Raw genomic sequence first — 230,686 nt, 5'->3', positions numbered from 1 at the left:
ACTATTGTTGTTTTTGAAAACTATCCTTTAGATCAGACGATACTGAAAAACAAAAATAGAATCGCTTTGAATTCATATTCCACCTTTGAAATGACTAATTATGGCTTATCTATTAGTATAAGTTTGCACAAAGATATTGAGATATGTTTCAGTTACAACGAACAATTATATGAATCATCTAAAATTGAGCGTTTAGCTCAACATTTTACTATAATTGCAGAAGCAGTCATAAAAAACCCTCAGAAAAAAATAGAAGAGATTGATATCGTATCTATTGAAGAGAAAAAACAAATCCTTTTAGAATTTAATAATACTCGTAAAACATATTCAAATCAGTTGACGATTAGTCAGTTGTTTGAGCAACAAGCGATGAAAACCCCGGATAATGTTGCGATTGTATATAAAAATAAGACTATGACTTATGAAGAATTAAATGACATGTCCAATAACTTATCAAATGAACTGCTTAGAAAAGGAGTGAAAAAGGGTGAGATTATTGGAATCATGACGGATCCATCAATTGAAATGCTAATAGGGATAATTGCTATTTTAAAAGTCGGAGCTGCATACTTGCCAATTGATCCAGAATATCCAGAATCAAGGAAAATGTATATGATACAGGATAGTCAAACAAAGTTCATATTGACCAGTAAGGATTTAATTAATAAAAACGAATATGTGATTGAAAAATTCAGCAATGATTGTGTTTTTGCATTGGATAATAGTGGGGATTTTTCAGGTGAGATTCTTCTACCAAAAGTAAACCTTAGTCCGAATGATTTATTTACGGTTTTGTATACTTCAGGTACTACAGGAAAACCTAAAGGTGTAATGTTAGAAAATCGAAATGTTGTTAATCTTGTTCAGTGGTTTGGAAAAACATTTAATATAACGGAAAAAACGAATCTATTACAACTAACAAATTATGTGTTTGATCCGAGTATTGAGGATTTTTTCGGTACATTACTTTATGGAGCGACATTACATATAGCCGAAAAGAATTTGATTTTAAATAGGAAGCACTTTTGTGATTATGTTGATCAACATGAAATTCATATTATTAATTTCATACCGACTGTATTAAAAGAATTATTATGTCATGATCGCAAATTACAGAGTTTACACACAGTTATTTCAGGTGGAGAAAGACTAGAAGAATCATTAAAAGATGCACTGATTGATAGAGGATATAAATTATATAATAATTATGGTCCAGCAGAAACAACAGTGGACGCTTTAAGTATTGAATGTTCGGAAAATACCGTCTCTTTAGGGCGACCGATTTCAAATGTTAGATGTTATATATTGGATAAAGATAAAAATATTAGCCCAATAGGTGTTCCGGGTGAGTTGTATATTGCTGGAGACGGTGTAGGAAGAGGTTATTTGAATCTTCCAGGATTTACAAATGATAAGTTTATGAATGATCCCTTTAATCCAAATGATCGTATGTATAAAACAGGGGACTTAGGAAGATGGCTTCCAAACGGAGAAATTGAGTTTCTTGGACGAGAGGATCATCAGGTAAAAATCAGGGGGTATCGGATTGAACTTTCAGAAATTCATAATTTAATATTAAAAAGGAACTACATTGAAGATGCTGCTGTAATTGATTGGGAAATTAATAATGGGAAAAAAGTTATCTGTGCATATATCGTTTCCCATGTTCAGATTAACATGGAGGAACTTAAGGAATCTTTAGCCAAAGAGTTACCAGATTATATGCTTCCGTCATACTATATTCAGCTAGAGAGTCTGCCCTTAACTTCGATAGGAAAGCTTGATCGAAGGAACTTACCAGTTCCTCAAATTCATACCTATAAAGGTTACGTTGCTCCAAAAAATAAAGTTCAAGAAGAACTAGTAGAGGTATGGTCTGCAGTATTGGGTCTACATCAGAGGGAAATTGGTATACATGATAACTTCTTCGAGTTGGGAGGAGACTCGATTCTAAGTATTCAAATAGTAGGTAAAGCGCTTCAAAAGGGTATAGAGATTACCGTGAGTCAGATGTTTGAGAACCAAACGATAGCAGAACTGGCGGATTGTATTGCAGATATTAAAGAAAGCTATAGTGAAGATCAAATAGAAGAACCTGAGACTGGTGAAGTGCTTCTTACACCGATTCAAAAGTGGTTTTTTGAGCAAGATTTGGAAAATTATCATCATTGGAATCAATCTGTGCTATTGGAAACACAAGCAGGTATAGATCCGGATTTGTTGCATGAAAGTTTTCGTATACTTACAAATTATCATGATAGTTTTAGGCTCCGTTATTATCAAAGAGCTGGAGAATGGATTCAAGTTTATTCAGAGTCTGATGAGAATGTATTATTTGAATTACATGATTTTAATAATAGTCATATGCATGAAATTTTATCAAAATTGCAGTATGAATTAAACATCACAGATGGACCATTAATTAAAGTTGCATATTTTGATTCTGGGGATCAGGAAAAAGGAAGGTTGTTTATAACAGTACATCATCTTGTAATAGACGGATATTCATGGCGACTTATGCTGGACAATCTACAGATGATATATGAACAGCTTACAAATAGTGGCTCTGTTCAACTTCCCGTGAAAGGTCTCTCTTTTAAAAAATGGTCTGAGCATCTCTATGAATATGCTTCTTCTAATCAGCTAAAAGATGAACTTGCTTTTTGGAAGAAGAATGTCCCTTCTTCTATAAATACTATACCTATTGACATGGGAGGGGGGAGAAATGATGAAAAATCTGCTCGTACACTTTCTTTTATGTTGACGGAGAAAGAAACAAAGTATTTACTGCATGACATGTATCAATTATTTAAAATGAGAATTGATGATATTCTGCTTTCCGCACTTTCTAGTACATTAGCAAATTGGAGTGGTGAAACACTAGTTGATTTGGAGGGCCATGGTAGGAGTCCTTTGTTAAAAGAGTACGATACTTCAAGAACTATAGGATGGTTTACTTGTGTCTATCCTATTGTTATAGGCGACATTGAAAAAGAGAAAGGTATAGCAGAAATATTGAAGGAAGTAAAAGAGCGGTATCGTGCTATACCAAATGGTGGAATTGGTTATGAAATTTTATATTACTTAGCAGAGAAAGAGATGCGAGAGCAAATTTCGTCTAGGAAAAGGGCACAAATAAGCTTTAATTATTTAGGACAGTTCGAACAAGCAACTAAAAAACAGCAGTTATTTAATATATCGGATGTGAATACAGGACCAACCCGTGATTTGAATGGAATTAGAAGTCACTTGCTTGAAATTGAATGTATGATCGTTGATAAAAAATTATGTGTAGAATGGAAATACAGTGCGAATAGTCATTTGGTTGAAACAATTCAAGGCTTGGCAAAGGACTTTGTCAACAATTTGAAGGATATAATTGACCACTGTCAAACAAAAGAAGGTACATATTTGACGCCTTCAGATTTCCCTCTTGCCTCCATAGATCAAAAGAAAATTGATGAATGGCTTGAGGTATATAAAAATATAGAAGATATATACATGCTTTCACCTGTACAACAAAGTATGGTTTTTCATCATATCTACTCACCGAAATCGTCAGTAACTGTGGAGCAAACAATATTTTCAATAAAATCAAAACTAGATATGGAGATATTTGAAAAGGTTTGGCAAAAACTTTTAGATAGACATGAAAGTTTAAGAACATCATATCATTGGGAAGGACTAGAAGAACCTGTACAGATTGTTCATAAAAATATAAAAATTCCTTTCCAAGTTTTAGATTGGACAAATTTTTCAAAATCTGAAGGATTGCAAAATTTAGAACAACTTATTGAGGAAGATCGTAAAAAAGGATTCGATCTTTCAAAACCACCACTTATGAGAATTTTGGTCATTAAGCAAGACGAGTATGCCTATGATGTAGTATGGACGCATCATCACCTTCAGTTAGATGGTTGGTGTAATAGCATCCTCTTTAAAGAACTGGGTCAGTGTTATGAAGCCTTATGTGTTGGTGAAAAGATAACATTTGGACACGTATATTCATTTAAAGATTATATCGACTGGTTACGTAGGCAAGACAAGAAGAAAGCGGAACAATTTTGGAAAACCGCGTTAGATGGATTTAAAACACCTATACGATTCAATAATATTTTTCCTGCAAAAAATTCAAATCAGTTATCCGCTTTTGGAGATGTAGTATACGAAGTGTCTGAAGATAAACAGCAGATAATTCAAGACTTTACTAGAAAGAATCGGATTACACTAAATACTATGATTCAGGGGGCTTGGGCAATTCTTTTAAATCGCTATTCCCAAGAAACAGATATTATTTTTGGGGTAACTTCATCAGGGCGTCCAGCTGAGTTAGAAGGTTCGGATTCAATAATTGGTTGCTTTATGAATACTCTTCCTTTTAGGGTAAAGATAAATAAAAATGTAAATTTGATTAAGTGGCTTAAAGATGTACAACTGAAGCAGGCTGAAATGCGTCAATATGAATATACCTCACTCGTTGATATAAGAAGTTGGATTGATATGCCAAGAAGCTCTGCCTTATATGATTTGTATGAGAGTATTGTAATTGTTGAAAACTATCCATTCGATGTGAAATTGAAAGATGGAATTGGTTCATTACAAGTGAAATCAGTACGTATAGATGAACAAATGGATTACCCTTTGGTTGTTTATTGTAATCTACAACCAAAGCTTCAATTGAAGCTACTATTCAATAGTTCCTTTTTAAATGAAACGGAAGCAAATCAGATACTTTCGCATTTAATCAATATTTTGTGGGAAATGCTTGTTAGCGAAGATGATAAGTTAGAGGATATCTCAATGATTTCTGAAAAAGAACTTACACATATTTTAAGTGATAATAATTCTACTTGGTTGGATTATCCTAAGAATCAATGTTTTCAGGATTTATTTACTGATCAAGTAAAATTAAATTTAAACAAACCTGCTGTTATACAGGGGAATGAAAGTTTATCTTACACAGAATTAGATATACTTTCAAACCAGTTAGCACATAAGCTCATTAAGTTAGGGGTCGGGCCTGAAATACCTGTGGGAGTGTATGTTGAACGTTCACCTAAAATGATTGTAGGAATTTTAGCTGTTTTAAAAGCTGGTGGAGCTTTTCTACCTATTGATATGGATTATCCTGGAGAAAGAATAAATTTGATGTTGAAAGATGCCCAAGTACCTATATTACTCACCCAAAATAATTTACAACCGAAGATTAGAGATTATCAGGGGCATACCGTTTGTCTTGATATAGAATGGGATTCAGTGCTCGAAGAACCAAAAAAACAACCGAGTGTTAGAATTGAACCCCAGAATTTGGCGTATATCATCTATACTTCGGGTTCTTCTGGTCGACCAAAAGGTGTAATGATGTCTCATGAAGCAGTTGTAAGCCACTCCATTGATATTCGCAAACGTTATGAGCTGACACCAGAGGATCGTGTTCTTCAGTTTTCTTCGATAAGTTTTGATATTTCACTTGAACAGATTTTTACAACACTAGCTGCAGGAAGTTCTCTTGTTTTGCGTGATAAGAATATATGGACTCCGTATCAGTTTTCTCAGAAATGTGTTGAACTTGGACTCTCAGTTGTTAATCTACCTACAAATTATTGGGGCGAAATTGTACAAGAATGGTATACAAGACCAGAAATAATTCCAGATAGTAAGCTCAGACTCGTTATAGTTGGTGGGGAACAAATGCCAGCGGAAAAAGTAGGGATGTGGGAACAGTTACCTTTAGAAGATATTATTTTATTAAATGCATATGGACCTGCTGAAACGGCGATGACAAGTACTTTATATGAAGTGTCTGGAAAAGGAACTAAAAGCGCTGATTTAAAATTTATTCCCGTGGGAAAACCACTTGCTAACAGGCGCATTTATATCCTTGATGAGAATATGCATCCTTTGCCAATTGGAGTGAAGGGGGAAATATTCATAGGTGGCATACCTTTAGCTAGAGGTTATATTAACAATTCTAAGTTGACGAAGGATAAGTTTATTCGAGATCCATATTATCATAATTATGGAAAAATGCTTTATAAAACAGGAGATATGGGGAAATTACTTTGCGATGGTAACATTGAGGTTCTGGGACGGAAGGATGACCAAACAAAAATACGAGGGCATCGAATTGATATAGGAGAGATTGAAGTTGTTTTAAACAAATGTGATAGTATAAAAAACTCTATAGTTGTCGTGAAGAATGGAGTAGCAAATGATAAGTATCTTGTTGCATTCTATGACTCCCCCTCACATGATACAAATAATCAATGCAGTATAAGGGATTTTTTGCGGAAGAAACTTCCTGAATATATGATTCCTTCTTATTTTATTCAACTAGGAAGCCTCCCACTCAGTCCGAATGGGAAAATTGATCGGAAGTCCCTAGAAAATATGGAGATTAAAGTAGAGTTTGATGAAGAGTATCAAAAACCTTATAATACGATACAACAAAAACTTGTAAGCATTTGGGAAAAGATACTGGGAACTGATGGTGTAGGCATTAACCATCATTTCTTTGAAATTGGGGGGCAATCATTAAAAGCAATAACACTTGTTTCTGAAATTCATAGGGAATTTGAAGTTGAACTTCCACTTGGAAATATATTTGCATCTCCTACTATTAAGGAATTGGCTGTAATCATTGAAGAAATGATGGGGAAAAAAGAAACATATGAAGCGATTCGTCTAGTAGCACCACAGGAGTATTATGAAGTCTCTCCAGCACAAAAAAGTATGTATATTGTTAGTCAATTGAATGGTGCATCTACCAACTATAATATTACCGGAGCAGTATTTCTTGAAGGGAAAGTTAATATAGTACAGATAGAAAAGGCATTGCAAGCTTTAATTAATCGTCATGAAAGCTTGCGAACAACATTTAAACAAGTAAAAGGGAAAATAGTTCAAAAAATCCATCAGAATCCTGAATGGAATATGCAACACTTGTATGCAGATGAACAAAATTTTGAGAGTGTTGTTGAAACATTTATTAAACCATTTGATTTAGAGAAAGGGCCTTTGTTCAGAGCGGCAATTGTGGAGGTGCAATCATTATCGAAATATTTGCTTGTTTATGATATGCACCATATTATATCCGATGGTTTATCAATGGGAATTTTAATTAGAGAGTTTGCATCTCTTTATCAAAAATATAATTTGCCAGATGTAAGAATTCAATACAAAGATTTTTCAAACTGGCAAAACAAAATGATAGAATCCGGGAACTGGAAACTAAAAGAACTTTACTGGCTTGAAATATTTTCAAAAGAAATACCATTACTCAATTTACCAACTGATTATCCAAGATTAGATGAGCCAATGTTTGAAGGTGATGTAGTTCAATTTAATTTGGATGAAAATTATACATCTAAATTAAATGAAATCTCAAGCCGAAAAGGAGCTACTCTGTACTCATTATTACTTTCGACATTCAATATATTATTGTTTAAATATAGCGGACAAGAAGACATTATAATCGGAAGCCCAGTAGCAGGAAGACTGAATTCTGAATTAGAAAATGTAGTAGGTATGTTTGTTAATACACTTGCGCTCAGAAATTATCCTACTTCAGAGAAACGGTTTGAGGATTTTTTGAAAGAAGTTGCAAGCCACACACTTCAAGCTTTGGAACATCAGGAATATTCATTTGAGATGCTTGTTGATAAGCTACAATTGCGAAAAAATGTGAATCGTCATCCTCTGTTTGATGTGATGTTTGCTTTTGAAAATGTTGATGCAGTAAGGGCGGAAATAGGTGATTTTGAAATTAAACCGTACGAGTATACGAATCGTACATCTAAATTTGATTTAGAGCTGAAAGTAACTGAGCAGGATGGACAACTTCGTTTTATATTTGAATATAGTACAGGTTTGTTCCGTAAAGAGACCATGGAACGAATGGCGGAACATTTCGTTAAAATTATTGATACTATCATAGAGGACATTACTATTCCAATTGAGGAAATTGATATAGTAACCATGAAAGAAAAAAATAGAATATGTGATTTTAATAATACTGATACTTTGTATCCAGAAGAAAAAACGATTAAACGTATATTTGAAGAACTGGTGGAAAAACATCCGAATCGTACTGCTGTAGTGTTTGGACAGAGGACAATAACTTATAAGGAATTAAATGATAAAGCAAATCAATTAGCTAAACACTTGATTAAGAAGGGGGCAGGAAGTGATACAGTAATCGCTTTATTAGCTGAGCCTTCTATTGAAATGATCATTGGACTATGGAGTATTATTAAAAGTGGGGCAATTTATCTACCACTTGATCCGGAGTTTCCATTAGAACGAATAAATAGCATGATTGAAGACAGTGATACAATTTTTCTTTTGACCCAGTCTCACTTATTAACTTCTAATAATTTTACTTGTGAGGTTATGGAATTGGAAGATAAGAGCTTATTGTTTGAATGTCCTTCAAACATAGAAGAAAGAAGTACAGTTGATAATCCAATATATATTATTTATACATCTGGTACTACTGGGCTCCCAAAAGGGGTACCAATTAAGAATCAAAGCTTGGTAAATTATATTTCATGGTTCACACGAGAAGCAAGTATAACGTATAGTGATAAAACACTATTGTTATCTTCCTTTGCATTTGATTTAGGATATACAAGTTTGTATACAGCTTTATTAAATGGATGTGAGTTACATTTGGTTCCAAAAGAACATTATATGCTCCCAGAAACCCTTATAACATATTTGAAAGAGAAAAAGATAAGTTATATAAAATTGACTCCTTCACTATTCAATTATTTAGTTAACCATCGCGCGATTGAAGATTATGAGAATTGCATGGCACTAAGGTTAATCGTATTGGGTGGTGAAGAAGTGAAGTCAGCTGATATTAGTAAGTTTAATAGGGTGTATCCGCAAACTGCAATTATGAATCACTATGGACCTACAGAAACCACTATTGGCGCTCTATTTCACAAATTTAATGCTACTGATTTTGACCTTGTATCCAAGAGAACGATTATTGGAAAACCAGTAGATAACGCGAAAATATTCATTTTGGATAGGGATCAAAAACTTGTTCCGATTGGAGTGGCTGGTGAAATTTGTATTGGTGGAGTAGGAGTGGCAGAAGGTTATTTGAATCAAATTGATTTGAATAGCGAAAAGTTTATTACGGTTTCACCTTTAGGACAAGAGAAAATCAAACTCTATAGAACGGGAGACATAGGGAGGCTCACATGCCATCAAGAAGTAGAATTTCTCGGAAGAATGGATAATCAATTAAAAATTCGAGGATATAGAGTTGAGTTAGAAGAAATAAATTCAGTACTGTTGCAACATGATATGGTACTTGATGCAATTGTTGTTCCAAAAAAAGATAAAGAAAATAATAATATACTATGTGCTTATATTGTGTTGAAAGAGAACGAGAATGGGTCGGGAATAAGGGAATACCTTTCAAGTAAGATTCCTTACTACATGATCCCCTCTATCTTTATTAAGTTAGATAGAATTCCTTTGACTCCAAATGGTAAGCTAAATGTTAAAGCGCTCCCAGAAATTAAGGATGAATTATTGATAAAAACTAATTATGAACTGCCTGAGGATCCAATTGAAAAAACTGTTGCACAAATGTGGGGAGAAACTCTTAATGTTAAGCAAATTAGTATGAATGACTCGTTTTTTGAAATGGGTGGAAACTCATTGTCGTTAATGCTTTTAATGGCAGAAATTCATAAAAAGTTTAGTGTAGATATATCGTTAAGAGAAGCGTTTAAAGCACCAACAGTAAGAGGTATAAGTAAGCATATAAAGAAAAGCTATGAAAGTAAGTATGTGTCATTACAACCTATAGAAAAGTGTGAATATTACGACCTTTCTTCCGCTCAGAAAAGGATATATACACTACAACAGATGGAAGGGATTGGAACTAGTTACAATATGCCAAGAGCAACTTTACTTGAAGGTGAAATCAATCTGGATAAATTGGAAAAAGCTTTTTGTGAGATTGTAAAGAGACATGAGGCATTTCAAACATCTATTGAAGTAGTAGATGGTGTGCCCAAACAACGAATTCAGGGAGAAGTAGATATAGAAATTAGTTATTCTGTTTTAGGTGAACATTTATGTTCTAATCCATCAAGTAAGCTGAATGTCGAACTGGAAAAAATAATTGATGAATTTATTGAACCTTTTGACTTAAGTAAAGCTCCTTTAGTAAGAGTTAAGATCATTCGCTTAAGTAGTCATAAACATGTGCTCTTAACAGATATGCACCATTTGATTTCAGATGGATATTCAGTCAATATTTTACTGCAGGAGTTATCAGAATTATATCAAGGAAAACTGTTACAGGAAAACCCTATTCAATATAAAGAATTCGTTTATTGGCAGAATGAGTTTTTAAAGACTAGTGCTGCAAGTATACAAGAAAAATATTGGTTAGATGTACTTTCAGGGGATCTTCCAGTATTAGATATGCCTACGGATTTTCCTAGACCAATTATACAAAGCTTTGAAGGAAATAGTTTTATTTTTGAAGGAGGAAATGAATTAAAGCAACGTTTAGACAATTTATGTTTAGAAACAGATACGACATTGTACATGATTTTGTCTGCAGCTTATAGTATTTTGTTATCAAAATGTTCCTCGCAGCACGATATAATTGTAGGAATGCCTATTTTAGGGCGGACACATTCTGATTTGAAAAATATCATTGGTATGTTTGCAAATACTATTGCAATTAGAAGTTTTCCCATTGAGAAAAAAAACTTTACGGAGTTTTTGTCAGAGATTAAAGAACAGTTAATTAAAGCGTATGATAATCAAGATTATCAGTTTGATATGATTATTGATAAGTTGAAAATTAAGAGAGACTTAGGGAGAAACCCTATATTTTCTACAATGTTAGCTTTTCAAGAATCTCAAATCAATGAAAATATAATGGGGAATTTGAAAATGACGCCTGTTAAATACAGAAATAAAATTTCGAAATTTGATTTAACCCTATTTGTAGAAAAAGGAAAAAAAGAGTTATTTTTTGAATTTGAATATGCAAGTAGTTTGTATAGAATGGAAACCATTAAAAAATTAGCGGAGAATTTTTTAGGTATCTTAGACACGATTAGCTCAAATAAGGAAATAAAATTAGAAAATATTAAGATTGAAGGGTTAGTAATCGAGAATACAGAAATTGAAAATGTTAAATTTAATTTTTAAGTTAGATAAGATATTTGTTATTGAGGCTATTCCTAATATGATACGTTAGGAATAGCTGTTTCATGTAAATGCATTCCTTAAACATATATGAAAAATAAAAGGATATATTGTATAGAAAAGGTTAGCTTTTAATTATAATTAAAACGATGATATAGAAGTGGCGATATAAAGGGAGTCCTCTATCATGGAGGGATTTAAAGAAGTGTTTCATTTTGTTGGGGATAGCGGTATTGCAATTCAAGTAGTACTATATGTTTTTACGAAAAGGTGTTACATTATAATAATCTGTACCCTTTATAATGTGACACTTTTTTATTTATCCTGCTATTTGTGGAGATGAACAAAAAATACTTATTAAAGATTCATTTTATGTATTTTTCAATGTGAACGATTATTGAGTATTATGATTATCTGGAAGAGTATTACGTAACAACGTAATACCTTTTTTATTTATTCTGCTATATGTGTACAGTAAGACTCCAATCTTAAAACTGGTTGAATGTGGAGGGAGGATTAAAGTTTTTGCTGTATATATTTCACATTTTCTTCACAAATGATTCACGATAACTTTTCTATTTCGAAAACTTACATAAATATATTTTATGATATAATAACAATCAGCTTTAAAAATATAAGTTGTATATATGAAGGTAGTTACTATTGTATTAGAAGTTTAGAGGTGGGGAGAAGTTAAGAGTCATACTGTGCAGAAATTTATACTTAATAAGGTTAATATTTCGCCAGATGATTAAGATTAGGTAGTTAAAAGTAATGAAAGTGTATAAAGAAGAAAGAAGTGAAATGAGTGTGAAAGTAATGAGACGATTAGGGACATGGCTATTACTTGCATGTGTGCTTATCATATTGATACCGAAAAGTGCATCTGCTCATGCGTACGTTGTGAAATCAAACCCTGCTGAAAATGAAACATTGAAGAAAGCACCATCTGTTGTGAAAATTGAATTCGATGAGGATATACAAGTTTCAAGTTTTAATACATTGTACGTGAGAGATACATCAGGTAAAAGGGTCGATTTAAAAGATGCTCATATTGATAAAAATAATAAAAAGCTATTAGAAGCCGGATTAAAAGAGAATCTCAAAAACGGTCTCTACTCTATTCAGTGGAAAGTGATTTCAGCTGATGGCCATCCAATTCAAGGAGTTATTCCATTCCGTATTGGATTAGCAGAAGCGGGAGTAGACGATGTAAAGGTAGAAGAGATGGGGTATGTCCCGCAAATTGATATGATTATGGAACGTGGAATTTTATATACAAGTTTCTCACTATTTATAGGAGTTCTCTTCTTTAATCTTATTATGTATAAGGGTAATGCAACCTCGGTACGATCAAGGAGTAAGAACATAATATGGATCTCCTTATTTGGGATATTGATTAGTTTGTTATTCAATCTACCACTACAAGCGAAAATAAATGCGGATGTTTCATGGCTAGAAGCATTCAATCCTTTACTATTAAAAGAAACATTACAGCTTTCTGTCTTTGGTTATATATGGATTACTCAAATGACTCTTATTAGTTCGCTTATAATCGTTACGTATTTTGCGATGAGGCGTGAGAAGCTGTCGTCGTTTCAAGTATGGAGCGTTCCAATAGTATTGTTTATTGGGCTACTTGTTATGAAAGCATGTAATAGTCACGCATATGGTTCAAAGTTTAAAGAAATTGCTGTTGTTATGGATTTTTTACATTTATTCGCAGCTTCATTATGGATTGGTGGTCTATCATCTATTATTCTTCTTTTACGTAAAGAGGATGATAAGTGGAGTATGTATTGGGATATGATTAAGCGTTTTTCACCGTGGGCAATATGTGCTGTCATTGTGATTTTAATAACAGGTCTTTTTAACAGTACATTTTTTATTCCAACAATCCACTCGTTATTTGATACAAAGTATGGATTAGCTTTATTAGCAAAGATACTTTTATTCATTTTCATGGGGATATTAGGAATTATTCATTATGTGAAAGGGAAAATGAGAGCGGAGCAAGGATTAGGTGCTACGGTGAAAGTAGAGTTTATCATTGGAATTATCATTTTTGTAATCGTAGCTTTTATGACAAACGTACAAACCCCACCCATGCCTCCTACTGGACCTTTTACAGAGAGTAAACAATTGGATAATGGATATGAAATGACGCTAAATGTAAGTCCTAATAGAGTAGGACAAAATATATTCCATATTACTTTAAAGGATGAGAACGGACAACCTGTTACTGATATGGAACAAATCATATTAACGACTCAATCGTTAGATATGAATATGGGAAAAGGATCATTTAAAGTTTCGGCAGTTTCACCGGGAGAATATGAAGCAGAAGGTATGTATATTAACATGACAGGCAACTGGAATATACAAGTACATGGATTAACGAAATCGCTTGATAGCTTCGATACGGATTATAAATTTATTGTAGGTGGCAGATAAAGTGAAACTTTAAGCAGCCCTCATCAATTGGGCTGCCCGGCGAATAGCGGGATAAAGAGTAGGTATAGATAAAAAGGAGCTAATTGAAAATGAAACGCATAAAAAAATTAGGAACAACAATGATCGCAACAGTAATTGCAATGGGAATTTTTTCGTTACCTGTTAGTGCGCACGTCACTGTGAAGCCAGCAACTTCTGACATCGGCTCTTGGGAGACTTACACGATAAAAGTACCAGTTGAAAAGAATGTAGCAACGACAAAAGTTACATTGAAAATACCTTCTGGAGTAGAGTTCCAACAGTATGAACCAGTGCCAGGATGGAAAGTGGAAGAACAAAAAGATAATGCTGGAAAAGTAAAAACTGTAGTATGGGAAGCAACAGGAGAAGGGATTTCACCTGGTCAGTTCCAGCGATTTACTTTCGTCGCTAAAAATCCGGATAAAGAGCAAAAAATAGCTTGGGATGCATATCAACAATATAAAGACGGAGAAATTGTTGAATGGACGGGCGATGAAAAAGCTGAAAAACCACATTCACTTACAACAATTGCAAAAGGTACGTCATTAACAGGAGAACATGGTGAAGTATCTAATGTAGAAAAGAATGAAGGTACTAGTAATATGCAATTGATAGCAATTGTTTTATCTATTTTGGCGATTGTATCTTCGTTAGGTACGTGTGTTTTTGTAGTGCGTCGTAAAAAATAAGATATAAAAAAGAGCCTACAAATAGTAGGCTCTTTCTCATATTTATTTCACTTCAACCTGCTGCCCTACAGCATGTGTTTTCGGCTTTATATTTACAAAACAAATGCTCACAACAATAAATAATAGGCCAATAAATAAGCTCATTGTAATGGCTTCATGTAAGAAGATTGAACTTACAATAATAGCGATAAGGGGAATAAGGAATGTATAAGCCCCTACTTTACTCGCTTCACCAGCTCCAACGAGTGTGAAGTATGCAAGCCACCCCATTGCAATAACAAAGAATGAAATAAAGAGTAGTACACTAACAAATGGCATACTCCAAGCAATACTAGACCAACTTTCAAATTCTGAGCCAAATCCGATTAAACAAAGACCACCGATAAGAAGCTGAATTGTTACCATCCAAATGGCATTCACACGGTGACCAGTTTTCTTAATAAATACTGTTCCAAGTGCCCAGCCAATCGCACATCCTAATGCAAGAAGAATGCCAATGACAGAAATATGTCCAGTTAAACTACTAGAGCTAATAACACCTACACCAATAAATCCGAGTACAAGCCCGAAAATTTTTAAACCGTACATTGTTTCTTCAAGCCATATCCATGAGAAAATACCAAGTAAAACAGGTTGTAAAAATACGATAGCGGAAAATAGACCAGCAGGCATATATTGAAGACCAACAGTTTGTAACCCGTAAAATATAATGATGTTAAGTAAAGAAGAAATAACGTATAAATGCCATGTTTCTTTTAAATGTAATTCTTTATATTTGGGTAGAGCGAAAAGGAGTAAAATGAATCCTCCAATTAAAGTTCGAACGCCTGCAAATAAAACGGGTGGTGTATAATGCAGGGCAAACTTAGATAAAGGCCAATTGATTCCCCACATAAAAACGAGGAAGGTAAGGATTATGGCCGTCTTAGTTCGAGAAAGCTGTGTCACGGTAAGACCTCCTTGTTGTTATTCATTTCACTATGATATGATATCGAATGTAATAAATAAAATGAATCTTTTTTATAAGGAGTATAAGTGATTAGTTATGACCATTACACAACTGCAAGTATTAATAAAAACTATTGAGTTAGGTAGTTTTACGAAGGCTGCCAGGGTGTTAAATATGACGCAGCCAGCTGTAAGTCATGCCATTTCAAGTATTGAGTCAGAGTTAGGAGTTACGATTCTTATACGTGATAAACGACAAGGATTACTCATTACGGATGTAGGAAACAGAATTCTTGTACATATTAGAGAGATTTTGAACGGTGTAGAGAAGATTGAACAAGAAGTTGCGATGGAGAAAGGACACGAAGTGGGGACGATTCGAATTGGGAGTTTTCCGAGTGCTTCTGCACATTTCTTACCGAAAATGATAAACCATTTTAAGGAGAAGTATCCGAGCTTAGAGGTCGTTCTTTGCGAAGGAACAATTAAAGAAGTTGAAGATTGGTTAATATCGAGGGTTGTTGATATAGGAATTGTTATTTTGCCTAATAAAGAGATGGAGATTGTCCCGTTAACGAAGGGAAAAATGGTTGCTATCTTAAGAGAGGATCATCCTCTTTGTAAGAAGGACTCTATTACAATTCGTGATTTGGAGAATGAACCGATCATATTATGTAAGGGCGGATACGAACCACCCATCATTGATATGTTTAAACAAGCCAACGTACCACTTCGGGCTGAGTATGTAATTTCTACCGTTACTACCGCTTTAAATATGATTCAAGAAGGGCTAGGTATTGCAATATTAGCTGAATTATCTTTAACGAATTTACCACAGAATGTGCAAACGAGAGAGTTGGAACCGCAAGTATGGAGAGAAATTGCTTTAGCTGTTCCTTCATTAAAGGATTCTTCAATCGCTGTACAGCTATTTATTGAAGAATTTCAATCGCTATTTGCAGAATAAAAAGGGGTGTCTCATATATCATAATGGGGCACTTTTTAATTTGCTTATAAAAAATCTATGAAAAGGATTGACTTATTTTTTAGTTGTAACTATAATGATTACATCGAGGTGGTGATTACGATGAAAATTAGTAGCCGCTTTTCCATAGCTGTTCATATTTTATCTATTTTGAAAAACAATCCATCTTCACTTTGTACTTCAGACTATATGGCTGAAAGTGTAAATACGAATCCGGTAGTCATTCGTAAAATGATGTCGTACTTGAAACAAGCTGGCTTTGTTTACGTAAATCGTGGACCGGGTGGCGCGGGATTACTAAAGGATTTACATGAAATCACATTGTTAGATGTGTATCATGCAGTGAACGTAGTCGAAGAAGACAAGCTATTTCATATTCACGAGCAACCGAATCCAGATTGTCCAATTGGGGCGAACATTCAAGCGGTGTTAGAAATTATTTTAATTCAAGCACAATCTGCGATGGAAGAAGTTTTGAGAAATATTACGATGGGGCAGTTGTTTGAAACTTTGCAAGAAAAAATGAATGTTTAAATAATATTTATATTTTTTTATCATTAATGTAACTGATTTGATTACAACTATAAAGGTAAGGTGTAAAAGTTATGACTGTAAAAATGAAAGTATACTCAGATTTTATATGTCCGTTTTGTTTTTTAGCAAAAGGTCCATTAGATGAGGTAGCGAAAGAGAAAGATGTAGAGATTGAATGGATGCCATTTGAATTACGTCCAAGTCCATATTCAAAAATAGATCCATGGAATGAGCCAGAAAAATTAGGTTCATGGGATGCTTTCATTCTTCCGACAGCGAAGAAGTTAGGAATTGATATGCGCTTGCCACGTGTTTCACCACATCCATATACACATTTAGCTTTCGAAGGATGTCAATTTGCGAAAGAACATGGACTAGGTAATGAGTATCATCACCGCGTATTCACAGCATTTTTCCAAGAAGAGCAAAACATTGAAGATATTGATGTGTTAACAAAATTAGCGGTAGAAGTAGGACTTCCTGAGGCGGAATTTAAAGCTGCTTTAGTAACTCGTAAATATAAAGAAAAGCATCAAGAAGCAATTCAGCACGCATATGATGAAGCGAATATTATGGCTGTTCCAACTGTCATGATTGGAGATGAAGTCATTCAAGGGCTTGCTAGTAAAGAAACACTAGAAAGGGTCATTGATAAAGAAATTGAAAAGGATAAAACAAATTCATTTGAAGGTATGCAATGTAATACCGATGGATATTGCTAATTCGCTTGTTATGAAATAACAAAATAAATTATAAAACAAACATTTGGAGGAATTAAAATGTCAGCAACTACAACAAACTTAAAAGAAGCAATCGTGAACCGCCGTTCGATTCGTAAAGTAACAAAAAACGATGCAATTACGAAAGAAAGAATTGAAGAAGTGTTAAAAACAGCTTTACACGCACCAACATCTTTCAATATGCAAAGTGGTCGTATGGTTGTATTAATGGATGGAGAGCATGAAAAGTTTTGGGATATTGTGAAAGAAACACTAAGAGCCCGCGTACCAGCAGAAAATTTTGAGGCGACTGTAGAAAGACTAAAAGGCTTCCATGCAGGTGTAGGAACAGTTCTATTCTTTGAAGATCAAGCAACTGTAGAAAAAATGCAAGAAAATGCCCCATTATACAAAGATCAGTTCCCATTCTGGTCTCATCAAGGAAATGCGATGTTACAACATACTGTGTGGATGCTATTATCTGCTGAAGGAATTGGGGCGTCATTACAACATTACAACCCAATCGTAGATGCTGAAGTGAAAGAAACTTGGAACATTCCGGCAGAGTGGAGCTTAGTAGGTCAAATGCCATTTGGTGAACCAAACGAACAACCAGCAGAAAGAACGTTCTTGCCTACTGAAGATGTAGTGAAATTTTATTAAGAAATACAATATGTAACGAGAAGGAAGCTGTGTTTAAAAACAGCTTCCTTTTTTGTAGTGGTGTTAATTTATGCGCATTTAGGGAAGAAATATAAGAAATAATACGGTGAGAAGGGAATTAGAAAAATGAATGATGAGAAAAAATATACAGTGGTAGGTACTGATGTTGAGGAAGTAAAGCGTTTAAATAAAAATTCAGGATTAACGTATAATCAAGTGAAAGAAATGTTAGCAAAGCAAATGCAAAAAAAGAAGTAATTAGATTGAAATCTTTCATTTTTTTATTTAGCATTTTGATTGGAGAGAGTTAAGTAAAAGGTAACTCTCTTTTTTGTATAGCTAAGCATCTTATAGAGTGGAGGAAGCAACATGAAGAAATGGGTAAAGGTAACGCTGTCTATCACTGGAGGCATTGTCTTATTAGCGTGTGCCGGCGGATATCACGTATATAAAAACTATTTTTCAAAGAACCTGAGTGTATCTTATACTCTAAAAATAGAGTGTTAACGATTATCTTTCGCAGCAAAAAACGTACCGGTAAAATCGTTAGAAGAGATTATGGCGTTTAACGAATTTCCCGAAAGAATTCTCCTTCCTGGGGCGTGTGAAGGGCATAGCCCAACGATATGTGGGAGATGAATTTCGGTTTTGCGCAGCCAAAAGGCTTTGCCTTTTATTTTCACCCCCCCGATATAATCAGTCTTATAGAGGGGAAGGTTGGTATATCAATGAAGTTAGATAGCAATAATCATTCAGTGTTCTTGTTGTATTATCACCTTGTATTGGTCGTGAAATACAGAAGAAATGTATTTGATGATGATATGTCAGACTATGCAAAAGACATGTTTGTCCGATTATCTGAAAACTATAACATCACATTAGTTGAATGGAATCATGATGTAGACCATGTGCATATCTTATTCAAGGCACATCCGAATACAGAAATGACAAAGTTCATTAATGCTTATAAAAGTGCAAGTTCTTGACTCATCAAGAGAGACTTTCCCCATGTGAGAAAGAAACTTTGGAAAGAAATATTTTGGTCAAGAAGCTTTTGCTTGATTACTACGGGTGCTCCACCGATAGATGTAGTAAAGAAATATATTGAAAATCAAGGGAAAAGTGAGGTGTAGGAAATGTTAAAATCATACAAATATCGTATCTATCCAAATAAAGAACAACAAATGTTTTTCTCAAAAACATTTGGATGTGTTCGATTTGTATACAACAAGATGCTTGCAGATAGAATCAAATCTTATCAAGAATCACAGGATACACTTGATAGATCTGTTACATATCCTACGCCTGCACAATATAAGGCTGAATTTCCATTCCTAAAGGAAGTTGATAGTCTTGCGTTAGCGAATGCTCAAATGAATTTGAATAAAGCATACGCTAACTTTTTCCGGGATAAATCTATTGGATTCCCGAAATTCAAAAGTAAGAAAGATAACCACCGTAGTTATACAACAAATAACCAAAAAGGCACGATTTACATTGAGAGTGGTTATATCAAGCTGCCCAAACTAAAGACCTTGGTAAAGATTAAACAGCACAGACAATTCTTTGGATTAATTAAGTCTACTACAGTGTCTCAAACACCTACTGGTAAATACTTTGTATCGATTTTAGTAGAAGAAAATGAGCAATTGTTTCCTAAAGTTGATGCAAAAGTTGGTATTGATGTTGGGCTAAAAGACTTTGCAATATTGTCTAATGGCAAGAAATATGAGAACCCTAAATGGTTGAGAAAAGCCGAAAGAAGATTAGCTCTTCTGCAGCGCTCTTTGTCGCGTAAAAAGAAAGGTTCAAACAATAGAAACAAGGCCAGGTTACAAGTTGCAAGACTTCATGAGAAGATTGCGAATCAACGCAATGATTTTCTTCACAAGATAAGCAATGAAATCACAAACGAAAACCAAGTAATTGTGATTGAGGACTTGAAAGTGAAGAACATGCAAAAGAATTACAAATTAGCAAAAGCAATCAGTGAAGTATCTTGGGCTACATTCAGAGAGCTCCTTGACTATAAAGCAATATGGAAAGGTCGCGATTTGATAGTCGCACCTAAGAATTATGCGAGTAGTCAATTGTGTTCTTGCTGTGGTTATAAAAATAAGGAAGTCAAGAATCTAAGCCTTAGAGAGTGGACTTGCCCTGAATGCAATAGCCATCATGATAGAGATGTAAACGCAAGTATAAACTTACTAAAATTAGCCACGTAATTGGTATTTTCTTTAGGGGTAGGTACTACCCTTATAGCTTGGTAAATATAGATAGCTAATAAAAGTATCTACTTCCCAAGAAGCTCCCACTTCAAACAGCCCGTAAGGACGTTAAGTGGTGAGTAGTTCACTAAAAAGGATAGTAAAAGACGAATAAAATACGGACAAACATTAATTGAGGGGTCTGAAAAATCTGCTATAACGAAAGAAGAGTTCGAAAACGTAGTACAAACGAGTCAAGCAAATGCAAAAAAAGAGCTAGATAGGTATTTAGTAGAAAAAGGTTTGGATGCTCTAGTTATGATTAATAACGATGAAGTTCTTCTATCAGCTGTAGCTGGTTATCCGGAATTAGCGGTTCCTGCTGGATATGATAAAAATGGAGAACCAATCGGTGTAGTGTTTGTAGGGAAACAGTTTGGTGAAAGAGAGCTTTTCAATATGGGATATGCGTATGAACAGCAGTCTAAAAATAGAAAATCACCTAGTTTATAAAAAGATTATACGAAAAATAACTGGAGTCCACCGAAATATGTTGGTGGATTCCAATTAAACGAATCTAACAATATGAGAAGAAAAAAAGGATTCTTCTTAATTAGTAAGAAAGATTGTCTATAGGAGTTCATAAAATGTAATATATTCAATTTCCATCCATTGAAGGGGGAGGTTAATTCTTAATGAATGAAGTAAAGAGTTTTTTTCGAAGTAGAGGGTTTCAACGGTTTCTCGTTTTAATAATAGTAGCGCTTGTATTATATGCATTAAAAAGTATGATCAATTTAATATTAATTACGTTTATACTGACGTTTTTAATGGATCGATTTCAACGTTTTATTTCAAGGAAATTGAAAGTAAACCGGAAAATTGTTATTGCATGTTTGTATATAATACTAGTTTCCTTTATAGGCACAACGTTATATAAATATTTACCTGTGCTGACGATACAAATTTCACAATTAATTTATCAATTTAAACTATTTTTTCAAAATCCACCTGATAATGAAATCGTTAAATATGTACTTTCGACAATTAATGGGATGGAAGTATCAAAATATATAGAACAAGGTGTAGATGTCATATATCAATCAATAGCAAATATAGGGAAGGTAAGTTTACAAATATTATTATCTCTAATTTTAAGCTTATTTTTCTTATTAGAAAAAGAGCGTATTATTACATTCACATCTAAGTTTAAAGATAGTAAGTTAAAAATCTTTTATGAGGAAATTGCATATTTTGGTGAAAGATTTGCAAGATCGTTCGGAAAAGTAATTGAAGCTCAGTTTTTAATTGCCGTTGTAAATTGTATTCTTACTGTCATTGCATTAATTGTTTTAGGATTTCCACAGCTACTTGTATTAGCTGTTATGGTTTTCTTACTAGGGTTGATTCCTGTTGCTGGTGTGATTATTTCTTTGTTTCCACTTTGTATCATTGCTTACAACGTAGGCGGAGTTATGTACGTAGTATACATACTCGTGTTCATAACAGTAATCCATGCTCTTGAAAGTTATTTTTTAAATCCGAAGTTTATGTCTGCAAAAACAAATTTACCAATCTTTTATACATTTATGATTCTCATCTTCTCAGAGCATTTCCTCGGAATATGGGGGCTTATTATCGGGATACCAATCTTTATCTTTTTATTAGATGTACTTGATATAAATAATGAGGATGCGACTAAAAAATAAGAAATGATAGAAAATCATTAAAAGGTCATAGGGGATAATTAAGATAAAAAAGCAATCCAAAATAAATTGGATTGCTTTTTATCTTAATTAAAGAACCGGAGCCATTGTTTCTTTTAATACTTGAACAGAGTGATCGAATTTTAATTCTTCTTCTTCACTTAATTCAACCTCTAAAATTTCACGAACACCGCCGCGATTTAAAACAGCAGGCACCCCGATATAAACATCTTTTTGACCATATTGACCTTCTAAGTAAGCTGATACAGTTAATACACTATTTTCGTCGTTTAAAATTGCTTTTGTAACACGTAGAAGTGACATACCGATACCATAATAAGTTGCGCCTTTACGCTCAATAATATGGTAAGCTGCATCACGGACGTTTATGAAAATTTTGTCTAAATCTTCTTGATTATACGTGTTGTCTTTTTCAAGCAGTGTTTGTAGTTTTTGGATACCAACGGAAACATGACTCCAAACAGGAAGTTCAGTATCGCCGTGTTCTCCGATAATATAAGCGTGAATGTTGTGTGGACCAATATCGAAGTACTCACCTAACATATAGCGGAAACGAGCAGAATCAAGCGTTGTACCAGAACCGATTACACGTTCTTTCGGTAAACCAGATTCTTTCCAAGTTACGTAAGTTAAAATATCTACAGGGTTTGTTGCGATTAAGAAGATGCCATCAAATCCGCTATCCATAATACTGCGAACGATTTGTTTAAAGATTTTAGCGTTTTTCTCAACTAAATCTAAACGTGTTTCGCCTGGCTTTTGTGGTAATCCAGCTGTAATAACTACAAGGTCAGCATCTTTACAATCTTCGTAGCTGCCTTTCCATACTCTAGTTGGAGCTGGTGCGAATGGAACAGCATGACTTAAATCCATTGCTTCCCCTTCAGCTTTTGCCTCATTTACATCGACTAAAACAAATTCTTCAGCTACGGCTTGGTTAATCATGCAGTAAGCATAACTACATCCAACTGCTCCTGTTCCTACTAATACAACACGGTTAATACCTTTTTTCATTTCAAAATTCCTCGCAATTTCATTGATTTTATTATGTAAGATAATACGTCTTACTTCTATAGAGTCATATCTAGTTTATTACATTTTATAAAAGATATTCAAGTATTTGAAAATGTATCCGTGCAAATCCGCGAACAAAACATAGGAATTCAGTGAACCGAATATAATTCAGTAAAATCCTTTGTAAAAGGGGAAATGGCATGGGGAACCCATTAGCAATGGAAGAAATGCTTCATATTATTCATGCAGGGCTTGTTAAAAAGAATAACCCAAAACGGATTACGATTGCAGGTGCAGGGATTTCTGGATTAGTTGCAGGTTCTTTATTAAAAGAGGCTGGGCACGAAGTAACGATTATAGAAGCAAATAACAGAATAGGTGGCAGGGTGTATACGATTCGGGAACCATTTAGTGTGGGTTTATATTTTAATGCGGGACCGATGAGAATCCCTGACACCCATAAGTTAACCTTAGCGTATATTCATAAATTTAAACTACCTTTAAACCTTTTTATAAATAAAACTTTTGCAGATATCATTTATACGAATAACATTCAAACGAGATTGAATGTGTTTGAAAATGATCCAAGTGTACTTGAATATCCGGTTTTGGATAAAGAAAAAGGAAAAACGGCAGAAGAGCTAATGATTGAGGTATTAGAACCAATACTAAATTATATTAAGAAGGATCCTGATAAAAACTGGCTTATTGTTGAAAAAAAGTATAAAACGTATTCGCTTGGTTCATTATTAATGGAGTATTATTCAGATGGTGCAATAGATATGATTGGGGTACTTCTTGATATGGAAGCTTATATGGGAATGTCCTTAATTGAAGTATTACGTGAAATGATTTTCTTTACTTCAACAACGAAATATTATGAAATAACTGGTGGAATGGATAAGTTATCGAATGCATTCTTACCACAATTAAGAGAACATATTTTAATGCCGTATAAGGTTGATAAAATCATACAAGAAGATAATAAAGTAATGTTACAAGGAAATCATGAACAAACGTTAGAGCAATTTACAATAACAAGTGATTTTGCTATTATTACAATTCCATTTTCAGCGTTAAGATTTGTAGAAGTTCAGCCATACTATTTATTCTCTTATTTTAAAAAAAGAGCAATTCGTGAATTAAATTATATTGCTGCAACTAAAATTGCAATAGAGTTTAAAAGTAGATTTTGGGAGAAAGCGGGACAGTGTGGCGGTAAATCTATTACTGATTTACCGATACGGTTTACATACTATCCGAGTTATGGCATTCATACTCCAGGACCAGCTATCGTAATAGCAAGTTATACGTGGGCAGATGAGGCGTTAACATGGGATAGTCTCCCGCAAAGAGATCGTATTCGTTACGCATTAAAAAATTTAGCGGAAATATACGGTGACATCGTCTATAGTGAGTTTGTCACTGGAACATCTTTTAGCTGGAGTAAAAATCCGTATTCTTGCGGTGCATTTACAGCTTTCGAACCAGGCCAAGAGCTCGAGTTATTTCCGTATATTACACCACCATCTGGAAAAGTACATTTTGCAGGAGAGCATACGACATTAACACATGGATGGATGCAAGGGGCAATTGAGTCTGGAGTTAGAGTTGCATATGAAGTAAATGAACAGTGAATCTCTTATATTTACAAATGGTCATTCTTTTAATAAAATGATAAATATAAATCGTAATTATTACGCTTTGAATACATTTGAAGTAAAGAAATGGATGGTCGGTTGAATGAATAAAGTGGAGATTCATATATTAGGTGGTTTTTTAGGTAGTGGAAAATCAACATTATTACAAAATTTATTGTTAGCAGAGAAAAAGAAGAATAGAAAAGTTGCAGTATTAATGAATGAAATTGGTGAATACTCGGTAGATACAGATATTATTGGAAAAGAGAATGTTTTAAGAGAACTTCTTAAAGGATGTATTTGTTGTACGTTAAAAGAAGAGCTTGAAATACAATTACATTCGTTATACCAACAAGAAAGACCAGATGTAATTTATATAGAAACGACAGGTGTTGCGCATCCAATTGAAGTGTTAGACGCGTGTGTCTCGCCAATTTTAGCTCCTTTTCTGGAAGTAAAATCAATTGTAGTCGTTTTAGATGCAGTAAGGTGGTTAAACCGAAGTATATTAAGTGCAAATGTACAACAGCTATTGCATGAGCAACTGAAATTTGGTAGTCACATTCTTGTTAATAAAGCAGATTTACTAACAGATGAAGATAAGAACACAGTATTTGAAGAAGTAAAGGCAATAAATGATCATGCGAAAATGTATGAGACAAAGTATTGCAATATATCTTTAAAAGATATAGAGGAAGCAGAATTTCCAAATGATGAGGAACATGAGACACTACATGTCAAACAGCATTTACATATACAAACGATGACGTATCAATTTACGAAACCGATTGAACAAGACAAATTATATGAATGGCTTTCGAATTTACCAGATAGTATTTATCGAGTGAAAGGTTTTGTGAAATTCCATGGAGATAAATACCCTCACCTATTCCAATATTCGTTCGGAGTACCAACTTTATTAGAACAAGACTTCGGTTTCCCGACAAACTTAGTAGTAATAGGAGAAGGACTAGATAAGAAACAATTGGCTGAAGGGTTAGAGAAAGTAGAACTTAACTCTAATTAAGGGGAAAAGACTAACTTAAAAATAAGTTAGTCTTTTTGTATGGTCATTACTGAAATGAAACAGTATTTTCAATTGGATTGCAGAATATATATTGATTGTATGTCCGTTTCCATTACATAGGAAGGTGATTATATATTTGTGCCGAATGTAGAGGGTACTACAAGAGTTTTCCATTATCTATCGAATTAGTTAGTCATGATTACGGACAGGGGATTTTGGCGTGTTTGATTCTATCAGAAAGTAAAGTATGGGGAGGATCACAATGTCGATGAAAAAACGTAAGTGGCTAAAGACAATGTTTACTGGTTGTGTTTTAGGTTCGTTATTAATAACGGCAGCTTGTTCAGGAAAGAAAACAAGTACAGAGGATGAAAAAACGATTAAGGTAGGAGTCCTTGCTTCTTTAACAGGACCGCTAGAATCGTATGGAAAACAAACAGTGAACGGATTTGAATTAGGGTTAGATTATGCAACTGGTGGAACTGGGAAAGTAGATGGGAAAAAGATTAAGTTTGTTGTAGAAGATACAGAAACGAAAGCGGATGTAGCAGTTAAAAAAGCTACGAAGTTATTAGAAGAAGAGAAAGTTGATTTTTTAGTTGGATCGTCTAGTTCAAGTGATACGTTAGCGGTTTTACCACTGGCCGGGGAATATGAAAAGATTATGGTTGTAGAACCGGCAGTTGCGGATAGTATTACCGGAAAGAACTGGAATAAATATATTTTTAGAACTGGAAGAAGTTCCTCACAAGATGCGATTGCAGGAGCAGCAGCAATTGCGAAAAAGGATGTAAAGATTGCGACATTTGCCCCAGATAACGCTTTTGGTCGTGAAGGGATTGCTGCATTTAAAGCGGGTGCGAAAAAATTAGGTGCGAACATTGTGAATGAGCAATACGCGGATACAAATTCAACAGATTTTACAGCGAATATTCAAAATATCATTAGTTCAAAACCAGATTATTTATTTATCGTTTGGGCAGGGGCAAATTCACCTTGGAAACAGTTGAAAGATATGAATGTGGAAGCGCAAGGTATTAAAATTTCTACAGGTGCGCCAGATATACCAGCATTAAAAACAATGGATGCATTAGTAGGTATGCAAGGTTTTTCTGTATATTATCACACACTTCCAAAAAATAAAGTGAATGATTGGCTAGTTGAAGAGCATAAAAAACGTTTTAATGGTGCAGTGCCAGATTTGTTTACAGCGGGAGGAATGTCAGCAGCAATTTCTATTGTAGAAGCCTTAAAGAAAACAAAAGGTGATACAGATGTAGATACCTTGATTAAGAAAATGGAAGGAATGGAATTTGATACACCGAAAGGAAAGATGAAGTTTAGAGAGAAGGACCACCAAGCGATGCAGACACTGTATTCTATCACATTGAAAAAGCAAGACGGTGTTGATTATCCGGTGCCAGTGTTAGAGCGAGAATTAACGATGAAAGAAACAGAACCACCAGTTCAAAATAAATAGACTGAATTTTCTGTTGTTTTTGTATAAAGAGGGGGACCCTCTTTATACATATTTCTTTCATACTCACGGCTTTAAAGGGAGGGATTTCGTGACACATTTGCTAGAGACGAAAAATCTTAGCGTATCTTTTGGTGAACATCATGTTATTAAAGATGTAAATTTAACTGTCCAAAAAGGAAAGCTCATTTCTATTATCGGGCCAAATGGTGCGGGGAAGACAACATTATTTAATTTACTAAGTGGACAGATTTCACCCACAACAGGTGAAGTGTATTTTAAAGGGCAAGATATTACAAAACTATCGATTTCAGATCGAACACGCTTAGGAATCGGTCGCTCTTTTCAGCTTACAAACATATTCCCAGAATTAACGGTACTTGAAAATGTCCGTTTAAGTGTTCAATCATTCGTACAAGATTACTATAGTTTTTTCCCGAGTTCAGCAAAATTAAAGCAACAAGTTGGAGAGGCGAGACGTTTCTTAAAAACAGTATTACTTCACGAGAAAGAGAACGTATTAGCGAAAGATTTGGCACATGGAGAGAAAAGAAAGCTAGAACTTGCGATGTTATTAGCTTTAAAAACGGATGTGTTATTACTTGATGAGCCGACGGCAGGTATTTCGGTTGAAGAGGTCCCTGCTATATTACAAGTGATTGAAAATATTAAGAAACATCCAGAGAGCACAATTGTACTTATCGAACACAAAATGGATATGATACTAGGTTTGTCAGATCATCTTATCGTTTTATTTCATGGAGAGTTATTGGCTGAAGGATTGCCAGAAGAAATTATGAAAGATGAGCGTGTACAAAGTGCTTATTTAGGGGGATTATATAGTGGCACTATTACAAGTGAATAATATAGAAACGTATTTAGATCAGTTTCATATTTTGCAAGGAGTATCTCTTGCTGTTGAGAAAGGGACGATTACTGTACTGTTTGGTAGAAATGGGGCAGGGAAAACAACGACATTACGTTCAGTGATGGGGTTTCACCGCATTGCAGATGGTGAAATTTATTATGATAGTGCAAAAGTAAGTGGATTACCTACACATTTAATTTCAAGGAAAGGAATAGGGTATGTACCAGAAAATCAAGGTATTTTTCATGATTTGACAGTAGAAGAAACATTCGCTCTTGCTAGGGGGAAAGGTGAAGAAGTAGAAGGGAAAATAGAGTGGATGCTGGAACTATTTCCGGATTTAAAGCAGTTTTGGAATAAGAAAAGTGGGCTCTTGAGCGGAGGGCAAAAGCAAATGTTGGTTATTTCAAGAGCGTTTATTAATAGTGATGGATTATTACTTATTGATGAACCGAGCAAAGGACTATCCCCGATAATGGTGGAGAAATTAATGGTAGCTATTTTGAAGATGAAAGAGAAAACAACAGTTTTACTTGTTGAGCAAAATTTTATGATGGCTAGTCAAATTGGCGATTATTTTTACATTATGGATAACGGACGAATTGTTCATAACGGTTTTATGAATGAATTAAAAAAGGATAAGGAAATGTGTCATAAATATTTAGGAATCTCTTAACATGAATCCGAGGTGAAAAGGATGGATGTGTTAATCAATTTATTTGTAAATGGGATTTCAACAGGGATGCTCATTTTTTTGTTAGCATCAGGTCTTTCACTTATTTTCGGTCTAATGAGCGTTTTAAACTTTGCACACGGTGGTTTATTTGCATGGGGAGCATTTACAGGTGTTTGGTTATTTAATATGACAGGAAGTTATATATTAGCTTTAGTTGGAGCAGTAGCTATGGGAATGTTCCTAGGATTTATTTTAGAAAGGTTTCTTATTAGACCAGTATATGGAAATCATGTTCGACAGCTGCTCGTTACGCTTGGGGGAATGCTCGTTCTTAGTGAGTGTATTAAAATATTTTGGGGGCCAAACCCTATTAGTGCAAAATTACCGTTATGGTTACAAGGAAGTTTTACATCCGGAGGTATTATATTAATTAAATATCGTCTATTTGTTATTTTGATTGGGATAATTATTTACATTGCACTACTACTATTACTCAAAAAGACGAAGATAGGTCTTATGATTCGTGCAGGTGTAATGGATAAAGAAATGGTTCAAGCGCTTGGTATTAATGTAAAAGCGATATTTTCTTTCGTCTTTTTATTAGGAGCAGGGATGGCAGCTTTGGGAGGATTCTTATTAGCACCGTATTCGGGCGTTATTTTCGCCGAGATGGGCATGCAGTATGCAATTTTAGCATTTATAGTAGTAATTATCGGTGGATTAGGAAGCGTACAAGGTTCAGCTATTGCTTCTTTAATTGTCGGATTAGCTGGTGCTTTTACAGCGTATTTTATACCAGATTTATCACTTGCAATTAATATGTTAATGTTACTATTTTTCTTAATAGTGAAGCCAACTGGACTTGTTGGTGAAAAGGGGTGAAATGGTGAACAACACATCGGACCGAATTAAAGTATACTTCGGAGTATGTATGCTCATTTGTTTAAGTGTATTTCCGTTCGTAAATGATTCACGGAGCCTGTTAATTTTGTTCACTCAAATCTTCATCTTTGCTATTTTTGCAATGAGTTTTGATGTATTGCTTGGGTATACAGGAATTGTATCGTTCGGTCATTGTATGTTCTTTGGGATAGGAGCATATGGGGTAGCGCTTTTATTTGATCGACAAGGCGTATCAATAACGAACTTTTTAATTGGAATAGTAGCTGCAATTATCGTTTCAGCAATCGTTAGTTATATAATTGGTTTGCTTTCTTTACGATTGAAAAGTCATTTTTATGCAATGTTAACACTTGCTATTTCACAGTTGTTTTTCGTACTTGCTGAAAAATGGCGTGGGCTTACTCACGGAGGAGATGGTTTTACATTTGGGGTACCAGAAATATTCCGTGATCGTTTTACTTTTTATTATGTATCACTTGTATGTTTATGCTTCATTTTTATTCTATTACGTCTTTTTACAAAGTCTTCTATTGGGAAAGTATTAAAGGCAATTTCACAAAATGAACAACGTGTTGAAGCACTTGGATATAAAGTCCTCCATTATAAAATAATCGCAAGTGTAGTCGCAGGAATAGTAGCTGCAATTAGCGGTGGTTTATTTGTTATTACATTGCGCTTTGTCAATACGACTGTATTTTCAATTGAAATGACACTAAATGCACTCTTAATGACAATGATTGGAGGAGTGGGAACATTAATTGGAGCTATTGCTGGGTCTGGGATTATTGAATCACTAAAATATTATTTATCAGAACTAGCGACGGAATATCCGATTTTTGAAAGATGGACGATTATTCTAGGTTTATTGTATATTATCGTGCTACTCGTTTTTCCGAAAGGATTGGTTGGGACGGTTAAGAAATTGAAGAGTTTTAAAAGGAATAAAAAGGAGAAAAGTACAGAAGTGGAGCAAAACGTGTGAAAAATCAATTGTATACAAAATAAAAATCCCTCTTTTATATTCGTTAAAGAGGGATTTTTATTTTGAAAAAAGTTTGTAATCAAAGTCATTTTATTAATCAAATAGTTCATCAGGGATATGCTTTATAAAGGTTTGATTCGTAAAAAAATGAACAGCTAAATTCTCAAGGGGAACATCTTCAATTATTACTAATGTATCATTTTTAATCGGTAAAAAAGCTATTCCTTTTCCATCAGCAATAAACTCTTCCATAAGCGAATAAGAATCCAACTGTTGAAGTTGTCGCTGAGATAGATTGTTTTCTTTTAGAAATTGTATTGTCTTATTCCTAAAAGGGCACTTTTTGTCATTGCTAACGAAGAAAATTTCTTTTGAATAATCAATGGTACATTTTTCTTTCGCTTTTAATAAGCCTACAGAAATTGAGGTTGTGAACACTTTTTTAAACGATGCGTCAGGATAATCCTCATAAGTTATGACCATATCAACTTTTTGTTGCTGTAGTAATTTTTGCAAATGACTACTACTTTCTACATATATTTGATAATTTCTGAAATTTGCTTTAATACGCTTACTTAAATAATTTGTCAAAATAGATTGTGACGTCGCTATTATATAAGAAGAACCACTCGTTTTAATTTCATCTTTTACTTCTTCTAATAGAGTTAATATTTTATTCGTGTAATCTAATAAAATGTCACCAGCAGGTAACAAGGAAACACCTTTGTTATCTCTATGTAGTAAAGGCGTTTCTAATTCTTGTTCTAATTTTTTGATTCGCTCAGTTACGTTCGGTTGAACATATCCTAACTCTTTAGCAGCTTTACTAATAGAACCCTCACTGGCCACAGTTTTGAATATAATAAGATCATTTATTTCCATGTATCTCAGCCCCTTATGCACTATCATTATAAATGATACCAAACATAATTTATACCTATTTTACGTTAGACGCTTATCGAGTTATCATAATGTATATAAGATTGAAAGCGAGTGATAAACATGATTGGAATGCAATATAAGGTCATTCTTCCAAAGGATTATGACATGGAAATTATTAAGAAAAGGGTAAAGGATAATGGCTATAAAACTGATGGTTTCCAAGAACTAAATTTTAAAGCTTATTTAATTACGGAAACGGAGAAAGATGGGAATTTTTATAACTGCTATGCACCTTTATATATTTGGAATGGTCATGAAGGGATGAATAAATTTATCTTTGAAGGGTATTACGATAACATTTTACAATCTTTTGGATGGCAACAAATACATATAGGTGTTCCATTAGTGGTTAATCTAAGTGATGGATTTAAGAAAAGTAGATATGTTGTTGAATATGCAGGAAGTATTTCTCAAAGTAAAACACTGATTGGGACTCAATTAAGCACTATGAATGAAGATGTACAAAACAACGAAAAGTGTTTAGGGAATGTAATCGTTTATAATCCGGATAAATGGGGATATAGTAGGTTTGAGTTTTATGAAGAGAAGCCTGATATTGTAGTGACTAAGGGTGTTACAGTATATGAGATTTTACACATTTCACGATGAAATTTTGTTGCATATAAAAAAATAAGAAAAGGAATGAAAGTCTATGCCTTTTGTGAAGATTTATTATTCTGAAAACATATTAAATGAAGAAGAGTTGGAAAAAATGGGTGAATGTATCCATCTTTCATTAATTGAACATTTTAACATCCCTGAAAATGATTATTTTCAAATGTTCTTACCTTACCAACAAAACAAATTTTTATATAATCCATATTATTTGTTGGAAAGAGGAGAAAAGAGAACAGAGAATATGATTTATGTTTCTATTACATGTGGACCGGGAAGAACGGTGCAACAGAAAAAAGATTTGTATCAATCTGTATCCTTAAAAATCCCGCAATATTCCGACGTTAAAGTTTCGGATATTTTTATTACACTAAATGAGACAGCTGCTGAAAACTGGTCATTTGGTCAAGGAATAGCACAAATGGTGAAAATAAAGGGAGAAAAAAATGAAGAATGAACTTATTGAAGTACAGATTAAAAAGAAAATGAGAGAAATGGCACCTGCATTTGCTCATTATAGTGAAAAGATATTATTTGAGGAAGTGTGGCGGGATGCCACTTTAACATTAAGAGAAAGAAGTTTGTGTACTGTGTCAGCACTAATCAGTCTCGGTAATACAGAACAATTACAATTTCATCTGAAGCTAGCTAAACAAAATGGGGTTATGGAGAATGAATTGGTTGCATTAATAACACATATGGCTTTTTACGTTGGTTGGCCAAAAGCTATGGCAGCTTTAAATATAGTAATGAATGAAATGAAAAGTTAAGAATAATGATAAGTAAGAATTCATGTTTATATGAATTCTTACTTATCATTATTTATGCAATACTCTATCGCTATATTTATTACATTTTATCTTGCTTTTTTATCACTTGCGTAGTAAAGTGATAGTAAGATGAACGCTAGGAAGTGATGAAACATGCGTGATAATACGATAGGATCATTAATATGGTTACGTTTAATACGATTTACGAACCAAAGTAATCAAATGTCAAATGAGTTTTTAAAACGTTTTGATTTAACGACAGCTCAATTTGATGTGCTTTTGCAAATACGTACGTATCAACCACTCACACAAATGGAGTTAGCTGAAAAGGTAACTGTTACACAAGGTGGCATTTCTCGAATGTTAACTCGTCTTGAAAAAGAAGGATATATTGTACGAAAACAAGATTGGAAAACGAAAACAATTAGTCTTACAGAGCAAGGAGAAGCTGCTTTAGAGAGAGCATTGCCAGAGCAACTTGCATTTCAATCTTCGTTTTTTGATGATGTATTAAATGAAGAAGAGCAGAAAATATTATACGAGCTGATGACGAAAGTTCATAAGCATAGCGAAAAAAAAGAATTACCGCAAGAGTAATTTTTTTTACCTTATCAATTGACTAATCAAGTGATGAGGTAGGTAATACGGAGATATACTTGACTTACCAACGTTTTTAGAAGAAAAACTAATACTACATTATTAAAGGGGAGAGTAACTATGGAAAAATACCGTATAGATACAAGAAAAGGAATTGAGTTTGGGTTATATTCAATTGGCGATCATGTTTTAAATCCACATAATGGGGAGAAAATTACGCCAGAAAAAAGAATTCACGAACTAATTGAAACAGCTAAGTTAGCAGATGAGGCAGGGCTTGATGTGTTTGCTGTAGGCGAAAGTCATCAAACGCATTTTACAACGCAAGCTCATACAGTTATTTTAGGTGCGGTCGCGCAAGCTACGAAAAATATAAAAATTGCAAGTTCCGCAACGATATTAAGTACATCTGACCCAGTTCGAGTATATGAGGATTTCGCTACCATTGACTTGATTTCTAATGGTCGTGCTGAAATCGTAGCTGGTCGTGGATCTCGTATTGGAGGATATAGTTTACTTGGTTATGATGTGAATGATTATGAAGAGTTATTTGAAGAGAAGATGGATCTTTTATTAAAAATTAATAAAGAGGAACATGTAACATGGAATGGGCAGTTCAGAGCACCACTTGAGCATGCTTCAGTTATCCCTAGAGCTAAAAATAATAACCTGCCAATTTGGCGTGCGGTTGGTGGACCGCCAGCTAGTGCAATTAAAGCAGGACGTGCAGGTGTGCCAATGATGATAACAACACTTGGTGGCCCAGCAATTAACTTTAAAGTGTCAGTAGATGCTTACCGCGAGGCTGCTCAGCAAAGTGGATTTGATCCAGCTAGTTTACCAGTTGCGACAACGAGTTTATTTTATACGGCAAAAAATTCACAAGATGCACTTAGTGAATATTACCCTCACATTAATGCTGGTATGCTTACACTGCGCGGTGGTGGGTATCCGAAACAGCAATTTACAAATGCAATAGATTACCGCGATGCTTTAATGATTGGTAGCCCACAACAAATCATTGAGAAAATGCTTTACCAATATGAATTGTTTGGCCAACAACGCTTTATGGCACAAATTGATTTTGGCGGTGTACCATTTGATAAAATTGAGAAAAATATTGAATTAATTGCTACTGAAATATTACCAGCCGTTAGAAAACATACAGCAAAATAAATAAAAAAACTGGGAGTCTAATTGACTCTCAGTTTTTTATTTGTTATGGAAAAAATGACAAAAAAATGAACTTTTAGTCGAGGGAGAGGGAAGTTATTTTCTATTTTTGAATAACATTATTTCGAGTTTGAATTTTGAAAATACATTTTTCTCTTGACAAAAAATAAGCATTTATCGAGGGTAGTTTCGAGGACATTTTTTCGGTTGAAAGTCAAGTGTATGAAGAAAAAACGATTGTTTTATAGATATAAAAGTAAGCCGTATATTGAAAAAACACATTTTGCTAATGAAAAAAATCTGATTCAAAAAAATGACAAAAGACATATTTCAGACAAAATGATGTCAATAATACGTCAAAAATAACCTGAATTTACTATGCAGGTATATTATACAATTCGATTAACGAATAAAACACTACAGAAATAGTGAAAAGGTAAAAAATAGCATTACAATAGTTTGAAAAACTGAAACTTCATATTTTTCGACAATACATACAAAATGTTTTTGTCTTTTCGTATTTCTTAATAATTGAGTTTGATAAGATTGCTCAATTAACTTTTATTATAAAAACTATGAAGGAAGTGATTTTAGTATGGAAACGCTCGAATTGGCACGAATACAGTTCGCATCAACAACGATTTTCCATTACTTTTTTGTTCCGCTGTCAATTGGTTTAGCTTTTATTATTGCGATCATGCAAACGTTGTATGTGGTAAAAGGGCAAGAAGTATATAAGAAGATGGCAAAGTTTTGGACGCAATTATTCCTTATTAACTTTGCAGTAGGTGTAGTAACAGGTATTTTACAAGAATTTCAGTTTGGTATGAACTGGTCAACGTATTCACGTTTTGTAGGTGATGTATTTGGTCCCTCGCTTGCAATTGAAGGATTACTGGCATTTTTCATTGAGTCTACATTCCTAGGTTTATGGGTATTCGGTGAGGATAAATTACCGAAGCGAATTCACTTAATGTGTATTTGGCTCCTTTCAATTGGAACGATGTTATCAGCATTCTGGATTTTAACTGCAAGTGCATTTATGCAGTCACCTGTCGGGTATGAAATGGCAGCTGATGGTCGTGCACAAATGAATGATTTCTTAGCCATTATTCAAAACCCACAACTATGGGTACAATTCCCGCATACAATTACAGCAGCAATTGCAACAGGTGCATTCTTTATTGCGGGTGTAAGTGCATGGAAAATTACAAAAGGACAAGAAACTGTAGTATTTAAAAAATCTTTCCGCATTTCTATCATTGTTGGAACAATTACAACGGCGCTTGTATTATTCTTCGGTCATGCACAAGCGCAACAATTAATTAAGACACATCCAATGAAGATGGCGGCAGCTGAAGCGCTATGGAATACAAGTGAGGATCCAGCGCCATTTACAGTATTTTCGAAAATTGATACAGAGAAGAAAGAAAATTCGTTTGAAATTCAAATCCCTTATATGCTAAGTCTATTATCGTATGATAAGTTTAGCGGTCAAGTTGAAGGGATGAATCAAATTCAAAAACAATATGAAGAAAAATATGGACCTGGAGATTATATTCCTCCAGTGCATACAATGTTTTGGAGTTTTAGAGCGATGGTAATGAGTGGAACATTCATGCTTCTTCTAGGAGCTTACGGATGGTTCTTATCAAGAAAAGATCGTTTAGCTGAAAAAACGTGGTATTTAAAATTAATGGTGTATGCAATTTCTCTTCCATTCATCGGTAATACAGTAGGGTGGATTATGACTGAAATGGGTCGTCAACCTTGGGTTGTATTTGGTGTAATGAAAACAGAAGATGCTGTATCACCAAATGTAACATTCGGTGAAGTATTATTCTCACTTATTTCATTCACATCAATGTATTTAATTATGGGTGGAATTTGTGTGTACTTATTTGTTCGTACCATTAAGGGCCACAAGAATAAGAAAACGAAAAAGGATTATCAAAGCCATGATCCATTTGATAAGGAGGAAGAGTATGTTATCTCTTAATGAGTTATGGTTTTTAGTTATTGCAATCTTATTTGTTGGATTCTTTGTACTGGAAGGTTTCGACTTTGGGGTAGGAATGGTTTCGAGGTTTTTAGGAAAGAATGATTTTGAAAAACGAGTTTACTTAAATACAATAGGACCGTTCTGGCACGCGAATGAAGTATGGCTTGTTTGTGCTGGTGGAGCCATGTTTGCGGCATTTCCGCACTGGTATGCAACTTTATTTAGTGGTTTTTATATTCCGTTTGTATTTATGCTTCTTGCTTTAATTTTAAGAGGTGTTTCCTTTAAATTTCGTGCGAAAATAGATAATCATAAATGGAAGAGTGCGTGGGATTGGGGGATGTTTATTGGAAGTATGTTACCTCCTATCCTTTGGGGAGTTGCGATTGCAAACTTTATGGTAGGTGTACCTATTGATGAGAGTAAAAATGTTGTAGGTGGATTCCTGCAATTACTTCATCCATTTGCGTTACTTGGGGGAGTAATGTTTCTCCTACTATGTATTGTTCACGGATTACAATTTCTTACGATACGTACAACTGGTAAATTGAGAGAACGTGCACGAATTGCTGCAATAAAAATTGCACCATTTTCATTAATTACACTTCTTGTTTTTGCTGGTGTGGGGTTATGGAAAACCGACATTTTCACTGCTCATGGAACAGAATGGATTATGGTACCAATCGGAGCTTTTGTAGCACTATTAGTGTCCACGTTATTAAATAAAAGAAGAAGAGATGGTTGGGCTTTCTTTATGACGAGTTTAACAATCATTTTACTAAGTGCGAGTGTATTTATCGGTATGTTCCCACGTGTTATGATTAGCTCTTTAGGAGCAATGAATGATTTGACAATTTACAACGCAGCATCAGGAGCTTATGCATTAAAACTTATGACTTACTTTGCGATTGCTATTTTGCCTTTCGTTATCGGAAGTCAAATATGGAGTTATTATGTATTTAGACAACCTGTTAAGTCAGACAACGATTTGGAGTACTAATGAAAAGAAAAAGAGGACTTCCGTCTTATCCCGGTAGCCGTATTTTATATGTAGCGTTAACTATTATTAGTATTTTAGAAGCTTTTAGTATTATTGCGCAAACAATCTTTTTAGCACGAGCTATTACGTTTTTATTTCATGGAGAGACAGTACAAACAATATTAAGTGAAATTGTTTATTTTGGTATCGCGTTTGCAGCGCGTAACATAGTAGTTCGAACATCACAAATATTAGTGGAACGTTTTGCCGAAAAAACAGGGTCGTTACTAAGAAAACAATTGATAGAGGCATATTTCACATTAGGTCCAAGGTATGTTCAAACTGTTGGAACGGGTCATCTGGTTACCTTATCAATTGAGGGGATTGAGAAATTTAAAACATATATTGAATTAACGATTCCTAAAATGATTAGAAGTAGTATCGTTCCAGGTCTAATTGTACTATATGTTTTTACGCTAGATATTGAGTCTGGAATCATTTTAGTTGTAACGATTCCTATCGTGATTATATTTATGATTCTTCTCGGATTAGCAGCGCAAAAAATGGCAGATAGTCAGTATGAGATATATCGTGTACTTTCGAACCATTTTGTAGATACGTTAAAAGGTTTAGAAACATTAAAGTATTTAGGGAAAAGTGAACAGCACGAAGGAAAGATTGAAAAAGTAAGTAAAAGATATAGAAAAGCAACGATGCGTACTTTGCGAGTTGCTTTTCTTTCTTCTTTTGCATTAGATTTCTTTACGAGTTTATCAATCGCGTTTGTGGCAGTTGGATTAGGGATACGTTTAATAGATGGAACGATTATACTATTACCAGCCCTTACAATTTTGATTTTAGCTCCGGAATATTTTCTGCCGATTAAACAAGTGGGAGCAAATTATCATGCGACATTAGATGGACAAATTGCGATGGAGCAAATAGAAGAGATTTTGCAACAACAAAAAGGAATACAAAAGAAAGATTTAAATGAAGATATAGTATGGAATGCCTCTAGTAGCTTGAAATTACAAGATATCAAAGTTAATAATGCTGAATCTGAAAAGGCTATATTAGAAGGGATTAATTTTACTTGGGAAGGTAACGGTGCTATTGGTGTTATTGGTGAAAGTGGTGCAGGGAAATCGACGTTAATCGACGTATTAGCAGGTTTTTTATCTCCTTCGAGTGGAAAGATGTTAGTAAATGGTGTAGAAGTTGATGGATCTACTCGTGAAGATTGGCAAAAAAATATTGCTTATATTCCGCAGCAACCCTATATATTTCCGCTTTCATTAAAGGATAATATTCGTTTTTATGAAACAAATGCAACAGATGAAGAAGTTGAAAGAGTTATTAATGAAGTCGGCCTTCGTTCACTCGTTACATCACTTCCAAATGGGATACACGAAAGAATTGGAGAAGGTGGACGTATGCTAAGTGGCGGACAAGAACAGCGTGTTGCTATGGCGCGTGCGCTTTTAAGTAAAAAACCAATCATTTTATTAGATGAGCCTACGGCACATCTTGATATTGAAACCGAATTTGAAATAAAGCAAGCGATGTTACGTCTATTTAATGGAAAGTTAGTATTTTTAGCAACTCACCGTCTACATTGGATGAAACAAATGGACCATATCCTTATTTTAAATAAAGGGGAAATGAAAGAAAGTGGGACGTATGAAGAACTTTTAGAGAATGAGACATTACATTTTCATAGGGAAGAGAGGGGAGAGAAATGAGTAACTGGGTTAAACCTTATATAAAACAAAATAAAGGTAGAATGACTTTAACTATTTTCCTTGGTCTTCTTGGAGTTAGTTCAGGAGCGATGTTACTTTTTATTTCAGGTTATTTAATCTCAAAATCTGCCCTTAGACCAGAAAATGTAATGGCTGTATATGTTCCTATTGTTGCAACAAGAGCGTTTAGTATAGGGCAAGCTGTGTTTCATTATATAGAGCGCTTAGTCGGACATGATGTCGTACTACGTATATTAGAAAAAATGAGAACGAAGCTATATAGAATAGTAGAACCACAGGCGTTATTTTTCCGTTCTCGATTTCAAACGGGTGATATGTTAGGAGTGTTATCCGAAGATATAGAGCATTTGCAAAACCTATATTTACGTACAATATTTCCTAGTATATTAGCGCTAGTTGTTTATAGTATCTTCGTACTTGTTATCGGTGCATTTGACCTTGTGTTTGCACTTATTGTAGGTTGTATGTTAGCTATTATCGTGTTTCTTCTTCCATTTGTATCATTACTTTTGATGAAGAAACATCATGTTACTTTAAAGCAAGGCAGAAGCCGTTTGTATCAACAACTGACAGATGCTGTTTTTGGATTATCTGATTGGCAAGCAAGTGGTCGTAAAGATGAATTTATTAATGAGTATGTAAAACAAAATGATCAGTTGTTAAAAATCGAAAAGAGAGTGAAACGCTGGTATCATATTCGGGACAGTATCATTCAATTAGTAGTAGGTATTGTAGTTATTTCGATGATCATATGGACTGGGAATGGAGCGGCAAGTGAACAAATTGCTCCTACAGTTATCGCAGCTTTCGTATTAATGACTTTATCTGTAACGAACGCGCTTATTCCTATTGCAGATGCCATCGATCGAATCCCGTCGTATGTAGAATCTACCCATCGTCTTAATGGCGTAGAAAGTCATAGTGTTTTACATGATGAAATGGATTTGCATGGAGAGAAAGATTATATTGAACCAAAACATGTAGATATTGAACTGAATCACGTATCGTATAGTTATCCAGATAGTAATGAAATTGTATTAAAAGATGTATCATTACAAATAAAAGCAGGGAAGAAAATTGCTATTTTAGGGAGAAGTGGGACAGGAAAATCTACTTTACTAAAATTGTTAACAGGGGCGTTAAGCCCAGTAAATGGCCAAGTTGTATTGAATGGTGAACGAGCTCATACGAATCTTTTATCTAAATATATTTCTGTATTAAATCAAAAGCCGCATTTGTTTGATACGACAATTGGAAATAATGTACGAATTGGCAAACCGGAGGCGACGGATGAAGAGATATGGAAAGCTTTAGAGAAAGCACAACTAGCTTCACATGTTACTTCTCTTCCAGACGGATTACAAACAAAAATGCATGAAATGGGAAAGCGGTTTTCTGGTGGGGAAAGACAAAGGGTTGCTTTTGCTAGAACTCTTATGCAAGAAACACCCATCATTGTACTTGATGAACCGACTATCGGTTTAGATCCGAAAACAGAATTATCTTTAATTGAAACAATGTTTTCTGCAACGGAAGAAAAGACGGTTATTTGGATTACGCACCATCTTGTAGGAATAGAACATGTAGACGAAGTTATATTCCTTGATCGTGGCCAAATTGTCATGCAAGGTAGTCATAAACAACTTCTGAAAGAAAATGAAAAGTATCGTAAACTTTATGAGTTAGATAAAGGAATATAATTTGAATAAGCAATAATTGTAAAAATAGCTACGCCTAATGGTGAAGCTATTTTTTTGTTAGATTGCAGGTGTATATGATTGTTACGAATTAAAAATGAATTTCATATTATACATATAATGGAGGGGATGTACATGAAGGAGCAATATAAAATCATTGTTTTAAGTGATGAATTATCAGGGGATAGGATTCGAAATACATTAGACAAAAATAAATGTAAAACAATAGTTCATGTTGTAGACGTTTCAGATGTTGTTCGTATAGAAAGTTCTTTTCAATATATAGTCATTTGGAGAGTGGACGCAGAAAAACTTACAAATGACTTGATAAATAGGGGCGTGCAAAGTTCAAAAATTATTAATTTAACAAAATACATGTATGAATGGAAGGATAAATTAATTTCTATCTATCAAATAAATCCGAATCTTATGTCTTTATACATTTCTATGAAAAAAGCAAAGAGTGATCCGACGTATGAATTGTTTGCTACCGGTTTGTCTTATCCACATTGTGGCATAAGTACGGAGCTTCTCTCAAAAAAGTCAATAAAATTAACACTTCCATCGCAAGATCTATACTATGATTATTTAATAGCGTCACAACTTTTATCAAACAATCATTCATTTCAATATTGTTTAATAGGAATAGCCTATTTCTCGTTTTACTTTGATATGTCGTTATCATCTGAATCATATAGAATTCACAAAGTATATTATCCATTGTTTCAAGATGGTCATCATACTGTAGTTCACTCTCCTCTACCCACTGATGGATTCTCACATCTAAATACTCCGAAACCACTTCTTTCTATTTTTAATTTGCATTTTGAATATATTTTATTAGACGAACTAAAAGATGAATCATTGATACTGCCTTGGATAAATGCTGAATGGAATACTACTTCTCTTCATATTCCTTTTGAAGAACACGGGAAAATAAGAGCAGCTTCACATACTAAATTGGTGTATCCTCATACTTTAGTTGAAAATAAAATGATTTTTAAGAAATATTTAGAATTACTGTTGAAAAACGATATAAAGCCATTAATTGTTGTATTCCCTGTTACTTTACATTATTTCAATTGTAGTAGTAAGAAATTAAAAGAAGATTTTTATAAAGTTATAAATGAGTTTCAAACTCAATATTCTTTTCAAATTATAGATCTATTTGATTCGCCATTATTTTGTGAGGATGATTTTTATGATAGTGATCATATGAATAAAAAAGGTGCAAATAAAATGTCCGCGTTATTAAATATGTTTATTCAGGAACGAAAAGTATGATATTTTGTTTCATGTTTGCATAAATGTATATAGGCTCCATACAGTTAAAGTAATGTGATTTTTGTGTCGCGTATATAAATAATATGCGAAGAGGTGAGAGAGTTAAAATGAGAACTCGTATTGAAAGAACTGAAGAGGTGGTAGAGCAACTTCCGTTGGTAAGTGTATTAATTCCTACGTATAATCGTCCTCGTTACTTTGAAAAGGCGTTATGTAGTGTATTAGAACAAACATACCCTAATATAGAAATTATAGTTGGAGATGACAGCACGAATGATGAAACAGAAAAAGTGTTACAAAAATACTTATGTGATCATTCAAATATTATTTATATAAAAAATAGATCAACTCTCGGACAATTTGAAAATGCGTTAATGTTATTTCATGAAGCGAACGGTGAGTATATAAATTTTTTAATGGATGATGATGTATTTCATGTAAATAAAATTGAAAAAATGATGAAGTATTTTTTCCATGATTTAGATAATGAAATTAAGCTTGTAACATCTCATCGTCAAGTAATTGATGATAAAGGGAAAGAACTACGACATATTTATTCAACTGTCCGTTTATTTGAAGAGGATACGATTATAGAGGGGACAGAATTAGGAAATAAGGTAATTGTGGAGCAAAAAAATTATATTGGAGAACCGACAACAGTTTTATTTCGTAAAAATGATTTGCAAGAACCGTATGGGATTTTTGATAAGAGGCGGTATTTATGTAACGTAGATATAGCTTCATGGTTATCTTTATTAAGTAAAGGAAAAGCAGTATATATAGCAGAGACACTTAGTTACTTTCGATTACATCCAGATCAACAGTTAAATGAATCTAATAAAATGATGGATGGGTTAGAAGATTTTTCACACAGTATTATAGCAGGAGAACAATATGGTTTCTTATCCACCGAAAAAGAGTTAGACAAAGCGATAACTAATTTTCTAGATTATGCAAGAAGGATAGTTCCATCATCCATATTATATACATTAGACTATTACCAAAAAATTAGAGAGAAGAAAATAAACATAGAAAAGAAAAAACAACATATAAATAATAATTCTTCTTTACCGAAAGTAAGTATACTTATTCCTGCGTACAATAGACCTTATTACTTGGAATTAGCACTCAACAGTGCTCTGAATCAAACATATGAAAATATAGAAATTATTATTTCTGACGACAGTACAAATAATGAAGTCAATGCTATGATTCAACCGTACTTACGTGAATATGAGTGTATTACATATGTTAAAAATGAAACGCCGTTAGTTGCCGAAAACTTTAATAAGTGTGTAGAACTTGCGGATGGGGACTATATAAACTTTTTATTAGATGATGATTTATTTCATCATGAAAAGATCGAGAGAATGATGCAATACTTTTTGACGTTAGAAAATATTTCATTTGTGACGTCATATCGTGAACTGATTGATGAGAATGGAGAGATATTACCACCTTCAACATTGAATATGAAAATCGCGAAAGAAACTACACTTTTTGAAGGAAAAGAATTAGGGAATTATATGTTAAAAAACTTAAAAAATGTAGTTGGTGAGCCGACAACTGTTTTATTTAATCGTGATTTGTTTGACGGGAAGTTTGGGTATTTTAAAGGAAAGGCTTATTCTGCTATTAATGACATTGCAACTTGGCTAGATATGATGAGGAAAGGAAAAGTAGTTTATATACAAGAACCTCTTAGTTATTTTAGACAACATAGTGGCCAAAATCAAAAACAAATGCATTTTATTTTAATGACAATTGAAGAGTGGATTGAATTAATTATAGATGCATATAATAGTGGATTTTTAAGCTCCGAAAGTGAGTATAAAGAGAGTTTATCTTATTGTTTAGAAAATGCGGGATTTATAGTTAAGGATGCAGTAAGAAATGGCGAACTAGATCAAATTTATAATGAAAAGATAAAAAAAGGGTTAAACAAGTTAGTTGCTCATATGTTCGAGAAAGAATCTTGTTATTGTCAATATTGCAATAAACAATTTGAAAAATTTTCACCTTGGCCAGCACATTATGATTTTCCGAAATATAAATTTGAGATGTGGAATAAAGATACAGGGATATGTCCAGTTTGTAATTCGATGGATCGTGAAAGATTGTATCGTACGTACATTGAAACGGAAACGGACTTGTTAAATAGAAACTATACAATGCTTCATATTGCACCTGAAGCGAAGTTAAGAGATTGGTTTAACGAGTATAAAAATATTACGTATGTATGTGGTGACTTAGAACCAAAGGATCCATTAATGAAGGAAATTGATGTTACAAGGATTACATATGATAGTAATACTTTTGATGTAATATTATGTAGCCATGTGTTAGAACACGTTCCTGATGATGACAAAGCAATGCGAGAGTTATATAGAGTATTAAAGCCAAATGGATGGGGAATTATTCAAGTACCAATCGTAATGAATGTAGATTTTATTGTAGAGAATGAATTAATTGTAACACCACAATTGAGGAAACTAGCTTTTGGTCAAGAAGATCATGTGAGAATTTATAATCAATCGGGATTTATTCAAAGATTAATGAATGCAGGATTTAAGGTGGAATTATATAACATAGCGGAAAAACAAGGAATGAAAAGTGCTAGGAAATTTGGATTATCTGAAACAGATATGCTCTATATTGTCCGAAAATGATAGGAAGGAATAGATAGATATGGAGAATATTCCTTTTTTACGTGCTTCAACTGTACCTGTAAGTGAGTATTTGGACGAATTGAAGGAAATTGATACATCTCACATATATACGAATTATGGACCTATAAATCAACGTTTTGAGGAAACAATTATGTCGTCATTTTTTCAAAACAGGGGAGCTGTTACAACAGTAGCAAACGCAACGTTAGGGTTAATGGCGGCTATTCAACTAAAGAAAAGAAGAAAGGGAAAGTATGCTCTCATGCCTAGCTTTACATTCCCTGCAACTGCCTTAGCCGCTATTTGGTGTGGATTGGAACCTTACTTTATTGATATTTCAATAGATGATTGGTATATGGATAAAACGGTACTTTTGGATAAGATAGAAGAATTAAAAGAAGAGGTTGCGATTGTTGTCCCGTACGCCACCTTTGGATCATGGATGAACTTAGAAGAATATGAAGAATTAGAGAAGAAGGGGATTCCGGTTGTCGTAGATGCGGCGCCGGGATTTGGATTAATGAATGGAGGGATGCATTACGGTCAAGATTTTAGTGGAATGATCGTATATAGCTTTCATGCAACAAAGCCGTTCGGAATTGGTGAAGGAGGGCTCATATATAGTAAAAACGAAGAAGATATACAACGTATTAAAAGGATGGGGAATTTCGGATTTGATAAAAATCGTGAATGCACGATGATGGGGTTTAATTGTAAAATGACTGAATACGCAGCAGCTATTGGGATTGCGACTATAAAAAAGTGGGATCAAAAATTAAAAGAACGCACCTGTATTTCTGAATGGTATAAACAGTTGTTACAAAATACTGGGTTAATGAAAAAAGGGTGGAAAGTCCAAAAGACAGAAGCAGTTATTCACCAATTTATGCCTATCATTTGTCCAGAAGAAGTTCGCAACATACAAGTAATAGAAGAACTGAAAAAACAGAAAATAGAAGCTAGATTATACTTTTCACCATCTTGCCACCAACAAGTTCTTTTTAAAAACTATAAGTCTACAGATTTAACAAAAACGAATAAAATAGCAAAACGAATCGTAAGTTTACCTTTATGGGAAGGAATGACGAAAGAACTAGTAGAGCAAATTGTAATCTGTTTAGAGCAGAAGGTGGTGTCGGTAGATGAATAGTTTTTATAGTCAAGAAGAACTAAAGAAAATTGGATTTTTATCTGTTGGGAAAAATGTATTGGTTAGTAAAAAAGCAAGTATATATAATCCGAGTGCTATATCAGTTGGCAATCATGTAAGAATTGATGATTTTTGCATTTTAAGTGGTAAAATCACAATTGGAAGTTATTCGCACATATCAGCGTATACAGCGTTATATGGAGGGGAAGTTGGGATTGAAATGCATGATTTTGCAAACATCTCAGCTAAAACAATCGTATATGCAGTACTTGATGATTTCAGTGGAAATACATTAATGGGGCCAACCGTCCCGAATCAATATAGGAATGTGAAAGCAGAAAAAGTTATTTTAAAAAAACATGTGATTATTGGTGCTAATTCTATTATTTTTCCAAATGTAACGGTAGGAGAAGGAACGGCAGTCGGCGCGATGAGTATGGTAAAAGAGAGTTTAGATGATTGGTATATTTACGCTGGAGTTCCCGTAAGGAAAGTAAAACCTCGTCAAAAAAAGATGCTAGAGTTAGAAATTGATTTTTTAAAAAGCATTCATTCTTAACAAAAAAGAATGAATGCTTTTTATTTTTATCCCGCTATTTGCTGGTAAAGATTCGACTGGTGAGGGCTAATTAAAGTTTCACTTTATGATAGAGCGGAGTGTATCTTAACTTATTATGTTTTAAATTTTGCTGACCAAGGCAATACTGAGCCATAGTGAATGTAAAGTTGGAGGGCGAGCGTATATGTTTGATGAGGATGGGATTGTTTTAATTATGGAACCAGCTGATGAAAGAAACTTGAGGAGATTTATTTTTTCAGTGCCAAAGTCAGTGTATGAAAAGAAGGGGCTTACATTACACTATGGAACAGCTATAGGACAAGGATATATGGATATAATTGAAGATATTATAAGCGTACATATAGAAATAGATGTTGTAACGATAATAGGGCATGTAAGAGGATAAATAGCTATTTGAAAAAGGTTATAAACAATTTAGCTAGAAGTTATGTATAGAGAAAATTACAGACAATGATAAAGACGAAGGGAGTCTAAAATGAAAATAAAATCAATTTTATTAGTATTTATAGTTTCAATTGGTTTAATGGGATGTTCAATAGTGGAAGAAGGAAAGAACTCCATAGATTATGCTCAAAAGGCGACAGACTATGTAAATGAAATAAGTGCATTTGCAAACGATGCACCAGCATTAGCAGAAAAGGCCGTTAATGATAGCGAGGCTCGAAAAGAATTAGAAACGAAGCTTAGTGAAATTAAACAAGATATACCCGCATTCAATGAATTAACGCCACCTGATGTAGCAAAGGATCTTCATCAACAAATCGTCGGATATAACGAAAAGTTAAATACGTTAATTGATACGGCGATGACAAAGATAGAAGAAGGAAAAGTGGATGTAGAGCAATTTAAAAACTCAGAGCTTATGCAGACGGTAGATCAAGTTCGAGATTTGAAAGATAAGGTGCAAAATTTAGGTCAATAATAAAAAGCTCCGTTTGTGATAAACGGAGCTTTTTATTATTGGATACAATAAACGATTACACCAACGATAATAATAGCTGCACCAAGTAAATGATTCCACTAAATCGTATCTCCAAATAGAAATACTGACCAAAGCATTGACCATAGTATAATAATCCCGCGATGTGAATATGCTTTTGAAATTTCGAAATGTTTAATTACTTGTTGCCATAAAATTGCATATCCGAATAAAAGTACAACTAGTCCGAAATAAGCAACAAAAAATGAGATGGAAGCAATGGGAAACTTAGCTGCATGGATTTTATTGTAAAACAATAGAAGCCATGCATTCATTTTTTCCAAGGTTCTACAATATGTATCGTTTTATTTGTTGCATCCAACTCTACTTGAACACCGATAGGTATAGTAATCATTGGATGTGTATGACAACAATCGAAGTCAGCTAGAAAAGGAATTTTTTGATTTTGAAGTACTTCTAACAGTATTTCAAAAGGTTTTCGATTTGTACCACAATCATCAAATTGCTCATGTTTTCCAAGAATGATAGCTGAAATTTTATCGAATACACCGTTAATTTTAAGGAATGAAAAGCTTCTTTCGATAGTAGCTGCATCTTTTGAACTGTCCTCAATAAAGAGAATATCGCCTTCTTGAATATGTGGCATATAGGGGCTAGCCCAAATTCCTTGTATCGTGTTTAAATTCCCGCCAATAATACGACCAGTAGCTTTTCCGTCAATTACTGAAATCCAATTGTTTGGTCGAAGTTCTTTCTCCTTAGTCTTTTCTTCCCAATTAATAAATTCATCTGACCAAAATAATGGTTGTTTTATATGATAAGGAAGAGATTGATGATGTAGTAAAGTTTCTGCAAAATATTTGTATGTACAATTAACAAAAGGTTCAAATTCGCCAAAGGAAGGGACGAGAGCTGGCCCATAAAATGTAGGGATTCCTGTTTTAGCATAAATTCCTAGTAATAAAGCAGTTGCATCTGAATATCCAATCATTATTTTAGGGTTATTTAGAAAAGCATCATAATCAATATAAGGTAATATTGAATTTGAATTCATCCCACCAATTGTTGACATAATACAAGAAATATTAGGGTTTCTTATCAAGGCATTTAGTTCATCAGCACGCTCCTGTATACTACCAGAACGATAAAAATCATATCGACCTGTTAATGAACCTTCTAATATATGAAACCCTTTCTGTTGTAAGTAAGATTTTGCTCGTTCAAATCTATTTGGGGAAGTGTAGGTTACTGGTGAAGAAGGGGAGTAGATCCCAATTGTGTCTCCATATTTTAATGATTTTGGAAGTAGCATTTGTATGAATCCCTTCTATTAAATAGTTTATTTACAAGATTTCATTGTTGAATATTCTTATATTTCAGTATTATTAGTGTAACATAAACAAATTAAAATAATAATTACTGTATATGAATAAATATACTTTTTACCTTGACTGTATAAAGGAATTGTTGTTAAGGTTAAATGTGAGTGTATAAAAGGTTTGCTAAAGGAGTTTTGAAATGAATCGGTTAAAATGGGGAAGGATGACAGTCCTATTAGTCATTATTTTAGGGATATGTTGGTTCTTATTCCAAGGAAATCAAAAGAGCGTAGCGAATGTAGAAGGACAACCTTTGCAAGTGGCAGAACTACCTAAAGCAGGATTTACTGAAAAAGTAGTCCCGCCAAAGTACATCCCACCAGAAATTAACGCAAAAGCGGCTATGATTATCGATGCGAGTGATGGAGATATTATTTATCAATATAATGAAAATGAAGCTTTTGCACCGGCTAGTATGTCTAAGATGATGACAGCGTATCTCCTACTAGAGAGTATACATAACGGGAAAGTTCGCTGGGAAGATCCAGTTAAAATGAGTGCGAAGGCGGCACAAACAGAGGGAGCGAGAATCCCAGTACAAGTTAATGACACATTAACTGTTAAAGATTTATATCATGCATTAATGATTGAGTCAGCTAATAATTCAGCTGTGGCTTTAGCAGAACATATGGCAAAATCGGAGAAAGATTTCGTTCAGCTTATGGATGCAAAAGCGAAACAGTTAAAAATGTCGGAACATGCTAAATTTGCAAATGCATCTGGATTACAAGAGCCAGATGGAAGTGAAACAAAAATGACGGCTGGTGATGTAGCACAATTGGCGTATCATCTTATAAAAGATTATCCGGAAATATTAGAAGTGACTCACTTACGTCAAAGTCAGCTAGCATTTAATAATATTAATGTTATAAGCACAAACGACATGTTAAATAAAAATAATAAAAGTTTATATATAGAAGGAATGGATGGACTAAAGACTGGATTTACAGATAGCGCAGGATACTGTTTTACGGGGACTGCAAAGCAAGGTGATAATCGAATTATTACAGTGGTCATGGGGACATCAAGTAAAACAAAACGTTTTACAGAGACAAATAAGTTAATGTCGTATGCATTTGGATTAGTTAATTAAGTAAAATACGAATCTAGATCGCTACATAAGTAAGACTGTTTGTTGTTACTAATTTTAGATAACAACAAACGGTCTTTTTATTTTAACTTTAAAAAGGAAAAAGATTCTAAATACAAGTGTTATCATTTGAGTTTATTTGTTGCTGTGATATTATAAAGTTATAAGCTTATTAATAATAAGTTTGAGGGGCGTAATATGACATATACATATGAAATAGCCTCAATTGAAAATTGGAGGGAATTATGATGGCAAAAGATTTTTACTCAGCAATTGAAGACAGAAGATCTATTTATGCAATTAGTAAAGAGCAAGTAGTTTCTGATGAAAAAATTCAAGAAGTGATTTATCATGCTGTAAAACATACACCTTCAGCTTTTAATTCTCAAAGTGCTCGCGTTGTTGTTTTATTAGGAGAACAACATGATAAATTATGGGATATTACGAAAGAAACATTAAGAAAAATTGTACCTGAAAATAACTTTGCACCTACTGAAGAAAAAATGAATGCATTTAAAAGTGGTTATGGAACGGTTTTATATTTTGAAGACAGTGAAGTTGTGGAAGGTCTTCAAGCAAACTTTGCATTATATAAAGATAATTTCCCAACTTGGTCTCAGCAATCATCAGGAATGTTACAATTTGCAATTTGGACAGCTTTAGAAATTGAAGGGTTTGGTGCTACGTTGCAGCATTACAATCCGCTAATTGATGAAGAAGTGAGAAAAGAGTGGGATGTTCCAGCAAATTGGAAGCTCACTGCGCAAATGCCATTTGGTAAACCGGTAGTACATGCTGGTGAAAAAGAATTCCAACCGTTAGAAAACCGTGTGAAAATTTATAAATAAAATAATTTGATAAAAGGTGAACAGGAATATAACCTGTTCACCTTTTTTATACGTAATAAGGTTTTTTTTGTCCAGCATTTTTCATCTGATTTTTTAATTCATTTTTACGTATTTCAATAGCTGATACTTTTTGTAATGTTATCATTGAAACGAATTGAATAAAAGCATAGTATGGCTCTATATTTTTTTGTATTGGATCATCTATTATATTTCTCACAAATATGCCTCCTCTTTTTATTCCAATAAAATTCCGCATTAATGGGTAGCCCGAGTAGTGAGGGTTAATAATTAGCGGGGGGATAAAACCTTTACTAATTAAAGTTTTATTATGATATATAATACTATGATTATCCTATAAATTCCATTATCGGAAAAGAAAACAGTTGGTATAGTGTGTGTTTTCTTTAAAGGAGAAATGGTTTTTGTGAAATAAATCTTACAATTCGTCAAATTATTTCAAAATTGTAGATAGTATAGAAATTTAGTTTTCTAAAAATATTATACTATTGATAAATAGAGTGATTTTTGTCATGATGAAAGTATACTTCATGTAAGGAGCTTTATAAGGAAATACATAATGTGGTTTGTATTAGGTTAATAGAATTTTTTATAGAAGATAGACAAGGGATGTTTTATATTGAGATATTAAATGAAATGTCGAATTTTCATGCAATATATAAGAAATTTGAAAAAATCATTGCAAAAACACTATAATTAATGATAAAGTTCACATGAAGTTCACACGGATTTCACTTTGTTCATTTAAAATGAACTCTGTGTGAAAAATAAAACTCTTGCTAAAAAATGGAACTGGATGAATATTTTACTTTGATAATATTGTAAAGTATTAAAGTTTTAAGTTTTTTTTAAGAGGATAGTAGGGAAAGGAAGTAAAGACAACTTATGAAAAAAGTAATTGCAGGTTTAGCAGCAGCTTCTGTAGCTGGCGTTGCAGTTCCAGGAATGGATTCTGCTCATGCACAAGTTTCAAATGAAGCGCTAAAAGAAATTAATGGACAAACTCAAACTCAAACGACTGTAACTGAAACAAAAACTGTAGAAACAACTTCTGAATTAAAATACACAGTAACTGCTGATGTATTAAATGTTCGTTCAGGTGCTGGTACAGGACATAACGTTATTTCTAAAGTGAAATCAGGTCAAGTGCTACAAGTAGTTGGACAAGAAAACGGTTGGTTCAAAGTAAACGTAAATGGTCAAACAGGTTATGTAAGTGGTGACTTCGTAACGACTGGTGGCAAAACAGGAACGACTGTTCAACAAGGAACAGGTACTTACACAGTAAACGTTTCTTCACTTAACGTACGTACAGGCCCAAGTACATCTCATACAGTATTAGGTTCTGTAAACAAAGGTAAAACAGTACAAGTTGTAGGTGAAGTACAAGATTGGTTTAAAATCAACTTCAATGGTGGAACTGGATACGTAAGCAAAGACTTCGTAACAAAAGGTGGTTCTGCTGTATCTAACGAAACACAACAACCAACTACAAACAACAATACTACAACAGTTCAAACTGGTGGTTCTTATGTTGTTAACACTGGTGCTTTAAAAGTACGTACAGGCCCAGCTACATACAACGCTGTAATCGGTGGAGTAACAAATGGTAAAGTACTAAACGTTACTGGCGCTGAAAATGGCTGGTACAAAATTAACCATAACGGCCGCACGGGTTACGTAAGTGCAGACTTCGTTAAGTTTGTAAAAGGCGGAGTAAACAACGTTACAAATAACAATAACAATAACGTTACAAATAACGTTCAACAACCAGGTAAAGACGTACAAAAACCAACAACAGGTGGAGATACATCTTCAATCGCTGGATTCGCTAGATCTTTAAATGGTTCACCATACAGAACTGCTGGTACAACACCTGCTGGTTTTGACTGCAGTGGATTCATTCACTACGTATTAAATCAAACTGGTCATAAAGGCGCTCGTCAAACAGTTGCTGGATACTGGAGCTCTAAAACAAAAACTAGCAATCCACAACCAGGTGATTTAGTATATTTCCAAAATACTTATAAATCAGGTCCTTCTCACATGGGTGTTTACTTAGGGAACGGTCAGTTCATTAGTGCAGAAACAGATGCAACTGGTGTACGTATTAGTTCTGTAAGTAACTCTTACTGGAGCAAGCACCTATTAGGTTACACAAAAGCATACTAAGAAAAAGTAGTTTTATATACTTTTCGTATAGAGAAAAGGCTTTCCAAGGAAACTTGGGAAGCCTTTTTATAGTTGTATAAATTGGAAGTTTAATAGTTTTTATTTTAAATTTCCATTTAAAAATCGATCATATAAGTCATGGAAATAGTTAGGACGAAATAAGTTCGCTGCATGTCCTGCTAAAGGTATTTCCTTATATAGAACGTTAGGTAAAATAGATTTCAAATCAAATAGACAAGATTTATAGAGATGATCATGCTCTCCCATTACCCATAGTATAGGGTGAGGAAGTGATTTTAATTTAGACTTTAAATCGAATTCTAACCGATGTCGTAATGACTGGGCAATAATGGATGAATGTAATTGTAATCCGAAACGGTAGTAAATATTTCTTGAAATGACTGCAAACGGATTTGCTTTTAGTATACCACTTGGAAAAATAGTATTTGCGTATTGAGAGAGCCATTTAGAGTATTCATCCCCTCGCTTCTCCCAAAAATTTTGGAATACGCTATATAAGCGAGAAGGGTTATTGTAATGTCCTCCAATATGACAAATACTTAATACTTTTTCTGGATGCATTTGTGCAAAAATTGTAGAGATGTAACAGCCGTAACTTAGCGCACAAATATGAGCTTTTTTAATACCTTCTTGTTCATATAAGTTTAATAATTGATCTACGAGACGCTGTAATGAAAAGTCGATTGCTTCTCCTTTATCATCACCGTGACCTAATAAGTCATAAGTTATAATGTTGTAGGAGGCAGAAAATCGTTTTTGCTCCTTTTTGAAGGCACGACGATTGCCAACTAATCCATGAATAAAAATAATTGTTTCCTTTTCAGAATGTATATTTGTTTGCAAAAAGGATACTCCTTTCACTAACTGGAGATTTATATCGTGTTTTAAATTATTTATCTATAATTCACATAGAATAATATTAAGTACCAGGTAATAATATCAGATGTTTATATCTGTTGTAAAGATGAGTTTTTATGTATATTTTGTAAAAATAGAAAAAGTGTGTTTACATTCAGTTTACATTTGTATCGTATTCTAATTTTAGAAAGAATAGTTTGGTTTAACATGAGGAGATGAACAGGAATGGAAGTTAGAAATGAAATGAAGAAAAAAGGGAGCTGGAGGCAGTTTTTACGCCTTATTCAAGATACAAATCCTCCGAAAGGAATTTTAATTTTTGCGTTATTAATGAGTTTGCTTTCTACGGGAGCGAGTTTATTTATTCCTATGCTAACAAAAGGATTAGTAGATAATTTTTCGCTTTCTTCAATTAGTGCAGGACAAATTGTTGGGTTAGTTGCTTTCTTTGTAATGCAAACTATTGCGGCAGGGTTGTCTATATATTTACTAAATTATATTGGGCAGAAGATTGTAGCGGGACTAAGAGAACGTTTGTGGAAAAAGGTACTTATCTTGCCGGTATCTTATTACGATCAAAATAGAACAGGTGATACCATTAGCCGTATGACGAATGATACAGGTGTTGTGAAAACGTTAATTTCTGAGCATTTGTCAAACTTATTAACAGGTGGTATTTCAATTGTTGGATCGTTAATTGTATTATTTGTGTTAGATTGGAAAATGACTGCTTTACTTTTAACGGTTATTCCGTTGTCTGTATTAATTTTAGTTCCACTTGGACGAAAAATGTATAAGATTTCAAAAGCGCTTCAAGATGAAACGGCATCTTTTACAAGTGTGTTAACGCAAGTGTTATCAGAAATTCGTTTAGTGAAATCTTCAAATACAGAAAAAAGAGAATATGAAACGGGTAATACAGGCATACAAAAGTTATTACAATTTGGTTTGAAAGAAGGAAAAGTGCAAGCATTAATTTCGCCAGTTATGTCGTTTGTTTTAATGGCACTACTTGTTATTATCGTAGGATATGGCGGGATGAGAGTTTCTAGCGGTGCATTAACAACTGGTGAACTTGTAGCGTTTATTTTGTATTTAGTTCAAATTGTAATGCCGATGAGTCAATTATCTATGTTCTTTACACAATTCCAAAAGGCAATTGGTGCAACGGAAAGAATTAGTACGATTTTAGAATATAAAGTAGAAGATCATGAAACTGGTGTGAAAGTGACAAATGCTAAGCAACCGATCGTTCTTGAAAATGTACATTTTGAGTATAACGAAGAAGAGCAAGTTTTGAAAAATATTGATTTCACAATTGAATCTGGAAAAGTGACAGCGATTGTAGGACCAAGTGGTAGTGGGAAAACAACGTTATTCTCATTACTGGAACGTTTTTATGAGCCAACTAGTGGTGCCATTAAATTAGGAAAAGAATCAATTACGAGTTATTCATTACAGTCATGGCGACGTCAAATCGGTTACGTATCACAAGATAGTCCGTTAATCGATGGAACGATTCGTGATAATATTTGTTACGGCGTTGAAGGTGAAGTAACGGATGAAGAAATTGAAAAAGTAGCAGCAATGGCATATGTTGATGCATTTATTCATGACTTACCAAACGGTTATGCAACAGAAGTTGGAGAACGCGGTGTGAAGCTTTCTGGTGGACAAAGACAGCGAATTGCCATTGCCCGAGCGTTACTTCGAAATCCGCAAATTCTTATGCTCGATGAGGCAACTTCAAGCTTAGATAGTAAATCTGAGTCTGTCGTTCAAAAAGCGTTAAATAACTTAATGAAAGGCAGAACAACGTTAGTGATTGCGCATAGACTTTCTACTGTTGTAGATGCAGATAAAATTATCTTTATTGAAAAAGGAAATCTTACAGGTAGTGGTACGCATGATGAATTATTACAGACGCATGATATGTATCGTGAGTTTGCAACGCAACAATTGAAAATTAAAGAGGGTGCATTTTAAAAAAATATATTAGATGCTAAGTAGAAAGGAAATGGTTCCTTTGATACCTAAAATTTTAATAGTAGACGACGATCCACACATTAGGGAACTCGTTTCTGTATTTTTAGAACGAGAAGGTTTTCAAACATATGAGGCAATTGATGGAGTAGATGCACTTCGGAAAATGGATGACGTAAAAGTCGATATGGTTATTCTTGATATCATGATGCCAAATATGGATGGATTTGATGTATGTTTTGAATTAAGAAAATACTATGATATCCCGGTTCTGATGCTAACTGCCAAAGGGGAAACATCACAAAAAGTAAAAGGATTTCACCTTGGGACAGATGATTATCTTGTAAAGCCATTTGACCCTATAGAACTAGTAGTGAGAGTAAAGGCATTATTGAAACGTTACCAAATTACAGTTTCACAATCGATTCAAGTTGGAAATGTATTATTAAATCGTAAAACATTCGAAGTTACATCTGGAGAACAAACGGTTATGTTACGGTTAAAAGAATTTGAGCTGCTTTTTACTTTAGGGTCTAAATCGGGAAGAACTTGTTCGAGAGAGCAATTAATTGAAGAAATATGGGGATATGATTTTGAAGGGAATGAACGTACACTAGACGTTCATATTAATCGGTTACGTGAGAAGTTTCAAGAAGAGCAGTCGAAATTTAGTATTAAAACAATAAGAGGATTAGGGTATCGCTTAGAGGTAAGTAAATGAGAAAAAGAAAACGAATGAGTAAGTTGAAGATGCTGAAAGTATTTGGAGCGGTATTAGCGCTCTTTTCTTTTCTTACTATCATTTGGTCTATCGCATTTTATGTAGCAACTACTATATTGAATGCTTTTGACGTAAACGTATCGCCATTTGTTACCTTTCTAATTAGTGATATGGTCGGTTTTGTATTTATTATTCTTATTTGGACATTAATTGGAATATTAATGAGGCCAAAACGAGAGGCAATGATTTGGACTATTATTGAACCGATACAAAAAATTGCAAAAGGAGACTTCTCCGTAAAAATACGAAATGAAGAAAAGTATGATGGAGAAATTGGTGTGCTCGTAAAAAGTATAAATGATATGACAGATGAACTGAATACGATGGAGAAAATGAGACAAGAATTTGTATCGAATGTTTCTCATGAAATACAGTCACCATTAACTTCTATAAAAGGGTTTGCTAGAGCACTACAAGACGATAATCTTTCTGAGGAAAAAAGAAAACATTATCTTACCATTATTGAAACTGAAACAACGAGATTATCTAAACTAAGTCAAAACTTATTGAAGCTAACTCTTTTAGAATCAGAAGAGTATATACCAGAAAGAGTGAGTTATCGATTAGATCAGCAGTTAAAGCAAATTGTGTTAAATAGTGAACCACTCTGGGCTGAAAAAGAAATCGAGTTAGAACTAGATTTAGAAAAAGTACATGTTATTGCTGACCAAGAAAGTATGAGTCAAGTGTGGATTAATTTAATTCATAATAGTATTAAATTTACTCCAAGCGGTGGCACGATTACTATTCAGTTAAAGGAACATGAAACAGTAGTGGAAGTGCGCATCCGTGATTCGGGAATCGGTATATCAGAAGAACAGAAACAACATATTTTTGAGCGTTTTTATAAAGCGGATTCTTCACGAAATCGTGCCTATGGAGGAAGTGGCTTAGGTTTAGCTATTGTAAAAAAAGTACTCGACCTTCATCAAGGAGAGATAAAAGTAGAGAGTGAAGAAGGAAATGGAACAGAATTTATTGTGTGTATTCCTAATTATGAAGAAAAATAGTGTTAGAAGGAGAACCTTCTAACACTATTTCTCTTTAAAAATGCATTTACCGTTACTGCAATTATATTGATAAGCTTTTCCTTCGCTATTCATACGGTATGAGTAATCAGATTCTTTATCGTTCTTAAAGTCAACGTATGCTTCTGCACCGTTTTTATCGTCATCTATATCAATGAATTGAACGTTTCGTATAGAATAATCTTTCTTTTCTTTTAAACCTCTTCCCTGCAAGTTTGTATGAATACCATCTACTAACTGGTCAAACAACGACCAGTTTAAATTAAGATGTTCAAATGACTCAGTATGTCTTCCTAAAATACCGTTGTCTTGTATTATTTTTTTATTATCATCGTATGTATAAGAGTATGTAAAATATGGTTCGTCTTTATATACTACTGTTGCATAATAGCCAATATTATAAAGGGGAGTATATTTTCCGGTTATGTTTTGTATTTCTTCTTGCTTATAACCTTTTTTAGTATGGAGATAATGGCTAGTATCTTTTTCTATTACTTTATAATTTAGTGGATTACCAAATATAAAGTACAGGGCAAACAATATGATAAATAGTCCGACTGCAACTAGTAACAAGACCCATTTTTTTCTTTTCATACACATACACTCCCCTATGCTGGATTTGTTTTTATTTTACATGAATAATGGTAAAAAAATGAAACTTATAAATAAAAACTTTCTATAGTTACCTACAAGTAACCTACGCACATGAAAGTGCATCATTGCCTTTTTACATAAACATAGATACAATTTTAATATAATACATAACTGAGATGATTAAGGAGTGTTATACTTGGCAGAATTATTACAAGGCAAAAATGCTTTAATTACAGGAGCAGGTAGAGGGATTGGTCGCGCTGTCGCAATCGCATTAGCGAAAGAAGGCGTAAATGTAGGACTATTAGCTCGTTCAGAAGAAAACTTAAAAGCTGTAGCGAAAGAAGTAGAAGCAGAAGGTGTAAAAGCTGTTATTGCAACTGCTGATGTTTCTTCATACGAAGAAGTGACTACTGCGATTGAAACGTTAAAAAATGGTTTAGGATCTATCGATATTTTAATTAATAACGCTGGTATTTCTAAGTTCGGTAAGTTTTTAGAATTAGATGTTGCTGATTGGGAAAAAATCATTCAAGTAAACTTAATGGGTGTATATTATGCAACTCGTGCTGCTTTACCGAGCATGATTGAACAACAATCTGGTGATATCATTAACATTTCATCTACAGCAGGACAAAAAGGTGCACCTGTAACAAGTGCATATAGTGCTTCTAAATTTGGTGTCCTTGGCCTAACAGAATCGTTAGCGATGGAAGTTCGCAAACATAACATTCGTGTAACAGCTTTAACTCCAAGTACAGTAGCGACTGATATGGCTGTAGATTTAGGATTAACTGATGGAAACCCTGATAAAGTAATGCAAGCAGAAGATATTGCAGAATTTATCGTAGCGCAGCTGAAATTAAATAAACGTACATTTATTAAATCTGCTGGGCTTTGGTCTACTAATCCATAGGAAGTAAATTTAACTTTAAAAGAAGGGATATCTATTCTGTAAGGGGTAGATGTACCTTCTTTATTTTTTGTATTCGAGACAGAATTTTCGGTATAATTAAAAGTGAATGGTAGAAAGCATTGGGAAATTGAAAGGGATGGTATTTACATGAGTACAATTGAGAAATGGACGGCTGTTGATCAATATATGAGTGATGTATTAATACCGAAAGATTCTACATTAGAAGGGGTTCTTCAAACTAATGTTTCAGCTAATTTGCCAGCACATGATGTATCACCAATGCAAGGGAAGTTTTTACAACTATTAGTACAAATTCAAGGGGCTCGTAATGTTTTAGAAATTGGCACGCTAGGCGGGTATAGCACGATATGGCTTGCTAGAGCATTGCCATCTGGAGGCCGAGTTGTTACATTGGAAGCAAGTGAAAAACATGCTGAAATTGCACGTAGCAATATTGAGCGTGCTAATTTGACTGATAAAATTGAAATACGAACAGGATTAGCGTTAGATTCTTTACAACAGATAGAAAACGAGAAGTATGAACCGTTTGATTTTATTTTTATAGATGCTGATAAACAAAATAACCCTGCTTATTTTGAATGGGCACTAAAACTATCACGACCGGGTACTGTAATTATTGGGGATAACGTAGTACGTGAAGGAGAAGTTATTGACAATACTAGTACCGATCCTCGTGTACAAGGGATACGTCGTTTCTATGAATTAATAGCTGCTGAGCCACGTGTTAGTGCTACAGCGCTTCAAACTGTCGGAAGTAAGGGATACGATGGATTTGTAATGGCAATCGTAAAAGAATGAGGTAAGGAGATAGATAGAATGAAAAAGATGTTTGAAAAATTATAACATGTATCTTGTATAACGAGATTAGCTCGTGGGCCTCCGACATACATAACGCTATATTATATATCAAAAAATTGGAGGCTATAAGTAGATGAGAACTGAAAAAGAGATGCTAGACTTAATTATTAATACAGCAAAAGAGGATGGAAGAATTCGAGCAGTTATCCTGAATGGATCGCGTGTAAATCCAAATGTGAAAAGAGATTGTTTTCAAGACTATGATATTATGTATGTTGTAAATGATATACAATCTTTTACGTCTAATCATAATTGGGTTCATAGATTTGGAGAAATAATGATAGTACAAATGCCAGAAGAAATGTCGTTAGTTCAACCAGATGAAGATGGGAAGTTTCCGTATTTAATGCAGTTCATGGATGGGAATCGGATTGATTTAACGCTAGTTCCAGTTGAGTTAATAAAAAAGTTCGTTGGACAAGATAGTTTAAGTAAATTACTTCTCGATAAAGATAATTGTATGGAAGGATTCCCGCCAGCAAGCGATAAAGATTACTTAATAAAAAAGCCTACAGAAAAAGAGTTTTTGGATTGTTGTAATGAATTTTGGTGGTGTAGTACGAATGTGGCAAAAGGGCTATGGAGAGAAGAGCTTTCTTATGCAAAAGGAATGCTGGAGGGACCAGTGCGAGATATGTTCATCGTAATGCTAGAATGGTATATTGGTATGAAAACAGATTTTACAGTTAATGCAGGGAAGTTTGGAAAGCATTTCGAGCAATATATTGAAAAAGATATGTGGGTGCAATTTAAAAGAACATTTTCTAATGCAGAATATGAAAACATATGGGAGTCATTCTTTGTCATGGGTGATTTATTTAGGGAAGTGGCGAACGAAATCGCTAACAAATATGAATATCAATATCCGCAAGATGATGATGATAAAGTGACGAACTATATAAAATATGTGAAAGCTTTGCCAAAAGATAGTACATCGATTTATTAATAATAGTAAGCAGTAAGACTGTCCTAATTAAGGACAGTCTTATTTTTGTTTATGAATAACAATTTCTCTAACAAAGTGCAGATGAATCACATATGAAAATTTAGGGAGGTTTTTTATCATGTATTATTTTTATTCGCCAGAAATGTTTGCTCCATATCAATGGGGACTAGAACGAGATGTTTCGTATGCTTATATGCCATATAACTCATTTTATTATGGAGACTATATAAGCGCATTGCCATACGCATATATCCCTCAAAGCTATGAAGTACAAATGAAAGCAGATGATCGTGGATCGTGGACACCATTTACATGGGTTGAAAAATATGCGTACGCATTTTCAGGACCGTATAATAAAGCGGAAGTAGCTCTTACATTTGATGATGGACCAGATTCAGAATTCACGCCAAAAATATTAGATAAGTTAAAACAACATAATGTAAAAGCTACTTTTTTCTTACTTGGTGAAAACGCAGAAAAATTTCCGAACGTAGTAAAGCGTATTGCAAATGAAGGGCATGTAATTGGTAATCATACGTACAGTCATCCGAATTTAGCGAAAGTAAATGACGCTGAGTACCGTAATCAAATTATAAAAACGGAAGAAATATTAAAACGTTTAGCCGGCTATGCTCCTAAATTTATACGTCCACCGTATGGTGAAATACTTGAAAATCAATTGAATTGGGCAACTGAGCAAAATTTTATGATTGTACAGTGGAGTGTTGATACAGTTGATTGGAAAGGTGTAAGTGCCGATACGATTACAAATAATGTGTTAGGGAATTCATTTCCAGGTAGTGTCATACTGCAGCATTCTACTCCAGGTGGGCATTTACAAGGATCTGTTGATGCACTAGACAAAATCATTCCGCAGTTAAAAACGAAAGGGGCACGTTTTGTAACACTTCCAAGTATGTTCCAGACATCGAAAGAAAGAAAGTGAATGTGTTATAAATTGGAAAAATAAGGGTTGTGTCGTATAATGAAAGTGTAAGTTAGGGGGGATATAATTGATTGATGCACTAGTAAACATAGGAATAAGCATATTGATTGGTATTATTTTTATACTTGCGGCAATTATTCTTCAAAAAAATCCACCGACCGATATTAATGCGGCATATGGTTATCGTACGAAACGATCTATGAAAAATAAGGAATTATGGGATGCGGGTAACAGGTATAGTGCAGAAGTGATGAAGCAAAACGGATTTATCATGATGTTAATTGGAAGTGTTATTAGTATACTGTTTAGATATCCACATACAATAATAGCGATTATAGTGGTTATGCTGTTATTAATCATTCGTTTATTTATACAAGTAGAGAGTAGATTAAAAATACTTGAACAATAATAAAAAAATAGGACTCTACGCAATATTTTGCTAGGAGTCCTATTTTATTTATAAACTATTATTTTTTAATAATTCTTTTCCTTGCTCTATAACAAATTCATAGTATGCAAGATCATACGGATAAATATCTTCAAATGTTATCGTAATCGGTGTATTGTTTAAGACTGAAATAGTCGTTAAAGATGAAATCTCTCCTTTTAATAGTTGTAGAAAAGAAGTTGCATGTACTTTCATCACATCGTCTACTTCTTCACCTGGTGCGAATGGAAGTGGATTGATGACGTTGTGAAAATACATATGACAAAACTCGCGATCAGTAAGATTTGAAATTTCATAATCTATTTTAAAGATTCCCTTGTATGTTAAATCATTAGTTTGAAAGGAAAGCCCTAATTCTTCCTCAATTTCACGAAGACCACCAATTTGTACATCTTCATCATGCATAATATGTCCAGCTGAAGTAATATCCCATATACATGGAGCTTCTTTTTTATTTTTAGAGCGTAATTGGAAATATAAAAACATATCTTCATTATCTTTTTCTACAAACCAGCAATGAAATGTTTCGTGCCAATCGCCGTCACGATGCACTTCATCACGTAATTTCTTCCCAAGTGTATTTCTTTCAGGATCAAATATTGTTAACCACTCTGTCATTTTAATTCCCCTTTCCTCAAATTTTATTATACAATATTTGTATTGAATTTTGGGAAAATAAAGAAAAAGGAGTGGTTATAAGTGGGGATAGAGCGTACGGAAATAAAATCGATTATTTCAACAGAGGAAGAGTTACGGAAAATATTGGGGCAACCAAGTGAGCGAGCGTTGAAAAAAGTCATTTCATCATTAGACCACCATTGCGTAGATTTTCTTTCTAAATCTCCTTTTCTAGTATTATCCACTGGAAATAAGTTGGGGGAGTGTGACGCCTCGCCGCGAGGAGATGCACCTGGATTTGTATACGTACTCAATAATAATAAAATTATCATTCCAGAAAGACCAGGAAATCGTCGTATAGACTCCATTTTGAATATTATTTCAAATCCACGTGTAGGACTAATCTTTTTTATTCCAGGTCTTGGGGAGACACTCAGAATAAATGGCCGAGCGTATATTACAAACGACGAAGAAATTTTGAAAGAAATGCAGGCGAATGGACGCAATCCGTTGCTTGGAATTGTTGTTGAAATAGAAGAGTGTTATATTCATTGTGCAAAAGCTTTTATTCGTTCTAAGATGTGGGATCCAGAATCTTGGTTAAATAAAAAAGAGTTACCTTCAGCAGCAAAAATGTTGCTGGAGCATGCGAAAGTGAATACTTCAGAAGAAGATGTTGCACGTTCTTTAGAAGAAAGTTATACAAAAAGATTGTATTAGAAATTTTATTAATATAGTTTTGTAGAGCGGATATGTACGGGTTTTAGAATGGGGAATTTATATATGAACCGTTGATTTATAAACTGGAGAAATAACAAAATAGGTAAATTGAGTGGCGGTTGCATAATGCTATTGTAAAATATTATAAAAAAATTCTTGAAAATAGTTAGTAAAAATAGGCTTGCTTTTTAAAAAGTTGATAACTATAATAAGTTAACAAATAGACATGAACGAAAAAGTAACGATAAGGACAAGAAATCATTTTTACGGTTTACAGAGAGGGAAGTCTAGGGTGTGAGCTTCCTAACACGAGAAATGGTTTTACCACCTTTGAACTTCAATAGTGAACGAGTAATCTAGTAATTATTGACGGTATCAGCCGTTATCTGAACTTGAGCAATCTAGGAAGAAATACGTCTAGGTTGGAACAAGGGTGGAACCACGAAAACACATTCGTCCCTTTCCTAGGGATGAGTGTGTTTTTTTACGGTTTTAGAGATTGAAAATTTAAAATAATTAAAAAATAGTATTGATTTTGTTTTTTATGCGAGTATAATGAGTTAACAAATAAACATGAACGAAAAAGTAACGATAAGGACAAGAAATCATTTTTACGGTTTACAGAGAGGGAAGCCAAGGGTGTGAGCTTCCTAACACGAGAAATGATTTTACCACCTTTGAACTTCAATAGTGAACGAGTAATCTAGTAATTATTGACGGTATCAGCCGTTATCTGAACTTGAGCAATCTAGGGAGAAATACGTCTAGATTGGAACAAGGGTGGAACCACGAAAACACATTCGTCCCTTTCCTAGGGAGGGGTGTGTTTTTTTTATTACTTTGAAGGGAGGTGCGGTAACATGAAACTATTTATAAGTACGGAAATAACCACCACCTGCATGACAAAAAAGCAGAGTAAGGTGATTTATAGGTGTAACAATTAAACTTTTAGGAGGAGATTAGAAGATGAATAACGTTATAAATGTTGGGGTATTAGGTTTAGGCACGGTCGGAAGTGGTGTTGTTCATATTTTGAAAGAACATTATAAAAAAATCGCTCTTGATACAGGATACGAAGTGAAAGTGAAAACAGTCGTTGTACGTGATTTGGAAAAAGAACGCGATGTTTGTATTGACGGAATTGCAGTCACAAGTCATGCAGATGAAGTTCTAAATGATTCAAATATTGATATTGTAGTAGAGGTAATGGGCGGAATTGAAGAAGCAAAACAGCATATTGTTAAGGCTTTAGAAAATAAAAAACATGTCGTAACAGCAAATAAAGATTTAATGGCTGTATATGGTGCAGAGCTTCTTCAACTGGCAAACGATAATGATTGTGATTTATGTTATGAAGCGAGCGTAGCAGGCGGTATTCCAGTGTTAAGAGGACTAACTGACGGGCTAGCATCAGATCAAATTGAAAAAATAATGGGAATTGTAAATGGTACAACAAATTATATGTTAACAAAAATGAGTCAAAATGGGTGGTCTTATGAAGAGGCTTTACAGGAAGCACAAAAATTAGGTTTTGCAGAATCGGATCCGACAGCAGATGTAGATGGACTAGATGCGGCGAGAAAGGTAGCAATTCTTGCAAACTTAGGTTTTTCGATGAATGTTTCATTAGATGATGTGCAAGTAAGAGGGATTCGAAAGGTCGAAAAAGAAGATTTACAAATGGCTGAAAAGTTAGGATTTACTATGAAGTTAATTGGGAAAGCAGAAAAACAAGGATCAGCCATTCATTTAAGTGTAGAACCGACACTTTTACCAAGTCGTCATCCATTATCGAATGTAAATAATGAATTTAATGCAGTATATGTTCACGGTCAAGCGGTAGGAGAAGTAATGTTTTACGGACCTGGAGCTGGAAAGTTGCCAACTGGTTCTGCTGTAGTAAGTGATATTATTTCAATCGTTAAAAATATGAATCAAGTGCCGAAAAATAAAAGTGCGTTAAAAGAACCAGTTCCTTATGAATTACAAAGTGATGAAGAAGTAGTTTCGAAATATTTCTTGCGTATTTCATTACGAGATGAGCCTGGGATGTTACAAAAAATAACAGAATGTTTCGTTAATTATTCTGTAAGTTTAAAAGAAGTTATTCAATTACCTTTAAACCGTGAACTGGCAGAAGTTGTTGTTGTGACACATCGAACTTCCAAGTATCAATTCGAACGAGTTTTAGGAGCGATAGAAGCTGTCGCAAGTGAAATAAACAGTTACTACATTATTGAGGAGGAAAAACAATATGTATAAAGGACTATTAAAACAATATGCTTCTTATTTACCGGTGAATGAAAACACACCTGATGTCAGTTTAATGGAAGGAAACACACCTCTTATTCCGTTATTAAATATATCAAAGCAATTAGGGATTCAGCTATATGGTAAGTACGAAGGAGCGAATCCGACAGGTTCTTTTAAAGATCGTGGTATGGTGATGGCAGTTGCTAAGGCGAAAGAAGAAGGTTCAGAAGCAATCATTTGTGCATCAACAGGTAATACATCAGCATCAGCTGCAGCATATGCGGCACGTCTTGGGATGAAATGTATAATCGTAATCCCTGAAGGAAAGATTGCGCATGGAAAATTAGCGCAAGCGGTCGCTTATGGAGCTGAAATTATTTCAATAGAAGGGAATTTCGATGATGCACTTAAGGCTGTAAGAAATATTGCTGCAGAAGAGCCGGTTACATTAGTAAATTCAGTGAATCCTTATCGAATTGAAGGACAAAAAACAGCAGCATTTGAAATTTGTGACCAATTGCAAAATGCACCAGATGTTCTAGCTATCCCTGTTGGGAACGCAGGGAATATTACAGCATATTGGAAAGGCTTCTGTGAATATGAGAAAGAAAAAGGTTATAAGAAGCCAAGAATTCATGGCTTTGAAGCAGAAGGAGCAGCGGCAATTGTAAAAGGGCATGTAATTGAAGAGCCTGAAACAATTGCAACAGCAATTCGCATTGGTAACCCAGCAAGTTGGTCGTATGCAGTAGAGGCTGCCGAGCAGTCTTGTGGTGAAATAGATATGGTATCAGATGAAGAAATTTTACATGCGTATAGGTTATTGGCAAAAACTGAAGGAGTTTTCGCTGAACCGGGATCAAATGCTTCATTAGCTGGCGTAATTAAACATGTTAAATCTGGAAAAATCAAAAAGGGAGAAACAGTTGTTGCAGTATTAACTGGAAATGGTTTGAAGGATCCTGATATCGCTATTTCTTCAAATCAACTAGACATCGCAAGTTTGTCAAATGATATAGAACAGATTAAAGATCATATTAAAGGGGTGATTATGTCGTGATACCATTAAGTGTTCGTGTCCCTGCTAGTACGGCAAATGTTGGTCCTGGATTTGATTCAGTTGGAATAGCTTTGTCATTGTATTTAGATGTGGTGGTTAAAGAAAAAGCTGATAAATGGCAAGTAATCCATTCCTTTGAAGAATCAATTCCGACAGACGATAAAAATTTAATCGTTAGCACGGCATGTAAAGTCTGTCCTTCTATATCACCCCATATAATAGAAGTTACTAGTAATATCCCATTAACAAGAGGGCTAGGAAGTAGTGCATCAGCGATTGTAGCTGGGATAGAACTTGCGAATCAACTAGGCAATTTGAACTTAACTGCTGATCAAAAAGTTCAAATTGCTACAAATTTTGAAGGACATCCTGATAATGTTGCTGCTTCTATATTAGGTGGAACTGTAATCGGAGCACTTGATGGAAAGGATATTTCCGTCGTAAGAATTGAGAGCAAGGAGTTAGGGGTAATTTCTCTTATTCCGAATGAAGAATTAAATACAGATGAAAGTCGATCTGTATTACCAAAGATGTTTCCGTTTCATGAGGCAGTTAAAGCTAGTGCGATAAGTAACGTATTAGTAGCTGCATTATGTCAAAAGCGGTGGGAAGTTGTAGGTGAAATGATGGAGAGAGACCATTTTCACGAGCCATATCGTTTAGAACTCGTACCGTTATTACCATCTATTCGTAAATGCGCAAAAGAATTTGGTGCGTACGGTACAGCACTTAGCGGTGCGGGACCATCTATTTTTATATTAACGCCATATGAGAAACGTCAAGAAATCGCTGAGCAATTAGCGAGAGTATTTACAGATATGAAAGTATGTGAGCTTGAAATCGACCATAAAGGTATTATTGTAAATAAGGAAGAGCATATTGGATCGTAAAGAAAGCTGGCATGGCTAGCTTTCTTTACGTTGCAAACCTATTTTAAATTAGGTTTTTTCGGAAAAAAATATAAAACAAATGTTGATTTTGAATAATGTAAGTAAAGAGTGCATTCATTTTGGAGGTGATTAAATGAATAAAGAGTCACCAGAAGAAAAAAGAGAGCGTATGAGACAAAGTGAATTAAAAAGTAATCCTACGGGTTCTTTACATGACGGACTCAATAGAGCGGAAACAGGTAGTCCAGTTGATATAGCAGGCGGTATGAATTGGAAAGGTACAGGGATAATCATTTTAGTACTACTTTTAGGATACATTGTATACACTTATTTTTTCAGTTAAAGAATGCTTGTTAAAATTTTGATTTGTTTAGTTTCATAATTGTTGAGAAAAAATGCAGTTACTGTATTACATATCTTCTAAGCGAATTATAGTTGTTCATATCAACTTTTAATACTCCAAATAGAGCTAGCAAAATGCTAGCTCTATTATTTTTTGCCACATTCCTGTAACAAACCACCTGTATATTCATTGGTGGAGGTGCAGAGGATGAAAAAAATGATAGCGATATGTCTTCTAACAACTATGCCATTTTCGACTTTAGTCGGTTGTGACGTAAAAGGTAGTAATGCTGTACAAGAGTCTAAAATAAAGAAATCGACGTATAAAGATTTTACTTATGATGTAAATCCAGAAACATTCACATTAACTGTAGAACATGAGGGGGTAAAGGAACAGGCATCACAACCCCTACCGAAAATGAAGGTATCGAATGTAAAAAAAGAAAAGGATCGTACATCGTGGGAATATCCAGATCAAAAAGTAAAAATAAAATTAGAAAAGAAAAAAGACCACTTAAACATTGAAGTGGAATCGACTGGTGCAGAAAGCTTTACATGGCCGAAAGTAGAAGCTGAAAATTATACACTTCCGTTGTGGGAGGGTAAGCAAATTCCGAGCAATGATGAGAATTGGAAGAAGTTTTTAAAGGATGATGCATATTCATTTGCTGAATCATTTTCTATGAAGTTTTTCGCTTTAAATGGTTCGAAATATTCAATTGTATATATTGCAAACAATATGTTTAATAATGAATTGAAATTTCATTCGGATCCGAAAATAGGATTTGATTTTACACATGAATTTCCGAGCATAAATAAAAATAAAACATATGGATTTCAATTATATGTGACAAATAATGATGCGGTAAGCATTGCTAAACTGTATAAGGATGATATTGTTCGAAAAGGTGAATTTAAAACATTACAAGAAAAGGCTAGAAAAAATAAAGAAATCGAAAAGTTATATGGAGCGGCGCATTTTTATTTTTGGAATCAAAATGGTTTATCAGAAAATAATATAAATTGGCCAAAACTAAGGGAGCAAATAAATAGCCCGCTGTTTAGTCATATAAGAGAACTTATTCAAAAGAATAGTTCAGAGCCTGGGGAACTGAATGTATTAGATCAAGTAAGTAAACAAGATTTCATTGATAAGTATCAAAAAAATGTTATTTTACGTTATATAAACGAAGTATTATCCATGAAGGAATTTTATAAAGAGGATATTTTTCAAAACGTTGATCAGGAAGCTAGTGTGCTATTAAAGAAAGGTGTAGGTCACTTAACGAACACAGAATTGTATAGCTTAAATAAGCATTTATTAAAGTCGCTACTTGGTGATGCGGTTGAAGAGGTAAGTAAATGGGGTAATGCAGATGGAACGGACATACTAAAGGAAATGAAAGAGGTAGGAATAGAAAAAGCGTGGATTGGTCTGCCGAACTGGGAACAAGGATTTATGCAACCTAATTTCGTGACAAAAGCGAAGGAAATGGGGTATTTAGTTGGTCCGTATGATTCATATCATTCCATTCACGAAAAAAGTGATAAAAATTGGAACACAGCATCCTTTAATGACCCATCATTATATGAAGAGGCTACTGTAACGAAGAAAAACGGAGAAAAGGTGCAAGGCTTTTTAGGCAGAGGTCGCAAGTTAAACCCGACTTTATCGCTGCCTAGTGTAAAGGAACGCATGAATGATATATTACAAAATGGTCCTAAATATAATTCATGGTTTATTGATTGTGATGCGACAGGTGAAATTTACGATGACTATTCAGCGAAACATATAACGACACAAGAGCAAGATTTAAAAGCACGTTTAAAACGAATGGACTACATTGCACAAGAAAAGGGTATGGTCGTTGGTTCTGAAGGTGGAAATGATTTTGCTAGTAGTACGATTGCATTTGCACACGGAATTGAAACACCTGTTATTAAATGGGACGATGAAGATATGCGGAAAAATAAAACAAGTCCGTATTATGTCGGTGGATATTGGTCACCAAATCAAAATGTTCCCGAAAAATATGCAAAACAAGTACCATTGAAAGAAGAATATAAACAAGTGTATTTAAACCCAGTATATTCGGTACCATTATATAAATTAGTATACAATGATTCCGTTATTACAACGCATCATTGGGAATGGGGAAGTTTAAAGGTAAAAGATGAAGTTGGAAATCGAATGCTGTCTGAATTATTGTATAATGTTCCTCCGTTGTACCATTTAGATGAAGTAGAGTGGAATAAACATAAAAAAGAAATTACAGAGCATCTAAAAGTTTGGAATGAAGTTCATGAAAAAGCAGTAAAAGAAGAGATGACGAATTTTGCGTATTTGTCAGAAGATAAGCTAGTACAATCTGTTTCTTATGGAAAAAATATCAAAATCATTGTGAACTTCTCAAATGAAGACATGGAAGTAGAAAAAACGAAAATAAAAGCAAAGTCGGCTTTTATTGATAATCAGGGGAAGAAAAGCATGTATACGCCGTTTGAGAAATAATAACGTGAAATATACTGTACTCATAGAGGTTTTATCATTAGCTGGACTCTTTATTCATATCGTTTATCTGGAAAAAGATATCCTAATTTAAAATGAAAGAGTTAATGAATTTATAAATTTGCATGTTGCGAAGTGCTAAATTTTTGAAATTGGTAAATAGTGACTTGCCAAAAATAAGTACGAGAGTATAATGTGAAATGGAATACATATTGGGTTTTAGTAGTAACCTTACAAAATTGTAAGGTTAATGAAAGGAAATTCAATATGAAGATAAATAGACTTACATTATACTTGGTAAAGAGAAAGAGAGGCGAATGGGTATGAGCTCTGAATTAGAACAAAATACGAGAAGTAATAAAAAGCGTTCTAAAAGAAAGTCAATAAAATGGTTCATATTAATTCCATTTTTCCTACTTATTTTTGGAGGAGTAGGATATGGTTCGTTTATATATAATAAAGCAAAAGCTGTTGTAAATGATGCGTATGCGAAAATTGAAAAGTCATCAAAGCGTGATAAAGAAGTTGAACCTTTAAAGGATAATATTTCAATATTAATCATGGGTGTAGATGGAAGTGAAATGAGAAAAAGCCAATATGGCGAAGCAGTTCGAACAGATGCACTTTTATTAGCAACAATTAATAAAGATGATAAGTCTGTTAAGCTAGTAAGTATTCCACGTGATTCACGTGTTTATATTCCAACTAGAAAAAAATTAGATAAAATTACTCATGCTCACGTATTTGGTGGAGTAGAAAGCACACGCGATACGGTGGAAAGATTTTTAAATGTCCCTGTTGATTATTATGTGAAGTTTAACTTTGAATCATTCGTACAAATTGTCGATTCAATTGGTGGTATTGATATTGATGTACCAGTTACTTTCACTGAACAAGATAGTAAAGACCAAGCTGGTATGATCCATTTAGAAAAAGGTTACCAACATTTAAATGGAGAACAAGCACTTGCACTTGCAAGAACGCGTAAAATTGATAGTGACGCAATGCGTGGACAGAGACAGCAACTTGTAATAGAAGCAATTGCCAAAAAAGCGATGTCTGTTCAATCAATTAGCAAAATGGGCTCTTTACTAGATGCGGTTGATAAAAACATGAAAACGAACTTAACATTTGACGATATGCTTGCCATTACAAAAAATATGGCAGGATCTAATTTGGAAATGGAAAAAATGCAAATAGAAGGTACAGATAAACGTATCGGTGGTATTTATTATTACATTCCAAATGAAAAAAATGTAAAAGATATTTCAAAAAAATTAAATGATCATTTAGGTGTAACGCCAAAACCAGTTCGAAACGAATAATAAAAAAAAGATTGGCTTTTGCCAATCTTTTTTTTGGGAATGTATTTGTAACTTTTCTGTAACGATTTTTTAGTTTAGAAAAATTATACTCATATGTATGAGTATAATGGATAGGTAAAAAAGTAAAAGGACATATTCAAAATTTGTGGTAAGGAAAGATATCATATGCAGAAATGGTTAAGCATGATGGGAATTATCTTTATATTGACTGGATGTAAAATGTCTGAAGCTCCAACAAGTCTAATGGAAGCTCCTACAAATAAAAAATGGATTAATGAATTAAATGAACAAATTGATAAAGATTTACCTGTTAATTATCGCTTACTTACTCCAATGTCTAATAGAGATAAACAGACGACATGGTCAATGAATTTCGAGCGAGATAATAAAAAAGAAGCTGTCATCGTATATAAAATACCTAATGAAGATTATCATATATATTTAGCCGTATATGAGAAGAAAAATAATGGATGGAATATGAAGTCAACCTATACATTTGATGGGGAAGAAGTAGATATTGTTGAGGTAGGAGATTTCACAGGGAGTGGGAAAAGGGAACTATTGATAGGAATAACTACCAATCGTGATTTATTAGAAAACACAATGTATGTTTTTTCCGATGAGAGTGACGATATAAAGGAATTTTATAGACAGAAGTATACAAAGTTATTTATAGATGATTTAAACAAAAATGGTTTTAAAGACATAAGCCTTGTTTCGCATATGAAAGATGAACAGTTGAAGGTTCAGTTCATTGAAAAGTTTAAGGTATTGTCAGAGGTTACATTTGATCCGTATATAAATAGTATTCAAAGAATACAAATGGGTCGTATTTCTAAATCATTAAAGGCAGTTGTAATCGATGCGGGAACAGGGGCTCATTCAGGTATAACTTATGTAGCAAAATTTGATCAGGATCATTATGAAGTATTACCTATAGATGGGAAAGAAGATTTATTTAATGAATATGTTGTAGAAAGTAAAGATGTTAATGAAGACGGCATTATTGAATTTGTTCGTACTGTACGCCCAAAAGGGTGGGAAGATAAATCACATGGTGATAGTCCGCTTTTCGAACGTTACATACAGTGGAGTGAATCTGGAATTAAACCAATTGAAGAACGATATATAGATATAGAAAAAGGGTATTATGTGAAAATCCCTAAAGAGTTAATAGGGAAAATTACAATACCAGATCAGCAAAAAGAATCAAATTCTCAAAAGTTTTTGGATACAAGAACAAATGAAATATGGCTTGAAGTTCATATTTTTAAGCGGAAAGAATGGTTCAATATAAAAGGCTACAGCGCAGCAATTAAAACGGCTTCTCACGTATATGCAGTACCGAAGCAATCAAAATTTGAAAAAGTGAAAGCATATATAAAACCGCTAGCGGATTATCAACAAGAGTAGGAGGTGAGAATTATGTCAAAAATTTTAGTTTTAGAAGATGAATTAACAATCCGTAGCTTTATTGTTTTAAATTTAAAACGTGCTGGATTTTATGTAATAGAAGCTACTACTGGAGAAGAAGCGTTACAAATTTTGAGTGAACAAACTGTTGATATAGCACTGCTGGATGTAATGTTACCGGGGATTAATGGTTTAGAAGTTTGTAAGGCTATCAGGAAAGAAAATAAAAAAATGGGTATTATTATGTTAACCGCACGTGTACAAGATGAAGATAAGGTGCAAGGACTAGGGATAGGTGCAGATGATTATATTGCAAAACCGTTTAGTCCAGTAGTATTAACTGCACGTATACAGTCTTTATTAAGAAGAATAGAAGTACATGAAGAAAAAACGAATATTGTTACGTCAGGTCCATTTTCGTTAAATATTATAGAAGAAAGATTGTATAAAGATGGACAATTAGTCGATTTAACACCTACAGAGTATATGATATTACAGTATTTAATGAATCAGGCTTCAAAGCCAGTTTCGCGTGACGAAATTTTAAATATGATTTGGGGAACCAATTACGTAGGTGAGACGAAAGTGGTAGATGTAAATATGAGACGGTTACGTCAAAAGATAGAATGTAATCCATCAGAACCTGAATTTATTCTTACGGTGTGGGGAAAAGGATATGTGTGGAAGGAAAGTATAAGATGAAACGGAAAGTGACTTTATATTTTATGACGGTCATTACACTTATGCTTGTATTATTTGAAGTTGTATTTTCAGTCTCAATTTATCGATACTATTATAATGGTATTGTGCAATATATAGAGTCTCATGCGAAAACGAGTACACGTTTTTTTTCAGAATACAATTCACTATACTTTATTCGGTTACAAGAATATAGTGGTGACATAATTAGTAGCTTTCAATTAGAAGGAACAGAATTACAGTTAATTGATCGTCACGGCTCGGTTATACAATCTTCAAGTGGTGAAAAGATAGAAGGTAAAGTCAATATTCCACAATCATTATTAGAAGGTGAAATGTATAATCAAGTTACTAAGAAAGGTAATAAAAAACAACTAGAGGTGCTAAGCCCACTTATACATCAAGGACAAACTATTGGTGTTTTAAAATATACGACTGTTTTAACAAATGTAAATAAAAAGATTATTGAAATTATTACGTTTACTATTTCTGTAGGTATTGTTATTTCGGGAGTCGTCTTCTTAATTAGTAGACGTTTGGCAAATTCATTTGTTGAGCCAATTGAATCCATTATTCAAGCCTCTTCACAAATTGCAGAAGGCACATTAAAGCAAAAAATTAAAGAAGATTATCCTGGAGAATTAGGGGACTTGGCACATAGTTTAAATTATATGGCCTATAAAATAGATAAGGCTGAGCAGATGAAAAATGAATTCATTGCTTCTATTTCGCACGAAATACGAACGCCTTTAACAGGAATTAAAGGTTGGAGTGAGACGTTAAAAACAGTAGATCATTTAACAGAAGAAGAAATAAAGCAAGGTATGGGCATTATTTCAGGTGAGACAGATAGGTTGATTCATTTAGTAGAAGAATTGTTAGATTTTTCAAGATTACAATCAAATCATTTTAATTTATATAAACAAAAGGTGCAATTGTACGATATACTAGAGGAGACGATTTGGCAATTAACTCCTAAATCGGAAGAGAAGGAAATTCAATTTATTACTACTATAGACCGAATTGAATTGATGGGAGATCGAAATAGGCTAAAGCAAGTTTTCTTGAATATTGTTCAAAATGCAATTAAGTATTCACATAAAAAAAGCACAATACACATTGAAGCGACTAAAATAGAAGGACAAGCAGTGATTAAGGTAAGAGACGAAGGGATTGGAATTGCTAAAGAACATTTACCATATATTGAGCAATCATTTTACCAAATTAATAATCATGCTGCAGGTGCAGGTATTGGTTTAGCTATCGTTAAAAAAATGGTGGAGCTTCATGGCGGTGCGCTTAGTGTTACAAGTAAAGAAGGAATAGGAACAACAATTTTGATAAAACTCCCATTATAATACAAATAAAATCTATTTATATGGTGAAATAAAAATAAATAGATGTATAATTATATTGGGCGATTTATATATAAGATTAATAGGGAGAGGAATTCGATAGAATGGAAAAAGCTTTAAAAATTAAACAAATAGTAGTCGTTTTAATAGCGATTGCCGCAGTAGCTATTGGGTATTACATGTTTCAATCAATTACTTCACCAGCAAAAGCTGTTGCGAAACAAGAAAATGTAGTGCAGCTTGCAAGTGAACAGCCGAAAGTTGAAATGAATAAAACGGCACCAAGTCGTTTTAATGGAAAAGAAAGAAAAGTTGCTTATCTTACATTTGACGATGGGCCAGGGAAATATACGGCTGAATTATTAAATACGCTAAAACAACATGATGCGAAGGCGACGTTCTTTTTAATTGGAGCGAATGTAAAAGAATTTCCTGATTTAGTGAAACGTGAAAATGCTGAGGGTCATTATGTAGGCATGCATAGTATGACACATAATTTCGCAAAGTTATATAAAAATGGCGAGTATGTAAATGAGATGAAAGAAGATCAAGGTTTAATCGCTAATATTATTGGGAAATCACCTAAATTAACACGTCCTCCATATGGTTCGATGCCTGGATTGAATGAAGGTCTTCGAAATAAAGTGGTAGAAGGCGGATTTAAAGTGTGGGATTGGACAATTGATTCATTAGATTGGAGATACAATAAAATGCCAGTTGATGCAGCTGCAGCACAAATTGCTCAAAACGTATTAACAAATGCAACAAAACCACAAGAAGTAATTTTAATGCATGATATTCACCCGCAATCAGTTGCTGCTGTGCCAGCAATTTTAAAGGGGCTAAAAGAAAAGGGTTATGAGTTTGAAGCTTATCATGAAGAGAGTCACTTCCCAGTGAACTTCTGGCATGATAACCGTATGTAATGGAGGAATGAACGTTGAAGTATGGAAAAGTAGCAGTAGTTGGAGCATTATCAGTAGGACTTTTAACAGGTTGTTTCGGTGAAAAGCCAGAAGAAAATCTATATACAGCTTTTGAAACAGCAGCAACACAAGAAAAATCTTTAGTGGATGAAGCAAAAAAATTAGAGCAGTTAGAGAAACAAGGGCAAGAATTATATGCTCAAATTTTGCAAGAAGGTAAAGATCATAATGAAGCAGTTGTGAAGAAAATAGAGCAAGCTACTGCAAATGTAGATGATCGTGAAAAAGTATTGAAAAGTGAAAAAGAAATGCTAGAAAAAGCACAGAAGGAAACGAAATCTGTTCAAAGTAATATAGAGAAGATTGAAGATAAGAAGTTACAAAAACAAGCAAAAGCAGTAGAAGAGTCGTATAAAAATCGTTATGATGCATTCAAAAAGATGAATGAAAATTACACGAAAGTGTTAGCGACTGAAAAAGAACTGTATGAAAAATTAAAAGTAAAAGAAACGAAATTAAAAGAAATCGGTGAAAAAGTTAAAACTGTTAATGAATTAAATGTGGAAGCACAAAAGTCGAAAGAGCAGTTTAACAAATTTACAAAAGAGTATAATGACAGTAAATTAGCATTCTACAAAGATGCAGAAATTAAGATTAAAGATCAGAAATAAAGAAGAATCTAAAGTGTAATAAAAAGCCGGAGAAACATCGTTATAAATGTTTTTTCGGTTTTTTACGTTAAATGAATAGAAAAGACTGGAATTGATATCATAAAAGAGTTATAGTGAGTTATTCTAAGGGAAACATTGTAAAGTAAGGAGAATGGAAATATGTCATATGAATTTTTACTCAAATTAGGTTTAGCACTCTTTTTAGGATTATTCATCGGGATAGATAGGCAGCTAAAGAATAAACCACTTGGTGTGAAAACAAGTATGGTTATTTCTGTAGCAAGTTGTTTAATTACGATGGTTTCAATTGAATCTGTGCATGTATATTCTGTTCCAGGACATACAAATATGGATCCGATGCGACTGGCCGCTCAAATTGTTAGTGGAATTGGTTTTCTTGGCGCAGGTGTCATTTTACGAAGAAGTAATGATGTTATTTCTGGATTAACAACAGCTTCTATGGTGTGGGCTGCTTCAGCTTTAGGGATCGCAATTGGTGCGGGATTCTATTTACAAGCGACAGTTGCTATGGTTTTAATTATTTTAGCGATTAATGTACTTCCGCAACTTGTGAAAATCGCAGGACCGTATTCATTAAGACAAAAGGATTTATCTATAAAAATTACTGTTAAAGAGCATCATGAGTTAGATGGTATATTTAAGCAAATTAAAAATTTAGGCATGCATGTGAAACGTGTGAAAATTAAAGATATAGATAGTGGAGCATTTCAGCAACTGGAGATGGTTATTTTAGCTCCAGAAGATTTATATACAACAGAGTTATATAGTTCCCTGAAAGAGATTGATCGAGTAGTTTCAGTTGAAGTGGAAAGTAGATAATTGTGATAAAAAAGAGTGAAGTGAATTCACTCTTTTTTATTTGGATTTTTAAGGAATGAAATTGATATAATGATGAGTAACAAGGGGGAGAAATGATGGGAATACATATTAGAAGAGCAATAAAGGATGATATACCAGGTATAGCAAAGGTGCATGTTGATAGTTGGATTCGTCGATGGGGGAGTAGAAAGAACTGGTACATATAATTGTGATGGAGAATTATATGCAATCTACCTTTTACAAGAGTATCAAGGAATGAAAATAGGACAAAAGTTATTTCAAGCTTTATTATCGGATTGTATAAACAATGATATGCAATCACTTTTAGTTTGGGTTGTTACGAATAATCCTTCTAAAAAGTTTTATGAAAAATTTAACTCTGAAAAAATTGATACGAAATTTTTAGAGAGAGTAAGGGTAGAAGAAACAGCGTATTGTTGGAGAGATTTGAATTTGTTATACAAAAAGTTATATAGATTTGCTTAAATAATATTATTATGTAAACTTTATGTTTGAAAGAGGTATACCAATTAAGGTATACCTCTTTTGTTTAATCATTTTGGATAGATTACTAATGAAAAATAGTAAGTATGTAGTTTGAAACTGAGTATTTTTTTCGTGTATTTTTAACTAGATTAAAGAAAAGAGAGAAAACAAGAAAAATTAAATCAGATAAAAAAATTCTGAAATATACTCTTGAATTGAATATCATTATCAATTAGAATCATAATTGATAACGACATTCAATTATCGTTTATTATATAAAATTTCGATAGCTTTAATATAAAGAGGAGGACCAACATGCAGCATGCGAAACAAATCGCAGAACATGCAACATTACAAAGCTTTTTAAACTGTTATTTAAGAGAAACAGGGAGTGGAGAATGGATTACAGAGGATGAAAGAATGAAGATTATCTTCAGTAATACGTTGAATAGAGATACAGTCCCCACATATTTATGTTGTCGGCTATCGGCACAGAACGTTACTTTGTATGGAGAAGTTATATATAAATCATCAACAGATCGTCATTTGTTTGGAGAACAATTTTATTATCAAATTGGAGATAGTAATTCTGTTATTAAAGCAGATTACGTTACAGTTATTACATTTTTAATAAAAGAGATGTCTATCAACTACGGAGAAGGGACGAATCCTGCGGAACTTATGCTTCGAGTTATCCGTAGTTGTCAAAATATTGAGGAATTTACAAAAGAGAGAATAGAAGATACGTCCGCATTATACGGTTTCCATACAACTTTTATAGAAGCGGAGCAGTCTTTATTATTTGGGCATTTAACTCATCCTACACCAAAGAGTAGACAGGGGATATTGGATTGGAAAAATGCAATGTATTCTCCAGAATTAAAAGGAGAATGTCAGCTTCATTATTTTCGGGCCCATAAAAGTATAGTAAATGAAAAATCATTATTATCAGATTCTACAACAACGATTATAAAAGAAGAATTAAGTAATGATGAGATGGTTAGTAAGGAATTTATAGAGAAGTACTGTAAGGAAGATCAATATGCATTAATTCCAATTCATCCGCTTCAGGCAGAATGGCTCTTGCATCAAGCTTACGTACAAGATTGGATAGTTCAAGAATTGCTTGAGTATATTGGACCTGTAGGTAAGTATTATATGGCAACATCATCACTAAGGACACTGTATCATCCTGATTCGAAGTATATGCTTAAGTTTTCATTTCCGGTGAAAGTAACGAATTCAATGCGTATTAATAAACTGAAAGAACTTGAGAGTGGTCTTGAAGGAAAGGAAATGTTAAATACGGCTATTGGTGAAGTACGAGAAAGATTTCCAGGCTTTGATTTTATTTGTGATCCAGCCTATATTACATTAAATTATGGAACACAAGAATCTGGATTTGAAGTGATTATTCGCGAGAACCCTTTTTATAGTGAACATGCAAACGACGCAACATTAATTGCTGGGCTAGTTCAAGACGCTATACCTGGAGAGCGTACGCGGTTATCGAATATTATTCATCGCCTAGCAAATTTAGAAAGTAAAAGCTGTGAAGAAGTAAGCTTAGAGTGGTTTAGACGATATATGAATATTTCTTTAAAGCCAATGGTATGGATGTATTTACAGTATGGTGTTGCATTAGAAGCTCATCAGCAAAATAGCGTTGTTCAGCTAAAAGATGGTTATCCGGTCAAATATTATTTCCGTGATAATCAAGGATTTTATTTCTGTAATTCAATGAAAGAGATGCTTAATAATGAATTAGTTGGTATTGGAGAACGTACTGGAAATTTATATGACGACTATATTGTGGATGAGAGATTTCGTTACTACTTAATTTTCAATCATATGTTTGGCCTCATTAATGGTTTTGGCACAGCAGGATTAATTAAGGAGGAAATTCTTCTCTCGGAATTAAGGTCTGTACTTGAATCATTCCTTCCGTATAACCGGGAACCTTCAACTTTTTTAAGAGAATTATTGGACGAAGATAAGTTAGCGTGTAAAGCAAATTTACTAACGAGATTTTTCGATGTCGATGAGTTAAGTAATCCATTAGAGCAAGCAATTTATGTGCAAGTACATAATCCGCTCGTTAGAGAAGTGGCTGTTCGTTCATAAATAGCGTTAAAATTTCACGTAATACAAATAATGGTATTTTGTCATAAGGTGGAGGGTTTTATGAGAGTGGACATGTATCATACGAAAGTATTGAAGGCGCTCGAATCAGAAGATTACATTTCGGTACGAAGAAGAGTGCTACGTCAATTAGTAGAATCGTTAATTTATGAGGGGATTATTACACCGGTTCGCATAGAAAAAGAAGAACAAATTCTTTTTATAATACAAGGACTTGATGAAGAAGACAAAAGTGTCACGTACAAATGCTATGGCAGGGAACGGATGACATTTGGACGTATTTCTTTAGACTCATTAATAGTAAGAGTCCAAGATGAACAGCAAGAAATACAATCTGTCTCGCAATTTCTAGAAGAAGTTTTTCGGGTTGCTAGTGTAGAACAAGCTAAATTAGATTCTTTTATGCACGAATTAGAACAAACAATATTTAAAGACACGATTGCACAATATGAAAGAAATAATAAGAAAGAATACACTCAAAAATCTTACGATGAGTTTGAAAGTCATTTAATAGACGGCCATCCATATCATCCTAGTTATAAAGCACGTGTTGGATTTCAATATCGTGACAATTTTCAATATGGTTATGAATTTATGCAGCCAATAAAACTCATATGGATTGCAGCGCATAAGAATTATGCGACTGTAGGTTATGAGAATGAAGTGATGTATAACAACCTTTTAAGAGAGGAGATTGGCGATCGTAAATTAGAAGAGTTTATGGAACGAATTCGTAATAAGGGATGTAATCCAAAACAGTACGTGTTTATACCTGTTCACCCATGGCAGTGGGAGAATTTCATCATTTCAAATTATGGGGATCATATACAGGGGAAATTTATTATTTATTTAGAAACATCAGAGGACGATTATTGCGCGCAACAGTCAATGAGAACGTTAAGAAATATTACGAGTCAAAAGAAACCGTACGTTAAATTATCGATGAATTTACTCAACACTTCAACACTTCGTACGCTGAAACCATACTCTGTTGTGATTGCACCAGTAATATCAAATTGGTTAAATGATGTTGTAAGTAATGACGCCTATTTAATGGATGAAGCACGTTTAATCTTGTTAAGTGAGTTTTCAAGTGTAACGTATGACACGAATAAGAAAGCTATATATGGTTCATTAGGATGTATTTGGCGCGAAAGCGTTCACAAGTATTTAGATGCACAAGAGGATGCAATTCCTTTTAATGGTTTATACGCTAAAGAGAAAGATGGTACACCAATTATTGATGCGTGGTTGAATAAATATGGAATGAAGGATTGGCTACAATTACTTATTCAAAAAGCGATAATACCAGTTATACATCTTGTTGTAGAGCATGGCATCGCACTGGAATCACATGGACAAAATATGATTCTAGTCCATAAAGAAGGGGTGCCTGTTCGTATTGCGTTAAAGGATTTTCATGAAGGGCTTGAGTTTTATCGTCCATATTTGAAAGAAGTTGACAAATGTCCCGACTTTACTAAAATGCATAAAACATATGCGAATGGAAAAATGAATGATTTCTTTGAAATGGATCGCATTGAATGTTTGCAAGAGATGGTGTTAGATGCACTATTCCTGTTTAATTTAGGAGAATTAGCATTCGTACTTGCGGATGAGTATGGATTGAAAGAAGAACATTTTTGGATGATGGTTGTTGAAGAAATTGAAAATCATTTAAGAATATATCCACATTTGAAAGGTAGATTTGAAAATATTCAATTATATGCACCTACATTCTATGCTGAACAATTAACGAAACGTCGATTATATATGGATGTGGAATCGCTTGTTCATGAAGTTCCAAATCCATTGTATAGAGTAAGACAACTTATGAAACAAAAATCAGCTGTTACAGGGGGAAATTATGCTAATCGTTAATAAACAAGAGTATAGCAAAAGTGATTTTGAATTGAGATTACAAGTTTATGAGGAAATGGAACAATTTCAAAAAGCAGAAGGAAATAGATTTGCACTTTGTCTGAAAGATCCATTCGATATTATTACGCTTGTGTTTTTCTTAAAAGAAAAGAAATCATCAGTATTACTTATACATGAAGATACGCCAAAAGAAACGGCTATTGAAATGGCAAAGCGTGCAAATTGTGTAGGGATTTTATATGGAGAATATGGCGATTTTACAAAATTAGAAGTAGGGAACTTTTTACTAGAAGAGCCTTCTTTATTGCAATATAGTTCGGGAACTACGGGAGAACCGAAACTGATTCGTAGAGCATGGACGGAAGTTGATACAGAAATTACTGCCTATAATGAAGCTTTAAACTGTGAAGTAGATGAAGTGCCAATCGTTATGGCTCCTGTTTCACATTCATACGGACTAATATGTGGTACGTTATCAGCAATTACGAGGGGGAGCAAGCCTGTAATCATTACGAACAAAAATCCTAAATTCGCATTAAATATAGTTCGCAATACAGAAAAACATATTATATATGCAGTACCACTTATGTTACACATTATGGGGAGTTTTCCATTAGGAACGTTCCAGTTTCATAAAATTATGACATCAGGATCGCCTTTGCCAGAAGCACTATTTTATAAACTAAAAAAAATGACAACATATATGATGCAGCAATACGGTTGTTCTGAAGCAGGTTGTATTAGTATATGTCATGATATGAAAAGCCATTTAGATTTAGGAAACCCTCTACCTCATGCAAGTATAAGCATAGGTTCAGATGAAAATGCACCGGAAGAAATCGTCGTGAAAATGAATGATAAGGAAATTTTCACGAAGGATTTAGGGTATAAATCTGAGCGTGGCATTCATTTTATGGGGCGTATGGACGATGTAATTAATGTCTCAGGATTAAAAATCTTTCCTATAGAGGTAGAAGAAACGATGCTTCGATTGGAAGGTGTGCAAGAGGCAATTGTATATCGGGGGAAACATCCTGTGATGGGCGAAATAGTTAAAGCGAAAGTGATCTCTCATGTTGATCCAGTGAAAATAAGAGAATGGTGTATTCAGCACTTACCTTCTTATAAAGTTCCGCATGAAATTGAAAGTGTAAATGAAATTCCTAAAAATAAAACTGGAAAAGTAAGTAGAAAGTTACTAGAGATGGGAGAGGTTACAACATGAGACGGGAAGCGTTAAAGAATGCCGTGTTAAAAATTATGATAGAAAAAATGGAACTGAAAAATGTAACGCATTTAGAAGAAACGATGCGCTTAAATCAAGATTTATATATAGATTCGGTAATGATGTTACAGCTTATTGTATACATAGAAATGGATGTAAAGCTATGCGTTCCAGAGGATGAGGTAGACCCAAAGGCATTTCTTACTGTAGGATCTTTGCTTGATTTTATGGAAGAGTTAGAGCCGTTACAGGAAGTAAATGTGAATAACTAACCTTTAGGAAAGTGGATGAGAGTATGACTTCAATTAAAGTGCACTGTTTAGTGAGTTGTTTTTGTGAAATTATAAAAAGGCGTAGCGACATTGATTTTCGTCCATTTTATTTTGGACTATGGGATGGAGATTTTGATATAACACAAGGCGGAATTATTTCATATCACTCTGAAAACATTAACCATGATCATTATTTACTTTGGTTTGAAAAATTGTACGGTATTAAAGTAAACGAATGGTATGATCATGCAAAAGATAAAGATAGCAATGTAGAAACGTTTTTAGAATTAGTAGAAAACAAGCCGGAAAATCGTTATGTCATTGTAATGGTTGATATGTCTCTATTACCAGAGAGGGAAAATAAATTTCATCAAAAACCGTTTCCACATTATTTAATGATATCAAAAACAGAGAAAGAAGAAGAATGGTTCATGCTAGATCCTGATTTTCGTTGGGAAGGAAATATGGAAAGAGAAAAAGTACTTCACTCTATTCAAGATAACCCATTTGGTGGAGGTTATTTCATTGATATAGAACGAATTGGAGAGCCAACGCAAGAAACAGTAGCTAGTTATTTCACAGAAACATTCAAAAAGAACGACAATGAACTGACTATGGAACTGAAAAATTTAATTGTAAAAATGGCAAATGAGGAAGAAGGATATGCGCTTTCTGGACTTGTAGCAGCAGTAAAACAAATACCAGTACTTGCAATTCGTAAATATAGTTATGAGCATGCCTTTGCATACTTCCGTGAAACGTTGCAATATTCGGAGCAAGAATTTGATTATTGGTGTGATCGAGTAGAGGATATTGTACAAGGATTTACAAATGTACAGTATCGTGCAATTAAAATGGCAATGACGAATAATAAAGGTATGCTAGTATCGATTATTGAAAAACTGGATGAAATGAATGCAATTGAACTGCAAATTAAGAAGGAATTAGAGAGACAGTTTCTATCATGGAAAGGTATGAAAACAAATCAATCTGTCGCAACTCTTTAATAAGCTAACTGAATTTAAGATAGGAGAGTTTAATACTATGAAATATTCGCTATGTACCATTTCATTTCGTCATCAATTAATTTCATTTACTGATATTGTTCAATTTGCATATGAAAACGGTTTTGAAGGAATTGAATTATGGGGGACGCATGCACAAAATTTGTACATGCAAGAACGTGAAACGACAGAACGAGAATTGAATTTTCTAAAGGATAAAAACTTAGAAATTACGATGATAAGTGATTACTTAGATATATCATTATCAGCAGATTTTGAAAAAACGATAGAGAAAAGTGAACAACTTGTAGTACTAGCTAATTGGTTTAATACGAATAAAATTCGCACGTTTGCTGGGCAAAAAGGGAGCAAGGACTTCTCGGAACAAGAGAGAAAAGAGTATGTGAAGCGAATACGTAAGATTTGTGATGTGTTTGCTCAGAACAATATGTATGTGCTGTTAGAAACACATCCCAATACACTAACGGACACATTGCCTTCTACTATAGAGTTATTAGAAGAAGTAAACCATCCGAATTTAAAAATAAATCTTGATTTTCTTCATATATGGGAGTCTGGCGCAGATCCAATAGACAGTTTCCATCGATTAAAGCCGTGGACACTACATTACCATTTTAAGAATATATCTTCAGCGGATTATTTGCATGTGTTTGAACCTAATAATGTATATGCTGCAGCAGGAAGTCGTATAGGTATGGTTCCGTTATTTGAAGGTATTGTAAATTATGATGAGATTATTCAGGAAGTGAGAAATACGGATCTTTTTGCTTCCTTAGAATGGTTTGGACATAATTCAAAAGAGATATTAAAAGAAGAAATGAAAGTATTAATAAATAGAAAATTAGAAGTAGTAACTTCGTAATGTGAAATGATGTGAGAGTCTCGTTTAGAGGCTCTTTTTTTATGGTAAAAAATAACCAAAAATTTCCATGTATTTTAATTTGAATTTAACACAATTTATATATAAATAAGGAGGTGATTGGTAATGGCTAGAAATCGTAATTCTAATCAATTAGCATCACATGGAGCACAAGCAGCTTTAGATCAAATGAAGTATGAAATTGCACAAGAGTTCGGTGTACAACTTGGAGCTGATACTTCTTCACGTGCAAACGGTTCTGTAGGCGGTGAAATCACAAAACGCCTAGTAGCGATGGCAGAACAACAGCTTGGTGGCGGATATACTCGCTAAATGTAGAAGGTTATAGGAGAAAGGAAGGATTCTTCCTTTCTTTTTTTTTCAATTAATTGGTATGGATATATAGTGAACAGAATTCAAAGAATAGAAGTAATACTATATTTTACCCAATTTCTTTTGTTGTGAATGGGAAGTATTAAAGATGTAATAGCCCTGGTGGAATGAAAATTATGTTCCAGCAGGGCTATTATATGGTAAGAAATATATGATGAAAGGTTCCGAAATCAACATGTTAAAAAAAGAAAACTGTTGTTTAATTGCGCTTGCATCAGTTCCACTTGTCATGACATTAGGGAATTCAATGCTCATTCCAATCTTGCCGACAATTGAAAAGAAATTACATATTTCATCGTTTCAAGTATCCATGATTATTACAATTTACTCTATCGTAGCCATTTTACTTATACCGATTGCTGGTTATTTATCAGATAGATGGGGACGAAAGATGGTAATGGTTCCGAGTTTGCTGATTGCGGCTATAGGAGGAGCGATAACTGGTTGGGTATCATGGAAAGTTGATAATCCCTACATTTGGATACTAATCGGTAGAGCGATTCAAGGTATTGGTGCTGCTGGTGCAATGCCGGTTGTTATACCGTGTGTTGGTGATTTATACAAAGATGAAAAACAAGTTAGTACAGGTTTGGGAATCATTGAGACATCCAATACATTTGGAAAAGTGCTGAGCCCTATTTTAGGATCTGCTCTTGCTGCCATTGTATGGTTCTTACCATTTTGGGCGATTCCAGTTTTATGTGTCGTAGCAATTGTTTTATTGCTGGTATTAGTAAAGGCAAAAAAACAAGAAGGGGAAGTACCGCCACTAAAAGAGTTTATTCGATCTATTATCTCTACGTTTCGAGAAAAGGGAAGATGGTTAATTGCCATTTTTGCATTAGGTGCAATTATTATGCTTATTTTATTCGGAATTCTCTTTTATTTGTCGACTATACTGGAATCAAAGTATGACATTCATGGTATATGGAAAGGGTGTGTGCTTGCTATCCCGTTACTTGTACTGTCACTTAGTTCCTATATGGCCGGTAAAAAAATTGGAGATAATCAAAATGTTATGAAGAAGTGTATTTATATTGGTTTTTTAATGGCAGCTGCATCAGTCATCATTCCTTTATTTATAAAAGGGATTTACTTACTACTTCTTTGTCTCGTTATTATGGGGATAGGAATTGGTATGGCACTCCCATGTTTAGATGCTCTCATTACACAAGGGATTGAAAAGGAGCAAAGGGGAACGGTTACGTCCTTTTATAGTTCAATGCGATTTATCGGTGTAGCAGCTGGACCACCTTTATATTCTTTTTTTATGAAAGGGGCGGACCATGAAGTGTTTTATTTGACAAGTATTTTCGCTGCCATTGGTGCTGTTATAGCAATCATTTGGATTAAACCAGCAAAAGATGCAAAGATGGTAAAACAGAAACCGGAACCTACTTCATAATTTGAAAGAGAATTGCATGATGTTTTCAGTAACATGCAATTCTCTTTCGTTCATTAAGAATAAATAACTTGTTTTAACATATAAAGCGCGACACCCCATATGATGAGACCAGAAAATTTATTTAATAATAAGATTGTCTTTCCGGTTGAGTCTAGTCTTTTTAGAAATTTCCCCGCTAAAGCTAAGCTTATAAACCAAATCCAAGAAACGATAATAGTTGCAAGTGTAAAAGCCCACTTTTCACTTCCTATGTATTGAATAGAATTTGTTCCAATTACACCGATTGTGTCTAAAATTGCATGTGGATTTAATAACGAAACTGATGCTGCGAAAAGGATTTGCTTTTTTAAGGACATACTTTTTTCTTGTTTTACATCGTTGGAAGGGTTACTTCTCCAAATAACAAAGCCCATATATAGGAGAAAGAAAAATCCAATTATATATAACGAGTTAGTTAGCCAAGAAAAAGTAAGGAGTACAAGGGAGACACCTTGCACCGCAATCAATATGAGTAACGTATCACATATAGAGGCAGTTAATACTACAGGGGCTGCCCTCCAAATGTTTGGTTGGCTAGCGCCTTGGTTAAAGACAAAAACATTTTGTACACCTAATGGAATGATAAGTCCAAATGCAAGAATGATACCATGAATAATTGCTTCACTCATCATATTACCTCCTATTTTAATTCATTATGATAGTGTATATTGTATAGAAGAAATGAAAATTTGTATCCATCCATATGGTTGGGGAGGTTACCAACCAAAAAGAATATAAGGTGATATGATGGAAAGATTCGTTTGGAAACCGAATATGTCTCTAGCGACGCCGCTGTATAAACAAATAGAAACGTATATAAAAGAAAGGATTGTTAATGGAGAATGGACCGTTGGAACAAAATTACCTTCACAAAGAGATTTGGCCCATACATTTGGTGTGAATCGAAGCACAATTGTAATGGCTTTCGATGAACTAGTTGCGAAGGGATATATTGAAGGGAATGGCAGGAAAGGAACAATTGTTGTAAATAATAATGAGAATGCTTCAACTTACGCACCCCCGCCTAATTGGCAGTCTTATGTAGAAACAGGAGTTCATTATCCGAATCTCCCAGCTATTCAAGAGATTAATCAAGCTGAATTTTATCCACATGTAATTCGGTTAGGAACAGGTGAGCTCGCGCCGAGTCTCTTACCTGAGAAAAAGATGAAAGAAATTATGAATAAGCTTTTAAAGTCAAATGTGACGCTTGGGTATGAAGAGCCGAAAGGAAATCTGTATTTAAGGGAAAAGATTTCCGAATACTTAAAGGAGCATGGCGTATATGTATCTCCTGCCTCTATATTAATTGTTTCAGGAGCAATTCAAGCGCTGCAACTTATTTCTATGGGGCTTCTTTCGAAAGGGGCATCCATCTTATTAGAGAAACCATCCTATTTATATTCGCTTAATGTTTTTCAATCAGCAGGAGTACGTTTAATTGGAATCCCAATGGATGAGAGCGGGTTACATACATCATATATTAAGAAATATAAGAAGCAGTTCAATGCCTCTATTTTATATACAATCCCGTCTTTTCATAATCCGACGAATTTTAGTATGAATACTAAGAAGCGAAAAGAAATAATGGAAGTATGTAATGAAATTGGATTACCTATTATAGAGGACGCAGTGTATCAAGACTTATGGTTTGATGCACCTAGTTCGAAACCTTTAAAAGCCTATGATAAAAATGGAATTGTACTACATATTGGAAGCATGTCCAAAGTAATTAGTCCAGGTTTAAGAATTGGATGGATTGTTGGACCCGAGCCAGTAATTCAAAGATTGTCAGACATAAAAATGCAAACAGATTATGGTTCAAGCACTATATCCCAGCAAATTGCAGCAGAGTGGTTTACAAATGGTCTATATGATGAGCATTTGCGATTTGTAAGAAGTGAATTGAAAAAACGAAGAGATTTTATGTTACTAATGTTAGATAAATATCTTCGTGAAATAGCAACTTGGCATGAACCAACAGGCGGGTTTTATATATGGGTACATATAAAAATACCCATTTCATATCGCAGTTTATTTGATAAAGCTCTGCAAGAAAAGGTTTTATTAAACCCAGGTACTTTATATGATAGAAGTGCAAATCAATTTTTGCGCCTATCGTATTCATACGCAACGTTAGAAGAAATTGAAATAGGTATAAAAAAACTTGCACAACTAATGAAAAAGTAAGAGGAGAAAGTAATGAAACAATATGTAATTTGCCAAATGATCAATGGAGAAAAATATTTAGCTGCTTATGCGGAGACGCAGCAAGAAGCAATTGAAAAAGCAGAACTGTTAGGATTAAGAACGGGAAATCGTTACATAGTTATTACTGCAGAAGAAGCCGAAGGGTTATCGTACCCTTAAACAATGTACGAGATTGTATAGGAAGTAAATAAGCCTAGTAATATAAGAAATTACTAGGCTTATTTACTATTAATTTGTCAAACGTTTTTGTATGCAAAATAATAATATTATGAGTCAAGTTGACGAAAAAATCGATTTGTCTTTCGGTCTTGATTTCCTTTTCTATATTCATCAATATATTGCCTAAAGTTCCAAGCTTGTAAAAATTTATTAGCAGAGTTATAACCAGAATTGTAAAGCCATTCTTTTTCTTCCTTTGTCAGTTCAAAATTAGTACTTGTAATCGTTCCTGTTGGAATTGTAATGGTTCTTGCTTTTGATTCCTTATCTAAATGACGTAAATCGTGAGCTTGCATCATTGTTTTAAATAGTCCTTTGAACATAGAAATAGGCTCGTTATAGTGAGCAGGGTCAGCTTGAATCTCATCTTTTACAAAATGAAATCCGAAAGTCGGCCAGCGAGGAGCGGTAGGTGAATCGAAGATCCAAATTGGATAATTACTTAGAATTCCTCCATCAACCATATAACAAGGCTGCTTCCATTTTGGAGTTCTCCATTTTACGGGTTCAAAGAAGAAGGGGATTGTACTACTCATTCTTACCGCTTTAGCGATAGAGAAGCGATAATTTAAAAATCCGTAGTTTGGTAAGTCGTCAGGAAAGACAACCATTTTACCATTACTAATATCAGAGGCGATGATTTTGAGTTTGTTTAGATCTGGTAAATCAGTAAATAAATGAACACCTTTTTTTCGAAGTAATTCTTCAATCCATTCTTCTATAAATACATTAGAGTATATACCTAGAGTAGTCCATGCACTTAGTCCCTTACCGATAAAAGGAATTCTATCAATAAAAGTTCTTTTCGTAAATTTATTATAATCAATATCAGTTATAATCGTTTTTAACTCTGAACAAGAATATCCTGCCGCTAGGAGCGCTGCAATAATCGAACCAGCCGATGTACCAGCTACACGTTCCCATTCATAACCTTTTTCGGCTAACGCGCAAATTGCCCCGACATGCGCAATACCGCGCACACCGCCTCCTTCAAAAACACCATCAATCTTCATTAAACATACTTCCTTTCGAATAAAAGATTTGGAAATGGCAAAAAAGCACGTATTGTACGTGCTTTTTTTAATAGTTTTTAAGTTTACTAGCAGCCTACAAAGCCGCCCCAACAGCTAGCTCCGATGATGATTAGAAGGATAAATAAAACGATTAATAAAGCGAAACCTCCGTAACCACAACCGCCGCCACCGTATCCGTAACCACAGCAACTATATCCGTAACCCATGTGGAATTCCTCCTTATATTTAAAAATGAACGAGGGGAAAATGTACTGGAAGAAATAAAGAATTATCGTGTTTGTAGGAACAATGTATAGTATGCTTTTTTAAACTTGTTCGCGTACGAAGGATAAGCCCGTTTTTTAGAGGCTTGTTGATTTTGTAAAGAATGAAGTATAATCTTTGTACTATGATATAAATAAGTATGTAAATGTAAGGAGAATTTATGAATAAAAAAATTGAAGTATTAATTGATAAATATGAACTAACACACTTGAAAGAAGAACTTATTAATACTGTATTTCCTTGTATAAAAGTTGTGCCAAAGCAGCAGGAAACTGTTGCGATAGGTAGTTCGAAAATGGGAGGAGTTCCTGATTTACCAGCTTTATTTGAATATCCAAAGCATAAGGGAAATCCACTACAATTTATCGCGCAATTTAACTTAACTGATTTACAAAACGTTGGTATGGATCACAATCTTCCTAAGACGGGGATGCTGTATTTCTTTTGCATTGAAAATTATTTTGAAGAAAATGTGAATCTAACAGAAGCTGGGCGTGTACTTTATTATGATGTTCCTGTAGAGCAATTACGAAGAGAAAATGAAATACAAGCGAAATATAACCAGTGTGCAATTACTTTTGAACTGACATACAAATTACCAGAACTTTTCATTGAAGATGAGGCTGATTCAGATCGTTTCTTGCAATTACTTGAAGAGCTAATTCCAGATAACTACGATAACCATCAAATGTTTGGTGAGCCATTCTCTGTACAAGAAGAAGTGTTATATGAGACAGGAGAATATATGGGAGTAGACCCGCAGCAAATGACTCTTTTATTCCAAATTGATTCAGATCATAAAAATTGTAATATGGTTTGGGGAGAACTAGGGATGCTATATTTCTGTATTAGTAATGAAGATTTGAAAAATCAACGTTTTGAAAATACATGCTGTGTATTACAAACATGCTAATGAAAAAAGGTTGTTCTTTTAAAAAGAACAACCTTTTTATGTGAATTAGTTAATATGCATAATCTCATATGACCTATACGAAAAAGTATTGTATACTCTGAAACTATACGATACTTTTTCGTATAGTTATAGAATATAAGGAGTGACAAGATGGGAAAGACAAGTAAGTATGTGACAGCTGCCGCACTTTGTTCAACTATAGTAATGGGAGGCTTACAAGCGTCATCTGTATCTTATGCAGCTACAAATCCGACTACGGTGACAGCACAATCAGATGTAAAGTTATTAGATGATTTCAGAAAAGAATTAAAAAAACAGATTGATAATCGAGAAGAAAATATTACAATCACATATAAAACAAAAGATAGAAATGCTAGAAATATTATGGATCAATTGTATGGTGAGTTTAATAAAATTGTAGATGCTGATGAGTATGTAAAATATAATGTAGCGTCTACTAGATATTCTATTAAAGGAATGCCAGGGGACTATACGTTTACACTGCAAGTAAAATACCGTGAATCAAAAGAACAAACTCAATATGTAAAAGCTCAGGCGAAATCAATTGTTGGATCAATTGTAAAACCAGGGATGGATGAGCATGAGAAAGTAAAAGCTATTCACGATTACGTTGTGAAGCATGTGTCTTATGATACGTCTTATCAAGCGTATACAGCATATGAAGCATTAGCGAATCGTTCTGCCGTTTGCCAAGGATATACATTATTAACGTATGAGTTGTTAAAAGAGGCAGGTATTCAAAATCATATTGTAACAGGCACAGGAAATGGACAAGCTCACGCGTGGAATTTAGTGAACATTGAAAACAAATGGTATCACCTAGATACTACATTTGATGATCCAGTACCAGATAAAGCAGGGCGTGTAACTTACTCATATTTTAATATGTCTGACGAACAGTTAAGTAAAGATCATGAATGGGATCGTAGCAAATATCCAGCGGCAACTACAAGTTATTTTGGTGAATTAACAAATAAAATAAAAGCTGGTAGCTCAAAAACTGTTGTATATGAGCAGATGTTAAAAGAAACAAATTTACAATACTTATCTGCAGAATACGGAGCAGAAAATTATAATGAATTTAAGCAAAAGTTGCAGCAACAGTTTGCAGCCAAACCAGAAAAAGTAGAAGTACGATATAAGCAGTCCATGGATGGAACGATGCAAGATATAAAGAAAGTATTAAATGAAATAAATTGGCCAAAAGGTGCAAAGCGTGTGTCTTATCAAGTAGCACCTTATAGTGCATTGGCTGGTTATTCATTGGCGACAATTACATTTACGTATTAAGCAATGAGAAAGAGCATCTGTAAAAGATGCTCTTTTTATATTTGTTGATCACTTTAAAATATTGGGAATTATGTGATAAAATAAAAAGGAGAGGATGTGAATGCTGAATGAACTTGTTCGAAAGTAATATTTTCACATTGATATATACTTGTTTAGTAATCGGACTTATCGTTTTGTTTTTCATATCATTTACTTTGTTTATTAGAAGAGTATTACAAAGCAGCGTTGCAAAGAAACACCACGTGATTAATATGAACCAGAAGCTAGATCGAATTATTGAATTGCTTGAAAAAGATAAGAAATAGCGATAGAAGAAGTATGAAAAGGGGAAAGAGAATGGCGAATTATATAAAAGAATTACGTGAAAAAGTAGGACATGATTATGTTTTCTTAAACTTTGCCGGTGGTTGTGTATTTAATAAAGAAGGAGAAGTATTACTGCAAAAAAGAGGAGACTTTAACGCTTGGGGCTTTCCAGGTGGCGCAATGGAGATAGGAGAATCGGCTGCGGAAACTGCAATCCGAGAAATAAAAGAAGAAACCGGGTATGATGTAGAAATAAATGAGCTTATTGGAGTGTATACAAAATATTTTCAATCATATCCAAATGGAGACAAGGCACAGTCAATTGTGATGTGTTTTTCATGCTCAATAGTTGGGGGCGACAAAAAAGTAGATGGTGATGAAACGTTGGATTTGAAGTTTTTCCCGTTAGACGACATGCCACCGTTATTTTGTAAACAGCATGAAGATTGCCTGCAAGATTTATTGGAGAAAAGAGTAGGGGTATATCGTTAACATATAAAAAAGAAGCTAAATGAGATTAGCTTCTTTTTTATGTTTTATTTCCACCAATCATCAAACATTGACGCTGGTACTTGTCTTTTATGCTCACTCACTGTGTAACGTTTTTCAATTTTCTCTGCAACGTCAGCTGGAACTGCTTTACCTTCTAAATAATCATCTAATTGATCATAAGTAATACCTAACTCTGTTTCGTCAGCTTGACCTGGTTTTTCATCTAATAAATCAGCTGTTGGCATTTTTAAGTAAAGTCGCTCGTCTGCACCTAACTCTTGTAATAATGCACGTCCTTGGCGCTTCGTTAATCCCGTTAATGGTAATAAATCTGCACCACCATCTCCGAATTTTGTAAAGAACCCTGTTACAGCTTCTGCAGCGTGATCTGTTCCGATAACAAGAAGCCCTTTTTGTCCACCAATTGCATATTGAGTAACCATACGGATACGTGCTTTCACGTTACCTTTATTGAAATCTGTTAATGATTCACCCAATAAGTTTTCATATTGATTTGAAAAAGCATCAACAGTTGAAGCAATATCAAATGCAACAGATTGATCTGCTTGAATGAATTGTAATGCTAATTGTGCATCATCTTCATCTTTTTGTACTTTATAAGGAAGACGTACGGCGATAAACGTTACATTACCACCTTCGTTACGAATTTCTTCAACTGCAAGTTGTGCTAAGCGTCCTGCTAATGTAGAGTCTTGGCCGCCGCTAATACCAAGTACAAATCCTTTTGCACCTGTTTTTTTTACATAATCTTTTAAGAAATCAACTCGTTTACGAATTTCAACTTTTGGATCAATTACAGGCTGAACATGTAATGCTTTCATAATCTGTTCTTGTAATGTCATTATGTTTTCCTCCTATTCATATTAAAGCGGTAAATAAGTTTATATGTATAATGGTACATACTTCTATCCTTTATTATTTCGCAAAACTAACGAATATACAATAGGATGTGTGTATGAATACGAATGTAGTCATTATAAATAAAGTACTACGTATAAGCAATTTTTTTAAACCTTTCAAAACTGTAAGGTTTTTGTCATTTGAATCGATGGAAGGTATTTCCGTACTTTACTAATATAAAAACATAGTTAGTAGAAAGAAGGGCGGAGAAGTAATATGAACATTAGAGAACTCGCATATCGGAATGTAACGCGAAATAGACGGACATACTCAGCCTATTTTTTGAGTAGTGCATTTGCTATTATGGCCTTTTTTGTGTATTCATTTTTTGCGTTTCATCCGGCATTAAGTGCAGGAGAATTGGGTCAGTACGTATTCGTAAGTATGTCTTTTGCACAGTCTATTATTTACTTATTTACATTCTTCTTTATTTTATATTCGATGGGAATGTTTTTAAAAACGAGAAAGCGTGAGCTAGGAATTTTAATGATGCTAGGTATGACGAAATATCAATTAAAGCGTCTTATCTTTTTTGAAAATATTATGATTGGAATAGGGGCAATTATTTTTGGTATTCTTTCAGGTATGTTATTTTCAGGGGTATTACTATTTGTCGCCCCGATGATATTAAAACTAGATATCTCCTTATCCTATTACATACCGATGAAAGCAATTGTTGTAACAAGTATTATGTTTTTCATATTATTTATGATCATATCATTGTTTAGTGCAGGAATGATTCGTAAAAATAAAATTATGAAGTTGTTTAGAGGGTCAGCAGAGGCAAAACCAGAACCGAAAGCATCAATCATTTCTTCAATATTAGCAGTAGTATTGCTTAGTGCTGGCTATATAGGAGCTCTTCTATCGCATGGTGCAATGGTATTTATTATGATGATTCCTGTTACAACGGTAGTTATTATTGGGACGTATTTGTTGTACAAGCAGCTGAGTGTCTTTATTATTCGATTATGTAAAAAAAGTAAACGTTTCTATTGGACACAGACTAATATTATTACGTTATCAGATTTAGCGTATCGCATGAGAGATAACGCAAGAATGTTCTTTATTGTAACCATTATTTCTACTGTAGCATTTTCCGCAATAGGGACATTAGTCGGCTTCGCATCCATGACGAAAGGGATAATGGAGAGACCAATTGCGTTTCATTACCATTCTAAGCAAGGGAATAGTAACGAATCACAACATATACAAATGATTGACAAAGGATTAAAGAAACATAATATAGCAGCTTCAAAAACTAATATTTCGACAAAGAAAACGGAGGAACAGTCGTTAAGAAGCGCCACTTTTATAAAAGAATCAGATTATAAGGAATATGCAAAGTTAACAGGAGAACCATTTAATACTGTAGCAAATAAAGAGGTTGTATTTTTGTCAGCTGATATACCAGGGCCAGCGATGAAAGAAAGAAAAGAAATTACTTTACCCAATATGAATGAAAGTTTAAAGGTGAAAAAAGTGACTTCATCTTCATTGGGGAAAATATTAAGAGGAAATGTTTATGTAATCTCTAATAATCAATATGATTCATTACAAGATGGATTTATAGAGACAAAAGATTATATGTATAAAACTGAAAGAACGAAAGATGAGATTGAAATTGGTAAAGAGCTTACTCATCAAATTAAACCGTATCAAGAACAGTCAACGTTTAGTGCGGAAGAGTACGAACAAAACCAAAGTTTACAAATTGCAGGACCGATTTTATTTGTAGGTTTCTTTATTGGTATAGTATTTTTCGTTTGCGCAGGAAGTTTCCTTTACTTCCGTTTATTCTCCGATTTGGAGGATGATGTTCGCTTGTTCGAAATGATTCGAAAAGTTGGATTGACGAGTGGGGAATTATCGAAGGTAGTTACAATTCGATTGGCGCTTTTATTCTTCGTTCCAATTGGTGTTGCAACATTACATGGGGCAGTAGCCTTAACTGCGTTAGGGCAAATGTTTGAGTACTCATTGTTTAAAGAAAATACAGTTGTATTAAGTATTTTCATAGGTATTCAAATTGTATACTTCTTACTTATAAGATCCCGTTATGTAAAACAATTGAAAGAGAGATTACGTATGCATTAAATGTGTTTTTTTAACTCGAGTACAAAATTTTCTAAAAAGAGGCAAGTATTGCCAAAAAGTGATAAAATGGAAAAAGCGAGGTGAAAAAATTAATATAGAGTAAGGGGGGAGAAATATGAAAGCAACAGGAGTTATTCGAAAAGTAGACGAATTAGGACGAATTGTTATCCCTAAAGAATTACGCGATGTATTGGGAATACAAATCAAATCACCGCTTGAAATTTTTGTAGAAGCAGATAAAATCATTTTACAAAAATATCAACCTTACAATGCTTGCCAAATCACAGGTGATGTTTCAGAACAGAACATATCATTAGCAAATGGAAATATTACTGTTGGGATAGAGGGAGCGGAATATTTAGTAAAAGAAATAGAAAAGTTTTTAAACAAGAGTGAGGTTTAGTCTTAATTTATATTATTTTTCCAATTACATATCATTCTTTTAAAAGACTGTAAGAGGACCATTAATTGGTTCTCTTATTTTGGTTAGTAGTTGAACGACATGGGGGGTTACTTCCTACAAATCATAGGGAAAATAAAAAAGTAGTATAGAGTTAGTAAATGATGTTGAGAAATATTTGAAAAGAAGGAAAACAAAAAGAATAAAACGAATGTTACATTTACACGTATTCAAAAGTGGTCTGAAATGAAAATAATACATTTTCAGGAGGGATTACGATGAGTAGTACAGTGAATAAACAAAAAGGTATACAATTGATTCCGTTTACCGTAAATAAGGTGGTAGAACAAGTAAATGAAATTCCACCAGGTGTACAAATGATTCACGCTCCGCAAGTATGGGAAAAGAGTGTGAAGGGGCAAGATGTAGTCGTTGCCGTATTAGATACAGGGTGTGATACTAATCATATAGATTTAAAAGATCGTATTATCGACGGAAGAAATTTCACAAAAGATTATGAAGCTGATCCAAATGTGTATCTTGATAATAACGGACATGGTACTCATGTAGCGGGGACGATTGCCGCGACTGAAAATGGTGTCGGTGTATTAGGAGTTGCACCACTTGCTAAAATGTTAGTATTAAAAGTTTTAGCGGGAGATGGTTCTGGAAGTTATGAGCAAATTATTGAGGCAATTCATTATGCTGTAAATTGGAGAGGGCCAAATCAAGAGAAAGTGAGAATTATTTCAATGTCACTTGGTGGTCCGCAAGATGTTCCAGAATTACATGAAGCAATTCAAAATGCGGTAAAGCAGGATGTTCTCGTTGTATGTGCTGCTGGAAATAATGGAGATTGCGATGATGAAACAGAGGAATTAGATTTCCCAGGTGCTTACTCTGAGGTAATTGAAGTTGGTGCTGTTAATTTAGAGCGGAAGATTGCATGTTTTAGTAATTCAAATCAAGAAATTGATCTAGTAGCGCCAGGTGATGAAATATTATCTACGTATCCAGATGGGAAATATGCTGTGTTAAGTGGAACTTCCATGGCGACGCCGCATATTGCTGGGGCGCTCGCCTTGCTCATTAAACAGTGTGAGAAAGAATACGGTCGAAAGTTATCAGAGCCGGAAATATATGCACAACTTATTAAAAGAACTGTACCTTTAGGGTACGAACGTACATCTGAAGGGAATGGATTAATAGATTTATTAAAAGAATAGCCATATTAAAAAACATCTCATATGAATATGAGATGTTTTTTAATATGGCTTTGTCGCATGTAATACAACTTGTAACAAACCTGGGAATCTAGCATTTAAATCTTCTTCACGAATTGAAATGAAACGTTGTGTTCCTTCAAGGCGCGTGTACATAACACCTGACTCACGTAAAACTTTGAAATGGTGAGATAAAGTTGATTTCGCAATAGGGATGTTTAAAGCACCACAAGATTGTTCACTTTTCTCTAGTAACATATTTACAATTTGTAAACGAATTTGATCGCTAAGTGCATATAAGACAGAAGAAAATTGAATTTCTTCTCGATTTGGATGATAGAGTGTACGCATATTTCACCTACTTGTATAAGTTAAGATATTTGCACTATAACATATAAAGTGGTATATTTCTATTGTTCGAAAATATTAGAACAATAGAAATATAGGGGGAGAAAAAATGAAGTATACAAAATTGCAAAAGGCAGGATTAAATATTTCAAAGTTGGGTTTAGGTACAAATGCAGTAGGGGGACATAATTTATATGCTGATGTGAATGAAGAAGAGGGAAAGCGATTAGTAGAAGAAGCTATTCAGCAAAGGATTACATTTTTTGATACAGCAGATTCATATGGTTTCGGTAGATCAGAGGAATTAGTAGGAGAAGTATTAAAGGGAAAACGTCATGAGTTTATACTTGCTACAAAAGGTGGAATTCAACCGTTGTTAAATGGAGAAACTTATATTAACAATGAACCAAGTTATTTAAGAAATGCTGTGGAGAATAGCTTAAGAAGATTACAGACTGATTATATTGATTTATATTATTTACATTTTACAAATCCTGAAACAAGTTACATAGATTCAATCGGAGAGCTTACTCGTTTAAAAGAAGAAGGGAAAATTCGTTCAATTGGAATATCGAACGTAAACATAGAACAATTAAAAGAAGCGAACCAACATGGTCATATAGATGTTGTACAATCTCCGTACAATGTGTTAGAACGTACGGCTGAGGAAGAACTGTTGCCGTATTGTATAGAAGCGGGTATTTCATTTATTCCATATGGGCCTCTTGCTTTTGGAATATTAGGCGGAAAATATACAGAAGATTTTAAATTGAACGAAGTTGATTGGCGCCAAAATGTAAATCTATTTGAAGAAAATACATATAAGAGTAATTTTAAGAAAGTGGAAAAGTTAAAAGGGCTAGCTAAAGAAAATGATATTGAAGTGTCTCATTTAGCGTTAGCATGGTTATTAAATAAAGAAGGAATTGATACAGTTATACCTGGTGGAAAGCGGGCAGAGCAAATAAGAGAAAGTGTGAAAGCGGTAGACGTTTCATTGAATGAAAGAGTCATGAAAGAAATCCAATCTATTTTAGAAGATTAGTGAAACAGAGGGATAGTACCCTCTGTTTATATAAGGAGAAGGTCTAAATGAATAGAGTCCTAGCTGTATTTTTCACGATAATGTTTATGATCGGTACAGACACTTTCTTAATTTCACCACTGTTGCCGACATTACAACAGGTGTATCATGTTTCAACCGAGTTGTCAGGATGGATGGTGAGTTCGTATGCTTTAGGGTATGCTGGATTTGCGCTTATTGCTGGTCCTATATCAGATGGATTAAACAGAAAAAAAGTGATGGTACTAGGTATGAGTTTTTTTGCAATAAGTACGTTTTTGTGTGGAATTGCACCGAGTTTTTTATGGATGCTAACATTTAGATTTTTAGCAGGTGTAAGTGCAGCTTTTGTATCTCCACAAGTGTGGGCATCCATTCCGCTCCTTATAGAGAAAAAGCAAATTGTGAAAGCAATTGGGGTTGCAACAGCAGGGTTATCAATCTCTCAAATTTTAGGGCTGCCACTGGGAGCTTATTTAGCAACGATACATTATACAATCCCATTCTATTTCATTGGTATATTATCAACACTACTTGTTATTCTTATTTATGTTGTATTACCAGAAATACAGTCGGTTCATATAGGTGGAAATAAAAAAGTGATTTTACAGCGTTATAAACAATTACTTACAGATTCAAAGGTTTCACTTTCTTATTTTGCATACTTTGTTTTTCAAACCGGAAATTTTGCTGCATTTTCATTTTTTGGTGTATGGCTTTCCATTCAATTTGGCTTACAGGTTCATGAAGTAGGTACGGCTATGCTTGTACTAGGATTAGGAAATTTAGCTGGTAATATTTTTGGCCCTAGACTTGTAAATAAAATTGGATACAATCTTTCTTTCTATGGTGGAATTGTATTTACGGCAGTGTTATATGTAATACTTCCCTATTTAAAGAATCTTATTTTTGTTGAATTCTTTTTCTTTGTTTTATTTTTTGTGACAGGAATTTTGTTTGTATTAATGATGGGACATTTACAAAACATGTCTACTATAGCACGGGGAACAGGTGCTGCCCTTGCTAACGCCTCGATGTACATTGGCCAAATGATTGGTGCGGTAATAGCAGGAATGTTATTTGCAACATCTCACAATTTTATACTAGTAGGTAGCTTTACAGCGTTATTATATGTTGTAGCTTTATTTCTGTTTAGAAAAGGTGAAAACATTAGTAAAGATAATGAAAAAGGAATTGCATCATAAAGTTTTAGTAAATCAAAAAACAATTTTTTAGGATAAGTTAAAAAGGTGCTTTTTGATTGCATAGTTGCTGTATTTTTAATAATTCGTCGTTGAGCTGTATGATTGAAAAGGATTTGTAATAAAATTATGGGGAAATAAAAAACCCCTATATAGATAGGGGTTTATATATCGGCATATAGCTCCTCGGAAAAGGATATACCTAGTTTAACATATAGGAGTACTTATAATTGTGAAATAGATGTGAAAGTAATGTGAAAAATGTTGTAATAAAAAGCACTGTTTTAGCTAATGTAGCTAAAACAGTGCTTTTCTCTTTGATTGAACAGTTGCAGCATTTTCATCATGTATACCTGCATCTTTAATAATTCGTTGTTTTGCTTTATTTAATAGATGGTTTACTGCTTCACCAAAATAGTTAGCTTCGCTTTTTGTGCGGGCTTCTCGTAAACATTTATAGTTTTCTAGCAGTTCCTCTTTTTCGGAGTTTGTTAAGAAATCTTCTATTTTCTTTTTTGTCATACGAAACACCCTTTCTCCTGACAAACGACGCAATAGAAAATATTTATTTCTCATTATAACAATAATTTTAAAAGAAAGTATACACTAACGTCGCAATAATTTGTCAATTTCTTGAATCTTCTCATCAGCTTTCCCAATTTGCGTATTTTTAGCCTGTTCGCCACCAAGAGCTTGATGTAGTAAGAAAGTTTGACCGGAAATAGCAGTTACAATGGATACTTTTATAATTTCTTTTATTGCGGTGACATCGAATAAAACGAGTCCAAGAAGTGCAGCTAGGCTACCGGTAAAAACATCAGTTAAAAATCCAAAGTGAAAAAAAGTTTTCAAACGGCGTGGAAGCAATAACTTACCTTGGTTATTGATTAGATGGGAAACGAAGCCAGTAATGCCACCAACGAGAACAGCGGTTAGCCATTGATACATTTCCATCGAATCCACTCCTTTTAGTGAATAAGATTCGATTATTTTATATTGATTCCTTTTAATATTTCATATAAGCATATTGAGAAAGTTTGTTTGGGTATATTTTGTATTCAATTTAATTATAACAGAAAATTTCGATAGATTTCAGTCTATTATATGAATCATTTTTACAATAATATGAATGCAGAAAGGGGTGCGTCATATGAATATAGATTATCGAATAAGAAGTGTAGATGGTTATACAAAAAAAATAGGGGAATTAGTAAGCATGCTTGAGCATACGAGAGCTGTAACATTAGGCGAAGTAAAAAATTTATCAGTTGAGCAATTAGATTTAATAATGCAGAGCAGCGGAAATTCAATTGGCGCCTTATTAAAGCATATAGCAGCTATTGAAAAAGTTCATCAGCTTATTTCATTTCAAGATCGTGACTTTACAAAAGAAGAATTAGAAATATGGGAAGATGCATTGTATTTAGGGGAAGCAGGTAGAGCGATCTGTGGTCATGAAATACAGTATTATGTACAACTTCTACAAAGTGTTCGAGAAGAATCTCTGAAGTATTTAAGTGAACAAGGTAATGAGTGGCTCATGTCAGAAAGAAAGTGGCCTAACGGTGTAGTATATAACCAGCACTATCTTTGGTTTCATGTGCTAGAAGATGAAATTAGTCACCGAGGACAAATTAGAATGCTCAAAAACAAGTTATTTGAAAATTACGTTAAATGATGTAGCTTTTTATAGGAGAATTCCATATAATGAGAGTAATTAAAATAAGAACGGGGTGATGTATTATGGCGAAAATAACTTATATGAATAATAAACCAAGTACAAAGGTGGATGGAAAGGGCGAAACGATATAAGTGAGCGCACTATCCTTCCACTTAGCTTAAACTAGGGAGGATATCAATTTGAATCAAAATATTTTAGAATCGTATGGCTGGGATTCTTTTTTTGAGGAACAAGCTGTAGAGAACTTTGAAGTAGGGCGTATTTTACTTGAGCATAAGCATATATATCGAATTATTTGTAATGATGGTGAATATATGGCAGAACTGTCTGGAAAGTTTCGGCATGAAGCAGTAACGAAGGGAGATTATCCAGCTGTTGGTGATTGGGTGTATATAAAGAAAATAGAGAATGAAAAGAAAGCTATCATTCATCGTGTTTTTCCGAGAAGAAGCTCTTTTTCTAGACAAGAAGCTGGTACTCGAACGGAAGAACAAGTAATAGCAGCAAATGTAGATTATTTATTTTTAGTGAATGCACTTAATCATGATTTTAATGTTAGAAGGATGGAACGTTATTTATTATTAGCGTATGAGAGTGGCGCTATGCCAGTTATTGTTTTAACAAAGAGTAGTATATGTAATGATGTAGAACAGAAAATTGTAGAAACGGAAGCTATAGCAATTGGTGTTCCTATTTTCGTTGTTGATAGTTTAGAGCATACAGGTATTGATTCGTTGAAACAATTCGTTTCTTCAGGGAAAACAATTGCTTTAGTTGGGTCATCAGGGGTAGGAAAGTCAACTTTGTTAAATGCGCTAATAGGAATTGAGGTAGCAAAAACGGGAGATATACGTGAAGAGGATAGTAGGGGGAGGCATACGACAACGCATCGAGAGTTATTTCAATTGCCAAGTGGCGCTCTCGTAATTGATACTCCCGGCATGAGAGAATTGCAACTTTGGGAAGGAAGCGAAGCGATTCAAACAACATTCTCTGATATTGAAAAACTTGCGACAACATGCCGTTTTCGTGATTGTAAGCATGAGGATGAACCAGGATGCGCGGTGCATAGTGCAATTGATAACGGACTTATTACGATAGATCGTTTGAAAAGCTATAAAAAATTACAAAGAGAACTGGCGTATTTTATGAGAAAACAAGATGTAATCCTTGCCAGAGCAGAGCGTGATAAGTGGAAAAAGCTTTCTAAACAACATAAAAAAATGTAAAAACCAAAGGGTGCCCCTTTGGTTTTTTCTATTTGTAAATTTTATAATAATATTATTCATATATATAGACAAAGGGAACTTAATTGTTTAAACTTTACAAAGTATTCATCATAATAGGTTATGAAAATAATAATTAGGGATTGGGAAATATTCATAATTAACTCAATTTAACTTTTAAATTTGAAAATTAGGAGGTTCATAATGGATAAACTATTAAATTTGTTTCGTGATATGAAAGTAGCAAAAAAGCTATTAATTTCATTCTTTGTAATTTTAATTGCGGCTGTGTCTATTATCGGAGGCATGTCTTATCAAACAGCCAAAAAGAATTTTGAATCGCAAATTAAGAGTAGTGCCAACGACAATATAAAAATACTGGATAATTTAATCAATCAAATGATTGATGCAAAATTTAATGATGTAAATAATTTTGCACGGGTGATTCAGGGGAATATGTATCAAGGAGATAATCAGGATGAATTAAGAAAAATGTTATCTCAATATATAAATTTAAATAAAGATGTTGAACAAGTATATGTTGCCGGAAATGATAAAAAATTTGTACAAGAACCAAATATACAAATGGCAGCAGACTATGATCCAACAGAGCGTTCTTGGTATAAAGATGCAGTTGCAAAACAAGGTGGTATTGTTGTTACTGAGCCATATAAGGCAAAAGGAAATGGACATATTGTTGTAACAATCGCAAAACAAACAGAAGATAAAAATGGGGTTGTTGCGCTAGATTTAAGTTTAGATAATTTATTAAAAACATCAAAGTTAATTAATATTGGTAAAAAAGGATATGCCTTCATTTTAGATGGAAAGCAAAAAATAATTGCTCATCCACAAGAAAAATCAGGGGAAAAAGCGGCTGATTCTTGGGCAAAGAAAATTTATGAAGATAATCACGGTGCTTTTTCATATTCTTATGGCGGTAGTGAAAAGAATATGGTATTTGCTACAAATGTAAAAACAGGTTGGAAAATTGGTGGGACTATGTACTCAAGTGAAGTAATTGAAGCTGCTCAACCTGTATTTTATAATATGTTAATTGTTATGCTTATCTCATTAGTAGTAGGCGGGGCACTTATTTATTTTGTAACACTTTCAATTACGAAGCCTTTAAAGAGATTAGTTGTTACCTCTAAAGAAATAAGTGAAGGGGATTTAACGCAAACAATTGAAATTCATTCTAATGATGAAATCGGCCAACTTGCTAAAGGATTTAATGAGATGACGAATTCGTTACGGACGTTAATCGGAAGAATTAACGATTCAGCTGGGCATGTTGCAGCGGCATCAGAAGAGCTAACTGCAAGTGTAAGGCAAGCAAGTGAAGCGACTGAGCAAATCACAATCGCAATGGATGAAATATCAAGTGGGGCAACGACGCAAACAACAAGCGTAGAAAATGGCGCTATGTTACTGTTTGATGTAACGGAAGGAATTCAGCATGTAGCAAATAGTTCATCATCTATTAATACGGCTTCTGCACATACTCGTGAAAAAGCAGAAGATGGTGGGAAACTAGTAGGAAGAACAGTAAACCAGATGCAGTCTATTGCAGAATCTGTGTCACAATCAGATGCAGTTATACAATTACTAAATAATAAATCAAAACAAATTGGTGATATTTTAGAAGTAATTCAAAATATTGCAGATCAAACAAACCTTCTAGCTTTAAATGCGGCGATTGAAGCCGCAAGAGCCGGTGAGCATGGAAGAGGTTTCGCAATTGTTGCAGATGAAGTGCGTAAATTGGCAGAGCAGTCTAGCATATCTTCTAGTGAAATTAGTAAATTAATATGTGAAATACAAGATGATATGGGTAAGACAGTCAAATCTATGAATCATGTAAATGAGGAAGTTCAATCTGGACTTGTTATCGCAAATGAAACGAAGCAAAACTTTGCTGAAATTTTACAATCTACAAATGAAATAGCTAATCAAATTAAGACGATGGTTGAAACGGCTAATGGAATGTCAAAAGGGGCAAATGAAGTATCTATTTCGGTAGGACAAATTGCAATGACAGCGCAAAATAATGCGACAAGCACACAAAACGTTGCGGCTTCAGCTGAAGAACAGCTAGCTTCGATGGAGGAAATTGGATCCGCAGCGGGCACGCTATCTCAAATGGCTGAAGAGTTACAAGGACTAATTGACAGATTTAAAGTTTAATAGAGAACAGACTATCCCCTAGTAGCATTATGCCACTAGAGGGTAGTCTGTTTTATTGTGTAAAATCAAATAGGGATGTAGACTTTCTTTATGACGTTTAAAATGGCATTTTACATAATGTTTGTCGAAAAATAGAGGTATTTGTTAGCTTTGTGTATAATTATTAACGTATAGAATACAAGTAAAAGGAGAGTATTATGGGAGTGTATTGGGGGACAAAAAGACATTCTTGGCTTAGTTACGTCTCATTTTGGCTAAGTATTTCATTTTTTATTGTTTTTCTAATTGAAGTGTTTATATTAAAAACACTTTCGAATAGCTCGGTACAAATTGTTAAATATTTTTATTTTATACTTGTACCAGTAAATATTTTTCTTAGTTTAAAGTTACTATTTAAGAAGAATGAAAAGAAAGCGTTACCTATTTTTAGTTTCATTGTCTCATTATTATTTGCAATTTTAATAATCGTATTAGTTTTAGCAGCTATAGGGAAGTTCTTTTAAGGGGAGTGGTATAAGTCACTCTCCTTTTTTATTTGTGGTAGTCTTATTATATGTAAAAGTATGGATGCTGTGAGCTAATAAAAGCGGAGAGTAGACAATATTTGCATGGATTAAAGTCTGACGCTATTTAAACTTGTAAGAGTGTATGGAGTAATGAGGTAATATACATAATAATGGAGATAGAATTAGTTATTTTATAAGTATCTATGAAGCAAATGAATACGGTAAGAACGGTGATATATGGTACAATAGCTATGGATAGTGATAGAGATAAAGGGTATATAAAATACTCATCGTTTTTTAGTAAGAGAGGGGTTATCTTATGCTATACGAGGATTTGGAGACATTATTTCAAACAGCTCCGAAAGAAGATAGAGGCGGATGGAAATATATAATCCAAGAACAAAATGATACATATAAAATTGTTGATGAAATACTGAAAAATCAAATGAGTGTCGAATTGTATTTTAATGAATACGATGAGGTGAAAATCACTTTATATAAAGATGGAATTCCCATTACGACTATACAAAGAATTGTGATTTCAAAAGTTGAATTAGACGAAGATGAAGAGGGTATTCAATTTGTTTTAGAGCGCATGCCTAGTCGAATGATTCGGTTGCAATTAAAGCCATATTTAGCATTAGAAATGGGGCCGTACTGGGAAGTATGTGATGATTGTGAATGAACATAAAAAAGCATCCAATAACATGGATGCTTTTTTATGTTTTTTGAAGTTGTTTAAACGCAATGATTGGAAGTATAACAATACTTACCCATCCGATGATAGGATATAGAATGTGAAGTAAGTCACTGTAACCGATGTAACTAAAGCAATAACTAATTAGTAAAATGAAGAAAATAATATTGTTATTTTTCCACCCGGTAATAGATTGCATCTGTTTTGTCATCCCGAACACATTACCAACTAAAGTTGTGAAAACTTCACCGAAAATAATGAGAACGAAGAAGAAGTGAAAAGTTGCATTAAATCTTCTTATGACTTCAGCCATTGGGATGTTATATTGATAAAATTGATCGACTGATAAGATTGCTAAATGGCTGCATAATAAAATTAAAGAAAGTCCAGCACCACCTAAAATCCCACCCCAAAAAATGGCTTTTCGATCCTTTACTTCACTGGCTAATGGGACGAGAACACTTTGGGCGAGAGAAAGATTTAAGGCGACATATGTAATAGGGCTAGTAATCCATTTCATATTCCAACTCTCTGCAGGAATAGTGTTATTAATGGAAGGTGTACCGTGAAAAAAGGTTGTAATAGCAAGTCCGATAATAAAAATCATCATAATAGGTACGACAAGTGTATTTACTTCAAAAACACCTTGTAATCCGCGGCTACTTATAATGAGACAAGCGATAACTGTAATGAGAATACCGAGTTGTCTTGGTAAGCGAAGTTGCTCTTCAAATACTGCACCAGCCCCTGATAACATAACGCTCGTTACGCCGAATAAAACGAGTAATAATAATGTGTTTACAACATTCCCAAATACATCCCCAAATAAATACTTGTTAAATTCTTGCGCTGAAAATGCCCCGATTTGTGATGAAAGTAACATCATCTTTGTGCCGAGCCAAATAAAAAAAAATCCACTTACACATATGCCAATTGTCCCGTATAATCCATTCACTGTGAAAAATTCAACAATTTCTCGTCCAGTAGCAAATCCAGCTCCAACGACAGTTCCGATATAAGTAGCGGCTACTTTCTTTGCTACTTGCCATTGTTGATTGTCCATGTTATCCCTCTTTCTACTATGATGAGCTTGATGTACTATTATGCATATGTATGAGCTTGGACAATTAGACGTATGAAGTGTTTGAAAAAATACATGAATTAAATGATATTAGGGAAGTATTAAAGGTGTTAAAACTTTGTTACATATAAGCCGATTGTTCGAAAGGAAAGGGAATGTATGGTAAAATGTAATTAGGTTATTAAAAGATAAACATTACAAAATGATAAGAGGAGTGGATTGTATGAGTACGAAAACAAATGTTGTTGAAGTATTAAACAAGCAGGTAGCAAACTGGAATGTGTTATATGTGAAACTACATAATTATCACTGGTATGTGACAGGGCCACACTTCTTTACATTACATGAGAAATTTGAAGAGTTTTATAATGAAGCTGGAACGTATATTGATGAGTTAGCAGAACGTATTTTAGCTTTAGAAGGTAAACCATTAGCGACAATGAAAGAATATCTTGCAACATCTAGTGTCAGCGAAGGGACAAGCAAAGAATCTGCAGAAGAAATGGTGCAAACATTAGTGAATGATTATTCTGCACTTATTCAAGAATTAAAAGAAGGTATGGAAGTTGCGGGCGAAGCTGGCGATGAAACATCAGCTGACATGCTGTTAGCAATTCATACAACATTAGAACAACATGTATGGATGCTAAGTGCATTCTTAAAATAACGATAAAAAATATAAAGAAACCCATTGAAAAATTATTTCAATGGGTTTTTTTATGATTTTTCAGTTTTCTTTTATGCTATAATATAGTAAAAAGGAGGCGATGCGATGTTTCGCTTTTTCAGAACTGGAAAAGAAGAGCGGGAAATTACGAAAGATGAATTAGAACAAGCGATGGCTCAGTTTTTAGAAACGAATGCTAATATCGTTTATACAGTATTAGTAAATGAAGATTATACAGTAAATTATGATTTGTTAAAACCGTATTTACCTGCATTTCCAACAAATGATTTTCTCATAACGAAGGAAACGCTTGAGGTATTTGAACATACAGCAGAAAATTTAAACCTAGTGAAAGAAATTGATGTCGTACAAAAGGCAGTAGATCAATACGTAACAGAAAAAGAAATGTTCCCAATTGTTGAAGGTAGCGAAGATCGCCTCATATGCGGAATGAAACTAGGACCTTACTTAAATCGTAGCTTAAAAAGAGACTTATATATTTCAGAAAAACATTATTTAGTTTCAAGTAAACCAGATAGAAAAAAACAAAAGAGCGGGTAGACGTAATGAAAACAACAATACATATATTGTTGTCTTTTTTTGTTTGTTAAAATATTGATTTTTCAGTTTATTAATATTTATATTAAATGTATTGGACAGGGAAGGATAACTATTAAGTATCATTCGGAGAATAAGATATTGCTAGGGCGAGTTATATAAAATCTTCACAAAGTGGTATAAAGATTCGCAAAATAAATATTATAAAAAGTTTCGGGGGAATTGGTACATGAAAAATAGTATGACTTACATTCAATTATTGAATGAAACGTTACGTTGTTATGCAAATAAAGGAAGTTTTGAAGCGTACAATTTTATAATGGAAAACGCTACAGGTGTAATAGGGAATGAGGCGCAAATATATAATTTTAAGTATGCGCTCGCAAGTGCATCAGGACTTGAAAAAGAAGCATTACATTTAATGAGGGAGGCCATTATAGAAAAGGGATTCTGGTATGGAAATGAATATTTAATTTCCGACGAAGATTTAAAATCACTACATAAATATAAAGAATTTCATACAATGGTGCAATTATGTAAAGAAAGAGCAGAATTAGCACATAAAAAGGAAAGACCAGATGTGAAATATATATACAGCAAGAAAGAGGGGAATCTACTACTTACATTACATGGTGACCAAGAAAATATTCAAATAGTAGAGCCATATTGGAAATCAGTTTTGACACAAGATTACACGTTAGCTTTACTACAGTCTTCACAAATTAAGTTTTCAGATGGATTTGTTTGGGATGATATAGAGAGAGGGAAAGAAGAATTAAAAGAGCATTACAATAAGTTTATAGAAAATCATACAGTAGAAAATGTGATAATTGGTGGTTTTTCTGCAGGGGCAAGAGTAGCTTTATATACGATTTTACAAAAAGATATAGATGTAGATGGTTTTATTTTTATGGCACCATGGCTTCCGGAGATTGAAGAATGGGATGAGTTGCTAAGAGTGCTGCAGGATAAACATATAAAAGGATATATAGTATGCGGGGATCAAGATGAAGATTGTTTCGAATCCACGCAGCAATTTGTACGATTATTAAGAGATAAGAATATAGAACATAAGTATAAAGTTGTGCCTAACTTAGATCATGATTATCCTATTAACTTTGATGAGCTATTAAAAGAAGCTATTGAATATATAGGAAATAAAAACAATAAGTAGTAAGAAAAAGAGATGCATCATATGTGATGCATCTCTTTTTAGAGTTATAAATTAAAAGCATTTGCTAGTAGGCGATAAGACTTTAATTTATGTTCAAATTGATGGGTAATCGTGACAATCATAAATTCGTCAGTATTGTATGCTTTGCTTAAATTTATTATTTTTTCTTTTACAGAAGACGGATCACCAACAATCATACGTTGACGATTTTCTTTTATACGGAATAAATCATAAGCACTGTATGAATAATTTTGAGCAGTTTCGATAGAAGGTGTACCAGTAGTTCGTTTTCCTTGCTCTAATAATAAGATTGATAAATCTAAACTAGAAGCAATTTTTTCCGCTTCTTCATTTGTTTCTCCGCATATAACAAAGATGGCAACGATTGAATTAGGCTTATCTCCTAAAAATGAAGGCTGATATTGTTCTTGGTAAGCCCTCATAACTTCAGGGCCTCCGAAGCCATTAATAAATTGTGCAAATGCGAAAGAAGCTCCGTTGTTTGCAGCAATTTTAGCGCTCTCTCCGCTAGAACCGAGCATCCACATTTCAGGAGATGTTGGGATAACTGGAGTAGCTTTTAAGTTTGCATAGTGATGGTTTTCTGGTATTTGATCATGTAAGTACATTGCAACGTCTGCAATTTGTTCTGGATATTGATCAAGTGAGACCATTTTCCCTTCTTGAAGTGCGCGAGTTGCTATTGGCATACCACCAGGAGCTCTACCAACACCGAGATCGATGCGGTTCGGATACAGTGCTTCTAGAACACGGAAATTCTCAGCAACTTTATATGGGCTATAATGTGGTAACATAACACCACCTGAACCGACTCTAATACGATCCGTTTTTGCGGCAATATGAGAAATAAGTATTTCTGGACTTGAACCAGCTAAGCTTACGGAATTATGATGTTCGGATACCCAAAAACGTGTGAATCCGAGTTTTTCAACTTCTTGTGCAAGCGTAACTGTATGTGAAAAAGCTTGGGCTGCTGTGCTACCATCTGAAATAGGTGATTGGTCTAATACACTTAACTTGATCATAGAATATACCTCTCAATCTTAATGTACATCCTATTATATATTTACTTATGAAAAATGCGTAGTGAAATGCTCAAAATGAAAAGTGGATAATCCTATTTCCGCTTTTAATGAGAAAATCCGCGTTCATAATGATTCATTTCAACCAGATTTAAAATATATTCATAGTTGTCAATTTCACATTTTAGCTGTTCACGTTCTTTTTCAGATAGTGTCATATTGCTAAGTTTTTTACATAAGTTTTGTTTCTTTAATTCTAAATGCTTTTTTGTAGCGTGGTAATCATAAGTATGTTTCATTTTTTAGTCACTCCTTCGTTGCGGTTGCTATATTATACGAAGCATAAAGAAATATGAAATCTGTCTCTTATGTACTTTTAGTGAATATTCAAATTGCAATGGTGTTATGTTTATGGAGATTTATGAATAAAATGCACTAAACCACTAACGTCCATTTGATGAAGTAAGGGGTGGAATTGTGCAGAAAGATATAATGTATAACACTGAAATGGATGAAGCGTTAAAAGTTATAGATAAAGGATTGAAGAAGACGATAAATCCAAAACAAATTATTGTAGTGGGAGCTGGTATGGCTGGATTAGTTTCAGCATCTTTATTAAAGGCTGCAGGACATGATGTGAAAATTTTTGAAGCAAACAACCGGGTAGGTGGCCGTATAGAAACGGTTAGAATGGAAGATACCGGATTATATTTAGATGTTGGAGCAATGAGGATTCCATATTCGCATACATTAACGATGACATATATAAGAAAATTTGGGCTACAGGTGAGACCTTTTATTAATAGAAATGAGACGGATATTATATACGTAAATGGACGGAAAACGACGTTAAAACAATATGAAAAAGATCCAAGTATTCTAAGATATCCTGTGGAAATGAATGAAGTTGGAAAAACGTCAGAGGAATTATTATTGTTAGCGGTACAGCCCATTATAAATTTTATAAAAAAGAACCCAGAAAAAAATTGGGACGTTGTAGTAAAGGATTTTGGAAGATACTCTACTGGGCAATTTTTAAAGTATCATCCTTATCAGTATAATACTTACTTTTCGCCAGTAACAATTGAGATGATCGGTGTTCTATTAGATTTAGAAGGTTTTTTGGAACGATCGTTTGTAGAGACTTTACGCTTTCTATACATTATGCAAGAGGAGAGCGGATTTTGTGAAATTGTGGGCGGGAACGATAGATTGCCAAAGTCATTTTTACCGCAATTAGAAGAGAATATTATATATAATCAAAAATTAATGAAGCTACATCAACACGATAATGGTGTGACAGCTTTCTATCGGAACGAGGAAACTTTTGAATATAGTAGTATTACAGGAGATTTAGTTATTGTTACCATTCCGTTTTCGACAATGCGTTTTGTAGAAGTAGATCCGTTTGATTCTATATCTCATGAAAAATGGAAAGCAATTCGTGAATTACATTATATGCCTGCGACGAAAATAGGAATTCAATTTAAAAGCCGATTTTGGGAAGAACAAGGACAATTAGGCGGCAGAATTATAACAGATTTGCCAATTCGTTATGCCTATTATCCAAGCTATGGAATTGGGGAGAAAGGACCGGCTATGATGTTAGGTAGCTATACATGGTCTTATGACGCGTTGTTATGGGATGGTTTATCAAAAGGTGATCGTATTTATTACGCATTACACAACTTAGCAACAATATTAGGTGGTCAAGTGTATGATGAGTTCATATCTGGAATATCAAAAAGCTGGACATTAGATCCGTATGCGCTTGGAGGGTTTGCACTTTTTCAAGCAGGTCAAGAATCTGAGCTGCAACCAGCGATTGTCAAACCAGAGGGGAGAATATTCTTCGCTGGAGATCATACAACGCTATATCACGGATGGATTCAAGGTGCGATTGAATCTGGAATTCGTGTAGCGTTGGAAGTGAATGAGTAAAAGGTTTTCAATTCAGAAAATTCTTTACTATATAACTTGAGATGGATATTATTATATATAAAAGAATTATGGGGAGTGTTTACAGTGAATCCGTTATTATTCGATTTTCCTTCTGAATTTTATACTGACAGGCTTTTTATTCGAATGCCGAAACCAGGAGATGGTAAAGTTGTATATGATGCAATTCAGGCTTCAATAGAAGAACTAAAACCTTGGATGGTGTTTGCACAAAAAGAGCAAACAGAGCAAGAAATAGAAGAAAGTATTAGAAAATCACATATTCAATTTTTGCAACGTGAGGATTTAAGATTACTAGTGTTTTCGAAAGAAACAGGTGAATTTATTGCTTCAGCCGGATTACATCGTATTAATTGGGATATACCTCAATTTGAAATCGGATATTGGATTGATACAAGGTTTAGCGGAAAAGGCTATATGGTAGAGGCTGCGAAAGGTATAACGGATTACGCTTTTTCTGAATTGAAAGCAAACCGTGTAGAAATTCGTTGTGATTCTTTAAATAAAAAGAGTAGAGCGATACCTGAGAAATTAGGCTTTAAGTTAGAAGGTACGTTAGAAAGTGCGAGTGTTGCGGTAGATGGAAACGGATTAAGGGATATGTGTGTATTTGCCATGACTAGAAATACATATGAAAAAGAAGAGCTGTAAGAAAACAGCTCTTCTTTTTATGCATTATGGTACAGGATGTCCGTTAGAGCTTTCGAAAATTGCAAACCATTGTTGACGGTCTAAGTTAACTTTTGTAGCAAGAGCGGCAGTTTTTACGCGATCTAATTTACCAGAGCCAACGATTGGCATCATATTAGTTGGATGAGCAAGTAACCAAGCATACATAACCGTATCGATACTAGAAACACCTAGCTCAGTAGCAACTTTTTGCACAGTTTCGCGTACACGTACAGCACGTTCTGATTGACCAGTAAAGATCTCACCACCAGCAAGAGGTGACCAAATCATTGGATTGATTCGTTTTTCTTGGCATAAGTCAATTGTTCCTTTTTCAAAATGCTCAAGCTGCAATGCAGAAACTTCAATTTGGTTCGTAATAAGCGGGAAATCTAAGTACGAACTTAACATATTAAATTGTGAAGGTAAGAAGTTAGATACACCGAAGTGACGAACTTTTCCTTCTTGTTTTAATTGTGTAAATGCTTTTGCCACTTCATTTGGATCCATAAAAGGATCGGGACGATGAATAAGTAATACGTCAATATAATTTGTATGTAAATTTTTAAGTGATGCTTCTACACTTTGCATAATATGCTCTGCACTAGTATTGTAGTGAGCAACATATCGCTCTGGAAATTTCGGTGATGGGGGAGCGATTCCACACTTTGTAATAATTTGCATGTTTTCTCGTAAGGAAGGCTTTAATTGTAAAGCTTCGCCAAATAACCCTTCACACGTATATCCGCCGTAAATATCAGCGTGATCAAAAGTAGTAATTCCCATATCCATACAATCTTCAATGAAAGAAAGTAATTCTTGTTTTGTCATATTCCATTCTGCTAAACGCCAAAATCCTTGAATAATACGAGAAAATTCTAGCGTTTCAGCCATTTGAACTCGCTCCATTATAAGTACCCCCTTGATGAATAATAATGTTTTGAAAAGGCTTTCTTACTACATATTATTATATAGTTAATTAGGTGTACAAACAATAAATATGTTTTGCTATAAAAACGATTTTTTCTATCATGCCTTTCGAGAGGACTCCCACCTCTAAACGTAAATGAAGGTGGTGAGGTGAATCGAAAGAAATATTTTATTTTCAAGCAAAAAACAGAAACGTATGTTCCGTTTTTGTTATAATATCCTTAACAGGAGGTGAATAAAATGACAAAGGAAAATCCATCAAACTATAAAACTCTTCAAATCTGGATTAAAAAAGGGCATCGTATGTATTCTTATTTTCAAGAATGTTGTCATAACGCTAAGAACATGTACAACACCACAAACTTTTATATACGCCAGGTGTACACTGGATTAACGCAAGAAAAAGAGTTGCAGCCTTTGCAAAAAGAAGTTCTGGAGCATATTCATAAAAATATTGGTAAGATGAATGACACACAACGTCTTGCCTATCAGAAGAAATTGGAAAAAGAGAAAGTAAAGCCTAAAGAAGAACAGAAAGAGATTACATGTAATTTGTTTTCAGAACCTAATTTTGAAAAACCTTATGTAGATTACAACTTTCTAGATGCACTATTTAAGGCTATGATTCAAAATGATTATCGAGCTTTGCCTACGCAATGTAGCCAGTCAATCATGAAAGGTTTGTTCCAAAATTGGAAATCTTTTTTTGCTAGTTTAAAAGACTATAAAAAGAATCCAAACAAATATGCTGGACCGCCTAGAATTCCAAAGTATATTCGTTCTTCTGAAAAAGAGATTCTGTATACAAACCAAGATTGCATCATTAAAAACGATAGATTTTTAAAGTTTCCAAAGACGAAATTGCAATTAAATATTGGGAAACTAGGTTTCACTGAGGGTAAACTGAAACAAGTTCGTGTGATTCCAAAATACAATGAATATGTAGTGGAATTGGTAATTGATGTTCCTTCTGAACAACAAATGATTGAAGAGAATGCTCGTTATATGAGTATTGATTTAGGGATTGATAACCTTGCAACCATCGTAACAAACACAGGTATGAAACCTGTCCTTGTTAAGGGCAAACATGTCAAAAGCATAAATCAATATTACAACAAAATGAAGAGTCATTTTACAAGCGTTCTTAGAAATGGAAAACAAACGAATGAAGGGCCTTTTACTTCTAAAAGGATAGAAAAACTTCATCAAAAACGTTACTTGAAAATAAAAGACGTTTTCCATAAAGTTAGTCACCATATCGTAAAACTAGCTCAAGAAGAAGTTTGTAAAATTGTTATTGGTCAAAACAAAAGTTGGAAACAAGAAACGAATATGGGAAAAAGAAATAACCAAACGTTTTGTCATATCCCACATAGTTTATTGATTCAAATGATTACATACAAAGCAAATGCTGTAGGCATTCAAGTTGTTGTAACTGAAGAATCATATACATCGAAAGCAAGTTTTCTGGATAACGACTTCATTCCAACGTATGGAGAAAATGACCAAAATACAACTTTTTCAGGAAAACGAATAGAGCGCGGCATATATCGTTCAGCAAATAAAACTTTAATTCATGCAGATGTAAATGCTGCGGCTAACATTTTACGAAAGGTAATCCCAAATGCATGGACAAATGGGATAGAGGGGTTAGGCGTGAAACAGCTCGCTAATGTGTTAACTCCCCTGACGTTAATCGTCCGTTAGGTCGAAACGTTAGAAACCCCCACTTCAAGATTTGCTAAGTGGGGGAGTGTTCATATGCTATAATGTAGAAACATATAGCTAGAAGGAGATGTACGAAATGATTCCAGTAACAATATTAACTGGTTTTCTTGGATCTGGGAAAACGACATTATTAAATCGTATTTTATCAGAAAATCACGGTAAGAAATTAGCGGTGATTGTAAATGAAATAGGGCAAATTGGCATTGATAATCAGTTGATTATGAATGTGGAAGAAGAAATTATGGAAATGACAAATGGCTGTTTATGCTGTACTGTACGTGAAGATTTACTCGTTGCTTTAAAACAGTTACTGGACGTAAAAGCGGAAGGGAAAATGGATTTTGATGGTTTAGTAATTGAAACGACTGGCCTTGCAAATCCAGGGCCGATTATTCAAACATTCTTTTTAGATCCAGTCATTCAATCTGCATACCAAATTAATGGTGTTGTAACGGTGGTAGATAGTTATCATATACATAAACATTTTGAAAAAGGATTAGAAGCAAAAGAGCAAATTGCGTTTGCTGATGTCGTTTTAGTAAATAAATTAGACTTAATTGAAGAGAGTGAGAAAGAAAATCTTTTGCATGAACTTCAAGGAATTAACCCGACTGCAAAGTTAATCGAGGCGACTAACTGTGAGGTAGATATACCATCTTTATTACAAATTCAAACGTTTAAAACGAAAGATACGTTGCAAATTTACCCTCATAAAGAACATAACCACTTAGAAGGTGTGAAATCATTTGTATTACGTGAAGAACGTCCGCTGGATTTACAAAAGCTTAATGAGTGGATGTCAGCTGTCGTTCAAGAGCTAGGGGAATATTTATATCGTTACAAAGGAATTTTATCGATAGACGGAGTAGATAAACGTATCGTTTTCCAAGGTGTACATACGTTATTTGCCGCTTCGTACGATAGAGAGTGGCAAGAGGGTGAAGAGCGAGTAAGTGAAGTAGTTTTTATCGGAAGAGATATTAATAAAGAGTGGTTCCAAGAACATTTCGAGGAGTGTGTGAAATAAGTCTGCGTAAATTGCAGGCTTATTTTTTATGAGCATTCTATTAGATTACAAAACAGAATTAAATAAGGGAAAGAAACTAAAAATTGATACATGTATAATAAAAAGCCTGTTTTCACAGGCTTGTATTTTCGTCTATTAGTAACTCCATTACAACACCCACAACTGGACCTTCATCATCAATATTACCATTTAAGCGGAAACCAAAGGATTCATACAGTCCCATTGCAAGTTTGTTGGCTGGATGTAAACTTAAGTAAATTATTTTGCATTCAAATTTTTCTTGTAAGAATTGAATGAGTAAGCGAAGGAAACGTTTTGCGTATCCTTTTCCTTGATATTGTTGGTCAATCATAAAGCGATCGAGCCATACACTTTTATGTTTTACTGAATACCATCCATACATTGCATAACCTACAAGTGTTTCTCCATCATATAAACCTACTGACGTTCCGTTTCCTTCATATAATGATTCTGCTAAAGAAAACGCGTTACTTTCAATAAATTGTTGCTGATCTTTTGCGACGTCTAAAGCAACTACTGAACGCCAATTTTTTGCTGTTACTTCACAAATGTGAAGATTCATAATTCCAACTCACCTTCTAAATTAATATAGCTTTAAAGCTAATATGGATAATTTTACTTGTTATTTTGGTCAAGTCAAGGATAAATACATAAAAAGGCAGCTGAATACTAGATTCAGCTGCCTAGAAAATATAATGTATTAGTTTGTTGCTTCTTTCAATGTGTTTACGTTTTCTTCCATTAAAGTGAAGTAATCTTTATTATTTTTTGCATCATCTTCAGAAACAGTAGCTAAGTGATTTAAGCGTAAAACTTTTGTACCAGTTTCTTTTTGAATAACAGATGCTACTTTTGGAGTAGAGAAAGTTTCGAATAAAATATATTTTAGATTATGTTCTTTTACTGTTTTTGTAATGTCAGCAAGCTGTTTTTGAGATGGCTCATCAGAAGCTGAAATTCCAGCGATAGGAATTTGTTTTAGGCCGTATCGTTGTTCCCAGTAACCATAGGCAGCATGAGAAACTAAAATTTCTTTCGTTTTTGCGTTCGCTACAGCTGCCTTAAATTGATCGTCTAAATCAGTAAATTTAGTTTGAAGTGCTGCAAAGTTTTTTTCGAATTCTTTTTTATGTTCAGGTTGTAATTCTACAAGTGCATTTTTAATTTTTTCTGCCTGTTTCATTGCTAGAGTAGGATCTAACCAAACATGTGGATCTTTATCGTGATGATGTTCATCTTCTTTATGGCCATCTCCATGATCATGATGCTCTTCTTCAGTAGAAGCACGAAGCTCAATACCTTTAGATGCATTTACAATTTTAACATTTTCTTTTTGTAATGTTTTTTCCATTTTTTCAGCAAATGGTTCTAATTCAGCGCCGTTATAAACGAATAAATTGGCTTTTGCAACTTGTACTGTTTGTTTTTGACTTGGTTCAAATGTATGTGAATCTGCACCAGGTGGGTAAATTGCTTCAACATTTACATAGTCGCCACCGATTTTCTTTGCGAAATCAGCAAGTGGGAAAATCGTTGTATAAACTGTTAGCTTTCCATCTTTCTTGGCATTACTTTCTTTTTTATTTGAGCAGCCAGCGAAAATTAAGGTAAAAATAAGTAAGAATGAAAATATAGTCAATCTTTTAGGCATGAAGTTCTCCTCTTTTCTTTTTTACGGATATATTTTCCCCAATTATAGAAGAAAAATATCATTTTAATACAAAACGGAATAATTACGTTTTAGTTTGCGAACTTAGTATAATACATCTTTAATAAAGTTGCAATAAATAATAATCATTCCGATTTGTTTTTGTTATAAAGTTGTCAAATATAGGTGTATTATTTTTGCAAATGCATGCATATGTGACAACGCTGTTTTCATATATTGAAAAGGAGGTAAAGAGGGGGATGAGCGCTTGGGTTACTTAATGGAAGCTATTTTATTAATATTAGCGGTAGTATTGCCATTATCTTTCGTATTAATTTTTTTAAGAAGATTAATAAGTAATTTAGGGGACGCTACAACAATAACGAAATTACAAGAGAGAGATGAGAAAAAAGAGTGAGTAAAGCACTATGCGTACGCATAGTGTTTTACTTGTGGTAAAATAAGAGCAGGAAACTCCTAAAGGTTGTATTTTACTGAAGGAGAGAAAAGTAAAATAAGAGGTATATGCATATATGAATAAGCGAACAGCGTTAATACTTGGTGCAAGTGGTTTAGTTGGACAAGAGATAACGCGTCTATTACTTGAATCAGATTACTACGATTCGGTTACTATTTTTGTAAGAGAGCCAATGCAATTGCAACATGAGAAGTTACAGCAGAAACAAGTTGATTTTTCGGTATTAGAGGAATATAAAGAGTTCTTTGCTGTGGATGATGTTTTTAGTTGCTTAGGAACAACAATAAAAAAAGCAAAAACAAAAGCAAATTTTAAAAAAGTAGATTATGAATATACGTTACGAGCTGCTTGTTTAGCTGAAAAACAAGGGGTGCAAAATTTCCTTGTTGTGTCTTCTATGGGAGCGAATCCTAAATCATTTTTCTTTTATTCACAAGTGAAAGGAAAAATGGAAGAAGAATTGCAAAAGTTAGTGATCGGTGGTATTCACATTTTTAGACCATCATTATTAGTAGGAAACCGACAAGAATTTCGTTTCGGCGAACGAATGGCTGAAAAGTTATCTCGTATTATTCCTTTTATTTTTAAAGGGGCTTTCAAAAAGTATAAACCAATTTCAGCTAAAGATGTGGCGAAAGGTATGTATATAACCGCGCTGCGAGAAGAATCGGGTATCCATACTTATAATTCAAATGAAATTACAACGATAGAATAAATAAAACCGAGAAGAATGACTTCTCGGTTTTATTTATTCGTATGAATTTTTCCTGGTGCTCGCTTATATTGGTGAGGTTCTTGCAATTCAAAGCCAAGTTCATTGGCCGCTATTCTTGGGAAGTACGGATTGCGAAGTAATTCACGTCCGATGAAAATTAAATCTGCTTCGTTCTTATTTAAAATTTGTTCTGCTTGTGACCCAGTCGTAATCAATCCAACTGCACCAGTTGCAATCTTAGTATGCTCTTTAATATGTTTGGCGTATTGTACTTGGTAACCAGGATACACATCAATATGTGCTGGTACAACTGCACCAGAACTACAATCGATTAAATCTATTCCCTGTTCTTTCATCCACTTTGTATACTGAACATAATCTTGAACTGTTAGCCCGTCAGGATGATAATCATTTGCTGAAATACGAACGAATATTGGTCCGTCCCAAACTTCATTTACAGAGTCGATAATTTCGCGTAAGAAACGATAGCGGTTTTCAGGTGAGCCGCCGTATTCATCCGTTCGTTTATTAGTAAGTGGTGATAGGAATTCATTGATAAGGTAACCGTGAGCGCCATGTAATTCGATAACATCAAATCCGGCTTGTTTTGAACGTAACGCGGCCCTCTGAAAAGCTAATATAGTCTCTTTGATTTGCTGTATATTCATTTCTACTGGTATTTTCATCTTATCATTAAAAGGAATTGCAGAAGGAGCGAAAGCATTCGTATCTAATTCAGCTTTTCTTCCGGCGTGAGCGAGTTGAATGGCAGCTTTTGCGCCGTTATCATGTATAAAAGTAGTCGTTTTATGTAAGCCTTCAGTTAGGTTGTCATCCCAAATGCCCAAGTCTTTGTTAGAAATTCGACCTTCAGGTAACACGGCTGTTGCTTCAATCATAACTAAACCAACTTGACCGGCAGCTCTTGTTCCATAATGAATGAGATGGAAATTTGTTACTTGGCCATCCTCGTTTTCCGACGAATACATACACATAGGCGACATAACGATACGATTTTTTAGTGTAACGTTCTTAATTGTATAAGGTGAAAAAAGCTTGGAATTCATCAAATAGCCTCCTTGATTGAATTTTCTTATATTTTACCATTCTCTTTTTTGTTTCTCTAATAAAACGCTTATACGAAAAATTTTGTATATTCGTGTTACAATGACTAATATGAACTGAATTGGAGGATGGCATATGTACCAGGCTTATTATGAAAGCGAAGTAGGTTTGCTTGAAATTAAAGCGAATCAAGAAGGAATTACGTCTGTTATATTTGTTGATGAACGACAAGAAGAAAATAAAAATGAAATGATAGAACAATGTATAAATGAGTTAGATGAATATTTTAAAGGGAAAAGAAAAGAGTTTACGGTCCCGCTGTCTGCAGAGGGAACAGCATTTCAAAAAAATGTATGGGATGCACTTTATACTATTCCATACGGCGTAAGTGCTTCATATTTAGATATTGCAGAGAAAGTTGGAAATATAAAAGCTGTACGGGCAATAGGAGGGGCGAATAGTCGGAATCCAATTTCAATAATTGTTCCATGTCACCGTGTAATAGGAAAGAGTGGAAAGCTTGTTGGATATGCTGGTGGTTTATGGAGGAAAGAGTGGTTATTAAAACACGAAGGTATTTTGAAATGACGTATGGATGGGAAGAGGGATTGTTTTGAAATGTATAAATTGTGGGCAACCTTGCGAGGAGGAACAGTTAAATTGTGCAAGTTGTCAGCGAAACTTGGATAATGAACAAGATGAAGGTAGCTCGTTAATAGATAAAGAACTGGAAGTATATGTAGGGAGACAATATCCGTATTATCAAAGGAAATGGGAGCTTGAGAATAAGCGGATTGCTAGGTGGAGCTGGAATGGTTGGGCTGCTATTTTCAATATAGGCTGGCTAGGATATCGTAAATATTATATACCAGCTGCTTTATTTATGCTGTTATTAGTAGCTTGTGATGCATTTTCGTACTATATGGGATTTAATGTAGCGTTGCCAATCATTAATATGGTGCCTCTGACGTTTTTATTACTCATTTTTATTCTGTTTGGAATGGGGATTTTTGCAAATGGATTATACTATCAATTTGCGGAAAGACGTATATACCGAATAAAAGCAAGAGAAATAAAAGATAAATCAGTTGAAAACTATCTAATCAATGATAGCGGCGGAACGAGCAAAATGGGAGCGACAATTGTTACTATTTTAGCAGTTGCTAGCATATTTTTTAGTCATTTCTTTTTTCCGACTGATCGAGACGTTATTCAAAAGGTTCGTACAAGCTCGCTTTATGAATATCCTTTCTTTTCAATAGGTGAATCTTTCGAAAATTATTTTCAAAATTCAGGTTGGATATATTATCGTGGAACGGAAGGGTTAGAATTAGTAGAATTCCAAGGATATAACACCGGAACGCCAAGACAAAAGGTGAAGATTCAATTTGTTGTCGATTATAAATTAGGTGAAGTGGAACCATACTCACTTATGGTTAATGGTGAATCTAAAACTGAAGAAGAGTTTTTGAAGCTGATGGAAGAAATATTTAAAGTTCAAAATCCATTTGATATAGAGGATGGATTACAAGTAAATGCTATTTAAAAAAGCGGTTGGAAAGAAATTTCTAACTGCTTTTTTCTATGTTTGTAAAAATAAATATTTAAAATAATCAGAATCTTTTGTATAATAAAATATATTAAATAGGATTTAACTTATACATATAGATTGGGGGAAGGAAGAATGAAGAGAAAGACAACAACAATTGCTGCACTTGCATTAACGACGAGTGTATTGGTTGCGGGATGTGGGAATGGTGAGAAGGCTTCGACAACGAAGAAAGAATCGAATAAGGGAATGGCAGATAAACAAGTTTTAAATTTACTAGAAACAGCTGAAATTCCTTCAATGGATACATCTAAATCAACGGATTCTGTATCTTTCCGTGTATTTGTAAATGCAATGGAAGGTTTATATCGTCTAGATAAAGATAATAAACCAACACCAGGCATGGCAAAAGATGTGAAGATTAGTGAAGATAAAAAGACATATACATTTGAATTACGTGATGCGAAATGGTCAAATGGTGATCCAGTTCGAGCACAAGATTTTGTATATGCATGGCAACGTACATTAGATAAAGCATTAGCGGCAGAATATGCATTCATTTTATTTGATGTGAAAAATGCACAGAAAGTAAATAAAGGTGAATTACCAGCAGATCAATTGGGTGTTAAAGCGAAGGATGATAAAACGTTGGTAGTAGAATTAGAGCAACCAGCACCTTATTTTCTTGAGCTTACGTCGTTCCCTACATTTTTCCCATTAAATGAAAAATATGTGAAAGAGCAAGGAGATAAATACGGATTAGAAGCAGATAAATTATTATATAATGGACCATTTACAATGAGTCAATGGAAACATGAACAAAATTATCAGTTGAAGAAAAATCCTAATTATTGGGATAAAGATACTGTAAAATTAGACGAAATTAATGTAAGTATTGTGAAGGAAACAAGCACGGGAGTAAATTTATATGATAGTGATCAAGCAGATCGAGTTATTTTAACTTCTGAATTTGTTGATAAATATAAAAAGAATAAGCCAGATGAATTTAAAACGAAGTTAGATCCACGCATATATTTCTTGCGTTTTAACCAAAAAAATGCAACATTTAAAAACCAAAAAGTACGTGAAGCGATTGATTTAGCATACGATAAAAAAGGAATTGCTGATGTCATTTTAAATGACGGTTCATTGCCAGCATATTTTTTAGTACCTGAAAAATTCACGACAGGTCCGGATGGAAAAGATTTCCGCTCTGTAAATAAAAACTTCCGTGATAGTAAAGATAATGCAGAGAAAGCAAAAAAATTATGGGAAGAAGCGAAGAAAGAGCTTGGTCAAGATACAATTACAGTTGAATTACTAAACGATGATAACGGTAGCCGGAAAAAAGTGGGTGACTTTATTAAGGAAGAACTAGAGAAAAACTTGCCTGGTATTAAAGTGAATTTGAAACAGCAACCATACAAGCAAAAGCTAGATTTAGAAAAGAAATTCCAATATGAATTCTCATTATCTGCATGGAGCCCTGATTATCCGGATCCAATGACTTATATTGATATGTTTGTTACTGGAAGCTCATTTAATGAAATGGATTATTCTAATCCGAAGTATGATGATTTAGTAGCGAAATCAAAAGGAGAGCTATTAAAAGATGATAAAGCACGCTGGAATGCACTTGCGGAAGCTGAAAAAATCTTAATTGGTCAAGACGCAGCAATTTCTCCTACGTACCAACAAAGTACAGCTTATTTAGAGAAGCCATTTGTAAAAGGTATTGCTAATCATACGTTTGGTGGGGACTTCAGTTATAAATGGGCATATATTACAAAAAAATAGTATAATAAAAGATGAGTGAATTTTCGCTCATCTTTTGTTTGTATAAGGAGGAATTATAGTTGTTAAGGGGAATCAATCATATTTGTTTTTCGGTATCTAATTTAGAAAACTCTATTATGTTTTATGAAAAAGTATTAGAAGGAGAATTATTAGTTAAAGGAAGAAAATTGGCTTATTTTAATATATGTGGAGTATGGATAGCGCTTAATGAAGAGACGCATATTCCGAGAAATGAGATTCATCAATCCTATACGCACATTGCATTTTCTGTTGAACGAGAAGACTTTAAAGGTTTAATACAGCGATTAGAAGAAAATGATGTTCATATTTTACAAGGAAGAGAACGTGATATCAGAGATTGTGAATCTATATACTTTGTTGATCCTGACGGTCATAAATTTGAGTTTCACTCAGGGACACTGCAAGACCGTTTAAATTATTATAGGGATGAGAAACCTCATATGACATTTTATTAGGGAGGGATAGCATTTGCATGCACTTGTAATTGGTGGAACAGGAAAGCTAAAGAAAGTTTCTATGTGGCTTTGTGAGAAAGGATTTTATGTTTCTATTATCGGGCGAGATGAAGTGAATTTAGAAAATGTTAAGAGAATGAGTTCTGCACCAGAAAATATTACATGCCTTTCGTTAGATTATCATAAGGATGAAGATGTAAAGCTAGCTATTAAAAGTACAATTAAGAAAAATGGCCCTATCACATTAGTTGTTGCATGGGTACACACAAGTGCAAAGCATGCACTATCAAATATTTGTAAAGAACTAGATTTGTCGTCTAAAACATATAGTTTATTTCATATTTTAGGTAGTAAAGCATCACGTATGCCTGCACAAAAAATAGGAAGTACGCGATGTATTTATTATAGAATTATTTTAGGTTTTATTTTAGAAGATACATATGGAAGATGGCTTACGCATGAAGAGATAGCTGATGGAGTTGTAAAAGGGATTGAAAGTAAACGAGCGGAGTGGATTGTAGGGAGAGTTGAACCGTGGGAATTACGACCAACATGGTGAGGGGGAGTAAGAAATGAAAACAACTATATATGTAACAAGGCATGGTGAAACAGAGTGGAATGTAGCGAAGCGAATGCAGGGACGAAAAAATTCTGCTTTAACTGAAAATGGTATAGTTCAGGCGAAACAATTAGGGAATCGAATGAAAGATTTACCAATCCATGCGATCTATAGTAGTCCGAGCGAAAGAACACTTCATACGGCAGAGTTAATAAAAGGGGAACGTGATATACCCATTATAGCGGATGAGCATTTCTATGAAATCAACATGGGTATATGGGAAGGACAAACAATCGCGGATATAGAAAAGCAATTTCCAGAAGAAGTACATCTATTTTGGAATGAGCCACATCTTTTTCAGTCAACATCAGGCGAAAATTTCGAGGCCGTTTATGAAAGAGTAATTGAAGGGATGCAGCTTCTTTTAGAGAGGCATAAAGGACAAAACATATTGATTGTTTCTCATGCGGCAGCAGCAAAATTACTTGTAGGGCATTTCGCGGGAATTGAAATAGAAAATGTGTGGGATGATCCATTTATGCATAGTGCCAGTTTGAGCATAATAGAATTTGAAGAGGGTATTGGTAAAGTGAAACAATTTGCAGATATAAGTCACTTTCAATAAATGTAAAAAAGGCCGCAAAACGGCCTTTTTTGGGTGGTATAAAAACTAGCAGTTACGTTTTTTATACCAGAAGTGATCGAATTTCTTATTTTTGCAAGATGGGAATTTATGTCCGCCTTTGCAATCATTCCATTTGTGTCCGCTATCGTGACAGTCTTTACCATGATCACATGAATCATCGCAAGAGTGACCGTGTCTGTTAGGGAAGAATTCGCATTTTTTACAGAAACTTCGTTTTGTCCAGAAAAATTTCTTTTCAAAGCGTATGCATTTTGTAACGAAAGTGCAATGTTTTCTGCGAGTACGTTTTGTAACTAAAACGCATTCTTTTCTACGCGTTACTTTCGTAACGAACGTCCATTTTTGAACACGTACACGAGTACATTTCGTAACGAATGTCCATTTTTTTACATGTGTACATTTTGTAACGAACGTACAATGTTTCACGCGAGTACATCTTGTTCTTGGACATTTACCCCCAGTTGTACATTTACATCCAGTTGTACAATGATGATGAGTGAATTTATCATCATCGCATTCAAAAGTACTTGGATCTTGGTGTAAGAAATCCTCCATCCCAGCACTTTTGATTTCTTCGACAGCTTTTCTAATATCACGTTTCATAGAAATCCTCCTTATCATGTATTAAAGTGAAAAGGTATTCTTTTTCCTTAACATGATATGTATGTAGGCATCTTTCTGAACAGGACAAGAGTGTAATTTTATATAAATAGATGATTGCGGATGTATGGACAAGACAAGGCGCATACATTGAATGAAGAGAACTGAGAAGGGATGAGAAAACATGTTGCCTTCATATGATTTTTTTGTTCATCCAATGTACTTAGTGGAATTGAAAAAGGACATTTGGTCAGATAGTCCAGTGCCAGCAAAATTAACTTATGGAAAAAAGAAGTATGACATTGATATCGTATACCGTGGGGCTCATATTCGCGAATTTGAGAAAAAGTCTTATCATGTTATGTTTTATAAGCCTAAAAAATTTCAAGGTGCGAAAGAGTTTCATTTAAATTCGGAGTTTATGGATCCGTCTCTCATACGAAATAAATTATCTTTAGATTTTTTTCATGATATTGGTGTACTTTCGCCAAAATCACAACATGTATTTATAAAAATTAATGGTCAAATTCAAGGTGTGTATTTACAGTTAGAATCGGTTGATGAAAATTTTTTGAAAAATAGAGGATTACCGAGTGGTTCTATTTATTATGCGATAGATGATGATGCGAATTTTTCATTAATGAGTGAACGAGATAAAGATGTTAAGACAGAGCTCTTTGCGGGTTATGAATTTAAATATTCGAATAAAAATAGTGAAGAACAACTGAGTGAATTTGTATTTCAAGCGAATACTTTGACGAGGGAAGCCTATGAAAAAGAGATTGGGAAGTTTCTACATGTCGATAAATATTTAAGATGGTTAGCAGGAGTTATTTTTACACAAAACTTTGATGGTTTCGTTCATAACTACGCACTATATCATAACGATGAAACAAATTTATTTGAAGTTATACCGTGGGATTATGATGCGACTTGGGGGCGAGATGTACAAGGAAGACCACTTAATCATGAATATATTCGCATTCAAGGGTATAATACGTTAAGTGCAAGATTGCTAGACATACCTGTATTTAGAAAGCAGTATCGAAGTATTTTAGAAGAAATATTAGAAGATCAATTTACAGTTTCGTTTATGAGGCCGAAAGTAGAAGGGTTGTGTGAATTGATTCGTCCATATTTACTACAAGATCCATACATGAAAGAAAAATTAGAAACATTTGATCAAGAGGCTGATATGATTTATGAATATATAAATAAGAGAAGAAAGTATATACAAGACCACTTACATGAATTGGATTAATTTTGAAAGAGATTGAAACGTTATCAATCTCTTTTTTTTGTATAATAAAGATGTATCAATAAAAATGAAGTAATATATTTGATAGAGAATGGGGATGCGGATATATGACGATTAAATGGATTGATTGGGTAAAACAAATACAATCTATAGCTCAAGCGGGTTTAACGTATTCTAAGGATGTATATGATATTGAGCGTTTCCAGCAATTACGAGATATTTCTATTTCAATGATGTCACATTACACGAAAACAGATTGGGAAGTCGTAGAGAAATTATTTGCAAGTGAGACAGGCTATCAAACACCTAAAGTTGATATAAGAGCGGTTGTTTTTCAAAATGAAAAGTTATTATTTGTGAAAGAAAAAAGCGATGGGAAATGGGCATTGCCAGGTGGATGGGCTGATGTCGGTTATACGCCAACCGAAGTTGCAGCAAAAGAAGTTTTCGAAGAGACTGGTTATGAGGTAGATCATTTTAAGTTACTAGCTATATTTGATAAAGAAAAACATCAACCATCTCCATCGGCGACGCATGTATATAAGATTTTCATTGGATGCGAGATTATTGGTGGAGAAAAGAAAACTAGTATTGAAACAGAAGAGGTGGAGTTTTTTGGTGAAAATGAATTGCCTAATTTATCAATTGCTAGAAATACAGAAGACCAAATTAAAGAGATGTTTGCCTACATGAAAGACCCACAGAAAGAGAAATTAATAGATTAATCCTGCTTGAATTGTACATATTGTTAAAATGAAGATATTGGCAGATTGCAGCCTTTATGTAATAATGGGATGGTATGTGAAGAAAAAAGGAGATAAAAAAGAACATGTTAGCAAACATAATAGATCAGTTATTGCAATTTTTTGCAAGCTTAGGTTACTTTGGAGTAGCTCTTGCTTTAATGATTGAAGTAATCCCAAGTGAAATTGTACTTTCGTATGCTGGCTTTTTAGTAGCGAATGGTAAAATTAGTTTTGTTGGTGCAGTTATCGCCGGAACGATTGGTGGTACTTTAGCACAAATCTTTTTATACTGGCTTGGATACTACGGAGGGCGTCCGGTTGTAGAGAAATACGGGAAATATCTACTTATTAATAAACATCATTTAGACATAGCAGAAGGTTGGTTTAAACGTTATGGAGCAGGCGTAATATTTTCTGCGCGCTTTATACCAGTAGTACGTCATGCGATCTCTATTCCAGCAGGACTAGCTAAGATGCCATTAAAACTATTTACACTTTATACGGTTGTAGCGATCATTCCGTGGTCAATTCTATTTATATACTTAGGTGAAAAACTTGGTGGGAATTGGCGACAAATTAAAGAGTATGCATCTGATTACACACATTACATAATTATAGGAGCTGTTCTTTTTATTGCTCTATACTTTGGTTTAAAGTATTTCAAAAAGAAAAAAGCTGCGCGTTAAAGTCAATGATTTTTCATTGGCTTTTTTATTTGTTTCCGGTTCTAAAAAAAAGGAGTTGTCCATAATGTGTAATAATAAAGCGTAGCGGAGGAATGTGATGAAAGGGTCACCGTTTATACGTGGAACTATATTTTTAACGATGGCAACGATGATATCAAAAATGTTAGGATTTATATATGTTATACCATTTACAGCAATGGTCGGTACGAGTGGGTATGTTTTATACACGTATGCATATCGTCCCTATACCATTATGCTCAGCATTGCGACAATGGGATTACCACTTGCAGTTTCAAAAATGGTATCAAAATATGATCAACTGAATGATTATCATACGGTTAAGAGAGTGTTGAAAAGTGGAATCGTGTTTATGTTTATAATGGGAGTCATTTCGTGTTTTACGTTATATATGCTAGCTCCGCATTTAGCTAAGCTTGTCATCGATGGGAATGATCAAACGGGGAATAGTGTAGGAGCGGTTACTACTAATATTCGAATTGTAAGTTTTGCGTTAATACTTGTGCCAGTAATGAGTTTATTAAGGGGCTTCTTTCAAGGATTCCAATCGATGGGGCCTTCTGCATTAAGTGTCGTTGTAGAGCAATTTTTTCGGGTTTTAACCATTTTAATAGGAAGCTTTGTCGTTTTATATATTTTAAAAGCATCTGTCTCGCTAGCAGTTGGTATTTCAACATTTGGTGCCTTTATGGGAGCGGTTGGTGGATTAACTGTTTTAAGTGCGTATTATATAAGAAGGAGAAGGCACTTAAAGAAAAAAGAGATGGAAAGTATACCACAAACAACGAAATCTTTTTTCTCATTGTATAAGGAGCTCTTTACATATTCTATTCCTTTTGTTGTGGTGGGCTTAGCAATTCCGTTGTATCAGACGATTGATACATTTACAATTAATAAACTACTTATACAAATAGGGTATATGCAAGGAGAAGCGGAAAAAATTAATGCGATAATTGGTCTTGTTCAAATGGTTGTGCTTATCCCGGTATCCGTTGCGACAGCTTTTAGTATGTCTCTCGTACCAGAGATGACGAAAGCTTACACAGCAGGAAATACGAAGCTATTGTACAAACATTTTACGAGAACAAATGTATTAGTAGTAGCAATTACGGTACCGGCGGCAATTGGAATGATGGTGTTAGCCAAACCTGTATATACTCTTTTATTCGGTGCTGGAAATGATCCAGAGATGGGGAGAATCATTTTACAGTATTATGCTCCCGCTTGCATACTATTTTCTCTTTTTACAGTAACGGCTGCTATGCTACAAGGAATCAATCAACAGCAGAAGACGGTGCTAGGACTAGTGATTGGAATTATTGTGAAGATAGTTTTAAATATTGTATTGCTTCCGTATTTCGATTATGTAAGTTTTATCATTTCAACATACGCTGGCTATACGATTTCAGTCGGTTTTAACTTGTGGATGCTTTCTAAATATGTTATAAAGGCAACATAAGCTTTTAAGGCAGAGAGCACTCTGTCTTTTTCTATGTTTATCCCGCTTTAACGGGCAGTGAGACCCTCACCTCAAAATTCAGCGAAAGAAAAGAAGTTTGGTTGGGGGCGGGTAGCCTGTAAAAGCCCGATTTGTGAGGGCTAATAATCAGTGGGGGGATGAAGCCACCCACTGATTAAAGTTTCACTTTATAATATTTTTCCTATAAAAACGTTTTCAAAATAATTTTTCTATTGAAATTTAAACGTATGTTTCATATGCTGAGAATGGCGGTTTAAAAACTGTGATTTAAGAGAGGTAGATTCCTACATGTAAAAAGAATCGGGGTGATAGTATGTTAAATATATATTTAACAGACCGAAACGGAAAACTACAAGAGATTGAGGAAATGCAAAAGGGGTGCTGGATTAATGTACTTCATCCAACAGAAGAAGAAATTCAATATCTAGTACAAACTTTAAATGTAGACTTAGATTTCATTAAAGACCCTTTGGATGATGAAGAACGCTCTCGTATTGAAAAGGAAGACAATAATACTTTAATTATCGTGGATATTCCGACAGTTAGACATGACGAAGAAGGAAATTCGATTTATGACACGATTCCAATAGGTATGATTGTGATGCCGGATTGTTTTGTTACAATCTGCTTAGAAGAGAATCCAATTTTTGAACGTTTTATTAATCAACGTATTAAAGAATTTTATACGTTTAAAAAGACGCGCTTTGCACTTCAGCTCTTATATACGATTTCTACTTATTATTTAAGATACTTAAAGCAAATAAATCGAAAAACAATTGATTTAGAGCATCAATTAAATCAGTCAATGAAAAATAAAGAGATTTTCACATTATTAGGCCTTGAGAAAAGTTTAGTATACTTTACAACGTCATTAAAGGCTAATAAAATTGTAATTCAAAAGTTAATGCGTAATAGTACATTTTTAAAAATGTATGAAGATGATCAAGATTTATTAGAAGATGTATTAATTGAAAATAAACAGGCTATTGAAATGGCGGAAATATATAGTCACATTTTAAGTGGAATGATGAATACTTTTAGCTCCGTTATATCAAATAATTTAAATAGTGTTATGAAACTGTTAACGTCAATTACGATCATTTTATCTTTACCGACGATGGTTTCTAGTTTCTTTGGAATGAACGTAAAGGTTCCGTTTGAAGGGGAAGCCCACGGTTTTGTAATTGTACTCATCATATGTGTAACACTATCTTTCACGTTAGCTTTTGTTTTTTGGAAGAAACGTTACTTTTAACGATAAGAAAGCTGCTCTAGCATAGTTATATAACTACGCTAGAGCAGCTTTTTTGCTATGAAATCTCAAATTTTGAATAGAATATAACTTGTACAATGTAATGTATATAAAGGGTATGTATGCCATATAAACCTTGTCCAATTAATGAAATGGGGTTAAAATTACATATTGTTAATGAAAAGTTGGAGGAAATACATCATGGAATTGTTTCAATTACCGAAAGCATTCCTGCAAATGAATACAATTTTTATCTCCATATTGATCGAAGCACTTCCGTTTGTGCTAATTGGTGTATTTATTTCAGGATTCATTCAAATGTTCGTGACAGAAGATATGGTGGCTAAATGGATGCCGAAGAACCGATTTCTGTCTGTTTTATTAGCTACTTTTTTAGGCATGTTGTTTCCAGGTTGTGAATGTGGAATTGTTCCGATTGTAAGACGATTAATCGGAAAAGGCGTTCCACCATACGCAGGGATTGCATTTATGTTAACTGGTCCAATTATTAATCCAGTTGTTTTATTTGCAACATACGTTGCCTTTGGGAGTAGTATGCACATGGTATGGTATCGTTCTATTGTAGCGATTATCGTAGCCATTATCGTTGGAATTATATTATCCTTTATGTTTAAAGAACATCAATTAAGAGATGATCACTTCCCAGAAGTGAATAATAAGCGTCCACTGCGTAAAAAAATGTGGGATGTATGTACACACGCTGTTGAGGAATTCTTCTCAATGGGAAAATATTTAGTACTAGGTGCGTTAATTGCAGCAGCGGTACAAACGTTTGTACAAACTTCAACACTTCTTGCTATTGGACAAGGTCCGTTTTCTTCATCAGCTGTTATGATGGGACTTGCTTATATATTATCACTTTGTTCAGAGGCAGATGCATTTATCGCTTCTTCGTTCCAAAGTACGTTTTCAACAGCTTCACTTGTCGCGTTCCTCGTTTACGGACCGATGGTGGATATTAAAAATATGTTTATGATGCTTGCGACATTTAAAACTAAATTTGTAATTGTTGTTATAGTTACAGTTACTCTTGTTGTTTATGCAAGCTCACTACTCATTTATGCGATGGGGTGGTAGGTTATGTTTCGAGCATATATATTATTAGGTTTTACAATATTAATTGCGCAGCTTCATATTTCCGGTAACATTACGAAGTATATCAATATGAAGTATGCCTATTTATCAACAACAGCAGCAATTATTTTAGGTTTCTTAACGATTGTACAAATTATCGTCGTTTTCCAAAAAGAGCACCAAAAGGAAAAAGAGAAAAATGATTGCAGTTGTGACCATAGCCATTGCGGACATGATCATTCAAAAGATGAGAATACATGGTGGAAAAAAGCATTTTCGTACTCCTTGTTTTGTTTTCCAATTATCTCAGGCTTATTTTTCCCGATTGCAACGTTAGATTCAGATATTGTTAAGGCGAAAGGATTTCATTTTCCTGTTGCACAAGCAGAAAGTAAGGATCCATTTATGACAAGACAATTTCTAAGACCTGATACGAGCATTTATTACGGGAAAGAAGGATACCGCGGTGTAATGGAAAAAGGGAAGAAAGAGTTTGTTACGAAAGACAATATTAATTTGAAAGATGAAGACTTCCTAAAGGGTATGGAAACAATTTATAATTATCCTGGCGAGTTTACTGGGAAAAAATTATCTTTTAAAGGGTTTGTTTTTAGAGATGATTCTTCTAAAAAAGAACAATATTTCTTATTCCGTTTCGGTATTATACACTGTGTAGCGGATTCTGGTGTATATGGTATGTTAGTGAAAAAACCAGAAGGCGTAGAGTGGAATAATGATGACTGGATTCAAGTAGAAGGAGAGATAACTACTGAGTTTTATCAGCCGTTTCATGCGAATATTCCTGTATTAGAAGTAACAAAATGGAATAAAGTTGAACAGCCGAAAGAACAATATGTATTTAGAGGAGCCGATTGATAAAATCGGTTCTTTTTTGTGGACTAAAGGTTCTGAATGTTGCTAATATTAAACGTGTAGTTCATTTAGTATAGGGATTATTGAAATATTAGGGATAGATCATTAAAGGGGTGATAACAATGACAGAAGTAAAGGGGAAAACAGCCAATGAGTCAAGGGTGTTCAAAACGAGCCGGGTATTCCCAACAGATTTAAATGATCATAACACGCTATTTGGTGGGAAGATATTAGCGGAGATGGATATGGTTGCTTCTATTTCAGCATCCAGACATTCGAGAAAGGAATGTGTCACAGCATCTATGGACTGGGTTGATTTCTTACATCCTGTTCGTTCTTCAGATTGTGTTAGTTATGAATCTTTCGTAATTTGGACGGGAAGAACTTCGATGGAAGTGTTTGTGAAGGTAGTGGCTGAAGATTTAATTTCAGGTGAGAAGCGTATAGCGGCAACGTCATTCGTTACTTTTGTTGCACTTAGTAAGGAAAATAATCCAGTTCCAGTACCGCGTGTTATCCCTGAAACAGAAGAAGAGAAAGAATTACATCGTATTGCAGTGTTACGTGCAGAGCAGCGTCATATACGTAAGGCAGAGAGTAAGAAAGTAGCCACATTGTTAACCTTTTGAGATAAATGTTTAGCCATTTAAGTTACAATAGCAGGCGGAAATGGTTTTAAAATGAAAAGCGGACACCTAAAAATAGGTGTCCGCTTTTATAGTTTTTTCATCCACATATCATATGACAGTAGCTACTTAGCAGAAGCAAGCAGCACCGACGATGATTAAGAGGATAAATAATACGACTAATAGCGCAAATCCATTACCATGTGCGAAGCCCATTGTTATTTCCTCCTTTTATTTTAAGATACAACATACAATATGCAAATGAGCTATTGTTTGATATGGACATATATCATGCAATGACATATTTTCTTGAATGATAATGTAATAAAAAAGGGAAGATATAGAAATAACAGTAAGTGGAGAAAGGAATTTATCCATGAAGCACTTTTTCGCTATAATCCTTTGTTTAATAGGTGTATTCATTTGGATGAACATCGATGTGGAAATGGGGAAGGAAATGGCTAGTGAATATGAATTAGGACAAGTTCGATTAGGTGAATTTCAACTATATACGAACGGTGAAGAGTTATATAGAAAATTATTTGAGGATATAAACGAAGCAGAAAAGTATATATATATCCATTTTTATATTGTAGGAAAAGATGAAATAAGCGAAGAGTTTTTACAGTTATTAGAGAAAAAAGCATCTAGTGGAGTAGAAGTGAAATTGTCAGTCGATCGGATAGGTGGATATAAGCTGAAGAAAAAGGTAATTAGCCGATTAAAGGAAAACGGTGTGAAGTTTACATTTAGTAAAAAACCGAAACTGAAAAATGTTTTCTATTCTTTGCATCAACGAAATCATAGACGTATTGTTACGATAGATGGAAAGGTATCATACGTCGGTGGTTTTAATATCGGAAAGGAGTACCTTGGACAAGATCCGAAGTTTGGGCCATGGCGTGATTATCACGTGCGCATCCATGGTGAGGGTGCAGCGGATATGGAAAGAAAGTTCGCCGAAGATTGGAAAGAAGATACAGGAGAAAAAATGCCTATACATGAAAGTATACCGACATTAGGGAATGTAAAATATCAATATTTATTTTCAAATGGAAAAGGCTTATGGGAAAAGTATGGGGCACTTTTAAAAAAGGCTAAAAAGTCTTTAATTATCGCTACACCATATTTTGTACCAAGTAAAGAAATGGTGAAAGAGTTAAAAGCTGCATTAAATCGTGGTATTAATGTGAAAATTCTCGTGCCATTTAAAAGTGATGCCATATTGTTAAAACAAGCTGCCTATCCATATTTGAAAGATATGTTACATGCTGGAGCGGAGATTTATCAATATCGAAATGGATTTTTTCATGGGAAAGTAACAATCATTGATGGAGAAATTGTTGATATTGGGACAGCGAATTTTGATAATAGAAGTTTTTATGTAAATTGTGAGTCTAACTGTATCATATATGATAAAACAGTTGTTGATGAAGTATGGAGTCGATTAAAGGTAGACTTTCATAAATCAAAACGATTTTCTGAAGAAGATTTTGAGAAAATTAGTAGATGGGATTGGTTTTTAGCAAGAATAGCAAATGTTTTAGCATCATATTTATAACATATAGACCCTAGAGAAGGGAGGCACTTTCATGGATTGTATGAAAGAGTTAATGAGATATAGTTATATGCTAATATACAAGGTTGGAGAGTATGCTGGAAAGGTCAGAGACGAAGAATTAAAAAATCTATTACAGCACCATTTACCATATATGTTACAAGCATATAATGAACAAGTAAATTTTCAAGAAGGAGAGAATGTGCAACATATAACCTGTGAAACAACGGAGTTTGGTTTGCATGAAATGGAAAAGGAAACAGTTAGTAAATATACAGGGGATATTCATATTGCAACATGTTATATTGCGCACTTAAAACGATTAGCTCTAAAGTTTGCTCAAGTTGCAGTGGAAGTTGCTAATCCGGAGTTCCGCTCATTTTTGGAAAATTGTTTCCTGAAAATGAACCGTTACGCTTATAGTGTGTGGCAATATGTTATGAAGAAGGAATATAAGATTACACATCTATATGAAAATGAAAAGTTTGCATGAGAAACTAAGGCGGAATGGTATGCGCCTTAGTTTTTTTATGTCCATTTAGAGAAAAAATTAGTTTTATTGTGTATCGATTGGAAATGAAATATGTAAATTTAAATTAGTTTTTGTTATCAGAAGATTTACAAAAATTTACCGTATATTTACTGTTTTTCAATCTCTCCTTTAAAAATAGAGAGTAATATGAGGTTGTACATATTCTATCACAGGGAGGAAACGCAAATGAACAAATGGGTTAAATCATTAACTGCTATGGCACTTGCAAGTTCTTTATTAATGGTAGGTTGTAGTAAAGGTGAAGACAAGAAGAAAGAAGACGACACAACAACACAACAAGAGGATAAAAAGGATAAAGAAACAAGCGGAACCGAGAAGTCTACTGATTCTAAAGAGAAAAAATAAAGTAATAATAAAGCTTCCTCTCATATATGAGGAAGCTTTTTTGTTGTAAATTGATTGATATTATTGAAAAATAGAAAGAGAATGAAAGAGGGGGAAAACAAATGAAAGTATGTATATTGGGAGCAACAGGACGAGTAGGTTCAAACATAATTAATTTAGCATTAAAGGATTCAGCTGAAGTGACTGCATTAGCGCGTGATTTTAATAGAATAGAAATACAACATGAAAGGTTACGAGTGATAGAAGGTAATGTATTGAACGAAAATGATATAAAAAAAGCGATAGAAGGAAGCGATATAGTAATTAGTGCACTTGGAACGGATCAAAATGGAACATTAGCGAAGAGTATGCCGCAAATTATTAAGCAAATGGAAGAAGAAGGGGTTCATAAGATCATAACAATAGGAACGGCTGGTATTTTACAAGCAAGAACGGATCTAAATTTATATCGTTTTCAATCAACGGAATCAAAAAGGAAAACGACAACAGCAGCAGAAGATCATTTGGCTGCATATAAGGTACTAAGTAATAGTAATAATTTATGTTGGACAGTTGTTTGTCCGACACATTTAATAGACGGTGAGGCGACAGAGGTATATCGAACTGAAAAAGATATATTGCCAGAGGGTGGATCAAAAATTACAGTGGGTGATACAGCACACTTTGCATGGGATCTATGTAAGAAAAATATATATGAAAATAGTCGAGTAGGTATTGCATATTAAAAAACCATCCCGAAGTCGGGATGGTTAAAAGATGATATAACACAAGAAGATGATAATCATAATGATTTGGAGAATTGCTTTCGCTACTGTACTGCTTAAAAAACCAACTACAGTAGCGACTCCAACTAGAAAGGCATCTTTTGGCGCTTTTTTATGCACTAGTTCTGTTATAAATACTGATAAAAACGGTATGATAATAAGTCCGAATGGTGGGAAGAAGAACGATCCGACAATGATAGAAATCATTCCGACACGTTCGCCCCATTTAGAACTACCGTATTTTTTTAAGAAATATCCATTTGCAATAAAATCAGCAACGAAAATGAAAAGAGTGAAAATGACTTGAATAATCCAAAAAGAAGTTGTTAATTCTCCTCCATTTATACCGAAATGGTAAATTAAATATCCAGCCCAGACAGCAAATATGCCAGGGATAATGGGATAAATAAAGGCGAGAAATGAAACAAGGAAACAGGCAATGATACAAATTGTTAATAAAACAGTCACTTTATAGCTCCTTTTTAATATCTAGTTTATGTACAGCAACTTTTTTGACTTGATGTCCATCAAGTTCTAATACTTTAAATTGAAAACCAGCATATTCAATGGAATAACCAGCTTCAATATTTAAGTCAACTGCTTGAGAGAGAAGCCATCCTCCAATTGTATCTAAATCACTATCATCAATATGTAGGCCAAACATATCATTTACTTCAGAAATGAGCACCTTTCCATCTAAAACAGTAAGCTTAGGTGTACGCTTTTCAATCATAGGTGATTCATCCGCATCGAATTCATCTTGAATTTCTCCAATGATTTCTTCAAGAATATCTTCCATCGTTAAAAGTCCGGCAGTGCCACCATATTCATCCATAACGATTGCCATCTGAACGCGATTTTTTTGAAGATGGACTAACGTTTTACGAATTGGAACTGTTTCAAATACTGTTAGAACAGGATGTATATAAGATTCAAGTGGTTTATAAATACCTTTCGTTTGATCATGGAATACTTCTTTCGTATTAATCATCCCGATGATATCATCTTTATCTTTTTCAATGATTGGATAGCGTGTATATTTTTCAGTTGCGACGATATCCATATTTTCTTCTAACGTATTTTCAGTAGATAAGCAAATCATTTCGGTACGAGGAACCATTATTTCTTTCGCAACTCGATCATCAAATTCAAAAATGTTATTTACATATTTATATTCGGTTTGGTTTATTTCACCGCTTTTAAAACTTTCACCTAAAATGAGTCGCAATTCCTCTTCAGAATGAGCAAGTTCATTTTCTTTGGCAGGTTCTAATCCGAGTAGTTTTGTGAAAAATATAGCTGTACTATTGAGTAACCAAATAAATGGATACATAATTTTATCAAATAAAATAAGAGGTCTTGCAAATTTGAGTGTGATTGCTTCTGCTTTTTGAATTGCGAAAGACTTTGGAACTAACTCACCTAATACAACGTGGAAAAATGTAATAACACTAAAAGCAATAACAAAAGATAAAGTGTTAGCCATTGTCCCAGTAATATTAATTTTTTCAAAGAGCGGTCGTAGTATATGTTCCACAGTCGGTTCACCAAGCCAACCAAGCCCTAAAGAAGTGATCGTAATCCCGAGCTGACAAGCTGATAAATAAACATCTAAATTAGATAGGACGCTTCTTGCAGCTAAAGCTTGTTTATTACCTTCATTTGCAAGTTGGTCAATTCGACTTTTTCGTACTTTTACAACAGCGAATTCTGATGCAACGAAAAAGCCAGAAATAAGAATAAGTACAAAGATGAGAAAAATATTTAATATGTCCAAGTGTGTTCTCCATTCCAAGGTTTGGAATAAAGATGTCACCTCCTGCAATTATGTTATACTTTTATAATAAATCCAAATGAAAAGAATAGTCAAAGGAAAAGGGCAAATATTGGTATGTTTCTGTAATAGTTTTTGAATTTGCTGTTATTTTGTCCGCTATACAAAAGGAATAACCCCCTACTTTTAGATTATAGAGGGTTATTTCAATTAAGGTTTTGGAACACTTCTCGTTAAAGTGTATGACTGTTGCTTGGAGTAGTTTGTGGTCCATAGTGTTTGAAGGAAAGAAAGTATGCTATATGGGATATAGAGTAGTAATAAGCCGATTGTAACAATTATGGGTGAATTTCCGCCAAATTGAACGATAAATTGTAACAGTCCACTTGCATGAAAAACGCATTCCATAAAAACGAATGAAAGAATGATGGAACCTAAAATTGATTTATGGTTCGAAGTAAGCGCCAAAAACAATGTATCCACAAGAAAAGAATCATGTTTTATTTCATATTCATTTGTGTTTTTCAAGAAAGGAATCCATTTTTTTACTGCTTGCATAACGATAATCATGGAAGTACTACATACGATGATAAAAGATGAGTAGTAAGGAAGGTTTATAAATTGTGCGACGTATAGAAGTAGTAATAAGACTGAACATTGTAATACTACAGTGCAAAAAGAGTAAGGTATCCAATTCAATACAGTAGTAAACTTTTTAAACGAGTTAGGTACTTTGAAAAATAAATGGCCGATACCCAAACTTATGAAAAATCCGATCGCAAGGGTAAAAGTAAAACGAACAATCGATATAAAATATATTTCCCATATGTAAGGGAATAATGGTGTTGAATGATTAGAAGTATGTATCATTTGATTTGCTGAGAAAAAGATAGATTCATGCATCCAATCAACCTTTGGAATTGATATAGAAGAAAGCTGTGCGAAGTTTTGAAAAATGCTAATAAATCCATTTTGATAAGAGTAATTGTGTGTAATAAAAAGAGCTGGAATAGGACTTATGGCAAAAATAACAATAACACCAATTATAAATTTACATATATGTGAGCGTAATAAGGACATATAAACCACCTACTCTTTGAATATTCAGAAAATTCTTATTCTTATTCTTATTTTAGCCGTTTTTGGAGCAAGTTACAATATATTTTTCTTCATGTATGGGCATATGGATAATTTTAAATTGTATTTAGAAATCTATTTTATGTGTGGAATATAAAGCAGAAACTGGTATGTAACAGTACAAATACAAAAAGCGTGAACAGTTTTGCATTTTCACGCTTTTTGTGTGGAATGAAGAGAATGTAGGGAAATGTCGAAAGGATTAAATAGATTTTTAAAATTGGAAAGTGATACCATAAAATTAAACGATGTTTAAATCGTTGTTTAACTGATACATTCTAGAGGGGGAGATGAATTGGGGGGGAATGAAAACGTATCAACGAAAGAAAAGATTTTAAATACAACATTGGAATTAATTAAAAAAGAAGGTTTTGAAAAGGTAACGATAAGAAAAATTGCAGCATTGTCAGATGTAAATATAGCGCTAGTAAATTACCATTTTGGTTCAAAAGAAAAGTTAATTAGTGAGACGATTAGAGTTTTATTAATTAGCTTTCAAGGCACTTATTCTATTTTAGATAATATTACAGTGCCAGCAAAAGAAAGATTAAAAATATTTTTATTGGATTATGTACTAGTAATTCGGCAATATCCGGAGTTAGTTAGGAAGATTATTGCAATGGGAACTACGGTATTTACATCTCAATACGAATATGGGGATTTTTTGAAGAGGCTAGGTTTCAGTAAAGTGAAGAATATTTTGAGCGAGATAACAAATGAAACGGATCGGGAAATTTTAATGATGATGACGGTGCAAATATTTGGATCCATTTTTCTTCCCACATTAATGATGCCAATTCTCGAATCAGGGGCAGATATAAAAGTACCATCTGTAGAAAAACAGATTGATTTCCTATTTGAACGCTATTTTTATAAAAATTGAGATAGTGGGTGATAGAGGTGGCTAGTTTCTTTAGAAAGCATTGGTGTGATATAGGGTTAGTTGTCGCTATTATTGTCGTTGTTTCTTTAGTCGCGAATTTGGGAGAAATGAGTGAAATAAAAGTACTGTTAGGGTTAAGTTTTGTGGCCATTTTAGTGCATCAATTTGAAGAGTATCGTTGGCCAGGTTATTTTGCTGGTCTGTTTAATGTAGTTATATTTAAAAGTGATATACCAGACCGCTATCCATTAAATACGCAATCTGCTATGGTAATAAATATTTTGATTGCGTATGTTTTTTATTTACTCCCGGTTTTTTTTCAAAATATAATATGGCTTGGGTTGGCACCTATTTTAATGGGATTTTTTCAATTCATATGGCATGGTATTTTTGCGAATATAAAAGCTAAAACAATATATAATCCGGGATTAGGTGCGGTTGTATTACTACATGTTCCAATTGGTTATGTATATATGAGGTATATTCTTTTACACAATCTGGCTACAAATTTGGATTGGTTATTTGGGGTGATCTACTTTCTAATAGCTACCTATTTTTTAATTATAAAAGGAAATATGTTAATGAAAAGTAAGGAGACAAATTATTACTTTTCTAAAAAACAATTAGGTCCGTACAATGATACATTGAAGTGATTCAGAATTCAGAGGGAGGGTTTTGGATGCGGAAGAAAGTGCAAGTGAAGGATTCATGAATAAATTATGACAAGAAAATGAATAATTTTCAGAAAAATAAAATAAATTATTTATTTTTTTCTGAAAATATAATATAGTTATGGCACAGAAAGTATTTTAACATAAGGAGGCTTTTTATGAGGATTAAAGGGAATTACGTGCCAAAAAGGGAAGTTTTACTGTGCTCAAGTTCGATTACGATAGGGGAAGCGTTAGAGCATTTAAATAAAACGGGGTATCGTTGTGTACCAGTTTTAGATGAAAAAAAAGAGAAATTTTTAGGGAATATATATAAAGTAGATATTTTAGAATATAAAGGATCACTTGACGAGAGTGTAATGCAATTATTAAACGATAAAGAGGGATTTGTGAGAGAAGATTCTTCTTTCTTTAAAGTATTTTTTACAATAAAAAAATTGCCTTATTTATCAGTAGTTGACGAAAAAGGGGTTTTCCTTGGAATTTTAACGCATAAAAAAGTTTTTGAGTTATTAGAGGATGCATGGGGCGTTCACTCTAGTAAATACTCTGTCATGATTGGAACGCAAGACTATAATGGAGCAATCCAAAAGTTATCGACAGTTTTAAAGAAATACACTGGTATTCAAAGTTTGATGACTTTTGATAATGATGCCTTATTAGTTCGTAGAATTATGTTTACATTAGGAGAAGAGTTTAACGACGGTGAATTAGAGACATTATTGAAAGATTTAGAAGATCACGGATTTAGAGTTGTATATGTGGAAGAGATGAAAAATCCACGTGAAGTTGAAACGATAGAGTAACATACAAAAGCCATCTAATTATCTTGGATGGCTTTTGTTATGTTACGTGTGTAAAGTTATTTTAAAATAACGACAAGATAATAGGTGAGATTATAACAATATTTGTGTAAGAGAATAAAAAATGTAGATAATTTCGATTTTCAAAAAAATCAATTTGAAAATATGTTTTTATTTTGCAACTAAATATGTTACTATATGTGTGATAAAAACAAAGAGGTCTGACAACTATACTCCACGTAATAACACTCTAATGATTTAAAAATTCAAAAAACTCAAAATTCAAAAATAACAATTGTATTAATGATTAGAGTAAAAATAAGGGGAATGGAGAAATTATGGAGAAAGACACTGCTTTGTAAGGGGCATATTTTATCATCTTGAGCAGAGAGGAGGATGCATAGCATATTGTAAAATATAGAGATAAACAATGAAAAAATGCTATGCAAATGAAGAGCATGAAGGGACGTTTAAGGCCAGGTGATACGGTAGCAATTGGTTTGATGCTATTTGCATTATTTTTAGGAGCAGGAAATTTAATTTTCCCGCCAGTTTTAGGTCAACAAGCAGGAGAGAATGTTTGGATTGCTACAATAGGATTCCTTGTAACGGGAGTCGGATTACCCCTACTAGCTGTAACAGCTGTCGCGTTTGTAGAGGGGGACTTGAAAGCGCTATCTTCTAGAGTCCACCCTATATTTGCGTTTATTTTCCCATTGATTAGTTATTTAGCAATTGGACCATTTTTCGCGATTCCTCGTACTGGAGCTGTTTCGTTTGAAATGGGTATGAAGCCGTTTTTATCAGAGGCAATGGTTTCAGAGTGGTACATGCTATTTCTTTTCACGATAGTTTTCTTCGGAATAACGTGGTATTTATCATTAAATCCATCTAAATTAGTGGATTGGTTTGGGAAGTTTCTTACTCCATTATTAGTATTAATTGTTGCTGTTATTGTCGGAAAGGCAATTATTGATCCAATTGGAGAGCCGGCTGCGCCGTTAGCTGCTTACCAAGAGAATGCTTTCTTTGGTGGATTTATTCAAGGGTATTTAACGATGGATGCAATTAGTGCTCTCGTATTTGGAATTGTCGTTGTACAAGTTATTCGCTCTAAAGGGATAAAAGAGAGTAGCCAAATTGCAAAAATAACAGTCGTATCAGGTATTATTGCTGTACTTGGTTTAACGTTAATCTATTTATCACTTGCTTATCTTGGTTCAACAAGTACATCACTTGGTGTCTCAGAAAACGGTGGTCTTATTTTAACGAATGTTGTAAATGAGCTATATGGGACGAGTGGTAAAGTTTTATTAGGACTTGTTATTATACTCGCTTGTTTAACAACTTCTGTTGGGTTAACATCGGCGTGTGCGGGTTTCTTTACAAACTTATTCCCAAAACTTTCGCATAAAACGATTGTAACAATGGTATGTGTATTTAGTTTAATTGTATCTAACCTAGGTTTAACACAATTAATCGCAGTAACATTACCTGTGTTAATGATCATTTATCCAGTTGCAATTGTATTAATCGTACTTTCGTATTTCCATAAGTGGATTGGGAAGCGTAATACAATTTATATTGGAGCTATTTTAGGTGCATTGTTAATTAGTTTCTTTAACGGTTTAGAAAGTGCGAAAATTAAAATTGACGCGATTTCTAATGTACTACAAATGTTACCGTTATATAACGAAGGAATCGGATGGTTAATTCCATCATGTATTGGCGGGATTCTCGGTTTCTTCTTCTATAAATCAAATGAATCAAGTGAATTACAAAAGAAAGGTGCTTAGGCACCTTTCTTTTTTTGAAGGGGATTTTTGAATTTTGTCTAAGTAATAATTGGGGGGAATGATAAATGGCTAATTTTGAAGATTTTTTAAATTTGGATTTGAGAATTGGAACTGTAATACATGCAGAGGAATTTAAAGAAGCGAGAGTACCAGCGATTAAACTAGCAATAGATTTTGGAGAAATCGGGATAAAGCAGTCAAGTGCCCAAATTACGAAAAGGTACAGTCCAGAAGATTTAGTCGGTCAACAAATCGTTGGGGTTGTAAACTTTCCACCTAAGCGTGTAGCTGGATTCAAATCAGAAGTGCTTGTGCTTGGTGGTGTTCCTGAAGCTGATGATGTCGTGTTACTTCAGCCTAATATGGAATTGCCAAATGGAACAAAAATTAGCTAGGGTGAAGGTAGGGGCTAATATGGATATCGGACGAGAATATTTGCAATGTGCGATTTCGAACTTTAAAGCAACAAAGAAGCAAGGGGAACGGGCACTTTCTCAATTATCATATGAACAAATACAATGGTCTTCTCATGAAGAAACAAATAGTATAGCGATTATTATTAAGCATCTGCACGGTAATATGCGTTCTAGATGGACGGATTTTTTAACGTCTGATGGTGAAAAAACAGATCGTAATCGAGATGGTGAATTTGAGGGATGCTATCATTCAAAAGAAGAAGCCCTTATAGCTTGGCAAGAAGGATGGAAATATGTTTTTAATACGATGAATACTTTAACACCGGAACACTTATTGAAGACGGTATACATTCGCGGTGAAGCACATACTGTCATGCAAGCAATTGAAAGGCAAATTTCCCATTATGCATTGCATATTGGTCAGATTATTTACATTGGGAAGATGTTAAAAGAAAATGAGTGGGAATGTTTAAGTATTCCGAGAGGTCAGTCTGCACGTTATGTAGAGAAAAAACGTTCCACATAATAATAAGAAAGAAACCGATAAAAAATGGGAAATAAGAAAATCAGCCAAATAATAGATGGTTCTGTAATCATAAGAATGCTGCTAAAAATAAGTCCATACATAATAAGAAAGAAATTGAAAAGTGTATTCACTGGGATAAATCGTGGGACGAACACTTGCTGTCGTTTAAAACAATCACTGTGAAATAAATAAAAGCGGAAGTACCATGTGGCGGTAATAAGATCTTTCTTTCTCACAATTCTTTTTTTGCATGTATGACAGATAAATGTTGGTTGCATTTCATTACGCTCCATTTTTTATTTTTATAATAATGTGAGACATAAGTAGGTACAACGTGTATGTTCCTATATACGCTCCTGCAATAAGGAAAAATGGATTCAGTAAAATCCCATGAATGCTCGTCATGAAAACTAAATCTTGTATTAAAACATCGTATATATTAATGGAAATAATTGTACCGAGTACATACAGTGCCAAGTACGCAGAAATATGTAGTACAATAGAGATTTTTGGATGCTTAGCGGACAAATAAAAAATGAATGATAGAGCGATTGGTAATATTCCTATTAATAGCTTCAATTCATTTCACCTCATTAACAATATAGCCGAAATTTTAACGGTCTATTCTCTAGGGCTTGTACATAACTTGAAATAGAGAGGTGATAGTATGAATCGGGGCTTTTTTTTTATGAAGTTTACAAGTATGCGTAAGTTAGTTTTATTTGTTATTACTACAGTGCTAGCGACTTTTTTTCTTATTAGTATGATGGTAACCTCTATGAAAGAGACGAAGTCAACGTATTTATATAATTGGTTAAATGAGTTATCGATGAATGGTTACATGTATGTACTTGGAAAAGAGAATCATTATTTTACACAGGAGTATCGAAATTTGAATCAAGATTTTTCAATTTCTTCTTTTCTCTTTTCTATGGCTACAAATATTCGCTTTAATGATGTACGCAGTTTTGTCGGGAAAGAGCTACCCGGGTTTGGTAAGTACGATACAGAAATTGTTATTGCGGGTGAGGGCACAAACTATTCTAACTTACCGATAGAGTCGAGTGTACCTCTTGAAGAAGTAGTGAAAGAACGGACTAGTGGAACTGGACAAGCACCTAAACAAGATACGAATAAAGAGAAGAAACAGCCGTCCCAAACGACCGGGAAAAGACAAGTTGCGTTTATTTATCATACACATAGCTGGGAATCTTATTTACCTTTACTTAACTTAACGAATGATCCGAATCCGAATAAAGCAACGAGTTCTGTATCGAATATTTCTATATTAGGAGATCGTTTCCGTGAACAACTAGAAGGTGAAGGGATTGGAGCTACTAACGATAAGAGTGATGTTGGTCAAAAGTTAATAAGTAAGGGTTTAAACAGTAATAGTTCGTATAAAATGTCACGAGAAATTGTGCAGCAAGCTATGGCTGGAAATAAAGATCTTCAATACTTTTTTGATTTGCATCGTGATAGTGCTCGAAAGAATGTAACGACAAAAACAATTGGAGATAAATCATATGCGAAGCTTGCATTTGTAGTAGGGAAAGGAAATAAAAATTATGAAAAAAACTTACAATTAGCGACAGCTTTACATGAGGCGATTAATAAGAAATATCCAGGAGTGAGTCGTGGGGTCATTCAAAAAGGTTTCCAAACAGGAAATGGAATCTATAATCAAGATTTATCAGGACAAGCGATATTAATAGAAGTTGGCGGTGTAGATAATACGGAGGAAGAATTGAATCGATCAATTGATGCACTTGCTAAAGCATTTGGTGAATATTTTTGGCAGGCAGAAAAAGTGAATGGATAAAGTGAAACTTGAATTAGCCAGGGTATCTATCGATAATTATTAGCTCACTTCAATCTTGGAAAAGCGTAAGTGTAATGCTTACGTTTTTTGTGTTGGTTTGAAATGTGGATAGCAAGATGTCACAAAATGGACATGATTAATAATTATTATAGCGATATCGAAATTTGTCTAATTATAATAGGAGAATTAGAAAGGGATTTTTGAAATGGCAGAGAAAATCTTTTTACAAGGAAAATTTTTATATTATGAAATTGATAGGGTGATTTAGGTGATTAGGGAGATCAAAGTAGAAGATGCAGCATCATTTTTGCAATTAAGTAAGCAATTAGATGAAGAAACGAAGTTTATGTTATATGAACCAGGAGAAAGGAAAACTACAGCTGAGCAACAAGAAAAAATGATCCAGCGATTTATAGAAAATGAATATGCAACAATATTTGTAGCAGTTGAAGATGAGAGAATAATAGGTTTTATATTAGTGAATGGAAATAACATTCAAAGAAAGAGGCATGTGGCAAGCATTGTAATTGGTATTTTGCAAGAGTATAACGGGCGAGGTATTGGGACGAGATTGTTTAAAGAGGTTGAGAAGTGGGCAAAATTACATGATGTATGGCGTTTAGAATTAACAGTAATGGCCCACAATACAAGAGCTCAGGCACTATATAAAAAAGCTGGATTTGAGAAAGAAGGTGTCAAAAAAGCTGCTCTTATTATCGATGGAAAGGACATCGATGAGTATGAAATGGCCAAATTATTAAAATAAGAGGTCGTTATATGAAAAAAAGATGGGCACTACTCGGTATCGTAGCTGCAATAATTATTGTTGGAGTAGCAGGAATCAATTATAAAATGTATAAGGATAAGCAGGCGCGGGAAGTAAGTGTAAATAGTATATTTCCAAAAGCGAAAGAAACGATTGCTAATATGGATGGGGATATTGCGGTAATTAATAATCCGAATTCAATGCTTGTACTTGTGAATAAAAGTAGGCGTTTACCAGATGGTTATAGACCGCCAGATTTAGTTATTCCGAAAGTGCGCTACTCTAGTGAAGGTGATCAAGAAAAGAAAAAGATGAGAAAAGAGGCAGCGAGGGCGCTTGAGGAAATGTTCCAGCAAGCTAACAACGAGCGTATTTTCCTTTTTGCAGTTTCTGGATTTAGATCCTTTGATCGACAAAAAGCATTAAATACGATGTATAAAAAACAAGATGGGGAAGCAAAAACAGCAATGTCTAGCGCGGTTCCTGGCACAAGTGAGCATCAAACTGGATTAGCTATGGATATTACGTCTCAATCTGCTAAATTTCAGTTAGAGACGGTTTTTGGGGAAACGAAAGAAGGTCAGTGGCTTTCTGAAAATGCCCATAAATTTGGTTTTGTGATTCGATACACAAAAGCGAAAGAAACGATTACGGGCTATCGGTATGAACCATGGCACGTAAGGTATGTGGGAAATCCACAAGCTACATATTTGTATGATAATCAACTGACGCTTGAAGAAGTAACAGAGTAAATGATTGAGGGGAGAGACGTATAATGACGATGTTATATAAGAAAAAAGTACATGCATATATTACAAGAGAAAAAGAGGGGGTTATGCAATTACTGGTTTTTAAACATCGTGATATACATGAAGCTGGTATTCAAGTGCCAGGGGGAACGGTTGATGAAGGTGAAACGTTAGAAGCGGCTATATTGCGTGAAGTACAGGAAGAATCCGGATTACGTCATTTATGTATAGAGCGTTTTTTAGCAGATTACATTATACATGTGAAGGAAAAACAGGAATATGAAAAACGTCACTTTTTTCATGTAACTTTACTAACTGATGTAAAAGATACATGGGAACATATAGTAAGTGCTGGTGAGAAAGATCAAGGTTTAGCGTTTAGCTACGAATGGGTTAATATTGCAAAATGCCCTGAATTAGCAGGGAAACAAGGAGAGTTTTTACACTTATTGGATGAGATATATGTAAAGTAATAAAAGAGTCTGAAGCGAAAGTTCATTCGTTTCAGACTCTTTTTATTTTTCGGGAAATTAAAGGCTTTTTGAATAGATAAATTGAATTTCTTTAAAGGAATATTAGTTTGGAATAGTTGGGGTGAAAAGATGAAAAAGTAAGAGTTATACGCAAAAAAGTTGCTATAAGGGAGAATATAAATGGAGATTCAGTTTAATCCAGTATTAAAAAAAGAATTAACAATTCATGATATACAAACCGAAATGGAATCTGGGCAGTTAACTTCAAAGGAATTAGTGATGTATTATCTTCATAGAATCGCAAAGTATGACCAAGACGGACCGGAAATTAATTCTATTTTAGAAATCAATCCAGATGCTATTTTTATTGCAGAAGCGTTAGATTATGAAAGAAAGACAAAAGGTATAAGGGGTCCATTACATGGTATACCTGTTTTGCTTAAAGACAATATTGAAACGAATGACTCCATGCATACAAGTGCAGGTACGATTGCTCTAGAACAAAATATAAGCAGTGAAGATGCATTTCTCGTTACAAAATTACGAGAAGCCGGAGCAGTAATAATAGGAAAAACAAATATGACAGAATTAGCAAATGCAATGTCTTTTGAAATGTGGGCTGGATATAGTGCAAGAGGTGGTCAAACAATCAATCCATACGGAACGGGCAAGGACCATATGTTTGTTGGCGGATCTAGTACAGGATCTGCGATAGCAGTTGCCGCTAACTTTACAGTAGTATCTATTGGGACAGAAACCGATGCTTCTATTTTGAGCCCCGCTGTTCAAAATTCTGTAGTAGGTATTAAACCGACTGTCGGTTTAATTAGTCGTAGAGGAATTATTCCATTTACTTATTCGCAAGATACAGCTGGACCATTTGCTAGAACGGTAACAGATGCTGCTATTTTGCTAGGGAGTTTAATTGGAGTAGATGAGAAAGATGTTGCTACTCATAGAAGTGAAGGTAGGGCAGAGCAGGATTATACAAAATATCTTAATGTTAATGGCTTAAATGGAGCGAAGATTGGTGTGTTTAACGATGCACCAAAAGATTATTACGAAAATGGTGAGTATGATGAAATCTTGTTTAAGGAAACGATCCAAGTATTACGTAATGAAGGAGCGACAGTAGTAGAAAATATTAATATTCCTTCTTTTCATAGAGAATGGAGTTGGGGAGTGCCGCTTTATGAACTGAAGCATAGTTTAGATAACTATCTTTCTAAATTACCTTCTACTATTCCGGTACATTCTATTTCGGAGTTAATGGAGTTTAATAAAAACATAGCAGAAAGAGCTTTAAAATATGGACAAACTAAGTTAGAGGGAAGAAAAGATTTTCCTAATACGTTACGAAATCCAGAATATTTAAATGCAAGATTAGAAGATATATATTTTTCACAAGAACAAGGCATTGATTTTGCATTGGAAAAATATAATCTTGATGCGATACTGTTTCCTTCCTATATAGCTTCTACTATATGTGCGAAAGCGGGTTATCCGTCTATAGCAATACCTGCAGGATATATGGAAAGCGGGAGACCTTTTGGAATTACGATTGCAAGTACTGCCTTTAGTGAAGGGATGTTAATTAAGCTAGCTTACGCTTTTGAACAGGCGACAAAACATAGAAAAATCCCAAACTTGTCATGAATAGAATAAACAAAAAGGACAGGGAATGCCTGTCCTTTTTGTTTTAGTGATTAAAGTGAAATATCGTTCTGCTCTGTTTTATGATATTTTAATAAACTAAAAGATAAACAAGCGGAACATAAAATAAGAATAGATGCGATGATATAAATTGTACGAACACCGAACATATCAGTAATAATGCCAACGCTAAGCATAGAAAGACCAGAAGCTGTTGAAAGAAGGGCGCCATGTGCTGTATACATTTTTGATAATAAAGAAGGGGTGACACTTGATTGTAAAAAAGTCGTTTGAGAAATATCTCTAATTTGATAACATGGTCCCATTAGAACACATAGAAAAAGCGCAATAAATCCGCTGCTCGTCATACCATATAAAAATGTAAGAATGCTAAATATAAGAGAGCCAATCGACATAGATCGTATTAAATTGTTTTGAATATAGGAACTCATTTTCCATGCTAATAGACCACCGATTAACGTGCCAACATAATAACTTGTATTAATATATCCCCACCATTCTTCGCCTTTATGAAGAATAGTCGTAACATATGCCATCGTAATCGCACCAATCCATATTGTCCCGGCGAAAGTTTCAATTAAGTCCATATATGTAACGGTACGGAGAGAAGGATTTTGAAATAAGAGTTTCCAACCTTCCGATAAAGCAGTACTTTTTGAAGAGGGAGGATCTGCTATTCGTTCAGTATGTATGGTACGTAATGAAAAGTGTAATGCAATACATCCAAAAATCATTAACATGTTATTAATCATGAGTGTAGATGTAGCGCCAATGAGAAGAACGATAACACTCGTAAATGAATAAGCGGCGGCTTGCGCAATTTGTGTTGAAAAGGAAAAGATACTATTTACTTTTACTAATTTTTCTTTCGGTGTAAGGCGCGGAAGAATGCTGTATAGTAATGGAGCGCTCCATCCACTACATAATGAAATGAAAAAAATAAAAGTTAATAGAGCTATAATGTTTGTGGATAAGACTGGAAACAAAATCATTAATAATAGTAAAAAGACTGTTTTTAGCCATTGTAGCGTATATAACAACGTATAAGATGGAAAACGATTTATTATTAGTGGTGCAGAGATGTTAGCAATTAGATTTGTGATAACTTGTAATAATGGAAAAAGAGCAGTAATAGTAGCTGATTTAGTTGCTATATAAATATGAGTTGTAATAATCATTACATATACGATGTCAGCGAGAGTAATGCATGTTTTGGAACCTAAGTAGTAGGTTAGTGACAGGTTTCTCAATAAGAATAACACCTCTATAAAAATAGTATTTAGTAATTAGAATAATTGTAATTTAAAAAATGAAATTTTTAAAGAATTTAATTTTTTGTCACTTTTTGAAAGGAATTTTCATGTATAATGAAGAATATATTGATATAGTATTATATTAATAATCATTGTAACAGTGAGTATGTACAATAGCTTGTAGCAAACGCCCAAGTGTAAGAAAGGGCGGATAAACCATTCTTTTCTTCATATACATATAGAAAATGAGAAAGAAAGTGAGGGTTGCATATGGCTGCTTGGGTAATTTGGTTTATAATAGCTGGTATTTTATTTATTGCAGAAATGTTGTCGATTACATTTTACATGCTTTGGCTTGGAATTGGAGCTGTTGTCGGAGGTCTTATTGCTTTGTTTGCTCCTGATGCACTACTGTTACAAGTTACTGTTGGCGCAATTGTAAGTTTAACTTTGACATTCTTTACGAAAAGAATTTCCAAAAACTTTCGAGAGGCAAAAGGTTTTACTGATACAGTAGATATGCTTGTTGGTAAAAAAGGGATTGTTATGCAAGCGATTACAAATGAAGCGAATGGTATTGTGAAGGTGGATGGAGATACTTGGACAGCTATTGCAGATTCTTCAATTGATGCTGGAGAAAAAGTCGTTGTTATAAAGAGGCATAGTACTATATTACAAGTAAAAAAGGAGAGTGAATAAATATGGTAGCATTAACGTTAACGATTATATTCGCACTAATTGTAGTTACATTTATCGCATTAACAATTAAAATTATTCCTCAGCAAAAAGTTGGGGTTGTTGAAAGATTTGGTAAGTTTCAACGTATCATGCACCCAGGATTAAATATTTTAATCCCAATTGTAGATCGTGTTCGTGTATATCACGACTTACGTATTCAACAAACGAATGTACCACCGCAAAAAGTAATTACGAAAGATAATGTTCAAGTAGAAATAGATACAATTATTTTCTATCAAATTGTTGAACCAGAACTTGCGACATATGGTATTTCAAACTATGAATATGGTGTTCGTAATATTACTTCAGCAACGATGCGTCAAATTATCGGTAAAATGGAACTGGATGAAACGTTATCTGGTCGTGAAAAAATTTCAACAGAAATCCGCTTAGCGCTTGATGAAGCAACAGAAAAATGGGGCGTACGTATTGAACGTGTCGAAGTTGTTGATATTAACCCGCCAAAAGATGTGCAAGCATCAATGGAAAAACAAATGAAGGCTGAGCGAAATAAACGTGCAATTATTTTAGAAGCTGAAGCAGCAAAACAAGATAAAGTTCTTCGTGCTGAAGGGGAAAAGCAAAGTAAAATCTTGATGGCTGAAGGGGATAAAGAAGCGCGTATTCGCGAAGCTGAAGGTATAAGAGAAGCAAAAGAATTAGAGGCACAAGGGGAAGCGCGAGCAATTGAAGAAATCGCAAAAGCAGAACAAAACCGTATTGAATTGCTTCGTGAAGCGAATTTGGATGAGCGCATACTTGCTTACAAATCATTCGAATCATTAGCTGAAGTTGCAAAAGGACCAGCAAATAAAGTCTTTATTCCGTCTAATGCAATTGAAACACTTGGTACTCTTGGGGCAATTGGAGAAATATTTAAAGAAAAACAAGCGAAGAAACTACCTTCAAATGATACAGGAAAAGAACAATAAAAGTGAGGAAGAGAAATGGGATACTATTTCTCTTTTTTTGTGCGTATATTCCGAAAAGCTTGTACATATCCATGTATAAAGAAGGTGATGCAGTGAAAAAGTATGCAACTCGAATACATGGGAAGAAATTAATTTCGTTACTCCTTTTATATGCGCTAATAGTAATTATAATAGCGTCGATTTTGACGTCACTTTTACATACAATGAAATCGAATTATGCAAATCAATGGTTTGGAAAAGTATCGATGCAAGGTTTTGTTCAAATGATAGAAAGTGAGAATCACTATTACGGATTTGATTATTTTAAGCAGAATAAAAGAGAGTCAGTTGGGAATTTAATGTTCTCTATTGCGACAGATTTGAAAATTAAAGATTTAAGAACATTCGTCGGTAAAGAAGTACCTGGTATGTCAAAGTATTATTCTAATATTATCGTAGCTGGGGAAGGGACAAACTTGACGAATATCCCAAATGAATCTAGTGTACCGATTGAAGAAGTAACGAAAGAACGGGAAGTAGCAAAAGATAAAGTTACAGAAGCGGAAAAGAATAATCCGGTTCAGAAAAAGAACGGAGCGAAAAAAGGTGAAAGTGCAGTATATATTTATCATACACATAGCTGGGAATCCTTCTTTCCATTATTACCAGGGGCAACTGATCCATCTAGCCCAGATGTAAATGTGTCCTTACTAGGAAAACGTATGAAGGAACAACTTGAGGGGCAAGGAATTCCAGTAATTCACGATAAAACGAATATGGGTGATTTATTAGCGAGTAAAAAGTGGGTATGGTATCAGTCATATAAAGCATCTCATGAATATGTAAAAGGAGCATTAGCACAAAATAATAAAATTGCGTTTCCGATTGATATACATCGTGATGATCAGCGTAAGAAAGTAACAACAAAAGTAATTAATGGAAAATCGTATGCAAGATTATATTTTATTATTGGGATGGAAAATGAAGGCCGTGCTGAAAATGAAAAAATTGCAAGAGCGATCAATAGTTATTTAGATGAAAACTATTATGGATTAAGTAGAGGGATTTTTCCGAAGTATAAAAAAGATGGAAATGGCGTTTATAACCAAGATCTATCGAAAAATGCGATGTTAATTGAAGTTGGTGGTGTTGATAATACGTTAGATGAATTATATAACACAATTGATGTGTTAACAGAAGCGTTTAGTAAATATTATTGGAATGATGCGGAAAAAGTGAATGGATGAGGGACGGGAGACCGTTCCTTTTTATTTTGAAATCTTAAAATGTGATATAATAGAATTTTGTGAATGTTAAATAAAGGGGGAGAGAGAAACATGCAAATACTACTAATACGCCACGGAGAATCAGAAGCTGATATCTTACATGTGCATGAAGGACGAGCTGATTTTGAGTTGACTGACAAAGGGAGACGACAAGTACAAAGACTTGTACAGAAAGTGAAAAAAGATTTTGCACCAGATTTCATTTGGGCAAGCACATTAAAACGCGCTCGCGAAACGGGTGAAACATTAGCAGAAGCAATTGGTTGTCCAATTCAATTAGAAGAGGAATTAATGGAGTTTAATAATGGAATACAAGCTGGCTTATCATTTGAAGAAGCAAAGAAATATCCAGAGCCAAAATTTCTTCATGACCGTTTTGAAAACGGAGAGTCATTTATTGAGTTTCGAATGAGAATAGAAGGGATTTTTTCTAAAATTGTGACAGAGAATACATATGATCGAATTGCAATTGTTGCCCATGGAGGCGTAATTAATAGTCTATTACGTGCATTTTTCAAAATGCCAATTTCAATGGACTACTATTTCAAAATGGGAGATACGGGAATAAGTTTAATTGAAATTGAGGGTGAACAAAAAACGGTGCATTTCATTAATGATACGAATCATTTGGACGGGATGTAAAGACTTATGTACAAAGTTGCATTTTTTGATGTTGACGGTACGCTTTTAAGCGAGATTGATAGAAGTATGCACGAAAGTACAAAAGAAGCGGTACAAAGATTAATAGATAAGGGGATTCACGTAGTTGTTACAACAGGGAGACCATATAGTTTATGCTCACAATTTAAGGGGCTAGGCATAAAAACGTATATTTCTGCAAATGGTGCACATATAAAATGTGGGGAAAAAGTTATACATAAATCAGTACTTTCAAGCGAAATCGTTCATGATATTTCAATTTTTGCTGAATTACATGGTCACAGTGTTTCTTACTTTACAGAAGAATTTGCAATGAATGATATTGCCTCCAAAGATGAACGTGTCATACGAGCGTTAAATGAAACTTTAAATTTAGAGAGGTATCCTGACAAAGTTAAAAACTTGTCAGATGAGATGTATTGCATATGTCTGTATGCTGATGAAGCAGAAGCTCAAAAATTCATTGAAAGATATCCAGCACTTACGTTTGACCGTTTTCATGGTTACGTTATGAATGTATTGGAAGATAGTAAAGTATCGAAGCTAACTGCAATTCAAAAAGTATTGGAACATTTAAATATTAGTAAATCAGAAGCCATTGCTTTTGGTGATGGTGGAAATGATATTGAGATGTTGCAGTATGTAGGATTAGGAGTTGCGATGGGAAATGGTGGAGAGGAGTTGAAGAGAAGGGCTGATTTCGTTACAACGAAGGCGAGTGAAGGCGGAATTTCTTATGCCTTAAAGAAGTTGCACATTATTTAAAACTGATAGCTAGTCAGTGTGAAAAATCCTGTTTTAATAATAGGATTTTTTTGTTCAACAATGTGCTTGCAATAAAAGGAAAAATATGAGTATAATGAGAAAGTAATTAGGTAAGCTAATTATTTAACGAGAAAGGAGAGTGAAGATGAATGGATTCAAGAAAAGATTCTCTTCCTTTAGGGATTGAGCCGTACGCAGAGTTAATCAAAAAGACAGCATCAGCGGAAACGGATCCAATCGCAGCAAAACTTGGTTTGTTAATGTTATGGACGTCTGATAATGTTCTTGATGCGGTTGACGTAGATTTAGCTCCGCTTGGTATTTCAGAGAGTAAATTAGATTTTTTACTATTGTTTATTTTGCGTGAAATGGAAGCGAATGGGGAAGAGGTGAACATGAGTCCTTCGGATATTGCGAGTCGATTAGGGATTACACGTGCTTCTGTCACTGGCTTATTAGATTGGATGGAGAAACGAGAGTTAATCGTAAGATTCCACCATTCTGAAGATCGAAGAAGATTAAAGGTGAAAATTACTCCGAAAGGAAAAGAACTAGTTACACATTCTTTACCAACTTTTTGGTTATCTTGCGCTTCGTTAGTTGATGGCTTTAATCAAGAAGAGCGTCAAGTTTTAGAAAAGCTATTAAATAAAATGCAAACAACTATGCAGGTGAAATTAGGAGAAGGTAGGTAAATAAGTTGATTATGAAGATCAACTTATTTATTTGGACATATAATTAGCTTACCTTATTATATGCTTAACTAACTTTATGGACGGTGATAATTTTTGCTATGTAATTAAAATAAATAAGAGTTAAAGGAATGCTATTTTAGTAATTTAGAGAGTTTAAACTAATAAAAACAAATCGTAATAAGGGAGAGAGTTTATGATGGAAATAGGAAAGGAAGTAAATAGTGAAAAGAATTATACAATAATGACAGCAGTATTATGTTGGTCGGGTATGGTAGTTATGTCTAGCCTATATGTAACAATACCTTTAATCTCTCTATTTTCAAACATTTTTAATACGTCATTAGCACAATCGGCAGCTACAGGAAGTATATTTTCTGTTGGCTTTGCTATAGGGTGTTTGTTATTTGGGGCAATTTCTGATAAATATGGACGAAAAAAAGTGATTTTTATTGGATTGCTTGCACTGTCGATTGTTTCTTTTTGCTTAGGGTTTGTAGATAGTTTATTTTGGCTTGTTATTTTTAGAGGTATACAAGGGATAGCAGCAGCTACATTTTCTCCAGTAGCGTTAGCCTACGTTGTAGAAATATTCCCAGTAGAAAGAAGGGTTACAACAATAGGATTTGTTAGTACTGGTTTTTTAGTAGCTGGAATTGTAGGGCAGGTAATAAGTACTGCTGTTAGTCAGCATTTTGGATGGCATATGGTTTTCTTTCTTCTTAGCATTGTCTATATAAGTACTGCTATATGGGTTTATTATTCTCTTCCGAAAGAAGAGACGTCTCAATCCTATACTGATATTTTGGGGCCAATTAAACAGATGGGTAAAGTTTTTACAAATAAAAGCTTAGTATTAAGCTATATAATTGCATTTGTTTTATTAATGGCTTTTGTTAATATGTATACTGTTTTAGGGAATTATTTGAGCTCTCCTACTTACAATTTAACTGCAGAACAAATTCTTTATTTTCGCTTAGCGGGGCTATTTGGTATGTTGCTGTCACCGCTTACAGGTCGTTTAACGAAGAGGTTTGAAGTAAGAAAAGTTCTTCAGGGAGGATTGTTGATCGCTATTTTTAGTCTAAGTTCAATGGGCTTTGTTTCGTATCTATCTCTACTTGTAATGATGAGTGTCTGTTTTGTAATAGGTATTGCTATATCCGTTCCGTCTTTAGTTTCTCTTGTAGGTCAATTAGGAGGGAAAGCGAGGGGAATAGCAGTATCTATTTATACTTTTATTTTATTTTTAGGTACTAGTATAGGACCTATCATTTCTATTTATCTAATGAAAATAGGAGGGTATGCTCAAACATTTATTTTATTAGGAATGCTACTTTTTATTGGTTTTGTAGCTTCTCTATTTATAATTAATGAATAAGTGGAAAATCACTCAAATAAAGGAATGCGAGGATCTTTCATATGCTCACATAATAAAAGATGAATTTGTCCACGATGATGATAAAAGTGTGCAACGATTTCAAGTAACCATTCAAAGCGCGAATAAGAAATACCCCAATAGGCAGTCATAACTTCTGCTAATTCTATTTGGGAGTAGGAAAGAAATGTTTTGGAGAGAAGGTTGTATCCTTCAATCATCGTTTGTTGCATTTGAGCAACTGTTACGGGCGTATGTTCTATATAAAAGGTATGTAATTCTTTTTCTGGAATACCATTTAAAATGAGCAAATCAGCATGACAAATAAGAGAAAGATGTGTACACATTTCAAATAATGATCGTTTTGAGTGAATCGGTTGTATTTTTAAATCGTTTTCACTATATTGGTTAAGCATATAAATAGAAGTATCAATAGCAACTTTTAGTTGATGTAATGCAGATTGAACAAACATTGTAATTCTCCTCGTCTCCGTATATAATAGTTTCTTGAGGATATTATATCATACTCAAAATTCCGAAAATTCTAGTAGTTTGACTAGCATAATGAAAAGTATTATATTGTAAAAGGTCATATGAAACGTGAAATAGAATGGAATGCAATTATTGAGTTAGGAGTTAGACCAATGAGTTTGAAATATGGAAGAGATACAACTGTAGAAATTGACTTAAATGCTGTAAAACATAATGTAAAAGAATTTAAAAAACATGTAAATGATGAAGAAATTAAGATGATGGCTGCTGTAAAAGCGAATGGGTATGGCCATGGGGCAGTTGAAGTTGCCAAAGCTGCAATTGAAGCTGGAATAAATCAACTTGCAGTTGCATTTGTAGATGAAGCAATAGAATTAAGAGAAGCAGGAATTACTGTGCCGATTTTAATTTTAGGATACACACCAGTAGCGGCTGTAGAAGATGTAATTCAATATGACGTTATGATGACTGTTTATAGAGTAGAAGATTTACATGGTATAAATGAAATTGCAAACCGTCTTCAAAAGAAAGTACAAATTCAAGTGAAAATTGATACAGGAATGAGTCGTATCGGTTTACAAGAAGAAGAAGTTAAACCATTTTTAGAAGAATTAAACCGTATGGAGTATATAGAAGTAGTAGGGATATTTACGCATTACTCTACGGCAGATGAAATCGATAAATCATATACGAATATGCAAACAAGTTTATTTGAAAAAGCTGTTAATACAGCGAAAGAATTAGGAATTCAAATACCATATATTCATAGTTCAAATAGTGCAGGATCAATGGAATTAAGTAACACATTTCAAAATATGGTGCGCGTTGGAATAGGAGTGTACGGTATGTATCCATCAAAAGAGGTGGATCATTCAGTCGTTTCTTTACAGCCTGCGTTGTCGTTAAAATCAAAAGTGGCTCATATTAAACATGCGAAGAAAAATCGTGGTGTAAGTTATGGGAATACGTATGTAACAACTGGTGAAGAATGGATTGCGACTGTACCAATTGGTTATGCTGATGGTTATAATCGTCAATTATCTAATAAAGGCTATGCGTTAATTAACGGGGTTCGAGTACCTGTAATTGGCCGTGTTTGTATGGATCAGTTAATGTTGGATGTTTCAAAAGCGATGCCAGTACAAGTAGGAGACGAAGTAGTATTCTACGGTAAACAAGGTGAAGAAAATATCACAGTAGAAGAAATAGCGGATATGTTAAGTACAATAAACTATGAAGTTACATGTATGCTAGATAGAAGAATTCCGCGTGTTTATAAAGAAAATGACGAAACAACTGCAGTTGTAAATATATTAAGAAAAAACTGAATCATTTAGATTCAGTTTTTTTATTTTTGGCAAGTGAAAAATGCTCTATTTGTACCGTACGATTGAATATTTTTAAAACCTACAGATTGTAATGCATGAGTAATTTCGTCTTTAGTGTAACATGTTTCTTTAAAAGAAAAGTCACTTCTTTTCCAAATATCATTTGTATCACGTGTAAATAATATGAAATTCATTTCTGCTTTTTTGTTTTTATTATCAAATGTAGAGTCGATCGTACAAACATATTCTTTCTCTGAAATATGAAACGAAGCAATCCAGTTTTCAAGAAATCCTTTTTCCATATTCATATCAAATGCGAATATACCCTCGTTATGTAATGCGGAGTAAACGTTGTGAAACACACTTTTTAGTTCATCTAAATTCATAATATGGTTTAAACTATCACCGGCAGAGATGACGTAGTGGAATTGCTCATTTATATTGAAATAGCGAGCGTCATCGACGAAAAAGGTTGCATCTGGCGCATTTTCACGTGCATATTCAATCATTTGAGTAGAACCATCTATACCAGTTACTACAAAATTGTTATCAAGTAGTTTCCTAGTAAGATGACCAGTCCCGCAACAAAGATCTAAAATATGAGAATGTGGTTGTGCATATTGTAAAACGAGTTTTTCAAAAGCAAGATAGGAGTGTTCGGCAAAATGTCCCCAATGTTTATTATAAATAGATGCGAAAATATCGTAATCAGAATAAATAAGTTTTTTAGACATAAATATTCTCCGTGCTATTCATTAAATTATAATAGTCATGCTTCGTTTTAATTTTAAAACCACATTGTGTATATAGTTTTAAAGCATGGTTGTTTTTCGTTTCGACGTCTAATTCAATTGTTGAAGTTCCTTCTGTAATAAGGGTATGTACCATATAACTAAGAATATCTTTTCCATATCCTTTACCTTGATAAGAAGGATGAACGGCGAATCCTGATAGTGTAGTAGATTGTTCTTGCTCAGTAACTGTAATTGTTCCAATAGCTTTTTCGTTAATAAGAGCACTGTAAACTTTATGAGAAGGTGAAGTCATCATTTTTTGTAACCATGTAGCCGTATTGTCTACTGAATCACCAAAAGCTTTACTAGAAATTTCAATAAGGTCAAGAAGTGATTCTGAAGCTGCAAGAGTAAGCTGTATATTACTTTCTGTTGTTTTTTGAATTTCGTTTATTTTGAACTCCATACTATATTCACTATATAAATACGGTAACTTCATATGTTTTACAAATTCATTCCCAGAAATAGAATCCCCATTGATAATAAGAAGAGCTTCATCTGCCTCTCTATTTTGTATTTCTTTCATTGCAGTTTGTAAAAGGGTAGTTCCGAAACGTTGTTTTCTAAAATGAGGATGTACAAAGCCTATTAGTTCAAGCTTTGTTGGTCTTTCGAAATCATATATATTTAAAGTGCCAATTAATTGAGTACCGTTATAAAGAAGAAAATCGTTTATATGATCTTCATTTCGATTTTTTAAAAAGTTGATATGTAAATCTGAAGAGTAATCAAGATTGTCTTGTTGCCCGCAAATATAAGCCAAATCCTTCATTTGCTGTATTGCACTTTCTGTTACAGAACGCTTTTTCTGAATATCCATTGTATACTCCCTCTCAATTGTATTTAAAAATAGGATGGGTGACTTAACCATTCCTTTAATTCCACACTACCTTGCACAGATAACAGTCGGTATAAATAACGATATGGTCGTCTACATTCTTCAAGATGAGGAATAGGCATAATTGTTTCGTAACCACTTTTAAAGGCATGTGCTTCTTTTTCGGTAAGTACATATTCTAGTCCGATAAAATCAAACTCTCGCGGGGCAACCGCGTAAGCTTCAGTATCTACTAAACCCGTAATAGTTGTACCGTCATATAAAAATTGGGTAGGGTCCATATCAAGTAAGACGAGTGTAGCTTCTTTTGGTACGGACAGGGAAGAAAGCTGTGATTCAAAGGTAGGAAAAGCATTTTGTATGCTTTCATCATCGGAATAAAACATATTCACAAGCTCTTTACTCACGTTTAAAATATGTGATTGGAATTCATCTAGTGGAACTTGGAACGTGCCTGACGGATTTCCTATAAAATCGGCTTTAAACTTATGTATTTCTGCAAGTCCTTTTCCTAGGCTAAATAAAATAGAATCTGGTTGCTCGATAAAAGATTGAACTGTGTTACCTACTAACTTTTCGACCACCACAAATTCACGGCCATTTAAAACATGTTTTTCTAATATTGTTGGGATAGGAAGATTCGTATGTTCTTGTAGCAATGTATGTACAGTTTCTAAATGATGGACGTTCCTTGGATCAATTCCAAATAGATTTTTACATCCCCACCAAAAATCATTATTTGGTTCTTCATTCATTTTAGAAGTACGAACGATAACTTCTGTATCTTCTGTTTGAACGAGAAAAACTTCACTTGCATGATCTTCATAACCTGGGTGCAAGGCCTGAACGGATAGAATAGTTGAATTGAATAGTTGTTGTAGCATGAAAAGACTCCCTTTTCTGTAAATTCTATAAATTCATTATATAACAGATGATGTGTTATGAGGATAAAGATAAAAAGATTGAAAGCATAGTTACATTTATAGCGAAAATTCATTAAAAACATTATATTTCTACATTTTTGTGTGAATTGTCTAAAAATATAGTAGTAAGACTTATATCTTTAAATCTATGAAGAGTAAAAGTAAAATTAAGCATTCATTTATAAGATTGTGAATCACAATAATGTAGACTATAGAAAATATTTCTCAATAATAAAATGAAGAGAAAAGCATGAAGAAGTAGAATGCATTCATTTATAATAGACTTAAATTAATTAATATAATTAATTGTTAACTTTATAAGATTGACTGGATAGGAGAGAATATTATGGCAAATGTACTCGTAATAAATTTCCCTGGGGAAGGTCATATTAATCCGACTTTAGCTATTGTGAGTGAGTTAATCCAACGAGGAGAAACAGTTGTTTCGTATTGTATTGAAGATTATAGAAAGAAGATTGAAGCAACAGGTGCAGAATTCCGAGTGTTTGAGAATTTTCTCTCTCAAATTAATATTATGGAACGAGTAAATGAAGGTGGGAGCCCTTTGACGATGCTATCTCATATGATTGAAGCATCAGAGCGTATTGTTACTCAAATTGTAGAAGAAACAAAAGAGGAAAAATATGATTATTTAATATATGATAATCATTTTCCAGTAGGACGTATTATAGCGAATATTTTACAATTACCAAGTGTTTCATCTTGTACAACGTTTGCTGTTAATCAGTACATTAATTTTCATGATGGGCAAGAATCGAGACAAGTAGACGAAATGAATCCATTATATCAATCTTGTTTAGCGGGAATGGAAAGATGGAATAAGCAGTATGGAATGAAATGTAATAGTATGTATGATATTATGAACCATCCTGGTGATATTACGATTGTATATACTTCAAAAGAATATCAGCCGCGTTCAGATTTATTTGATGAATCGTATAAATTTGTAGGTCCATCAATTGCTACTCGAAAAGAAGTGGGGAGTTTTCCTACCGAAGATTTAAAAAATGAAAAAGTGATTTTCATTTCTATGGGAACAGTTTTTAATGAACAACCTGCTTTGTATGAAAAATGTTTTGAAGCGTTTAAAGATGTAGATGCGACAGTCGTATTAGTCGTTGGTAAGAAGATAAATATAAGTCAATTTGAAAATATCCCGAAAAACTTTAAGTTGTATAATTATGTCCCGCAATTAGAAGTTTTACAGCATGCTGATGTATTCGTGACACATGGTGGTATGAATAGTTCGAGTGAAGCGTTATATTACGGTGTTCCATTAGTTGTAATTCCGGTAACAGGAGATCAGCCATTCGTTGCAAAACGATTGATTGAAGTAGGGGCAGGCATAACACTTAATCGTAACGAGTTAACTTCTGAATTGTTACGTGAGACTGTAAAGAAAGTAATGGATGATGTGACGTTTAAGGAAAATAGTCGTAAAGTGGGAGAGTCGCTTAGAAATGCTGGTGGATATCAAAGGGCAGTTGAGGAAATATTTGAATTAAAAATGAAGCCGTACGTAAAGATTAAATAGATGTTAGAAACACACTTACTTTTAATTTGTAAGTGTGTTTCTAGTATTACGTGTTACATAAAAATAGCGATAAAGGTGAAACTTTTTTGTATATAAATCGATACCTTTGAATTAGTAGTAAAATTACGTTAAAATAATACTAAGAAAATATATAAGTTTTGGGGGTAATGAATGAAGAAAGTATTTGAATACGTATTATTAACAATTGGCTCAATTATAGTAGCAGGTTCATTAGAGCTTATTTTAGCACCTAATGGATTAGTAGATGGCGGGGTAACGGCTATTGCTATTATGGCAAATAAAGTCGCAGGATTGCCGCTTTATGGTGTGTTCTTAGGAATTAATATCCCAATTTTATTATTTACTGCAAAAGTAATGGGAAAGAAATTTTTTATCCGTACATCTTATGCGAATGTAGTTACAACACTCGGATTAATTTATTTAAAACCATTTCCAGCAATTACGACTTCTGAGTTATTAATTGTACTTTATGGTGGAGTGCTGTTCGGAATTGGTGTTGGGATTGTTGTTAAAATGGGTGGAGCAATTGACGGTTCGGAAATGTTAGCAGTTTGGATGAATAAACACTTTAATGTACCGATTAGTACATTTTTACTTGCAGTAAATGCAGTTATTTTCATCTTTGTTGCCATTTTATTTTCAATCGAACAAGCGATGTTCTCATTAGCCATTTTCTATATTGTTACGAAAATGATTGATTTTATATTAGATGGTATAAATCAAGGTAAGAGCGTTATGATTATTTCTGGTAAGAATAAAGAAATAGGCGATTTACTTATGAAAGAATTGCAACTATCTGTTACGTATCTACATGGAGAAGGTGGTTTTTTAGGGGAGCATAAGAGAATCATTTATTGTATTACAAACCGATTCATTTATCCGAAAATGAAAGATCTCGTTCTCTCTGTAGATCCAACCGCTATAATTGAAGCTTCTTATTCAACAGAAACGACTGGTGTGAAACGTCCGGGAAGGAAAGCTAGGTCAGGTGAATAACTAGCAGAAGGCTGTCCAAAAAGTTATTTTGGAACAGCCTTCTTTTTTATTTTGTTGAATTGTTAGTATGTTACAAGTTGAACCCACTGTTAACAAGTTTCCTTGCAACTAGGGAACCAAGCGTTTTTCAATAATATAGCCAACGTTTCAATTTTATTTTCTGGAATGCTACCAAAACCGAGTAATACGTATGATTCCTTACGTAAATCATTCACGAAATCATATGGAGAAAGCGGGTATAATTTAACGCTTTGTTTTTTAGCGGATTCAATCAGTTCGTTTTCATTCATACTGTTATGGACACATAAAACAATATGAAGTCCGGACTGTTCGCCAAGAATTTGAACATTAGCCCCCATTTCTTTCATAATGGATTTTACTAACGCATGATGTTTTCTTTTATATAGTGTACGACTCCGGTTAAGATGACGTTCCCAATTCCCGCTTTGTATAAAGTTAGCAAAAGCAAGTTGTTGTATTGTAGCGACTGTTTGTTTGAAAATTCCATGCAGTTCTTGATATGTTTTAAAAAGATGTGGTGGTAAAACAACATATCCCATTCGTAAAGAAGGTAAAAAAGATTTTGAGAAAGTTCCCATATAAATAACGCGTTCATTTGAATCAAGACTTTGTAAAGAAGGAATTGGCTTACCAGCGTAGCGAAACTCTCCGTCATAGTCATCTTCAATAATGTATCCATTGCAATCATTAGCCCACTTTAACAATTCTGTTCTTCTAGATAAAGGCATAATAATCCCGAGTGGAAATTGGTGTGATGGTGTAACGTATGCGACATTGGCATTTGTATTGTATAAACTAGAAATATCAATCCCTTTTTCATCCAATGGTATGGGATGAATTTGTCTATCACAGCTTTTAATGATTGCGTGTATACGGTGAAATCCAGGGTTTTCAATGCCGTATTCTTTTGTAGGGCCAAGCAGTTGAAGTAGTAGCCAGAGAAGTGGCTGCGTTCCGGCACCAATCACAATTTGATCAGGTGAAGAATGTACACCGCGAGAATGATATAAATATGTTGATATATGCTCTCGAAGAGCGAATTCACCTTGAGGATCTTCTTTGGCAAATAGTGCATTTTCGTATGTAAGTATGGATTCTTGTAATGCTCGTTTCCAATTTGTAATCGGAAATGCATTTTGATCAATAAGCCCTTGGCTACAATCATATTCAAATTTTTCGTCTATCAAATTGTTCGTCTTCTTTGCTGCATTTCGTTTTTTATTTGGGATAACGTCAATATCGAAATTTGCTACAAAAATACCACGTTTCGGTTTACTTTCTACATAACCTTCAGCTAATAATTGTTGATAAGCTGATTCAACAGTGATGCGGCTAATATTAAGTTGTGATGCTAAATTTCTGTGTGAGGGTAGACGTGTGCCAACAGAAATACTCCCTTGTATAATTTCAGCTTTTATATAGTCGTAAATTTGCAAGTAAATAGGTGTGTTACTTTGTAATTGCAATGGGATAGTAAAATCCATATAAAACTCTCCTTTAAAACTGGCCTTATAAAAAATGCTTAAACTGTCACTTAAGTAAAGGGCAGTTACTTTCTATAATAATGATATAACATTTAGAAAATTAAATAAATAGTTAGAGGAGAGTTAAAAATGAATGTTAAAGAAGTAGTAACAGAAGAGCAATTACATGAAGTATTACCTGTTTTACAGCAATTAAGAACGAAACTTTCAAAAGAGGAAACAAGCTCTTTATTTCGAAATATGAAAGAAGAAAATTATAAACTATTTTCGCTGCGTAATGAGGAGGATGAAGTTGTTAGCCTTGCAGGTGTAGCGATTTGTACGAACTTTTATAATAAGAAGCACGTTTTCGTATATGACCTTGTAACGGCAGACGCACATCGTTCAAAAGGACATGGAAATGTATTACTTTCGTATATAGAGAACTGGGGAAAGGAAAACGGATGTGAATCTATCGTCCTCACATCAGCATTTGCAAGAATTGATGCGCATCGTTTTTATGAAAGAGAAGGGTATGATAAAGTGAGTTATTCTTTTCATAAAGAATTATAAAAAATAAGAAGAAGTTGTCCCGCAAAAGTTGGGAACAGCTTCTTCTTATTTTTTAAGTTATTATTAAACCGTAAATAGGTTGTAAGTTATGGTATATGTATTTGAAAAGGTTATATAGTGTATTTTGTCGAATTATTTTAATTTAATAAAGAGAATGATTGGAGCGCTTATACTTGAAGAAAATAAAGAAACTATCAATCCCTAATGATGCTAGAGTTATCGTCATATCTGATATTCATGGAGAATTAAATCTTTTAAAAGAAGCACTACATAAAGTTAACTTTAAAGATGAAGATTATTTAATTATTAATGGAGATCTTTGCGAGAAAGGACGAGATAGCATAGGCGTAGTAAACTATGTTATGAATCTTGTAAAGAACAATTCAAAGGTTCACGTTGTTGAAGGAAATTGTGAAGTTTTAGTTGATGCTCTTCTAAATGAAAATCCTCGTCTTATTAATTATTTATGTACGAGAAAGCATTCGATTTTTAATGAATGGCTAGAGCAATTGGATTTTTCAGTTCATGAAGGCACTTCAATTCGTGAAGTGAGAGAAGCATTGCAAAGTGAATTTTCACAAGAAATACATTGGCTAACGGAGTTACCGACAGCGATTGAAACAGAAGATTATATTTTTGTGCATGCCGGGCTAGAAGATAGAGTAGATTGGAAAGAAACAGAGCGCAAAAATGCGATAGCAATGCCAGAGTTTTTTAATAAATCACATAAAGCAAATAAGTATGTAATAGTTGGTCATTGGCCTGTCGTGAACTATTCTGAAGAAGCACCGTCTAACAATCCAGTTATTGATGAGGAGAAAAAAATTATTGCAATAGATGGAGGAAATGCAATTAAAGAAGCAGGACAATTAAATGCATTTATCATTCAGAGGAAACAAACGGGCGATACGTTTTCTTATACATATGTAGACTATTTTCCAGGGTACGAAGTAATAGCGGATTTTAATGCGAATTCAGAAATGCAGGGCGGAGTGACATATCCGTATTATTACATAGAGCCTATCGAGAAGATGCAAGATTACACAATATGTAAGCAAAAGGAAACAAATAAATTACTCACTGTAAAAAATGAATACATGAAACAACTTGAGTCAGGTGAATATACAGTGAAAACTGATATTTCTTGTGCGCAAATAAGCGTTAGAAAAGGAGAGATCGTTTCTCTCATTGATGGTAGTTGTTCAGGATATGATTTAATTAAAAAAGATGGTGTAGAGGGGTGGATAGAGAAAGGCATTTTGCTTGAGCTGAAATAGGAGGGATGTAACCTCCTATTTTTTATTGCCTATTTTGCGCCTTCGTACTTCAATTAACCTTTTAAATTAGTGGACTGCCTGCTGTCTTTAATAAGTAAATAAATCGTACTCGGTAGAATGATAAGCGTCATTCCTAAAAGAATTGCTAGTATGCCATAACCTCTATAGGGAGCAGAAACGCTAAAAGGAAGTATCGCTAAAAAAATCCCTGCTATCATCATTGAAATACTACTAATATTTGAAGCTCTTTTTTCGAGGTGCTTATCATTCCATTCTAATGAAACGGTTGATTTAGTCGTATCAATTTTGGAACTGAAATAACCTATTAATATAAATAAAAGCCCTAATGCTAAAAATATGAAATGATCAAGAGGAAGTGAAAAGCCAAGAGCGATGAGGGCAATGACAATATCGACAACAAATAAGAATAGTAACATTGTGTTGCCGATCCAATGGAGAAATTTCTGGTTACTCGCTGCTTTAGATAAAGCTAAAAATACAAAGAATAAGAAGGAACATATAATTATATTTACGATTATAAAAGTGCTTTTATCCATTGTTGATGTAGGCGTTCCATTGAAGTCCCATTTCGTAACAATATTTGATGGTAAGAAGAAATATAGAATAATATTTGTCGTAATAATAGTGAGAAATAAAGCAATACTAAATTGATTATTCATTGAATCACCAGCTTTCTAAATCAATAATTGGTATCTTATAACAAAATTATACAATATAATATATGATATTGGTTTTGATTTTTCTGAAAAAACATTATAATTATATATGAAATAAAGGTGAATGCAGGAGGGAATTATGCAAAACGTTGTATTAAAGGGGAAGAAAGTTACAATTCGTACAATAGAAGAATCGGATATAGAAACATTATGGAATATCATATTTAAAGAAGAAAGCCCAGAATGGAAGAAATGGGATGCGCCATATTTCCCGTTCTCAATGCAAGAATACTCTTCCTATAAAGAGAAGATGCAAACTCGTTTGAAAGAAGAACCACTGTCAAATTTAATTATAGAAAATAACGGTCAAATCATTGGGACAGTCGGGTTTTATTGGGAATATAAACCGACGCGTTGGTTAGAGATGGGGCTTGTGATTTATGACCCAACATACTGGAATGGTGGATACGGTACAGAAACATTGACATTATATAGAGATTTGCTATTTGAAAAAATGGAGATTGGTAGAGTAGGAATCACGACTTGGTCTGGCAATGAACGAATGATGAAAGTAGCGGAGAAAATAGGAATGAGCTTAGAAGGTAGAATGCGAAAGTGTCGTTATTATAAAGGAACATACTATGATTCTATTCGAATGGGAATGATTCGTGAAGAATGGGAAGCACTATGTGTAACGAAGGGGTGAGAAAGATTGTACGCTATTATTGCTACATTTGATCGTGTATTTACTAATAAAATTACAGAACTGCAAAATGAATTAACGAATATGATGGGAACAAATCAATTAGCTGGAGTAGAACCTCATATTACGATTGCGGATTATAATGAGTTAGATGTTCATTTGTATACGGAGAAACTAGGGGAGTTTGTAGCTATTCAAGAAAATATGGACGCAGTAACTTTTCCTTCTGTTGGAATTTTTCCTACTAATGGAACGGTCTTTCTAGCACCGATTGTTACCGATGAATTGTTAAAACTTCATCATTCTTATCATGATTATTTTAAAAATTTTCATGACAATCCAAATTCATATTACGTACCGGGAAAATGGGTTCCGCATTGTACGGTTGCAAATAGATTACATACAAAGCAGTTTTTAAGTGTAATGGAATATATTTATGAAAAATTTGATTTTGCAACAGCTTCAATTGAGAAATTAAAATTAATTAAGGTGAATTATAAAAATGGTTCTGCCATTTCTTCTAGTATATTAGCAGAATATAATTTAAAGAGAATGGAGACATCGAGATGACATATATAATTAGAGAAATGAAGCAAGAAGATATTCAGGCTGTACAATCAGTAGCGAAAATAGCTTGGCATGATACATATGAAGGCATTATTCCAAGAGAAATTCAAGACAGTTTTTTAGACGAGGCATATTCTGATGAAAAAATGAAATATCGTCTTAAAAATACACATTTATTCGTTGCGGAAGAAGAGGGAGAAGTAATAGGATTTGCTAACTTTTCACCTGTTAGACTACAAAATGAAGCGGAATTAGGTGCGATTTATTTGTTACCAGATCAGCAAGGAAAAGGGATCGGAAGTGCTTTATTACAAAGAGGGATTAAGGAATTAAATGGGATACGTAAATTGTACATACATGTAGAAGCAGCAAATGAAAAAGGAAAACGCTTTTATGAAGCGAAAGGTTTTGCTGAATTAGAGCAATTTGAAGAAGACTTTGAAGGACATATGATGCAGACAGTAAGGATGGTTTTATACGTATAAGGAGGACTAGCAATGAAAATTTTTGATTTTAGTGAAAAAGTAGGAAAGCACATATCAGTATTTCAATCTAATTTCATAATGTCGAAAATAGTAAACCATCAAGGAAATGTACATATCGGTGCTATGCATTTACACGAGAATGGAATCATCGGTAATCATGAAGCAGTTGTATCTCAACTGCTTCTTATTGTGGACGGAGCAGGATATGTATGTGGGGCAAATAAAAAAAAGATAAAGGTAGAGGCGGGACAAGCTGTGTTTTGGGAGAAGGGAGAGCTCCATGAAACAAGTACAGAACAAGGATTAACGGCAATTGTTATGGAAGCGGAGAATCTTGAACAAGGGATAGTAATGCCTATTATTCAAGGGGAGTTGTGAAAAATGATAATTAAGGCGAATCAAGAAGATACCAATGAAATATTAAAATATGCGGCGCAATCGCTTTTTGAAGGGACGAGAGGGAATTGTCAATTAAGTACCGAGAAAGCGATTGAAATTACAAAGCCGATTGTAGAAAAAGGAGCATATTATTTAATCGTTAAAGAAGCAAATAAAGTAATGGGATGGATATTAATAGGGGAAAATACAGACTATTTTTCTCGTGAAAAACTTGGATTTATATATGAATTGTACGTTTTCCCAGAATATCGCGGGAGAGGATTATCGCGAGAACTGATGGAAGCTGGTATTAAGGAATTAAAGGAGAAATATTCAGAAATTAGGCTGAATGTATTTACTGGGAATTTTGCAAAAGAGATGTACGAAGAGTTTGGGTTTGTTGAAAGGCAGGTAATTATGACTTTGAAGTGAGTATAATAGTCTGAATGAGGGAAGCGAGAAAGCATGAGAAAAGAAAATGAGTATGTAGCGTATTTACAAAGTGTGTATCCTGAACTACAAATAAAATCGGCACATGTAAATGAAATTGGCCAAAATAATGATGTTTTAATTATAAATGATAATATAGTATTTCGTTTTCCGAAATATGAAAAAGGTATTCAAAAACTTCGAGTAGAAACAAAGTTACTGGAGAAAATACGACCATTTATTACGATCCAAATTCCTGATCCAAGTTATCAAAGATTGCAAGATGAAGTGCTAGGAAAAGTATTTGCAGGATATGAAATGATTGAAGGGGAACCGTTTTGGAAAAATACTTTTACGGGAATAAATGATGAAAAGCAATTACAGAAACTTGCGTGCACATTGGCGGGATTTTTAAAAGAATTGCATGAAATTCCGTTATCCACATTTGAAGGTATTATGCAAAATGATAGTGCTGATATATATGCAGAAACAAATAGTTTATATAGTCAATTAAAAGATTATGTTTATCCATACATGAGAGAAGAGGCAAAAAGAGAAGTTTCATTATCTTTTGAAACGTATTTAAATGAAGAGAGCCATTTTAATTTTACACCGAGTCTTGTTCATGGGGATTTTGGCATGACAAACATCTTATATAGTGCAACAAAAAAGGATATTTCAGGGGTCATAGATTTTGGTGGTGCGAGCATTGGAGATCCTGCTTATGATTTTGCAGGTATATTAGCTAGTTATGGAGGAGAGTTTTTACAACTATTTGCAGCACATTATCCTAATTTAGAAGCAGTAAGGGAACGAATGTATTTTTACAAAAGTACATTTGCTCTTCAAGAAGCATTATTTGGTGTACTAAATAATGATAAGAAAGCCTTTGAAGCTGGAATAGCACAGTATGTATAAAAGCCGATTTTAAATCGGCTTTTAATTATCGATACATCGTCCACATCCCAATATCTTTAAACCCTAATCGTTTGTAAATACGTCCAGCAGCTGGATTGTTATAAAACAAACAAAGCGTTCGGCCTTCATTCGTAAAGTCTTGAATCATTTTTTGTAATATGAGCGAAGCGTATCCGCTTCCGCGATAATTCGAATGTGTACATACGCCAACTACCATAGCGGATAATGAATTTTCAGCGGAAGTAGAGGCGGATGCAATAATAGCACCGTCTTTTTCAATATAATATGTGCGTCCTGTATTTGTTTTGAGAGCTTGTCTTAATATTTTCTCTGATTCATTAGCAACTGGAAATTCAGCAATGTTACCTCGCAATTGCATAATTCGCTCTACATCATCTAGTGTGGCAAGTTTAATTGTTTCTTGGATAGGCGTGCTAGGTAAGTTGTTGTCATTTAGACATTCGCAAAAATACATTTCATTTTTGGCGCCTAATTGTAGACTTGGAGAAGTTTCAAACCTTTCTACAATAGTTGACTTGCCAGAGAGTTTAAGCGGTTTATATGCGGAAAGAAGTGCCTCATAATCAAGGGTAACAAAGTCTTCTTTACTATATGGTATAAATGAATCGTGGAATCGGAGTAGAATTGATTTTAATGTCCCATTCTCTTTAAATACTCCCCATAATTCTTGGAAATCTGTGTCATAACCGAAAGCTTCAATATCTCCAATAATAAACAAGTTAATGGCTGCTTCTTCTTTTAGGTAAGCGAATACTTGTTCATGATCTTTCTTTGTTAATTTTCGCATCATAAAGAATCGACCTCTTTTTTTATTTTTCTAAATATTACAACTTAAGTTTTTTGAAATCAATATAAAATTTTATGTTTAGTTCACAAACTTTCGGAAAAACTAGGAAAGATATGACAAAGGAGGTTATGAACGGTGGATCATCCAATTCAAGGGTTAATGAAAGCAGCAATGGAAAATTTAAAAGAAATGGTTGATGTAAATACGATTGTTGGAGAGCCTGTTCAAACGGCTGACGGTGGTGTGGTGTTAACGGTTTCTAAAGTAGCGTTCGGTTTTGGAGCAGGAGGTTCTGATTTCCAAACGAATGATGGACAAAGAGCGAACGGTAACCCTGCATTTGGTGGCGGTAGCGCGGGTGGTGTTTCGATTACACCAGTAGCATTTCTTGTGGTGAATAAAGATGGAGTAAATATTCTTCATTTACAAAATGCGACACATTTAGCAGAAAAAATGATTGAATTAGCTCCACAAACAATTGATAAAATTCAATCGATGTTCCAAAAAGAAGAAAAGAAAGAGGGAAATCATCATCCTCAAAACCCTGATGAAATCCTTTAAAAGCGCCTGCTTATGAGCAGGCGTTTTTTCTTGTAATCACTATGTAATAAAACACATGAAATTGTAAATAGTTTTTGAAGTTTTTTCTATGTTTCTAAAATTTTTCATGTTAAAATATGCTATAGAATTGAAACATATAAAACGAAGGTGGCTAGGTGCTTTGTCTGGAGGATCTGACCAAGTAAAGAATATGATATATATTAATGGTAATCGTCGAGGTCATTGTTTTATTACATCAGGAATTACGTTTAAAGAGTTTGCGAGTAACATCCCTTCACCGCTTCATCAAGTGTTGCTTTTGAAGCACAACTTTGAATGGACGGATTTTCATTATCATACTTTATTTGAATATGTTGAGGAAGAAAATATACATAAGTTAATTCAAGCAGAGATTGATGAATTTGATGAATTTTGTTGGGTAGATTTTGATGATGCAAGCGATTTAGATGAATTAGAGCCGAAAGAAATTGCAGAATTATTATATTTGGCTCACAAAAAAGAACCACTTGCAAGAACATTCTTTCCGTTACTGAAAAATAGATTTGTTTATTTTTCACATGATGACGGATGGTACAACAAAGTGTATTATCGTAGAATTGCCGATTTTGTAGGAATGTTAAGTAAAGTCATTCCGTATAAACTCGGTGCTTTCGGTAAGAAACGTTTTTCTTTCTTCCAAAAATCAAAAATTTTCCCAGCAATTTCAAAAGAATTGATTATGGGACTTATTCCACTAATGGAAGATGGTCTTTACATAGATCTAGCAGGGAAGATTGAGTCAAGAAGAGGTCTTGAAATTCCGGTATATGTAGTTGGTTCGTATGAAAGTACGGATGAGGTGCTAGATAATATCGATGAATTGAAAGAGGAAGCAACAGAAACAGGTTGGCTCATTTTTGATAAGAAAGAACAAGAGTGGCAATGGGTTGTTGACTAAGAAAACTTGGCGCATGAAGTCAAGTTTTCTTGTCATTTGAAAGGAGTACAAATGAAGAAATATTATACAATTGTGGGTATTGTAAGTATTATTCTCGTGGCAATATTACTTATAACTTGTCCGAAAGAATCAGATTTTAAAGTGTATGTAGAGGATAAGTATGCGTTGAATTGTAATGAGAGTAGTTTTGAATGCACGCAAAATGTAGATGGTAAAAAAGAAAAACTACAATTTGAAAGTACAGATGCACGAAATGGTGTATTCTTTATGACTGTAAAGCAAACATTTAAAACAGAAGCTGGTGTTTCAAAAGAATATAGCGGAGTAGGAATGTTTGGTACATTTCTTTTTGTTTCAGAGAAGACTTTCTAGTAATAGAAGGTCTTTTTTTTATGCTTATGTTCATATAGATGAAGTAAGACAAGCATAGGAGGGATAGCGATGAAGAACACATGTATCGTTTGCGGTGGTGAGGAGTTTTTTTCCTCAACATTATATGCACGTACGAAACAAGATTGGGCATATGCACCAAACATGTATCGGTTTGAAAAAGTATTTATTGAGCATCGAGATGAAGAAAATTATCCAGTGTTTCAAGAAATTACAGCGAAACATTGTTGTGGATGCGGTCATATTATGTTGTATCATGAATGAACACACCAAGTATAACTTGGTGTGTTTTTTTAAAACGCTGACAAAGCAAGCGGATAAAGTAAAGTAAATAAAACAGAAAAACTACCAAAACCAATTGCTGTATATCCAAGTGTTCTTGCTCCGAAATTGACAGCTAATAGGCCAACTAAAATTGCTAGGGAGCCGAGCGTAACTGGATAAAAAGCAATGGAGAATAACGAAAGAAATAAAGCGACATAGCCTACCATTGCGCCGGTATTTGTACCTTCTATCTCATTTGCAATTTCTTTACGCTTATGTCTAATTGGAATGCCAGCTGGTGATATTTCAGCAGCATACTCTTCGTTTTTTTCACCACTTTTAAAATGATGATTTCTCTTTCTTCGCATGTACATCCCTCTCTTTCAATTGGGTGTATCTATAGTATCTTTCAAAATGAGAAGAGCATGAGTATGAGTTAAACCCAAGTAAAGCAAAAAATGGAGAATACGTATTCCATCGTTAACATATCCATTTCCTATTGAAGATAAAGTGCGGGATTTTTTCCATCACGACTGATTATCAGCCAGCAACAATTGGATTTTTATGAGCAGTTCTCTTCCATTAACTGGTCCGCATCCATTGAATTTTGAGGTAGGTGTCTTACTGCAAGCAGGATAAAACAGGAATTTTGGAAAATGATGTAGAATGAAATGAATGATAATACGTGAAGGTAGGGGAATGTATGACAACATTTAATTGGCATGAATCAGCAGAGAAGAAATGGGATAGTAGTGCGGAGTTTTGGAATAAAAATAGTCAGGAAATGTGGGATAGCGGGAGTAGGAGCACAATTATTCCGTTTTTTGAACAATACGTAAAGAAAGAAGCACAAGTGCTCGATGTTGGTTGTGGTGATGGGTACGGTACATATAAATTAAGTAGCGCAGGCTATAAAGCAGTGGGAGTAGATTTATCGGAAGTGATGATTCAAAAAGGTAAGGAGCGCGGAGAAGGACCAAATTTATCTTTTATAAAAGGAGATCTTTCTGCATTACCATTTGAAAATGAGCAATTTGAATCAATTATGGCAATTAATTCTTTAGAATGGACGGAAGAGCCATTACGAGCGTTAAATGAAATAAAGCGTGTGTTAAAGAAAGATGGATATGCATGTATTGCAATTTTAGGACCGACAGCAAAGCCACGAGAGAACAGTTATCCTCGCTTGTATGGAAAAGACGTTGTTTGTAATACGATGATGCCTTGGGAATTTGAACAGTTAGCGAAAGAACAAGGTTTTAAAGTTATAGATGGCATCGGCGTATATAAGCGCGGAGTAAATGAGAAGATGTTAGGTCAACTACCTACAGAGTTACAACAATCGTTAACATTCTTATGGGTATTTATGTTAAAAAACGTATAAAGAAATGAAAGAATTTTTAGGAGGTAAATAAGTGCAGAAAATACAAAAAACTGATACAATATCATCAGAACCAATTAAAGGGGGACTAGGGTATATGACAACTACTACAACAGTGAAATCCGATATTGAAATCGCACAAGAAGCGAGTATGAAGAAGATTCAAGAAATTGCAGCTGATTTAAATATTTTAGAAGATGAATTAGAGCCATACGGGCATTATAAAGGTAAGTTATCTCTTGATATTTTTAAGCGCTTACAAGATGAGAAAGACGGTAAAGTTGTTTTAGTAACAGCAATTAACCCAACTCCAGCTGGAGAAGGTAAATCAACAGTAACAGTTGGTTTAGGTCAAGCTTTTAACAAAATTGGTAAGAAAACAGTAATTGCACTTCGTGAACCATCTCTTGGACCGACGATGGGATTAAAAGGTGGAGCAGCAGGTGGCGGTTTTTCACAAGTCGTACCAATGGAAGACATTAACCTTCACTTTACTGGAGATATCCATGCGATCACAACTGCCAATAACGCATTAGCAGCGTTTATTGATAATCATATCCAACAAGGAAACACACTTGGAATTGATACGCGTAAAATTGTTTGGAAACGCTGTGTTGACTTAAATGATCGTGCCCTTCGTAACGTAGTAATTGGTCTTGGTGGACCTGTACAAGGTGTACCACGTGAAGACGGTTTTGACATTACAGTCGCATCTGAAATTATGGCCGTATTCTGCCTTGCAACAGATATTCAAGACTTAAAAGCGCGTCTATCTCGTATCGTAGTTGCTTATAACTTTGCAAATCAACCTGTAACGGTTAAAGATTTAGGTGTAGAAGGTGCGTTAACGCTATTATTAAAAGACGCATTAAAACCAAACTTAGTACAAACATTAGAAAATACACCAGCTATTATTCATGGCGGACCATTTGCGAATATTGCTCACGGTTGTAACAGTGTTATCGCTACGACAATGGCAGCAAAATTAGGTGATTATGTTATTACAGAAGCTGGATTTGGTGCTGATTTAGGCGCTGAGAAGTTTTTAGATATTAAAGCTCGTGCAGCTGGCATTAAACCAGAAGCAGTTGTTATTGTTGCGACGATTCGTGCGCTTAAAATGCATGGTGGCGTAGCAAAAGATCAATTAAAAGAAGAAAATGTAGATGCATTAGCAAAAGGTATGGAAAACTTACAGAAGCATGTTGAAACAATTCAAAGCTTTGGTGTGCCTTTCGTAATTGCAATTAATAAATTCATTACAGATACAGATGCAGAAGTTACATACTTACAAGAGTGGTGTAATGAGCGTGGCTATGCAGTATCCTTAACAGAAGTTTGGGAGAAGGGTGGCCAAGGCGGAGTTGACCTTGCTGAAAAAGTACTAAAAGAAATCGAAAAAGGTGAAAACAACTACGCACCACTTTATGAATTAGAATTACCATTAGAAGAAAAAATTCGTACAATTGCTCAAAAAGTGTATGGCGCAAAAGATATTGAATTTGCTCCGAAAGCACGTAAGCAATTAGCTCAATATGAAGGAGAAGGTTGGAGTAACCTACCAGTTTGTATGGCGAAAACACAATACTCTCTTTCTGACGATGCAACAAAATTAGGTCGTCCATCTGACTTTATCGTTACAATTCGTGAGTTAAAACCATCTATCGGTGCAGGCTTTATCGTTGCGTTAACAGGTACAATGTTAACAATGCCAGGTCTTCCAAAACAACCAGCAGCACTTCAAATGGATGTAAATGAAGATGGAAAAGCAGTAGGTTTATTCTAAAAGGTTGTAATTCATCTCGTTTATCTGTAAACTATATATACATCAAGTGGCGCCTTTCCATCGAAAGGCGCCTGTTTTTTGGAGGAAATTATGTTTGATCCAACTGCTTTTGACAATTTAAAAGTAATCGTAGAAGGTGCTGTGTATGATTTTGATCTACATGGAGATATTCTTGTAACAGATCGAAAAGATATGATGGACCTTGCCTCATTAAGTCGTATATATCATATCTCATTTCAATTAACAGAACCGTTCGAACCATTAGTAGAAGCAACATTTTCATTATCTGTGGATGCAAAGAACTTGTCTGGTGAAATACTAGAAGTGCCTCAGTTTACACCAGGTTGTGAAATGAAGCTAGCATTTTCATTCCCGTTAGAACAACCAGAAGTAGGATGCGAAGAAATTGAAACTTTAATGCGTTCTATATGGGGAAAAGAAAGAATGATTATGCAGAAAGTTTCATATGAATATAATAAGCAAGCGATTTCATATCATAATAAGGTAGAGGTTCTATTTCAAAAAGCGATTACAGAAGACCATGTTGATGATTTAATAGCTGTTATTTCACACATGATAGAAACGGTGCGAACAATACAGCATTTTCTTCAAAAATAGAGATAAAGGAGAAAAACAAATGATAAAAGATATGCAACCATTTTTACAAGAAGCTTGGGAGAAGGCTGGTTTTAAAGAATTAACTGAAATTCAAAAACAAGCGATTCCAACTATTTTAGAAGGACAAGACGTTATAGCTGAATCTCCAACTGGAACAGGAAAAACATTAGCGTACTTATTACCCCTTTTACATAAAATTAATCCTGAAGTAAAACAGCCACAAGTTGTTATTTTAGCTCCAACGCGTGAACTTGTAATGCAAATTCATGAAGAGGTTCAAAAATTTACAGCAGGAACTGAAATTTCAGGTGCATCTTTAATTGGTGGTGCAGATATTAAGCGCCAAGTTGAAAAATTAAAGAAACATCCGAGAGTAATTGTCGGTTCACCAGGACGTATTTTAGAATTAATTCGTATGAAAAAGCTAAAAATGCATGAAGTGAAAACAATTGTATTTGATGAGTTTGATCAAATTGTAAAACAAAAGATGATGGGCGCAGTACAAGATGTAATTAAATCAACGATGCGCGACCGTCAATTAGTATTCTTCTCAGCGACAATTACCAAAGCGGCAGAAGACGCGGCACGTGATTTGGCAGTTGAACCACAAGTGGTACGTGTAACACGTGCAGAGTCAAAAAGCTTAGTTGAGCATACGTACATCATTTGTGAGCGACGCGAAAAAAATGATTATGTAAGAAGAATTATGCATATGGGCGATGTAAAAGCAGTTGCTTTCTTAAACGACCCATTCCGTTTAGATGAAATTACTCAGAAATTGCAGTTCCGTAAAATGAAAGCAGCAGCTCTTCATGCAGAAGCAGGTAAGCAAGAGCGTGAAGCAACGATGCGTGCATTCCGCGGCGGAAAATTAGAAATTCTACTTGCTACTGATATTGCAGCACGCGGTATTGATATTGATGATTTAACACATGTAATTCACTTAGAATTACCGGACACAGTAGATCAATATATTCACCGCTCAGGACGTACAGGACGTATGGGTAAAGAAGGAACTGTCGTATCTCTTGTAACTCCACAAGAAGAGCGCAAATTACTACAATTTGCGAAAAAACTAGGCATCGTATTTACGAAGCAAGAAATGTTCAAAGGAACATTTGTAGAATCGAAGCCACCAGCACCTAAGAAAAAGAAACCAGCATTTACTGGGAAGAAAAAGCCTAGATAAATAATGGGGAAGGCGTAACTATTTGTAGTTACGTCTTTTTTATTTGCAATTGAATAATACAAGGAGTTTTATTAATGATTATTGAAATGTATCTATTATCACTTTTTTAATCAACATATGTACAAGGAAGTAATATAAAAAAAGTCGAATATTAAACTGATGCGAAATGATAAAAAGAAGGTTCATATATGGATAGGAAATTAGGAATGTTTTTGAATACGAAACATATTGAAGTAAACGAAGGAATACAAAAAGCAAGGGAATGGGATTTAGAATATATTCAATTATATGCTATGAATAAAAACTTCAACTTAGCTAATATTCCAGTGGTAGAATGGACTGCTTTAAAGAAAAGCTTATCTTTTAATGGAATAAAGATTCCATCATTAGCAATTAGTTTTGGAGAAAATGGAATTACAGGAACAGAAGTTGACAGTACAATAAATCAGATTAAATATATTACTGACAGAGGTTTGGAGCTGGGAGCAAAGATCATAACAGCTCATATTGGGAAAGTTCCAGATGATGAAAAAAGTGAGTGCTATGATAAAATGATACGGGTTTGTTATGAGATAGGAGAATTAGCATTCAAATTTGGGGGAGTCTTTGCTATTGAGACAGGATCTGAAAAAGCAATAGTATTAAAACGATTTTTAGAAAATGCAAACTCGAAAGGAATAGCTGTTAACTTTGACCCAGCAAATTTAATAAGTGATGTAAATGAAAATCCGTTAGAAGGTTTATTACTATTAAAAGATTATATAGTACAAACTCATATTAAAGATTGTAAAGAAGTGAAAAGTAATAGTTCAAGTAAGTATATAGAAGTAGCAGTAGGAAATGGTGAAGTGGATTTCGATATATTCTTCAAAGTATTAGATGAAATTGGATTCGACGGATATAACATGATTGAAAGAAACAATTATTTTGACGAACTGGATGGGATGAGTCAGTCGATAAATTTTGCAAAGAAGTACATACCAACTCAAAAGGAATAACGATACCAGGTGGAGAAAGCTACATAGAATGTAAAAAAACAATAGGAGGAATAGAAATGATTCATAAAGTAGGACAAATTATGTTATATGTAAATAATCAAGATGAGGCAGTAAATTTTTGGACGGAAAAGGTAGGGTTTCATGTAGTTGCGGAGGAAGATAACAAGCAAGGAATGAGATGGATTGAAATTGCTCCAACTAACGGTGCTGAAACGAGCATTATATTACATAATAAAGAAGTTATTTCGAAAATGAGCCCAGAATTAAATCTTGGTACACCGTCCTTAATGTTCTTCTCAGAAAATCTGGATCAATTATATGCAGGTTTAAAAAATAAAAATGTTACTGTTGGAGAAATGGTAACTATGCCTTCTGGTAAAGTGTTTAACTTTGCTGATAGTGAAGGGAATTATTTTGCGGTTATGGAGAAGAATCAATAATAATATTGCTATGTGAAAATCCCCCTCAAATATATTGAGGGGGATTAAATCTTTGAAGTGGATTTTTCATGAGAGAGTTGTGTAATAGAAAATACACCTTTTTCAATAGCGGTTTCAATGTAACCGACAATTTGATTAAACGTAAACACCTGTAAGTCTTCATGCAAATGTTGCTCAGGATACAACATATCTTCAAAAAGATACTTTCGAAAAGCTAAAACGTTTTCTTTAGAAACCTCTTCAATATCCACAATGTGAGCCTCTTGATTGAGAAGAGAGAAGAGCTGTTGTTCTTGATCGTAATGATGAAGCAACTTTGCATTTAACAGTTTAAAATCGTTATAGTACAGGGGTGCGATGGTTTCGTCATTCTCTATTCTATTTTTTAGCCATGGTAGAAAAAAGCCACTTAGCCAATTATCATCGGCAATGAGGTGGGTATAATAGCCTAAAATAAAGGGGGAATCTATATGTGCTTCGTATTTATGAAAGAATGAATCATAATCTATTCTTCTCGTATAGTTCTTCGTTGTACCAGCGTAAAAGTGTGAAGTTCCTTTTTCTTCTGCTGAATGAACCGCATCAGGGGCTACCCCTCCAAGTAAGAAAGAAGTTTTATCTTGAATACATAGTTTCTCAGCAATACCGTTAGCGATAATAACATGCATAATTCGTGATCCCATGAATGCCACCTCTGTTTCAAGTATTCATTTCAGGAAGAAGACTGAACAGTTAGTATTACTTTCCCTGTACTTTTTCTACTTTCGACCCATTCATGTGCTTTCCCTGCATCTTGAAGGGGAAAAGATTTTGTAGCTTTCATTTGCAAACTTCCGTCACGCAAATAACGGAAAACTTCATTTGCCGTTTCTTGGAGTAGTTCAGGACGTTTTTTCCGTGTAGTGCCAAAGCTAAAGCCTAGTATAGAGCGGCAACTTGCGTGTAAATCTTTCGTTTTGAAATTGCCAATTTTACCGCTTGCATTACCGAAATGAACGAGGCGACCGTAATAAGCTAGGCAGTTTAAACTTCTTTCAGAGACAGTTCCAGAAATAGAGTCCAAAATTATATTCACTCCTTCTCCGTTTGTCAGCTCATTGACTTTCTCTACAAAATCTTCATCTTGATGACAAATAACATAATCAGCTCCAGCATCTAAAGCGATTTCTTTTTTCGTTTCACTTCCGACAGTACCGATAACTGTTCCAGCCCCTAATCGTTTTGCAAGTTGAATCGCGGTAGTACCAATTCCGCCAGCAGCTGCATGAATCAGCACGGATTCATTTTGTTGAAGCCTTGCAACATTCACGAGTAAATTATAGCTTGTGAAAGATACGATCGGACAAGCAGCTGCGGTTTGAAAGTCGACTTCATGGGGTAAAACGAAAGTGAGATTTTCATTTGAAACAACGTACTCTGCGTAAGATCCATTTTGAGGAAAAGCAATGACACGCTGTCCAGGTTGAATATTTTTCACATGAGAACCGACGCGTTCTACAATACCAGTGGCATCTATACCTGGAATAAAAGGTAGTGCTTTATTTCCTTTTTTGCCATAACGTGATTTAATATCAGCGAAATTTACACTAGTAGCAACAACGCGAATTAAAACTTGATCTTCTGAAATAGCCGGTATATCCAAATCTGTATATTTCATCACTTCAGGACCACCGAACGACGTTACAACGATAGCTTGCATCATATATCCTCCTAAATTTGACTATATAAATCATTTTAAATCTTTATCAGAAATTGGAAAATTATATAATAGTTATGTGTGGTTATAAGTGAAGCTTATGAACTCATTGGATCATAATATTAATTTATATAAAAAATTTTTTCGGAAAAATCGAACGAAATATGAATTACTTGCCAATATATAGTGTAAGACAAAGGAGGGCTGGAATATGAAGGCTGAAATAGATTACGCACATTTAATTCGATTAACTTTATCAGGAAATAAAGAAGCGTATAGCGAATTGTATGATGTAACGATTCAAGAAGTATATAAAACAGCACATTTTTTAATTGAAGATAAAACGGATGTAGATGATGTCGTTCAAGAAGTATACATACAGCTATATGAATCGCTTCGTAAATATGATAGCGAGAAGCCATTTCGCCCTTGGCTAATTGGGCTTGCGATTAAACAAATTCATTCTTATAGAAGAAAGAGGTGGATGCGACTACGAATTATGAAAAAAGCAGAAGAGCAAAGAAAGCCAGTGCAAATTGATTTTTCTAACGATGTTGTAAGTAAAATATCAAACCAAAAACTAATCGAACTCATTCATAAATTACCGTATAAATTGAAACAAGTTATTATCTTAAGATACTTATACGAATATTCACAAGAAGAAGTAGCACAAATATTACATATTCCAATTGGTACAGTGAAGTCTAGAATTCATGCGGCATTAAAGAAACTACGTCAAAAAGAGCAAGTAGAAGAAATCTTTTTAGGAGAGGTAGGGAATGTGAAATGAGTTTAGATTGTAGAGTTAGAGAATCTATACGAGAAGAAGCGAAGGGGATTGTTGCCCCGCCGGAGTTAAAAGAAAAAGTAATTGTTCAAATCAAAATGAATCGCGGGGGAAATAAGGTGAAGAAACGTCTTATCGCCGGAGTGCTTGCAGCAGCATTTTTAATCCCTACGACCGGTTTTACATATCAATCTATTATGGCGGATGGTATATACGGATCTTTTGAGAATTTAAAAAAACACGCCGGAGCGATGACGTTAGAAGCGTATATGCGTTTTAATGCAAAGTTATCAGAAGCGAAAGATGAAATGGGCACGAAGGAATATGAGGAGTTTACAAAAGAACTAAAAAAATTAACAAATGCAAAGCTTGCGTACGGAGATTCGAATGGTAATATAGATTATGATGGATTATCACCAGCAAAAAGAGAAGAAATGAAAAAGGTAAGTATGGGCCTTCAACCATACTTTGATAAATTAAATGGTCATAAATCTAGTAAAGAAGTATTAACGCAAGAAGAGTTTGATCGCTATGTGGAAGCTTTAATGACACATGAAATAGTACGAGTGAAGACAAAATCAACTGGTGCAATAAAAATAGAAGAAGTACCTGAGGCGTACAAAGAAAGATTTATTAAAGCGGAGCAGTTTATGGAGTATGTAGATGAAAAGGTGAGATAAGTAAAAAAGCTCAAAGCTTTAGTTTTGAGCTTTCTTTATTAAAAGAAAATAGAGCATTCAATTATATTTTTTCATCGTTGCATTGTCCTTTTGTATAAAACAATCTAAAAGGGAATAACCAGCTATTAAACTAATAATCGTAACAAAAGTTGTATTTATTAGAATAATATTAACTAAATAAGGTAGGTATTCGGCAAGTGGTGAAAAGAGTAGTGCTGGGGAAAAGGAAATGAATAGTGTAGGCACTGTAATAGCAATAAATTTATCCGGTTGAAAGCTCCAGTTTTGTTTACTCGTTTCGCGATTAATAGATTGAAGGAATCGTAATAAAATGCCAACTATAAGAGGGAAGAGTGTAAAGTAGAATAATCTTGGATAAACGTTAAAGTTCACTTGTGCATCTGTATCTAAATAAAATTGAATTTTTACTCCTACAAATAATAATAAGACGATAAATAATGTGAAGCAGAGGTATAGCATCACTTTTTGCATTATATTCCACCATCCTTTACTCAAAATATATTCAAAAAAAGAAGAGATATACAATAACTACTGTTGTATATCTCTTCTTTTACTGTTAGTTAATAGTGGAGTTTGCTTTATCTTGCTTCGTGAAATAATCAATAATGCCCATTGCGCTAATTTCTATATCTAAATGTAAAATATTATAAACGGAATGATCTGATGGAACGTTTAACTTTGTAAGATGAGAAGAGATTTTATCCATTAACAAAGTTTGTAAAGCTTTAGTTGCTTCATCGAAATCATTATACTTTTCAAAGACTTCCTTACCAGTATGAACGAAAATAGGTAGCCAATATTCCAGTTGATTATATACTTCTGTAACATGAGAGGATGCGCCGTAATGACCGAAATAAATAGTATCTACATTCATACTTTGAATGTGATTTTTAGAAGTAATCATCGCATCTGGTTGGAATTGTGAAGGGGACGTTGATGGTAGATATAACTCTACATCAACGTCTGCGAGTTCTCTATAATAAATTCCAATTGTATCGCCAGTAAAAATCCCGTTTGTTAATGAATCGTGAATGCTAATATGGTGCTTCGCATGTCCTGGTGTATCATAAAATGTAAAGGTGCGATCTTTTGCAATTTTTAACGTATCACCATGTTGTACAATATGAACACGTTCTTCTTCAATTGGAAGAATTGGATTAAAGAGTTTATCGAAATCTTCTTTGTAGACAGCTTTTGCACCTAAAATAAGTTTTGTTGGATCAATCATATGACGAGCACCACGAGAATGCACATATAACGTAGCATTTGGGCACTTTTCCATCATTAAACCAGCTGCGCCAGCGTGATCTAAATGCACATGTGTAACGATAATGTTTTTAACATCGTTTAAATCAATATGTAATTGTTGTAAGCCGTCTAAAATATACGGAAGAGAAGGGGCTGCACAAGTTTCAATTAAAGTAATATCGTCACCTAATAAAACGTACGTACCTGTTCGTTCATTATGCTGTAAATCGAAATCATCAATAAGATATAGGTGAGAAGATAATTGCTCTACTTTTTTCATAGTTACCACTCCTTATATACTGCATGTTTTTATTATACGCTAAAATAGAAAAAAGGCAGAAAACGAAGCTCGTCTTCTGCCTTTTTGTAATATTATTATTTCGTTTGTTGTTTATTAATAGACATAATGAACAGTCCAACAATCCCGCCTACTAATGGAAGCATAATCTCTCCTGCTAAATTAAAGTAGGAGCTTAAGAATAAACCATTTACATCGATTACCCAGCCAGTAACAAACAATAACATCATATATAGTACGAAATAAAACTCGCGATTTGAAATCGTTTCATGTTGTGCAGTTTTCATAATGAACACCATCCTTTTCTTTTATAATGGAATATAAACTGTCACATTTTGTTCACATTTCAATTGTAAAACTTTCCATCATAAAAGTCTAGTAGTTTGTGTCGAATTTTCGAACAGAAATAAAGCGCTATCATTACAACTTATAAGTACGTAATAAGAGCTGTATATTCACGAATGTAGTATAGTATAAACATAGAATGATAGTGAAGAGAGGGGCAAAGACAATGACAGTTTATGATTTTTCAGCTAAAACAATTACAGGTGAAGAAAAATCGTTAAAAGATTACGAAGGAAAAGCACTTCTTATTGTCAATGTAGCTAGCAAATGTGGTTTCACACCACAATATAAAGGATTACAAGAGGTATATGATAAATATAAAGACCAAGGACTCGAAATACTCGGATTTCCTTGTAACCAATTCGGGGGACAAGAACCAGGTACAGAAGCGGACATTACTAGTTTTTGTGAATTAAACTACGGTGTAAACTTCCCGATGTTTGCAAAGGTTGATGTGAAAGGTGATAAGGCTCACCCTCTATATACATACATGACAGAACAAGCACCAGGTTTACTTGGTATGAAAGCAGTGAAATGGAATTTTACGAAGTTTTTAATCGGAAAAGACGGGAAAGTAGTAGGGCGTTTTGCTCCGCAGACGAAGCCGGTAGATTTAGAGGTTGAGATTGAGAAGGTGCTTGGGGAATAAGTAGGAGTTTCACTTTATTAAAAAACGTCTCAAAGAACAATGTAGTTCTTTGAGACGTTTTCTTTAAACTCAAATTTTCAAGATTAAATAACTGTATCAAAGCCATCTGATTTAGGTGGAGAAGCTGCTTTTTTCATAAGTACTTCCCATAAGTGTACGGATTTCTTCCATTCTACCGTAGCCTGCCCCTGTTGATACATAGCGTTCTCATAACTGGCAGTAAGTTGTTGCATATCGGTCGAGTTGTAAAGTGTATCGATATGGAGAGCGTATTCTCGGAATGTTTGACTTTCACCCCGTGGTATGCCAATTCTCGCAAATTGTTTTAAAAGTGCACCGTAAGCTTTTTGATAAACAGCATCATCTTTTCGGTATTTATAGAAATGAATAATAAGAAATGTCATCCATTTCATTCTAGTGGTGAAGAGAATGTATCCTATAATACTAATTAGTATCGTAGAGAGGAATACGTACCACCAAGAAAAACTAGTTTTAGAATTTGTGACCTTTTTAGTAGAAGCTTCTTCTGTATTTTCAATTAAACTTTTAAGTTTTGCTTCATTATTTCGTTGTTGTATTTGCTCGTTATTAGAATTATTTGCTTCGCTATTTTGTGAAATAGGAGCAGGCGTATTATTTATAAAATTATAGGGATTAGTAAATCCTTTTGTCGGTTCGAATGGAATCCATCCGTATTCTGGGAAATATACTTCGACCCAAGAGTGTGCGTTATCGTTCGTGATTGTATAAACATCCTCACCTTCTGCAGAGGCAAGTGTATTGTCAAGAGTTCCTTCTGTATAGCCTTTCACCCAGCGAGCTGGAATCCCGGCAGAACGAAGTAGTACAATCATAGACGTCGAAAAATTATTACAGTAGCCGCTTTTTGTATCGAAAAGGAATTGATCTACATAATCTTGGCTTTTGGCAGGGAATGAGACATTCGTTGATTCGTATGTAAAAGAGTTGTCTGTGAAGTAATTTTCAATGGCTAATACTTTATCATATCGGTTGTCTTTATCATTTGTAAGATTGATAGCCAAGTCTTTTACGCGCTGTGGTAATGACTCGGGAAGTTGTGTGTACTTTGTCATAAAATAAGGATTTGTTTCTTGACCTTCATTTGTTTTTACAGCTTTCAAGTTTTTTATGGAAAACTCAGGGATCTCATATGTTAATTTATACGAATGTAAAGTAGTAGAAGAGTCTCCATTCATTGTATAAATTTTTTCTGAAAACGGGTCAACACTGTATGATACATCAGAAGAAGCTTCAACTGTTACTAATCCTGCTGGATAGGTAAGGTGAGGGTAACTTTTTTGCATGGTAATTGTTGCCTCAGTAGTTTCTGTTTTTGTATTTTGTTCGTACCAGCTTACGACGTCGTTTTTATTTTTAAAAGAAACCTTTTTCGGATTTTCAGAAACCTCCCAGCCTTTTCCGGTATAAAAATCTTTCGTTTCGACTCTCCAATATTGTTTGTTTTGCGTTCGTGCTGTGAAAACAATTGTAGGATCCGCCTTAAAAGGACCACCTAATCGTGAGTCATCTAAACCATACCCAATTGTAGAAACTTTTTTTTCTTTACTTGCTTCAGATGTGTTGAATTTTAAAAAATCCATTGGGTTTGGCCATTGAGGGCCAAATTTTGGAGCAAAGTATGCGATGGTTGCTAATAATACAATAAATATTGTAAGTGGTCTAAGTAATTTTGAGATTTCCCTAGCATAATTTTGTAAGTGTTCACGTTCTTTTATTCGTTCTACTTGAAGAAGACTAAGCGTAAAAAAGCCGATGACAACAGTACGAATAATAGCGTAGTTTGCATTGTATAAATGTAAGTTATGAAAAGTTGCGATATAAATAATAGTCAATACAAGAAATAGAAACCCACGTTTTTTATGAATAATCCAAAATGAAGTAAAAGAACTCAAAAACCAAAATGAGAGAAAAAATAAAACCGTCGGAAAAACTGGAGAAATATCTAGTAAATTCCCTTGGAAAAATAGGGAGGAATTTCGAAACATATCAGAAAAGAATGCTGTTAGCCAAGATGGATTTATAAAAGCATTTTTATAATATAGGGAATGAATGATAAATAGGACTGTGACAATTTTTATTGGAATCTGCCACCTCGTTTGAAAAAAAGAGAGAGCGAAGCAAATTCCTATAAATGTTACGAAAATATCTAATCTACCTACATTTGTAATACCTATAAGAGGTCTTAGCCATTCTAGTAAAAGAAGAAATACACATGCATGCATAAAGAATCTGTTCGTATCCCACTTGTATTTTGTTTGTAATGTTATCATTTGCTCACCTCAAAAAACACGTTTGTATACCGGTTTTCATAAACCATGTTTACAAATATTTGTCGTTTTTTTAGAGTTTCTATTATACTGATTTCTCGGTGTGAAAGTTGATTCGCTTTTTCTTTCACGACAAAAACCATACATTTTCTATTTCTTATAGCAGCACAATCAGCCGCCTTTTGAATATCGGGAGAAAGATTACTGGTCACGAGTATAACCGTGACGGGCTCATAAATTTTTCTTAGTTCCATGTCTACACTCTGGGAGAGCGGGAATACACTGTCTGCTTGCACTTTTGCTAAATGACAAAGGATTTGTTGTAACTGCGTATCTCCATTGTCTAAAGGGAAAATAGTTTGTTCTTTTCCGATAGACACGAATGATGCTGGTAAATTTTGTTTCAAGACAGTCCTTACGATAGAGGCAGTAAATGTGACGACTGATTCGAATAGAGGAGACTCGGTTCTGTCTATGAATATCATGACATTATGGCTGCGCTGTTGTTCAAACTCTTTTGTCATAATAGTGTTTGTTCGTGCAGTTGCTTTCCAATCAATCCATGAAAAGCGATCACCAGGTTTATAGTCTCTGACACCGACAGAGATTGTAGAGTCTTTTGCTGAATTTATATTTGCTGAAAGCGCTCCTTGTTCGAAATGATTTTCCAATTGTCGATATGCTATATCTACATACTGGGGATAGACTAAAAATGTATCTGGAACTGAAAAAGTTACTTCTTTCTCTATCATGCCGAATAAATCGCCAGTTTTTACACGAACGCTTGAAAAAGTGTGCTCGCCTCTAGAGATTGTGTCAATAACATATTGAAACGAAATATTTCGTTTCAATCCTGGGAAGAGTACTACCTTATTCATCTTTGTTTGTTTACAACTTATAAATTGTGGTGGCAGTTCATCTTCTATAACTAAATAAAGTAAGGGAAAAGGAAATTTTCTTTTTATTGTAATCGTGCTTATAAATTGTTCTCCTACTACATATCCATTTTGGTTTGTTATTCGTCTTACTTCAGCGTCCCGTAAAGCGTAAAAGGGGAGTAGTAGTGAATAAAGAGCAATGGGAATTGTGCTGTAAAACAAAAACCAACTTACAAACCCTCCTTGAAACATAGCGTACACAAATGTTAAGACTAGACATAAAGGGAGTAGCAATAACTTCGTAACGTGATATAGCGCTCGCAGTATTCGTTTCATCAAGGGTTCATCGTCCTTTGAGTCGGCACAGTAGTTCGTGCAACGATTTTTGCGATAACTTGTTCTCCAGTTATTCCTTCAAATTTTGCTTCCATTTTTAAAATGAGTCTATGTGCTAAAACGTAAGGAGCTAAAAATTTAACATCGTCTGGAATAACATAATTTCTGCCATGGATAAATGCATAAGCTTGTGAAGCTTTCATTAAAGCAATTGAGCCACGTGGACTTGCACCTAGCTGTATAGAACTGTACGTACGAGTCTGATTAACAAGTTTTACAATGTAATGCTTAATTGCTTTGTCCATACTTACTACCCGTACGCTTTGTTGTAAATAAATTAATTCTTCTATTGTAGTAATGGTCTGTAATTGAGAGAGTGGATTTGTTTTTTCCATCCGGTTTAAAATTTCAAATTCTTCTTCTGGTGTAGGATATCCCATTTTTAGTTTCAATAAGAAACGATCGAGCTGAGCTTCTGGTAGAGAATATGTTCCTTCATATTCGACCGGATTTTGTGTAGCCATGACAAAGAACGGCTTTGGTAAAGGCCTTGTAATGCCATCGATTGTAATATTGCCTTCTTCCATACATTCAAGTAAAGCAGATTGTGTCTTTGGAGATGTACGATTAATTTCATCAGCAAGTACAAAATTCCCCATAATTGGTCCAGGCTTGAATTCAAATTGGAGCTCTTTCGGATTATAAATAGAAACTCCTGTTACATCTGACGGCAATAAATCAGGTGTAAATTGAATTCGCTTATAATCAGCATCAATGGATTTAGAAAGAGCACGTACTAGCATTGTTTTCCCGACACCAGGAACATCTTCTAATAGCACATGACCGTCAGCTAAGAGAGCTGTCAAAGCTAAGATCGTTTCTTTTCGTTTTCCGACCATTATTTTTTCAATATTATTGATTATTTTTTCTACAGTGGGATGTAATGAATCAAGCTGGGGCATCGTAATCCTCCTAATGTTATTATCGTTTTCTAATCTATTTAGTGGACATATTTCTAATTCTATTTGTAGATAGTAAAACTTTTACCTTAAATTCTGAGAATATTCAGATTATTTATTTCAATTACATCTAGTATAATTGTTTCCGTAACTAAGGGCAATACAGTAAATAATGATTTGTAGTTTTATGTAAAATCAGACTCGATATAAAATAATAACATTGGGAAAAATTTTTTTACATACAATTTATACTCTTTTCCTTATGGCAGTTTTGAAATAATATCAAAACTCTTTTTCTTTTGCAAAATAGTCGATACCTCAAAATACCATTCTCCTAATAATTAAGATTAACCATAATCTTCACAACGGAACACAAGATTTTCTCACAAACTTATTTTCTACTGAATTTTTGACAATCTCTTGAACTGTGCGAAATGTCACATCTGTATTTTACAACCTCTCTTATAGTAAGGGTATGTAAGAGAGACGTATTAAAGGAGTGAACAGTATGAAGAAAAAAACTTCAGCACTAATGAGACGTTTAAAATATTTTTCACCAATAGATCGTTATAACGATAATCATACACAAGAAACATATGAAGATCGCGAATGGGAAAATGTGTACAGAAAGCGTTGGCAGCATGATAAAGTAATTCGTTCTACACACGGCGTGAACTGTACTGGTTCATGTAGCTGGAATATATATGTGAAAGATGGAATTGTGACGTGGGAAGGGCAGGAGCTTAACTATCCAACGACAGGTCCTGATATGCCAGATTTTGAACCGCGAGGATGCCCACGTGGAGCAAGTTTTTCTTGGTACATTTATAGTCCACTTCGTGTGAAATATCCGTATGTACGTGGTGTTCTTTGGAGTATGTGGCAAGATGAACTACAAAATAACGAGTCACCACTAGATGCTTGGAAAAGTATTGTGGAAAACCCTGAAAAAGCACGTAAGTATAAGCAGGCGCGTGGTAAAGGTGGATTTATTCGTGCGAATTGGGATGAAGTATTACAACTCGTTTCAGCTTCTCTACTTTATACAGTAATTAAATACGGGCCAGATCGAAATGTTGGCTTTTCACCAATTCCAGCTATGTCGATGTTAAGTCATGCTGCTGGTAGTCGTTTTATGCAACTTATGGGTGGGCCGATGCTTAGTTTCTATGATTGGTACGCAGATTTACCACCAGCTTCTCCGCAAATTTGGGGCGATCAAACAGATGTACCAGAAAGTAGTGACTGGTATAACTCTGGTTACATTATGACATGGGGTTCAAATGTACCGATGACGAGAACACCAGATGCTCACTTTTTAGCAGAGGTTCGATATAAAGGAACGAAAGTCGTTTCTGTCAGTCCTGACTTCGCTGAATCTACAAAGTTTGCGGATGATTGGATTAGTGTGAAACAAGGTACAGATGGTGCACTTGCGATGGCAATGGGGCATGTGATCTTACAAGAATTTTACGTAGATAATCAAGTGGAATATTTCACAAAGTATGCGAAGCAATATACTGATTTTCCTTTCTTTGTCACATTGAAACAAAAAGGAGATCAATTCGTTGCTGATCGTTTCTTAAACGCTGCTGATATTGGACGCGAAACGAAGTTAGGAGAATGGAAACCTGTTCTTTGGAACGAGAACACGAATGATTTTGCAACACCTCAAGGCACAATGGGCTCACGTTGGGATAACGAAAAGAAATGGAACTTGCGTTTAGAAGATGAAGAAACAGGTGAAAAGATTGATCCACGTCTTTCTTTACTTGGAATGGAAGAAACGATTGGAACGGTACAAATTCCGTACTTCTCTGATGATGGAAACAAAGTATTAGAACGTACAATTCCAGTGAAAAAGGTTATGACAGAAGAAGGCGAAGTGTTCGTTACAACTGTATACGACTTAACGTTAGCAAATTACGGGGTGAACCGAGGGTTTGGCGGACAAGAGCCGAAAGACTTCAATGATGATGTACCGTTTACACCTGCATGGCAAGAGAAAATGACAGGAGTGAAACGAGAACTAATTATTCAAATCGCTCGTGAGTTCGCACAAAATGCCGCTGATACAAATGGTCGCTCGATGATTATTGTTGGAGCTGGTATTAACCATTGGTTTAATTCTGATACGATTTATCGCGCAGTTTTAAATCTTGTTCTTCTAGTTGGGGCACAAGGAGTAAACGGCGGGGGATGGGCGCATTATGTTGGTCAAGAAAAGTTACGACCTGCAGAAGGATGGCAAACAATCGCGATGGCAAAAGATTGGCAAGGGCCACCAAAATTACAAAATGGTACGTCTTTCTTCTATTTCGTAACAGATCAATGGCGCTATGAAGATACACCTGTTGGACATTTAGCATCACCAATTGAAGGTAACTCACGTTATCAACATCACGGTGATTACAATGTATTAGCAGCACGACTCGGCTGGTTACCTTCTTATCCAACATTCGAGAAAAATGGAATTGAATTATATAAAGAAGCTGTTGCTGCTGGTGCAACAACGCAAGAAGAAATCGGAAAATATGTTGCACAAAAATTAAAAGAAAAAGAACTGAAATTTGCGATTGAAGATCCTGATAATAAAAACAACTTCCCGCGCAACTTATTCGTGTGGCGTGCGAATTTAATTTCAAGTTCTGGTAAAGGGCATGAATATTTCTTAAAACATTTATTAGGTACAACAAACGGATTAATGAATGACGATAGTGATTCATTACGACCAGAAGAAATTAAGTGGCATGAAGAAGCACCAGAAGGGAAGCTTGATTTACTCATTAATTTAGATTTCCGTATGGCTGGAACAGCGCTGTATTCTGATATCGTCTTACCTGCTTCAACTTGGTACGAAAAACATGATTTAAGTAGTACAGATATGCATCCATTTGTGCATCCATTTAATCCAGCAATCGGTTCACCGTGGGAAGCACGCTCTGACTGGGATATTTTCACTTCACTTTCTAAAGCTGTGTCAGATTTAGCGAAGAAAATAGATCTTGAACCAATGAAAGAAGTTGTTGCAACACCACTTCTTCATGATACACCGCAAGAATTAGCGCAACCACTTGGCAAGATTAAAGATTGGAGTAAAGGTGAATGTGAACCAATCCCGGGTAAAACGATGCCACAAATTCATGTTGTTGAAAGGGATTATAAAACGATTTATGACAAAATGACAGCACTTGGACCAAATGCCGGAAAACAACCGATTGGTACGAAAGGGATCTCTTGGTCAGCAGAAAAAGAGTATGAGCAATTAAAGAGCAAATTAGGAGTTGTTCGAACGGATACTATTGCGAAAGGTTGCCCAGACATAAAAGAAGCAATCAATGCTGCTGAAGCGGTATTAACGCTTTCTTCTACAACAAACGGTCATATGGCAGTAAAAGCATGGGAAGCACTTGAAAAACAAACAGATCTAAAATTACGTGATTTAGCAGAAGAACGTGAAGAAGAATGCTTTACATTCGAACAAATTACAGCACAACCGAAAACAGTAATTACTTCTCCGGCCTTTACAGGTTCAGAAAAAGGTGGACGACGTTACTCACCGTTTACAACAAATGTGGAACGTCTTATTCCTTGGAGAACGATAACTGGTCGACAATCTTTCTACTTAGACCATGACATGATGAAAGAATTTGGTGAAACGATGGCAACATTTAAACCAATTCTGCAACATAAACCGTTCCGTAAGTCACGCCCTGAAGTAGAGGGGAAAGAGATTACACTAAACTATTTAACACCGCATAATAAGTGGTCGATTCATAGTATGTATTTCGATTCATTACCGATGTTAACGCTGTTTAGAGGTGGTCCAACTGTTTGGATGAATAAAGAGGACGCTGCAGAAGCTGGCGTTGCTGATAATGATTGGATCGAGTGCTTTAACCGTAACGGTGTTGTCGTAGCGCGTGCTGTTGTAACGCACCGTATACCGAGGGGAATGGCATTTATGCACCATGCGCAAGATCGCCACATTAACGTGCCTGGTACGAAATTAACAAGCACCCGTGGGGGAACGCATAATAGTCCAACCCGTATTCATGTTAAACCAACACATATGATTGGTGGATATGGCCAATTAAGCTATGGATTTAACTATTATGGTCCGACTGGGAACCAGCGTGATTTAAATGTTGTAATCCGTAAACTGAAGGAGGTAGATTGGCTTGAAGATTAAAGCGCAAGTCGGAATGGTAATGAACCTAGATAAATGCATCGGCTGTCATACTTGTAGCGTAACGTGCAAAAACACCTGGACAAATCGTCCAGGTGCGGAATATATGTACTTCAATAACGTAGAAACGAAGCCTGGAATTGGTTATCCGAAACAATGGGAAGATCAGGAGAAATATAAAGGCGGATGGGAATTGAAAAATGGTGAAATTCAGCTGAAATCTGGTTCGAAAATGAAACGTCTTATGAACATTTTCCACAATCCAGATCAACCAACAATTGATGATTACTTTGAACCTTGGAATTATGATTATGAAACATTAACAAATAGCCCGCAGCGTAAGCATCAACCAGTTGCTCGTCCGAAATCAGCAATTACAGGCGAATTTATCGACAAAATTGAATGGGGTCCGAACTGGGAAGATGATTTAGCTGGTGGACATATAACAGGATTACAAGATCCGAACGTAAAGAAAATGGAAGAAGAAATTAAAACAGATTTTGAAAACGTCTTTATGATGTATTTACCACGCATATGTGAACATTGTATGAATCCGTCTTGCGTATCATCTTGTCCATCTGGTGCGATGTATAAACGTGAAGAAGACGGCATTGTTCTTGTAGATCAAAATGCATGTCGTGCTTGGAGGTTCTGCGTATCATCTTGTCCATATAAAAAAGTGTATTTTAACTGGCAAACGAATAAAGCTGAAAAATGTACAATGTGTTTCCCACGTATTGAGGCTGGTATGCCAACAATTTGTTCAGAAACATGTGTGGGACGTATCAGGTATATTGGGGTAATGCTATATGACGCTGACAAAGTAAAAGAAGCAGCTTCTGTTGAAGACGAAAAAGATTTATATGAATCTCAGCTTACTGTTTTCCTAGATCCAAATGATCCAGAAGTAGCAGCTGAAGCGAAAAAACAAGGCATTCCTGAAGAATGGATTAAAGCAGCACAAGAGTCACCAATCTATAAAATGATTATCGATTGGAAAATTGCTCTGCCTCTTCATCCGGAGTACCGTACAATGCCGATGGTTTGGTATATTCCGCCGCTTAGCCCAATTATGAATATGGTGGAAGGGAAAGGCAGTAACTGGCAAGCAGAAGAGATTTTCCCTGCTATCGATAATATGCGTATTCCAATTCAATATCTAGCGAATTTACTCACTGCAGGAGATGAATCACACATTCGTCTTACATTGAAGAAAATGGCTGTTATGCGAACGCATATGAGAGCGCTGCAAATTAATAAAGAGCCAAATGAAGCTGTATTAAAAGAACTTGGTTTAACGAAACAGGATGTAGAAGATATGTATCGTCTTCTTGCTATTGCGAAATATAAAGATCGCTTCGTCATTCCGGGCACTCACCGTGAACAAGTGGCAGATTTATATAGCGAACAAGGAAGCTGTGGTTTAGCATTCGCAGGTGGTCCAGGCTCTTGTATGACAATTTCTTAAATAAAGGGGGCAGAAAATGATGAAACAAAGTTTACAAACTGCTTTTTCTTGTTCTTCTTTTCTTCTCTCCTATCCTGAACTAGGGTGGAGAGAAGCTGTAACTGAATTGCAAGAAGAGATTGAAACGATAGAAAAGGAAGAAGTTAAAGCATCACTTACAGCCTTTATAAAGCAAGCGCTACATAAAACGAATGATCAACTCATTGATAGTTACGTATATACATTCGATTTTGGTAAGAAAACAAATATGTATCTTACTTATATGAACACTGGTGAACAAAGAGAAAGAGGTATTGAATTATTAGAGTTAAAGCAGCATTATAAAAAATCTGGTTTTGAAGTAACGGATAAAGAACTACCTGATTATTTACCACTTTTTCTTGAGTTTTTTGCAAATGCAAATGAGCAAGACAGTGAACCAATTATGAATAAATACAAGGAGAATATACAAGCATTACACGTTCAGTTAAAAGAAGCAGGTAGTATGTATGAACCAATTCTTGCGGCTGTTCTACTCGCTATCGAAGCATGGGATGTACAGACAAATTAGAAAGGAGAGTTGTTAAAATGATGAATCAATTTCTATGGGTATTGTTTCCCTATATCATTTTTGCAATCTTTATCGGTGGACATATTTTTAGATACAACTATGATCAATTTGGATGGACATCAAAATCTAGTGAACTATTAGAAAAGAAAATGCTCCGAATCGGAAGTCTATTATTCCACTTTGGGATTATGTTCGTAATTGGCGGTCATGTTATGGGGATATTAATTCCAGAAGCTGTATACCGTTCGATAGGTATTTCTGAGCATACGTATCACATAATGGCAATTAGTTTCGGGCTTCCGGCAGGTGTTGCTTCTATCATCGGTTTAATTATATTAACGTACCGCCGCGTAACTGTAAAACGTATCATTGCAACGAGTACAAAGGGAGATTATATTGCGCTTATTTTATTACTTATCGTAATGTTAGCAGGACTTTCTTCAACATTTTTAAATATCGATTCAAAAGGATTTGATTATCGTACAACAATTGGCCCTTGGTTCCGAAGTCTCTTTATTTTCCAACCGAAAGTTGAATATATGACGGAAGTACCAGTATGGTTTAAAATTCATATTCTTGCAGGGATGGGTTTATTCGCAGTGTGGCCATTTACAAGACTAGTACATGTATTTAGTGCCCCAATTAAATATGTAAGCCGTAGTTATGTAATTTACAGAAGACGTATTCCTAATGAGTTGAAAAAATAATACTGCTGTAAACAGATAGGAGTTAGCAGATAAAACGAAACGAGGTCTAATATGGAAGGCCTCGTTTTTGTTTATATAGGGAATAGCCGTTAATAAGTAGTTTAAATTGAAAAAAGATTAGCATCTAAATAAGATGCTAATCAATGCTACAAACAGAAGCAGAGCAATCTTCACAAGCAATTTCACATTTTAAAAATTGTAAATCGTGGATTGTAATCTTTCCTTTATGAATCGAAATTGTACCTTGCTTTTTTAATTCATTTAACATTCGATTTACACTTTCACGTGAAGTTGCACAGAAATTAGCAAGTTCTTGATTTGTTAATGGTAAATCGATGAGAATCCCATTTTCTTTTAATACACCGTAACTATTTGTCATTCGTATAAGAGTAGAGTACAGGGCACCTTTTTTGCCGTGTAATACTAAATCTCGGAACTTCGTTTGCATTCTTCTTAAATGTTCACTAATCCATTTCATAAATTCAAATACAAGTGCTGGTTTTTGGAGTAATGCTTTTTCTAACGCTTCACGCCTTATAACTCCTACTTCAACATCTTCAAGGCATTTTGAATTTAATAAGTATTTCGCATTGTCCGTGAATAATGTTAGTTCTCCAATAATGTCATATTCCGAACAAATTCGAAGTGTCAATTCTTGTCCGTCAGCACTTAATTTACTAATTTGTACTTTTCCTGAGTGGATGATATAGAGCTCTGTTGCTTCCATACCTTCTTGAAAAATAAAACTACCTTTTTTAATTTGCATTTTATATTCAACAGATGCAAGTAATTCTTTTAAATCTTGAGATAATGTCATACTGTTTGCCACAGTGATCACCTTTCTTCTTATAAGCAATACATTTCCTATTTTGAGTGTAAGTATGATGAAAATGCAAGAGCTATTTTAAAAATAAATTGAAATTTCAATGACCGTAAGGGGAAGAAATCTTCAGTTTTTAGTTTGAAAAATTCAATAGACAAAGTGGATGAGATTAAAGATGTGAACAAAATTCGAACGGATTTGTGAAGAATTTTTGAATGGGGAAAGTAATGTGAGAAAAGTCACATTGAATATGTAGCTTCTTTTTTATAATGAAGGCAAATAAAAAAATTGAAAGCTTACTAAGGATTGCAGCAGAAAAGAAGGGATATAGATGCATGAGAACATGAAAGATTCTTTAGAACGGCCACTTCAAGATTTACGTATTTCAGTTATTGATCGTTGTAATTTTAGGTGTACATACTGTATGCCTGCTGAAGTGTTCGGACCTGATTACGCTTTTTTAAAGGAAGAGCTTTTATTAACGTTCGATGAAATAGAAAGATTAGCGAGATTATTTATAAGTATGGGAGTCAATAAAATTAGGCTTACTGGCGGTGAACCTTTATTGCGTAAAGACTTACCGACGTTAATTGCAAGACTTGCAAAGCTAGAAGGCTTAAAAGATATTGGACTCACAACAAACGGTATTCATTTAGCAAAACAAGCAAAGGCGTTAAAAGAAGCGGGATTAAAACGTGTAAATATTAGTTTAGATGCGATAGAGGATTATGTCTTCAAAAAAATTAATGGACGAAATGTAAGCACAAAACCTGTATTAAAAGGAATTGAAGAAGCGAAGAACGCAGGGTTAGAAGTAAAGGTAAATATGGTCGTAAAAAAAGGAATGAATGATAGTCAAATTCTTCATATGGCTCGTTACTTTAAAGAACAAGAAATTCAGCTCCGTTTTATAGAGTTTATGGATGTGGGCAGTACAAACGGCTGGAACTTTGAACAAGTTATTACGAAGGAACAATTAATAGAGAAGATTAATCGTGTATATCCGATTGAGCCTGTTAAACCTCCTTACTTTGGAGAGGTTGCGAAAATGTATCGATATGTAGGGAGCGATGCAGAAGTTGGATTTATTACTTCTGTTTCTGAATCATTTTGTTCTTCTTGTACGAGAGCCCGTATTTCGGCAGATGGTAAGTTTTTTACATGTTTATTTGGAACAAAAGGAACGGATTTGCGAACGCTTCTTCGAGAAAATATTTCTGACGCCTCATTATTAAAAATTTTACAACATACATGGCGATATAGAACAGATCGATATTCAGATGAAAGAACGGTTGAAAGTACAAGTAAACGTCCAAAAGTTGAAATGTCTTACATTGGTGGATAGTGAAAGGCGGAGTTCTTATGCAAGAGCGTTATGCAAGACAAGTATTGTTTTCTAGAATTGGTGAAATGGGACAAAGAAAAATAAGAGAAAAGCATGTGCTCCTAATCGGTGCGGGTGCACTAGGAGCTGCAAATGCAGAAGCTCTTGTTAGAATGGGAATTGGGAAATTGACAATTGCTGACCGTGACTACGTCGAATGGAGTAATTTACAACGGCAACAGTTATATACAGAAGAAGATGCACAGCAGTGCAAACCGAAAGCAATTGCAGCGGCAGAGCATTTAAGAAAGATTAATTCTGAAGTGGAAATTGTATCAGTTGTATCGGATGTCACACTGCAAGAAATGAAAGAGTTAACAAAAGAAGTGGATCTCATATTAGATGCGACTGACAATTTTGATACGCGCCTACTTATAAATGACATTTCACAAAAAGAAAATATACCTTGGATATACGGTGGATGTATTGGAAGTTACGGTGTAACGTATACAATTCTTCCAGGGAAAACACCATGTTTTCGCTGCTTAATGGATCATCCTATGGGCAGTGCAACATGCGATACAGCAGGAATCATTCAACCGGCTGTACAAATGGTCGTTGCTCATCAAGTAACAGAGGCGATGAAAATATTGGTGGATGATTTCGAGGCGCTAAGAGGAACAATGTTATCATTTGATATTTGGAACAATCAATATCTCTCATTAAAAGTAAATAGACAGAAGAAAAATACATGTCCATCTTGTGGAAATACACGCACGTACCCAAGTTTAACATTTGAAGCACAGATGAAAATGGAAGTGCTATGCGGACGGAATACGGTTCAAATCCGTTCAGGGGTAAAACGTGTTCTTCATTTAGAGGAAGTTCAAAAACGATTACAAAAAAGTGTACTTGTCCAAAAAACGCCTTACTTACTATCATTTCTAATTGATGAATATCGTTTCGTTTTATTTACAGACGGTAGGGCATTTATTCATGGAACAAATGATGTGAAAATAGCAAAACGATTATACGCAAAATATATAGGATGAACAGAAAGAGAGTTGTCCCTTATTAAAACGAGGTGAAAAAGAATGTTAGAAAAACGTATACCAATTCCAGTGGCAGAAGCAGTTGCACGTGTAATGGAATATGCTTACCAAGGTGAAATAGAAAAGGTTTCTCTTATAGAAAGCTACGGTAGAACACTTGGAGAAGATGTTATTGCAGATCATGATGTCCCGCATTTCAATCGTTCTCCATACGACGGATTTGCGATTCGAGCAGAAGACACAAAAGAAGCAAGTAGCAGTAATCCCATTCTGTTTGAAGTGATTGGTGAAATTGGAGCAGGTTTTGTTTTTACAGAAGATGTGAAAGCATTTCAAGCTGTCCGTATTATGACAGGTGCGGCAATTCCTGCGGGGTGTAATGCAGTAGTTATGTTAGAGCTAACGGAAGGATTTGAAGAAAACGAAAAGACTTATATGAAATTGAAACGCTCCTTTGTTGCTGGGGATAACATTTCTTTTAAAGGAGAAGATGTAAAACAAAATAGCATTCTGGTGAAAAAAGGGACTGTTATTAATCCTGGAGTTGCAGCACTTCTTGCTACGTTTGGTTATAGTACGGTATATGTTGTAAAACAGCCAGTCATTGGAATTGTAACGACAGGAAGTGAACTGCTCGAAGTACATGAACAATTAAAGCCAGGGAAGATTCGAAATAGTAACTCTTATATGGTAGCTGCTCAAATTGAACGAGCAGGTGGAATTGTACAGTATTATGGGCAATTCGCTGACAATTTTGAGACGTGTTATAACACTGTAAAAAAAGCGATAAAAGAAGTTGATATATTAATTACAACTGGTGGCGTTTCAGTAGGAGACTATGATTATTTACCGGCTATTTATGAGAGATTACAAGCTAATGTACTTTTTAACAAAATAGCGATGCGACCAGGAAGTGTGACAACTGTAGCTGAGTTAGAGGGAAAACTATTATTTGGTCTATCTGGTAATCCTTCTGCTTGTTATGTCGGATGTGAATTGTATGTTCGACCTGTCATTGGAACATACTTGCATAGGAAAGATCCGCACATATATCGTGCAGAGGCAATTTTACAGAAAGACATTTCGAAAGCAAATCCGTTTACTCGTTTTGTAAGAGGGAGAGTAGAAATTGTAGATGGGCAATTGCAAGTTACACCAGTCGGTTTAGATAAATCTAGCGCAATTTCTTCAATTGCAGAAGCGAATGCATTTATCGTTCTGCCGGGAGGAACGAGAGGATTTGAAACAGGAATAACCGTTTCGGTACTGTTATTAGAATCGAACGTCGGAAGTGAGTGGCCGTGGGAAGAGCCGCTTCGATCATACAAGTAATAGAAAAAGAGATTGCTAACTTATATAAGGATCAGAGGTGCAAGATGACACATACGTATTATGAAGTAATTGATACACCTATTTCAATTGAAGAAGTTACAAACAAAGTAATTCGTCGTGAGTGTGGTGCGGTTACTACTTTTATTGGTACTGTTAGAGAATTTACGAAAGGTCGACGTACACTTTGTTTAGAGTATGTAGCTTATAAGACAATGGCGGAGAACCAGCTTGAGAGAATTGGCACTGAAGTAGGAGAGAAGTGGCCGGGGACATATGTCGCTATTACACATCGTATTGGTACATTACAAATTTCTGATCTTGCTGTTGTTGTCGCTGTTTCTACACCACACCGGAAAGCTGCATATGAGGCGAACGAATATATTATGGAGCGTATTAAACAAATTGTTCCAATTTGGAAGAAAGAGTTTTGGGAAGATGGTGAGTCATGGATAGGTGATCAGTTAGAGAAGGTAACATATGCAAATGGTGAGCCTGGAAAGGAGAGGAGTATATGATTGAAGTACTATTATTTGCACATTTACAAGAAGAAGTAAGTAAGCCAGCATTACACATAGATTGTGAAAATATTACAGTTGCGAAGCTGAAGGAAGTTCTGATTAAGGAATATAATGTAGCAATTTCAAACGAGATTATGGTCGCGATAAATGAAGAGTATGCAAATGAGGATGACATCATTCAAGTTGGCGATGTCGTAGCAATGATTCCGCCAGTAAGTGGTGGTTGATTCTTTTCAGCCTAATCATGTTAGGACGTGATTAGGCTGGAGAGAATGAATATAACTATGCATACATAGGAGGGAACAGGATGAAAAGTCCTAATTTTCAATTAAGTTTACAAACTTCTAATCTAGTTATCGGTTTTATGGTATGGGTCATTTTATCATCATTAATGCCTTATATTAAAGCGGATATTCCATTAACTGCGGGACAAATTTCTATGGTAACAGCAGTACCGGTTATTTTAGGTTCTGTTCTTCGCATTCCAATTGGTTATTGGACAAATCGTTTCGGAGCAAGAAAATTATTCTTTATTAGTTTTATTTTATTATTATTTCCTGTCTTTTATATTAGTGTTGCCAATTCTATGATGGATTTAATTATTGGTGGATTATTTGTCGGAATCGGTGGTGCTGTATTCTCTGTAGGGGTAACTTCTTTACCAAAATACTTTCCGAAAGAGAGTCACGGTTTTGTAAATGGTATTTACGGTGTAGGTAATGCCGGAACAGCCATTACTTCATTTTTAGCGCCTGTTATCGCAACTTCAGTTGGCTGGAGAGCGACAGTACAATGTTATTTGGTTTTACTTGCAGCATTTGCACTTATGAATTTTTTATTAGGCGATCGTAAAGAGAAAAAGGTGAATACACCATTAATGGAACAAATAAAAGGTGTATATAAAAATGAAAAACTTTGGTTTTTATGTATCTTTTACTTTTTAACATTCGGATCATTTGTCGCATTTACCGTATACTTACCAAACTTTTTAGTATCTCACTTCGGATTAGAGAAAGTAGATGCAGGTATGCGGACAGCTGGATTCATCGTACTCGCAACAATTATGCGCCCAATTGGTGGTTGGCTCGGTGATAAGTTTAATCCATTTAAAATATTAATCTTTGTATTTATCGGTTTAACACTTTCAGGTATTATTTTATCATTTATGCCTAGCATGAACGTGTATACATTTGGTTGCCTACTAGTCGCATTTTGTGCAGGTATAGGTAATGGTACAATCTTTAAACTCGTTCCAATGTATTTCTCAGAACAAGCTGGTATTGTAAATGGTCTCGTATCAGCTTTAGGTGGACTAGGAGGATTCTTCCCACCGCTAATTTTAACATTACTATTCCAATTAACAGGTCATTATGCAATTGGATTTATGGCGTTATCAGAAGTCGCACTTGCTTGTTTAATTATTACAGTGTGGATGTATAGCCGAGAGAAATTGTTAGTGATGTTAAAGAATCATTAATAAGGAAAAAGAACCGTCCCAAAGTATATTGGGATGGTTTTTTTAGTAATAGGCTTCAACATGTTTTTATTGCTATCTCAACAAACGCTCGTTTTCTAAAAGAATGTGTTTTTAAAATGAAAAACAGAAGGTTTATGGAATTTTATTTTAAAATATAGAAGTCAAAAGTTATTCAATTAAAGGGTAGATTAGTGAAGGAAATCTTAAATCTATTCTAAAGATCGAACTCATTTTTAGAATGCAAATATTTAATTGAATCGGGATGTTTAGATGAAAAAAATATAAGTCCACTCAAGATAAACAAGTATCAGGTATGTTAGGTGTTTTAAGCGACAAGTATGGAATTGATGTAAGTATTCTTCGCATAGTAACTGCAGTATCAGATTTCTCTAGGGCCAGATTTTTTGGTAAGGCTAATGGATATTGTGAAAAAGAATACTTAAAATAAAAAATACCGTTTAGGTTGATAAGATAAAATTATGAATTTGTATAAACAATCCATAATTTTCTTTATGAGTTATATTTGATATTTTAAAGAAAAGAGAGGGGAGGGAAATGAAATAAGAATTTTCATATTATTGATTTCAGTTTTCTGATTATTAAGAACTGAGGGTGTTTTCCGATGAATTAAATGTGGTCCATATTTAGTAAAGAGTTTCATCCAACTATAATATATTTGGAATGAGGTTTTACATGTTTGTTTTTATTATATTAGACGTGATATTACCAATATTAATATTGATGCTAATTGGTGCAATCTTACAAAGAAAGTTTCAATTTAACTTAAAGCAGCTATCTACACTTATTACTTATTGCTTGATGCCAGCGGCTGTATTTGTGAATATATATGATATTCGTATAGAAACAGGTTTGTTGCTCCAGATAATATACTATTTAATGCTTTATAGTCTGAGTCTGATCATAGTAAGTCATTTCATTTCAAAAATATTAAAGTTAGAAAAAGGAGAAAGTGCAGCTCTAAAAAATAGCATTTCGTTAATGAATTCCGGTAATTATGGGTTACCAGTAAGTCAATTGATTTTCAGTCACAATCCAGTGGGGGTTTCCATTCAAATTTTTATTGTTATTTTCCAGAATCTTTTAACTTATTCATATGGGATATATAACTTACTATCAGCAACAAAAACAATCGGAGGTATTATTCAATCATTTCTAAGACTGCCTGTATTTCATGCACTCGTATTAGGGGTTTTCTTTCAATCTTTTACAATTCAAATACCTAATTCTATCTTTATTCCTCTTAATCAGCTTGCGAATGGTTTTGTTGCAATAGCACTCATATTGCTAGGGGCACAATTATCCAACATTAAGCTTAATTTTTTCCATCGAGTCATAACGTGGGCTTTAATTGGAAGGTTACTGATGGGACCATTATTAGCACTTGCTATGATATATCTACTAAACATGGATGGTATTGTTGCACAATCATTATTTATTGCAAGTTCTTTTCCTACTTCAAGAAATACATCAACCATTGCTATGGAGTATCAAATAGAACCTGAATTACATGCACAAATCGTTTTATTTTCAACACTTTTCAGCATTATTACAGTAACTGTCGTTATTTATTTGTCATATATTTTGTTTTGAATGTACGTGCAAAAACGAATAGATTTGAGGCGGTAAATGATGGACGGAAATCCCATCGATATGAGAAGAAAACAGTCTTAAATATATTGAGTGTCGTTTACAATTGTACTATGTCTGATAATCAAGTGGCTTAATTCAAAAAAAAAAGGAAACTCGTTACGGGTTATTTCGTATGTAAATCTTTAAAGCATCTACATATAGATTTGCGAAAAAAGACACAATCTCGCTTATAATTGACGTTACATGAGCTTAGGTTGATAGTGATGGGGGAGCGTCAAGTAAGAATTTTATCTTTATTGATTCCATGTAGTTTTTCCGTATTATTGTAAATAAGGGGGATGATTCCAAGTTGAGTGAACAAAATATCAGCACAACAGTTTCAGGAGATGTAATTGTTACCCATCTAGTTGGTAATATAAAAACAGATGATGTGTATGAATGGTTTAATGGTTTCGAGCAGGTTTGTCAGCAATTCATTTCCGAAGGGCGGAAATATAAATTGTTGGTGGATAGAAAAGGATACACGCCAAATCATTTTTCTGTTCAAAAAGTATGGAAAGAGAAGTTTTTCAATGAAACCATTTTGAATCACAGTAAGGCAATTGCATTTCTCCTTGAAGAGGGGGAGATAATGGATTATTTACAACAATCTAATACGAAAGAATCTGTGAGATTTTTTGATGAGTATGAATATGCGCTAATTTGGTTGAATGAATATCCAATATAAAACCTGTATTGAAGCAGTTGCTCTCAAGCAACTGTTTTTTATGTCCGTAATTGTTGCCGTTATTTTTCTTCACAGATTCTTGTCCAATTGCTTGTCTGAGCCTAAAAAACGAAACTAAAGCAAAAAGAACAAACGCCTCTAAAAACGTTTGTTCAAAGTTAATTACTATTTTAGCTGAGTGATAGATTACAATTTGCGAGTATGAGAAAGTTTTTTTATAAGTTTAGGAAGTATAGATGTTAATTCTTGCTTCATGCGCTTCGTAAACGATGGGTCCTTACCTGAAGTTGAAATAGTGACAACATATTTATCATTTCGAATGACACCAGGTGTGTGAAAAGATGATGCTGTACTACCACTTACAACGTTAACCCACTGGAAATCATGAGCGGCCTGTTTGACCATCATATTTACAGCATGTTGATTTGTAGCTGCATAAATAAGATGAGCATCTTTAATATCATCATTACTAAAAGTTTTTTGCTTCCAAGTAATATAAGAAAGTTCCTTCATTTCCTCGCAAATTTCTGGGCTGACAACAGTGACGAAAGCACCTGTATTTTTTAATCCAGACGCTTTTCGATATGCAATTTTACCTCCACCAATGATAACGACCACTTTATTTTGTAGATTAAACATAAGAGGGTACATGTTATACATATATGCATTCCTCCATTCGTTCTAATAATGTTAACTTCATGTATGTATCAAACTGAAGACAGTTACAAGTCGTAACGTGATCATATTTTTTTGTATGCAATTTAATTTTTTGAAGTAATAATCCGGTAAAGAGAAGATACGGCATGACATATACATGGGACGCAGTCGATGTTATAGCCTTGAGCTCAGCAGCAAAAGAGGGAGTTCCTTTCGTTAAAAAGGAACAGGATACTGGCATACCAAGTTTTCGTTCGACAGCTGCTCTGATTTGTTGTAATTCATGTATCGGTTGTGGATCACTACTGCCTCGTCCTACGAGTAAAATACTACTATTTTGCATTGACATAGCTTCACGTATTCTTTTCACTACAAGTTCCACCATATGTGGATGTGTACTAAAAGGAGGTACAACTGAAAATGTTATTTGTGGATATTTCTTTTGTAGTTGCTCTATTTCAAAAGGAATATCACGTTTATAGTGAGCTGCTGCAAATAATAAAACAGGTACAATCATTATTTCAGTTACTCCCTCTATTATCGTTTCTGTAACTGCATCCGAAATAGTAGGTGTCGTTAGTTCTAGAAAAGCTATTTTTTGAATTCTTTCGTTTCGCTCTTTCATAACAGATTGAATAAATTGAATGAATTGTTCATTACCTTCTTGTAGCCGGCTCCCATGTCCAACATATACAATTCCTTTCATTGTCTCACCATGTCTTTCTTCATAAGAGTTTCTTGTAATTGATGATCTACGCTATGAAACCCAACTTTATTTGCATAGTGTAAAGTTGGAACGTCGGTATACGAGAATGGGAGAGTAAGAATATTGATAAAGCCAAGGCGTTTTATTTCTGCTAGAAACGTATCAATAGAAGCACGACCTTCAAATACAATGCTATCCCATGAGAATTCAGAAAGAATACGTGAATGAATTTCATCGAAGCGATGATCAATTGTGTACTCATGAGTCATCATATAGGAACCAGCACCAATTTTTTCTTGAATAACAGCAATTCGGTTAATGTTTCGTCCTAAATAAATCGTTGAATTCGAAGAAAATTGCGCAGGTTTACTGAACAATCCATATTGCATGAGCTTTTCTTGAATAGAAAGGTTCATATACTGAAGTTCTGCCTGTAAGGAACGAATATCTTTATGATATTTACTGCATGATTGCATTAAGATGTCTACACTGTCAGCGGAACAAAATACAAGACGATCAACGTTAAAAATCTTATTGATTTGTTCAGAGGTTAATGTGTATTCTTTCTTTTTGAAAGTTGGAATTTGATATATTTCTGCACCGGACTCTTGTAACATTTGCTTTATTGCGCTTTTTTTATTTGTTGCAGATGTAAATAAAACTTTCTTGCTGTGCAATGGCTTGCGTTCTTTCCAAGAGATTTGATTACGTAAGGAAACGACATCACCAACAATTGTCATAGAAGGATTAGAAATATTTTCGTTTTTGACAATAGAAACAATGGTAGACAGTGTCCCTGTGACAACGCGCTGTTTACCAGTTGTACCCCATTCAATGACTGCTACTGGCGTATCTTCTTTTTTTCCTGCTTGTAGTAAGTTTTCACAAATTGTAGGTAAGTTTTTTATACCCATGTAGTAGGCAATCGTGTCGCTATTGTAAGATGAATTATATTTTCCATGATTGCTTAAAGGACCTTTTGCATGTCCGGTTAATAAAGTGACACTATTACTGTAGTCACGGTGGGTGAGGGGAATACCTGCATAGATACTAGCGGCGATGCTAGATGTAATACCTGGTACAATTTCATATGGAATATTTGCTGATGCTAAAGTTTCTGCTTCTTCACCAACACGGCCAAAAATAGATGGATCTCCGCCTTTTAAGCGGACTACGATTTTTCCTTCTTTCGCAAATTGAAGGAGGTGTGAGTTAATCATTTCTTGACGCATAGTATGATTCTTTGGCATTTTTCCGCAATAAATAAGTTCACATGTTTCTTTTGTATAATTAAGAAAGGAAGGGTTTAATAAGCGGTCATATAAGACGATATCAGCACGATTTAAGCACTCTATCGCTTTTTTTGTAATAAGCCCTTCATCACCTGGTCCTGCACCAACTAAATATACATATCCGTTCATATTCGCACCTCGTCTATTTTTATTTAAAAGGAAGCCAGGGGAGGCTTCCTTTTGTAAATTACATGTATATATAAATATCTCCGTCAATAACTTCTACTTCATACGTTTGAATACAACCGTCATCAGGTTTTTGAACTTCACCTGTTAGTAGTGAAATTTTCCAATCATGTAGTGGACAAAAGACGAATTCTCCAGATACGATACCTTCCGCTAATGGCCCGTTTTTATGAGGACAACGATTTTCTACAGCTCGAATATCGCCATTTGAAAGGCGGAATAGGGCGAAAGACATACCTTTCATTTGCACCTCTTTACCGATTTGAATAGGAAGGTCTTCTGCACGCATAACTTTTATTTTTTCTTTCGTTTGTATCATATAGGTCACAGCTCCTTATTTCACAGTTTCTACTTCATACATCGCTTTTAATGATTTCGTTTCTAGTGCTTGTCCCCATGCTTCTTTATATGTGCCACGAGCTTTTTGGAAACGTTCATTTAACGTAGTAACCATATTTGCATCTTGCAGTATTTCTTTTATGTGATCGAAGCCTAAACGTTCTGTCCAGTAGGCAGTACGCTCTCCGTAAATACCAGTTTCACGATAATATTGCATGTAAGCTGTAGCGATGCGAAGGACATCATCTTCAGTAGGGACAATCATTACAAAATCAGCTTCACGTACTTCAGTACCACCATTTCCGCCAATATAAAGTTGATATCCATTTTCGACACAAACAACGCCAAAATCTTTCGTCAGTACTTCCGCACAGTTACGCGGACAACCAGTTACACCCATTTTCATTTTATGAGGTGTATCTACCATTTCTAATGATTGTTCAAGCAACATACCAAGTCCTAATGAATCTTTCGTACCGAAACGGCAAAAACGAGAGCCAACACATGATTTTACATTACGAAGAGATTTTGAATACGCATATCCAGAAGTCATATTTAAGTCAGCCCATACGTTAGGTAAATCTTGTTTCTTGACACCGTATAAGCCAATTCGGCTTGCACCGGTAATTTTCACAAGTGGAACATCATACTTCTTCGCAACTTCAGCAATTTTCATTAAATCATCTGCTGTTGTAACGCCTCCGTACATACGTGGAATAACAGAGAATGTACCATCGTGTTGGATGTTACCATTCATTCTTTCATTAACGAAGCGGGACGATTTATCATCTTCATATTCTTCTGGAATCGCCATACGTAAATAGTAGTTTAAAGCAGGGCGGCATTTCGAACAGCCGTCTTCATGTGCAAAACCAAGAACATTTCGTACTTCTTTTGGAGATTTTAAGCCTTTCTCGTGAATGGCCGCTACGACTTCATCACGGGATAAAGGTGTACATCCACACATACCGGCAGATTGCGCTGAGGCATCAAAAGCATCTCCAAGTGTATGAGATAAAACTTGTTCCACAAGCGGACGACATTTACCACAAGACCCTGCGGCTTTCGTACAGCCTTTAACTTCTTCAAAAGTCGTTAACTCTTGTTCTAAAATGGCGTGAACGATTGTACCTTTCGTAACACCATTACATCCGCAAATCGTGTCATCAGCACTCATAGTAGCAACGTCAAGTTCACTCTCTTCACCAGCTTTGTGAAGAATGGAAGCTGGTGTATATTCTTGTATATCTTCTTCTTTCTTTAACATGCTAAAGAGGCGTGTACCGTCAGCTGTGTCACCATATAAAACGATACCGACGACTTTATTATCACGAATTAATACTTTTTTATAGGAACGTTTACATTCATCAAAGATGGATATTGCTTTCGTTTGATCATCTTCATAAATTTGACCAGCAGAGAATAAATCACAACCAGCAACTTTTAATTGCGTACCGACGATACTGCCCGAATATCCATCAGTTTGTAAATTTGTTATATGTTTTGCTAATATCGCACCTTGTTCATAAAGAGGAGCAACAAGTCCATATGCGATACCGTCATGCTCTGCACATTCTCCAACTGCATAAATGGACTCATCATTTGTTAGCATATAGTCATTGACTACAATACCGCGATTTACAATTAAACCAGCATCTTTTGCTATTTGCGTATTTGGGCGTATTCCGACAGCCATTACGACTAAATCACAATCTACAACTTCACCATCTTCAAATTGAATGCCCTCAACATGGTCTGTACCAAGAATTTTTACAGTTTTCTTTTCCATTAGAAATTTCATGCCTTGCGCTTCCAAATCTTCGCGTAATAGAGAAGCTGCTTTCGTATCTAGTTGCTGCTCCATTAAGTTTGGCATTAAATGAACAACATGTACGTCCATCCCTAAGTCAATAAGACCTCTTGCGGCTTCTAAACCAAGTAACCCACCACCAATAACAACGGCCTTTTTCTTTTCTTTAGCGGTGTCTATCATAAATTGTGTATCTTCAATTGTTCGAAATCCTGTTACACCAGGAAGAGTAGAACCTTCAACAGGTAAAATAAAAGCACTAGAACCTGTTGCGATAATGAGTTTGTCATATGTAAGAGTACGATTTTTTTCTGTGATAATGATTTTTGCTTCTCGGTTAATACTTTGAACTCTTTCGTTTGTATATAAAGTTATCTCATTCTCTTCGTACCAACTATATTCATTCATAATGATATCTTGCATATTTGTTTTGCCTTGTAAAACGTGAGAGAGCATAATGCGATTGTAGTTTGGATGCGGTTCATCTCCCAAAATAGTAATCTCATATGAATCACTATTATGTTTTAATATTTCTTCCATACAGCGTATTCCAGCCATACCATTTCCGATCATAACTAAACGTTTTGTCATTTTCGTTTCCCCTTTTTCTGTGAAATGTTGAACAAAGGATTATATTTCTATTATAGAAAATCCAAAAAAGGGGAGATGTGATATTTATCACATTTTTATAATGATTCACAAATTGTTAAAATTCGGATTTATTCGAGAGGGATGTGTATATTTTTTACCAAATGAAAAAACAGGACATAAGTATGTATACTCATGTCCTGCAATTTATTTATGCTCTCGTAATGGCACGTGGAAATAAAATATTATTTTCTAAATGAATGTGTTCAACTAAGTCAGACTCTAATGCTTCAAGACGTTGGTAAACAAGTCGATAAGTACCGCAAGCTCCTTCTGGAGGAGTAAAGTCATTTGTAACTTTACGAAGCTCTTTAATAATGTTGCCTGCGTGGTTATGTTCATTTTCCAACTCATCTACTACTTTACGTAATTTCACATAGTTTTCTTCAATTGGATTTTGTTCAAATTCTAAAATTAATGGGAAATCTTCTGTTTCTTCTTTAATTAAATGTTGTTCTAATTCCATCTTTAATTCGTGAAATAGCTTATGGATTTGAGCTAAGTGAGGCTGACTTGCTCCGTGGACGCGTAATACTTTCGTCACATACGGACTTAACTGTGGTAATTCTTCATTTAAATAGCGATGATGCTTATTTATAACATAATCAATCAATTCACGATAAGAAGCATTTTTCCAATCAATTTCAGATTCATTTAATCGTTTCGTATTATTATAAAGTGTATTTAATTCTGTAAGTACTTCTGTTGCTGATAAATTTCTTTCATGAATTGCATCAATAAGTGGTTTATTACCACCACAACAAAAGTCTATTCTATATGATTTAAAAAGATCACTAGCTTTCGGGAATTGTGTAACGATCTCACCGACAATAGAAGTTTCAGTAAATGCATGTTTCATATGAACGCCTCCATAAAGTTTGAATGTAATAACTAAATTAAGAATAGCGATAAATGAAAATCAATGTGGTGATTGAAATCACTTATTATGTGTCAGTTTTAAGGATAATAAAATGAATTTTATAAAAGGAAGTGGGAGGGGAATTCGTCGTAATAGTTTCTGATAATAAAAAAGAAGCTTATTAGAAGCTTCTTTTTTATTACTATTTTTCACATGCAACTCCATCGCCATCACGATCAAGATGTGAGTCATAACCTGGTTGTCCTTTATATAGAGGAGCTTTCTCGGCAGCTCTAACTGCGGCACAATTTTTGTAATATGCACTACTAGTATTTCCTGAAGCAGGTTGTGTTTGAGTTTGCTGTGCTTTTTGCTCTTCTTGTTGTTTACGAGCCTGTTCGTCAGCCTGACGTTTTTGTTCTTCTTGTTGTTTACGAGCTTGTTCATCAGCTTGTCGTTTTTGTTCTTCTTGTTGCTTACGAGCCTGTTCATCAGCTAGACGTTTCTGTTCTTCTTGTTGTTTACGAGCTTGTTCCTCAGCCTGACGTTTTTCATCTTCTTGCTTACGAGCTTGTTCCTCGGCTTGACGCTTCTCATCTTCTTGCTTTTGAGTTTTTTCGTCCGCCTCTTTCTTTTCTAGCTCTTTTTTCTGTTCACTATCTTTTTGTTCTTCATTGTTTGATGCGACTTTTGTACTAGTTGCTGTCGTTTTTTCAGAAGAAGGAGCTGAAATACCTGATAGCGCAACAAAAATGACAAATAATACGGCTGTAATAATAAATTGTTTTTTCGCTACACCTGTCTTCTTAATAACAGATAATATTGCAAGTACAAGGAAGAATATAAATAGAATGAAACTTAAAATAGCAAAAAATTCGATGACCGGGTGTTCAGATGTTGTTGTACCGGTCACTATTAATATAATTGAAATCATAAAAAGAATAACGGTAGGACGACCATATTGTTTTGCTTTTCCATTTTTCTTAAAGAATGAAATGATACATAAGATTAAAAGAATAAAAGCAATAAAAAATAAAGCTGCACCAATATTACTCAAAACCTCCATTTTCATACCTCCATTTGTAAGATTTTCTTTATTGATTATATAGGAACTTATTGGATATTACACGTATTATATAAATTTAGAAAATTAATATTTTTACTAGACTTATAAACGATTATTTTATATATAGAGAAAAATAGATATATTTCCTATTACTTTTTGAAAGATATTTCATAAATTATAGTATATCGATTGAAAGGAGGAGATTTGAATGGAATTTCAATTGTTGGTAACTTGTATATTACAAGAAGGTAATGCTTACTTTTTAGTAACGAAGGTAGACGATGTTATTACGTTAAAAGTACCGATTACTGCGGGAGTAGCAGGTTTATTTTTAGCTTTAGGTGTACCAAGATGTTCTTAATTTAAATCTCTATAGTAGAAGGGGAAGGGACATGCCTTCCTTTTCTACTATTACATAATATAATTATGTAAACTTAAATATCATATTTGTGATAGCACGTTTGAAATGGACATGCATATACTATAATGTTTCATTGGATGTTAGCGGTGAAAGGTAGTTTTAATAAGTGCATCCAGTGATGTTTTTAAGCTATGAAAATAAAAGAGGTGCTATTATATATGAAAAGAAAAACATTGGATATTCCAGTTACATTGCGAAGAGAGTGGTTTTTAATAGAGTTAGCTCATTTAACGAAAAAATATGGAATTGAAATTGCAACTAGCAAAATGGATGCTGCACCGTTTTTAAGAGATCAAGTTACAGAATCAAAGATAGGGAAAGGGTTACAATACGATAAATATGATGATGAATATATAATTGAAAATTAAAGGGTAACAACAAAATTAAATTAATTTATAACAAAATATAAAATAAAGCAGATTCTAAATATAGAATCTGCTTTATTATGAAATACTTGTAGTCAACTAACCTCTTTCTAGTGTTTTTCCTACATATTTCTCTTGCGTTATTCCAAAAGATTCACGAAGAATGCGAGCGTAATCTTTAGATTCTATTGGTCGTTTATTTTTAGTGCCTTTAAAGGTTTCTGTATAATTTTTATTTGTTAATGATATGTGACCATAAGTAGTTAATTTACAAGTGATAGCCCCTTTATTAAAAGGAGATTCTTTATGCTCTACAATCACTTTTTGAATGTTATTCACTTTTTTCTCATCTATTGGATCTACAGTGAAAGCATAGCCTATTTTCCATTCATTTGAAGGTTCAGATTGTAAGAAACTTGTAGATTCTCCGTTAGCTCCTTTTCTCATTTCTAAAATATGCGTACCTTTTCGAGTATTTCGCTTACGAATTCGATATTCTCCTGTTTGAGAGGAGATGACATCTCCGTTAAAAGGGACTGGATGTAAAGGGAGATGAGATGCAAAACCTGCATCCACAACATAATCTTTATCCTCATGACTTAATATGATAATGACATGACCATCATCGGGTTTCCATTTATTATCGTACAGATCATAAACAGTACCGGCTACTTTGTATACTTGAAACCTACAATCAATTAAAAAATAATACAATAAGGAGTTTAATTCATAACAAAGTCCACCTCGTTTTTGAATAAGTAACTTTTCTATTAAGTTATCTTTTGAGATATTTTTAATAGTGCCAGCCATAATATCAAGATTTTCATAGGGGAGAATCATTCCCATTTTTAAGAGAATTTCATCTAAATCATCAAATGTTATTTCTTTTGCAGGAATTTTTAAGCGTTTAAAAAACTCCTTTTGTAATTTGGTCATCATAAAGTATTCTCCTTTCTTTTTACAGAATTTTCTTCTGCTCACCGATAGGTTAGTACTTCTAAAAAGTTAATTCAAGTGCACGAAAATTATCATAATATATGTTTCTGGAAATATAACTATCTATTCGGAAATTTCAGTTTAAATTTTAATCGTAGGAAAGTCTTATAATATAAGCTCCTTTAAAATTAGTTTGTATTTAATGAAAAGAAAGTACATATCTTTATTATATTTTTAAATAACTAACTAGTAATAAAAAGTTTTTTTACTAAAATTTTTTCAAGATTTGTATGCTTTATATAAACAATAATGATTAAAAAAATATCTGGGTGTAGCGAAGTTAACAATTATTGAGAAACTTTTTTGTCGTATTCTATCAAAAGGAAGAGGTAGAAACAAAGAGAATAACGAGAGTTAAGGAAGAGGGTATACAACTAGTAACCTTCTAAAAATAGGGCTAACATCTTTTTAAAATAAAAGATTAGCTATTATTAAGGAAGGGAAAATATAAAATATTATAAAGAACACCTTCTTTCAAAAAAATAGGGGGAGTAATATGCGACTGATGAGAAGATGTGTGGCCTTACTAATTGTATTTTTTATCATGGCTCCAACGATTAGCACAAATGTACAGGCAGAAGTTGTAAAAGAGCTTGGAAAGGGGTTTCCTGATACAGAAGTATTCACACCTGGAGAATGGTTTTTAGGCCAAAAACCTGCTAATTATGATGAGAATAAACCGCCAATTCTCTTTGTACAAGGAAGAAATGGTAATGCTGATAGTTGGTATGGAAAGACAGTATATCATGATATAAATGATATGTATGATTATGCTTTAAAAGCAGACTATCAAACAGTGTTTATACAATTGTATGATGCTGCTGGGAAAGGTTCGGCTAGTCAGTGGGATAACGGAAAATTGTTAGCACAAAAACTTGAAGAAATATATAATCATTTCGGTAAAAAAGTTAATATTGTAGCGCATAGTAAAGGTGGTATTGATACACAAGCCGCATTAGTTGAATATGGTGCGAATCGATTTGTCGGAAATGTTATTACACTTGCTACACCGCATCACGGCTCAAATTTAGCAGATTTATCATATAGTTGGTGGGCAGGGTGGCTTGCTTCTATATTAGGTCAAAAAGATGATGGTACGTATTCGTTACAAATAGGTGAAATGGCAAAGTTTCGTTCAACAATAGATAACAACCCAGCAGCTAAATTAAACCGTTACTATACGGCTACTGGGACTAGCTGGGGGCCAACATTTTCTGCATTATCTATGGGCGGGTTATATTTATCGTCGTACGGTTCAAATGATGGACTAGTAAATGAATGGAGTGCGAAGCTATCGTACGGTACACATTTATTTACAGATTCAAGATTTGATCATGACAATATAAGAAAAGGATCAGCTGTTTTTGCACGAATTGAACCATATTTACGTACGACAAATGTGGGATTACCAGCTTTAGTAGCATCCAGCACTAGTTCAAATGAAAATCTAGAACAATTAAATACAACTTCAAATCAAAATATTTTAGGAGGCGAATTACCACAAAATCAGTGGATAGAGCAAAGTATTTCTGTTGATAAAAAGGCTGAAGGAATAGTTTCTGTACTAACTGCTTCTTCTGATGTAGAAGTACAAATGGTATCTCCAAAAGGAAAAATCTATGCAAACAAAGATAGTGCTATAACTACTGGTGAAGGCGAATCTTTCTTTAATGGGGCGACAATTAGAACATTCAAGTTTGATAAATTGGAAGTAGGCGAATGGAAAATCAAAATGATGGCGAAGCAGTCGAAAGATGCATATTTAGTTGTAAGCGATTACAAGAATGACGCGCCATTTGTTCTTCAAATGCCTACAAAGGTTAAAGTAAATAAACCTGAGTATAAACTGAAAAAATCACCAGTGGCACCTGAAATGAAAGGGGATCTTTCCATAACAGTAAGAGTCGTTAATAAAGAAGGTAAGTTAGTCTCTGAATTTAATGAATTACAAAATGTTAATACGAATACATTTACAGGTGCTTTGAAAGATATAAAACAACCGGGAGTATATAACGTTACGATGGATATAAAAGGGATGAATAAAGAAGGAAAACCATATAATCGTACGATTGTTAAGTCGGTTTATGTAGAGAAATAAGGAAGAATAAATAAGCATAATATAAAAGTGCAGAAATCTTGTGTTAGAAAGAATTCTGCACTTTTTTTGCGTGATGAGAGATAATAAAAGTCGAAGAAAACTGTTATTCAATAAAAAAAGATGCTGAAATAGCATCTGAATGTGAAGAAATAATATTAACTTAGTTTTGTAACTGTTAATTCAACTGAATTTATACCATTGTCACAAGTTACAATACTTTGACGATTAAAGCCACTATTATTTCTAAGTTGAAGAGTTGAATTAGCTGGCACTGTAACAATCGTTTCGCCAACGAGTTGAAGACATTCGTTATTTGATGAAGTATTCATTTGAATAGCGAAGTCACCTTGACTATTAGCAAGTGGATTGTTATTTAAAAATATAGTTATGACTGGGATATGTGGAAATACAGGATTTAAAGTAGTATTAATACTGGAAATGAACGAAACTCTATAATCACCAGCTTGTCTAAATTGTATAGTAGTAGGGTTTAGTAAGGAAACGCCTCCTGCTAAAGGTCCAACGTGATTAAATGGAAAAGGGTTTCCAAAAGGAACAGTTATAAATTCAGTTTGCCAAAAAGTTCCGTATGCAGGACAGCTTCGTTTATGTGAATGGTCACATGAACATTTTTTATTTGAACTGGAAGAAGATTTACATGAGCATTTTTTATACGAGTTTGAAGAATGATAGTATGAACCCAATATATTACCTCCTATTCTTAATAAATGTAAAACACATAATAGTTTATGAAAATGAATCACAATTGGCGTGTATGCTTGTACTATAAAAGGAGATAGATTTGGAATATAAAGTGCTCAAATGATGAAATATAGTATTGGGGTATTACCTGTAACACTTTTTGAAGATGATAAGGTTCATAATTTGATAGAAAAATGAATGGGATTTCTAAATGGATTAAAGTAACGAGGAAACGTTTATCCCGCTATTTTCCGAGCGGTAAGACCCCACCTCAAAATTCAGTGAAAGCAAAGAAGTTAGTTTGGGGATGAACAAAACCCCCACTGAGTAAAGTTTCATTTTACTATATTAATTTCGTCTGACAAACAGCAATATTATCTTTTGCTGTATGGATGTTATCGTTTGGTGAAGTTATGATATTTAATCGTATGTATATTAGATTATTTAGTTTATTTTTTTATTTTATTTGTGTAGCTGGGCAGGAAGAAGTCAGAAAATATAGAATAAATGTACATATGAAGCATCGTTTGTTTTTGGTGTGAATAGTAATTAAAGATACGCTAAAATATTTAAAATTGTAACGAAAGAGAGATTAAATAATAGAGGGAGCAACTTACATGGAAAATATATTAAAGGTATCTTCAAAATCAAGCCCAAATTCAGTCGCGGGTGCAATAGCGGGTGTACTAAGAACAAGTGGTAATGTGGAAATTCAAGCGATTGGGGCTGGAGCTATAAATCAAGCGATTAAAGCAATTGCGATTGCAAGAGGGTTCGTCGCTCCAAGTGGTATTGACTTAGCTTTTGTTCCAGCGTTTCAAGAGATCTCTATCAATAATGAAGAAAGAACAGCGATTAAATTAATTGTAGGCCCTAGAAAGAAAAGGTCTTAGTAGAAGAGAGTGTTACTATAAGGGGGAAAGACCAATAGACTTCCGATGTTAGATACGTTATTTTATGTAACCGATCCTTGGGTGTGGACATGGCATTATGCCGGACGCATGTCTGTTAAGTTCTCCTTAAACTTAGCGAGTGTTCTAGATACTTAAAAATAAACACCCTTAAAACTGCTCATTCTTTTCCCAAGATTCTAATAGACCACCTGTAATAGGTGGTCTATTTTTATTTATTTACAATTAATATACTTTGAAAGGAATTGTTAATTTTCATTTAGCATAGTCTCTAATTTATCTAATTCAATAAGTAGAGGGTCGTCAAAGCTTTTTACGAGACCGGTATCAGTATAGGCTCTCACTGCGCCTTTAATTCGACGAGATTCTAATCCGTCATTAGTATAATCGTTACTTTGCAGATAATTAGCTAAACGATTTAATCGTTTTAGTAAATCTTCATAGAATGGATCTTCTTTTTCTTTTTGTTTATTTTTTGTAATTTCAATTACTATCTTGATTTGACTTAATAGTACATTTGCATTTTTAGACATATATATATTTTCCTCCTATTTACCTGGAATTTCTCTAACTTCTTTGATCCATTCTGATGGATATCCGAATGGTAATAATACTTGGTCTTCATCACCTTTAAATATTGTTCCAGACATAGTTGTTTGTTTTTCAGCTCGTCCTATTTGTAATATTGTACCTTCCGGGGCTTGTATTACCGCTTCATATTGTCGAGTGTTTTTCCATTCAGGTAATAACGCTAAATCTATTTTTGCTTGAATTTTGTTCGGCGCAGGAACTGTAGTAACAAATGTTCCGTTTGGTTTAGCTTGTCCACCATATGCTCGGTAAAAATTGATATCTTCTGTTGTTTTTACTGTTCTATAATTACCATCTTTAAATGTTGCACCAAGAGTTCCAGGTAGGTTTTGTTTTTCAACCGCTATTACTTTATCTTCAATACGAGTGGAGTATTGTGTAGCATTTCTTAGCTTTTCAGCTTTTTTAACAGTATTAGCAGCTTCAACTGCATTTGCAGTCATTTTTACCCCTTTTCCAACTTTGGCAATTTTTCCAACTGGTGTAAGACCAGCTACAGCCATTCCTCCAGCGAAAATTCTTTCCCAAGTGGAAAGTTTTTCTCCAGTTGATGGATCAACACCATCCCAAGCACGACGCACATCATATTCGCCACTTATTTCACCAGCTAAATCTCTGGCTAATTTTTTACCATCAAATCCTTTTTCCTCTGAAGAAGGTCTGCCACACATTGCACCTTCTTCCATTGTAACATCTTGACCATCCGCATTACGGAATTTTTCAGCAATTCTTTTCAAATCCTCTTCCACTTGTATAATTGAATTGATAGATGTAAAAGCTTTTGGTCTCGCATCATTGAACATTTGAATGAACTGTTGATTAGAGGCACCAATCCATTGAAAACACAAATGATCAATTTCTTTACATAAATTATTATGTATAGATTCTAATGCGATTCGGGTATTACTTGCACGATGTGCAACTTCTTCTAGCATTTCAGGTGTCACTTTGATTTGAACCATTTTTTTCCTCCCTCTCCCAATTAAGATTATAAGATAAAGAGAAGAAAAGTAAATATATAAAATTTAGATTATATTAAGGGGCATTTATTTATAGAAGAAATATAAAAAAGTGCTAACAAGTTTGCAAACGAACTTGCTAACACCTATAAGAAATAGACATAAAGTATCGCCGATATGTCGTCTTTGAAAATAGCTTTAATCAGTTACATCATACTTATACGAAATGCTTATAAAAACAGTCTTAATATCAAGAATAAAAACAGCCACGAATTAATAATAAGTAGTGATATCGTAGAAAAACCTTATCAAATAAAGACGTATTTAATAAGACCTATGAAACGAAATGAAACTATATAATATGAAAGTATATTTTTAGAACACAAGTTCAACAAATGGAAGGGGAATGTTTATTTATCAAGGGGATCTAATACAGTTTAATTAAAAGGTTATTATTTGCTCACAAATAATATAAAAACATGTGAAAAAATATGAAATACCCTTTTGAAGTAGAATATAATATAACAAATAAAAAGCGTCGCAAATGCTTGTATAACAGGCATTTGCGACGCTTTTATAGTTTTTCTGAACATAAAATAAACAACCCTAAGACTGTTCATTCTTCTCCCAAGATTCAACGATATAGGCCTATAAACCTTGTCATATCAAGGTTTATAGGCTCTGCCTTTTATTAATGCTCACATTAGAATTTTTTGGTTTTTATTTGATGTTTTCATAAGGTTTTATTACATTCTCAAACTTTTCTGCGGCCTGTTGCTGCATGTTTTGTGAAATGTGGCTATATTTATCTAAAGTCATTTGAATAGAGGAGTGTCCTATGCGATTCTGAACAATTTAAGGATGCTCACCAGCTTGAAACATAAGTGTTGCATGTGTGTGCCTTAAGTCGTGAATACGAATTCGTGGAACACCAGCTTTTTTATAATGGTCTTTCAAAAAACGATGAGGAGCATCTATATGTAAGGGAGAATGAATCGTATTGCCAGCGAAAATATAGGACTCCTCATTCAAGGAGATACCCCAGCGAAAAAACTCTTTCTTTTTATAAAAGTAGTATGTTTGTAACTCAGTTATAACAAAGGAAGAGATACTAATGCTTCTATTAGAAGTTTTAGTTTTAGTAGCAGCTTTAAATAGTCCTTCTTCAGTTTTTACAAGTGATTTAAACGATTTGTACATGTAGAGTTATGCGAAACAGCGGACTATACAAAATTCAAACGCAGCTATGACAAATAAGTTAAGTTACTAGCTAAAATCTTACGTGACCGTGGGTTATCTGTAGAAAAAGGATTATGGACACATAGCGATGTAACTCATTACCTTGGCGGTACAGATCATGAAGATAATTGATTACTTAAAGTCTCATGGCGTTTCAGAAGCTCAATTTAGAGCAGATGTACAACGAGTATACAATAATTCTAGTGTGGATGTTTCTGTTCCTGATAAGCCATCTAAACCAGCGGAAGTACCAACATCCGTAACAGATGGGATTGCTTATATTGAGGGTTATAACGTTAATTTACGTAAAGGACCTGGCACAAGCTATTCTAAGATTCGTCAGTTGAACAAACCAGAATCTTATATTGTGTGGGCTGAAAAAGACGGGTGGTTAAATCTTGGTAGAAATCAGTGGATTAAGAACGATCCATCTTATGTGAAGTTTAATAAGAAAAGTACAGTAGATTCTTCTATTGTTGGAAAGCGTGTTGTCTCAAAAGTTAACAATCTACGTTTCTATGATGCTCCATCTTGGCAGGATAAAGATGTGGCTGGTTCTGTAGATGCAGGATTAGGATTTATAATTGATGCGAAGATAAGTGTAAATGATTCGTATCAATATAAAGTGCATAATAGTCATGGGCAAGTTTTCTATATTACGGCTATTGATACGTATGTGAATGTGCGTTAATTTAACGAAAAGGGCCCCTTATTATAGGCGGCCTTTTTCGTGCTGTATGTAACATCATTTAATTGTTATTTTTTTCGGTTTTTAATTTTGTGTATTCATTTAACCAAATATCTATTAAATTTCTTAATGTAATAGTTTCTATTTCAAGAGGGATTTCGATTTCATCTTCATCATACTTATTAAATATAACAGTTTTATCTCTTCGAACATCTGCCCCAAAAATATTCGCACTTATTTTTTCATAATCACTTTTTTCATTTAAAACTTTATCTACAGTTTCTGCTATCCAATCACCGAATTCAGATACCTCTACATTTAAAAAAGCTTCTAAAATATCGAATTCCTTTGGTAGTCTAATAACTAAACTTCCTGTACTAAGTAACTCAAATTTGTAATCCATATTATTTTCTCCCTTAAAAATTAAATTATCGACCTTGTCTTGGAAATGCAGAAATAATTTTACCATTACCATCTAAAAACAAACGAATAGGTAGGCCGTCTATCCCTACTCCATCATAGATATTAGTATTACCACCCATGTGAATTTTATTGCTGTATGCCTCGTTTATATTGTCTACGATTTGTTGTGGATGCCAATCTTTAGGGAAAAAAGTAGAATAGCCACCATTCGCCGCCTTAGGAATCCCATCCACTTCCACTTGGGCTTTGTATGCCCCATAATCATTAATGCTACGATCTGTGCCAGGAATTATTCTTCCGTGAGTATTCTCTAAAAACTCTGAGTGGTATCCGGTTGCTTCGCCTCTCCGGTTTATCTCTCCTTCAAGGATATGTTTGAGTGAGTTTGACCGGAAATTCTCAGTTTCTTGTAAACTAGATATAATTTCGCTAGTAGAGAGTGATGAAGTATGACTTTCATTAACAGGATTATTTCCGCTAGAACCAGCCTCGTCTTTAGCAAACTGATGAGTCGATAGTTTTTCTTCAGCTTTTCTAAAATCAGGTGTATCAAATGCAGAGCGTATATTATTTCCGCCAGCTAAAGCAAACTCATTGCGATTACGATTGAATAAGGATGCAGCGTCTTGCAAGCTTTGATTAGCAGTTCGTGAAATCTCAGCTAATTTTGTGCCAGGGTTCAACATTGCAATTTTATCCACGCCTTTTGTTCCTACGAATAGTTGTCCAACAGCCAATATAGTATGACCAGCTGCGCTTCCATACCATTCTGCACCACTATACGAGTCACCATTGGTAACATCACGATTCCAAGAATCAGAAATTGTTTGTTTTATCGTATTGAACGTCTCGACTGGGTGAGAAACGGCTTCAATCGTGTTATTAAATGTGTCAATTGGATGGATAACTGCATCTGCAAGTCCTAATAATTCATCACCTATAGCGTCGCTCATTCCCTTTTTTAAGTGATAGGGGATACCTAATCCAGATTTTTCAAAAGCAGATGCGATTTCATCATCTATAGTGTCTTTTATTTTATTCACATCTTTATACGCTGCATCGATACCATGTTTAAATTTATCATATAAAGACTCATCGGAATTTTTTACTTTACTAAGATCCTCATAAGTTTCCTTGAGACCATGCCAAACCTTGTCACGTAAAGATCCATCATTTTTCTCACTATTTAACTTACCACACATTGCTCCTTCTTCAAGATTTCCATCATATGAAGCATCTGCGGTACGGAATTTTTCGGCAATTCGTTTCAAATCCTCTTCCACTTTTATAATCGAATTGATAGATGTAAAAGCTTTTGGTCTTGCATCATTGAACATTTGAATGAACTGTTGGTTAGAGGCACCAATCCATTGAAAACACAAATAATCTATTTCATTACATAAATTATTATGTATAGATTCTAATGCAATCCTGGTATTACTTGCACGATTTGCAACATCTTCTAGCATTTCAGGTGTCACTTTGATTTGAACCATTTTTTTCCTCCCTCTCCCAATTAAAATTATAAGATAAATAGAAGAAAAGTAAATATATAAAATTTAGATTATATTAAGGGGGATTTATTTATAGAAGAAATATAAAAAAGTGCTAACAAGTTTGCAAACGAACTTGCTAACACCTATAAGAAATAGACATAAAGTATCGCCGATATGTCGTCTTTGAAAATAGCTTTAATCAGTTACATCATACTTATACGAAATGCTCATAAAAACAGTCTTAATATCAAGAATAAAAACAGCCAAGAATTAATAACAAGTAGTGATATCATAGAAAAATGTTATCAGATAAAAGGGCATTTTATGTGACGTGTGAAATGAAACCATATAATATGAAGGTATATTTTCCGCACGCAAGTTCACCAATGGGAACGGTAATACCTGTTTATCAAAATGATTATAATTCAAGATTTATCGTAAAAATTTATGTTAAAAGAATTATATTAAATTAAAATTCAAGCTAATACAGTTTAATTAAAAGGTTATTATTTGCTCACATTTTGCTCACAAATAATATAAAAACATGTAAAAAAATATGAAATACCCTTTTGAAGTAGAATATAATATAACAAATAAAAGGCGTCACAAATGCTTGTATAACAGGCATTTGTGACGCTTGTTTGTTTTATTAAAAATAAAACGAACAACCCTAAAACTGTTCATTCTTCTCCCAAGATTCTACGATATAATGAGCAATCGTCGGATTGAAGCCTTTACCAACTAAAAACATAATCGCAGCAACTTCTGTTAATGCGTGTTCGTGTGATGTATGTTTTGCTTCATTTAAACCGTAATCTACCCATGGTTTTACGAAATCTAGTACGGGTTTCTTGAAAGGTAAAAACTGTGTACCGACAACTTGTTGAATTTGTTGTTGTGTTGGTTCAGTAATTGGTCCAGGTGGTAAGATTTGTGGTTGTGTAATGTCTAATGTTGGTCCTGGCGGTAAAATTTGTGGCTGCGTTGGATCTATTGTTGGTGGTTTAGGTGGTGAGACACGTGCGTCGTAGTTTGGTTGATACATTTGTTGTTGGTATTGCGGTTGTTGTGGTTGAGTTGTGTATGGGTTTTGTGGTGCTGCATATGGATTTTGTTGATATGGTTGTTCTTGGTTTTGTGGTGCTGCATATGGATTTTGTTGATATGGTTGTTCTTGGTTTT

Annotated in this window: 226 protein-coding genes, 6 pseudogenes and 2 other annotated features (1 of these 234 cut by a window edge); of the genes and pseudogenes, 169 read left to right on the top strand and 63 right to left on the bottom strand. The window is 34.2% G+C overall.

Translation table 11 applies throughout. The features are described from left to right. From IBT51_RS01155 to IBT51_RS01145, 3 genes are all read left to right on the top strand, one after another. A protein-coding gene (locus IBT51_RS01155; protein WP_200458013.1) for a non-ribosomal peptide synthetase crosses the window boundary here: on the top strand, positions 1–11,193 show its 3' portion. Its footprint begins 1,047 nt before the window's first position; only the last 11,193 of its 12,240 coding nucleotides appear in the window; its start codon lies off the left edge, out of view; the stop codon is at positions 11,191–11,193. Between the two features lie 801 nt (positions 11,194–11,994). Beyond that, the gene (locus IBT51_RS01150) at positions 11,995–13,644 is read left to right on the top strand and encodes a copper resistance CopC/CopD family protein (protein ID WP_140155564.1); all 1,650 of its coding nucleotides are present in this window, start codon (positions 11,995–11,997) and stop codon (positions 13,642–13,644) included. 89 nt (positions 13,645–13,733) lie between these two features. Then, positions 13,734–14,354 carry a YcnI family copper-binding membrane protein gene (locus tag IBT51_RS01145; protein ID WP_078400340.1) on the top strand — a complete coding sequence of 207 codons (621 nt, stop codon included), beginning with the start codon at positions 13,734–13,736 and terminating at the stop codon, positions 14,352–14,354. A gap of 42 nt (positions 14,355–14,396) precedes the next feature. Here the strand turns inward: IBT51_RS01145 and IBT51_RS01140 are convergent, their stop codons facing one another. Then, complete coding sequence (locus IBT51_RS01140) at positions 14,397–15,302, bottom strand: EamA family transporter (RefSeq protein WP_200457920.1); 906 nt, start codon at positions 15,300–15,302, stop codon at positions 14,397–14,399. A 97-nt stretch (positions 15,303–15,399) separates the two neighbouring features. On the opposite strand from IBT51_RS01140, the gene IBT51_RS01135 reads away from it, so the two are divergent. From IBT51_RS01135 to IBT51_RS01100, 9 genes and pseudogenes are all read left to right on the top strand, one after another. Continuing rightward, positions 15,400–16,269 (top strand): LysR family transcriptional regulator, encoded by an 870-nt coding sequence (locus IBT51_RS01135; protein ID WP_200457919.1) that lies wholly within the window; start codon positions 15,400–15,402, stop codon positions 16,267–16,269. 120 nt (positions 16,270–16,389) lie between these two features. Beyond that, a complete protein-coding gene (locus tag IBT51_RS01130) occupies positions 16,390–16,821 on the top strand; it encodes an Rrf2 family transcriptional regulator (RefSeq protein ID WP_042515328.1) in 432 nt (143 codons plus the stop codon). Positions 16,822–16,892: 71 nt separating this feature from the next. After that, entirely contained in the window at positions 16,893–17,543 is a 651-nt protein-coding gene (locus IBT51_RS01125; protein WP_000216664.1) for a DsbA family oxidoreductase, read from the top strand. Positions 17,544–17,600: 57 nt separating this feature from the next. After that, positions 17,601–18,203, top strand: a complete 603-nt coding sequence (locus IBT51_RS01120) for a nitroreductase family protein (protein ID WP_001277021.1) — start codon at positions 17,601–17,603, stop codon at positions 18,201–18,203. A gap of 126 nt (positions 18,204–18,329) precedes the next feature. Then, positions 18,330–18,461, top strand: coding sequence for a hypothetical protein (locus IBT51_RS27185; protein ID WP_000997344.1), 132 nt, complete (start codon positions 18,330–18,332; stop codon positions 18,459–18,461). A gap of 470 nt (positions 18,462–18,931) precedes the next feature. Next, positions 18,932–19,336 (top strand): annotated as a pseudogene (gene tnpA, locus IBT51_RS01115) (IS200/IS605 family transposase). A 3-nt stretch (positions 19,337–19,339) separates the two neighbouring features. Further along, positions 19,340–20,428 (top strand): IS200/IS605 family element RNA-guided endonuclease TnpB, encoded by a 1,089-nt coding sequence (gene tnpB / locus IBT51_RS01110; RefSeq protein ID WP_078400343.1) that lies wholly within the window; start codon positions 19,340–19,342, stop codon positions 20,426–20,428. Positions 20,429–20,554: 126 nt separating this feature from the next. Further along, positions 20,555–20,923, top strand: a pseudogene (locus tag IBT51_RS01105) (amidase family protein); the annotation flags it as partial. Between the two features lie 182 nt (positions 20,924–21,105). After that, positions 21,106–22,119: an AI-2E family transporter gene (locus IBT51_RS01100; RefSeq protein WP_001006602.1), complete on the top strand. Its 1,014-nt coding sequence runs from the start codon at positions 21,106–21,108 to the stop codon at positions 22,117–22,119. An 87-nt stretch (positions 22,120–22,206) separates the two neighbouring features. Here IBT51_RS01100 and IBT51_RS01095 read toward each other — a convergent pair whose 3' ends face one another. Beyond that, a complete protein-coding gene (locus IBT51_RS01095; protein WP_000715322.1) occupies positions 22,207–23,151 on the bottom strand; it encodes an L-lactate dehydrogenase in 945 nt (314 codons plus the stop codon). Positions 23,152–23,351: 200 nt separating this feature from the next. Between IBT51_RS01095 and IBT51_RS01090 the strand changes: the two genes are divergently transcribed. From IBT51_RS01090 to IBT51_RS01060, 7 genes are all read left to right on the top strand, one after another. Beyond that, positions 23,352–24,788, top strand: a complete 1,437-nt coding sequence (locus IBT51_RS01090) for a flavin monoamine oxidase family protein (RefSeq protein WP_075719609.1) — start codon at positions 23,352–23,354, stop codon at positions 24,786–24,788. Positions 24,789–24,894: 106 nt separating this feature from the next. Further along, positions 24,895–25,818, top strand: a complete 924-nt coding sequence (locus IBT51_RS01085) for a CobW family GTP-binding protein (RefSeq protein WP_001044943.1) — start codon at positions 24,895–24,897, stop codon at positions 25,816–25,818. Between the two features lie 262 nt (positions 25,819–26,080). After that, entirely contained in the window at positions 26,081–27,298 is a 1,218-nt protein-coding gene (locus tag IBT51_RS01080) for a substrate-binding domain-containing protein (protein ID WP_000062000.1), read from the top strand. A gap of 88 nt (positions 27,299–27,386) precedes the next feature. Next, entirely contained in the window at positions 27,387–28,160 is a 774-nt protein-coding gene (locus IBT51_RS01075) for an ABC transporter ATP-binding protein (protein WP_000149328.1), read from the top strand. After that, on the top strand, positions 28,138–28,839 hold the full coding sequence (locus IBT51_RS01070; protein WP_200457918.1) for an ATP-binding cassette domain-containing protein: 702 nt from the start codon (positions 28,138–28,140) through the stop codon (positions 28,837–28,839). The genes IBT51_RS01075 and IBT51_RS01070 overlap by 23 nt, the downstream gene beginning before the upstream one ends. Positions 28,840–28,860: 21 nt before the next feature. Then, positions 28,861–29,721 carry a branched-chain amino acid ABC transporter permease gene (locus IBT51_RS01065; RefSeq protein ID WP_000382788.1) on the top strand — a complete coding sequence of 287 codons (861 nt, stop codon included), beginning with the start codon at positions 28,861–28,863 and terminating at the stop codon, positions 29,719–29,721. Between the two features lie 49 nt (positions 29,722–29,770). After that, entirely contained in the window at positions 29,771–30,724 is a 954-nt protein-coding gene (locus IBT51_RS01060) for a branched-chain amino acid ABC transporter permease (RefSeq protein WP_002083259.1), read from the top strand. A 93-nt stretch (positions 30,725–30,817) separates the two neighbouring features. Here IBT51_RS01060 and IBT51_RS01055 read toward each other — a convergent pair whose 3' ends face one another. Next, entirely contained in the window at positions 30,818–31,606 is a 789-nt protein-coding gene (locus IBT51_RS01055; RefSeq protein WP_088025301.1) for a LysR family transcriptional regulator, read from the bottom strand. A 120-nt stretch (positions 31,607–31,726) separates the two neighbouring features. Between IBT51_RS01055 and IBT51_RS01050 the strand changes: the two genes are divergently transcribed. From IBT51_RS01050 to IBT51_RS00980, 15 genes are all read left to right on the top strand, one after another. Next, the gene (locus IBT51_RS01050) at positions 31,727–32,275 is read left to right on the top strand and encodes a DUF4865 family protein (RefSeq protein WP_053564740.1); all 549 of its coding nucleotides are present in this window, start codon (positions 31,727–31,729) and stop codon (positions 32,273–32,275) included. A gap of 43 nt (positions 32,276–32,318) precedes the next feature. Continuing rightward, positions 32,319–32,738: a tautomerase family protein gene (locus IBT51_RS01045; protein WP_078400347.1), complete on the top strand. Its 420-nt coding sequence runs from the start codon at positions 32,319–32,321 to the stop codon at positions 32,736–32,738. Further along, positions 32,728–33,051: a carboxymuconolactone decarboxylase family protein gene (locus IBT51_RS01040; protein WP_075719618.1), complete on the top strand. Its 324-nt coding sequence runs from the start codon at positions 32,728–32,730 to the stop codon at positions 33,049–33,051. The genes IBT51_RS01045 and IBT51_RS01040 overlap by 11 nt, the downstream gene beginning before the upstream one ends. A gap of 153 nt (positions 33,052–33,204) precedes the next feature. Further along, complete coding sequence (locus IBT51_RS01035) at positions 33,205–33,648, top strand: MarR family winged helix-turn-helix transcriptional regulator (protein WP_001205523.1); 444 nt, start codon at positions 33,205–33,207, stop codon at positions 33,646–33,648. A 120-nt stretch (positions 33,649–33,768) separates the two neighbouring features. Then, positions 33,769–34,824, top strand: a complete 1,056-nt coding sequence (locus IBT51_RS01030) for an LLM class flavin-dependent oxidoreductase (protein ID WP_000417549.1) — start codon at positions 33,769–33,771, stop codon at positions 34,822–34,824. A 592-nt stretch (positions 34,825–35,416) separates the two neighbouring features. After that, positions 35,417–36,820, top strand: coding sequence for a cytochrome ubiquinol oxidase subunit I (cydA, locus tag IBT51_RS01025; RefSeq protein WP_000448869.1), 1,404 nt, complete (start codon positions 35,417–35,419; stop codon positions 36,818–36,820). Next, positions 36,807–37,823: a cytochrome d ubiquinol oxidase subunit II gene (gene cydB, locus IBT51_RS01020; protein WP_000950083.1), complete on the top strand. Its 1,017-nt coding sequence runs from the start codon at positions 36,807–36,809 to the stop codon at positions 37,821–37,823. Before cydA ends, cydB begins: the two co-directional genes overlap by 14 nt. Then, on the top strand, positions 37,823–39,544 hold the full coding sequence (cydD, locus tag IBT51_RS01015; protein WP_053564736.1) for a thiol reductant ABC exporter subunit CydD: 1,722 nt from the start codon (positions 37,823–37,825) through the stop codon (positions 39,542–39,544). Before cydB ends, cydD begins: the two co-directional genes overlap by 1 nt. Next, a complete protein-coding gene (gene cydC / locus IBT51_RS01010) occupies positions 39,541–41,265 on the top strand; it encodes a thiol reductant ABC exporter subunit CydC (RefSeq protein ID WP_095691057.1) in 1,725 nt (574 codons plus the stop codon). Before cydD ends, cydC begins: the two co-directional genes overlap by 4 nt. A 132-nt stretch (positions 41,266–41,397) precedes the next feature. Further along, positions 41,398–42,546 (top strand): hypothetical protein, encoded by a 1,149-nt coding sequence (locus IBT51_RS01005; protein ID WP_200457917.1) that lies wholly within the window; start codon positions 41,398–41,400, stop codon positions 42,544–42,546. 107 nt (positions 42,547–42,653) lie between these two features. Further along, the gene (locus IBT51_RS01000) at positions 42,654–45,215 is read left to right on the top strand and encodes a glycosyltransferase (protein ID WP_200457916.1); all 2,562 of its coding nucleotides are present in this window, start codon (positions 42,654–42,656) and stop codon (positions 45,213–45,215) included. Positions 45,216–45,234: 19 nt separating this feature from the next. Then, the gene (locus IBT51_RS00995; protein ID WP_069355430.1) at positions 45,235–46,365 is read left to right on the top strand and encodes a DegT/DnrJ/EryC1/StrS aminotransferase family protein; all 1,131 of its coding nucleotides are present in this window, start codon (positions 45,235–45,237) and stop codon (positions 46,363–46,365) included. Then, complete coding sequence (locus IBT51_RS00990) at positions 46,358–46,924, top strand: acyltransferase (RefSeq protein ID WP_001084185.1); 567 nt, start codon at positions 46,358–46,360, stop codon at positions 46,922–46,924. The genes IBT51_RS00995 and IBT51_RS00990 overlap by 8 nt, the downstream gene beginning before the upstream one ends. Positions 46,925–47,108: 184 nt before the next feature. Continuing rightward, on the top strand, positions 47,109–47,330 hold the full coding sequence (locus IBT51_RS00985) for a hypothetical protein (RefSeq protein WP_000459099.1): 222 nt from the start codon (positions 47,109–47,111) through the stop codon (positions 47,328–47,330). Between the two features lie 90 nt (positions 47,331–47,420). Beyond that, on the top strand, positions 47,421–47,867 hold the full coding sequence (locus tag IBT51_RS00980) for a DUF6376 family protein (protein ID WP_000695203.1): 447 nt from the start codon (positions 47,421–47,423) through the stop codon (positions 47,865–47,867). Between the two features lie 101 nt (positions 47,868–47,968). Here IBT51_RS00980 and IBT51_RS00975 read toward each other — a convergent pair. Both IBT51_RS00975 and IBT51_RS00970 read right to left on the bottom strand, forming a co-directional pair. Next, positions 47,969–48,199: pseudogene (locus IBT51_RS00975) on the bottom strand (hypothetical protein); the annotation flags it as partial. Continuing rightward, positions 48,196–49,197, bottom strand: coding sequence for a S66 family peptidase (locus IBT51_RS00970; protein ID WP_069355431.1), 1,002 nt, complete (start codon positions 49,195–49,197; stop codon positions 48,196–48,198). The pseudogene IBT51_RS00975 and the gene IBT51_RS00970, both read right to left, overlap by 4 nt. 206 nt (positions 49,198–49,403) lie before the next feature. Between IBT51_RS00970 and IBT51_RS00965 the strand changes: the two genes are divergently transcribed. Beyond that, positions 49,404–50,357: a D-alanyl-D-alanine carboxypeptidase family protein gene (locus IBT51_RS00965; protein ID WP_001080881.1), complete on the top strand. Its 954-nt coding sequence runs from the start codon at positions 49,404–49,406 to the stop codon at positions 50,355–50,357. Positions 50,358–50,599: 242 nt separating this feature from the next. Continuing rightward, positions 50,600–51,202 carry a nitroreductase family protein gene (locus tag IBT51_RS00960; RefSeq protein ID WP_002093949.1) on the top strand — a complete coding sequence of 201 codons (603 nt, stop codon included), beginning with the start codon at positions 50,600–50,602 and terminating at the stop codon, positions 51,200–51,202. 46 nt (positions 51,203–51,248) lie between these two features. On the opposite strand, the gene IBT51_RS00955 is transcribed toward IBT51_RS00960, so the two are convergent. Then, entirely contained in the window at positions 51,249–51,419 is a 171-nt protein-coding gene (locus IBT51_RS00955) for a DNA mismatch repair protein MutT (RefSeq protein WP_140155560.1), read from the bottom strand. Between the two features lie 686 nt (positions 51,420–52,105). Here IBT51_RS00955 and entFM point away from each other — a divergent pair. Next, positions 52,106–53,392, top strand: a complete 1,287-nt coding sequence (entFM, locus tag IBT51_RS00950; RefSeq protein ID WP_071730992.1) for an enterotoxin EntFM — start codon at positions 52,106–52,108, stop codon at positions 53,390–53,392. Positions 53,393–53,491: 99 nt separating this feature from the next. Here the strand turns inward: entFM and IBT51_RS00945 are convergent, their stop codons facing one another. Continuing rightward, positions 53,492–54,256, bottom strand: coding sequence for an alpha/beta fold hydrolase (locus IBT51_RS00945; RefSeq protein WP_023521720.1), 765 nt, complete (start codon positions 54,254–54,256; stop codon positions 53,492–53,494). A 240-nt stretch (positions 54,257–54,496) separates the two neighbouring features. On the opposite strand from IBT51_RS00945, the gene IBT51_RS00940 reads away from it, so the two are divergent. The 3 genes from IBT51_RS00940 to hitS are packed head-to-tail and all read left to right on the top strand — an operon-like array spanning position 54,497 to position 58,045. Continuing rightward, the gene (locus IBT51_RS00940; protein WP_053564725.1) at positions 54,497–56,257 is read left to right on the top strand and encodes an ABC transporter ATP-binding protein; all 1,761 of its coding nucleotides are present in this window, start codon (positions 54,497–54,499) and stop codon (positions 56,255–56,257) included. Between the two features lie 40 nt (positions 56,258–56,297). After that, positions 56,298–56,975 carry an envelope stress response regulator transcription factor HitR gene (gene hitR, locus IBT51_RS00935; protein WP_053565515.1) on the top strand — a complete coding sequence of 226 codons (678 nt, stop codon included), beginning with the start codon at positions 56,298–56,300 and terminating at the stop codon, positions 56,973–56,975. Continuing rightward, the gene (gene hitS / locus IBT51_RS00930; RefSeq protein WP_200457915.1) at positions 56,972–58,045 is read left to right on the top strand and encodes an envelope stress sensor histidine kinase HitS; all 1,074 of its coding nucleotides are present in this window, start codon (positions 56,972–56,974) and stop codon (positions 58,043–58,045) included. Before hitR ends, hitS begins: the two co-directional genes overlap by 4 nt. Positions 58,046–58,069: 24 nt before the next feature. Here hitS and IBT51_RS00925 read toward each other — a convergent pair whose 3' ends face one another. Further along, positions 58,070–58,657, bottom strand: coding sequence for a DUF3139 domain-containing protein (locus tag IBT51_RS00925; protein ID WP_053564723.1), 588 nt, complete (start codon positions 58,655–58,657; stop codon positions 58,070–58,072). A gap of 196 nt (positions 58,658–58,853) precedes the next feature. On the opposite strand from IBT51_RS00925, the gene IBT51_RS00920 reads away from it, so the two are divergent. The 5 genes from IBT51_RS00920 to IBT51_RS00900 all read left to right on the top strand — a co-directional run bounded on the left by IBT51_RS00920 (position 58,854) and on the right by IBT51_RS00900 (position 62,753). Beyond that, the gene (locus tag IBT51_RS00920; protein ID WP_000818985.1) at positions 58,854–59,573 is read left to right on the top strand and encodes a 3-ketoacyl-ACP reductase; all 720 of its coding nucleotides are present in this window, start codon (positions 58,854–58,856) and stop codon (positions 59,571–59,573) included. A gap of 147 nt (positions 59,574–59,720) precedes the next feature. Continuing rightward, on the top strand, positions 59,721–60,392 hold the full coding sequence (locus IBT51_RS00915; protein ID WP_069355435.1) for an O-methyltransferase: 672 nt from the start codon (positions 59,721–59,723) through the stop codon (positions 60,390–60,392). A gap of 133 nt (positions 60,393–60,525) precedes the next feature. Next, a complete protein-coding gene (locus IBT51_RS00910) occupies positions 60,526–61,398 on the top strand; it encodes an aminoglycoside 6-adenylyltransferase (RefSeq protein WP_161114598.1) in 873 nt (290 codons plus the stop codon). A 118-nt stretch (positions 61,399–61,516) separates the two neighbouring features. Further along, positions 61,517–62,344, top strand: a complete 828-nt coding sequence (locus tag IBT51_RS00905; protein WP_000291203.1) for a peptidoglycan-N-acetylglucosamine deacetylase — start codon at positions 61,517–61,519, stop codon at positions 62,342–62,344. 70 nt (positions 62,345–62,414) lie between these two features. Then, positions 62,415–62,753: an SdpI family protein gene (locus IBT51_RS00900; protein WP_025118474.1), complete on the top strand. Its 339-nt coding sequence runs from the start codon at positions 62,415–62,417 to the stop codon at positions 62,751–62,753. Positions 62,754–62,801: 48 nt separating this feature from the next. Here IBT51_RS00900 and IBT51_RS00895 read toward each other — a convergent pair whose 3' ends face one another. Further along, positions 62,802–63,410 carry an NUDIX hydrolase gene (locus tag IBT51_RS00895; RefSeq protein ID WP_000141352.1) on the bottom strand — a complete coding sequence of 203 codons (609 nt, stop codon included), beginning with the start codon at positions 63,408–63,410 and terminating at the stop codon, positions 62,802–62,804. Between the two features lie 81 nt (positions 63,411–63,491). On the opposite strand from IBT51_RS00895, the gene IBT51_RS00890 reads away from it, so the two are divergent. The 22 genes and pseudogenes from IBT51_RS00890 (at position 63,492) to bcbE (ending at position 88,101) form a co-directional block, all read left to right on the top strand. Then, positions 63,492–64,130, top strand: coding sequence for a pyridoxamine 5'-phosphate oxidase family protein (locus IBT51_RS00890; RefSeq protein WP_000510728.1), 639 nt, complete (start codon positions 63,492–63,494; stop codon positions 64,128–64,130). Between the two features lie 232 nt (positions 64,131–64,362). Beyond that, positions 64,363–64,594: a binding site (T-box leader), on the top strand. Between the two features lie 115 nt (positions 64,595–64,709). Then, positions 64,710–64,941, top strand: a binding site (T-box leader). A gap of 155 nt (positions 64,942–65,096) precedes the next feature. Continuing rightward, positions 65,097–66,392 (top strand): homoserine dehydrogenase, encoded by a 1,296-nt coding sequence (locus IBT51_RS00885; RefSeq protein ID WP_069355438.1) that lies wholly within the window; start codon positions 65,097–65,099, stop codon positions 66,390–66,392. Then, a complete protein-coding gene (thrC, locus tag IBT51_RS00880) occupies positions 66,385–67,443 on the top strand; it encodes a threonine synthase (RefSeq protein ID WP_069355439.1) in 1,059 nt (352 codons plus the stop codon). Before IBT51_RS00885 ends, thrC begins: the two co-directional genes overlap by 8 nt. Beyond that, positions 67,440–68,333 carry a homoserine kinase gene (thrB, locus tag IBT51_RS00875; RefSeq protein ID WP_000612682.1) on the top strand — a complete coding sequence of 298 codons (894 nt, stop codon included), beginning with the start codon at positions 67,440–67,442 and terminating at the stop codon, positions 68,331–68,333. Before thrC ends, thrB begins: the two co-directional genes overlap by 4 nt. A 133-nt stretch (positions 68,334–68,466) precedes the next feature. Further along, entirely contained in the window at positions 68,467–68,676 is a 210-nt protein-coding gene (locus IBT51_RS00870; protein WP_001031479.1) for a DUF6366 family protein, read from the top strand. Between the two features lie 207 nt (positions 68,677–68,883). Then, complete coding sequence (locus IBT51_RS00865) at positions 68,884–71,187, top strand: glycoside hydrolase (RefSeq protein WP_161114599.1); 2,304 nt, start codon at positions 68,884–68,886, stop codon at positions 71,185–71,187. Between the two features lie 320 nt (positions 71,188–71,507). After that, on the top strand, positions 71,508–72,509 hold the full coding sequence (locus IBT51_RS00860) for an LCP family protein (protein WP_002093954.1): 1,002 nt from the start codon (positions 71,508–71,510) through the stop codon (positions 72,507–72,509). Between the two features lie 165 nt (positions 72,510–72,674). Then, complete coding sequence (locus IBT51_RS00855; protein WP_001174878.1) at positions 72,675–73,922, top strand: hypothetical protein; 1,248 nt, start codon at positions 72,675–72,677, stop codon at positions 73,920–73,922. 12 nt (positions 73,923–73,934) lie between these two features. After that, a complete protein-coding gene (locus IBT51_RS00850) occupies positions 73,935–74,624 on the top strand; it encodes a response regulator transcription factor (protein WP_000036074.1) in 690 nt (229 codons plus the stop codon). Beyond that, the gene (locus IBT51_RS00845; RefSeq protein ID WP_000824526.1) at positions 74,621–75,979 is read left to right on the top strand and encodes a sensor histidine kinase; all 1,359 of its coding nucleotides are present in this window, start codon (positions 74,621–74,623) and stop codon (positions 75,977–75,979) included. Before IBT51_RS00850 ends, IBT51_RS00845 begins: the two co-directional genes overlap by 4 nt. Before the next feature lie 101 nt (positions 75,980–76,080). Next, positions 76,081–76,902 (top strand): peptidoglycan-N-acetylglucosamine deacetylase, encoded by an 822-nt coding sequence (locus IBT51_RS00840; protein WP_000409484.1) that lies wholly within the window; start codon positions 76,081–76,083, stop codon positions 76,900–76,902. A gap of 14 nt (positions 76,903–76,916) precedes the next feature. Then, complete coding sequence (locus tag IBT51_RS00835; RefSeq protein WP_000873563.1) at positions 76,917–77,573, top strand: YkyA family protein; 657 nt, start codon at positions 76,917–76,919, stop codon at positions 77,571–77,573. A 159-nt stretch (positions 77,574–77,732) separates the two neighbouring features. Beyond that, positions 77,733–78,413: an MgtC/SapB family protein gene (locus IBT51_RS00830; protein WP_000119510.1), complete on the top strand. Its 681-nt coding sequence runs from the start codon at positions 77,733–77,735 to the stop codon at positions 78,411–78,413. A gap of 95 nt (positions 78,414–78,508) precedes the next feature. Next, positions 78,509–78,899, top strand: a pseudogene (locus tag IBT51_RS00825) (N-acetyltransferase family protein). Between the two features lie 315 nt (positions 78,900–79,214). Next, complete coding sequence (locus tag IBT51_RS00820) at positions 79,215–81,023, top strand: IucA/IucC family protein (protein WP_199717153.1); 1,809 nt, start codon at positions 79,215–79,217, stop codon at positions 81,021–81,023. A 60-nt stretch (positions 81,024–81,083) separates the two neighbouring features. Continuing rightward, positions 81,084–82,922, top strand: a complete 1,839-nt coding sequence (locus tag IBT51_RS00815) for an IucA/IucC family protein (RefSeq protein ID WP_069355443.1) — start codon at positions 81,084–81,086, stop codon at positions 82,920–82,922. Next, on the top strand, positions 82,909–84,147 hold the full coding sequence (locus IBT51_RS00810) for an AMP-binding protein (protein WP_069355444.1): 1,239 nt from the start codon (positions 82,909–82,911) through the stop codon (positions 84,145–84,147). The genes IBT51_RS00815 and IBT51_RS00810 overlap by 14 nt, the downstream gene beginning before the upstream one ends. Continuing rightward, complete coding sequence (gene asbD, locus IBT51_RS00805) at positions 84,144–84,419, top strand: petrobactin biosynthesis protein AsbD (protein WP_001250560.1); 276 nt, start codon at positions 84,144–84,146, stop codon at positions 84,417–84,419. Before IBT51_RS00810 ends, asbD begins: the two co-directional genes overlap by 4 nt. Before the next feature lie 23 nt (positions 84,420–84,442). Then, positions 84,443–85,426 carry a DUF6005 family protein gene (locus IBT51_RS00800; RefSeq protein ID WP_069355445.1) on the top strand — a complete coding sequence of 328 codons (984 nt, stop codon included), beginning with the start codon at positions 84,443–84,445 and terminating at the stop codon, positions 85,424–85,426. A gap of 37 nt (positions 85,427–85,463) precedes the next feature. After that, a complete protein-coding gene (locus tag IBT51_RS00795) occupies positions 85,464–86,306 on the top strand; it encodes a sugar phosphate isomerase/epimerase family protein (RefSeq protein WP_000877687.1) in 843 nt (280 codons plus the stop codon). 123 nt (positions 86,307–86,429) lie between these two features. Then, positions 86,430–86,636, top strand: a complete 207-nt coding sequence (locus IBT51_RS00790; protein ID WP_000113545.1) for an alpha/beta-type small acid-soluble spore protein — start codon at positions 86,430–86,432, stop codon at positions 86,634–86,636. A gap of 235 nt (positions 86,637–86,871) precedes the next feature. Continuing rightward, positions 86,872–88,101, top strand: a complete 1,230-nt coding sequence (gene bcbE, locus IBT51_RS00785; protein ID WP_053565513.1) for a bacillibactin exporter BcbE — start codon at positions 86,872–86,874, stop codon at positions 88,099–88,101. 53 nt (positions 88,102–88,154) lie between these two features. On the opposite strand, the gene IBT51_RS00780 is transcribed toward bcbE, so the two are convergent. Beyond that, positions 88,155–88,769, bottom strand: a complete 615-nt coding sequence (locus tag IBT51_RS00780; RefSeq protein WP_069355446.1) for a LysE/ArgO family amino acid transporter — start codon at positions 88,767–88,769, stop codon at positions 88,155–88,157. 118 nt (positions 88,770–88,887) lie between these two features. On the opposite strand from IBT51_RS00780, the gene IBT51_RS00775 reads away from it, so the two are divergent. Next, a complete protein-coding gene (locus tag IBT51_RS00775; RefSeq protein WP_069355447.1) occupies positions 88,888–90,330 on the top strand; it encodes an aminotransferase-like domain-containing protein in 1,443 nt (480 codons plus the stop codon). Between the two features lie 12 nt (positions 90,331–90,342). Further along, positions 90,343–90,510: a DUF3933 family protein gene (locus tag IBT51_RS00770; protein ID WP_000816390.1), complete on the top strand. Its 168-nt coding sequence runs from the start codon at positions 90,343–90,345 to the stop codon at positions 90,508–90,510. 107 nt (positions 90,511–90,617) lie between these two features. On the opposite strand, the gene IBT51_RS00765 is transcribed toward IBT51_RS00770, so the two are convergent. Both IBT51_RS00765 and IBT51_RS00760 read right to left on the bottom strand, forming a co-directional pair. After that, a complete protein-coding gene (locus IBT51_RS00765) occupies positions 90,618–91,583 on the bottom strand; it encodes a patatin-like phospholipase family protein (RefSeq protein ID WP_000686807.1) in 966 nt (321 codons plus the stop codon). A gap of 86 nt (positions 91,584–91,669) precedes the next feature. Further along, positions 91,670–91,810 (bottom strand): YjcZ family sporulation protein, encoded by a 141-nt coding sequence (locus IBT51_RS00760; RefSeq protein ID WP_000540419.1) that lies wholly within the window; start codon positions 91,808–91,810, stop codon positions 91,670–91,672. Positions 91,811–92,028: 218 nt separating this feature from the next. On the opposite strand from IBT51_RS00760, the gene IBT51_RS00755 reads away from it, so the two are divergent. The 4 genes from IBT51_RS00755 (at position 92,029) to IBT51_RS00740 (ending at position 94,890) form a co-directional block, all read left to right on the top strand. Then, positions 92,029–92,781, top strand: coding sequence for a YwqG family protein (locus tag IBT51_RS00755; RefSeq protein WP_053564712.1), 753 nt, complete (start codon positions 92,029–92,031; stop codon positions 92,779–92,781). A 150-nt stretch (positions 92,782–92,931) separates the two neighbouring features. Further along, positions 92,932–94,092: a transglutaminase domain-containing protein gene (locus IBT51_RS00750; RefSeq protein ID WP_000520865.1), complete on the top strand. Its 1,161-nt coding sequence runs from the start codon at positions 92,932–92,934 to the stop codon at positions 94,090–94,092. A 107-nt stretch (positions 94,093–94,199) separates the two neighbouring features. Continuing rightward, complete coding sequence (locus tag IBT51_RS00745; protein WP_001048104.1) at positions 94,200–94,397, top strand: DUF4083 domain-containing protein; 198 nt, start codon at positions 94,200–94,202, stop codon at positions 94,395–94,397. A 31-nt stretch (positions 94,398–94,428) separates the two neighbouring features. Continuing rightward, a complete protein-coding gene (locus tag IBT51_RS00740; protein WP_000024996.1) occupies positions 94,429–94,890 on the top strand; it encodes an NUDIX hydrolase in 462 nt (153 codons plus the stop codon). 44 nt (positions 94,891–94,934) lie between these two features. On the opposite strand, the gene nadE is transcribed toward IBT51_RS00740, so the two are convergent. Further along, positions 94,935–95,753 carry an ammonia-dependent NAD(+) synthetase gene (gene nadE / locus IBT51_RS00735; protein WP_000174904.1) on the bottom strand — a complete coding sequence of 273 codons (819 nt, stop codon included), beginning with the start codon at positions 95,751–95,753 and terminating at the stop codon, positions 94,935–94,937. Positions 95,754–96,027: 274 nt separating this feature from the next. Between nadE and IBT51_RS00730 the strand changes: the two genes are divergently transcribed. The 3 genes from IBT51_RS00730 (at position 96,028) to IBT51_RS00720 (ending at position 99,534) form a co-directional block, all read left to right on the top strand. Continuing rightward, the gene (locus IBT51_RS00730; RefSeq protein WP_200457914.1) at positions 96,028–97,908 is read left to right on the top strand and encodes an FtsX-like permease family protein; all 1,881 of its coding nucleotides are present in this window, start codon (positions 96,028–96,030) and stop codon (positions 97,906–97,908) included. Positions 97,909–98,023: 115 nt separating this feature from the next. Next, entirely contained in the window at positions 98,024–98,311 is a 288-nt protein-coding gene (locus IBT51_RS00725) for an AbrB/MazE/SpoVT family DNA-binding domain-containing protein (RefSeq protein ID WP_000648324.1), read from the top strand. A gap of 275 nt (positions 98,312–98,586) precedes the next feature. Continuing rightward, positions 98,587–99,534, top strand: a complete 948-nt coding sequence (locus IBT51_RS00720; RefSeq protein ID WP_053564709.1) for a serine protease — start codon at positions 98,587–98,589, stop codon at positions 99,532–99,534. A 39-nt stretch (positions 99,535–99,573) separates the two neighbouring features. Here the strand turns inward: IBT51_RS00720 and IBT51_RS00715 are convergent, their stop codons facing one another. Continuing rightward, complete coding sequence (locus tag IBT51_RS00715) at positions 99,574–99,882, bottom strand: ArsR/SmtB family transcription factor (protein ID WP_053564708.1); 309 nt, start codon at positions 99,880–99,882, stop codon at positions 99,574–99,576. A 106-nt stretch (positions 99,883–99,988) separates the two neighbouring features. Here IBT51_RS00715 and IBT51_RS00710 point away from each other — a divergent pair, with 106 nt between their 5' ends. Further along, positions 99,989–100,924 (top strand): aldo/keto reductase, encoded by a 936-nt coding sequence (locus tag IBT51_RS00710; RefSeq protein ID WP_053564707.1) that lies wholly within the window; start codon positions 99,989–99,991, stop codon positions 100,922–100,924. Positions 100,925–100,971: 47 nt separating this feature from the next. Beyond that, positions 100,972–102,147: an MFS transporter gene (locus tag IBT51_RS00705; RefSeq protein ID WP_200457913.1), complete on the top strand. Its 1,176-nt coding sequence runs from the start codon at positions 100,972–100,974 to the stop codon at positions 102,145–102,147. Positions 102,148–102,441: 294 nt separating this feature from the next. Here IBT51_RS00705 and IBT51_RS00700 read toward each other — a convergent pair whose 3' ends face one another. Both IBT51_RS00700 and IBT51_RS00695 read right to left on the bottom strand, forming a co-directional pair. Further along, on the bottom strand, positions 102,442–102,666 hold the full coding sequence (locus IBT51_RS00700; RefSeq protein WP_000162602.1) for a hypothetical protein: 225 nt from the start codon (positions 102,664–102,666) through the stop codon (positions 102,442–102,444). A gap of 84 nt (positions 102,667–102,750) precedes the next feature. Further along, entirely contained in the window at positions 102,751–103,098 is a 348-nt protein-coding gene (locus IBT51_RS00695; protein WP_000426321.1) for a DUF4257 domain-containing protein, read from the bottom strand. 196 nt (positions 103,099–103,294) lie between these two features. Between IBT51_RS00695 and IBT51_RS00690 the strand changes: the two genes are divergently transcribed. From IBT51_RS00690 to IBT51_RS00670, 5 genes are all read left to right on the top strand, one after another. Then, entirely contained in the window at positions 103,295–103,822 is a 528-nt protein-coding gene (locus IBT51_RS00690) for a DinB family protein (protein WP_001018102.1), read from the top strand. Positions 103,823–104,004: 182 nt separating this feature from the next. Beyond that, complete coding sequence (gene rsgA, locus IBT51_RS00685) at positions 104,005–105,054, top strand: ribosome small subunit-dependent GTPase A (RefSeq protein ID WP_001073089.1); 1,050 nt, start codon at positions 104,005–104,007, stop codon at positions 105,052–105,054. A gap of 201 nt (positions 105,055–105,255) precedes the next feature. Next, on the top strand, positions 105,256–107,238 hold the full coding sequence (locus IBT51_RS00680; RefSeq protein ID WP_200457912.1) for a HAMP domain-containing methyl-accepting chemotaxis protein: 1,983 nt from the start codon (positions 105,256–105,258) through the stop codon (positions 107,236–107,238). Positions 107,239–107,435: 197 nt separating this feature from the next. Next, a complete protein-coding gene (locus IBT51_RS00675; RefSeq protein WP_000539571.1) occupies positions 107,436–107,741 on the top strand; it encodes a hypothetical protein in 306 nt (101 codons plus the stop codon). A 322-nt stretch (positions 107,742–108,063) separates the two neighbouring features. After that, positions 108,064–108,429, top strand: a complete 366-nt coding sequence (locus tag IBT51_RS00670; protein ID WP_000965063.1) for a DUF3979 family protein — start codon at positions 108,064–108,066, stop codon at positions 108,427–108,429. A 34-nt stretch (positions 108,430–108,463) separates the two neighbouring features. Here IBT51_RS00670 and IBT51_RS00665 read toward each other — a convergent pair whose 3' ends face one another. Further along, positions 108,464–109,504 (bottom strand): YkvI family membrane protein, encoded by a 1,041-nt coding sequence (locus IBT51_RS00665; RefSeq protein ID WP_000370209.1) that lies wholly within the window; start codon positions 109,502–109,504, stop codon positions 108,464–108,466. Positions 109,505–109,745: 241 nt separating this feature from the next. Here IBT51_RS00665 and IBT51_RS00660 point away from each other — a divergent pair, with 241 nt between their 5' ends. From IBT51_RS00660 to IBT51_RS00650, 3 genes are all read left to right on the top strand, one after another. Further along, a complete protein-coding gene (locus IBT51_RS00660; protein ID WP_000105199.1) occupies positions 109,746–110,189 on the top strand; it encodes a Dps family protein in 444 nt (147 codons plus the stop codon). A gap of 105 nt (positions 110,190–110,294) precedes the next feature. Next, positions 110,295–110,750 carry a DUF3939 domain-containing protein gene (locus IBT51_RS00655; protein ID WP_000488209.1) on the top strand — a complete coding sequence of 152 codons (456 nt, stop codon included), beginning with the start codon at positions 110,295–110,297 and terminating at the stop codon, positions 110,748–110,750. 226 nt (positions 110,751–110,976) lie between these two features. Further along, positions 110,977–111,921 (top strand): alpha/beta hydrolase, encoded by a 945-nt coding sequence (locus tag IBT51_RS00650; protein WP_200457911.1) that lies wholly within the window; start codon positions 110,977–110,979, stop codon positions 111,919–111,921. Between the two features lie 44 nt (positions 111,922–111,965). On the opposite strand, the gene IBT51_RS00645 is transcribed toward IBT51_RS00650, so the two are convergent. Together IBT51_RS00645 and IBT51_RS00640 are read right to left on the bottom strand one after the other, a co-directional pair. Then, the gene (locus IBT51_RS00645; protein ID WP_000594040.1) at positions 111,966–112,967 is read right to left on the bottom strand and encodes an LLM class flavin-dependent oxidoreductase; all 1,002 of its coding nucleotides are present in this window, start codon (positions 112,965–112,967) and stop codon (positions 111,966–111,968) included. A gap of 104 nt (positions 112,968–113,071) precedes the next feature. Further along, positions 113,072–113,263: a DUF3896 family protein gene (locus IBT51_RS00640; RefSeq protein WP_000683364.1), complete on the bottom strand. Its 192-nt coding sequence runs from the start codon at positions 113,261–113,263 to the stop codon at positions 113,072–113,074. A 178-nt stretch (positions 113,264–113,441) separates the two neighbouring features. Here IBT51_RS00640 and IBT51_RS00635 point away from each other — a divergent pair, with 178 nt between their 5' ends. Together IBT51_RS00635 and IBT51_RS00630 are read left to right on the top strand one after the other, a co-directional pair. Further along, positions 113,442–114,905 carry a flavin monoamine oxidase family protein gene (locus IBT51_RS00635; RefSeq protein WP_140155563.1) on the top strand — a complete coding sequence of 488 codons (1,464 nt, stop codon included), beginning with the start codon at positions 113,442–113,444 and terminating at the stop codon, positions 114,903–114,905. 84 nt (positions 114,906–114,989) lie between these two features. Continuing rightward, entirely contained in the window at positions 114,990–115,574 is a 585-nt protein-coding gene (locus tag IBT51_RS00630) for a GNAT family N-acetyltransferase (RefSeq protein WP_088025267.1), read from the top strand. Positions 115,575–115,598: 24 nt separating this feature from the next. Here the strand turns inward: IBT51_RS00630 and IBT51_RS00625 are convergent, their stop codons facing one another. After that, positions 115,599–116,501, bottom strand: a complete 903-nt coding sequence (locus tag IBT51_RS00625; protein ID WP_088025265.1) for an aldo/keto reductase — start codon at positions 116,499–116,501, stop codon at positions 115,599–115,601. A 261-nt stretch (positions 116,502–116,762) separates the two neighbouring features. Between IBT51_RS00625 and IBT51_RS00620 the strand changes: the two genes are divergently transcribed. Beyond that, on the top strand, positions 116,763–118,229 hold the full coding sequence (locus IBT51_RS00620; protein WP_197241782.1) for an RNA-guided endonuclease InsQ/TnpB family protein: 1,467 nt from the start codon (positions 116,763–116,765) through the stop codon (positions 118,227–118,229). A gap of 97 nt (positions 118,230–118,326) precedes the next feature. Next, positions 118,327–119,277, top strand: a complete 951-nt coding sequence (locus tag IBT51_RS00615) for a CobW family GTP-binding protein (RefSeq protein ID WP_053564697.1) — start codon at positions 118,327–118,329, stop codon at positions 119,275–119,277. A 112-nt stretch (positions 119,278–119,389) separates the two neighbouring features. On the opposite strand, the gene IBT51_RS00610 is transcribed toward IBT51_RS00615, so the two are convergent. Both IBT51_RS00610 and IBT51_RS00605 read right to left on the bottom strand, forming a co-directional pair. Next, on the bottom strand, positions 119,390–119,860 hold the full coding sequence (locus tag IBT51_RS00610) for a GNAT family N-acetyltransferase (protein ID WP_088025238.1): 471 nt from the start codon (positions 119,858–119,860) through the stop codon (positions 119,390–119,392). A 138-nt stretch (positions 119,861–119,998) separates the two neighbouring features. After that, complete coding sequence (locus IBT51_RS00605; RefSeq protein ID WP_001126154.1) at positions 119,999–120,949, bottom strand: metal ABC transporter substrate-binding protein; 951 nt, start codon at positions 120,947–120,949, stop codon at positions 119,999–120,001. A gap of 265 nt (positions 120,950–121,214) precedes the next feature. Here IBT51_RS00605 and IBT51_RS00600 point away from each other — a divergent pair, with 265 nt between their 5' ends. Together IBT51_RS00600 and IBT51_RS00595 are read left to right on the top strand one after the other, a co-directional pair. Continuing rightward, positions 121,215–121,364, top strand: coding sequence for a hypothetical protein (locus IBT51_RS00600; RefSeq protein ID WP_000540932.1), 150 nt, complete (start codon positions 121,215–121,217; stop codon positions 121,362–121,364). A gap of 115 nt (positions 121,365–121,479) precedes the next feature. Continuing rightward, entirely contained in the window at positions 121,480–122,139 is a 660-nt protein-coding gene (locus tag IBT51_RS00595; protein WP_001042736.1) for an oxidoreductase, read from the top strand. 29 nt (positions 122,140–122,168) lie between these two features. Here the strand turns inward: IBT51_RS00595 and namA are convergent, their stop codons facing one another. Next, positions 122,169–123,206, bottom strand: coding sequence for an NADPH dehydrogenase NamA (namA, locus tag IBT51_RS00590; protein ID WP_088025240.1), 1,038 nt, complete (start codon positions 123,204–123,206; stop codon positions 122,169–122,171). Between the two features lie 133 nt (positions 123,207–123,339). Here namA and IBT51_RS00585 point away from each other — a divergent pair, with 133 nt between their 5' ends. The 6 genes from IBT51_RS00585 to IBT51_RS00560 all read left to right on the top strand — a co-directional run bounded on the left by IBT51_RS00585 (position 123,340) and on the right by IBT51_RS00560 (position 128,210). Then, complete coding sequence (locus IBT51_RS00585; RefSeq protein ID WP_069355456.1) at positions 123,340–123,792, top strand: methylated-DNA--[protein]-cysteine S-methyltransferase; 453 nt, start codon at positions 123,340–123,342, stop codon at positions 123,790–123,792. 7 nt (positions 123,793–123,799) lie between these two features. After that, positions 123,800–124,750, top strand: a complete 951-nt coding sequence (locus IBT51_RS00580; protein ID WP_075720181.1) for a DUF2628 domain-containing protein — start codon at positions 123,800–123,802, stop codon at positions 124,748–124,750. A 138-nt stretch (positions 124,751–124,888) separates the two neighbouring features. Further along, a complete protein-coding gene (locus tag IBT51_RS00575) occupies positions 124,889–126,550 on the top strand; it encodes a peptide ABC transporter substrate-binding protein (RefSeq protein ID WP_000824276.1) in 1,662 nt (553 codons plus the stop codon). Positions 126,551–126,609: 59 nt separating this feature from the next. Beyond that, positions 126,610–127,026, top strand: coding sequence for a FosBx1 family fosfomycin resistance bacillithiol transferase (gene fosB / locus IBT51_RS00570; RefSeq protein WP_088025242.1), 417 nt, complete (start codon positions 126,610–126,612; stop codon positions 127,024–127,026). A gap of 13 nt (positions 127,027–127,039) precedes the next feature. Further along, positions 127,040–127,585 carry a short-chain dehydrogenase gene (locus IBT51_RS00565; protein WP_200457910.1) on the top strand — a complete coding sequence of 182 codons (546 nt, stop codon included), beginning with the start codon at positions 127,040–127,042 and terminating at the stop codon, positions 127,583–127,585. A gap of 13 nt (positions 127,586–127,598) precedes the next feature. Next, positions 127,599–128,210 carry a phosphoserine phosphatase 1 gene (locus IBT51_RS00560; protein ID WP_053564690.1) on the top strand — a complete coding sequence of 204 codons (612 nt, stop codon included), beginning with the start codon at positions 127,599–127,601 and terminating at the stop codon, positions 128,208–128,210. Positions 128,211–128,255: 45 nt separating this feature from the next. On the opposite strand, the gene exsB is transcribed toward IBT51_RS00560, so the two are convergent. Continuing rightward, complete coding sequence (gene exsB, locus IBT51_RS00555) at positions 128,256–128,834, bottom strand: exosporium protein ExsB (RefSeq protein WP_053564689.1); 579 nt, start codon at positions 128,832–128,834, stop codon at positions 128,256–128,258. Between the two features lie 181 nt (positions 128,835–129,015). Here exsB and cotH point away from each other — a divergent pair, with 181 nt between their 5' ends. The 8 genes from cotH (at position 129,016) to IBT51_RS00515 (ending at position 136,868) form a co-directional block, all read left to right on the top strand. Beyond that, a complete protein-coding gene (gene cotH / locus IBT51_RS00550; protein WP_000937999.1) occupies positions 129,016–130,092 on the top strand; it encodes a spore coat protein CotH in 1,077 nt (358 codons plus the stop codon). Between the two features lie 104 nt (positions 130,093–130,196). Then, positions 130,197–130,814: an NUDIX hydrolase N-terminal domain-containing protein gene (locus IBT51_RS00545; RefSeq protein ID WP_000153584.1), complete on the top strand. Its 618-nt coding sequence runs from the start codon at positions 130,197–130,199 to the stop codon at positions 130,812–130,814. A 104-nt stretch (positions 130,815–130,918) separates the two neighbouring features. Then, positions 130,919–131,521: an undecaprenyl phosphate transporter UptA gene (gene uptA, locus IBT51_RS00540; protein ID WP_000880691.1), complete on the top strand. Its 603-nt coding sequence runs from the start codon at positions 130,919–130,921 to the stop codon at positions 131,519–131,521. 97 nt (positions 131,522–131,618) lie between these two features. Continuing rightward, the gene (locus IBT51_RS00535; RefSeq protein ID WP_078401162.1) at positions 131,619–132,998 is read left to right on the top strand and encodes a putative polysaccharide biosynthesis protein; all 1,380 of its coding nucleotides are present in this window, start codon (positions 131,619–131,621) and stop codon (positions 132,996–132,998) included. A gap of 334 nt (positions 132,999–133,332) precedes the next feature. After that, positions 133,333–134,274, top strand: coding sequence for a magnesium transporter CorA family protein (locus IBT51_RS00530; RefSeq protein ID WP_000932389.1), 942 nt, complete (start codon positions 133,333–133,335; stop codon positions 134,272–134,274). Positions 134,275–134,472: 198 nt separating this feature from the next. Next, complete coding sequence (locus IBT51_RS00525; protein WP_000418716.1) at positions 134,473–135,369, top strand: permease; 897 nt, start codon at positions 134,473–134,475, stop codon at positions 135,367–135,369. A 3-nt stretch (positions 135,370–135,372) separates the two neighbouring features. Further along, positions 135,373–136,242 carry a TIGR03943 family putative permease subunit gene (locus IBT51_RS00520; protein WP_000488059.1) on the top strand — a complete coding sequence of 290 codons (870 nt, stop codon included), beginning with the start codon at positions 135,373–135,375 and terminating at the stop codon, positions 136,240–136,242. A gap of 119 nt (positions 136,243–136,361) precedes the next feature. Further along, entirely contained in the window at positions 136,362–136,868 is a 507-nt protein-coding gene (locus IBT51_RS00515) for an acyl-CoA thioesterase (RefSeq protein WP_000141164.1), read from the top strand. Between the two features lie 126 nt (positions 136,869–136,994). On the opposite strand, the gene IBT51_RS00510 is transcribed toward IBT51_RS00515, so the two are convergent. Next, a complete protein-coding gene (locus IBT51_RS00510; RefSeq protein WP_000505094.1) occupies positions 136,995–137,081 on the bottom strand; it encodes a YjcZ family sporulation protein in 87 nt (28 codons plus the stop codon). Positions 137,082–137,241: 160 nt separating this feature from the next. Here IBT51_RS00510 and cls point away from each other — a divergent pair, with 160 nt between their 5' ends. The 4 genes from cls (at position 137,242) to IBT51_RS00490 (ending at position 140,046) form a co-directional block, all read left to right on the top strand. After that, positions 137,242–138,426 (top strand): cardiolipin synthase, encoded by a 1,185-nt coding sequence (gene cls, locus IBT51_RS00505; protein WP_140155585.1) that lies wholly within the window; start codon positions 137,242–137,244, stop codon positions 138,424–138,426. A gap of 31 nt (positions 138,427–138,457) precedes the next feature. Beyond that, a complete protein-coding gene (locus tag IBT51_RS00500; protein WP_000340543.1) occupies positions 138,458–138,916 on the top strand; it encodes a spore coat protein in 459 nt (152 codons plus the stop codon). A gap of 225 nt (positions 138,917–139,141) precedes the next feature. Continuing rightward, a complete protein-coding gene (locus IBT51_RS00495) occupies positions 139,142–139,321 on the top strand; it encodes a hypothetical protein (RefSeq protein ID WP_001045960.1) in 180 nt (59 codons plus the stop codon). A gap of 101 nt (positions 139,322–139,422) precedes the next feature. Next, the gene (locus IBT51_RS00490) at positions 139,423–140,046 is read left to right on the top strand and encodes an NAD(P)-dependent oxidoreductase (protein WP_053564686.1); all 624 of its coding nucleotides are present in this window, start codon (positions 139,423–139,425) and stop codon (positions 140,044–140,046) included. A gap of 24 nt (positions 140,047–140,070) precedes the next feature. Here IBT51_RS00490 and IBT51_RS00485 read toward each other — a convergent pair whose 3' ends face one another. The 3 genes from IBT51_RS00485 to IBT51_RS00475 form a co-directional block, all read right to left on the bottom strand. Beyond that, positions 140,071–140,553, bottom strand: coding sequence for a DUF456 domain-containing protein (locus tag IBT51_RS00485; protein WP_088023990.1), 483 nt, complete (start codon positions 140,551–140,553; stop codon positions 140,071–140,073). A 1-nt stretch (position 140,554) separates the two neighbouring features. After that, positions 140,555–141,862 (bottom strand): hemolysin family protein, encoded by a 1,308-nt coding sequence (locus IBT51_RS00480; RefSeq protein ID WP_023521750.1) that lies wholly within the window; start codon positions 141,860–141,862, stop codon positions 140,555–140,557. A 207-nt stretch (positions 141,863–142,069) separates the two neighbouring features. Beyond that, on the bottom strand, positions 142,070–142,939 hold the full coding sequence (locus IBT51_RS00475) for a hypothetical protein (protein WP_000055272.1): 870 nt from the start codon (positions 142,937–142,939) through the stop codon (positions 142,070–142,072). Positions 142,940–143,291: 352 nt separating this feature from the next. Between IBT51_RS00475 and IBT51_RS00470 the strand changes: the two genes are divergently transcribed. The 6 genes from IBT51_RS00470 (at position 143,292) to IBT51_RS00445 (ending at position 148,091) form a co-directional block, all read left to right on the top strand. After that, on the top strand, positions 143,292–143,879 hold the full coding sequence (locus IBT51_RS00470; RefSeq protein WP_053564684.1) for a TetR/AcrR family transcriptional regulator: 588 nt from the start codon (positions 143,292–143,294) through the stop codon (positions 143,877–143,879). Positions 143,880–143,887: 8 nt separating this feature from the next. Continuing rightward, positions 143,888–144,532: an HXXEE domain-containing protein gene (locus IBT51_RS00465; RefSeq protein ID WP_003270331.1), complete on the top strand. Its 645-nt coding sequence runs from the start codon at positions 143,888–143,890 to the stop codon at positions 144,530–144,532. A gap of 176 nt (positions 144,533–144,708) precedes the next feature. Beyond that, positions 144,709–145,356: a cyclic di-AMP binding protein CbpA gene (cbpA, locus tag IBT51_RS00460; protein WP_001220528.1), complete on the top strand. Its 648-nt coding sequence runs from the start codon at positions 144,709–144,711 to the stop codon at positions 145,354–145,356. Positions 145,357–145,811: 455 nt separating this feature from the next. Next, on the top strand, positions 145,812–147,149 hold the full coding sequence (gene brnQ4, locus IBT51_RS00455) for a branched-chain amino acid transport system II carrier protein BrnQ4 (RefSeq protein ID WP_396530541.1): 1,338 nt from the start codon (positions 145,812–145,814) through the stop codon (positions 147,147–147,149). A gap of 65 nt (positions 147,150–147,214) precedes the next feature. Beyond that, entirely contained in the window at positions 147,215–147,544 is a 330-nt protein-coding gene (csaA, locus tag IBT51_RS00450; RefSeq protein WP_075719638.1) for a chaperone CsaA, read from the top strand. After that, entirely contained in the window at positions 147,525–148,091 is a 567-nt protein-coding gene (locus IBT51_RS00445) for a DUF1572 domain-containing protein (RefSeq protein WP_140155520.1), read from the top strand. The genes csaA and IBT51_RS00445 overlap by 20 nt, the downstream gene beginning before the upstream one ends. Here the strand turns inward: IBT51_RS00445 and IBT51_RS00440 are convergent. Both IBT51_RS00440 and IBT51_RS00435 read right to left on the bottom strand, forming a co-directional pair. Next, the gene (locus IBT51_RS00440; RefSeq protein WP_200457909.1) at positions 148,064–148,369 is read right to left on the bottom strand and encodes a permease; all 306 of its coding nucleotides are present in this window, start codon (positions 148,367–148,369) and stop codon (positions 148,064–148,066) included. The genes IBT51_RS00445 and IBT51_RS00440 overlap by 28 nt on opposite strands. Before the next feature lie 4 nt (positions 148,370–148,373). Further along, positions 148,374–148,670, bottom strand: a complete 297-nt coding sequence (locus IBT51_RS00435; protein ID WP_000770728.1) for a hypothetical protein — start codon at positions 148,668–148,670, stop codon at positions 148,374–148,376. 88 nt (positions 148,671–148,758) lie between these two features. Between IBT51_RS00435 and spoIIP (IBT51_RS00430) the strand changes: the two genes are divergently transcribed. From spoIIP (IBT51_RS00430) to IBT51_RS00410, 5 genes are all read left to right on the top strand, one after another. After that, the gene (gene spoIIP, locus IBT51_RS00430) at positions 148,759–149,913 is read left to right on the top strand and encodes a stage II sporulation protein P (protein ID WP_001079283.1); all 1,155 of its coding nucleotides are present in this window, start codon (positions 148,759–148,761) and stop codon (positions 149,911–149,913) included. Positions 149,914–150,181: 268 nt separating this feature from the next. After that, a complete protein-coding gene (locus IBT51_RS00425; protein WP_002093964.1) occupies positions 150,182–150,679 on the top strand; it encodes a GNAT family N-acetyltransferase in 498 nt (165 codons plus the stop codon). 11 nt (positions 150,680–150,690) lie between these two features. Next, entirely contained in the window at positions 150,691–151,431 is a 741-nt protein-coding gene (locus IBT51_RS00420) for a M15 family metallopeptidase (protein ID WP_000747650.1), read from the top strand. Positions 151,432–151,454: 23 nt separating this feature from the next. Continuing rightward, a complete protein-coding gene (locus tag IBT51_RS00415) occupies positions 151,455–151,901 on the top strand; it encodes an NUDIX hydrolase (protein WP_016512975.1) in 447 nt (148 codons plus the stop codon). Between the two features lie 180 nt (positions 151,902–152,081). After that, positions 152,082–153,557: an amidase family protein gene (locus IBT51_RS00410; protein WP_088023984.1), complete on the top strand. Its 1,476-nt coding sequence runs from the start codon at positions 152,082–152,084 to the stop codon at positions 153,555–153,557. Between the two features lie 50 nt (positions 153,558–153,607). On the opposite strand, the gene IBT51_RS00405 is transcribed toward IBT51_RS00410, so the two are convergent. Further along, a complete protein-coding gene (locus IBT51_RS00405) occupies positions 153,608–154,825 on the bottom strand; it encodes an MFS transporter (RefSeq protein ID WP_200457908.1) in 1,218 nt (405 codons plus the stop codon). Between the two features lie 273 nt (positions 154,826–155,098). On the opposite strand from IBT51_RS00405, the gene IBT51_RS00400 reads away from it, so the two are divergent. The 7 genes from IBT51_RS00400 (at position 155,099) to IBT51_RS00370 (ending at position 161,261) form a co-directional block, all read left to right on the top strand. Continuing rightward, complete coding sequence (locus tag IBT51_RS00400) at positions 155,099–155,527, top strand: NfeD family protein (RefSeq protein ID WP_000741974.1); 429 nt, start codon at positions 155,099–155,101, stop codon at positions 155,525–155,527. Positions 155,528–155,529: 2 nt separating this feature from the next. Next, positions 155,530–156,498, top strand: coding sequence for an SPFH domain-containing protein (locus tag IBT51_RS00395; RefSeq protein WP_000226254.1), 969 nt, complete (start codon positions 155,530–155,532; stop codon positions 156,496–156,498). A 71-nt stretch (positions 156,499–156,569) separates the two neighbouring features. After that, positions 156,570–157,724, top strand: coding sequence for a stage II sporulation protein P (gene spoIIP / locus IBT51_RS00390; protein ID WP_023521757.1), 1,155 nt, complete (start codon positions 156,570–156,572; stop codon positions 157,722–157,724). A 90-nt stretch (positions 157,725–157,814) separates the two neighbouring features. Next, positions 157,815–158,405, top strand: a complete 591-nt coding sequence (locus tag IBT51_RS00385) for a histidine phosphatase family protein (protein WP_065483341.1) — start codon at positions 157,815–157,817, stop codon at positions 158,403–158,405. 6 nt (positions 158,406–158,411) lie between these two features. Further along, positions 158,412–159,188 carry a Cof-type HAD-IIB family hydrolase gene (locus tag IBT51_RS00380; RefSeq protein WP_089170859.1) on the top strand — a complete coding sequence of 259 codons (777 nt, stop codon included), beginning with the start codon at positions 158,412–158,414 and terminating at the stop codon, positions 159,186–159,188. Between the two features lie 149 nt (positions 159,189–159,337). Further along, positions 159,338–159,883, top strand: a complete 546-nt coding sequence (locus tag IBT51_RS00375) for a MarR family winged helix-turn-helix transcriptional regulator (RefSeq protein WP_000378333.1) — start codon at positions 159,338–159,340, stop codon at positions 159,881–159,883. Between the two features lie 196 nt (positions 159,884–160,079). Then, positions 160,080–161,261 carry an MFS transporter gene (locus tag IBT51_RS00370; RefSeq protein ID WP_141544764.1) on the top strand — a complete coding sequence of 394 codons (1,182 nt, stop codon included), beginning with the start codon at positions 160,080–160,082 and terminating at the stop codon, positions 161,259–161,261. Positions 161,262–161,269: 8 nt separating this feature from the next. Here the strand turns inward: IBT51_RS00370 and IBT51_RS00365 are convergent, their stop codons facing one another. Next, the gene (locus IBT51_RS00365; RefSeq protein WP_000498006.1) at positions 161,270–161,731 is read right to left on the bottom strand and encodes a DinB family protein; all 462 of its coding nucleotides are present in this window, start codon (positions 161,729–161,731) and stop codon (positions 161,270–161,272) included. Between the two features lie 171 nt (positions 161,732–161,902). Between IBT51_RS00365 and alr the strand changes: the two genes are divergently transcribed. Continuing rightward, positions 161,903–163,078 (top strand): alanine racemase, encoded by a 1,176-nt coding sequence (gene alr / locus IBT51_RS00360; protein ID WP_098678284.1) that lies wholly within the window; start codon positions 161,903–161,905, stop codon positions 163,076–163,078. 20 nt (positions 163,079–163,098) lie between these two features. Here the strand turns inward: alr and IBT51_RS00355 are convergent, their stop codons facing one another. Genes IBT51_RS00355 through IBT51_RS00345 form a run of 3 tightly spaced genes read right to left on the bottom strand, consistent with a single transcriptional unit; the run spans position 163,099 to position 165,594 of the window. Beyond that, a complete protein-coding gene (locus IBT51_RS00355; RefSeq protein WP_069355468.1) occupies positions 163,099–163,812 on the bottom strand; it encodes a class I SAM-dependent methyltransferase in 714 nt (237 codons plus the stop codon). Next, positions 163,805–164,692, bottom strand: a complete 888-nt coding sequence (locus IBT51_RS00350) for a GNAT family N-acetyltransferase (RefSeq protein WP_200457907.1) — start codon at positions 164,690–164,692, stop codon at positions 163,805–163,807. Before IBT51_RS00350 ends, IBT51_RS00355 begins: the two co-directional genes overlap by 8 nt. 23 nt (positions 164,693–164,715) lie before the next feature. Then, on the bottom strand, positions 164,716–165,594 hold the full coding sequence (locus IBT51_RS00345) for an aminoglycoside phosphotransferase family protein (protein WP_200457906.1): 879 nt from the start codon (positions 165,592–165,594) through the stop codon (positions 164,716–164,718). A 385-nt stretch (positions 165,595–165,979) separates the two neighbouring features. On the opposite strand from IBT51_RS00345, the gene IBT51_RS00340 reads away from it, so the two are divergent. Then, entirely contained in the window at positions 165,980–167,188 is a 1,209-nt protein-coding gene (locus IBT51_RS00340; RefSeq protein ID WP_200457905.1) for a macrolide family glycosyltransferase, read from the top strand. 171 nt (positions 167,189–167,359) lie between these two features. Further along, entirely contained in the window at positions 167,360–168,205 is an 846-nt protein-coding gene (locus tag IBT51_RS00335) for a YitT family protein (RefSeq protein ID WP_000755126.1), read from the top strand. A gap of 89 nt (positions 168,206–168,294) precedes the next feature. Here IBT51_RS00335 and pdxR read toward each other — a convergent pair whose 3' ends face one another. Beyond that, complete coding sequence (pdxR, locus tag IBT51_RS00330; RefSeq protein ID WP_098852610.1) at positions 168,295–169,710, bottom strand: MocR-like pyridoxine biosynthesis transcription factor PdxR; 1,416 nt, start codon at positions 169,708–169,710, stop codon at positions 168,295–168,297. 129 nt (positions 169,711–169,839) lie between these two features. On the opposite strand from pdxR, the gene IBT51_RS00325 reads away from it, so the two are divergent. Both IBT51_RS00325 and IBT51_RS00320 read left to right on the top strand, forming a co-directional pair. Next, the gene (locus tag IBT51_RS00325; protein ID WP_001101119.1) at positions 169,840–170,262 is read left to right on the top strand and encodes a GNAT family N-acetyltransferase; all 423 of its coding nucleotides are present in this window, start codon (positions 169,840–169,842) and stop codon (positions 170,260–170,262) included. Positions 170,263–170,435: 173 nt separating this feature from the next. Continuing rightward, positions 170,436–171,539, top strand: coding sequence for a metallophosphoesterase (locus IBT51_RS00320; protein ID WP_200457904.1), 1,104 nt, complete (start codon positions 170,436–170,438; stop codon positions 171,537–171,539). A gap of 53 nt (positions 171,540–171,592) precedes the next feature. Here the strand turns inward: IBT51_RS00320 and IBT51_RS00315 are convergent, their stop codons facing one another. Next, positions 171,593–172,219 (bottom strand): DUF1648 domain-containing protein, encoded by a 627-nt coding sequence (locus IBT51_RS00315; protein WP_200457903.1) that lies wholly within the window; start codon positions 172,217–172,219, stop codon positions 171,593–171,595. 136 nt (positions 172,220–172,355) lie between these two features. Between IBT51_RS00315 and IBT51_RS00310 the strand changes: the two genes are divergently transcribed. The 6 genes from IBT51_RS00310 to IBT51_RS00285 are packed head-to-tail and all read left to right on the top strand — an operon-like array spanning position 172,356 to position 175,696. After that, positions 172,356–172,922: a GNAT family N-acetyltransferase gene (locus tag IBT51_RS00310; protein ID WP_001181849.1), complete on the top strand. Its 567-nt coding sequence runs from the start codon at positions 172,356–172,358 to the stop codon at positions 172,920–172,922. Between the two features lie 6 nt (positions 172,923–172,928). After that, a complete protein-coding gene (locus IBT51_RS00305) occupies positions 172,929–173,489 on the top strand; it encodes a 2'-5' RNA ligase family protein (protein WP_078401113.1) in 561 nt (186 codons plus the stop codon). Next, positions 173,486–173,971: a GNAT family N-acetyltransferase gene (locus IBT51_RS00300; protein ID WP_053564671.1), complete on the top strand. Its 486-nt coding sequence runs from the start codon at positions 173,486–173,488 to the stop codon at positions 173,969–173,971. The genes IBT51_RS00305 and IBT51_RS00300 overlap by 4 nt, the downstream gene beginning before the upstream one ends. 12 nt (positions 173,972–173,983) lie before the next feature. Beyond that, entirely contained in the window at positions 173,984–174,349 is a 366-nt protein-coding gene (locus tag IBT51_RS00295; protein ID WP_053564670.1) for a cupin, read from the top strand. Positions 174,350–174,352: 3 nt separating this feature from the next. Continuing rightward, positions 174,353–174,781 (top strand): GNAT family N-acetyltransferase, encoded by a 429-nt coding sequence (locus IBT51_RS00290; protein WP_053564669.1) that lies wholly within the window; start codon positions 174,353–174,355, stop codon positions 174,779–174,781. A gap of 33 nt (positions 174,782–174,814) precedes the next feature. Then, positions 174,815–175,696 (top strand): phosphotransferase family protein, encoded by an 882-nt coding sequence (locus IBT51_RS00285; RefSeq protein WP_098127110.1) that lies wholly within the window; start codon positions 174,815–174,817, stop codon positions 175,694–175,696. A gap of 25 nt (positions 175,697–175,721) precedes the next feature. Here IBT51_RS00285 and IBT51_RS00280 read toward each other — a convergent pair whose 3' ends face one another. Further along, entirely contained in the window at positions 175,722–176,507 is a 786-nt protein-coding gene (locus tag IBT51_RS00280; protein ID WP_200457902.1) for a GNAT family N-acetyltransferase, read from the bottom strand. A gap of 132 nt (positions 176,508–176,639) precedes the next feature. Here IBT51_RS00280 and ytfJ point away from each other — a divergent pair, with 132 nt between their 5' ends. The 4 genes from ytfJ to IBT51_RS00260 all read left to right on the top strand — a co-directional run bounded on the left by ytfJ (position 176,640) and on the right by IBT51_RS00260 (position 178,656). Then, entirely contained in the window at positions 176,640–177,065 is a 426-nt protein-coding gene (ytfJ, locus tag IBT51_RS00275; protein ID WP_000349991.1) for a GerW family sporulation protein, read from the top strand. 160 nt (positions 177,066–177,225) lie between these two features. Continuing rightward, positions 177,226–178,002, top strand: coding sequence for an oxalate:formate antiporter (locus IBT51_RS00270; protein ID WP_000014087.1), 777 nt, complete (start codon positions 177,226–177,228; stop codon positions 178,000–178,002). Positions 178,003–178,053: 51 nt separating this feature from the next. Then, positions 178,054–178,374 (top strand): hypothetical protein, encoded by a 321-nt coding sequence (locus IBT51_RS00265; protein WP_000761184.1) that lies wholly within the window; start codon positions 178,054–178,056, stop codon positions 178,372–178,374. A 69-nt stretch (positions 178,375–178,443) separates the two neighbouring features. Further along, complete coding sequence (locus IBT51_RS00260) at positions 178,444–178,656, top strand: hypothetical protein (RefSeq protein WP_000798747.1); 213 nt, start codon at positions 178,444–178,446, stop codon at positions 178,654–178,656. Between the two features lie 29 nt (positions 178,657–178,685). On the opposite strand, the gene IBT51_RS00255 is transcribed toward IBT51_RS00260, so the two are convergent. After that, complete coding sequence (locus IBT51_RS00255; RefSeq protein ID WP_001253201.1) at positions 178,686–179,024, bottom strand: hypothetical protein; 339 nt, start codon at positions 179,022–179,024, stop codon at positions 178,686–178,688. 335 nt (positions 179,025–179,359) lie between these two features. Here IBT51_RS00255 and IBT51_RS00250 point away from each other — a divergent pair, with 335 nt between their 5' ends. The 6 genes from IBT51_RS00250 to IBT51_RS00225 all read left to right on the top strand — a co-directional run bounded on the left by IBT51_RS00250 (position 179,360) and on the right by IBT51_RS00225 (position 185,068). Beyond that, positions 179,360–180,040: a class I SAM-dependent methyltransferase gene (locus IBT51_RS00250; RefSeq protein WP_000206577.1), complete on the top strand. Its 681-nt coding sequence runs from the start codon at positions 179,360–179,362 to the stop codon at positions 180,038–180,040. A gap of 94 nt (positions 180,041–180,134) precedes the next feature. Continuing rightward, positions 180,135–181,823 (top strand): formate--tetrahydrofolate ligase, encoded by a 1,689-nt coding sequence (locus tag IBT51_RS00245; protein WP_014482011.1) that lies wholly within the window; start codon positions 180,135–180,137, stop codon positions 181,821–181,823. A gap of 90 nt (positions 181,824–181,913) precedes the next feature. Next, complete coding sequence (locus IBT51_RS00240; RefSeq protein WP_000460216.1) at positions 181,914–182,441, top strand: hypothetical protein; 528 nt, start codon at positions 181,914–181,916, stop codon at positions 182,439–182,441. Between the two features lie 19 nt (positions 182,442–182,460). Next, positions 182,461–183,630, top strand: coding sequence for a DEAD/DEAH box helicase (locus IBT51_RS00235; RefSeq protein WP_098236475.1), 1,170 nt, complete (start codon positions 182,461–182,463; stop codon positions 183,628–183,630). Between the two features lie 188 nt (positions 183,631–183,818). Next, entirely contained in the window at positions 183,819–184,628 is an 810-nt protein-coding gene (locus IBT51_RS00230) for a sugar phosphate isomerase/epimerase family protein (protein WP_142947096.1), read from the top strand. A gap of 56 nt (positions 184,629–184,684) precedes the next feature. Then, positions 184,685–185,068 carry a VOC family protein gene (locus IBT51_RS00225; protein ID WP_000581475.1) on the top strand — a complete coding sequence of 128 codons (384 nt, stop codon included), beginning with the start codon at positions 184,685–184,687 and terminating at the stop codon, positions 185,066–185,068. Between the two features lie 44 nt (positions 185,069–185,112). Here the strand turns inward: IBT51_RS00225 and IBT51_RS00220 are convergent, their stop codons facing one another. After that, positions 185,113–185,751: a hydrolase gene (locus IBT51_RS00220; protein WP_200457901.1), complete on the bottom strand. Its 639-nt coding sequence runs from the start codon at positions 185,749–185,751 to the stop codon at positions 185,113–185,115. Between the two features lie 29 nt (positions 185,752–185,780). Then, positions 185,781–186,767 (bottom strand): quinone oxidoreductase family protein, encoded by a 987-nt coding sequence (locus IBT51_RS00215; protein ID WP_200457900.1) that lies wholly within the window; start codon positions 186,765–186,767, stop codon positions 185,781–185,783. Positions 186,768–186,975: 208 nt separating this feature from the next. Between IBT51_RS00215 and IBT51_RS00210 the strand changes: the two genes are divergently transcribed. Both IBT51_RS00210 and IBT51_RS00205 read left to right on the top strand, forming a co-directional pair. After that, positions 186,976–187,554 (top strand): sigma-70 family RNA polymerase sigma factor, encoded by a 579-nt coding sequence (locus tag IBT51_RS00210; RefSeq protein ID WP_000642664.1) that lies wholly within the window; start codon positions 186,976–186,978, stop codon positions 187,552–187,554. Beyond that, complete coding sequence (locus tag IBT51_RS00205) at positions 187,551–188,231, top strand: DUF3600 domain-containing protein (RefSeq protein ID WP_200457899.1); 681 nt, start codon at positions 187,551–187,553, stop codon at positions 188,229–188,231. Before IBT51_RS00210 ends, IBT51_RS00205 begins: the two co-directional genes overlap by 4 nt. Before the next feature lie 57 nt (positions 188,232–188,288). Here IBT51_RS00205 and IBT51_RS00200 read toward each other — a convergent pair whose 3' ends face one another. The 3 genes from IBT51_RS00200 to IBT51_RS00190 form a co-directional block, all read right to left on the bottom strand. Further along, positions 188,289–188,723, bottom strand: coding sequence for a hypothetical protein (locus tag IBT51_RS00200; RefSeq protein ID WP_001174535.1), 435 nt, complete (start codon positions 188,721–188,723; stop codon positions 188,289–188,291). A gap of 85 nt (positions 188,724–188,808) precedes the next feature. Then, positions 188,809–189,780 (bottom strand): MBL fold metallo-hydrolase, encoded by a 972-nt coding sequence (locus tag IBT51_RS00195; protein ID WP_200457898.1) that lies wholly within the window; start codon positions 189,778–189,780, stop codon positions 188,809–188,811. A gap of 95 nt (positions 189,781–189,875) precedes the next feature. Continuing rightward, the gene (locus IBT51_RS00190) at positions 189,876–190,085 is read right to left on the bottom strand and encodes a DUF3925 domain-containing protein (RefSeq protein WP_043938462.1); all 210 of its coding nucleotides are present in this window, start codon (positions 190,083–190,085) and stop codon (positions 189,876–189,878) included. A 224-nt stretch (positions 190,086–190,309) separates the two neighbouring features. Between IBT51_RS00190 and bsaA the strand changes: the two genes are divergently transcribed. Further along, positions 190,310–190,792, top strand: a complete 483-nt coding sequence (bsaA, locus tag IBT51_RS00185) for a glutathione peroxidase (RefSeq protein ID WP_000219434.1) — start codon at positions 190,310–190,312, stop codon at positions 190,790–190,792. Between the two features lie 83 nt (positions 190,793–190,875). Here bsaA and IBT51_RS00180 read toward each other — a convergent pair whose 3' ends face one another. Genes IBT51_RS00180 through IBT51_RS00170 form a run of 3 tightly spaced genes read right to left on the bottom strand, consistent with a single transcriptional unit; the run spans position 190,876 to position 195,277 of the window. Next, on the bottom strand, positions 190,876–193,104 hold the full coding sequence (locus IBT51_RS00180) for a transglutaminase TgpA family protein (protein ID WP_200457897.1): 2,229 nt from the start codon (positions 193,102–193,104) through the stop codon (positions 190,876–190,878). Then, positions 193,101–194,315 (bottom strand): DUF58 domain-containing protein, encoded by a 1,215-nt coding sequence (locus IBT51_RS00175; RefSeq protein WP_200457896.1) that lies wholly within the window; start codon positions 194,313–194,315, stop codon positions 193,101–193,103. The genes IBT51_RS00180 and IBT51_RS00175 overlap by 4 nt, the downstream gene beginning before the upstream one ends. Then, positions 194,315–195,277, bottom strand: a complete 963-nt coding sequence (locus IBT51_RS00170) for an AAA family ATPase (protein ID WP_001135799.1) — start codon at positions 195,275–195,277, stop codon at positions 194,315–194,317. The genes IBT51_RS00175 and IBT51_RS00170 overlap by 1 nt, the downstream gene beginning before the upstream one ends. Before the next feature lie 505 nt (positions 195,278–195,782). On the opposite strand from IBT51_RS00170, the gene IBT51_RS00165 reads away from it, so the two are divergent. Genes IBT51_RS00165 through narI form a run of 4 tightly spaced genes read left to right on the top strand, consistent with a single transcriptional unit; the run spans position 195,783 to position 202,188 of the window. Then, positions 195,783–199,466 carry a nitrate reductase subunit alpha gene (locus IBT51_RS00165; protein ID WP_000730786.1) on the top strand — a complete coding sequence of 1,228 codons (3,684 nt, stop codon included), beginning with the start codon at positions 195,783–195,785 and terminating at the stop codon, positions 199,464–199,466. Then, positions 199,456–200,931, top strand: coding sequence for a nitrate reductase subunit beta (narH, locus tag IBT51_RS00160; RefSeq protein ID WP_016512952.1), 1,476 nt, complete (start codon positions 199,456–199,458; stop codon positions 200,929–200,931). The genes IBT51_RS00165 and narH overlap by 11 nt, the downstream gene beginning before the upstream one ends. A gap of 19 nt (positions 200,932–200,950) precedes the next feature. Then, a complete protein-coding gene (gene narJ, locus IBT51_RS00155) occupies positions 200,951–201,481 on the top strand; it encodes a nitrate reductase molybdenum cofactor assembly chaperone (protein ID WP_063220184.1) in 531 nt (176 codons plus the stop codon). 17 nt (positions 201,482–201,498) lie between these two features. Continuing rightward, entirely contained in the window at positions 201,499–202,188 is a 690-nt protein-coding gene (gene narI, locus IBT51_RS00150; RefSeq protein WP_000981851.1) for a respiratory nitrate reductase subunit gamma, read from the top strand. A gap of 136 nt (positions 202,189–202,324) precedes the next feature. Here the strand turns inward: narI and IBT51_RS00145 are convergent, their stop codons facing one another. Further along, a complete protein-coding gene (locus tag IBT51_RS00145) occupies positions 202,325–203,017 on the bottom strand; it encodes a cyclic nucleotide-binding domain-containing protein (RefSeq protein WP_200457895.1) in 693 nt (230 codons plus the stop codon). A gap of 325 nt (positions 203,018–203,342) precedes the next feature. Here IBT51_RS00145 and moaA point away from each other — a divergent pair, with 325 nt between their 5' ends. From moaA to IBT51_RS00105, 8 genes are all read left to right on the top strand, one after another. After that, complete coding sequence (moaA, locus tag IBT51_RS00140) at positions 203,343–204,356, top strand: GTP 3',8-cyclase MoaA (RefSeq protein ID WP_200457894.1); 1,014 nt, start codon at positions 203,343–203,345, stop codon at positions 204,354–204,356. A 17-nt stretch (positions 204,357–204,373) separates the two neighbouring features. Next, positions 204,374–205,387, top strand: a complete 1,014-nt coding sequence (locus IBT51_RS00135; protein ID WP_078401110.1) for a molybdopterin-synthase adenylyltransferase MoeB — start codon at positions 204,374–204,376, stop codon at positions 205,385–205,387. A gap of 42 nt (positions 205,388–205,429) precedes the next feature. Continuing rightward, positions 205,430–206,719, top strand: coding sequence for a molybdopterin molybdotransferase MoeA (locus IBT51_RS00130; RefSeq protein WP_000890786.1), 1,290 nt, complete (start codon positions 205,430–205,432; stop codon positions 206,717–206,719). Between the two features lie 44 nt (positions 206,720–206,763). Then, positions 206,764–207,234: a molybdenum cofactor biosynthesis protein MoaE gene (locus tag IBT51_RS00125; RefSeq protein ID WP_000149965.1), complete on the top strand. Its 471-nt coding sequence runs from the start codon at positions 206,764–206,766 to the stop codon at positions 207,232–207,234. Then, complete coding sequence (moaD, locus tag IBT51_RS00120) at positions 207,231–207,464, top strand: molybdopterin converting factor subunit 1 (RefSeq protein WP_000573676.1); 234 nt, start codon at positions 207,231–207,233, stop codon at positions 207,462–207,464. Before IBT51_RS00125 ends, moaD begins: the two co-directional genes overlap by 4 nt. Positions 207,465–207,544: 80 nt before the next feature. After that, positions 207,545–208,714, top strand: a complete 1,170-nt coding sequence (gene narK, locus IBT51_RS00115; RefSeq protein WP_200457893.1) for a nitrate transporter NarK — start codon at positions 207,545–207,547, stop codon at positions 208,712–208,714. Positions 208,715–209,407: 693 nt separating this feature from the next. Beyond that, positions 209,408–210,325 carry an AEC family transporter gene (locus IBT51_RS00110; protein WP_000497496.1) on the top strand — a complete coding sequence of 306 codons (918 nt, stop codon included), beginning with the start codon at positions 209,408–209,410 and terminating at the stop codon, positions 210,323–210,325. A 319-nt stretch (positions 210,326–210,644) separates the two neighbouring features. Continuing rightward, positions 210,645–211,052, top strand: coding sequence for an STAS/SEC14 domain-containing protein (locus IBT51_RS00105; RefSeq protein WP_255288114.1), 408 nt, complete (start codon positions 210,645–210,647; stop codon positions 211,050–211,052). 186 nt (positions 211,053–211,238) lie between these two features. On the opposite strand, the gene IBT51_RS00100 is transcribed toward IBT51_RS00105, so the two are convergent. The 7 genes from IBT51_RS00100 to IBT51_RS00070 all read right to left on the bottom strand — a co-directional run bounded on the left by IBT51_RS00100 (position 211,239) and on the right by IBT51_RS00070 (position 218,615). After that, positions 211,239–211,712 (bottom strand): precorrin-2 dehydrogenase, encoded by a 474-nt coding sequence (locus IBT51_RS00100; RefSeq protein WP_078401106.1) that lies wholly within the window; start codon positions 211,710–211,712, stop codon positions 211,239–211,241. Then, positions 211,705–212,415, bottom strand: a complete 711-nt coding sequence (locus IBT51_RS00095) for a sirohydrochlorin chelatase (RefSeq protein WP_000676477.1) — start codon at positions 212,413–212,415, stop codon at positions 211,705–211,707. The genes IBT51_RS00100 and IBT51_RS00095 overlap by 8 nt, the downstream gene beginning before the upstream one ends. Further along, on the bottom strand, positions 212,412–213,836 hold the full coding sequence (locus IBT51_RS00090; RefSeq protein ID WP_157418151.1) for a uroporphyrin-III C-methyltransferase: 1,425 nt from the start codon (positions 213,834–213,836) through the stop codon (positions 212,412–212,414). The genes IBT51_RS00095 and IBT51_RS00090 overlap by 4 nt, the downstream gene beginning before the upstream one ends. A gap of 58 nt (positions 213,837–213,894) precedes the next feature. Next, complete coding sequence (nirD, locus tag IBT51_RS00085) at positions 213,895–214,212, bottom strand: nitrite reductase small subunit NirD (protein WP_000616683.1); 318 nt, start codon at positions 214,210–214,212, stop codon at positions 213,895–213,897. Between the two features lie 15 nt (positions 214,213–214,227). Then, positions 214,228–216,633 carry an NADPH-nitrite reductase large subunit gene (gene nirB, locus IBT51_RS00080; RefSeq protein WP_200457892.1) on the bottom strand — a complete coding sequence of 802 codons (2,406 nt, stop codon included), beginning with the start codon at positions 216,631–216,633 and terminating at the stop codon, positions 214,228–214,230. Between the two features lie 208 nt (positions 216,634–216,841). Further along, positions 216,842–217,549: an iron-sulfur cluster repair di-iron protein gene (gene ric, locus IBT51_RS00075; RefSeq protein WP_053564651.1), complete on the bottom strand. Its 708-nt coding sequence runs from the start codon at positions 217,547–217,549 to the stop codon at positions 216,842–216,844. A gap of 202 nt (positions 217,550–217,751) precedes the next feature. Beyond that, entirely contained in the window at positions 217,752–218,615 is an 864-nt protein-coding gene (locus IBT51_RS00070) for an excalibur calcium-binding domain-containing protein (protein WP_157418149.1), read from the bottom strand. 208 nt (positions 218,616–218,823) lie between these two features. Here IBT51_RS00070 and exsG point away from each other — a divergent pair, with 208 nt between their 5' ends. Both exsG and IBT51_RS00060 read left to right on the top strand, forming a co-directional pair. Then, the gene (gene exsG / locus IBT51_RS00065) at positions 218,824–218,976 is read left to right on the top strand and encodes an exosporium protein ExsG (RefSeq protein WP_000395679.1); all 153 of its coding nucleotides are present in this window, start codon (positions 218,824–218,826) and stop codon (positions 218,974–218,976) included. Between the two features lie 218 nt (positions 218,977–219,194). Next, complete coding sequence (locus tag IBT51_RS00060) at positions 219,195–219,404, top strand: hypothetical protein (RefSeq protein WP_000824207.1); 210 nt, start codon at positions 219,195–219,197, stop codon at positions 219,402–219,404. A gap of 96 nt (positions 219,405–219,500) precedes the next feature. Here IBT51_RS00060 and IBT51_RS00055 read toward each other — a convergent pair whose 3' ends face one another. Continuing rightward, a complete protein-coding gene (locus IBT51_RS00055; RefSeq protein ID WP_069355495.1) occupies positions 219,501–220,340 on the bottom strand; it encodes an arylamine N-acetyltransferase family protein in 840 nt (279 codons plus the stop codon). A gap of 553 nt (positions 220,341–220,893) precedes the next feature. Between IBT51_RS00055 and IBT51_RS00050 the strand changes: the two genes are divergently transcribed. Beyond that, positions 220,894–222,495 carry an esterase/lipase family protein gene (locus tag IBT51_RS00050; protein WP_200457891.1) on the top strand — a complete coding sequence of 534 codons (1,602 nt, stop codon included), beginning with the start codon at positions 220,894–220,896 and terminating at the stop codon, positions 222,493–222,495. Positions 222,496–222,650: 155 nt separating this feature from the next. On the opposite strand, the gene IBT51_RS00045 is transcribed toward IBT51_RS00050, so the two are convergent. Beyond that, positions 222,651–223,199, bottom strand: a complete 549-nt coding sequence (locus IBT51_RS00045; protein WP_000536156.1) for a hypothetical protein — start codon at positions 223,197–223,199, stop codon at positions 222,651–222,653. A gap of 615 nt (positions 223,200–223,814) precedes the next feature. Between IBT51_RS00045 and IBT51_RS00040 the strand changes: the two genes are divergently transcribed. After that, positions 223,815–224,090 carry a stage V sporulation protein S gene (locus tag IBT51_RS00040; protein ID WP_000427801.1) on the top strand — a complete coding sequence of 92 codons (276 nt, stop codon included), beginning with the start codon at positions 223,815–223,817 and terminating at the stop codon, positions 224,088–224,090. A 266-nt stretch (positions 224,091–224,356) separates the two neighbouring features. On the opposite strand, the gene IBT51_RS00035 is transcribed toward IBT51_RS00040, so the two are convergent. From IBT51_RS00035 to IBT51_RS00025, 3 genes and pseudogenes are all read right to left on the bottom strand, one after another. Next, positions 224,357–224,641 carry a hypothetical protein gene (locus IBT51_RS00035; RefSeq protein WP_023521790.1) on the bottom strand — a complete coding sequence of 95 codons (285 nt, stop codon included), beginning with the start codon at positions 224,639–224,641 and terminating at the stop codon, positions 224,357–224,359. A 15-nt stretch (positions 224,642–224,656) separates the two neighbouring features. Further along, complete coding sequence (locus IBT51_RS00030) at positions 224,657–225,661, bottom strand: WXG100 family type VII secretion target (protein ID WP_200457890.1); 1,005 nt, start codon at positions 225,659–225,661, stop codon at positions 224,657–224,659. 717 nt (positions 225,662–226,378) lie between these two features. Beyond that, a pseudogene (locus IBT51_RS00025) lies at positions 226,379–226,843 on the bottom strand (site-specific integrase); the annotation flags it as partial. Between IBT51_RS00025 and IBT51_RS00020 the strand changes: the two are divergent. Next, positions 226,844–227,588: pseudogene (locus IBT51_RS00020) on the top strand (N-acetylmuramoyl-L-alanine amidase); the annotation flags it as partial. Between the two features lie 58 nt (positions 227,589–227,646). On the opposite strand, the gene IBT51_RS00015 reads toward IBT51_RS00020, so the two are convergent. The 3 genes from IBT51_RS00015 to IBT51_RS00005 form a co-directional block, all read right to left on the bottom strand. Beyond that, on the bottom strand, positions 227,647–227,988 hold the full coding sequence (locus tag IBT51_RS00015) for a hypothetical protein (protein WP_000384715.1): 342 nt from the start codon (positions 227,986–227,988) through the stop codon (positions 227,647–227,649). Positions 227,989–228,013: 25 nt separating this feature from the next. Next, positions 228,014–229,504, bottom strand: coding sequence for a WXG100 family type VII secretion target (locus IBT51_RS00010; RefSeq protein ID WP_200457889.1), 1,491 nt, complete (start codon positions 229,502–229,504; stop codon positions 228,014–228,016). Positions 229,505–230,174: 670 nt separating this feature from the next. Beyond that, a partial coding sequence (locus tag IBT51_RS00005) for a hypothetical protein (RefSeq protein WP_002153015.1) occupies positions 230,175–230,686 on the bottom strand: 512 nt, incomplete at its 5' end.

The sequence above is a fragment of the Bacillus sp. S71 genome (assembly GCF_016625265.1).
Taxonomy (GTDB): Bacteria; Bacillota; Bacilli; order Bacillales; family Bacillaceae_G; genus Bacillus_A; species Bacillus_A cereus.
The sequence above is the reverse complement of the archived record's forward strand: the minus strand, read 5'-3'. Positions and strand labels throughout refer to the sequence as shown.

Coding starts and splice junctions, on each gene's coding strand:
- IBT51_RS01150 (WP_140155564.1), top strand. CDS start 11,995: ATGAGTGTGAAAGTAATGAGACGATTAGGGACATGGCTATTACTTGCA.
- IBT51_RS01145 (WP_078400340.1), top strand. CDS start 13,734: ATGAAACGCATAAAAAAATTAGGAACAACAATGATCGCAACAGTAATT.
- IBT51_RS01135 (WP_200457919.1), top strand. CDS start 15,400: ATGACCATTACACAACTGCAAGTATTAATAAAAACTATTGAGTTAGGT.
- IBT51_RS01130 (WP_042515328.1), top strand. CDS start 16,390: ATGAAAATTAGTAGCCGCTTTTCCATAGCTGTTCATATTTTATCTATT.
- IBT51_RS01125 (WP_000216664.1), top strand. CDS start 16,893: ATGACTGTAAAAATGAAAGTATACTCAGATTTTATATGTCCGTTTTGT.
- IBT51_RS01120 (WP_001277021.1), top strand. CDS start 17,601: ATGTCAGCAACTACAACAAACTTAAAAGAAGCAATCGTGAACCGCCGT.
- IBT51_RS27185 (WP_000997344.1), top strand. CDS start 18,330: ATGAATGATGAGAAAAAATATACAGTGGTAGGTACTGATGTTGAGGAA.
- tnpB (WP_078400343.1), top strand. CDS start 19,340: ATGTTAAAATCATACAAATATCGTATCTATCCAAATAAAGAACAACAA.
- IBT51_RS01100 (WP_001006602.1), top strand. CDS start 21,106: ATGAATGAAGTAAAGAGTTTTTTTCGAAGTAGAGGGTTTCAACGGTTT.
- IBT51_RS01095 (WP_000715322.1), bottom strand. CDS start 23,151: ATGAAAAAAGGTATTAACCGTGTTGTATTAGTAGGAACAGGAGCAGTT.
- IBT51_RS01090 (WP_075719609.1), top strand. CDS start 23,352: ATGGGGAACCCATTAGCAATGGAAGAAATGCTTCATATTATTCATGCA.
- IBT51_RS01085 (WP_001044943.1), top strand. CDS start 24,895: ATGAATAAAGTGGAGATTCATATATTAGGTGGTTTTTTAGGTAGTGGA.
- IBT51_RS01080 (WP_000062000.1), top strand. CDS start 26,081: ATGTCGATGAAAAAACGTAAGTGGCTAAAGACAATGTTTACTGGTTGT.
- IBT51_RS01065 (WP_000382788.1), top strand. CDS start 28,861: ATGGATGTGTTAATCAATTTATTTGTAAATGGGATTTCAACAGGGATG.
- IBT51_RS01060 (WP_002083259.1), top strand. CDS start 29,771: ATGCTCATTTGTTTAAGTGTATTTCCGTTCGTAAATGATTCACGGAGC.
- IBT51_RS01055 (WP_088025301.1), bottom strand. CDS start 31,606: ATGGAAATAAATGATCTTATTATATTCAAAACTGTGGCCAGTGAGGGT.
- IBT51_RS01050 (WP_053564740.1), top strand. CDS start 31,727: ATGATTGGAATGCAATATAAGGTCATTCTTCCAAAGGATTATGACATG.
- IBT51_RS01045 (WP_078400347.1), top strand. CDS start 32,319: ATGCCTTTTGTGAAGATTTATTATTCTGAAAACATATTAAATGAAGAA.
- IBT51_RS01040 (WP_075719618.1), top strand. CDS start 32,728: ATGAAGAATGAACTTATTGAAGTACAGATTAAAAAGAAAATGAGAGAA.
- IBT51_RS01035 (WP_001205523.1), top strand. CDS start 33,205: ATGCGTGATAATACGATAGGATCATTAATATGGTTACGTTTAATACGA.
- IBT51_RS01030 (WP_000417549.1), top strand. CDS start 33,769: ATGGAAAAATACCGTATAGATACAAGAAAAGGAATTGAGTTTGGGTTA.
- cydA (WP_000448869.1), top strand. CDS start 35,417: ATGGAAACGCTCGAATTGGCACGAATACAGTTCGCATCAACAACGATT.
- cydB (WP_000950083.1), top strand. CDS start 36,807: ATGTTATCTCTTAATGAGTTATGGTTTTTAGTTATTGCAATCTTATTT.
- cydD (WP_053564736.1), top strand. CDS start 37,823: ATGAAAAGAAAAAGAGGACTTCCGTCTTATCCCGGTAGCCGTATTTTA.
- cydC (WP_095691057.1), top strand. CDS start 39,541: ATGAGTAACTGGGTTAAACCTTATATAAAACAAAATAAAGGTAGAATG.
- IBT51_RS01005 (WP_200457917.1), top strand. CDS start 41,398: ATGAAGGAGCAATATAAAATCATTGTTTTAAGTGATGAATTATCAGGG.
- IBT51_RS01000 (WP_200457916.1), top strand. CDS start 42,654: ATGAGAACTCGTATTGAAAGAACTGAAGAGGTGGTAGAGCAACTTCCG.
- IBT51_RS00995 (WP_069355430.1), top strand. CDS start 45,235: ATGGAGAATATTCCTTTTTTACGTGCTTCAACTGTACCTGTAAGTGAG.
- IBT51_RS00990 (WP_001084185.1), top strand. CDS start 46,358: ATGAATAGTTTTTATAGTCAAGAAGAACTAAAGAAAATTGGATTTTTA.
- IBT51_RS00985 (WP_000459099.1), top strand. CDS start 47,109: ATGTTTGATGAGGATGGGATTGTTTTAATTATGGAACCAGCTGATGAA.
- IBT51_RS00980 (WP_000695203.1), top strand. CDS start 47,421: ATGAAAATAAAATCAATTTTATTAGTATTTATAGTTTCAATTGGTTTA.
- IBT51_RS00970 (WP_069355431.1), bottom strand. CDS start 49,197: ATGCTACTTCCAAAATCATTAAAATATGGAGACACAATTGGGATCTAC.
- IBT51_RS00965 (WP_001080881.1), top strand. CDS start 49,404: ATGAATCGGTTAAAATGGGGAAGGATGACAGTCCTATTAGTCATTATT.
- IBT51_RS00960 (WP_002093949.1), top strand. CDS start 50,600: ATGATGGCAAAAGATTTTTACTCAGCAATTGAAGACAGAAGATCTATT.
- entFM (WP_071730992.1), top strand. CDS start 52,106: ATGAAAAAAGTAATTGCAGGTTTAGCAGCAGCTTCTGTAGCTGGCGTT.
- IBT51_RS00940 (WP_053564725.1), top strand. CDS start 54,497: ATGGAAGTTAGAAATGAAATGAAGAAAAAAGGGAGCTGGAGGCAGTTT.
- hitS (WP_200457915.1), top strand. CDS start 56,972: ATGAGAAAAAGAAAACGAATGAGTAAGTTGAAGATGCTGAAAGTATTT.
- IBT51_RS00925 (WP_053564723.1), bottom strand. CDS start 58,657: ATGAAAAGAAAAAAATGGGTCTTGTTACTAGTTGCAGTCGGACTATTT.
- IBT51_RS00915 (WP_069355435.1), top strand. CDS start 59,721: ATGAGTACAATTGAGAAATGGACGGCTGTTGATCAATATATGAGTGAT.
- IBT51_RS00910 (WP_161114598.1), top strand. CDS start 60,526: ATGAGAACTGAAAAAGAGATGCTAGACTTAATTATTAATACAGCAAAA.
- IBT51_RS00905 (WP_000291203.1), top strand. CDS start 61,517: ATGTATTATTTTTATTCGCCAGAAATGTTTGCTCCATATCAATGGGGA.
- IBT51_RS00895 (WP_000141352.1), bottom strand. CDS start 63,410: ATGACAGAGTGGTTAACAATATTTGATCCTGAAAGAAATACACTTGGG.
- IBT51_RS00885 (WP_069355438.1), top strand. CDS start 65,097: ATGAATAACGTTATAAATGTTGGGGTATTAGGTTTAGGCACGGTCGGA.
- thrC (WP_069355439.1), top strand. CDS start 66,385: ATGTATAAAGGACTATTAAAACAATATGCTTCTTATTTACCGGTGAAT.
- IBT51_RS00870 (WP_001031479.1), top strand. CDS start 68,467: ATGAATAAAGAGTCACCAGAAGAAAAAAGAGAGCGTATGAGACAAAGT.
- IBT51_RS00865 (WP_161114599.1), top strand. CDS start 68,884: ATGAAAAAAATGATAGCGATATGTCTTCTAACAACTATGCCATTTTCG.
- IBT51_RS00860 (WP_002093954.1), top strand. CDS start 71,508: ATGAGCTCTGAATTAGAACAAAATACGAGAAGTAATAAAAAGCGTTCT.
- IBT51_RS00855 (WP_001174878.1), top strand. CDS start 72,675: ATGCAGAAATGGTTAAGCATGATGGGAATTATCTTTATATTGACTGGA.
- IBT51_RS00850 (WP_000036074.1), top strand. CDS start 73,935: ATGTCAAAAATTTTAGTTTTAGAAGATGAATTAACAATCCGTAGCTTT.
- IBT51_RS00845 (WP_000824526.1), top strand. CDS start 74,621: ATGAAACGGAAAGTGACTTTATATTTTATGACGGTCATTACACTTATG.
- IBT51_RS00840 (WP_000409484.1), top strand. CDS start 76,081: ATGGAAAAAGCTTTAAAAATTAAACAAATAGTAGTCGTTTTAATAGCG.
- IBT51_RS00830 (WP_000119510.1), top strand. CDS start 77,733: ATGTCATATGAATTTTTACTCAAATTAGGTTTAGCACTCTTTTTAGGA.
- IBT51_RS00820 (WP_199717153.1), top strand. CDS start 79,215: ATGCAGCATGCGAAACAAATCGCAGAACATGCAACATTACAAAGCTTT.
- IBT51_RS00815 (WP_069355443.1), top strand. CDS start 81,084: ATGAGAGTGGACATGTATCATACGAAAGTATTGAAGGCGCTCGAATCA.
- IBT51_RS00810 (WP_069355444.1), top strand. CDS start 82,909: ATGCTAATCGTTAATAAACAAGAGTATAGCAAAAGTGATTTTGAATTG.
- asbD (WP_001250560.1), top strand. CDS start 84,144: ATGAGACGGGAAGCGTTAAAGAATGCCGTGTTAAAAATTATGATAGAA.
- IBT51_RS00800 (WP_069355445.1), top strand. CDS start 84,443: ATGACTTCAATTAAAGTGCACTGTTTAGTGAGTTGTTTTTGTGAAATT.
- IBT51_RS00795 (WP_000877687.1), top strand. CDS start 85,464: ATGAAATATTCGCTATGTACCATTTCATTTCGTCATCAATTAATTTCA.
- IBT51_RS00790 (WP_000113545.1), top strand. CDS start 86,430: ATGGCTAGAAATCGTAATTCTAATCAATTAGCATCACATGGAGCACAA.
- bcbE (WP_053565513.1), top strand. CDS start 86,872: ATGTTAAAAAAAGAAAACTGTTGTTTAATTGCGCTTGCATCAGTTCCA.
- IBT51_RS00780 (WP_069355446.1), bottom strand. CDS start 88,769: ATGAGTGAAGCAATTATTCATGGTATCATTCTTGCATTTGGACTTATC.
- IBT51_RS00775 (WP_069355447.1), top strand. CDS start 88,888: ATGGAAAGATTCGTTTGGAAACCGAATATGTCTCTAGCGACGCCGCTG.
- IBT51_RS00770 (WP_000816390.1), top strand. CDS start 90,343: ATGAAACAATATGTAATTTGCCAAATGATCAATGGAGAAAAATATTTA.
- IBT51_RS00765 (WP_000686807.1), bottom strand. CDS start 91,583: ATGAAGATTGATGGTGTTTTTGAAGGAGGCGGTGTGCGCGGTATTGCG.
- IBT51_RS00760 (WP_000540419.1), bottom strand. CDS start 91,810: ATGGGTTACGGATATAGTTGCTGTGGTTACGGATACGGTGGCGGCGGT.
- IBT51_RS00755 (WP_053564712.1), top strand. CDS start 92,029: ATGAATAAAAAAATTGAAGTATTAATTGATAAATATGAACTAACACAC.
- IBT51_RS00750 (WP_000520865.1), top strand. CDS start 92,932: ATGGGAAAGACAAGTAAGTATGTGACAGCTGCCGCACTTTGTTCAACT.
- IBT51_RS00745 (WP_001048104.1), top strand. CDS start 94,200: ATGAACTTGTTCGAAAGTAATATTTTCACATTGATATATACTTGTTTA.
- IBT51_RS00740 (WP_000024996.1), top strand. CDS start 94,429: ATGGCGAATTATATAAAAGAATTACGTGAAAAAGTAGGACATGATTAT.
- nadE (WP_000174904.1), bottom strand. CDS start 95,753: ATGACATTACAAGAACAGATTATGAAAGCATTACATGTTCAGCCTGTA.
- IBT51_RS00730 (WP_200457914.1), top strand. CDS start 96,028: ATGAACATTAGAGAACTCGCATATCGGAATGTAACGCGAAATAGACGG.
- IBT51_RS00725 (WP_000648324.1), top strand. CDS start 98,024: ATGAAAGCAACAGGAGTTATTCGAAAAGTAGACGAATTAGGACGAATT.
- IBT51_RS00720 (WP_053564709.1), top strand. CDS start 98,587: ATGAGTAGTACAGTGAATAAACAAAAAGGTATACAATTGATTCCGTTT.
- IBT51_RS00715 (WP_053564708.1), bottom strand. CDS start 99,882: ATGCGTACACTCTATCATCCAAATCGAGAAGAAATTCAATTTTCTTCT.
- IBT51_RS00710 (WP_053564707.1), top strand. CDS start 99,989: ATGAAGTATACAAAATTGCAAAAGGCAGGATTAAATATTTCAAAGTTG.
- IBT51_RS00705 (WP_200457913.1), top strand. CDS start 100,972: ATGAATAGAGTCCTAGCTGTATTTTTCACGATAATGTTTATGATCGGT.
- IBT51_RS00700 (WP_000162602.1), bottom strand. CDS start 102,666: ATGACAAAAAAGAAAATAGAAGATTTCTTAACAAACTCCGAAAAAGAG.
- IBT51_RS00695 (WP_000426321.1), bottom strand. CDS start 103,098: ATGGAAATGTATCAATGGCTAACCGCTGTTCTCGTTGGTGGCATTACT.
- IBT51_RS00690 (WP_001018102.1), top strand. CDS start 103,295: ATGAATATAGATTATCGAATAAGAAGTGTAGATGGTTATACAAAAAAA.
- IBT51_RS00680 (WP_200457912.1), top strand. CDS start 105,256: ATGGATAAACTATTAAATTTGTTTCGTGATATGAAAGTAGCAAAAAAG.
- IBT51_RS00675 (WP_000539571.1), top strand. CDS start 107,436: ATGGGAGTGTATTGGGGGACAAAAAGACATTCTTGGCTTAGTTACGTC.
- IBT51_RS00670 (WP_000965063.1), top strand. CDS start 108,064: ATGCTATACGAGGATTTGGAGACATTATTTCAAACAGCTCCGAAAGAA.
- IBT51_RS00665 (WP_000370209.1), bottom strand. CDS start 109,504: ATGGACAATCAACAATGGCAAGTAGCAAAGAAAGTAGCCGCTACTTAT.
- IBT51_RS00660 (WP_000105199.1), top strand. CDS start 109,746: ATGAGTACGAAAACAAATGTTGTTGAAGTATTAAACAAGCAGGTAGCA.
- IBT51_RS00655 (WP_000488209.1), top strand. CDS start 110,295: ATGTTTCGCTTTTTCAGAACTGGAAAAGAAGAGCGGGAAATTACGAAA.
- IBT51_RS00650 (WP_200457911.1), top strand. CDS start 110,977: ATGAAAAATAGTATGACTTACATTCAATTATTGAATGAAACGTTACGT.
- IBT51_RS00645 (WP_000594040.1), bottom strand. CDS start 112,967: ATGATCAAGTTAAGTGTATTAGACCAATCACCTATTTCAGATGGTAGC.
- IBT51_RS00640 (WP_000683364.1), bottom strand. CDS start 113,263: ATGAAACATACTTATGATTACCACGCTACAAAAAAGCATTTAGAATTA.
- IBT51_RS00625 (WP_088025265.1), bottom strand. CDS start 116,501: ATGGAGCGAGTTCAAATGGCTGAAACGCTAGAATTTTCTCGTATTATT.
- IBT51_RS00620 (WP_197241782.1), top strand. CDS start 116,763: ATGACAAAGGAAAATCCATCAAACTATAAAACTCTTCAAATCTGGATT.
- IBT51_RS00615 (WP_053564697.1), top strand. CDS start 118,327: ATGATTCCAGTAACAATATTAACTGGTTTTCTTGGATCTGGGAAAACG.
- IBT51_RS00610 (WP_088025238.1), bottom strand. CDS start 119,860: ATGAATCTTCACATTTGTGAAGTAACAGCAAAAAATTGGCGTTCAGTA.
- IBT51_RS00605 (WP_001126154.1), bottom strand. CDS start 120,949: ATGCCTAAAAGATTGACTATATTTTCATTCTTACTTATTTTTACCTTA.
- IBT51_RS00595 (WP_001042736.1), top strand. CDS start 121,480: ATGAATAAGCGAACAGCGTTAATACTTGGTGCAAGTGGTTTAGTTGGA.
- namA (WP_088025240.1), bottom strand. CDS start 123,206: ATGAATTCCAAGCTTTTTTCACCTTATACAATTAAGAACGTTACACTA.
- IBT51_RS00585 (WP_069355456.1), top strand. CDS start 123,340: ATGTACCAGGCTTATTATGAAAGCGAAGTAGGTTTGCTTGAAATTAAA.
- IBT51_RS00580 (WP_075720181.1), top strand. CDS start 123,800: ATGGGAAGAGGGATTGTTTTGAAATGTATAAATTGTGGGCAACCTTGC.
- IBT51_RS00575 (WP_000824276.1), top strand. CDS start 124,889: ATGAAGAGAAAGACAACAACAATTGCTGCACTTGCATTAACGACGAGT.
- IBT51_RS00560 (WP_053564690.1), top strand. CDS start 127,599: ATGAAAACAACTATATATGTAACAAGGCATGGTGAAACAGAGTGGAAT.
- exsB (WP_053564689.1), bottom strand. CDS start 128,834: ATGAAACGTGATATTAGAAAAGCTGTCGAAGAAATCAAAAGTGCTGGG.
- cotH (WP_000937999.1), top strand. CDS start 129,016: ATGTTGCCTTCATATGATTTTTTTGTTCATCCAATGTACTTAGTGGAA.
- IBT51_RS00545 (WP_000153584.1), top strand. CDS start 130,197: ATGACGATTAAATGGATTGATTGGGTAAAACAAATACAATCTATAGCT.
- uptA (WP_000880691.1), top strand. CDS start 130,919: ATGTTAGCAAACATAATAGATCAGTTATTGCAATTTTTTGCAAGCTTA.
- IBT51_RS00535 (WP_078401162.1), top strand. CDS start 131,619: ATGAAAGGGTCACCGTTTATACGTGGAACTATATTTTTAACGATGGCA.
- IBT51_RS00530 (WP_000932389.1), top strand. CDS start 133,333: ATGTTAAATATATATTTAACAGACCGAAACGGAAAACTACAAGAGATT.
- IBT51_RS00525 (WP_000418716.1), top strand. CDS start 134,473: ATGGAATTGTTTCAATTACCGAAAGCATTCCTGCAAATGAATACAATT.
- IBT51_RS00520 (WP_000488059.1), top strand. CDS start 135,373: ATGTTTCGAGCATATATATTATTAGGTTTTACAATATTAATTGCGCAG.
- IBT51_RS00515 (WP_000141164.1), top strand. CDS start 136,362: ATGACAGAAGTAAAGGGGAAAACAGCCAATGAGTCAAGGGTGTTCAAA.
- IBT51_RS00510 (WP_000505094.1), bottom strand. CDS start 137,081: ATGGGCTTCGCACATGGTAATGGATTTGCGCTATTAGTCGTATTATTT.
- cls (WP_140155585.1), top strand. CDS start 137,242: ATGAAGCACTTTTTCGCTATAATCCTTTGTTTAATAGGTGTATTCATT.
- IBT51_RS00500 (WP_000340543.1), top strand. CDS start 138,458: ATGGATTGTATGAAAGAGTTAATGAGATATAGTTATATGCTAATATAC.
- IBT51_RS00495 (WP_001045960.1), top strand. CDS start 139,142: ATGAACAAATGGGTTAAATCATTAACTGCTATGGCACTTGCAAGTTCT.
- IBT51_RS00490 (WP_053564686.1), top strand. CDS start 139,423: ATGAAAGTATGTATATTGGGAGCAACAGGACGAGTAGGTTCAAACATA.
- IBT51_RS00475 (WP_000055272.1), bottom strand. CDS start 142,939: ATGTCCTTATTACGCTCACATATATGTAAATTTATAATTGGTGTTATT.
- cbpA (WP_001220528.1), top strand. CDS start 144,709: ATGAGGATTAAAGGGAATTACGTGCCAAAAAGGGAAGTTTTACTGTGC.
- brnQ4 (WP_396530541.1), top strand. CDS start 145,812: ATGAAGGGACGTTTAAGGCCAGGTGATACGGTAGCAATTGGTTTGATG.
- csaA (WP_075719638.1), top strand. CDS start 147,215: ATGGCTAATTTTGAAGATTTTTTAAATTTGGATTTGAGAATTGGAACT.
- IBT51_RS00445 (WP_140155520.1), top strand. CDS start 147,525: ATGGAACAAAAATTAGCTAGGGTGAAGGTAGGGGCTAATATGGATATC.
- IBT51_RS00440 (WP_200457909.1), bottom strand. CDS start 148,369: ATGCAACCAACATTTATCTGTCATACATGCAAAAAAAGAATTGTGAGA.
- spoIIP (WP_001079283.1), top strand. CDS start 148,759: ATGAATCGGGGCTTTTTTTTTATGAAGTTTACAAGTATGCGTAAGTTA.
- IBT51_RS00420 (WP_000747650.1), top strand. CDS start 150,691: ATGAAAAAAAGATGGGCACTACTCGGTATCGTAGCTGCAATAATTATT.
- IBT51_RS00415 (WP_016512975.1), top strand. CDS start 151,455: ATGACGATGTTATATAAGAAAAAAGTACATGCATATATTACAAGAGAA.
- IBT51_RS00410 (WP_088023984.1), top strand. CDS start 152,082: ATGGAGATTCAGTTTAATCCAGTATTAAAAAAAGAATTAACAATTCAT.
- IBT51_RS00400 (WP_000741974.1), top strand. CDS start 155,099: ATGGCTGCTTGGGTAATTTGGTTTATAATAGCTGGTATTTTATTTATT.
- IBT51_RS00395 (WP_000226254.1), top strand. CDS start 155,530: ATGGTAGCATTAACGTTAACGATTATATTCGCACTAATTGTAGTTACA.
- spoIIP (WP_023521757.1), top strand. CDS start 156,570: ATGTATAAAGAAGGTGATGCAGTGAAAAAGTATGCAACTCGAATACAT.
- IBT51_RS00385 (WP_065483341.1), top strand. CDS start 157,815: ATGCAAATACTACTAATACGCCACGGAGAATCAGAAGCTGATATCTTA.
- IBT51_RS00380 (WP_089170859.1), top strand. CDS start 158,412: ATGTACAAAGTTGCATTTTTTGATGTTGACGGTACGCTTTTAAGCGAG.
- IBT51_RS00375 (WP_000378333.1), top strand. CDS start 159,338: ATGGATTCAAGAAAAGATTCTCTTCCTTTAGGGATTGAGCCGTACGCA.
- IBT51_RS00370 (WP_141544764.1), top strand. CDS start 160,080: ATGGAAATAGGAAAGGAAGTAAATAGTGAAAAGAATTATACAATAATG.
- IBT51_RS00365 (WP_000498006.1), bottom strand. CDS start 161,731: ATGTTTGTTCAATCTGCATTACATCAACTAAAAGTTGCTATTGATACT.
- alr (WP_098678284.1), top strand. CDS start 161,903: ATGAGTTTGAAATATGGAAGAGATACAACTGTAGAAATTGACTTAAAT.
- IBT51_RS00355 (WP_069355468.1), bottom strand. CDS start 163,812: ATGTCTAAAAAACTTATTTATTCTGATTACGATATTTTCGCATCTATT.
- IBT51_RS00350 (WP_200457907.1), bottom strand. CDS start 164,692: ATGGATATTCAGAAAAAGCGTTCTGTAACAGAAAGTGCAATACAGCAA.
- IBT51_RS00345 (WP_200457906.1), bottom strand. CDS start 165,594: ATGCTACAACAACTATTCAATTCAACTATTCTATCCGTTCAGGCCTTG.
- IBT51_RS00340 (WP_200457905.1), top strand. CDS start 165,980: ATGGCAAATGTACTCGTAATAAATTTCCCTGGGGAAGGTCATATTAAT.
- IBT51_RS00335 (WP_000755126.1), top strand. CDS start 167,360: ATGAAGAAAGTATTTGAATACGTATTATTAACAATTGGCTCAATTATA.
- pdxR (WP_098852610.1), bottom strand. CDS start 169,710: ATGGATTTTACTATCCCATTGCAATTACAAAGTAACACACCTATTTAC.
- IBT51_RS00325 (WP_001101119.1), top strand. CDS start 169,840: ATGAATGTTAAAGAAGTAGTAACAGAAGAGCAATTACATGAAGTATTA.
- IBT51_RS00315 (WP_200457903.1), bottom strand. CDS start 172,219: ATGAATAATCAATTTAGTATTGCTTTATTTCTCACTATTATTACGACA.
- IBT51_RS00310 (WP_001181849.1), top strand. CDS start 172,356: ATGCAAAACGTTGTATTAAAGGGGAAGAAAGTTACAATTCGTACAATA.
- IBT51_RS00300 (WP_053564671.1), top strand. CDS start 173,486: ATGACATATATAATTAGAGAAATGAAGCAAGAAGATATTCAGGCTGTA.
- IBT51_RS00295 (WP_053564670.1), top strand. CDS start 173,984: ATGAAAATTTTTGATTTTAGTGAAAAAGTAGGAAAGCACATATCAGTA.
- IBT51_RS00290 (WP_053564669.1), top strand. CDS start 174,353: ATGATAATTAAGGCGAATCAAGAAGATACCAATGAAATATTAAAATAT.
- IBT51_RS00285 (WP_098127110.1), top strand. CDS start 174,815: ATGAGAAAAGAAAATGAGTATGTAGCGTATTTACAAAGTGTGTATCCT.
- IBT51_RS00280 (WP_200457902.1), bottom strand. CDS start 176,507: ATGATGCGAAAATTAACAAAGAAAGATCATGAACAAGTATTCGCTTAC.
- IBT51_RS00265 (WP_000761184.1), top strand. CDS start 178,054: ATGAAGAAATATTATACAATTGTGGGTATTGTAAGTATTATTCTCGTG.
- IBT51_RS00260 (WP_000798747.1), top strand. CDS start 178,444: ATGAAGAACACATGTATCGTTTGCGGTGGTGAGGAGTTTTTTTCCTCA.
- IBT51_RS00255 (WP_001253201.1), bottom strand. CDS start 179,024: ATGCGAAGAAAGAGAAATCATCATTTTAAAAGTGGTGAAAAAAACGAA.
- IBT51_RS00250 (WP_000206577.1), top strand. CDS start 179,360: ATGACAACATTTAATTGGCATGAATCAGCAGAGAAGAAATGGGATAGT.
- IBT51_RS00245 (WP_014482011.1), top strand. CDS start 180,135: ATGACAACTACTACAACAGTGAAATCCGATATTGAAATCGCACAAGAA.
- IBT51_RS00240 (WP_000460216.1), top strand. CDS start 181,914: ATGTTTGATCCAACTGCTTTTGACAATTTAAAAGTAATCGTAGAAGGT.
- IBT51_RS00235 (WP_098236475.1), top strand. CDS start 182,461: ATGATAAAAGATATGCAACCATTTTTACAAGAAGCTTGGGAGAAGGCT.
- IBT51_RS00230 (WP_142947096.1), top strand. CDS start 183,819: ATGGATAGGAAATTAGGAATGTTTTTGAATACGAAACATATTGAAGTA.
- IBT51_RS00225 (WP_000581475.1), top strand. CDS start 184,685: ATGATTCATAAAGTAGGACAAATTATGTTATATGTAAATAATCAAGAT.
- IBT51_RS00220 (WP_200457901.1), bottom strand. CDS start 185,751: ATGGGATCACGAATTATGCATGTTATTATCGCTAACGGTATTGCTGAG.
- IBT51_RS00215 (WP_200457900.1), bottom strand. CDS start 186,767: ATGCAAGCTATCGTTGTAACGTCGTTCGGTGGTCCTGAAGTGATGAAA.
- IBT51_RS00210 (WP_000642664.1), top strand. CDS start 186,976: ATGAAGGCTGAAATAGATTACGCACATTTAATTCGATTAACTTTATCA.
- IBT51_RS00205 (WP_200457899.1), top strand. CDS start 187,551: ATGAGTTTAGATTGTAGAGTTAGAGAATCTATACGAGAAGAAGCGAAG.
- IBT51_RS00200 (WP_001174535.1), bottom strand. CDS start 188,723: ATGCAAAAAGTGATGCTATACCTCTGCTTCACATTATTTATCGTCTTA.
- IBT51_RS00195 (WP_200457898.1), bottom strand. CDS start 189,780: ATGAAAAAAGTAGAGCAATTATCTTCTCACCTATATCTTATTGATGAT.
- IBT51_RS00190 (WP_043938462.1), bottom strand. CDS start 190,085: ATGAAAACTGCACAACATGAAACGATTTCAAATCGCGAGTTTTATTTC.
- bsaA (WP_000219434.1), top strand. CDS start 190,310: ATGACAGTTTATGATTTTTCAGCTAAAACAATTACAGGTGAAGAAAAA.
- IBT51_RS00180 (WP_200457897.1), bottom strand. CDS start 193,104: ATGATAACATTACAAACAAAATACAAGTGGGATACGAACAGATTCTTT.
- IBT51_RS00175 (WP_200457896.1), bottom strand. CDS start 194,315: ATGAAACGAATACTGCGAGCGCTATATCACGTTACGAAGTTATTGCTA.
- IBT51_RS00170 (WP_001135799.1), bottom strand. CDS start 195,277: ATGCCCCAGCTTGATTCATTACATCCCACTGTAGAAAAAATAATCAAT.
- IBT51_RS00165 (WP_000730786.1), top strand. CDS start 195,783: ATGAAGAAAAAAACTTCAGCACTAATGAGACGTTTAAAATATTTTTCA.
- narJ (WP_063220184.1), top strand. CDS start 200,951: ATGAAACAAAGTTTACAAACTGCTTTTTCTTGTTCTTCTTTTCTTCTC.
- narI (WP_000981851.1), top strand. CDS start 201,499: ATGATGAATCAATTTCTATGGGTATTGTTTCCCTATATCATTTTTGCA.
- moaA (WP_200457894.1), top strand. CDS start 203,343: ATGCATGAGAACATGAAAGATTCTTTAGAACGGCCACTTCAAGATTTA.
- IBT51_RS00135 (WP_078401110.1), top strand. CDS start 204,374: ATGCAAGAGCGTTATGCAAGACAAGTATTGTTTTCTAGAATTGGTGAA.
- IBT51_RS00130 (WP_000890786.1), top strand. CDS start 205,430: ATGTTAGAAAAACGTATACCAATTCCAGTGGCAGAAGCAGTTGCACGT.
- IBT51_RS00125 (WP_000149965.1), top strand. CDS start 206,764: ATGACACATACGTATTATGAAGTAATTGATACACCTATTTCAATTGAA.
- moaD (WP_000573676.1), top strand. CDS start 207,231: ATGATTGAAGTACTATTATTTGCACATTTACAAGAAGAAGTAAGTAAG.
- narK (WP_200457893.1), top strand. CDS start 207,545: ATGAAAAGTCCTAATTTTCAATTAAGTTTACAAACTTCTAATCTAGTT.
- IBT51_RS00110 (WP_000497496.1), top strand. CDS start 209,408: ATGTTTGTTTTTATTATATTAGACGTGATATTACCAATATTAATATTG.
- IBT51_RS00100 (WP_078401106.1), bottom strand. CDS start 211,712: ATGTATAACATGTACCCTCTTATGTTTAATCTACAAAATAAAGTGGTC.
- IBT51_RS00095 (WP_000676477.1), bottom strand. CDS start 212,415: ATGAAAGGAATTGTATATGTTGGACATGGGAGCCGGCTACAAGAAGGT.
- IBT51_RS00090 (WP_157418151.1), bottom strand. CDS start 213,836: ATGAACGGATATGTATATTTAGTTGGTGCAGGACCAGGTGATGAAGGG.
- nirD (WP_000616683.1), bottom strand. CDS start 214,212: ATGATACAAACGAAAGAAAAAATAAAAGTTATGCGTGCAGAAGACCTT.
- nirB (WP_200457892.1), bottom strand. CDS start 216,633: ATGACAAAACGTTTAGTTATGATCGGAAATGGTATGGCTGGAATACGC.
- ric (WP_053564651.1), bottom strand. CDS start 217,549: ATGAAACATGCATTTACTGAAACTTCTATTGTCGGTGAGATCGTTACA.
- IBT51_RS00070 (WP_157418149.1), bottom strand. CDS start 218,615: ATGGAGGTTTTGAGTAATATTGGTGCAGCTTTATTTTTTATTGCTTTT.
- exsG (WP_000395679.1), top strand. CDS start 218,824: ATGGAATTTCAATTGTTGGTAACTTGTATATTACAAGAAGGTAATGCT.
- IBT51_RS00060 (WP_000824207.1), top strand. CDS start 219,195: ATGAAAAGAAAAACATTGGATATTCCAGTTACATTGCGAAGAGAGTGG.
- IBT51_RS00055 (WP_069355495.1), bottom strand. CDS start 220,340: ATGATGACCAAATTACAAAAGGAGTTTTTTAAACGCTTAAAAATTCCT.
- IBT51_RS00050 (WP_200457891.1), top strand. CDS start 220,894: ATGCGACTGATGAGAAGATGTGTGGCCTTACTAATTGTATTTTTTATC.
- IBT51_RS00040 (WP_000427801.1), top strand. CDS start 223,815: ATGGAAAATATATTAAAGGTATCTTCAAAATCAAGCCCAAATTCAGTC.
- IBT51_RS00035 (WP_023521790.1), bottom strand. CDS start 224,641: ATGTCTAAAAATGCAAATGTACTATTAAGTCAAATCAAGATAGTAATT.
- IBT51_RS00030 (WP_200457890.1), bottom strand. CDS start 225,661: ATGGTTCAAATCAAAGTGACACCTGAAATGCTAGAAGAAGTTGCACAT.
- IBT51_RS00015 (WP_000384715.1), bottom strand. CDS start 227,988: ATGGATTACAAATTTGAGTTACTTAGTACAGGAAGTTTAGTTATTAGA.
- IBT51_RS00010 (WP_200457889.1), bottom strand. CDS start 229,504: ATGGTTCAAATCAAAGTGACACCTGAAATGCTAGAAGATGTTGCAAAT.